A 230,686-nucleotide genomic window follows, 5' to 3' on the forward strand; every position below is an offset into this window, starting at 1 on the left:
CAGCACAGTTTGCCATGGCACAAAATAAGGATACAGAAAAAGCAGACAAATTATACAGCCGTTTTGAATACATAGACGCTGCTCAGGAATATTTAAAACTATCGGGTAAAAAAGACCCTTATGTATACAGGCAGCTAGCCGAGAGTTACTATAACATGTTTAACAGCAAGGAGGCCATTAAATGGTATGAAAAGGCTGTTAAAAGCAAACAGGATGCCGAGATCTATTACCACTATGCCCAGATGCTTAAGGCCGAAGGCAGATATGAAGAAGCGAATGCACAAATGATGACTTTTGCCAAAATGGTTCCTAACGACCAAAGGGCAATCATTTTCATGAAAGATCCTGATTACTTACCAAAGCTTAAAAGCCAAACCAAACTTTTTGATGAGAAGTATCTGGATATAAGCGATAAAAAATATACCGATTTTGGTGCTGTGCTAAACGACGACAATACATTTTACTTTACAAGTACCAGAAATACAGAACGCAGGACTTACGGAAGAAATGAAGAACCTTATCTTGACCTCTATGTAGCTACTTATCAGGGCGACGGAAAATTCAGCAAACCTACACCTGTAAGTGAAATTAACAGTAAATGGCATGATGGCCCTGCAGCAGTAACAGCAGATGGCAATACTATGTATTTTGCCAGTGAAAGTTTTAAAGAAGGTAAGTTTGAAAAAGACAAAGGACAGCAAACAGGATTATTATATCTTTTTAAAGCTACTAAAGAAAACGGGAAATGGGGCAACGTTCAGGCATTACCAGTAAACGATAAACGTTGGTCATCTGCTAACCCTTCAATATCTGCAGATGGTAAAACTTTATATTTCTCATCAAACAGACAGGGTTCATTAGGTGAAACCGATATCTGGAAAGTAGAAATTAAAGGTGATAACTCTTATGGTAAACCGGAAAACCTGGGCCCAAAAGTTAATACTGAAGGAAGGGAAAGTTTCCCATACATAACTGCAGACAATAAACTATTCTTTGCTTCTGAAGGAAGAAAAGGATTTGGAGGTTATGATGTTTACATGATTGACCTCGCTAATAACGGTGAAGCCATTAACCTGGGCGAACCTATTAATACTGCTAAAGATGATTTTTCTTTCAGTTTCAATACAGCTCAAAATGTTGGTTTCTTTGCCAGTAATCGTTTAGGTTCAGACAACCTGTATATGGCTATCCCAATTTGCGGAGTACAGGCTATTGTAACGGTTAGAGACTCTAAAACAGGAAAAGTTATACCTGCAGGAAAAGTTGCAATTCTTGATGACAGAAACAATGTAATTGAAACAAGAACTACTGATGACAGCGGTACTGTAAGCTATGAAGTGGATTGTGATACGCCATACATTATACAGGCATCTGCCGAAGGTTATAAAACAGAAAATTTCCCTGTTGATAAAACAAAAGGAGGAAAAGTTAATGTAATGGCCGACCTTGAACCGCTACAGGATCTTATTGTAGGAGACAGAGTTGTACTAAACGAAATTTACTTTGAATACGACAAGAGTAACATTACTCAGGAAGCAGCTTCAGAGCTTAACAAACTAGTAGATGTTATGAAGTCTTACCCTAACATGGTTATCGAAGCTCAGGCACACACAGACAGCAGAGGTAGTGATGAGTACAACTTAAAACTTTCTGATGAAAGAGCTAAAGCCGTAGTACAGTATGTTGCTTCGCAGGGAATCTCCAGAGCAAGAATTTCCGGAAAAGGTTATGGAGAATCGCAACCTAAAGTAAATTGTGGTGATAACTGTACAGAAGAACAGCACGCAATAAACAGACGTAATGAATTTGTTATAATTAAAAAATAAAACTAATAAATCTAACAAACGACAAAAAAGCAGCCTTAATAAGGCTGCTTTTTTGTTTATTTTAACCTTTTTTTATAACGAATTTACGTAATCGAATTTTACAGTTTGGTAACGCTTTAGTAATTTTGTCATGAATTAACTTTCGCCTTTATTTATGCCTTTACACCTAACAGAAATAGAACGTGTAAAAACCATCTCGAAAGAAGATTTTTACAATAATTATGTAAAAAAGCAAAAACCACTTGTTATTGAGCAGCTGACTAAAGACTGGCCTGCTTATGAAAAATGGAAGCTAAATTATATTAAAGATATTGCAGGAGACAAGACTGTGCCCCTATATGATGACCGCCCGGTATCCCACAAAGACGGATTTAACGAGGCCCATGCCGAAATGAAAATGGCAGATTATATAGACCTGATGCAATCTAAACCTACAAATTATCGTATATTTTTATATAACTTAATGAAGGAAGTGCCTTCACTACAAAATGACTTTAAATGGCCTGATTTAGGCATCAGGCTTATAAAGCAGCTGCCCATGCTGTTTTTTGGAGGGGAAAACTCTAAGGTATTTATCCACTATGATATAGACTATTCTAATATTCTTCATTTCCATTTTCACGGCAAAAAAAGATGCATTCTTTTTGCGCCAAACCAAACCCCTTACTTATATAAGGTTCCGCATGCATTAATATCAAGAGAAGATATTGATTTTGACAATCCGGACCTTGAGAGATGGCCAGCGTTAAAACACGCAGAAGGTTTGGTAGCTAATTTAGAACACGGCGAAATGCTTTATATGCCAGAAGGATATTGGCATTATATGAAATACATAACACCGGGGTTCTCTATGAGCTTAAGGGCCCTTCCAAGAAAATTCAGCAATCTGTCAAAAGCTGTTTATAATATTTTTGTAATGAGACATTTTGATAGTTTGATGAGACGTTATAAAGGCCAGGCATGGATTGATTATAAAAATGAAGAAGCCGTTAAGCGAACCCATAAAAAACTTAATATAACCCAATAATAAACAGTCCTGTTCGAAAGAATGGGATTTTTTATACCTTTAATAAAAACAGTAAGCCCTAATGCATAAAACATACACCGTAGAAGAAGCAAAACGAAAACTGGAGCACTACTGTTCTTATCAGGACCGCTGCCATGATGAAGTTGAGCAGAAACTAAAGGGCATGAATATGATACAGCAGGCAAGTGATGTAATTATTGCTCACCTTATAGAGCATAATTTCCTAAATGAAGAGCGCTTTGCAAAAAGTTTTGCAAGAGGTAAATTCCGTATTAAAAAATGGGGACGCATACGTATTAAAAATGAGCTTAAACTCCGTAATATTTCCAAATATAACTTAGATGCTGCATTAAAGGAAATTCCGGACGATGAATATTTTTCAGCTTTTGATGAGCTTGCAGAAAAGCAATGGGAAAACATAAGAGAGTCTGATATTCAGAAGAAAAAGAAAAAATTATTTGATTTTTTAATGAGAAAAGGATTTGAAAGTAATCTTATTTATAACAAAATATCAGAATTATGTAAATAATCGCTGATGTACTATTTTCTTAAATAAATGTTAAATTTTTTTATTAATTTAGCAGTCCCCACAAATATATAATAACGTAAAAATCCCCTAGTGCTATGAGAACAAAACTTCTTTTGGCCACCTTGTTACTTACGGCCTTTTGCTACGGACAAGAGTTTAAGTTTAATGAAATTAACACTACAGGCAGACAACTGGTTTTTGCTAAACCGGATAGTGCTATAGCTTATATTAAGAAAGGTCTGCGTGAAGCAAAAAGAAAAAAAGTTCATGACACCATTGTAAGCGACCTTTACAATCTTTATGGCGTTCGTGAATTAATGCTAACTGAGTTTGACTCGGCAATCTATTATTTTCAAAAATCTGCCGACTACTCAAAAGGTTTCACGGAAAGACAGACAAAACCCCTTATCAATGTAGCCATATCCATTAGAAATAAAGGTGATTATGACGAGTCTATTAAACGATTAAACAACTTATTAAAATCCGGAAATCCGTCAAATAAGTCTAAAGCAATAATATATGGTGAACTCGCTTCAAACTACACCCTAAAGTTTGATAACGATACTGCAATAAAATACCTGCTTAAAGCGATAGATGTCCTTAAAAATCTTAAAAATGATGTAGAAATCTATTCGGTTAAGCAAAAACTGGCAAATATTTATCTGGTAAAAGGAAACTACAATTTTGGCCTTGATTTATATAGGGAATGTATAGAAGGGTTTAAAAAAAGTGATGACCTTAAAAATTATTACTATACCCTGTTAAACAAAGCCGAATGCCTTATACAACTTGACAGGCTGGACGAAGCAAAAAAAGACTTAAGAATAAGCCTTGAAGGGTTAAAAGCATACAACGACATTGCCGTTATGGGTGTAGCCTATTCTAAAATAGGACATATTGAAGTACGTGAAGGAAACGAGAAACAGGCAATGGAAGATTATCAGCATGCTATGGATAACCTTCTAATGGTTAACTCTCCTTATGTTATAAGAATTGGCATGGAGTATATTAATCATCTTAACCGTTACGGACAAAAAAACAAATCGCTTAAAATAATTGACCAGGTTACGGATACAGATTCCTATAAAAATGCCAATATTGAAGATAAAATGTATTTCCTTCAGGCAATGGCAGACACCTATAATTTAACCGGAAACTATAAAAAAGCAGCAGAAAACTATGTAGAAACCGTTAAACTTAAAGACTCCATAGCCATAATGGATAAGGAGAGCGCTTTAAATGAAGTACAGGGAAGACTGCAAAACGAACTTCAGCGTGAAAAGAACATAGCCCTTGAAAACCGTAATGAAGCACTGGAACAAAATGCCAAGAAAAACAGGATTATATTTTGGTCCAGCATTATAATAAGTCTTGCCATAATTGCATTAATACTATTTATATTAAGAGCTGTACGACTTAAAAGCCAACTACAAAACGAAGAACTGAAAACAATAGCCGCAGAAAAAAACCTTTTGGAGCAACAGGCCCAACATGATAAAGAGTTTTTTGATGCCCAAAAAGAACGCATAAAAGAAAAACAGCGCGAACTTACTTCGTCTGCATTAAGGATGGCAAACATTCAGGACAGTATTAATGATATTATAGATAAATGCAAAGATAATTCCCTTACATCCATTAATGAAGTAAGAAAAGAACTCCAGCACCTTGTTAAACAAAAAGACTACTGGAAACAATTTGAAACTCGATTTAATAAGGTACATCCTGAATTCAATACTTTTTTAGCAGACAAATTTGAAAATCTGACAAAGAACGATCTTGAGTTTTGTTCACTTCTAAAGCTTAATCTATCAAATAAGGAGATTGCTTCATTGCTTCAGATTTCACATGAAAGTGTTATTACCAAGAAGTACAGGATTAAGAAAAAGATGAATATTCAGGAAGATGTGGAGTTTGATAAGCTTATCATGGAAATCTAGACTGAATTCTTAAGAAATCCTGAACCTTAAAAACATAGACAAAATAAAAACACTTGAAATACAGAGTTTTAACTAATAAAAAAATATACTTTGTCTATAATTTGTCTATTAAAATTTTGTTAAAATATCAAATTGAATGTAGTAGATTTGTAAAAGGAAAGTCGACGAAACATTTGTTAAATCCGACAAACGGTAAATTGGCTTATACGTTCAAACATTTGCATTTCCTGCTTTATTACTAAATATGCTTGGTGCTTATTTGCCCATAAAATGTAATGCCCCCGCATTTTATATTTAGCATAACACCGGTGGTTTAAAGCCCCCTAAACCATCGGTGTTTTTAATAAAGAAAATCATACTAAAAATCAATTACTATTAAATTCCCCACCATTTTTTGATGAAAACACCTACTGAAACTTCCTAAAACACAAAAACTACACTGTTTATTCTGTTACATTTTAGGCTATTTTCTGCTTAAAATACAACAATTCATAAATAATAGTATTTACATTATAAATAAACTACTTGTTAATTAAAATTTAAGCAAAAATTCAGCGCCATATACATAAATAATTATATATCAGTATATTTGCCCGATTTTAAACGTTAACAAATATTTAAAATATTAATTTTCATTTAAAATTTAATTACAGATTAGGTTATAAAAAACACAAGTCAGCTAAATAGTGATTGGCTGATTTTAACAAGCATATTATGGGTTTTAGTTCCCGTAATGTTTAGTAATTTTTTAGTTGGATGCAAGGAACCCCCTACTCTCGTAAGGGGTTTCTTATTTTATTTAGTTACCAGTATACTTACTGCATTACCACCAAAACCTACCGCATTTACAAGAATTTTGGAAAGCTTTTTATCCTGAATGAAGTTTTCTTTATCCACAAATGGTATTCCTATAAATTTTTCATTATTGAGCATCATGACTGCCATTTCAAGACTAAGTAAGCCAGAGGCACCAAAAGTATGCCCAATCTTCCATTTATTACTGGTTAATAACGGAGTGTGATTATCAAATACTTTTTTTATAGCATTATATTCTGACATATCTCCTTTAATGGTTCCCGGGGCGTGCATAATTACAGCATCAACCTCAGTAACATCTATACCTTCCATAGCCATAAGCATGGACTTTTGAAGACAATCTGCATCCGTAGATATAGAAACACTATGTTTTAAGACCTCTGTAGAATATCCTACCCCTTCAATGTATGCTAGAGCATCGGGCTTTCTTCCGGGTTCAAGACAGGCTATGGCAGCGCCTTCACCAAGCACCATAGTATTTACTTCTTTATCCATATCTAATGCACGGCACGGATATTCGGCCTGTTGTGAAGAATAAATTTTCATTGCCTGCATCTGGGCAATGGTAAATGGTGTTAAGGGTGCTTCACTGCCACCAACCATAAACTTATCAGACATACCCCCTCTTAACCAGGCTATACCATTTAAAAGTGCATGCAAAGCCGTTGAACAGGTTATGGAATGTGATATTTCGGGGCCGGTACTTTTAAGATCATGGGCTATCCAGGAAGATATATTACCCAATGTTGTAGATGGCGATGCCTGTACACTGGTTTTACCAGTATTTATAAACTCACTGTAATGGTTCTCAAAAAGCTCTGTAGCCCCTCTGGAAGAACCTATATTAATACCAAATACATCTCCTTCTTTCCATCCGGCTGCCTTTGCGGCACTTCTTGAAGCTAAAATGGCATATAGTACTGACTTATCAAGATAACGGTATTTTGAATCGGAATTTGCCAATTCACTTACCAGTTTTTCCAACTGGTCATTAAGTGCAGCTACAGGTACATTTTTATTGCCTACGTCTTTAAAACTTATTTTAGTTGCTGGTTTAAGATAACTTTCCCATACCTCTTGAGGTGTACGCCCTAAAGGAGAAAAAGAAGCTATGGAAGTTATGGAAACAGGTATTGTCAAAATAGTAGAATTTGCCAACAAAAATACGGCAAACAATAAAAAAAACCGAGGATTAACCCCGGTTTAATATGTTTTGCGGATAATAACATGTCTTTATGGACCTAAGCAGACTTTGTCCATGAATTACCTTACTGAATTCTTCCCAATTGGGTTGTGAAACAAACTTTTGCAAAGGCTGGTCTACCAAGCCAATACGAGGTAGGTTATCCAAAATGTGCTTGTCCCATTCCTCATGATATTTTAAAATATCATCGGGGTAAACCACTTTTCTAACAGTACCTTCATCTTCTGCCTCAAAGGGTTCAGATACGTTAAGGTAACCATAGTCATCCGTTAGTTGCTCTCCGGGATATATATCCCTTATGGCAATCTCAAAATCATAGGCAGTAGACATACAGCTTGGATTAAAGCTGTGGTTTACATACTTGGCAATATCCCAACACAGTACTTTCTCTCCCCTGCCGTTAACAAAGCAGTAGGTTTCAATAAAACTATGCATTAAAGGATTTATCCGTTGTATATCCTCAGTGGTGTATACACTGTCCAGGTCATCCTGAACCCATGTTATAGTACCTTTAGGAATAAATTTTTTCGCTACAACACCATAGCCCACTATGTTGTTGATAAAGCGCAGTTCGGTATCAGGATGTATCATAAAAAGATAGCGATAAATAGTAAAACTAATTTACACTATTTTCTCAATCGCCAACTTAACGGTATCATAAATATTTACTAACAATTCATTGCTGATAATATAAGGCGGAAGTATGTAAATAATGTTACCTACAGGCCTAAGGATCACTCCGTTGTCAATAAAGAAATCATAAAGCCTGTTCCTAAAATCACCATAATAATCTTCACTGACTTCACGCTTAATTTCAAAGGCTATTATCACTCCAAGCACACGCACATTTGCAACCCTTGGATGATTTTCAATCTCATCCTTAAAGGCATGGTGCATGTTGTTTATCCTTATCAGGTTTTCCTGCATTTCATCCGATTGAAGTAACTCTAATCCTGCCAATGCCGCTGCACAACCCGTAGGGTTAGCCGTAAAGGTATGCCCGTGAAACAAAGCCTTATTTACATCATCATCATAAAACCCGTCAAAAAGCTCCTGAGTAAAGGTGGTTATCGCCATCGGTATTGCACCTGCCGTTAATGCTTTTGAAAGGCACATCATATCCGGCTTTTCGTTAAGGTAATCGCAGGCAAAATACTTACCTGTTTTACCAAATCCTGTCATCACTTCGTCCGCAATGGTAAAAACACCATACTTTTTACATACACTGATAAGCTTATCAAGTGCTTCCGGCTCATACATCACCATTCCGGCAGCCCCCTGCACTAATGGTTCAAATATAAATCCGGCATACTCTCCTGTAGCCGCCATTTCGGTTAGCTGCCTTAAGCTTTCTTCCTCATTACCGGCTGTAGGTACCGGAATGCGTACTACCTCTATAAGAGAGCCTTTAAAAGCCTCTGTAAAGAAAGAAATACCACTCGCTGCCATTGCAGCAAACGTATCACCATGAAAAGCGTTCTCAAAAGCCAGCATCTTAGTACGCTTTTCTCCTTTATTATAATAGTATTGCAGCCCTACCTTAACAGCTATTTCTACAGCGGTAGAACCGTTATCAGAAAAAAACAGCTTCTTTTGGTTATCCGGTAATATGGTTACCAGTTTTTCTGACAACGACACTACAGGCTCATGTGTAAATCCTCCAAAAAGTACATGCTCTAAAGAGGTAAGCTGCCTGTATATGGCATCGGCAACAAACTTATTACTATGCCCGTAAGGATTAACCCACCACGAAGCGATGGCATCTATATATTGTTTTCCGTTTTCATCCCATAGCAAAGCCCCTTCTCCTTTTACTATACCAATAGGTTTTGCGGCTGTTTTATGCTGTGTATACGGGTGCCAAAGGTGTTTACTGTCCCTCTCGGTAAGTCCCGGTGTATTTACTGTACTCATGTTATAGATTATTCAGGTTGTCCCTAAAGTCGTCTGCATACTGCAGCACCACATTTTTGTCAAAATAAGGCTCCTCCTCTATACGGCCTATCATTTTAATTCCGGTACGTTTTAAAATCACCTCTTCGGTAGAAGGCACTTCAGGACCGTTAAATATAATGCCTGCCACTTCTATACCTCTTTGTTTTAAAACTTCAAGAGAAAGCAATGTATGGTTTATACTGCCCAGATAATGCCTTGACACTACAACTACTGTATAATCCGGCTGTATCAAATCGATTATGGAATCTGTATCATTCAAAGGAACCAAAAGTCCTCCCGCCCCTTCTATTACCAAGTGGTTTTTTGTTTTCGGTTCTTTTATTTTTTTAAGGTCAATAGTTACATCATCTAACTGCGCTGCCAGATGAGGACTAGCCGGCGTGTTTAACTTATAACTGTTAGGATGGATAACTGTTTTATTATTGGTTATATAACGTTCAATCTTATGGCTGTCGGAATTATCAAGATCTCCGGCCTGCACAGGCTTCCAGTAGTCTGCTTTAAGAGATTCCGTCACTATGGCCGATGCAATCGTCTTACCAACATCTGTTCCTATTCCGGTAATAAATAGTTTCATTCTAAATTAAATTCATTTCCGCAGTTATTACAGCGGTATTTATATTTCGTGTAAAATGGAAGTGCCACCGATACAAAAGTGAAAAGGAATGCAAAAAGCGATTTTATATCCTTAATGGTAGTACCCAGCTCAATTTCATGACTGTTACACTTTGTACAGGTTAAAGGCTTACCTTCATCATCAAGCGAATATCGGCTAACATCCTGTAAAACCTCTATCGCCCTTTCTTTATCATCAAGACGCACTAACAGTTTTACCCCACCAATTGCATTACTAACCAATGGATCGGTATCAATAGTATTGTTATCTTTCATGAAAACCTCAATACCTTCGGCTTCCAGCCTTCCTTTTATAATCATCGCTTCAGATGAATATTGAAACGATGCAACTTTTACAAAGGTGTTTTCCATATCACAAATTTATTAAATAAGCATTCCACTGTCGAGGCAGTCCTTTTTTTTAAGGGTTTTAACTAAAATACAACAGTAATTTTAATAAAACATTACCAATATAGAGCTATTATATTAGTTAATTTTGACAATTACCTCATTAGTTTAACATGACTTTACTTATATGACGACCGCAAAATTGCCTAACTATGTAAAAGCAGTATATATATTCCTGCTTATAATTATCATAGTATTCTTTATGATAATTGCCAAGCAGATATTAGTACCGCTGCTTATTTCCGGTTATATAGCCATGTTGCTAACATCTTCCTGTAACAGGCTGGAAAGGCGTAAAATTCCTCGATCGGTAAGTGCGGCTATATGCCTGTTGCTATTCATAATAACAATTTCCGGACTCCTTTTATTTATATATCTCCAGGTTAGGGGATTTATGGATGATTTGGGTGGAAGCCTTAAAAATGAGGTAAATGCTTTTGTAATTGAAGCCAACAAATGGACAGAAGAACATTTTGGGTTTGACCTGGGTATGCGCTATGGCTTTGAAATAAAAAAAGCCGTTGAGATGGTACAGACAGAGGAAGCTCCGCCAACCCAAATATTATGGTCTACCATAGCCATGATAGGTGATATTATACTGCTGCCGGTTTATATATTTTTCCTGCTTATTTACAGAGATCACCTTGCTGTTTTCGTGGCTAAAGTTTTCAGCAGATCAAACAATGATGAAATATTAGATAAACTGACTTCCATAAGAAAAGTTGTGTATGCCTATATATCCGGTGCCGGTAAAGTAATGCTTATATTGGCTGTGGTAAATACGGCAGTGCTTTTTGCACTGGGAATAGAACACGCTATCTTTTTTGGGGTTTTGGCCGGCGTACTTAATATTATCCCATATCTGGGTCCGTGGATAGGTGCTACCCTACCATTTATTTTTGCCTTAATTACTAAAGACAGTCTTTTCTACCCCATAGCTGTTATAGTGTCCTTTACTTTTATTCAAATGCTGGAAGGTGCCTTTTTAACGCCAAAAATTACAGGAAGCAATGTAAACCTAAATGCATTGATTACATTTTTAGGATTGCTTATAGGAGGGGCAATATGGGGGATTGTAGGTATGATTATTATAATACCAACCATTGCGATACTTAAAAAACTGTTTGAAATGAGTCCCGATACCCAGCCTTATGCTTATCTTTTTGGAGAGGAAGACAACAACTGGTTTAAAAAACGCCCACGCAAGAACAAAAAGATTAAAACTGAACCAGACGTTCCTGAAGCAGATTAAGGAAACGGGTAATGCTTTCGCGGGTGGTAAAGCTATGCAGGCAAAAACGCAGCCTTTCCTGACCCTGAGGTACCGTAGGAGAAAGTATAGGCTTTACATTAAAACCGTTTTGCTGTAAATATTCGGCTATCTGTTTTACCCTGTTGTTACCGGGTATAATTGCACAATGTATGGCAGATTCACTAAAGATAAAAACATCATTAAAAGCCAGCCTCTCTAACTCCTTATTAAAAAAAGTAATGATATTCCTCAGTTGCTTTTTTGCCTTTGTACCATTTTCCAAATGCTTATACGCAGTGAGAATTACCGCAAGTGAATGAGGCGGCAGTGCCGTGGTATAAATAAAGCTTCGGGCAAAATTTACCAGATAGGTTCTTAGCTCTTCATCCCCTAAAACAGCAGCGCCATGACAACCTAGCCCCTTACCGAAAGTCATTATACGGGCAAAAACCCTGTCCTGTAGGTTAAGCTCCTGTACTAACCCTTCACCTTTAGCACCAAACATGCCTAAAGCATGCGCTTCATCAATTACTAACCTGCTGTTATATTCCTCAGCTACAGCAACCAATTTAACCAAATCCGGAGTATCACCATCCATAGAAAACACCGATTCGGTAACAACATATACTTCTCCCTCTATCGCTGAATATCTTTTTAAAAGGTTTTCTAAATGGTTAAGGTCATTATGACGAAACTTAAATGCTTTGGCATTGCTGAGACGCAATCCGTCACGTATGGAGGCATGTATATACTCATCATACAGCACTATATCTTCCTTTTGTGGTACAGAGGAGAAAAAGCCTACATTAGCATCATACCCCGAATTGAATATAAGCGCCGAAGGGCTGTTATGAAAACGTGCTATAAAATCTTCCGTCACCTTATAAAGGTTATGGTTTCCTGTTATTAACCTCGATCCGGTAGACCCGTTGCTAATAATATTAGCATCCAGTAGATATTGGTGTGCCTGCTGAAAAATTTCTGCCGACTGTGAGAACCCTAAATAATCGTTTGATGAAAAATCAACCAGCCCGTTAGCAACAGGCAAACTACGCAAGGCATTTGCTTCGGTACGCTGTTGTAATTTGGCTATAAGGGATTTTGGCAAACTTTTCATATCCCAAAAATACACAACTCCATGCTTATGGCAACTCTATAAAAACATTGTTTTTCAAAAATTAATTATTGTTTTTCGATAATTTATCTATATTTGCATCAAACAAACCAATCAACTTTACCTGCAATGAAAAAAATTCAAATATTAAACTGGACTTTAAGAAGTTTAATCATTCTTACCTTTTTAGCAATTTGCTTTTCAGTATATGTTTTTATTTCACTATATAACAGTCCCACAATTGATTATTCTAAAGTCTTCCCTACCTATTTACCTTACACAACAATCTTAAGCGGGGCATTGTTTCTTGCATCCATGATATACCTACAGCTTTCGGTAAACTTATTTATTAAGCAAGGCTTTTTTAACACTAAAAGTTCCGGCTATTTAAAACTGGGAGCAATCTTTTTAGCTCTGTTCGGATTGACTGATATAACAATTGCTACAATCAATAATGCCTTTAAGGCTAATTATGATTTATTAGATTATCTCAACAATAACAGCGGCCATATCGTTACATTGATTGTGGCAATAGGGATTTTTATTGTAGCCGACATTATCAAATCGGGAGTTACCATTAAACATGAAAACGACTTAACTATATAACAGAATGAAACGATTATCAACTCTAAAGACTATTACCGATATCTTATTTGTACTTGCGGTTATTCCGGCAATATTCGGACTTCCATTTATATTAATGGCAGCTATAATGCCGGAAAGGATACCGTTTAAACTGAATGGAGACGAGTTTGCTACTATTAATGGCGCAGAACTGATTATCTCACTTCTTGTTATTTACTTAAGTTATGCTTTAGCGGTATATGCCCTTTATCTCTTTAAAAAGGTTTTAGAGTCTTTTAAAAAGAAACGCTTTTTTGATGATGTAGTAATATTGTCGTTTAACCAAATGGGCAAAGCCCTGTTATTAAGCTGGATTATAGGGATTCTGCCTTCGCTATACTATAACCTGGTTGACGGTTCAATAAAAATAAGTATCGGGTTTAGTGATTCACTTTTTACACTTGGACTGGGATTCTTTTTTATAGTGCTTAGCGACGTATTCCTTATGGCTAAAAAACAGAAAGAAGAAAATGATTTAACTATATGAAAAAATATATAATGCACCATATCAACGTTATTATTACTGCGCTAAGAATATTACTAGCTGTAGCAGCAATAATAGCTGTTCTTAATATTGGAATGGGACTATTTGCTCTTATAAAAAACGACCACGGCGTTGCCAGATCTTTTTTAGCCCAAACTTTTAAGGTTCCCGATTTTACAATAAATGAAGAAGTAGGAGTAGCGGCGACTTTTGGTGTACTATATGGAGCACTATTGTTTTACCTTATTTATGGTATTAAACATTTTTACAGGTGCCTTGTTAAGATAAAATCAGGCAAAATGTTTTATAATGATCAGGGTGAAGATTTTAGAAAAGCCGGAGCATCAATCATTATTTTTGCCAAAACAAAGTACCTGCTGTATTGCTGTACAGGCGCGGTAGTATTTTTTGATATTACTATGTTTTTTAAACAGATACTTCCCTTTTTAGGCGTTTACCTGGCGGGAAAACTATTTTATTTAATGGCATATATGGCCGAAAAAGGAGAATTTATCCAGGAAGAAAACGAATTAACCATATAAGCCTATGCCTATCATAATTAACTTAGACGTTATGCTTGCCAAACGGAAAATGCGTTCTAACGAACTGGCAGATAAGGTTGGCATAACTACTGCTAACCTTTCCATACTTAAAACAGGAAAGGCAAAGGCTATTCGTTTCAGTACACTGGAAGCCATTTGTAAAGAACTGGACTGCCAGCCCGGAGATATTATGGAGTATATTGAGGAAAATTAGAGCCAAACTTTAAATCAACATAAATTATAATGCCAGATATTATAGAAACCCTGCTTCAAATGGCAGAAATACCAGAAGGAAAAATAGACATGCGGGATGACAGAACAAAGAACGAATGGACAGTGGAACTAAAGTCTTTTCTATTAAGCAAGTATCTTGTTACCCAGGATTTGTACTTAAAGATCATCAAGAAAAACCCAAGTACTTTTATAGGTGACAGATTACCTGTTGAAACTGTTACATGGAAAGAAGCCGTAACTTTTTGTAATATATTATCCAGCAGGTGCAAATTACAACTCTGCTATATTTTCAGCCCTGATAGCGACGAAATAATTTTTGACACAACAGCAAACGGATTCAGATTACCTACTGAAGCTGAATGGGAATATGCCTGCAAGGCAGGCACAAAAGGAGTACGCTACGCAGAGTTGGATAAAATTGCATGGTACAAAAATAACTCTAAAAAAACCACCCATCCTATTGGACTAAAAGAGCCAAATAACTGGGGTCTTTATGATATGCTGGGAAATGTTTGGGAATGGTGCTCTGATATTTATGACCAAAGCGTATATGGCTCTTACCGCATTCTAAGAGGCGGTGGTTGGTTTGATGAAGAAAGAAGCTGCATGGCAACAAACAGAAGACGAAGCCATCCTATTGCATTTAAAATTGATGACCTTGGATTTAGGATTGCCAGAAGTAAGAATTAACATCAAATGATATACATAACTATATTTTCTCCTCTACTATTCTCCTTGCTATTGCCTAAACGCTTTCCATTATACCTCACTATATTTATTAGTATGTATGTGTTTTATGGATATCTCTGGATTGATGAACATTTTCTCTATACCGGAAAAGCCGGATGGAAGGGTTTTGGCATGTTTTTGTCGACTATGTTAACAGGTCCGTTTTATTTTGTAATACACACCTTATTTATCTTTTTTGGTTGGCTTAAGGAAAATAGAAAAATGATGTGGACTCATATGTCTTACTTGTCATACATGCTATCGCAGTGTTTTCTTAAAGCTATAAATCAATCCATTTCTTATCCTGAGGGTCTGTAGCGTCGAGCAAATCGGTATTGAGCCTTAGAGCCAGCTGTCTGCCCATTTCTAAAGAAGCTTCAGGATAACCGTTTGTATATATGGTAAAATGTTTTGAGGCATTGTACCATACATTTACATCGTAGCGATATCCTGAACCATCTGTTATACCATCGCCATCACTGTCTTTAGACCATGCCTGCCTGAATACAGAAATATATTCCACATTCGGCAAGTCAACCCATTTCCCAAATTTAAAAGGGCCTACTGCAATTTCCTTTTTATACTTTTTATTTTCTAAATCAAAATAAACATTATTAACAGCAGAATATTTTAATGCAAAGCCAACAGTTAATACACAAGGGAAAATATACTCTAAAGAATATACCAGTGACAAAAAACTAAAGTCTTGAATAAAATTAAAAACAACAATAGACAGCAACACAAATGTTACTGTGTATAATATAGCTGCAATAGCTGTTTGCCAAAAAGGACGTGTCCCTTCGCTTATAATTATGTTTTCTGAATTAATTTCCATGTCACAATAATAATAAAAAAAGCCCTGTGATATCGCAGGGCTTTTTATTTATATCTAAAACTGAATTAGTCTACTAAGATAGTCACTTTATTATCTTTCATTTCCAGTGTGCCGGAAGTGATAGGCAAAAGAAACTTCTGGTCTTTATCAGACTTTACGAATTTCCCGCCAAAAGAGCTGTTACTCTTAAAATCAGGAACTTCTATTTTTATGTCACCGGCAGCAAGTATCGAAACGATATTAGCGTGGTGGTTTAACATCTGGAATTCACCATTTATGCCGGGAACAGTTACCGAAGTAACCTCGCCTTTAAATAAGTGACCTTCCGGTGATACTATTTCTAATAACATAGTTTAAAGTTTTGAGTTTAGGGCTGCGTGTTTCCTTTTGTAACGTGAAACCCGAAACCCTTAACTTTTATTATGCTTCGCTTAACATTTTCTGACCTGCCTCAATTACGTCTTCGATAGTACCTTTAAGGTTGAAAGCAGCTTCCGGTAAGTGGTCAAGCTCACCATCAATAATCATGTTAAAGCCTTTAATTGTATCTTTAATATCTACTAATACCCCAGGGATACCTGTAAACTGCTCAGCAACGTGGAATGGCTGAGAAAGGAAACGCTGAACACGACGAGCGCGTGATACAGATAGTTTATCTTCCTCGCTAAGCTCTTCCATACCAAGGATAGCGATAATGTCCTGAAGTTGTTTGTATTTCTGTAGAATTTCTTTTACTCTTTGTGCACAGTTATAATGCTCATCACCTAAGATTAGCGGAGTAAGGATTCTTGAAGTTGAATCAAGAGGGTCTACCGCTGGGTAGATACCAAGCTCAGCAATTTTACGTGAAAGTACTGTTGTAGCATCAAGGTGGGCAAATGTTGTAGCCGGCGCCGGGTCAGTTAAGTCATCCGCAGGTACATATACCGCCTGTACTGAAGTAATAGATCCTTTTTTAGTTGAAGTAATACGCTCCTGCATAGCACCCATCTCTGTTGCAAGAGTTGGCTGGTAACCTACCGCAGATGGCATACGACCAAGAAGTGCAGACACCTCAGAACCTGCCTGAGTAAAACGGAAGATGTTATCTACGAAGAAAAGTACGTCTTTTCCTTGTCCGTCACCCGCACCATCACGGAAGTATTCAGCAATCGTAAGACCTGAAAGCGCAACACGTGCACGTGCTCCAGGTGGCTCATTCATCTGTCCGAATACGAATGTAGCCTTAGACTGTCTCATACCTGCTTTATCAACTTTAGAAAGGTCCCAACCTCCATTCTCCATAGAGTGCATGAAATCGTCACCGTATTTAATAATACCAGACTCAAGCATCTCACGAAGAAGGTCGTTACCCTCACGTGTTCTTTCACCTACTCCTGCGAATACAGAAAGACCACCGTGACCTTTTGCAATATTGTTAATCAACTCCTGGATAAGTACCGTTTTACCTACACCCGCACCACCGAAAAGACCAATTTTACCACCTTTTGCATAAGGTTCGATAAGGTCGATTACTTTGATACCTGTAAATAAAACTTCTGATGAAGTTGAAAGATCTTCAAATTTTGGAGCCTGACGGTGAATAGGTAAACCATTTTCACCTTCTTTTGGTAAATCACCAAGACCATCAATCGCATCTCCAATAACATTAAATAAACGGCCATATATATCTCCGCCTATCGGCATCTGGATAGGGTTACCTGTTGCAACAACTTCCTGGCCTCTGCTTAATCCGTCAGTAGAGTCCATAGAAATAGTACGAACAGTATCTTCACCTACGTGAGACTGTACTTCAAGTACTAATTTTGAACCATCTTTTTTAGTGATTTCTAATGAATCATAAATTTTTGGAAGCTCAGCATTTTGAGTGTTAAACACTACATCTACTACCGGCCCGATAATCTGTGCAACTTTTCCTGTTCCTTTAGACATTGCTTATATATTTATTTAACAGCTATTTACGTTTCGTAAAAAAACCTCTTTTTTCCGAGCGCAAAGATAGTTTTTTCCAAACAAATTATCCAATTTATTTTTTGCATTTTTTGCAATAAAAAAGCCTATTATTAAAAATACACCGCTTTAACCCCATTAAACCTGAGTTCCGTTGCCGAATTCTTAGCCGAAACAGCAGTATTTTTATTACAAAATAAAAATATCTTTAAAACATTATTGTACAGAAAATTTTACAATAAAGGTTTTATTTATACTTCCTGTATAATCTGTACCTAAACCCATTTTGTTTCTTGCAAGCTGAAGATAGATATCACCTATATTCATCTCTCCAAAATAACCATTGGCTTCTTCTCTAACTTCAATTATAGAACCTACTTTTAACTGAGAATTATAAGCTATTACATTTGCTCTTTTCCTGGCTTTATCTATAAGTTTTTTAATCAGGCGCTCTTCTGCTTTCTCTTCATCAGCATAACTTAAAACAACAACATCTGTAGCCACCTGCTCTTCAGAGTCGAATACCTCCTTTAGTGCATCCAGTTCTTCTTTTCCATTCACAAAAACTGTCCACCCTTGTTTACCGGAGCTCCAGAAATTATCACTAAAAATATTTGCCTTAGAATTGTCCAGCGGAGTAACTTTATATTTATTTTTTTCAAGCTTAGCTTTAATTCCCTGAAGTATATTTTTATTGTTCTCTTGCTGAACAAGGGGATCGTAATCTTGGTTAAACACTACAGTATCGTATTCAACAGTAACAGCAACAAAATTAACCTGAAAACGAACAGGCTCTAATGAAACCGTATCGTTAACAACAACTTCAATAAATTTACTTTGGGCAAAGCCTACAAAAGAAACAAACAGTAAAATAATAATTAAATTAAATTTTTTCATACTTAATGATAGTAAGGTGTTAAACAGTTATATACTAAAAAAGCCGCTAAGAAAATCTCAGCGGCTCTAAATTAATTCATTTATTTTTAAGATTACTCTACCGTAACCGATTTTGCAAGATTTCTTGGCTGGTCTACGTTACACTCTCTCAATACCGCAATATGGTATGACAGTAACTGTAACGGGATAGTAGTTACCAGCGGTGAAAGCGCATCAGAAACTTCAGGTATCTCGATAACATAATCTGCAAGATCTTTTACCTGAGTATCCCCTTTAGTAACTACAGCAATAATTTTACCGCTACGCGATTTAATTTCCTGTATGTTACTCACAATCTTATCGTAGTGCTCCTGTTTAGGCGCAATAATAACAACCGGCATCTGCTCATCAATAAGCGCAATAGGTCCGTGCTTCATTTCTGCCGCAGGATAACCCTCCGCATGTATATAAGATATCTCTTTAAGCTTTAAAGCCCCCTCTAATGCTACCGGGAAGTTATACCCCCTGCCTAAATAAAGACAGTTAGAAGCATCTTTATATTTAGAAGCTATTATTTTTGCTACATCATTAGTTTGAAGTGCCTCTTCCACTTTTTGCGGAATAAGCTCCATCTCCTGAAGATATCTGAAATAATCCGTTTTAGTCAATGTGCCTTTAGCATTTGCCAAACGTAAAGCAATCAGCGTTAACACAGTAATTTGTGTAGTAAATGCTTTTGTAGATGCCACACCAATTTCAGGACCTGCGTGTGTGTAAGCACCTGCATTGGTTTCACGCGAAATAGACGAACCTACCACGTTACAAACACCAAATACAAACGCTCCATTTTCCTTAGCTAACTTAATAGCAGCTAAGGTATCGGCTGTTTCACCCGACTGCGATATGGCAATAACCACATCATTTTTATTGATAATAGGGTTTCTGTATCTAAACTCAGAAGCATACTCCACCTCTACAGGTATACGGGTAAACTCTTCAAAAATATATTCTGCCACAAGGCCCGCATGCCATGAAGTACCACAAGCAACAATAAGAATTCTGTCGGCATTTAAAAACTTCTGAAGGTTGTCTTCAACACCCGCCATTTTAATAAGACCTGTATCTGTATGAAGCCTACCTCTGTAAGTATCCTTAATTACATTAGGCTGCTCATAAATTTCCTTTAGCATAAAGTGGTCATAACCGTTTTTCTCTATCTGCTCAAGGTTCATTTGCAACTCCTGAATATATGGATCTACTAAAGAGTCATCCTTAATCTTTCTAATTTTAAGATCTTTTCCTAATCTTACAATTGCCATTTCTTCATCTTCAAGATAAATGGCGTTTGATGTATACTCTATAAACGGAGAAGCATCTGAGGCTATAAAGAACTCATCTTTGCCCACACCTATAGCCAATGGGCTACCTAAACGTGCTGCAACAAGCTCATTTGGTTTTTTCTTATCAAAAACCACAATAGCATAAGCACCTACAACCTGGTTTAGAGCCACCTGTACAGCCTTACCAAGCTTTAGGTTATCCTGTTTCTGTACATCTTCAATAAGGTTTACTAAAACTTCAGTATCAGTATCCGATTTAAAGGTATAACCTCTCTTTATAAGTTCTTTTTTAAGCGGCTCGTAGTTCTCTATAATACCATTATGTATTATTACAAGATCTCCCGAGTTTGAAAAATGCGGATGCGAATTAACATCATTAGGTACTCCGTGAGTAGCCCAACGTGTGTGGCCCATTCCTATTGTTCCTGCAGATGTACCATCCTGCTTCGCTCTCTCTTCTAAATCTGAAACTTTACCTTTTGTTTTGGAAAGTTTCAGGTCGTTCCCGTCATATAGAACAACTCCTGCACTATCATATCCTCTGTATTCAAGTCTTTTAAGACCTTTAATAATAATAGGATAAGCTTCTTTGTGCCCTATGTAACCTACAATTCCACACATAAGATTTTATTTTTTGTTAATTATGGGGTTGGCTTAGTATAATAAATTTCCAGTTTAAGCCTTTTATCCTCCGGAACATTTGCCCCCGATTTACTTCCGTAAAGGACAGTTCCTGAAGCACTGATTACAGAAGCTACAGGAGCCGACTTAACATCGGTAGTACCTGAAGTGAAAGGCGTTCTTAATGCTGCATTGGATATCTGGTTGATATTTTCGGTAACAGCTAATCCAAGTACAAAATTTGTTGAATCTTTATTTACTATATTATTAATGTGCTGTGTAATACGGACTTTATACTTTAAGCCTCTGTCATCTTCATCATACGAAATGATACCATCATAAACATACCTGTTGTATTTATTATTGGCCGCATTTGTAGTCTGGTCAATATAATAATCATACACAGGCCTTCTGTTTTTTACATCATAAAGATAAAGCCTTAAAGGCTCATCCGAACCTGTCATCGCAGTTTTATCAACATAAAAAGTAAGATTTGCCTCATTTATAAGAACTCTCTCTCCTGTAACAGGGTCCGGCTTTAAAAAGTCAAGATCTGCCTGGTCTAAAATATTAATGAAAGCTAGCGATCCTTCACCCCCTTTTACATACAAACGTTCATCTCCCTCTACTTCGTCCGAAGTATTTATTCCGGCTAAGAAAGTATCGTTATAAGTGTTATCAAAAAGGTTGATAGTATTACCGCTAAGGTTAAGTGTCATTGTTTTATCAATTCTGCCGCCAGTCGGCTCGCCATCCGTATCAAACTCTTCGTCATTATAGAACACCTCAATTTTACCCTGGCTAAAGTCAAGCATTGCCATAGCACCATCATTACCTATCTGCTCAACATTAAAATACAATCCTCTGAAATAATCTATAAACACGTTATTGTTTACAAGACTACCTGCCGGCGCACCGAATAATTTTTGCTGAAAGAATTCTTTATTTAACTGAAGATATATTCCCGGGGCTTTACGCTCAACTGTTTTACCGTTAGCAACACCATCATCGGTTAAATCTACTTTACGGTCTATCTCTGCGGCACTAAATTTAAACTCTGCATTTTCAGATATGTCAGAACTATTATTTAAAAGAACAGTCCCTTTATTAGCTTCCACCATTGCCCTGTCGTTAGAATAGTACTTTTGTATATTATCATCAGAACCCGGGTCGCTTGATCTTAAATAAAAACCATTTTCATAAATACTAAGCTTAATTTTAGCTTCTGCATTTCCAAAAATAGAGTCTATTGTATAAGTGCTCTCGCCATCACTATCGGTATCTTGTAAATCGCTGAAATAAGGAATATAAAGATAAACCGTATCTATAGTCGGTGTAGTAAGTGTTGGGTTTACACTAGCCAGTTTTACCTGACTTACAAAATGCGATATTGTCTTGCCAAAAGCAGGATTATTATATACCCCTAAGGTATTTAAAGGCATATTATTTGTTTGCACCGGCCCCGTAGCTTTATCATAAGCTATTGCATGGCCTGTATATTTTTCTATACCATTATGATGGATATCACCCTGAACCAAATCAGAGCCTATTTCATTATAATCATAATCACAGGCAACAATTGTTATAAGGGTAACAGCACTTAAAGCAACAATAAATTTGTTTAGTATCCGGCTTTTCATAGTCATTTTTTAAAAAGGTTTTCTATAAAACCTGATTTTTATAGAAATTAGTATACGCTTCTGCAAATTTATCTTTTTCTACATACGGAAGGAACGGTTTTCCGGACGCCTCAATAAATTTAACCATTTCATCAGAAACGTTTTCAGAAGCAACAATCACAGCATCAGAATGTGCTATGGCTACTTTAAGTATATTTTCATAATTAGGCTCTGCAAGAGATGCTATATCACTTTCAGGAATATCGTCAAAAGCCACTTTTTTAATCATTTCCATATCAAGAGTGCCATCAAAAGACTGGCCATAAACCGAAGTAACTATTTTAGTATCGGCAAAAAGGGCTTCGTCTTTATAGAAGTGCTTCATGTATACAGGAAGCATCGCTGCCATCCAGCCATGTACATGTATAATATCCGGAACCCAATTAAGCTTCTTAACGGTTTCAACCACTCCTTTTGCAAAGAAAATAGACCTTTCGTCGTTATCCGGATAAAGTGTTCCGTCTTCATCAGCAAAGGTTGCCTTTCTTTTAAAATACTCATCGTTATCTATAAAATAAACCTGAATCCTTTCTTTTGGTATAGAAGCCACCTTTATAATAAGTGGCATATCCATATCATTTACCACAAGATTCATTCCTGATAAGCGGATTACTTCATGTAACTGGTGCCTTCTTTCGTTTATGTTACCATAACGAGGCATGAAAATCCTGATTTGTCCGCCCTGGTCATTTATCATTTTTGGCACATCATACGACATTAAAGAAACTTCATTCTCAGCCAAATAAGGTACTACTTCAGATGATACATATAATATCCTCTTATCCTCCATTGTAAATATTAATTTTTAGAATTGGGTATAAAAAACACGCAAAATTAAACAATTTTATGCATTTTATCACTAAAATATTAATTTTGCTTCCAATTTTAATTACAATTTGATGCTCATTTTCAACAACAAAACCGACATAAAAGCACTGTTGGCAAAGCATAAGGAAACTAACAGTACCATAGGTTTTGTACCCACAATGGGAGCCCTTCACAAAGGTCATCTTTCATTATTGGAAGAATCTGTAAAAAATAACGACTTTACTGTTATCAGTATTTTTGTTAATCCTACCCAGTTTAACAATGCAGAAGATCTTGAAAAATATCCGCGTACACTGGAAGCCGATGTTGCTAAGATTAAAACGGTAAATGATAACATAATAGTGTTTGCCCCAACCGTTAAAGAGATGTATGATAACGAGGTAACCTCTGCTCATTTTTCTTTTGACGGACTGGAAAACCAAATGGAAGGCCAACACAGGCCAGGCCATTTTGACGGGGTAGGCACCATTGTAAAAAAACTATTTGAAATTGTAGAGCCTGACAACGCTTACTTTGGCGAAAAGGATTTTCAGCAATTGCAGATAGTTAAGAAAATGGTACAAAAAAATGCCATGCCCGTTAATGTTATAGGGTGCCCCATTTTAAGGGAAGCTAGCGGGCTGGCTATGAGTTCACGTAACGAACGCCTTAGCGACGACGATAAAAATAAAGCTGCCTTAATTTACAAAACCTTAACCGAGGCAAGGCAATTATTTGAAAAACATACCGTTGACTACGTTACCGAATATGTAAAAAGCATTTTTAAAGCACATCCGGAGTTTGATTTGGAGTATTTTGAGATAGCGGACGAAGCTACCCTTATACCCACAAACATTAAGGAAAATAAAAAATATCGTGCCTTTATAGCTGTTTTTTTAAGTAATATTCGCCTGATAGACAATATTTCATTAAATTGATTACCTTTGCGCCATGCAAATTCAAGTTGTAAAATCCAAGATTCACCGTGTTACGGTGACGGGAGCCGATTTAAATTACATAGGCAGCATAACCGTTGATGAAGCATTAATGGAAGCTGCTAATATTATTGAAGGAGAAAAAGTTTCTATCGTTAATATAAACAATGGCGAAAGACTGGAAACTTATGTGATTAAAGGAAACAGGAACAGTGGGGAAATTACCCTTAACGGTCCTGCTGCAAGAAAAGTACAAAGAGGTGATATCATTATTATCATATCCTATGGTATAATGGATTTTGAGGAAGCAAAATCATTTAAGCCATCTATTGTTTTCCCTAATGAGAAAGACAATTCATTAACCTAAGGTTTTGAATAAAAAAATAAGCAGAATATTAAGTATACTACTCCCACTCATGTTGGGAGTTTTTTTAATTATATACATATACAGGCAGTTCACCCCTGAGCAACTGGAAGAGGTTAGCAACAGCTTTAAAACTGCCAATTACCTATATGTATATATCTCCTTATTTTTTGGACTTACCGGTTTTTGGGCAAGGGCCTACCGTTGGAAATATACCTTAGCACATATAGGCTATACAGCTCCTTTTTCAGTAAAATTTGGAGCCGTGAGCATTACCTATTTAATGAATATGTTTATTCCACGAAGCGGTGAAGTAAGCCGCGCACTGGTATTAAAAAGATATGCCGATGTGCCTTTTGATAAAGGCTTTGGAACTATTATCGCAGAAAGAATAATAGACCTGATATTGTTGGTAATCGTGTTAGGATTAACCGTGTTATTACAGTTTGACATGGTTAAGGAGTACCTGGTAGATGTGCCTTTTAAAAAACTTATCCTTTACGGCTCTGTAGCCGGCATACTTTTTTTAGGATCTATCCTTTTCTTTATCTACTCAAAGCTTAACTGGGTTAAAAAACTTAAAATAAAAATATCAGGACTTGTAGAAGGCGCACTTAGTGTTTTTAAAATGCCTAACAAATGGCCTTTTCTGTTATTGTCTTTATATATATGGTTCTCTTATGTACTAATGTTTTACATAACCATATATGCACTACCTGAGACTGCAGGTCTTAGCTTTGGGTCTGTAATTACCACATTTGTAGTGGGTAGCCTTGCAATTACTTTTACGAATGGAGGCATCATGTGGTTTCCTGTAATGGTAGCAAAAACCCTTACTGCTTATGGTGTTCCTTTTACTGCAGGAACAGCTTTTGGCTGGATAGTTTGGGGTTCTCAGACAGGCTTGATTTTTTTATTGAGCGGGCTTTCATTTTTATTGTTGCCTTTACTTCAAAAAAGCAAATAATCGCTATCTTTCGCCTTCAACTAAAAACCAACTAAAGCAATGAAAAAAATTACCTTACTGTTGCTTGTTTTTGCATTTTGTAAAGTCGCTGCACAAAAAACAACTACAGAAGAAATTACCTCTGAAATCCTAAAAGAAAACAGGCTTGTTACTATAAAATTACCTCCGTCGTACGAGCGAAACAAGGATAAAAAATACCCGCTGCTTGTATTGCTTGACGGCGATTACCTTTTTGACCCTTTTGCCGGTGTAATATCCTATACTTCTTACTGGGACGACCTTCCTGAAGTATTGATTGTAGGTATTAGCCAAACAGAAAGAGACATGGACTGTGAATCGGACCCTGAAGCAGGATTGCCCTTTGAAAAAGGTGAAAAGTTCTTTGATTTTATAGGACAGGAAGTAATCCCTATGATAGAAAAAAAGTACAGGGTATCTCCGTTCAAGATCATTGCAGGACACGATGTAACAGCAGGTTTTGCTAACTTCTTCCTATACAAGGATAATCCTTTGTTTAACGCTTACATCATTTTAAGCCCTGAACTGCCTACCGATATGGAAACCCGTATTCCTGCAAGATTCAGTGCTATAGATAAACCTATCTTTTATTATCTGGCTACTGCCGATGGCGATGTGGGCCGTTTAAAAAACAAGATCAAAGTATTAAACGACAATATAAAAGCTGTAGCTAATACTACTTTCCGTTATCAGTTTGATGAGTTTATGGGAGAGTCGCACTACTCTTTGGTGCCAAATGCAATACCAAGCGCACTGTACCACATCTTCTCTTCCTATCAGCCTATAACCTCTGCCGAGTTCCAGAAACTGGCCGATCAACCATCAGGTTATGTACAGTACCTGAAGGACAAATATGAAATGATAGAAAGGGATTTAGGCGTAAAAATGACCGTTCGCCTTAACGATTTCAAGGCAATTGAGGCTGCTATTTTTAAAAATAGTGCTTTTGAGGAACTTAGGGATCTTGCAGAAGTAGCTAAGAAAAACTATCCGAAAACTATTTTAGGCGAATATTATGAAGCCCTATTTTATGAAAAGACAGGTAACATAAAAAAAGCCGTAAAAATTTACACCAATAGTTATAACTTTGAGGAAGTAGGAGGTATAACTAAAGATTTTATGCTTGAAAAGGCTGAGATTTTAAAAAGTGAGATGTAATATATGGCTAAAGTAAAAACAGCTTTTTTTTGTCAGAACTGTGGTACCCAATATGCCAAATGGCAGGGACAGTGCAATTCATGTAAAGAATGGAATACCATAGTTGAAGAACTGATACAAAAGGAAGAAAAACAATCCTGGAGACCTTCTTCGCCTGAAACAAAAAGAGCTCCTAAGCCATTACGAATAAAAGAAATAGATTCCTCTCAGGAAATTCGCCTTAACACAGGCGACGGAGAGCTAAACCGGGTATTGGGCGGTGGCCTTGTACCCGGTTCACTTACTCTCTTAGGAGGTGAACCCGGTATAGGTAAAAGTACATTGCTATTACAAATATCATTAAGGCTACCCTACCGCACACTTTACGTATCGGGCGAGGAAAGCCAGAAACAGATAAAAATGCGTGCCGAAAGGATAGAGCATTCTTTAGACAACTGTTTTATACTTACCGAAACAAAAACACAAAACATCTTTAAACAGATTGAGGCCATAGAGCCTGAGGTTGTTATTATAGACTCCATACAAACACTGCATTCTGATCTTATAGAATCATCGGCAGGGAGTATATCACAGATTAGGGAAACCACTGCCGAGCTTATAAAGTTTGCGAAGGAAACCAATGTTCCGGTAATACTGATAGGCCATATTACAAAAGACGGCAGCATAGCCGGGCCAAAAATACTGGAGCACATGGTAGACACTGTACTACAGTTTGAAGGAGACCGTAACCATGTATACCGCATCCTTCGTTCTTTAAAGAACCGTTTTGGTTCAACAGCCGAACTGGGTATTTATGAAATGCAGGGAACAGGACTTCGCGAAGTGGCAAACCCATCAGAAATATTAATATCCCATAAAGAGGAAGAACTTAGCGGTACTGCCATAGCCACCACTATGGAAGGTATGCGTCCGCTTATGGTAGAAATACAGGCCCTGGTAAGTTCCGCAGTATACGGTACGCCACAAAGAAGCACTACAGGCTATAATGCCAAAAGGTTGAACATGATACTAGCTGTATTGGAAAAAAGGGCAGGTTTCAGGCTTGCAGCCAAAGATGTTTTCCTTAATATAACCGGGGGTATTAATGTAGATGATCCCGCCATAGACCTAGCGGTAGTAGCCGCCATCCTTTCTTCTAACGAAGATATTCCTGTAGGAAAAGACTTTTGTTTTGCAGGAGAAATTGGTTTATCAGGCGAAATTCGTCCGGTTAACCGGGTGGAACAACGCATACAGGAGGCCGAAAAACTAGGATTTTCGACTATTTTTGTATCTAAATACAATAAGATCTCACTAAAAAACACCCTTATAGAAATTAAGCTGGTTTCTAAGATAGAAGATGTTGCCGGCCATTTGTTTGGGTAAACAAATTACTATGCGTAGAATAAATACGAAAAAAGCAGCCTTACTTTTCCTAAAAATTGCTGCAGCAATAATGCTCTTATTAGTTATTGGCTTTTTTGCTTTTCGCAATACCGTGCTTAATAAAGCCATTGCTCGTGCTAAGGCTAAAATGGAAACCGAGTACAACAGTACTTTTACTATAGGCAATGCTTCTTTTAAAGGCTTATCTGGCATAGAGATAAATAACATTACACTTAAGCCCCACAAAGGCGATACCCTTTTAAATATAGAGACCGTAAAAACCAGTATCAATCTTTCAAGACTGTTTACGGGAGATATTCAGTTGGGTACGCTGCAAATGAAAAACGGCTATATTCAGCTGGTAAAAAATGAACAGGGCAAAAATTTTGATACCTTTTTACACCGCAAAAAAAACAGTGCTGTACAGGAAAAAACCGAAGGTCCTGATTATGCACGAAGGACATATAAGCTTCTGCAAAGGGCACTTAACCTGGTTCCTACCGATATGCAACTGGAGAACCTTACCCTTAAAATGGACGACAACGGCCGAAAGGTAAACATGAACCTGAAAAAGCTTAAACTGGCAGATGAACAACTAGAATCTTATATTGCGGTAAAGTCTGACAGCCTTACACAAAACTGGGAAGTAAAAGGATTTGCCGACCCAAGGGACAGACAGGCCGACCTGAAATTTTACAATTCGGGTAAAGGGAGGATTATAGTACCTTATCTTGATGAGCGTTTTGGGTTAAAATCAGGGTTTGATTCCATTAGGGTTAATGTAGAAAACATAGACCTTAGCGGAGACGAGTTCAGGATGGACGGTTTTGCATCTATTGGTAACTTTATGGTAAACCACCCTAAAATTGCAACAAAAGATGTAGTGATAAACAGCGCCCGTTTTGATTACCATTTTCTTTTCGGTCCTGATTTTATAGAACTGGACAGTACCTCAACCGTAGAACTTAACAAAATAAAAGTTAAGCCCTTTGCACGATACAGCATTGAAAAAGATACCATTTATCAGTTTAAGGCAGGCATCCCTAAAATGCTGGCTCAGGATTTTATAAACTCATTACCAAACGGGCTATTTACACATTTTGAAGGCATGGAAGCCGAAGGAAGCTTTAGCTATAACCTCGACTTTATGTACAATAAGAACAAGCCGGATGATATTGTTTTTGACAGCAGTATTAAGAAAGAGGGTTTCCGTATCAAAAAATATGGCGAGGCCAATCTTGCCAAACTTAATACATCATTTGTATACAGGGCTGTAGACAATGGCATCCAGCAACGACCTATTCTTGTAGGGCCGGACAACCCTAATTACACCCCCTATGAACTTATCCCTGCCTATTTAAAAAATGCGGTATTAACCAGCGAAGACCCATCGTTTTTCCATCATAGAGGTTTTATCAACGAGGCATTCAAGCAAAGTATCGTTAAGAACATAAAAACCAAAAAGTTTGCCCGTGGTGCCAGCACCATAAGCATGCAGCTTGTAAAGAACGTTTTCCTTACCCGCGAAAAGACCCTGTCAAGAAAACTGGAGGAAATACTGTTGGTATACATACTGGAAAACAACCGTATTACCAGTAAGGAAAGGATGTTTGAGGTATACCTCAACATTATAGAATGGGGACCTAATGTGTATGGTATAGGCGAAGCAGCGCAATATTACTTCCAGAAACAACCTATAGGATTAACCCTTGATGAGTCTGTTTACCTTGCCAGTATAGTACCACGCCCTAAAAAATTCATGTGGCGCTTTAACAATGAAGGCTACCTGAAAGAGTTTGCCGTAACCCATGACAATTACATTAAAAAACTCATGGTTAACAGGGGCATCATAACTCCGGCAGACACCACAGGCCAAAGCGGACAGATAAACGTTACAGGACCTGCAAGGGAAAGACTTAACCTTAAAGAAGGTACAGCTATGGATATAGACACTATCGAAACAGAAAGCTTTTTAAATAAATTGTTTAAAGGTTTTAAATAATTTATACGCTCTTCCCAACCTTTTTACGTTATTAGTACTCTATACTAATAAACATTAAACAAGTTGTTATGAGAGCTCTTTTTTGCCTTTTACTTTTTGTGTGCATACAGGCGCAGGCACAAAAACCCATATTTGTATATGCTGAAGCCGAGTCGGCAACAGTATACTTTAACGGTGTCGAACTAACCCATAAGGCCAATGCAAAACTGCCTGCGGGAACCAGCGAAATTGTAATTAAGAATGTGGCCGACTACCTTAACGAAAGTACAGTTCAGATAGGCGCACCCTCTACCCTTACTGTACTCTCGGTACAGTTTACAAGGGATTACATATCAGAATATGAACCGGATGAGACTTCCCCTGCCGTTAAGCAGGTGCGTGACAGTATTGCATTACTTAAAAAAGAACTGGACAAAACTACCAATGCACGGGTTTCGGAAGTTAAAACACTGGAACTATTGGATAAGAACAATCAGGTATACGGACAGGACTCGGGCCTTAGTGTTACTGAACTTATGAAAATGGTGGATTACTACAAAGCCAAAAGAACCGAAACCGCAAATACCATAAACACCCTTACCGAAAAAGAACGCAAGCTAAACGAAGCCATAGCCAGATTAAACACAAAATTGGAAGTGAATACCAACAAGGCCGAAAAAACCTCATCGGGCAAACTGGTGCTTCAGGTAATGAACGAAACAGCCGGTAATGTCCCTCTATCCATAAGCTACCTTTCCCCTCTTGCCTCATGGGTTCCTTTTTATGATTTAAGGGCAGATAATATCTCTGAGCCTATCAATATGCTATACAAAGGACAGATAACACAAAAAACAGGTCTTGACTGGAAAAAGATAAAACTTACCTTATCTAGCGGACAGCCTAATCAAAACAACGAGGCTCCTATACTAAGTGCATGGTTTTTGAGGTTCGGCAATAATGGGTATCAATATGAAAATGCATATTATAAACAGAATACACTTAACTCTTCTGTAGTTGCTGCTCCGACAGGAGATATTGTAATAAAAGAAAAATCTACTATTGACAAATATGTAGAGATAAATGAAAACCAGCTTGCAGTATCTTTTGATATTGATGTACCTTATGATATTTTAAGCAACGGTAAAAAACACAGTGTAACCCTTAAGGAAATAAAACTGCCTGCCTCATACAGGCATTATTCTGTACCTAAACTCGAAAAAGAAACCTTCCTTTTGGCAGAAATTGAAGACTACTCCAAATACAACCTGCTAAGCGGGGAAGCCAATATAATATTTGAGGGCATGTATGCGGGGAAAACCTACATAGATCCTAACAGCACTAACGACACCCTTAGGTTAAGCATGGGCCGCGATAAAAAAGTATCTGTAAAAAGAGAAAAGGTAGTGGATAAATCAGGATCTAAATTCCTTTCCTCTTATAAGGAACAAACCTTTACTTACGATCTTACCGTAAAAAACAATAAGAAAGAAACCATAGCTTTAATGCTTAAGGATCAGTACCCAATTAGTACTGACAAGGAAATCGAAATTGAGTTACTGGAAAGTGACCATGCAAAAATCAATAAGGAAACAGGAGTTTTAACCTGGGAACTTAACTTAAAACCCGGAGAGAGTAAGAAACTTCGTATAAGCTATAAAGTAAGGTATCCAAAGGACAAAGTGATTTCTAATCTATAAGATTTTGTTAATCAGTAAATTGTATTGGTTATTATTCTTAACTTTAGAGCATAACCAATACAATTATGCTATGAAAACACTACTTACTTATCTGATGTTTTTATTTGGTACGGCTGTTTTTGCACAGCCCATGCCACAGTTAGAACAGATTGCTACGGGGTTTGATTCACCTGTAGTGATAACCAATGCCGGTGATGACCGTATTTTTATCGTAGAACAGGGCGGACTAATCAAATTTATAGAAGACGGGAATACTAATCCTGTTACCTTTCTTGATATAAGCGGGCTTATTTCAAGTGGAGGAGAACGAGGCCTACTTGGACTGGTGTTTCATCCTGACTATGCCACAAACGGTTACTTTTATGTAAACTATACCAATACCAGTGGCTCAACAGTTATTTCACGCTTTAATGTTAGTAATAATAATGAAAATGCTGCCGATCCGGATAGTGAAATTATTATGTTGACTGTTTCTCAGCCTTTCTCCAATCACAATGGCGGTTGCCTGCAGTTTGGACCTGACGGTTACCTATACATTGCCATGGGCGACGGAGGTAGCGGAGGCGACCCAAATAACTATGCTCAAACGCTAACCAGTTACTTGGGAAAACTGCTCCGTATTGATGTTTTAGATGATGGCACTTATGCAATACCCAATGACAACCCATATGCAGGAACTGCAAACGTTGAAGAGATTTGGGCGTACGGATTAAGGAATCCATGGAAATTTTCTTTTGATTCGGCTACAGGAGATTTGTGGATTGCTGATGTGGGGCAGAATAACATTGAGGAAATCAATAAGGTAGATGGTACACTTCCCGGACTAAACTACGGATGGCGCTGTTATGAAGGTGATACCGAATATGACATGAGCCAATGTGGGGGAATTACCGGAACCACTATGCCCTATGCACAATATACTCACAGTGAAACGGGTGGTTGCTCTGTAACAGGAGGATATGTTTACAGAGGGGCTATGTATCCGGGAATGCAGGGCTTGTACTTTTTTACCGACTTTTGCTCTAATGTAGTAAGTTCTATTAACACTGAAGGAGTAATGGCAGAGGTTGAAACTGTAAACGGTAGCAATTTCACCACTTTTGGTGAAGATGCCGATGGTGAACTATACATTACAGGTATGAGTGGAAGCATCTATAAAATAACAGATGCTAATTTAGGCCTTGACGACTATAGCAGTACTGCCTTTAGTATTTACCCTAATCCGGCAACGGACTATCTTACTATAGAAAGCAACACGCTTTCATCAGGATTTGCTCAGGCATATGTTTATGATATGGGCGGAAAACAGCTTATTAGCAAACAGCTTGAAAACAATACAGTTAACACTCTTGATATAGCAGGCTTATCATCAGGCTTGTATGTGTTAGCCCTTACCGATGAAAACGGTTATAAGCACAATTACAAATTGTCTGTAAAATAAAAAAAGGCCCTTTACAGGGCCTTCTCTTTTATAAATACCTACTTATATCTCGTTAAGCATTTTAGAAATCTCATCCAGTTTAGGAGTAAGTATAATCTCTATCCTTCTGTTTTTAGATTTTCCTTCTGCCGTATCGTTATCTGCTATAGGAGCAAATTCACCTCTACCCGCTGCAGTAAGGTTTTTAGGGTCTACACCTTTATTCTCACGAATAATATTTACAATGGCAGTAGCACGCTTTGTAGAAAGATCCCAGTTACTTTCAATCTGACCGGAACCGTTGTAAGGAACATTATCGGTATGTCCTTCTATAAGCACGGCAATATCAGAATTGTCTGCCAATACCTTAGCTACCTCGCTTACAGCTCTTTTACCTTCAGTTCCTACTGTCCAGCTACCGGAATTGAATAAAAGCTTGTTTTCCATAGAAACATAAACCTTCCCGTTTTTGTGTTCTATAGTTAAACCTTTGCCTTCAAACCCGTTAAGTGCTCTTGAAAGTGTTTCTTTAAGCCTTTGCAGGCCTTCCTGCTGTGCGGCAATCATACCTTCAAGCTCATCTACGCGCTGAGATCTGTCCTGTAACTCTTCCTTAAGTTTGTTAAGCCTCTCCTGCTCTGCCGCCAGTGCTTTTTCCTTAGCTTCAAGTTGTGCAAGCAGCTCCCTGTTTTTCTTCATGTTGCTGTCCAGCGCTTCACTACTGTTTTTTTCCAGCGCACTGTATGAAGCCTTAAGATTATCAAGGTTGTTTTTAGTGGCAGTGTAATCTGCAGAAAGCTTATCTCTTTCCTGTTTAAGCTTATCCAGTTGCGACTGCAGGTCTTTAGACTGTAAATCCAACTGATTCTTTTCCTGTTCAAGCGTACTGTTCTCATCGGCCAGTGCTCGGTTTTCCTTTTTAAGGTCGGCATATTTGGTTTCAAGATCGGTATATACCTTCTTAGAAACGCAGGATGTCATTAAAGCTAATGCTAAAAATCCAACGGAAATTCTCTTTACCATGTTTGTGTAATCTATGTTTAGTAATTAATCAGGTTATTCAAATTCAACCAAAACAGGACAATGGTCACTGTGTTTTGCTTCCGGCAATATCACTGCCCTTGTAAGCCTGTCCTTCATCGCTTCGGTAGCCAGTGCATAATCAATACGCCATCCCTTATTATTGTTACGGGCATTTGCCCTGTAGCTCCACCAGCTGTAATGGTGCGGGTCTTTATTAAAATGACGGAAAGTATCTATAAATCCGTTTTTAATAAAGGCATCCAGCCAGGCCCTTTCTTCCGGAAGAAACCCTGAAACTTTTGCATTGCGGATAGGATCGTGAATATCTATAGCTTCATGACATATATTATAGTCACCACAAATAATAAGGTTTGGTATCTCCTTCTTAAGGTTATCTACATAATCATGAAAATCGCGCATGTACTGGAATTTGTGCTCCAGCCTGTCGATATTAGTACCGGACGGAAGGTAAAGACTCATTACAGAGAAGGTATCAAAATCCAGTCTTATGTTTCGCCCTTCAAAATCCATATAATCAATTCCTGTACCATATACAACATTGTTTGGTTTATGTTTAGAGAATATGGCTACACCGCTATATCCCTTTTTTTGGGCTGAAAACCAATAATGGTAAGGGTATCCGGCAGCCTCAATTTGCTGTACTTCTACCTGATCGTGTGTTGCTTTTATCTCCTGAAGGCAAATAATATCGGGGTTGGCCTGTGTTAGCCATTCCATAAATCCTTTAGTAAATGCCGCTCGTATACCGTTTACATTATATGATATAATCCTCATTTTCCTTTTTTTATTGCCTCAAAAGTAACCAAAAAAGGAATAATATAATAATAAGGCATCTCTCACATTATAAACAACTTATTATCAGTATCCTATAAAAAAAATGATAGTTAAAAGACCTAAAAATGTTAATCGCACCCCCCGTTTGTTAAGAATTGTTATCTTTGTTTCTTGCCGAAACACTATAATGTAGATGAGCTTAGTTACCCCTAAAGAAGTTGCGAAAGCAATTAAGACTGATAAATATGGTTTTTTAGGAACTTTTTCTGGCTGGTTGCTGATGAAAGTTTTAAAAATATCTACCTTAAACAAAATATACGACAGGAACAAGCATCTTAGCGATATTGAATTCCTAAACTCTGTATTGGATGAATTTCAGATCAAATTTGAAATCCCTGAAGAAGACTTAAAACGCATTCCTAAAGAAGGTCCTTATATAACGGTATCTAACCACCCCCTGGGAGGTATAGATGGCATACTGCTTTTAAAACTTATGGTTGAAAAAGACCCTAACTTTAAAATCATTGCCAATTTTTTACTACACCGTATAGAGCCGCTAAAACCTTATGTAATGCCGGTAAATCCGTTTGAAACACATAAGGATGCCAAATCGAGCGTAGCAGGAATTAAAGATGCATTAAGGCATTTAAGCGAAAATAAACCGTTAGGGATTTTCCCTGCCGGTGAGGTTTCTACCTATAAAGACGGGAGGCTTTTAGTAGACAGGCCATGGGAAGAAGGAGCCATAAAGCTTATAAAGAAGGCAAAGGTTCCGGTAGTACCCATTTATTTTCACGCAAAAAACAGCACATTGTTCTATTGGCTTTCTAAAATGAGCGATACCCTGCGTACCGCCAAACTGCCAAGCGAATTGCTTACACAAAAAGACCGCGTTATTAAGGTAAGAATAGGCAAACCTATTTCGGTTGCCGAACAAAACGAGTATGAAACTGTAGAAGCCTACTCAGAGTTCCTTAGAAGAAAAACTTATATGCTTGCCAACCCTTTTGAAAAAGGAACCAAACTTATAGACACTTCCAATCTTAACCTAAAGATACCGAGAAGCCCTAAGGAAATTGCGGCACCTTCTAACCTTAACCAGATACTCTCTGAAATAAAACAACTTCGTAAAGGCGATTACAGGCTGCTGCAAAGTAAAAATTATGAAGTATTCTTTGTATCGGCAGATAAGATTCCTAATGTACTGCACGAAATAGGAAGACTAAGGGAAATTACCTTTAGGGAAGTAGGCGAAGGTACTAATGAGTCGCTGGATTTAGACAAATACGACAAGTATTACCACCATATGTTCCTTTGGGACGAAGAGGCAAAATGTATTGCCGGTGCATACCGAATGGGACTAGGAACCGAAATCTACACCAAATATGGCATAGATGGTTTTTACCTGCATGATCTTTTCCGTTTTGAACCGGAACTGTATGATATGATGTCTAAATCCATTGAAATGGGAAGGGCATTTATCATAAAAAGCTATCAGCAAAAACCAATGCCGCTATTCCTTTTATGGAAAGGTATTGTACACACTACATTGCGCTATCCTGAACATAAATACCTTATAGGAGGTGTAAGCATAAGTAATCAGTTCTCTGAATTTTCTAAGTCCCTGATGATTGAGTTTATGAAGTCGCATTATTATGACCCATACATTGCTCAGTACATACACCCTAAAAAGGAATACAAGGTAAAACTTAAGGATGCAGATAAAGACTTTGTATTTAATGAAACGGAATCTGACCTTAATAAGTTTGACAAGATTATTGAAGAAGTAGAGCCGGGGAACCTGCGTTTACCAGTACTTATCAAAAAATATATTAAGCAAAACGCAAAGGTTGTTGCCTTTAATGTAGATCCTTTGTTTAATAACGCGATTGACGGACTAATGTACATAAGGATTGCTGATCTTCCTGAAAGTACCGTAAAACCGGTAATGGAAGAGTTTCAGGCAGAACTGGAGCGCAAGCTTGCCGAAAAAGACGAACATTAATAAAAAAGCCTTCTTTTCAGAAGGCTTTTTTTAATTATGCTTGTTGTTGACCTATTTCATTCATTTCGTTATAAGGATTTTTTGGATCTTCACCATATTGGTTATCTCCACGGTCACCTTCAGTAGCAAGTAATACTAACAGCCAAATACCTCCAATGAAAGGAATAAAGCCTACTAAAATAAACCACCCACTCTTGTTTATATCATGGAGCCTTCTTACTGCTACAGCAAGTCCCGGTACAATAACTCCAAGAGCATATATTGCATAAACAAACGTGAAAATGGAAGAAACCATCGTTAGAATAGCCAGAGTAAGTATAATAAGAATATTCATTAATGTGTAATACCAGTACTCACTTCTCCTGGCTCTTCCTTCAAAATTTGCATAGTTATCCTTAACTACTTTTAAATACCATTGAATCATAATAATTTGTTGTTATTGGTTTAAGTGCCGAATTTAGCAATTATTATGATATTTCTGCAACAAAAAATATTTTGTTATAAAAATGCCTTATCTACGGGTTCCCATAATTCTATCTTATTACCTTCCACGTCCAATATCCAGGCAAACTTACCATAATCATAAGCTTCCGGTTCGCCTACAAGCGTTACACCTTCTTCTTTCAGCTTAATTATAAGGCTGTCTAAATCGTGAACCCTGAAATTTTGCATAAACTGTTTTTGCGAAGGCTCAAAGTATTTGGTGTCGGCAGCAAAAGGAGACCATTGCGTACAGGCATCATTCCCCTCTTTGTCTTTCCACCAAAATGTCCATCCGTAATTATCGGTAGCCAGTCCCAAATGTTTTTTATACCAGTCTTTAAGCGCATCCGGATTTTCACTCTTAAAGAAAACCCCGCCTATTCCGGTAACGCGCTTCTCCTCTTCATTTGAATCGGCACTACCAAAATACACTGCCTTAATCTTATCCACTATTACCTGAGCCAGTTTCTCGTGGCTTTCAAAAGTCCATCCGGCAATGTGAGGCGATAGTAACACATTTTCAGCATCCAACAGATATTGAAATGCTTCGGGTATTGCATCATCGGTAAACAAATGCTCAAAAGAAGATTTTTCATATTCCAGTACATCCAGTGCAGCTCCCAATATTTTACCACTCTTTAAAGCTTGGGCCAAATCCTGAGTCACTACACTTTTTCCGCGGGCCGTATTAACCAGCCAAAACGGTTTGGCAAATGCATTTATAAAATCGGCATTAACCATTTTATTGGTTTCGGGAGTCCAGGGAGTGTGTAAGCTAAGTACATCTGCTTTTTGTTGCAGTTCTTCGAGTGAAACCTGTTTGGCATTCGCATCGCCTACCATTGGTTTTATATCATAACATAGTACCTCAACATCAAAACCGCAAAGCTTTTTGGCAAACGATTTACCCATATTACCGTAACCTATAATACCTATGGTTTTTCCGTCAAGCTCATGCCCTCGGTTCCCTTCCCTTATCCATTTACCCGAACGTATTTCCCTGTCGGCACGGTTAAGGTTATTAAACAATGACAATAGCATCCCCAAAGCCTGCTCCCCTACTGCATTGCGGTTCCCTTCGGGTGCAGCAATAAGATGAACACCTTTAGATTCGGCATAATCACAATCAATACTTTCCAGTCCGGCACCCACACGGGCAATGAACTGAAGCTTTGTCGCCTTATCCAGAAAAGTTTTATCGATATCAAAACGGCTACGGATTACAATACCATTATATTCGTGGATTTTAGCCTCCACTTCCTCTTTAGTCGATTTGTAATCGGCATGGTTTTCAAATCCCGCCTGTCCCAGCTGTTCCCACAAAATAGGGTTATTACTGTCTATATGAAGTATCTTAACGTCCTTTGGGTTCGTTTCTATAATCATGTCACTTGTATTAGTGACACAAAGTTACCAAAGTTTACCACATAATTAAGAAAGCGTTTCGTTATGCTGTGAAAGGTCAAGCCCAAGCTGTTCTGATTCCTCCGAAACACGAAGTGGGATAAACAGGTTGGTAAACCTGTACAACACCATAGCACCAAAGAAAGAGAAAACCGCCACAAGCACTAAAGCGATCATGTGGTGGGTAAATACTCCCCAGCCACCATGCAGCAGACTAGCGTTTTCACCTTCTGCAAAAATAGCCGTAAGTATCATACCCATAATACCACCCACACCGTGGCAGGCAAATACATCCAGGGTATCGTCTATTTTTTTAAGCTGTTTCCAGTGTACCATTACATTAGAAACTATTGAAGCAGCAAAGCCAAAGAATATACTTTTTGGAATGGATACAAACCCGGCAGCAGGTGTAATGGCCACAAGACCAACAACCGCACCAATGCAGCAACCTAAAGCGGAAACCTTTCTACCGTTAAGCCTGTCGAAAAAGGCCCAGGTAAGCATAGCCGAAGCCGACGCAATGGTAGTAGTGGCAAATGCCATAGCCGCAGTATGGTTTGCCGCCAGTGCCGACCCGGCATTAAAACCAAACCACCCAAACCAAAGCATACCGGTACCCAACAATACAAAAGGTATGTTAGTAGGAATGTATTCCACATTTTTACGTTTGCCCAATACCAATACCCCGGCAATAGCCGCAAAACCGGCACTCATGTGCACTACAGTACCCCCGGCAAAATCTTTAACGCCAAAGTAAGCACCAAGCAGTCCGTTAGGATGCCACACCATGTGGCAAAGCGGAGTGTAGATACATAAACAGAACAAACAGATAAACAACAGGAATGATATAAAACGAATGCGCTCTGCCAGAGAACCTGTTATTATGGCGGGCGTGATGACTGCAAATTTCATCTGGAAGAGCGCAAATAATATAAATGGTATTGTTGAAGCCATTTGGGCATGCGGATGTTCGTCCACTAAATCGAAAAAGGCAAAATCGGTTGGATTACCTATTATACCATATTTCAATCCGTCTATGGTTATGCCTATAGATTCGCCAAAAGAAAGGCTGAAACCTACAGCTACCCATAAAAGGCTTATTACCCCAAGGCAGATAAAACTTTTAAGCATGGTAGAGATAACATTCTTTTTACCTACCATCCCCCCGTAGAAAAATGCAAGTCCGGGAGTCATTAGCAATACCAGGCACGAAGCTGTAAGCAACCAGGCCACATCGGCAGGTACTATAGTACTGGTACTATTAAATTGTGAAGAGGTTTCGGTGGGAGAGGCATGCTCCCAAAATAGTCCGGTTATGGCAACCGCAGCGGTTATTAAAAAGGCGACAATCCAGCGTTTTTCTAATTTTTTTTCCATACACCCCTATAAATTATAGGGTCAAATATATAAAAATATAGTTTCAAAAGAAATATACCCCTTTAAAATTAATGTTCATGGTTTGTTTTTGTCAATTTCATTTTTAATCACTTTCACAACCTCATCAAGGTTTTTCTTCACTTTCTTACTCCAAAAACGGAGTACTGTCCAACCCTGTGATATAAGATATTCGTTGACTTCCTTATCGCGTTCTATGTTTCTTTCGATTTTTTTATGCCAGAATTCCTGATTTGTTTGAATCTTATGCTTTTTATTCTCCCAATCATAACCATGAAAAAATTCCCCATCTACAAATATTGCTATCTTATGCTTTGCAAAGGTTAAATCTGGAGTCCCAAAAACTTTCCTATTATTCTTCCTGTATCTATACCCAAGATGCCATAAGGTTTTACAAAGTAGAACCTCTTCTTTGGTATCCTTACCACGAATTGCCGACATTATCTTACTCCTCTGTTCTTTTGTAAACTTATCCATTACAGCAGTTTATACTATAAAACTAAAAGATAAAAAAGAAGGAGTATCTTAATAAAGAACTAAATTTTATTCTATTATGTTTTTTATATATGAAGAATTAAGCCAATAGGATTTTTTCTTTTCTTTTGTACCAAAAGCAGTTTCCATTAAATCTTTACCATTTACACCTTTAGGCCTTACATGACAGATCATATTGTCTGATATTTTTATGAAGTTATTAAAATCATTGTTCAATATCTGTGCTTTGGTATGTTCCCAAAATTTTTCGGCCACATCCAAATCTTTAATGGGCATGGTCCAAAATTTAACTTTTTTAAGCCTTAAAATCTCATTCTCATCCTTTTGAAATATTACAAAAAAGAATCTTCTGGTAAGGACACTATACCAATATGAATCTTCCCAATCTTCATTTATTATTTCCTTAAATTTTATTTGAGCAAAAGACATGTTTTCTTTTAAAGAACCACTTTTTTCAAGTCTTATGGTTTTCATTTCAACGCCAGCCTTTTCAAACTCTTCTATCTTATTTGTCCTAACACCCAATATAGCTCTAGCCAAAACATTATATCTATTCTTAGATAAGGATGGGGCTAAACCTAATTTTCCCCGTATTTCCTGTTCTGATAAATTATAATATGGTATGAATTTTTTTATCACTAAATCTTCAAAAGATTCACCTTTTTCATACTCTTCTAATGACTTAACAATAGGCTCTACATCTTTATTTAGTCTCCTGTAATAAGACCTTGGCTCTCGTAAATCATTACTTTCCCTTAAGATTTTATCATATTCCTCATAATCAACTATGACTTCTTCATCTGCAAGACTCTTTTTAATTATAAAATTCAAATATTTAGATTTTAATGAGAATGCTCTTTGCATAGCTTTTTCATCAGAAAAAGGCTGAGTAACCAATGAATTCTTATTGGCTCCCTTTGTACAAGCGCCTAAATAGAAAGTATCGCCTTCAGATATTTCATGTGCTTTTCCCTCTTTTATCTTTAAAACAATTTTTTCCCAATCATCTTTTATGATTTTCAAATCAGGAGCCGGGAACTGCCAAAGTCTTATAATTTTAAATATGTAATCTAACTCTATTTTTTCCTGTTCATATAAATAAAACATCAAAAGCAACAGTTGATTTTTTCTCCAAAAGCTACTATCTACAAATGTCTTCTTATATTCCTCATTAAAGTTTATGATGTTAAATACCAAACGTTCTTTAGAAACTAATCCCCTACTATTTTCTTTTACAGGGGTTGTTTTAAGTTCTACTCCCGCATCTAAAAAATCCGGTTCTGAGTTAGAGTTCGGTTTATAACCAAAATAGGAATCTTCCAGCAGTTGACCCAACCTTCCCTTACCCGTATAATTCTGAACTATACCTTCACCTAAAACGTTACGCAAGGACTTATTTAATAATTGTTTTGCATAATTCTCTATTGATAATGGGTTGGTTGAATCGTATTTCATACTTAAATTCTTTTTGCTAATTCAGAACCTATTTTTTCTATAACTCCAACAACTAAAGCATTGCCCATAAAGAATGCTCTCTTGATATCTGTAGCCCCTTCTGTATGATTATCCGGAAACATGTTAAGTCTTTCCAGTTCAATTGGCGTAAGTCTTCTTAATCTCCCTTCAGCGGTTTTTATAACATGTTTAAATCTCGAGGCTGATGCTCCTCCTTCTCCTGTAATAATGGTTCTTGAAGGCTTATCTAGTGGATCAGGAAAAATCATTGCCCCCTCACTATATTGATACTCAAAACCAGTAGCTTTGTTAACTCTTTTTTCTTTCTTTGCTCCTTTTAAATACTCCCATTTATCGAGAGCATCCTCTTTTATGTAATATTCATTTGGTACTGCTCCATTGAGTAATATCTTATCCCCTAATGTTTCAAAATGACCATCATAACTTGGACTCGTCTCAACCGTATAAACTTTTCTGTTAATTGCTATACCAGCATTTTGAAAAGGACTTGTAGAAGATGTCTTTTTATTAAAGTTTGAAGATATATCAGGTAAATCTCCTTCTATTTCAAAAAAAGTTTGCTTGCTTTTTTGTGTTACGTTAAATGTTGTTGATAAAATACCTTCTTCCAAAACCCAGTCCAAAGGATTTTCCAGTTTAACAATATCCTTATACAGAGAAGTATTTTCATGGTAAGCCATTATAAATATCCTTCTCCTTCTTTGAGGCATTCCATAATCTGCTGCATTGATAACTCTCCATTCAACGGCATAACCTAAATCACACAATGATGCTATCATTATGGCAAAATCCCTACCTCTCTGTTTTACTGGTGATTTCAGCAACCTATCAACATTCTCCAAAAACAAAAAGCTGGGTTTCTTCTCTTTCTCATTTAATATCCTATGTATTTGCCACCACAAAACCCCTTTTTTTCCTTCCAATCCTGCAGAATCTTTCAAAGTTCTCGCAACAGAATAATCCTGACATGGAAATCCTCCAACCAACATATCATGTGCAGGAATTTCATCTGAAGATACTTGAGCGATATCCACATTGCTGTGATTCTCCTCTCCAAATCTATTCACATATATATTTGAAGCGTCCTGACTTTTTGTAGAAGGTTCCCATTGATTGCTCCATACAACTTTATATTTGCTGGAAGCTTTTTCCAAACCTAACCTAAAGCCTCCAACTCCTGCAAAAAGCTCTATTACCTTAACCTCTTTCATTTCCTACTAAACTTATTATCATCAAAAAAAATGGTAAAATCTATATCCAAAGCGTAAACTATCCTTTCAAGAACCTTAACAGTAACATTTCTTTTTCCTGTTTCAACTCCTGTCATATAGGTTCTATCGACCTCAGCAATATTTGCCAAAGCCTCCTGAGAAATGTTCTTCTCTTTTCGTAGTTCGCGGATTCGCTCACCAATCTTTTGATTGATATCCATGTATTTAAAATTTGTTTCTACTAGAAACAAATCTATTGTCATGTTGACTTTAATACAACGGCTTATGAGTCACATAGAAGTTTTGTGAATAACTTATAAAAACAAAAAAACCGGCTTATCGCCGGTTTCTTATTTTTAATAAAGTATCAATTAATAACGTGCCACTCTTTTACGCGGCTGGTTATGGTAATGTTTTGCGTGTTTAACCTTTTTAGCTTTATAAGGTTTATAGTAGGTGTAAGGAGTTCTTCCGTAATAGTTATTAACCACTACCTTGTTGCAACGGTGAAAATCGTAGTTTCTGTAAGCCACAGGAACATAAGCCGTACGCACCCAGGCACCATTGTTTATATAAATATAATCTCTTGAGGTCATGTCGTAGTACACATTAATTTCAGGAAGGTAGTAATACCTTGCTTCTACATGTGTAGCCGGAACCCAAACTACAGGCGCAGGCGGCGGCGGAGTACCAATATTCATTCTTACACTTACAGATACCTGTGCTTTTGCAAAAGCACCTGTTAATAATAACATCCCAACGAGTAAAATTCTAAGTGTCTTCATAATCTTTAAGTTTAGGGCTGTTTCTCATTTCAAAAAAACAGCGCGGTTTAAAAACACCTAGCCAAGTATCGTGCCGAAATAAGATGCTCGCATAGCTTTTTAACTAAAATTTTAATCAAATACCTGAAAAACAAGCAATTATTTTTTAGTAATTTTATTGTTTAATCCCTCATTCTATGGAAACAAAAAAAGAAATAACCGAAAAAATATTCAAGATAACGGTACTTATTCAGGAAAAATACCCTGAATTATCCGACTATCTGGAAGAGGTACAGGACACTATACCGGCAATGGAACATCCGGAGGTAGATGCAGGCACACTGTCCAAATACTACGAAACGCTGGACAACATGCTTAAGGATTATTTACTGGAACACCCTGAGTTGGGCGAATAACATCAGTTTATCAAATACTGTAAAAATTCCTCTACCGACTCGTAGTTTTCTTTAGGCAGCTTCTTCTTAAGGCGCATTTTGCACACCCTTACACTCTGTGGCGATATGCCCAGTATGTTTGCCATATCCTTACCGTTAAGCTCCAGGCGCATTAACACCATGATGCGTATTTCGGCTTCGGTCAGGTTAATTTTGCTGTCCTTAATACGCGAAAAGAAATCGGGATAAATAGAGTTAAAGCGCACCTTAAATTTCTCCCAGTCCTCATCGGTAAGTATTTTTTGCTCTAAAAGACGTGCTACCTCTTCTTCGGTAGCCTCTTCCTGTATAACCTCCTTACTGTTTTCATCCTGAAGTCGGTTAATAATTGAGTTCTTTTTTGACAAATCCAGAATATATGTTTTAAGTTCTACTTCCTTTACCTCTATAATCTTTTGGGTGTTATAAAGGTCTTTCTCTAACTGCTGCCTTTTAAATTTAAGCTTGTACAGATAGCGGTATATAAAAAATGCTACAAATAATAATACTATAAAAATGCCTATGCCTATAAACCAAAGTCGGTTTGCGGCAATTGCCCTTTCGTGCTGAAGGTTTTCGATGCGCAGGTTCTTTACTTTTACTCCCATACCCGCCTGATAGCGCGAAAGAATCTCTTTTTGGTTGGACTCCAGTATTTCACTTTCCCATTCGTAATGCTTCTTTAAATAGTACAAAGCTGAATCGGGCCTGTTAAAGCGTTCGTGATTACGGGAAAGTTCATAATAGGCTTCACTGGTGCGCACCTTACTGTTTAGCTTAAGGCTAATCGCAAGACCTTTGCGGGCATTATAAAAGGCTTGTTCTTTATCGCCCTTTAAGGCATAAACCGTACTAAGGTTTTGATAGGCCGTCGCCATACCTTCGCGGTATTCGTTTTGAAGGCATTCATCCAGCGAAAGTTTATAATACTTAAGCGCAGGGTCCAGTTGGTCGTTATAACGGTATATCTGCCCCTGATTGTTGTAGGCAATAGCGAGGTCACGCGGTTCCTTTAATTCGATAGAAATCGCTATGGCTTTATTATTAAACTCAAATGCTTGGTCAAACCGGCGTTTCTCCTTAAGTATAAGTGCCCTGTTTGTGTAAGTTAAACCTAAAAGGCGGGGCAATTTAAGCTTCTCGGCCAGTTGTGCCGCTTCGTTATAGCACTCCATAGCCGCATCGTTATCTTCCAGCCGCCAGTGTACAAGGCCCAGGTTATTAAGCAGGGTTGCCATCTGCTCTTCGTCTCCGTTTTGCTTTACCTGTTTGTAGGCTTCGGTAAAGTATTTAAGCGCCTCCTGATAATTACCCATTCGCCATTGTTCGTTTCCAAGATCGGTTAACGAAATGCCGGGTGTGGTAGTGTCGGGCAAATCAAAATTTTCGTTGGTGTCTGTTTTACAGGAAATAAAGAAAAGCATCAGGAACAAAATGATCCTAACGTAAAATCTCATATGTGTCTTTTTATAGCTGCTCCAAATGTAAGGCATATACCTGATTAATCAAATATTGAGTCAACAATTTGTTAATGAGACCATTCAACAAAAGTTAAACTTGTTCGAAATGCCTTTTGTTTTAGGCATTCCTGAGTTAAATTTAGTTTTAAATTCCGAAAAATTATTATGAAGCAACCCCTTCTGGCTTTTAACGACAAAGGTATTTACTGCTCGCAGGCTAATGTATACCTTGATCCGTGGCGTCCGGTAAACAATGCCATTATTACACACGGACACAGCGACCATGCCCGATGGGGACATAAAAACTATATTACACACCATCTTAATGTCCCTATAATTAAACATCGCCTAGGCGACATTACCGTTACCGGAAAAGACTGGAATGAAACTTTTACCATAAACGGGGTGAAGTTTTCCCTGCACCCTGCCGGACACATTGTGGGCAGTGCTCAGGTTAGGGTAGAATACAAAGGGGAAGTATGGGTTTTTACAGGAGATTATAAAACTGAGGATGACGGACTTTCCACTCCTTATGAAGTGGTAAAATGCCACACTTTTATTACCGAATGTACTTTTGGGTTACCTGCCTTTAAATGGTTACCGCAACAGGAAGTAATGGATGAGATAAACTCATGGTGGGCACAAAATAAGGCAGAAGGAAAAACATCGGTACTTTTTGGCTATACCCTGGGCAAGGCACAACGATTGCTTAAACACCTGGATACCGACATTGGCAAAATATATACTCACGGGGCTGTGGAAAACATGACGGAAATTATTCGCAATATGACCGACTTACCCGAAACTACAGTGATAACCCGCGATACGAAAAAGGAAGAGATAGCAGGTAATATTGTTATTGCCCCACCCAGTGCACACGGTAGTGTATGGATACGAAAAATGACACCTTTCGTTACCGGATCGGCAAGCGGATGGATGGCCTTTCGCGGAGCACGTAGGCGAAGGGCAATAGATAAAGGTTTTGTACTTAGCGATCATTGTGACTGGGAAGGGTTATTGGAAAGTATTAAGGCTACAGGAGCAGAAAAAATTATATCTACTCACGGTTACAGCGATATTTTCTCGGCTTACCTAAGGGAACAGGGTTATGATGCCCGTACAGAACACACCCAGTATGAAGGAGAGACCGATGAAACGGAAACCAAACCGAATGACGCAGAAGGAGGGGAATCATGAAGAATTTTGCCGAACTTATAAAAGCTTTAGACAGCTCTAACAAAACATCGGTTAAGGTAGATGCCCTAACTGAATACTTTCGTCATGCTAATGATACCGATAAGGTTTGGACGATAGCCATACTCTCCCACCGCAGGCCTCCTCGTCCGGTTAATACTACATTACTTCGCCTTTGGGCTGCCGAACTGGCTAATATACCATTATGGTTGTTTGAGGAATCTTATCACATTGTGGGCGATTTGGCTGAGACTATAGCCTTGGTGATTCCCACTTCAAAAAACCAGTCGGATAAAAGCCTCACCGAATTTATTGAGGAAATTATCGCCCTAAAGAAAAAGACAGAGGAGGAGAAAAAACAATACCTGCACAGCAATTGGCTGGCGCTTAACTATTATGAAAGGTTTGTTTTTACCAAGCTTATTACAGGAAGTTTTCGCATTGGCGTTAGTCAAAAACTAATGACAAGGGCACTTGCCAAGGTAACAGGCCTTGACGAAGATATACTTGCCCATAAACTTATGGGTGACTGGAATCCGGGAAAAATAAGTTTTAAAAAGCTGGTACTGGAAGAGAAGGCACAGGACATGGCTTCTAAGCCCTATCCTTTCTATCTGGCTTATGCCATAGAAAATGAACCGCATGAGCTGGGCAATCCTTTAGAATGGAGTGCCGAGCATAAATGGGATGGCATACGCTCGCAAACCATCATTCGGGGCGGGCAACTTTATATATGGAGTCGGGGTGAAGAACTGGTAACCGATAAGTACCCTGAGTTTAATATGTTTTTAGGCATTATTCCTGACGGAACAGTATTGGACGGGGAAATTCTGCCTTATGTGGATGGAAAAATAGGCACGTTTAACGACCTGCAAACCAGAATAGGGCGAAAGAATGTTTCGGCAGCATTATTAAAAAAGACACCTGTTATAATTAAGGCTTACGACATTTTAGAATGGAACGGTGAAGACATTCGTGAACTGCCCTACAGTGAGCGAAGAAAATTACTGGAGCAACTTTTTGAACAGGTAAAAAACTATGGCCTTCCATTACACTTATCAGAAAGAATACAACTACAAACGTGGGACACTGCCACACATGAAAAAGAAAAAGCACGTGAACTGCGCAGCGAAGGACTTATGTTTAAACGTAACGATTCTCCTTATCTGGTAGGCCGTAAAAAAGGCGACTGGTGGAAATGGAAACTCGATCCTTTCGCTATTGATGCCGTACTTACCTATGCCATGAGGGGGCACGGAAGGCGCTCTAACCTTTTTACCGACTATACTTTTGCCCTTTGGCAGGAGAATGAGGAAGGTGAAAAAGAACTGGTAACATTCGCAAAAGCCTATTCCGGATTAACCGATGCCGAATTCCGTATGGTGGATGATTATATTAAAAAGAATACACTGGAGCGGTTTGGCCCTGTGCGGAGCGTTACGCCAAAACTGGTTTTTGAAATCGGCTTTGAGGGCATTGCTTTTTCAGGTCGACACAAAAGCGGTGTGGCTACACGTTTTCCGAGAATACTGCGATGGAGGCATGATAAAACCATTGAGGAGGCTAATACTATAGATGATTTAAAAAACATGATACCTAAGTAATGAACAGGGAACAGCTTTTTGATTTGGCCAATCAGTGGTTTGAACAGAAAGGCTGGAAGCCTTTTCCGTTTCAAACCCAAACCTGGACGGCATTTCTGCAGGGAAAAAACGGACTGCTTAATGCCCCTACCGGCAGCGGAAAGACCTATGCCCTGTGGATTCCCATTGTTTTAGATTACATCCAAAAAAATCCCGACTATAAAACCAAACACAAGCCGGGACTAAAAGCAATATGGATAACTCCATTACGCGCACTTTCTACAGAAATAAAACAGGCTGCAGAAAGAGTAATAAACGATCTTGACCTTAACCTCACTGTAGGCATAAGAACCGGGGATACATCATCTGCAGAAAGGGCCAAACAAAAAAACAAAATGCCCGATTTGCTTATTACAACACCCGAAAGCATGCAGCTCATGCTGGCCTCAAAAGGATATGAAAATCTTTTTAAAAGCTGTTCGGCTATTGTAATCGATGAGTGGCACGAACTATTGGGTTCAAAGCGCGGTGTACAGACCGAACTGGCACTTTCCCGACTTAAAACCATTGCCCCCGCCATGCGTATTTGGGGTATCTCGGCAACTATAGGCAACCTGCATCAGGCGATGGAAGTTTTGTTAGGACCAGAATCTCAGCAACTGGAAAATTCTGTAATGATAAAAGCCCACATTAATAAAAAGATTAATGTGCATTCCATAATCCCTGATAAAATGGATTCCTATCCCTGGCGCGGACACATGGGGCTGCATCTTATAGACGAGGTGGCACAAATCATAAAAAAGAGCCGTACCACACTTGTATTTACCAATGTGCGTGCACAGTGTGAAATATGGTATCAGGCATTATTGGAAAAATATCCTGAATTTGCCGGAGAAATGGCGATGCACCACGGCAGCATTTCGCGGGAAACACGCCAATGGGTAGAACAGGCCATAAGAGACGAACAACTCAAAGCGGTTATTTGTACTTCGAGCCTTGACCTGGGTGTTGACTTTGCTCCTGTGGAAACCGTTATACAGATTGGCGGTCCTAAAGGTGTTGCACGATTCCTGCAACGTGCCGGCCGTAGCGGCCATAGACCGGGAGAAGAAAGCAATATTTATTTTCTTGCCACCCATGCATTGGAATTGGTAGAAGCATCAGCCCTGCGACGGGCCGTAAAAGAAACTGTGGTAGAAGACCGTATTCCCTACCTTAACAGTTGGGATGTTTTAGTACAGTATCTGGTAACTCTTGCAGTATCCGACGGCTTTTACCCTAAGCAGATTTACAACGAAGTTAAAAGCACCTTTTGCTATCAGGCCATGACAGAAGATGAATGGCAATGGATACTCAATTTTATAACAAGGGGAAGCCAGAGCCTGCAGGCCTATGATGAATATAAAAAGGTAGAAATTGAAGACGACGGTAAGTTTAAGGTAAACAGCAGGGCAATTGCACTGAGGCACCGCATGCAAATAGGCACTATAGTGGGCGATGCAGTTATGAATGTAAAATACATGGGCGGCGGGTATATAGGCAATATTGAAGAGTGGTTTATCTCTAAACTCAAACCGGGAGATGTATTTATTTTTGCAGGAAGAAAACTGGAACTGTACCGTACAAAAAATATGGAGGTCCTAGTACGACGGGCCAACCCCACAGCGAAAGCACAGCACGCCAGCTGGATGGGCGGGCGCATGACGCTTTCGGCACAAATGAGTGAGCTGCTTCGCGAAGAACTGTACGCTGCCAACACCAAGAAAATGTCAGCCGAATTAAAAGCACTTACTCCTGTTTTTAAACGACAGCGAAAAGAATCCATAGTACCAAATGACAGCGAATTTTTAATCGAGACCTTTAAAACGCGTGAAGGTTACCATGCTATTTTTTATCCTTTTGAAGGCCGTTATGTGCACGAAGCCTTAGCTAGTTTGCTGGCCTACCGAATTAGCCTGCTCTCTCCTATTACTTTTTCATTAGCATACAACGATTACGGATTCGAACTGCTTTCCGATAAAGAAATTGATATGCAACAGGTTTTGGATAATGATCTTTTTACCCCGCGTCACCTACATTATGATTTGCAGCAAAGCCTTAATGCCACGGAAATGGCAAGGCGAAAATTCAGGGACATTGCTGTAATAAGCGGATTGGTTTTCACAGGATATCCCGGAAAAGTGGTAAAAACAAAACACCTGCAAAGCAGCTCCCAACTAATTTTTGAAGTGTTTAAAGACCATGAACCTGACAACCTTTTATTCCTTCAGGCCTATCGGGAAACTTTTGAACATCAATTAGAAGAAGGCCGTCTTCTCTTAGCTTTAGAAAGGATACAGCAACAAACAACCGTATGGAAACAGTGTGAAAAACCAACACCTTTCAGTTTCCCTATTATAACTGACAGGCTAAGGGAAAGGCTTTCCAGTGAAACACTTGCCGACAGGATTAAAAGAATGACAGCATTATACATGAAATAGATTTTGACACAAATGACTTTAGAAATTGAAATAAACAACATTGCATTTATACTCCATAATACCGGGGCATTATACTGGCCAGGCAAAAAAATGTTACTCTTATCGGATGTGCATTTAGGAAAAGTTTCCCATTTCCGTAAACATGGTTCGGCAATACCTAATAACGCAATGTTTCAAAACTTTAAAAAACTTGATGCCGTTGTAAAACATTTTGAACCGGAAAGCATCTGCTTTTTAGGTGACCTTTTTCACAGCAGCCTTAATAAGGAATGGATACTGTTTGAGCAATGGGTAAGTAATATTAGGTTACCTCTACTACTTATTGCAGGAAATCATGATATAATATCACCACACAAATATGAAGAACTCAATATTGCCATTCACAATGAATGGATATTAGATGGTTTTTTATTAACGCATCATCCGGAAACAAGGGAAGGATTTTTTAATCTTTCGGGGCATGTACATCCTGCTGTTCAATTACAGGGTATGGGAAGGCAATTTTTAAAACTGCCCTGTTTTTTCAGGAATAAAAACCAAATGATTTTACCTGCGTTTGGAGAGTTTACAGGAACTTATGTAGTAGAACCTCAACAAGAGGATATTATTTACATTACTACTAAAGAGGAAGTGATAAGGCTATAATTGAAAAACCTTACGGCGGGGCCGTAAGGTTCAAAAGAAACATCGCACTGTAATCACTACCACTATGAAAGTGCGTGTTTAGCTAGTTTGTTTTAAAAAAAGGCACGTAAGTGCAATACTTTTTTGATTTTTTTTAGCTATGCAAATGTAATAATAAGTTCTTAATGAGGACTCTTTTTGTGTTGACAATTACGTTGACAAGGTTGTAAACGCCTAAAATTGTGTGTTTCTTTGAAAAGAACCGCGTTTATTAGGCAAAAAAGTTATTTTTCATTTATTTTTACCGCGCATTAATAATCATTCTGTAATTTCCTTCTTTAAAAGGAAAATCAGCTAAAACTACTATATGAAGTCAAGGTTTATTAACTATTTCGTGTTTATTATTGTCTCTTTAACTGCTATTTTACTAGCGGTAAATTATGTGACATCTGCAATCCCCGAAATCGTATTAGAAATATTTAAATGGTTGTCGGTTTTAGGACTAACATTATTTGCCATAAAAAAGCGTTCACTAACAACATGGATACTTGTTTGCCTTGTAATTGGTGCTTCAATAGGACATCAATGGCCTGAAGTAGGTCAAAACCTTCAGGTACTGAGCAAAATATTCCTTAAGCTTATTAAAACCATAGTTGGCCCGCTAATTTTTGCCACTCTTGTATATGGTATTGCCGGACACAGTAATATTAAGCAGGTAGGCCGTATGGGCTGGAAATCGCTACTGTATTTTGAAATAGTTACTACACTGGCACTATTCATAGGCCTTGCAGCCATAAACATTACTAAAGCCGGTGAAGGCATAGAACAGCCGGCGGCTATGCATGAAACGCTAAAAGCTGCAGAACCTCAAACCTGGCAACAGATAATCCTTCATATTTTCCCTGAAAACATTGCAAAATCGATGGCAGAAGGTGAAGTACTGCAAATAGTGGTTTTCAGCGTTATTTTTGGTATAGCCCTTATTATGGTTCCGGAAAAGAAACGTAAAGTAATGGTAGACTTTACCCAGAGCCTTAGTGAGGTAATGTTTAAGTTTACCAATATAGTAATGTACTTTGCGCCAATAGGTGTAGGTGCTGCTATGGCATATACTGTAGGACATATGGGGCTTAGTGTCCTGGTTCCATTACTAAAACTATTACTAACCCTATATGGTGCCCTGTTAGTTTTTGTATTGGTAGTATTCGTACCAATAGCACTTATCATAAAACTACCATTACGCGCATTTATTAAAGCTATAGGCGAACCGGTTTCCATTGCATTTGCCACAACCAGTTCTGAAGCTGCTTTACCCCGCGCTATGGAAGCCATGGAGAGCATTGGTGTGCCACGAAAAATTGTTTCGTTTGTTATGCCTATGGGTTACAGCTTTAACCTTGACGGAACTACATTATACCTCTCCCTTGCCAGTATATTTGTGGCACAGGCCGCAGGTATAGATCTTAGCCTTGGCCAGCAGTTAATAATGGTATTTACCCTTATGGTAACTAGTAAAGGTGTTGCCGGTATTCCAAGGGCATCGCTTGTAATACTTATGGGTACGGCTGCATCGTTTAACCTGCCTGTATGGCCTATATTTATAATATTAGGTATTGACGAACTTATGGATATGGCACGTACATCCATTAACGTAGTTGGTAACTGTCTGGCTTCGGCAGTTATTGCAAAATGGGAAGGCGAGTTTGATCCGTCGCTTGAGGCTCAAAAAGTATTTGAGACCGAACTGTATGAAACAGATACTGAAGAAAATAAATAATTAGGAGCCGCTCATTGAGCGGCTTTTTTATTACCATTAATTATACTGCAATAATAATTTACGGAATATGATTTTTATCATAAAACAGCCAATACCAGCGACTTAAATTTGTACTATAAATTTAAAACATTACCGGTATGAGTACTTATGATAAATATTTAAACAGCTACACAAAAGGATTTATGGGCTTTAATACTATAGCAATTTTAGGACAAAGTTGTTTGGGTGGTATAGCAGCCATGTTCGTATTACAAAACGGAACCTCTGTAGCACAAATGGTACAATTGTTTTTAATAACAATTTTCTGTTCAGGATTTAACGGTGCTGTATTGGCACAAATGAAACCAAAAGTAGTATTCAATTTCTTAATAGCAACAGTTGTGCTTAACTTAACATTAGCACTTTTAAACATCTTCGTGATTTAAACAGGCGCTATAATGATTATCTGACCCAATCGCGTTTGCTTATCTATTCAGCAGCTTTTATTACGGTAAAGGCTGCTGTTTTATTTATATCCTGCTTTGTGGTTCATGATATACCGGGAAATTACAGGAATTTGCTATAAAACACATTTCATTGGCTTTTTTATGAAGCTCATCTGCCTTTTCCTTCATACTCTCAGTTTGAACAACTACATTGGGCCTTAGTATTACTTTTGTAAACCTGCCGGAACCATTTACAGTTTCTTCCATCTCCCCATAGGCCTCATCAGTATAACTCACAACTATAACTCCGGCTTCCGAACACAAATGCAGATACCATAACATATGACAGGAAGATAACGAAGCTAAAAGCATCTCTTCAGGGTTATATCTTGAGCTATTTCCCCTAAATGCAGGATCTGACGAACCTTTAAGAACAGGTTTCCCTATTGCAGTGATATCGTAATCACGGGTATAGGAAGCATAATTTTTGGTTCCGTTTCCTGTATTTCCTGTCCATTTCAAGCTGGTATTGTATTGATGTGTTTTCATACCCTAAAATTAATTTATTTTTTATTTCACTACTGACATAGGGTTGTCACAACACCAAAATAAATTTGCTTCATAATATAAAAATCATCAGTTATGACAACGACAACCAATTCTGTAATTACATCACAACAGTTCTTAGAACACTGGAAAGGACACCGTGCACTTACCCGTAAAATCATAGAAGCTTTCCCTGAAAAAGACCTTTTTGAATTTTCTGTTGGCGGCATGAGGACTTTTGCCGAACTGGCAATGGAAGTAGTAAGTATTGCATTTTACGGTGTGGAAGGCCTTACCACAGGACAATGGAGACACATTGAGAAACTACCCTACTTTACCGGAGAAAAAAACATAAGCACAAAACAGGAGCTGCTTAATTTTTGGGACGAAACCACAGCTTACATTGAACAGGAAAAAGAAAAATTGCTAAACCTAGACTTTAGCCAACATATAAAGTCTTTTGAAATGTATGAAAATACCATTTGCTCTTCAATGCTTTACTGGATAGACAATGAGGTACACCATAGGGGCCAGGGTTATGTATACCTTAGGGCTTTAGGCATTACACCTCCGTTTTTCTGGGATCGTTTTTAATACACGGAGTACAATCATCATCAAATCAATCACCAAAGAAAAAGGGACACTATTCTAGTGTCCCTTTTCATTTTAAGGATTAAATGTTCCTTAAAAATTCAGGGTTTTAAAAAATAAATAAGGATTTTTCATTTTTTTTAATTATTTATGCGCTCAACAAACAATAATCTAAAACAGCATGGGGGGCCTAAAGAAAGTAAATGTGGTGAGGCGTAATATTATGCGCAGCCTAACTCGCAATATTGGTGTTACAAACCTTGAAAAAGACTTTAAACTAAAAGAAAGACCCGAGATAAAAAGAATACTTATTATCAGGCCTAACAAAAGGCTTGGTAATCTTTTACTGATCACTCCGCTTTTACAGGAAGTAAACGAAACTTTCCCTAATTGTAAGATTGACGTTTTTGTGAGGGGCGGGCTGGCTCCTATCCTTTTTGAAAATTATGACAATGTAGACCGCATTATTAAGTTGCCGGGTAAACCTTTTAAAGAGCTTATAAAATACTCACTTGCATGGTTATCCCTTAAAAAGAAACGCTATGATATGGTAATAAATGTGGTTAACTCATCCTCATCAGGAAGGTTATCAACCAAATTTGCCACAGCTAAATTCAAGCATTTCGGCGATGTGTCGGACAAGATAAAAGAATTATATCCCGACAGCAACCACATTGCAAAATACCCTGTATATAACTTCAGGTATTTTTTAAGCAAACTGGGTTATGAAAGAACAGACAAACCTGTACCTCCGCTAAACCTAAAGCTTACTGCCGAAGAACTGGCTCAGGGCAAACAGATTGTGAAAGATATTGTTAAGAACGATAAAAAGACAATAGCCATATTTACTTTTGCTACCGGAGATAAATGCTACAAGCCGGAATGGTGGAATCCGTTTTATGAAAGGTTGCAGGCAGAGTATGCTAACGACTACAACATTATAGAAATACTGCCTGTTGAAAATGTTTCGCAAATAGACTTTAAGGCTCCTACTTATTACAGTAAGGAAATTCGTGAAATAGGGAGTGTTATGGCAGCGTGTGAAGTGTTTATTGGTGCCGATAGCGGTATGATGCACCTTGCAGCGGCATCGCTGGTCCCTACTATCGGATTATTCTCTTGCACTACTCCTGCCACATATGGCCCTTATAACAAAGGAAGCGAGTCTATAGAAACCAACAAAAAAAATATGAACGACTGGATTGAAAGTATAAATAAAGCTTTAAAAGCATAAAAAAGACGCTCGATTGAGCGTCTTTTTTATGTTTAATCCAAAATATTACTATTCTTTTGTTTTTATATAATGAAGGTAAATTGTATTGTCTTTAATTTCAAGCAAACCCGCTTCAATCTTTTCTCCTTGTTTCTTGTAAAAGCTAACGACTTCATTTAGGTAAGCATTGCGGTATGAATTACAGGTTCGACTAATAAAAATATCTTCTCCAATATCCATAACCTTGTGTGACATCCCATTATTTATTCTGGCAAGATACATTTTATTACCATCCATCATTATCAGTAAAAGTTCATTATTATAAACAAAAGAATGGGCAATATAAAATTCCGGGAAATTACGATAGTAATAAGCTTCCTCACCTGACTTATAAATTGTTACCACTCCCTGCAAGGACCATCCTAATTCAGCTTCATTAAATACTGTGAGTCCGTGAGTTTTTATCTCATTGTAATAAAAACCTTTTTTTACTTCATTTAACTTATGAGGATCAGCAACTTTTAGCACATGCGTATTAGTTACTAAATAATATTCTTCCTGAATTTTATAAATCTTAGGGAGTAATATATCGGCATCATATTCAACCCCGGTCTTTTTGTCTTTAAAAATCGTTGCAGCACCCCATTCACCATAATCAAGGGCATAAACATAGTAATTATCATCCTCAAAAACCCCATCATCTGTAACGGGAGTGTTCAACCAGGTTTCTTTGTTGCTGTCCCAATAAAAAGAGGCCGCATCAGGCATGAGCGTATTTTCTTTAAAAACTATACTGTCATTTTCTACATAAATCCCGCTATCCCATAACCTGTGAACCTTATCCTGTGTTTTGCTATATATCTTTCCTCTTTTGTTAAAAACACAAAAGGTTCCTTCCGGCACTAATGTTGGCTCATCTTTAGCTATAGCGAAGACAGAATAATAAGTATTCTTATATTTTACTGAATAAGTTGGCTTCCCTTCTATATTCAGCTTTATAGTATCGGTTTTTATTTTAAACTCCTTGCTGTCAGAACAGGATAAGAAAGTTAAAATTAATAGAAGTAAAATTTTTTTCATTGTAAGGTGTTTAGTATAAATCATCTAAAAAATTCACTCTTTCAGTAGTCAAAATTTATCACTTCGGCTTCAGAACCAAAATTATACCATACTAATACACAATATAACTACCTATCAATAAAAATGTGAAAAAAATACAGATAAATGAATAAAAAAAAACAAAAAAAATATCCTGTTGCATTTTTTAAAGAAAAAAACCAATAAACATAATGAAAAAAGTTAAAAACAACAATATCAATAAATTAAAAAAAAGTTTCTACTGTAACATCCCTCATTAAAATTGTGTTTTTTTGACGATTATTTAAAAAATAATTATGGGTGGAGTAATTTTGTCGCAAAATTATTCACTACCACTCATCATGAAAAAAACTATTTTACTTTTTTTCATGTCATTATTTATTGTGTGCGGTTACGCACAGGGAATTACTCCGGCTGAAGGATTTGAAGGTACAACCTTTCCTCCGACAGGCTGGACTAAATACAATAATGGCATAGGAAACTTACAGCAATGGAAACAGACAGTTGTTTCTGCGAATGACACTTACCCTCCTCATACCGGAGATTATGCAGCCTTTATTGATCGTGAAAACGTGCCGGATGCAGGAGACCCTGCTAAAGACTGGCTCGTAACACCTTCTTTTGAAATGCCGGTTAACGGACAGCTGCGTTTTTGGTCAAGCCTTACGCTACCGGGTAATCAGGGAACGATTTACAAAATCCTTATGGCTCCGGCAGGCGCTGACCTTACAGACCTTGCTTCTTACACCGTTGTTTCAACGTATACCGAACCTCTTATTAACCCTACTCAAACAGAATACGATGAGGTTGTTATAAACCTACCCGGGACAACAGGGCAAAACTATCATATTGCTTTCCTTATGGAAGGTGATTTTCAGGATCGCTGGTTAGTAGACGACGTAAGCGTTGTGGAACAGTGTTTAGCTCCTACCAACCTTAATGCGGTTAGTACAACACCTACTTCTGCGAACTTAAGCTGGACAGGTGCTGCACTTCAATATGAAATTGAAGTTTTGCAGGTTACCGAAGCACAAACAGGCTCAGGTGATATTGTAAACGGGACTTCAACAACCGTTTCTCCGTTAATACCAACTACTGCATACAAATTTTATGTAAGATCTGTATGTAGTGAAGGTAATACAAGCGAATGGGCTGGTCCGTTTAACTTTTATACACAGCCTGCAAATGATGATTGTGCTAATGCCATAGCACTTACTGTTAATACAACAAATATTTGTACAACAAGCACATTTGGTACTGTTGCGGGAGCAACACCTTCTAATGATGGCAGCGATGTTTGTGCAGGTACCGAAGACGATGATGTATGGTTTACATTTGTGGCTACAGATACCACTCACCTTATCAATCTTAACAACCCTGCAAACGGTTCAACCGATTTAAACAATATATTGTATAGTGGAACTTGCGGCTCGCTTACACAGGTTAGCTGTAACCTTAACAACAATACTACCGTTACCGGGCTTACAATAGGCGAAACTTATACTTTAAGGGTTTATAGTGCTGTAGCTACGAGCCAAAACACAACTTTTGATGTTTGTATTGGCACACCACCTCCACCCCCGGCAAATGACGAATGTGCAGGAGCAACAACACTAACTGCTAATCCTGACCTCGATTGTGATAACTTTGCAACAGGAACAGTATATTCTGCTACGGCATCGCCTCAGAGCAATACCTGTACAGGAAGTGACGACGACGATGTATGGTATCAGTTTGTAGCTACAAACCCAACACATACTATCAACTTAAGCAACATTACCGGAAGTACAACTCTTTTGTACCATACCGTTTACAGTGGTAACTGTAGCGCTCTAACTCAAATGTATTGCAGTACCGCTACTACCAGCATAACAAGTACATTAACAGTAGGAAATACTTACTACGTAAGGGTATACTCCTCTGCAACTACCGCACAAACATCTGTTTTTGATATTTGTATAGCTACACCGCCTGGACCTCCGGTTAATGACGAATGTAATACTGCTCTTTCTGTACCCGTTAACCCGGATTTAAACTGTACGCTTTTCACATCGGGAACAGTAGCATGGGCAACACCTTCCCCTGAAAATGCTACCATTTGTTCTGGTACTGAAGACGATGATGTGTGGTTCTCTTTCGTTGCTACAAACCCAACGCACACCATTAACCTTAATAACGTTGAAGGCAGTACTAACGACCTTAATCATACTATATACTCAGGAGCTTGCGGCTCGCTTACAAATATTTTATGCAGTAGCCCTAATAACAGTTATGTATCAGGATTAACAGTTGGAAACACTTATTTCATCAGGGTGTTTACTGCTACCAGTACCGCGTTACAAACCACAACTTTTGATGTTTGTATAGGTACTCCACCAGCCCCTCCGGCTAATGACGATTGTGCAAATGCTATAACAGTACCTGTAAACGCTGATTTAAATTGTACAAACTCTGTTCCCGGTACTGTAGAGTGGGCTACGCCTTCTCCTCAAAGTGGCACAACATGTAATGGTACTGAAGACGATGATGTATGGTACCAGTTTGTGGCTACAAGTGTAGCACACAGGATAAGACTTACTGATATTGCAGGAAGTGCAACGCTTTTATACCACACAGTTTACAGTGGAACATCGTGTGGCGATATGACCCTTTTATATTGCTCCAACGGAAGCGATAGTTTTGCAGGTAACCTTACCATAGGTGATACATACTTTATCAGAGTTTATACTTCGGCTGATACTCCACAAAACACTACGTTTAATGTATGTGTTAGCACACCACCGCCACCGCCTGTTAATGATGAGTGTGCAAATGCAACAGTAGTAACTGTAAATCCTGATTTATCATGTGCTTCGATTACACCGGGCACAACCAGCTGGGCAACTCCTTCATTAGAGAGCAATACCTGTAACGGTGTTGACGATGATGATGTATGGTTTGAATTTGTGGCTACAAGCACAATGCACACTATTGATTTTAATGACATTGTGGGAAGCACCACCGATTTAGACCATGTTATATATTCAGGCGACGATTGCGGAAACTTAACTCAACTATACTGTAGTTCCTTTAATAATAGCGTGGCTTCAGGGCTAACCATAGGTCAAACCTATAAAATAAGAGTATACACATGGACAGCTACAGCAATGCAAACAGTGACATTCAATCTTTGTGTAGGTACACCTCCGGGGCCACCTGCAAACGATGATTGTGCTAATGCAACTGTTGTTCCTGTAAATGCGGGAGAAAACTGTGACCTTACTACTCCCGGTACTATTGACTGGTCTACAGCTTCTCCGGAAGCTAATACCTGTACAGGTACTGCAGATGATGACGTATGGTTTGAATTTGTGGCTATCAGCACAAAACACAGAGTACAGTTACTTAACCATTCAGGAGCTCCGTTTTTATATTACAACATCTATTCGGGCAACAACTGTGGTACACTTACACAAGTTCAGTGTAATACCAGCTCTGCCTACTCAACCTTCCTGGAAGGCCTTACAATAGGACAAACCTATAAACTTAGGATTTATTCAAGTGTTTCTGTACCATTCCAGTTGGCAACTTTTGATGTATGTATAACTACACCACCACCTGCACCGGCAAATGACGAATGTGCTAACGCAACCGTTATCCCTGTAAATACAGATCAGTTCTGTAATCAGACAGCAGAAGGAACAATCTATTCGGCTACTGCTTCACCGGAAGCCAACTCTTGTACAGGTACCGATGATGATGATGTATGGTTTGAGTTTACTGCGATAAGCACCAAACATAAAATTGACCTTCTGAACATTACCAACGGAACTACTGCTTTATATTATGCAATATATGAAGGTAATGTGTGCGGAAGCTTAACACAAATAACATGCGGTACATCCAACACAACTTTTGTGGATAACCTAACTATTGGATCAACATATAAAATAAGGGTATATTCATTTACATCAACTCTAAATCAAACTTCTGATTTTGAAATTTGTGTAAGCACCCCTCCCGGTATTCCTACAAATGACGAATGCGCAGATGCAACATTACTTATTGCAAACACAGGAATTGAATGCGTGGAGTCAGGTTCAGGAACAATTTACTCTGCTACCGGCTCTCCACAGGCAACTACATGTGGGGGTACTGCCGATGACGACGTATGGTTTGAGTTTGTAGCTACAAGTACTTCTCATTATATAAACCTTTCTAATATTAGTAATTTATCATCTGATTTATATCATGTGGTTTATGAAGGTGATGATTGCGGCAGTTTGACTGAAATGTACTGTAGCGACCCTAACAGTAGTACAAGTGACAATTTTGTAATAGGGAATACCTATAAAGTAAGAGTGTATTCAAAAACTGCTACTCCTAACCAAACTGATTCTTTTGATATTTGTATCGGCACAAGAAATGTATCCATTAATGTAGATGAGACTACATTTACTGCCGAAGAATTAGTACAAAATGTATTGTTTAGTTCTCCTTGTGCAGTTATCACAAATGTGAGCACTATAACAGGAACCGATTTTAATCAGCCAAACGGTATAGGCTATTTTAATGCACCGACAGGGTCTGTTTTTCCTTTCCAGGATGGTGTTATTTTAGCGACTACAAGCATACAGCAGGCAACAACACCTCCGGGAATTGCAGGTGTACAAACTACAGATTGGTTGGGAGATACCGACCTTGAAGCTATTATTGCCGAAGGAGGCAATACAGGTCCTACTTATAATGCCAGTATACTGGAATTTGATTTCCTTGCCTATACTAACGAATTTACTTTCGACTTCCTGTTTACTTCAGATGAATACGGTTCGTTCCAGTGTCGCTTCTCCGATGCGTTTGCGTTTATACTAACAGACTCTGAAGGTAACAGCCAGAACCTTGCAGTAATACCGGGCACAACAATACCTGTTTCGGTAGTTACCATAAGGGACGATGCTTATAATGCAACCTGTGACAGCCAAAACGAACAATATTTCGATCAGTACAACCCTAACAGCCCTTATGCGGCAGCTATAGGCTTTAGCGGACAAACAGTGCCGTTTACTGCTATTGGACAGGTTGTACCCGGACAGCAGTATCATATTAAGTTTGTAATTGCTGATTATAATGATGCATTACTTAATTCTGCTGTTTTCCTTGGCGGAGGTAGCTTTGATGTTGGCGGAATCGATTTAGGTGAAGATTTAACAGTTGCAGACGGTAATGCTGTTTGTGATATGCAGGCCGTTACACTAAGTGTTGATTTTGACGATCTTTCTCAATTTGAATTTGAATGGCTGTACGACAGTACTCCTGAAGAGGGAGACGACACAACACTTCCTGTTGTAATACCAAACGAAACCGAGGCCACGCTTGAGGCTACACAGCCGGGAAGATATTATGTAAGGGCTACTTACGAAGGTTCTTCATGTTCTTTAGAAGGCAGCAAACTTGTTGAATTCTACACTCCTGTGGCTGAAACTGTAGGTGCTCCTGTAGACCTTACAGCATGTAATGCAAGTGGGTTTGCAACATTTGACTTTACTTCTAATACTGCTCTTATTGAGGCAGGTGTTATTGAAGGTTATGATTCGGCCGACTTTGTGATTTCTTATCACGAATCTGAAACAGCTGCTCAGGATAACTTAAACCCTATAGGGCCTGAATATGAGAATACGGTTGCAGAGTTACAGCCTATTTATGTAAGGGTAGAGTACACCCCAACGGGCTGTGTAGCCATCCTTAACTTTAACCTGATCATTCAGGATCTTACACCTGATTTTGATATGGGAGGTGATCGAAACATCTGCGAAGGCACTACCGATGCAGTCATCAGTCTTGTAGCTAACAACTACAATCCTGAATCACCTGATGTTACTTATGCATGGACTTACAATGACAATGCATTACCTGACACCGGAAGCAGCATAACTATAATAGGTGAAGGCACTTATGAGGTTACGGTTAACAACTCAGGTTGTGAGGCTACCCAGTCGGTATTTGTAACAGTTACTCCATTACCAATTGCAGATATAATGGAAGATGTTACTTCATGCGACAGCTATATACTACCTGTACTTAGTGATAACAATGCTTATTATACAGGCGCAAACGCAACGGGCGATATACTTACTGCGGGAACTGAGATAACAACAGATCAGACAATCTATATTTTTACCCAAACTCCGGGAACAGAATGTTCGGATGAAAGCAGCTTTATGGTAAGTGTTGTTACTACTCCGATTATTAGTATTACCAGTGGATGTGAAGGCGGAGTTTATACCCTTGAGGTTTCTCTTGATGACAACTATACTGAAGACAAGGTTCTTATTGAATGGACAGATGCCAGTGGTGCTATTATCAGTACAGACCTTAAGGCTGTTGCAGAAGAGACTGGTGACTATGTAGTAACAGTAACTCCTCTTAACAGTGCTTGCTCTACTGTCTTAACAGAGACTGTAGAAAGTATTGCCTGCCAGATACCTCGTGGTATTTCTCCAAACGGCGATGGTATGAACGATGAGTTTGATTTGACCGGATTTGGTGTTACCAGAATAAGCATCTTTAACCGTTATGGTAAAGAAGTGTTTAATCAGGACATGTACAACAAAGAATGGCATGGCCAGGATTCAAACAACAATAATCTTCCTACAGGTACTTACTTCTATTCTATCCAGTTTAATAATGGCGAAAGCAAAACAGGCTGGGTTTACATCAACAGGGAAAATTAAACCGTAGGAGATAGTAAAAATAAAGTAGTCCGCTTACTCCTCCATAATGAGTAAAATAGATTAGTTTTTAGTTAGTAGTTAAAAAGCCGTACAAATTGTACGGCTTTTTTATTTACTGTAATAAAGAAAATCTAAACCTAATTAGCTCTCTTGTCTATAAAATTTACAGGTTTTCTGCTCATAGGGTTAAACATAACCTTATTAAGCTCTTCTGCGGTAATAAAAACAATTTTAGGTGTAACCCTTAGCTTAGCCCTAAAATGGTCTTTTATTTGAACCAGTAACTCTTCCGAAGGGCTATCGGCTACTGCCTTAATAACAATTTCATCGGTACCGAGGTCGTTAGTGGAAATTTCTATAATATGATTTTCTATCTGGGTAAAAGACCGCAGCAAATCAATCATGGCCGGCGGATATAAGGTTGTCCCCTTATATTTTATCATTTGCTGTTTCCTTCCTATTACCGGCCCTACCCTAAGCGTGTTTCTTCCACACTCACAAGGTTCGTGGTGCAGTTGTACAATGTCACCTGTTTTAAAGCGTATAAGAGGCATACCCTCAATACCAAGTGTGGTTACCGTTAATTCCCCGCTCCCTCCTTCTGTTACGGGATTGTCATTCTCATCCAACACCTCTGCAATAATCAGTTCAGGATGATGGTGGCCTCCGCATGAAAACTCACATTCTGCAAAGGCAGTACTCATTTCGGTAGAAGCATAGGTAGAGAACAATTTGATGTTCCACTTATCGGTAATCTTTTTGGAAAGCGTATTCATGGAAAAATCCTGATCACGCAAAGGCTCCCCTATACATATTGCCCCTTTAATACCACTTGCATTATAATCTATGTCATGCATTTCGGCATACTCAATAAGTTTCAGTAAAAAAGACGGTACGGTTATGAGGTATGTAGGCTTATATTTTAAAATGGAATCCCATTGTAGTTCAGGTACTCCTGCACCAACACGTATAACACCTGCCTTTATTTTTCTAAGTCCTAAAAAATAGGCAAGTCCCGCCATAAAACGCCTGTCAATGGTCGTCATAAGCTGTACAACATCGCCTTCCTTAATTCCCGAACAGATAAAAGATATAGCTTCGTTATAGGCAAGCCTGTCCAGATCTTTATCAGTAAGCCCGAAAGTTACTGGTTTACCCGATGTTCCTGAAGTCGTAGTATAGTCGATTATATGTGATTTTGGCACACATAAAAAATCATCATTGTATTCCTGCAATTGCTCTTTTGTAGTTAAGGGCAGCTGTTGCAGGTCTTCAAGTGTGTTTATGGTTGTAATGTCTATTCCTTCTTTTTCAAAAAGCCTTTTGTAGAAAGGAGAATTATCTGCGGCATAGCGTAGTGCTTCACGCAGCTTCTCTTCCTGATGCGCTTTTATCTCCGGCAACGATGCCTTTTCTATAGAAGGGATATCCATATTACTTTAGTCTCCTGTTTAGTTTTTCAATGTATTTTTCAATCTGTATTTTCTCAGGCAGTGTGGTAATTTCCTTTGTAAGTGCCTTTTCAAATTCTGCACGGGCTGCTGCAAAGTAGCCTTTGTTGTAATAATACAAACCTACTTTATAATACACTCCCCAGTAATCCGGATTTTCCTGCTGATATGTTCTGATAAAATCCGGAGACAGTTCTCCTTCTGTTTTTATAGCCTTTTCTATCACCCTGTCATTTACCCTGAATTTCTCATAATTTTTATAGGCAGTACTATTAACAAAATCATCTTTAGGAATTAGAAGTGAATCTATCCCCATAGACGTTTGACGGTCTAAATGTTCCTTACCAAAAATCTCATCAAGGTCGTAGGCCACATATGCACCCAGCTGATATGGCCCGGATGATACCCAAGCCAACCTTTGCTCAGGCTTGAATACTACCGAATGGTGTGCCAATAGTTGGTTAATCGCTTTTTCATTACCGTAACCCAGCATCAGGTCGTTAAGCCCTTCGCGGTTACGCATAATGGCAGCCGCTTTTACCGGAGTTACTTTATCTGTATCATCCAACAGTTCTTTTATCCTGTCGTATCGATACTGCGAATGACTGTTTTTTATGGTGTAATTGTTATTATCATCATCCTTATAGGTATCACTCTGAAAATGATTGGAACAAATAAGCTCTGATGTGTTCTCTACCTCATAAACACCAAACTTTAAAGGCGACACCTCTATAAGTACAGCTTTATGATCGTGTGCACTGCCCACCATAATGGTTTCCGAAACAAAAACCTCCCTGTTCTTCGCTATAGCGACAGCTTCCTCTATGTTTTGTGAATATTGTAATATCTCCCTTGCCAATAAAGATATAGGTGTTTTTGCCATAAAAGGAATATCCGACTTACCTGAATTTATAGTAACGGTAAGCCCTTTTGTATTCATCCCGGACAATACCCCAATCATTCCTCCCCAGGTAACCGACATAAAAGGGTATCCTTTATTAGGTTTTACAAAAGATACTATCTTATTTTTGGCAAAATCGTCTCCCGCATAAAAATCAAGGTTTCTTGCTATTAGCAAAGAGCCGTCTGAAGTTTTATCGTCCCACGCAGCAAAAGAAGTACATCCTACCATGGAAAGGTCATTTAAGGCATGCCCTATATCGTGTGCCGCATGCAGGTACAGGCTTCTTAAGTAAGGAGGAGCCACATAATCATATTCCTCCGATGCATATCGCGATACTCCGTATATCTCCGTTTGATATTCATTAGGAACGTGAAGGTAAAGCTTGCGGTTATACCATTTTAAAAATTGCCTAAGTATAGACTGCTTAAACTTTGAAGGGATAATTTCTTTGATCCTGCCCATAAACACATCTTCCTGATACAGTATCAAATCATGAGATAAAGCTCCGCTTATCAGTCCCCTTTGCAGGGCATCACCTTCCACGTACATTTCCCAAAGCCCCTGTTCGTTCTTTAAAAGAAAATTATTGCCACAGGTAAATAAGCTATCGTTATATTTTATAACCTGTGGAACGGTATTGTCGTAGATTTCCGTTTCAGGTATTTGATGAACCGAATTATATGTGCCGCAGGAAGTCATTTGCAAAGCTGCAAGTGATAACAACAATATATATAAAACGTTCCTCATGTATTATAAATTAAGTTCGTTGTTTATTTTATTAACCAAATACTCTTTGCCTAATATTTCTGAACAGGTTACTACAGCACCAATAGTTACACCCAATACCCCATGCATATTAATACTCTGTCCTGTAAGGTATAAATTCTTAAGCTTTGTTTTGGCTGAGATAAAAGTCTTCATAGGATTATTGGAATCCTTTACATAACCGTACAGATTCCCATTTTGACCTCCGATATAGTCACGATAAGAAAGCGGGGTAGAGGTATGTACAGATTTTATACAATCTCTTATTCCCGGGAATTTCTTCTCCACTTCCTTTAAAAACTGTTCTGTTTTTCTTTCCTTAAACTCTTTATAGGCTTCTCCCCTGTCAAACTCTTCTGCAGTGGTATTGTGGGTGTGCTCCCATTGCTTTACCTCATTAAAATCCATAAAGGTTATAAGCGTCATGCTATCTGCCCATTCACCCTGCTTTCCGGAAACATTCATGGAGGCCATATAACCTTCCGGCCACGACTCCTCAGTACATTCCATTGTTTTCCAAACCCTTTTACTATCCTTAAAATGATAGTAGTTATGGTTCATGTATTTAAACGTTTCCGGCTTAAATACAATATACAAACTAAATGCCGAACCTACATTTTCAAGGTTTTGAATCCTGCTGTAATACGATTTCCTAAACCTGTCTTCCCCTATCATCTTAAGAGTCGTTTTAAGCTCTATATTAGAGATAAATATATCTCCAAAAACCTCTTCTCCGGTCTTTATCTTAGCGGAAACCAATTCGTCCCCCTCAAAACCAAATCCTATAACCTCTTTGTATTTATAGGTTTCGCCACCGTATTTCTTAAGTTGCTTAATAAGCTGCTTTGTAATTTGGCTCCCTCCGTTTACACAACGCCACGAACTTTGCATGTATGAGTTTACAGAAAGTGCATGTACATAAAACGGTGACTTATCTTCTATTCCCGCATATAAAAAGTTAGACCCTGCCAGTACAGCCCTAAGCTTTTCATTTTGGGTTAGTTCATCAATATATTGTTTTGCGTTTTCAGAAAGTATAGCGCTATCATAACCTTCCTGTCTGTTTTGCAGATTGTATAGCGGAAAAGAATCGCAGGTTTCAACAAGCTTATTACAGTAAGCCTTAAGGTTTTCCTCTTCCTCAGGGAAAAACTTTACCAACTGCTTTACAAAATTATCATATCCCTGTGCATGCGGATACTCCTGCTCATCATCATCAAAAGATATAATATCATAGGCATCCTCATCCATTTTTTTAAGTTTAAGGTCATCTATTATACCTATGTACTTAAAATAGTTATATAGGTTTTGCCCTTTATCAAGCCCTCCTATATAATGGATACCCGTGTCAAAAATAGTTTTATCGCGTACAAATGTTTGCAGATTACCTCCAAACTGGTTGTTCTTTTCAAGCACACAAACACTATAGCCTTCTTTGGCTAAAATAATGGAAGATACCAAACCTCCCAGTCCGCTGCCTATAATTACAACATCATATTTTTTTTTCACCTGCTTATATCCTCCTTAAAATTATAAAATCTTCGCCCTCTGCCATTGTCTCAAAACCATTATAACTTACATCTGTCTGTATTACTGTCAAAATTATATATTCTGCTTTTTCAAATAAAGCAACGGGAACATTATCTGCATTAGCATCAACCAATATAACAGTATAATTTATATTTTTTGCCTCTTCTAACGACTCTAAATATTTAATACTTCTTATTTTATTGATATAGTTTGTTTTAGCAACCTCCCTTTTTTCCTCATCAGCTATAAAACTATATATTTTTCTTTGTGGTTGCTGTAGGGCCAAAAGCACACTGGTTTCACCAAAATCATTGGCTAAATGCAACACAGTACTTTTCGTTCCAATAAAAGGGTTTATAATATGATATGTACCGGCTACTTCATTAAAATGTTGCTTAACTGCTTTTACAATATCAAACTCCTTATAGGCAAAGCTTTGCATCAACTTATCTTTAAAATAATAAGGCTCTTCAATTTCCGTTCGCATTTGTGCAAACTGTTCTTTATAATATGTCCCTATTTTCTTGGTACGCTCAGTATAATTTGATCCAAATATTGTATCGTCAGCCTTTATTCTTTCAAGTATTTTAAGGGTAATACTACCGTTATTGATAATAAAATCTCCTTTAGGCAATACTTCAGAATTACCATGTATTAATATAGGTACTATATCCAGCCCAAACTCTTCGGCAAGATAAAATGCTCCTTTATGAAAACGCTGTATATGATTATCTTTCGATCGGGTACCTTCCGGGAATACTACCAATGAATAGCCTTCTTCCACTTTTTTGCGAAGGTGCTCTACTCCGCCTTCAAGCCCTTGTGAAACGGGATAGAATCCTGCTAACTTAACACCAATACCAAAAACAGGGGAGTTATATACCCAGTCACTCACCAGATAAATAAGTTTTGGGCTAAGCATACCTACAGCAAGTATATCAAGGAAAGACGTATGGTTTGCAATTATAACCGCAGGCTTATCAAAAGTCTCATTATGCGGGTTAAGTACGGTTTTCTTTGTAAACGGATTTGTATACAGTACCGATTTCATGAATTTAGACATCAGGTACCTAAATGCCCTCATTTTCCATGCTTTTCTTGCGGGCAGCACATTAACAAAAATAAGGCTGAACAGCGACAGAAGGAAACCTCCAAGTCCGTAATAAATAAATGATGCTACAGAATGCAGGGTCCTTCTTAAACCTAAAGGTGCTTTTCCTTTGTTTACCCTGTGAGTAAGGAAGAACCTGAATATTATAGGATAGAATATAAATGTAATGATAAGCGCCGCAAAAACCCCGATAAGGGAAACTGACGAAATAGATTTTAAGGCAGGATGTGAAGCAAATATCAATGCACCTATACCCAAAACCGTAGTTAATGCCGCCAATAGTATAGATGCCCTATAGGTTGCCATTTCATTCTTTCCGGTACTGTACTCCTTTTGCAGGGCACTGGTCATGAAAATACTGAAATCCACTCCATGCCCAAAAACAAGTGTACATACTATGGTACTGAATATATTGAACTTAATATCAAACATACCCATTATACCTGCCGTAACGATACCCGTAACGGCTATAGGTATACTGCTTATAAGTACCAGCTCTATCCTCCTGAAGAACATAAACAATATGATCAATATTGCTATAAAGGAATAGTTGATAAGCGAATTAAAATCGTCTTTTAACCCTCCTAAAAAGGTTTCATTCATTTGTTGCCTGTCAATAATTACAACCTTAGGCATTTTAGAAAGTTCTTTTACAACCGCGTCCCTTTGCTCATCTGCCACCTTAACCACATTAAAAAGTGTATAGAACCCGTTCTTTTCGGCTATAAACTCGTTAAGGTATAGTGTCTTTACATCAAGGTATTCCTGCAGGCTTACAGTTTTGAAATCGCTATTTAATAGGCTGTAAAACTTATCGTAAGCATTGGGTTTAAAACCCAGTTTTGACCCTTCGTCAATTAATCCCGCCTCTACAAACTGCCTGCGTTGCGGTGTCCAGAAAGCATTCCATTTTGCAATCTTTTCTTTTTGCTCCTTTTCCGAAAGCACCACTCCGCCAACCGAACTGTAGCTTAAAAGATTATTGTTGTTTTTATCAGCCAACAGCCTGTTGTAAAGAACATTGTTGTTTTGCAGCAGTTCTTCGGGAGAATTACCATAAACGGCTACATACAAAGATTTTGACGTAAGGTTTGTTGCACTTTCAAGGTGCTTCTCTGCCTGTTGTATTTCGGCAGGCACATAGTTTAACTGTGATAAATCACCATCATAAGTAACTCTATTAAAGGTAAACAGGCTCGCTATTATAACAACAACACTTATTCCTATAAGCAGTTTATTATTATCAAATGAAAAGCCTGCCAGTTTATCCAGCAATGTATTGTGCTCTATATTTTTACCCTGTTTAGGTTTATAAAGATGCGGAATTATAAGTAATGAGAAAAATGACGTTACCACTACACTTACCGCTGCAAAAATACCCAGATCCTGCAAAGCCCCTGAGTTTACAAAAAGCAGGCACATAAATGCCACCGCCGTAGTGGTACTACTCATTATAAGCGGTTTGGTTATATCCTTATACAGTCCGTTTATATCACTGTTATGCCTGTGGTGTGTTAATATATGCAGGGCATAATCTATAGTTACCCCAAGCAGGATAGCACCTATACTTAAAGAAATGGCAGAAATGGTCCCTCTAAGGAAGTAAAGCAGGGCTACTGCAAATACTACCCCGAAAATAGTAGGAACCAAAATAATAAACGGAATAAGGAAACGCCTGTAATATACCATAAGTAACAGCATAAGCAGCGATATCGCAATAAATGTTGTGGTTCTTATATCACTCTTTATCTGTTTGGCATTGGCCACCGCAATATTGGTAGCGCCAAAATATTCTATTGTTGCCGTTTTCTCAAAAGTGGTATTAAGCGATGCTTTAATAGCATCCAGCTTATCTACAAAAGCGGTATTCTTTTCTGTTTCGTTACCTGGTAGCTCAGGGCTTATAAACAGCAATAGCTTTTGACTGTCTTTGGTAATTACATAACCGTCTACAAGCTGAAACTCGTCATCAAGTCCCAGCTGTTTTAATTTTTCAAGTCCTATAAAGGACATCCCGAAAGGATCCTGAAGGATGAAATCTTTTGTAACCAGACCCGATGGTGATATGATTGACCTGTAATTAGCTGAAACAGTAGCGGCTATACTATCCGCCTTTAGTTTTTGTTCTATTCGTTTATAATCCTTATCATCGAGAAACAGCGGAAGGTTAGAATGTACAAAATCAAATGCTTCCTGTATGTTCTCATCATCCACCTTGCCCTGTACGGCCTTAATATACTTATTACAACTTTTAAGACTATCTAAAAACACATTTGCAACCTCTGTAAGCTGTTGCGGGGTAACTCCCTCTTTTGCATTAATGATAACCGTAATCTTATCGGTAAAATTAAGCTGGCTCAGCACTTTTGTAGTTTCGTCGGTACGTTCGCTTTTAGGGATAAGACGGGTAATATCTTCCTCAAACTTAATCTTTGAGGCAAAATACCCAAATACCGCTAAAAATGCCAGGGCTATACCAATAGCCAAAAACTTATTACGATTTACAAAAAAGTGTATGGAGGTAAAAAACTTATGCATTCTTATGTATTTTATTTCTGCCTATTGACAAAAGGATAAAATAACCCGCCAGGCCAAACAGGCATGATGCAATTGCGGCTAACAAAATACTTCCCACAAGATATTGCGTCATGCTGTTTTGAATATTTTCCAGGCTAAGATCGGTATAATCGCTAACCGGACCTCCAAGGGCCAGTGCCCCCATCTGCAATGATAAATAAATTATTAAAGGTATAAAAGGCGGAATACTGACATTGGAAAATGCAAAAGCTATAAGTTTGTTAAGCCTTAGCACATAGGCAAGAAAAAGTACAAGCACCGTTTGAAAGCCCCATAGCGGTGCAATACCTATAAATACTCCCAAAGCTATAGATAAGGCTTTTTTAGTATTGCTGTCGTTGCTTTCCAATACATTTTCAAGAAAGAATTTCTTAAGCCCTTTTTTTTTAAAGCTCATGAAAAAATCCCTGGGTTTAATGTACAAAAGACTTATGACAACCAATACCGTGTTGAGTATACTGATTCTGGTAAAGTCTTTAAACGGACGAAAGTGTGATACCCTTTCGCTCATATCATAAAGCACTTTTACGGGTACGTTCTTTACGGGTACACCTTTCCATGAAGTGCGTACTATAATTTCTATTTCAAACTCAAATTTGCTGGTATAATACTTTGAAGGTATTTTATGTAAAGGATACAGCCTGTAACCCGATTGGGTATCTTCAAGTTTTTTTCCGGTTTCAAACCAAAACCAGAAATTAGAGAATTTATTCCCAAAACTACTCTTTTTAGGTACTCCTTCCTGAGCCATATTACGGCTACCGATAAGCAATGCATCTCCGTTCTTTTCAAGCTCCGATAAAAACACAGGTATATCATCAGGAAAGTGCTGTCCGTCTGAATCTATAGTAACGGCATAATCATAACCTGCCTGTTTTGCAGCGGCAAAACCAATAGCCAGGGCATTACCTTTACCTTTATTTTTAGGGAGATGAATACAGTTAAGTCCTGAATATTCTCCTAAAATGGCAACTGTAGAATCTGTAGAACCATCGTTAACAACAATTAGATTGTTTGTATATTGCAGCACACCATCAATAACCCTTTTTAAGGTCTTACTGTTGTTGTATGTAGGTATAATAACGCAATAATTTACAGCAGCTATTTCGTTATAATGTTTTGAAAATGTGTGCATTACAAAGTCGCCATTTTTTAATGTGAGCAAAGATACTTTTTTTAACTTTCTCAAACAAAAAAGAAGTTTCCTGTACAGACACAGAAAACACTATCATTAAAAAGCAGCCTTTTCTTCTTTTGTAAAAAGAGCCGATCTTGTCACAAAACCTTTAGTAAACTCCTTAAGGTCCTGCTTTTGACTATCGTAGTATTTAATTAAAAACTTTTTATCCTCTTCAATATCCTTATTGTAGCCGGTAATTTTAGGTGCATTTTCCTGTATGCTCATACGAAGAAGCCTTACCTCATAATTATCGGCATCCCTTTTTATAACGGCTTCAAGCAATTTAGCTCCTTGGGTAAACAAACTCTTTTTATTCAAAAGTCCCTTTTCGTACTTAGCCTTTAAGGTTAGCGAAGCAGCCTTATAACCAACCATTGTATTATCTCCTGTATCGTTTATATCCTCAAGTGATTTATATAGTTCCTCAGCCTCCTGTTCAGAGGTTGCAGCACTAATATAATTTTGCCTTATGGAAGAAAGATCCTGCGTTGCCAGCAAAAAAAAGGAAAGAAAAAAAGCCAGTAATTTCATAAATACTATGATTTCAGTTCATCTTAAAATTGGAAAAAACCAGTTTATAATCCTAATTTTTACTGTAAATACAACTTAATTTTAACGCGGTTGTATCGTCAAAATAAGTGGTGTTCTTTACTTTAACCGAGGCATCTTCTGCCTCGGTTATTTCAAGTTCAAGTTTTAGCTCAGAATTTACCTCGGGGTTAATAAGTGCCATAAACTTAATGTTTGAGGCACTTTTCATTGTTATTGGTGCATTTATGGCCTGTTGGGTAAGCTCCTTGATAATTTGCATCATGCAAACTCCGGGAGTAACCGGATTGCCCGGGAAATGTCCTTTAAAAACATCATGATTTTTGTTAATAACAATGTGGGCCACATAGTTTTGACCCTCCGTTTTTTCAAACGACCTTACCTGGTAAAAATCTTTAAGCAACATATATCTTATTTAAACGTATAAGTAACACCCAGTTGGATAACACTGTTTAACACAAGGTCAAAATTGTCATCCTCATAATAATAATCATCGTGATAAATATCACCAAAAATATCTACAAGTCCAAGCTTGTAACGCGCTTCAAATGTTAATCCTATAGGCAGGGTATAACCAAGCCCTCCGTTAAGCGCAAAATCAAAATCCATCAGGTCATCGTTGTAAATATAACTATCAAAGTTATCGCTTAACCTAAAGTCTATTGACGGCCCCACTATACCATGAAAACCCTCTACAATTCTAAACTTATTCATTACCGCAAAAGACAGGTAACTTACAGAAAGATCCTGTTCTCCAGTTGCCGGAGCAGGTTCAACATTGGGATAGCCAATAAGATAATTAGCTTTTGCTCCCTGCCTGGAATAAGTTATCTCAGGCTGTAATGTATAAAAACTGGCCAACTTAATACCTAATAAGCCTCCTACATAAAAATCGGCTTTAGTATCCATATTACTGTCTGTAAAAGTAGCAAGATTTAAACCGGCTCTTACGCCTGGTTCTATCTTAACTTGTGCCTGAGCCCCATAACCCAGTAATGCCAAAAATAAAAATGCAATTGTATTTTTCATGGTGTGGTTGTTTTAAAAAATTAATTATTTCCTTTTTGTATCAAAAGTATAGGTAACGCCTGTTTGGAAAACTCCATTTACTACAGGCCCGTCAAAATAACTGTTATTATAATAATTGTCGTAATAATCAGGATCATCATGTCCAAAAACATCTAGGAATCCAAATTTAAAACGGCTTTCAATTGTAAGTCCGATAGGGAAAGTATAACCTATTCCTAAATTAAGGCCTATATCATAGTTTCTTACCTTTTCCCCAAAATCGTAATCCATATTATCGGAAAGCTTAAAATCCATTGATGGCCCTACTATTGCATGCAGTCCATGGAAAACATAAAACTTATTAATCAGGTTGATATTAAGGTACTGCAAAGAATAATCCTTATCATACTCCCCATACCTGCCAAATCCGGCATCATACATAAAAGTAGCTGTTGCTCCCTGCCTCGAATAATTAATTTCGGGCTGTAGTGCATAAAATTTAGCCAACTTAATTTCTGCGAGTCCTCCAAAATAAACATCATGTTTAATATCAAAGACATCAGCAGTTAATAAACTAAAGTTTACACCTCCCCTAACTCCCGGTTTAACTGTAATTTGTGCATTTACCTGTAAAACAATGAACGAAAAAAATAAAAACGCTAATACTCTCTTAGCAAAAAATCTGGTAATCATATATATATTAAAAAATTATTTCGAAGTTCCTTTAGCCTTAAAGCTATAAGCCAGTCCCAACTGAAAAACATTGTTGGCATTATTATCCCCTATAGAGTTAATGGTACCGTTATAATCATCCGTTTCCAGCACATCAAACAAACCGCGTTTCCATCTGGCTTCAATGGTAAGCCCCATAGGAAGTGTATATCCTATACCCATGGTAACACCCATATCAAAATCAATATTGGTAGGTAAACTACTGTTTAACTCTATGTCAAACGTAGGGCCCATGTGCATATTTACATTATAAAAACTGAAACGATTAATAAATATCATTGAAAGATATTCTATTTCTATATCCTTCTCAAAACTGGTAATTGTACCGTTATCATAATACCTTAAATCGGCAACAGCACCCTGCCTTGAATAATTTATCTCGGGTTGTATGGCATAAAAATCAGTAAGCTGCAAAGCTACAAATCCGCCCACATAAAAATCGGTCCTGTAATCAAAATCCGTATGGGAAAAATTAGAAAAGTTCGCTCCTACCCTAAGTCCGGGCTTAGCACTAATCTGAGCACTTAATACTGATGTGAACAAACACAACAGCATCAATACAAATACTTTTTTCATAAGTGTGCCTAATTACTTGCTCCTTTTACATCAAAAGTGTAAGAAATACCTACCTGAAACACAAGGTTTGTATTAGAGTGATCTTCATAATAATAATTTGAACCATCACTATAATAATAGGTGTCGAGTACATCAGCAATACCTTTCTTAACACGTCCCTCTATACTTAGACCAAAGGGAAGTGTATAGCCAATACCCGCAGTAATGCCAAGATCTACATCATTTTGATATCTGTTATCCACATTTGTGCCTATATCAAATGTTGGCCCTACCTGAAAGTTAATAGCATCATTAAACGTAAACTTGTTTATAAGGGTTAATGTTACATACTCCAGTTTTATATCTACATTCTCTGTGTAGCTTTCTCCATAATATGAATCGTAAAAGTACAAATCACCTTTAGCTCCCTGGCGTGAATAACCTATTTCAGGCTGCAGGGTATAAAATCTGGTAAGTTTAAGCGCACCTATAGCACCTACATAAAAATCGGTTTTTGTATCAAGATCTGTATTGGTAAGCCTGGAAAAATTAGCTCCCGCCCTAAATCCAGGCTTAAATGTTACCTGGGCAGATGCCGCAAAAAGGCCCAGCATAAAAAATGCAAATAGTAATTTCTTTTTCATAATTGATTGGTTTTATTGGATAAAGTTTAATTCTATCTTTAATTTAATATTCTTATGGTCTATTACTATATTCCGGGCTAAAATACTACTTTCGGGCACATAGATTATTTCTATCTTTTCTTTCCCTTTTGTGGCATTAACCAGTTTTACAAGCCTGTTACTTTCGGCATCCAAAAATAGATAATTATATCTTTTGTTATCTTCCGATTTATAAACTTCAAAACCGGAACTCTCATACTTGTTATCGTAAGAATGCTCCTGCTTTAGCAGCAACATAAAATCACGCTTAAGGGTATTTACAATAATTTTTTTGTCCATTTCCTCCAGTATATAATTTACCTTAAAACTATTGTCTGAAATTTCAAAGTCAAAAAGTTTATTACCAAACTCAGTAGTAAAAGCGGTACGGTAAATGGAATCGTTAATCTTCTTAGCTATAAAAATGCCTCCAAAATCTTTTCCGTATATGGATATATGGGCTTTATAGACATAGTCTGTTGCCTTGTCTGAAAAGTATGAAACCTCATACACCCCTTCTTTTTTAATTTCCTTAAAACCACTTACTGTCTTAACCGCACACGAAGGCAGTAAAACAATGGCCAGGAAACTAATTAGAAAATACTGAATCCGGAATTGACGCATTGGCAACTTTATTTTTAAATACAATTGTAGTATAATCTCCCGATGGCTCTATCATTTTAACCTGAGACACCATACTCCCCTTTTTATCAAAATAAAGCTCAACCTGCTTTATGTACTTTTTTAGTGTAGCATCTTTAGGAACAAGCTTGCTGATATTGTATTCTGCCGTTTTAAAATAACTGATGGCAAACTCATTTTCATCAAACATATTACCGTTTACGGTACCCACAATAAGACCGTTAAGTTTGGCAAACATTTTACTGCTGCTCAAATCCATCTCGCTCTTTTTCCCGGCATCGTTAACCGATACTTTGTTCTTTTTAAACGCTACACTGTAACTGTAAGGTTTGGTGTATTGCCATAACAGCATATCCGGAAACTTAAAGTTCATTTTTCCGGACGTTTCAATATCGTTAGACAGGAAATCCATATGTTTAAACTGAGTAAAATCGGCAGTAAGGGTCTTTGTGTTTTTAGACACATTTATTACCCCGTTTTTAAAGGCCGTAATCTCGGCAGCAGTCATTTTTTGCTCCTGTGCATTTATGGTAAATACAGTAAGCAAAAAAAACATACAGATAATACTATTCTTCATAAGCAGGAATATTTAGCAATTGGTTTACCGTAATGGCTTCATATTTGTTTTGCTCCAAAAGTACCAATAATTGTTCCAAAACATTTACGGTTTTTTGAGATGTGTCGTGCAGCAGTATTATACTGCCCGGCGCAAGCCTGTTTTTAACACGGTTCAGCAAACGATTTTCACTCTTAATTATCGTGTCAAGAGAGCGTATATTCCAGCCTATTACATAGTGACCAGTTGCTTTTACAGCCTTGGCAATATTAGGATTGGTCACCCCAAACGGCGGCCTGAAAAAAAGAGCTTTTTTTCCTGAATATTTTTCAATGAGGCTGTTAGTAACCTCAAGTTCTTCCTTAACTTTTTGAGCGGGGAAAAATCCCATTTTTGGCGAATGACTGTATGTATGGTTACCAACTGTGTGGCCATCTTCCAATATTGCTTTAAAAATATCTGGATATTTTTCTATTTGCGAGCCGATACAAAAAAACGTAGCCTTAGCATTATGCTTTTTTAAAAGATTAAGTACTTTAGGTGTTTCGGGCGTTGGACCGTCATCAAAAGTAATGGCTATTTTTTTCTCCTTTACATCTCTATTTTTACAATAAGCCTTAATGTGATAATCAGTAAATATAAAGGCAGAGCCTACTCCTGTTATTATAACCCAAAGCAAGACTGGTATAAGAAACATCCACCAGGCTATAGCAACAAAAAAGGACAGGACAATTAACAGTAGTATTACTAATAAAAAAAAAGCAGTATTTACTTTATGGCTCAGCATTTTGATACTAATGTAAAACTATGGTCTTTACCCTTATACTGGTTGTACAGCACTATATTTTTATATTCCTTCTTCTCGATAGAATTAATAAGCACTGCAGATGGAATATATTGTTTTTTTACAACCTGAGAAGCAAGCCATAACCCAAATGCAGAAGCAGTATTAAACTCCCCGCTTAAATGTTTGTAATACAATTGGGGGATATTACTTAATGTATTTTTTGCCAGTTCGTTATAGTAACCGTCAAAATCCACATCGCCGTTATAACCCAATACTACAGCATCAATATCGCTTATGTCGAGATTGTTGTGTTTAAGGAAATCTTTCAGTTTACCTTCCACCTCATCTTTATCAAGAACGTTATAAATTGCCACATCCTTTAGTTCGGCATAGGTAGTTTGCTGTTTGTCTCCTGAAAGCACAAAAAACACGGCACCTTCTGAAAATACCGATCCTTTTGAAGTAGAAGTCAGTACATCATAATCAGTTTGCCCTTTGCTTTTTATATTCCCTTTAATCTCCAGAAAATGCATTGTCGCCTCTCCTGCCTCTTCCACACCACCTGTAAGCACTGCATTGGCCTCACCCTCGTCAATTTGAAGCTGTGCATCAATCAGGGCCGACTCAAACGACACTGCCCCATTAACATAGGTAAAATTGTAAGCCTTACACTGCAGGCCAAGAGCAATTTGCCCTCCCACCGTATTATGGGTAGACTGTATAAAGGAAGTTGGCGTAAGGAACTCCTCATTGTTGTCCAGTATGGCTTTAAGGAATTTCTCAGAATCCACAACACAGCCCATACCCGTACCGGTAATAATAGCATCAGGTTGGTCTAAACCGGCTTCTTTTAAAGCCATTGCCGATGCCACTATTCCGTTCTTAACTCCCTTAGCCATTCTTCTTCCGGCAGCAGGAGCAATAAATTCTTTATAATCAGGCTGACTTATCTCAAGAACGTTATTGTCTTTATTAACAATAACCTCATCAAGAAAGCCTTCTCCAAAAGTCTTTTGTGCAGAAACACAACCAACACCGTTTATATAACACTTTTTCATTAGCTTTTTGAGAACAAAAGGGTTGAACAGTTACCGCCAAACCCAAAAGAGTTTGACAATACATGATTGATTTCTTTTTCCATTAAAACCGTTTGCGGAACAAGGTCAAACTCTTCCATTTTGGTTTTATAGTTAAGGTTAGGAAACACCTTATTATGCTGTAATGCAAGTACGCTGAATACTGCTTCAATTGCAGCTGCAGCTGCCAGCGTATGCCCTGTAAAAGGTTTGGTTGAGCTAAAGTGAGGTACATTTGTACCAAAAGTCCTTATAAGCGCCCTTCCTTCCGAAAGGTCATTATTAGGTGTTGCCGTACCATGGGCATTTATATAATCTATATCCTGTGGTTTAAGTCCCGATACTTTGAATGCCTTTTCCATTGCAAGGTAAGCACCTTCACCGTTTTCTGAAGAAGCCGTTTGATGATAAGCATCATTGGCATTACCATAACCCGAAAGGTAGGCAAGCACTTTCTTGTTTTGTTTTTTCACTACCTCATCCGATTCTAAAACCAGAAAAGCAGCAGCCTCTCCAAGGTTAAGTCCTTTCCTGTTATTATCAAAAGGAGTATTATAGGTATCCGATAATATCATAAGGGTCTTAAAACCGTTTATGGTAAATTTTGAAAGTGCATCAGTACCACCTACAATAACCCTGTCCAGCTTTCCGGCCTTAATAAGCCTGGCGCCAAGCATAATGGCATTTGCTGCCGAAGAGCATGCTGTACTTATGGTAGTAACCATGCCTTTAAGACCCAACTGTTCGGCTATTTTATGGGTTGAGTCGCCCGCATCATGAGAATCGATATACTTCCTGCTTTCTTCCTTATCAAAATAATCGTAGAAGAACTTTTCGGTCATATCCATTCCGCCTACACTTGTTGCAGAGATAATACCCGTATTGTACTCGTTAATATTGTTTATACCTGCATTTTGAACAGCCTGTTTTGCTGCCAAAACACCAAGCATTGCAGTACGGGAGTAGTTATTATCCGCATCCAGTCCCAGTTCCTGCTCCATCTCAGTATTGGTCTTTTTAATTTCACCAACCTTAATGGCATTTGCATGAATGGTTTGTATGTTTTCTATGGCAGTTATGCCCGGTTTGTTATGTATAAGCGCATTAAAGCTCTCTTCAACAGAAGTTCCTATTGAAGAAATAATACCCATACCCGTTATGGCAACTCTACCACTCATAATTACTTCGTGCGGTTTTCTGTAATGTATGCAGCCATAGTCTCAATAGACTGAAATATAGCCCTTCCCTCTTTAGGATCAGAAAGCTTAATACCATAATCCTTATCTAACATTACGATAAGCTCTAATGCATCAATAGAGTCAAGACCTAATCCGTCACCAAAAAGTGCATCATTATCGTTAATATCTGCAGGCTGTATATCCTCAAGATTTAAAATGGTAATAATTTTCTCTTTCAGTTCCTGTTTTAATGCTTCCATGTTTAACTTAAATATAGTGTTTGTATGTTTTGCGGCGTATGCTCAATAGTTCCGTTTACGGAAACCAGATACACAAACGCCCTGTATTCGTCGTTTAAAAATTCAACCCAGCCACATAATACTTTTGCAGCTTTATCAGTATTTAACAATACTGCTGCATAATTAGCAAAAAATTCCGGATTGAAAGTGTCAAATATAAAGAAACTATTTTCCGTGTATAACTTGTGCTTTATGCTAATCTCTCCCAGACAGATATTAGGCAGAGTATATACAAATACCGCCGGACTTGGGAAATAATTATCCTTATCACTGATGGAATCGTTAAACTTCACATCAGTATCAAGGCTGGATGAAGCATTGGCAAACAAGAGTGCCGTATTTTCATTATCTCCATCCTTAAGCAGTAATTCTGCTGCAAGAAAAGACAGCTTGCTCAAATTATCCATCTTAAAAAACTTAGGATAATCGGTCTCCATATCCCTGTATAACTGTTTGGCAAATTCTGCAAAAGCAGCATCAGGGACATTAAAAATCTCCTGTCCGTTCAGCTTTACCGTATTGTTTTCAATACTGCAATAACCCGATATATACTGCTTACCTGTCATTCTTTATTTTTTGGAATACAACAGCCGTATTACAGCCCCCAAACCCGGAAGCCGTTTTAAGGAAATAATCTACCTGTGTATCTTTATTTTCACGTATTACATTTATAGGCTGTGAAACACCCGGTTCATCGTACCCTAATGAGGTATAAACCCTGTTATGCTTCATAGTTTCTAATCCCATTACCGTTTCTAAAAGCCCCGATGCACCAAGGGTATGCCCATAATAACCTTTAAAACTGTTTACAGGAACCTCGTTAAGTCCTGTCCTGTTAAAGGCTATTGCTTCCATCTCATCATTAAAGGGGGTCGCCGTACCGTGTGCCGATATATATTGTATAGCATCTGCCGATACCTTTGCTTCCTTTAATGCACTCTCTATACTTCTTACCAATCCTTCGCCTGTTCTTGAAGGGCCCGATATATGGTTGGCATCGTTTATTGATCCGTCTCCTGTAATCTTTGCGCTAGCATCATTACTGTCTACAGTTACCAATGCAGCGGCAGCGGCCTCGCCAAGAGTAACGCCTTTTCGGTTCGCCGAATAGGGCCTGCAGGGCTCATCGCTCATTGCCTGGAAAGAATTGAAACCGGCAAGCACAAATTTTGAAACCTCATCACCACTTACTATAAAAGTATGGTCGTAAACTCCTGTCTGAATCATCCTCTTTGCTACAGATACTGCCAGTATGCCCGACACACAGGCATTTGACACCACTATAGGCTGCGAAGTAAAACCAAAGAACCCGGATATGTTTTGTGCCAATCCCTGAAGATATGCTTCTTCAGGAACAGCTTCATTATGTTGTAACGCAGTTATATTACCCTTTGTGGTAGATAATATAAATGCTGTTTTATCAGTAAGCTCTATTCCCGCTTTTTGCACAACAGGATACAATGCCAGCAGCATCATTTTCTCAAGTCGTGTATAACTGTTTCCATTGCTTATTGCAACAAAGGCAGCATTGAGTTTTTCATCGTCAATAGCTCCCGAGTAAAAAGGCGCATCCATTAATGCCGGATTATCCTGCCTGCTTATACCCGACATGCCTTTTTCAAGGGCATGCACATTACTTTCCACATCAAATCCTAACGGAGTGACACAGTTAGTATGGCTTATATAAACACTTCTTAAATCCATTATTATATCAGTCCGACTTTACTTCTCCATTCCTCAAAAAACGGAGGATAGTTAAGCTGCATTATCCCTTCACTGTTTAAAAATACCTGTATGGTTTCTCCTGTACAGGCAATATTGTTATCTGCATCAAATATCTTATACCTGAAAATCATTTTGGCAGCAGGAGTATCTACAATAGTAGTCTCTATCCTAAAAACGTCGCCGTACTTTAAAGGCAGCTTATGCTCACAGCTTGATTTGACAATAGGTGTAGTATAACCGTGGCTATGGATATCCAGATAGCTAATACCATGCTGCCTGCCAAAAGCTTCACGCCCATCTTCAAAATAAGTTATGTAGTAGCCGTGCCATACAATTCCCAGCGGATCTGTTTCATTAAAACGAACCCTTACTTCCTGAGTAACCGTTAGCGCCTCTGCTTCCTTATACTGCTCTTTTCTTTTCATCATAAAAAATTGATACTGCCGTCATTATCAGGAAAAACAGCAGTAATAACCCTAGATAGGGCAAAATTCCTATTATTGTATATTTTCTTAAAAGCACATCATAAAATGCTTCAAGCCCCCAGTTCATAGGAGATATTTTAGCGATATGCTGCATTATTTTCGGCATTGCAAAAACAGGCACCCATACACCGCCTATAGCTGCAAGTATAACCACCGAAGTAGCTCCAAACGGCGCCGACTGTTCCTGAGTTTTTGCCACAGTACCCAGTAATATACCAAAGCCTACAGCTGCAAGGCCACTAAAAAGTGCAACAACACTCATTAGTGCAAAAGTACCGTCCAACTCTAAAGGGGACAGCCCTATTTTTGGGAATACATACATCCCTACAGCCAGCATTAAGTAAAACTGAAGCATGCAGATAATAAGGTAAGTAATGGTTTTACCCCCTATCACGGTTGCATAGCTCACAGGGTTTGTTCTTAATCTTACATTAGTCCCCTGACTTTTTTCCTTAACTATATTTATAGATAATGGCACTACAATAAAAAATATAGCAAACAGTGTCCAGGCAGGTACATTATGCTGTGTAGAGTTTGGTACCATTTCCTTGTTATCAAACATAGGTACAATCTCCTTAAAACTTATGTAGCTTTCCTGATTAAACGCTGCAACACTTTCTTCACCCAGTTGCTCAGTAAAAGCATTATAGATTGTTTTGGTTTCTATTTGCGAAATCATTTTATCTATGGTGCTTTTTACTGCTGTTTTAAATGCCGTTTGCGAAGCCGGGTCAAAATACAATCTCACCTCTTTTGGAGCTTCCTTTTTTACAGAAGGCTCTACGGCAACCGTATCCTCTTCCATAACACCCTGCATTATGCTGGTTACATTCTCTTCTACTTTTTCCTTAAGCCCTTCGCTAAGCTTCTCCGGTATTATTATGGCTAATTGATAGTCGCCGTCAAATACTTTCTCTTTAGCAAAGGCCTCATCAATCGATTTCCCGCCCTGAGAGGTAATAACCTCAAACGAATTGCTCTCTCCAAGATTTTTCTTAATCAGTTCAGATACTTCTCCCTTATCGTTATCCACAAGAAGTATCGGGATCTTGGTTTCGGTCGCTGTCTTAAATGTACTGTCCTGTATAAGCGTTATGGTAATAATAAGTACCAGCGGCATAACAAAAAGTATAACCAGCCCTCCAGCATCACGCTTAAGCAAAAGCACTTCCTTATATATGGACATCCATAGCTTATACATGGTCTCTTAAGGCTTTACCGGTTAATGAAAGGAACACATCTTCAAGAGTATGTGCGTTATGAGTAAGTTCTATTATTTCCTGCGGAGTACCTTTAATCATTATCTCACCATTATCAATAATGGCAATATGACTGCACAAATCCTGCGCTTCTGCCAAATGATGTGAGGTATAGATAATGGTAGTTCCGCTTTGGTTTACCTGTTTTAAATATTCTATAATAACCGCTTTAGAATGTACATCTACCCCTACGGTAGGCTCATCTAAAAACAGTACAGACGGTTCATGTAACTGCCCTGCCAAAAGATTGATTCTTCTTTTCATACCACCTGAAAAAGTGTCGATTTTTTTATCGGCAAACTTTAAAAGGCCCAGATAATCCAGTGAGTCATTTATCTTTTGCTTTAACGCCTTTCCTTTAAGGCCATACATATTGCCAAAGTACATAAGATTTTCGCGGGCGGTAAGTGTAGGATACAAAGCATATTCCTGCGGAACCACACCCATAATCTTTTTTATGGCATGTGCATCGTTGCTGTACTTGTAGCCATTAATGGTAAAATCCCCCGATGTGGGTTTTATGAGTCCGCATAGCATAGAAATAAGTGTCGTCTTACCGGCTCCGTTAGGGCCCAGCAAACCGAATATTTCTCCCTTGTTAATCTGCAAAGACAAATTATTAACCGAATATACATCGGCATTCTTATACTTTTTAGAAAGGGATTGTATTTCTATTATAGGATCTGTCATTACAGCTTAAATACTTTTTCTTAATTTTTTAAAGAATACCTCTTCTTTATCAGCAATCGTGTTTAACTGGTCTGCCAGTAGATTATATACATCAGGCTGAGAGCTGCGCTTTTTATAAACCCTTGCTGCCTCAACGGCAAAGTCGCGCCACATATCGCCTATTTGAGTCATTTCAAAAGAAAGTTCCTTTAGTTTAGGGTTATCCAAAACCACCGATGCTTCCTGTAAGAATGCCGCATATATAAACCTGAAGCCTCCGCCTCCGGTACCTATCTCTTCCTGCATACGCACAATTTGCGCCAGGTAATGATTCGCTTTTTTAACGCCATGCTTTAAAGGCCATTTTTTTATCTGCTTTGCCACAAGCCTTATTCCCCTTATTCCTATAATAGGAACAGGAGCAAGCATATCGCGACAGGTAGTTTTAATGGCTGTGGTTATTGCCTTTTTAAAATCAAGGTCTTTTGGTATGTGTATAGGATAATACATTTGTCCTTTTGGTGCAAAAGCCCCTTTGGCAAACCTTACCCTGTCAAGATCCTGTGCAGAAAGTGTGGTTACGGTTTCCATAACCGGATCACTTATCAGGTAATCGTTACCTTCTTTTCCATACACCACAAGGTTGTGGGCATTAAAGTGAAAGCGGTAATCATCAGGAAAATAGGTAAGGTTATATACCCCTACCTGCAATCCCGAAGGAATATTGCTTTTAAGGTTATTGTCTAATGCCGCTACGGCAGACTGTGACCCTGAAAATTTTTGTCTTTTTATTTTTATACCTAACCTTTTTGCAACCTTACCAAAGATAGCCCCTGGCAATGGCCTGTAGCTAAAAGCGGGTGCATGATTTACTTTAATAAATGGAAGGTAAACAAAAAACAGGCCCGAACCGATACCAAAAATCATAGGTTCGCTTATGTTAAGCCCGTTATGCTTTAATAAGTTTGATGCAACACCATTCTCGCAATGTGCAGACTGGTAGTGCTTAAAGTCAGTCTTCATTATATCAGCCCTTAAAATTTTTTAGTTCCTGTAGCGTTATCGAAAAAGCATCTGCATATTTGTTAAGCATCCTGTCGCTTAATTTCTTAAACACATGCGGCTTAAAATGTCTTTTAACCCTCCATTGCCATATCCCTGCATAACCTGCCAGGATACCTGTATCCATTTTGTTGAGTTCCATAAAATATACTATAGGACTCACTTCTCCTTTTACAACCTGTTGCCTTGCGGCTTCGGTACGTTCTTTAATATCTTCAATAGCATTATTTAGTGCAATGGTTTTTGGCTCCCATCCTGCACTTAATGCTGTTTTGTAATTACCGTTCTCATCTGTGGCATAACACAGCTCTCGCATGTTTACCGTTTCCAGATTGCTCTTATCCTGTGGTACTTCGCTCTCTTTCATCGTTGCTGAATAAATAAGTTAATATCTCCTTCTAAAAGCAATGTCTCGCCATTATAAGTAGTGCATTGCATAGTACAGGTAGTGTAAGTACCCATATCAAAGCTCGACTGCAGTACCGCGGTTGTAGTAATCTCAGTACCTACCTTTGGCAAGGCGTATATCTTTACACTTTTTATAGAACTTATAAACCCTATCACCCTTACTCCCGGTATATCTTCACCCTCCTCGTTTACAAAATAAGAACTTCCTACAATGGCAGAACAGGTTTGGGCAGCATTCTCGACAAGACCTGCTTCAACAAACTGACCATTTTCAACAAAAATATTGTCTTCGGCTATAGTGAATATGGTCTTTACATTTTCATGATCCATAGAAACAATAAGATCTACCATTAACATGGGAGTTCTGTGCGGCAGGTACTTTTGTATTTCTATAGTGTTAGCCATAACTATTTATTTTGCAAGTACGGTTTTCATTTGTGCAGAGGCAATCTGCACTCCGTTTCTTTTTGTAATTATATCAACAAGGGTAATCCCCATAAATTCCTGTATAACCTTTACTTCGGTAACCAGCTCCTCTCCGGCAAGCGGAAGCTCAAGTACTTCTACATCCTTTACAGAACCTATATACCCTGTTGGTGCAGGTTCTTTTTTAAGATAAAACTGGTAACCCGTATATAATGCTACCGATTGGGCCATATGCTCTATAATACCCGATTCTACAAACTTTCCTTCCTGAACAAAAATATTATCGTTAGGAATTGTAAGTCCGGCTATTATATTGTTTTCCTCAAAAAACAGCAGTTTATCTACCATCACAAAAGGAGCCTTTTGTGGTATAAGACTTTCAACTAAGCTTTTTTCCAGAATTGATCCCATAATTAGCAAACGGTTAAATAAGCAATTGAGTAGGTAAACCTACCACTTTCAGGTACTATAAGTAACAGCTTCTGGCCTTTTTTAAGTTTACCTGAAGCCATAATCTCCTCTATCATAAGGTATATTGAGGCAGAGCCTACGTTACCTACGGTACTTAGGTTCATAAACCACTTATCATTTGGCAGGTCAATACCCTCTTCTAACAGAGCGTCGTATAAGCGGGTCGCAAAAAAGTTTGACGACACGTGCGGTAATAAATAATCTACTTCACTGTCACTCACACCATGCTTATCTAAAGCAGTTTTTGTACTTTTTGCTCCCAGCTTCAATACATGTTTTTCAAGCAGTTTTACATCCTGCTTTACGGCAAAAACCGATTGTTTAAGCCACTCTTCGGCTTGATAATCCTGCCATGGTTTTATATTTCCGTCGTCCAGCTTATCCCCTCCTGCATACATACATGCTTCCAGTTCATGGGCATAAGAGAAGGATTCCATCCATTCTATCTTTAAAGAAACGTTGCCTGCAGGCTCATTTTCTAAAAGTAAAGCCCCTGCACCGTCTGATAACATCCATCTTAGAAAATCTTTCTTGAATGCTATTATAGGCTGCTCTTCAAGATTTTTAAGGTTTATGACTTCGTTATTGAATTTATCGGCAAGCATCCATGTTGAAGACCTTTCAGACCCTGTGCAAACCGCATTTATTGTATTTCCTGATTTAACCGATAAAAATCCGTATTTAAGCGCATTCATACCGGCACAGCATACACCCGAAGATGAATTAAGCTCTAAAGAACGATTGTCCATAAGGCCATGCACCATTGCAGCATGCGACGGAAAAAGATTATCTGGTGACGACGTACCGCATGAAAGCAGTTCTACATCATTTTTAGTAAAGCGGCTGTCATACAGCTGCTCTATCGCAAGGTGTGTTAATTGTGCGTTATTATGGGTAATAACACCATCTTTAATTGCGTAATATCTTGAAGTTATTCCATTATTCCTTAACACTATTCTTCTTGCCTTTGAGGCAGTATCGTTTATCATGCCGAGTATGTCTTCCATCTCGTCATTAGAAACTGCATCATTTGGCAAATATTTACCTGCCTTTGTTATATAAACATTAAACATAGTATTCTGGGTGATTTTATACGCTTTGTACGGTTTTAAAATATTTTACCGTTTTCTTTATTTTATTTATTTTAAAAGGATAAGTAATCAGGTGCAATATATATACAATTGGCGATATAACCCATATAGCCAATACTAAATAGACCACAAATACTTTAAGCCATTTTTTTCGGGTATTGGCACGCTTTATTATAAAAGCCGACCATTTACTGAATATGAAATTCCCTTTTTTATCTACTGCAACAAGATACGGACTAACCCTTACGGCATCCTGTGCCAATAGCTTTTCCTGCAAATCATCATAATGATTGTTTTGCAGTGCCTGCCCTATGGTATGCCCAAATTTTTGTGATTCTTCTATATCTTTTTGTGACACTCCCGGTAAAGGGAAAATGCCAAGATGTTTTTCTTTCTTTCCGCTAAACATCCACTCTACAATGGTAATAACACTTATAAGGTTACCTACACGGTCTACAAGTGCTATATTTCCTTTTAGCAAAGCACCGTTTTCTTTAAGCAATGTCTTGATTTTTTCCTGTGCCAGAAACCACATATTGCGGCTACCGCTTATGGTAACTACCGGCACACTCTGCAACAGCTGTTTTGCCTGAGGGCTTTTGAGGAAAGAATTTGCCGGGATAGACGGCGAGAGGAACCAAACCTGATAATGAAACAAAACCAGGTCGTATTTTTTATCTAAAATTTCCTGAGATACAGGCTTTATTTGTGCGGGTATCTGTAGAAAAGATTCCGGAAAAACATCAAAAAAAGACTCCTTTACCCAAGGGAAAGGAAAAGGTTTTTCCATCTCGATACAATAAAAGGAAACATTTACGTCCTGCATAGCCTCCAGCGGCTCGGTTATAGCATCGGCTATTTCCTTAAGCTGCCCTGACTGGGAGAAATAAACTACGAGAACATTTTTCATCTAATTGTTGTTTATAATAAAAACAAATACTGTTTTATTATCCTGATTTTATTTAAACGCTTTCCAAAAATCAAAATAATTAAACCATTGCAACGGATATTTCTCTATCATAGACTCTACACTCTTAACATAAGTTGCAAGCAGCCCCTGTGCATCCCTGTGCTTTACTTCGGCTTCCCTTGCATACAAATGATAATGCAGGTTTTTCTCCTTCATTACATAAACAAAAACTACCGGAACCTTAAGCCTTGAGGCTATAACAAACGGTCCGGCAGGGAAATTAGCTTCTTTCCCTAAAAAAGGTTCTGTTAAAAACTTAACCCCTTCAAAATAACGATCGCCCGTAAGGCAAATAAGCTCATTATTACTCAGCGCATTATTAATATCATAAATATGCGACAAATCTTCCTTTATAAGGATAAACTTTATTTTAGAATGGGTTGAAATACTGTCAAGATATTCTTTTATGGCCTGATGCTCCATATCTGTAGTTACCAGATTAATCCGGAACTGATCACCAAGCTCAGAAAAGAAATACTCCGCGATTTCAAAATTCCCAATATGTGCACTTATAAGCACGCCTCCCTGCTTTTTGGCAAGGAGTTCTTTTAATGTTTCTACACCGTCAAACTCATAGGTAAACTTATCCCGTAAACCGGCAGATATAGCTGTTTTATCTATAAGTATTTGTCCAAAAGTATAATAACTCCAAAAAACCAATTTTTTAGCTTTTCTACGTGAATAGCCAAGCCTTTCATGGAAATAATAAAAAGTAGTTTTATTTGTTTTCCAAAGGAATAAAAAATAGTATGTGGCAACAAAATAAAGAACAAAGTAGGAGGTCCTTACACCAAAGTTCCTGATACAAAACACGAAGATTTTATACCCAAGAAGATTACCTTTAGATTTACCATCCCACTCACTCATATACTGTTATTTAGCTTTTATCTTATTTTCTATAAGATCGTAAAAGTTTTGAAATGTAGAAATACCTACAAAATCAGCTTCACCAAGTTTTACACCAAAGTTAGACTCTACAGTAACAACCAGGTCTACATAATCCAGGCTGTCAAGTCCCAGAGTATCTTTTAAAACTGCATCAGGTGTTATAACATCTGCATCAACCTCAAACTCATCGATTAAAAAATCATTAATCTTCTCAATAATTACTGATTTCTCCATATATAATTTTTATACTTTTTTTACTATTAAAGCCGAATTTGTACCTCCAAACCCAAATGAATTCGACAAAAATATATTAATTTCCTTATTAATCACAGAAGACGCCAAATTTAATTTAGCCGAGTCTTCATCACCTTTTTCAAAGTTAATATTAGGCGCAATAAACGAATTTTGCATCATCAAAATTGAATATATAACCTCACTTGCACCTGCCATCCAGCACTCATGTCCTGTCATAGATTTGGTAGAGCTTACATACGGCTTATTACCAAATATCTCATAGATAGCTTTAGCCTCATTGGCATCTCCAACAGGTGTAGATGTGGCATGTGCATTTATGTAATCTATATCTTCTGCTTTAACGCCCGATTGCTCAATCGCTTTACGCATTGCACTTGCAGGACCCTCAACATTTGGTGTAGAGATATGGCCTCCGTTTGAAGAGAAACCATAACCAATAATTTCGGCTAAAATAGGGGCTCCTCTTTTTACTGCCGACTCATAGCTCTCCAAAACAAGTGTTGCACCTCCACCACTTGGTACTAAACCGTTGCGTGATGCATCAAACGGCCTTGATGCCTTGGTAGGTTCTGCCTCATCGGGAGAAAACACGCCCAAGCCGTCAAAACTACCCATTGCATATTTATTGATTTCCTGAGCACCTCCGCAAATAATACAATCCTGTAAACCGCTTTTAATAAGGTGGTAGCCCATACCCAATGAGTGCGATCCGCTGGCGCAGGCTGCACTTACTGTCATGTTAATACCCCTTAGCCTGAAAATGGTAGAAAGGTTCATGGTTACGGTAGAGTTCATAGACTTAAATATAGCTCCAGAACCTATTAATGCCGTATCTTTCTTTTCCCTGATAATATCGGTAGCGTCTATAATAGCTTTAGAAACACTATCATTTCCATATAATATCCCTACCTCGTTTTTATCAAGAAAATCGTCGTCTATACCTGCCTGTTTTAAGGCTTGTATGGTTGCCATATAAGCATACTCGGTCTCTTCGCCTATACTTATACGCTGACGCCTGTTTAATAAATCCTTAAGCTCGGGTTTTGGAACCAAGCCCGTTAGGGCCGACCTAAAACCAAATTCTTTTCTTTCTTCATCATACTGAATTCCGGACTTCCCGTTATATAAAGAGTTCTTCACCTCTTCTAACGAAGTTCCAATACAGGAATAAATTCCCATTCCGGTAACTACTACTCTTCTTTCCATGTTATAATTTGGTTGCGTTAAGAATATATACCTCCGTTAATATTTATTACCTCACCTGTTATATAGCCTGCTTTTCTTGAAGCAAGGAAGCTAACCAGGTCTGCCACCTCATCTGCTTCTCCAAAACGGTTTGCAGGAACCAGCTTAACCAGTTCTTTTTCATCCAGCTCTCCGGTCATATCTGTTTTTATAAAGCCAGGAGCAACAGCATTAACCGTAATATTACGTTTTGCCACTTCCTGAGCCAGTGCTTTAGTAGCTGCAACAACAGCTCCTTTTGCAGCAGAATAGTTGGTTTGCCCCGGTGTTCCTTTTACTCCCGAAACCGAAACCATATTTATAATCCTGCCATATTTGTTACGCAACAGTTTTTGTATAAAAAAGCTGGTAACATGGTAAAAGCCGTTAAGGCTGGTATTAATAACCTGAGACCAGTCGTCTTGAGACATCCACATAAAAAGGCCATCTCTTGTTATGCCTGCATTATTAACTATTACCTCTACAATTGCATCAGGATTATTATCCTGCCATTCCTGCAATACATTTTTAACTTCGTTGGCATTGGCCACATCAAATTTCAGTATTTCACCTGTTGCCCCGTTTTCAATTACCTTTTGTAAGGTTTCTTCGGCGGCTGCCAGATTAGACTGGTAATTGATAAGAATATGGTAATCGCTGTCTGCTGCCAGTTTTTGGCAAATAGCACGACCTATTCCTCTTGAACCACCTGTAACTAATGCACACTTCATAATTATATTTTCTATTGTTTAAACAATTCGGCGTTATCAAACCACTGACCTCCAAAGAGCTGGCCTTTAGTGTCTAAAAAGCCCCATTTCTTGTTACTATTTTTAACCTTGGCCAGGCCGTTTATAAAGCCTTTTTGCTCTTTACCAAAAATAGAACCAATAGATGCAGCTGTTATATCATATTCGGTTGGGATTATTATTTTACCTGTTGTATCTATAAAGCCCCAGCTTTTTAATTTTACGGGAGCAAGTCCGTCTTCACTAAAAACTTCGGCATCATTATATACGGCATCTATAACCAGGTTACCCGAAGTATTTACATAACCCCATTTTTTACCTACCAAAACCGGAGCCAGATTTTTAGAAAAAGCTTTTACCTTATCAAACTTGGGCTCTATTACCCAGTTTCCATTAGTATCTATAAAACCTATTTTTTTATCTTTTCTGGCATAAGTGATATCCTGAGTATGGAAATCCCAAATCTTATCTACACCTTCAATAGCTTTAAAATTCCCTGCTGCTATTATGCCAAAAGCATCTCCGCTTTTTGCCCAGGTAATGTTTTTGTATAAATTACCTATTTCTTCATACTGTAACTCAACAACAACTTTTCCGGTTTTGTCTATAATACCCCATTTGCCATCATTTTTTACACGGGCATAATCGCCTTCAAACGATTTTATAACGTCATATTTATAATCAACAATAACAGCACATTTGGCATTCATCAATCCTACCTTCTCACCTTTGCGTATTATGGCTACACCATCCTCAAAATCATAATACTTATCTGTAGCAGGAGTCTCTACGGCTTCGCCTTTTTTATTAATGTAAAAACGTTTTCTGTCTTTAGACACTACACAAAAGCCGCTGTTAAAACACTCTACATCATCAAAACCGGCAGGAATTACCAGCTCTCCGTTAGTATTGATAAAACCCCACTTACCACCAACACTTACCGGAGCAAGCCCATCTGAAAAATCTTTGGCTTTATCATACTGTGGTTTTATGGCAAACTCACCTTTTTTATTTAAGTAACCTACCTTACCATCCAGCCTTACCAGTGCCAGTTGTGCAAAGGCAAACTGGGTACAAAACAAAAGAATAAGAACAATTTTTTTCATGGGTGTGTAAATTAAGGTCTGTGATTGTTTTTTTAATATCTATTTCATAAGATATTCCTTAATATCCTTTACATAAGGGTACAAAGGTCTGTCATCTGACATTACAGGGAATATCGCTTTAATATCATTATATAGTTTTGCAGTAGCAGGCGAAACTTTGTCTTTATAGCCCAGGGCATCTATACCCTGAACAATTGCCATTGCTTCTATAGCCAATACCTCATAAGCATTTTCTACAGTTTTTGCCGTTAACAGGGCTGCATTAGTACCCATGCTAACTATGTCCTGATTGTCATTATTATTAGGTATGCTGTGCACATACATAGAGTTAGACAGCATTTGGTTTTCGGCTGTGGTGGAAACAGCTGTAAACTGCACTCCCTGAAGGCCAAAGTTAAATCCTAATTTGCCAAGATTTACAAATGGAGGCAACAGCTCATTAATTTTAGCATTCATCAGGTAGTTTAACTGGCGCTCTGCAAGCATCGATAATTTTGTAACTACCAGCCTTAGCTTATCCATTTCAAGCGATATATAATCTCCGTGAAAGTTTCCGCCATGATATACCTGCCTGTTCTTAACATCTATAATAGGATTATCGTTTGCTGAGTTAATCTCGTTTTCAAGAACCTCAGCGGCATTTTCTATAGTAGTAAGTACTGGCCCCAGTATTTGAGGTACACAGCGCAGGGAGTAATATTCCTGTACTTTTTCCTTAAATACGATTTCGTTATTTTCTCCCTTATAAAGATGGTCTTCTCTTTTCCTTATCAGTTGGCTTCCTTCAAGATGTTCCCTCATCCTGTTAGCCACTTCCTGCTGTGCCTTGTGTAATTTAGCACCATTAAGTTCCTGAGACAAATGATCATCATAAGCCCTAACCATCTCATTAATGGCAGCAGAAAATTTAAGAGACCAGTCTAAAAGTTTTTTAGCATTGGCTAGGTTAACAACACCTATTCCCGTCATTACCGATGTACCATTCATAAGTGCTAACCCTTCACGTATTTCTACATGAATAGGCTGTAGCCCTTCGGCAGCAAAAACTTCTGAAGTTGCTTTTCGCTCACCTTTATAGAAAACTTCGCCTTCACCTATAAGCACAAGGGCTAAATGTGCAAGCTGCACTAAATCTCCGCTGGCTCCCACACCGCCATGCTCAAATATAAGCGGGGTGATATCTCTGTTTAGTAATTCCTGCATTAAGTGAATTACAGAAGGATGTACTCCCGAGTTACCTAATGCCAGTGTATTTAGACGCGCCAGTATAGCCGATTTTACAAAAACAGGTGATAAAACCTTCCCTGTCCCCGACGAATGACTTCTTATTAAATTGTATTGTAACTGTACCCTGTCTTTATCCTCAATACGGTATTGGGCCATAGGACCAAAACCTGTTGTAACACCATATATTATTTTATTAGCCGAGAATTCCTTTAAGAAATCGAAACTTTGAGAAACTCTTTCAAGTACTTCTGCACTAACCTCAACCGTTTCATTTCCAAAAATGAAAGATTCAAATTGTTCCAGGCTTAAATATTGGCTTATCTTACTCATTTATCAAATAAATTATTTTTATTCTGTAAAAGCAACACTTTTGTTTTGAATAACCAAATTGTCTTTTAATTTTACAGGGGCTACAAATGTAGAAATTTTTAAGAAAAATTTAAGACACATAAAAACTTATATGCTAAAACAACAAACAGATGTACTTATTATTGGTGCAGGACCTTCAGGATGTGTAGCGGCTTCATACTTACATAACAATAACATAAAGGTAAAAGTAGTTGAAAAGTCTAAATTTCCACGATTTGTTATTGGAGAGAGTCTTATACCTAGAGTAATGGACCATTTTGAGGAAGCAGGACTTCTTGAAAGCCTTAAAACCATGAATTTTGAAAAAAAATTTGGTGCCCGATTTATAAGAGGTGAAGAAATATGTGAATTTGATTTTAGCGAAAAATTTGGTGAAGGCTGGGACTGGACCTGGCAGGTACCTCGTGCAGATTTTGACAACACTCTGGCTCAGGAAGTAATAAACAAAGGAATTGATCTTGAATTTGAAAGCGAAGTACTTAATGTTGTTTTTAATGAAGACGGTTCCTCTATAACAACAGTAAAAAACAAAGACGGAGATATAAGTGAAATACATGCCCGTTTTATAATAGACTCCAGCGGATACGGCCGTGTGCTGCCAAGAATATTAAAACTTGACGCTCCCTCTTCCATACCGGAGAACTCATCTCTCTTTAGCCATGTAAAAGACATTAACAGGCCTGAAGGACGTGAAGGTGTTTTAATATCTTTTGACATCTTAGAAACAAAGGTGTGGCTATGGGTAATACCATTTTCTAACGGCAACACCAGTATTGGGGTAGTTGGTCCTACTTCTTTTATAAACTCTTTGGGAGGCAGTAATGCCGAGGCTCTTAAAGCAGTAATTAACAGGTCTGATTTTTACCGTGAACGTTTTAAAGATGTAGACTTTTTATTTGAGCCTCATAAAATTGAAAACTATTCGTGTTCTGTAACTAAATTATGTGGTCCGGGCTTTACCTTAACAGGAAACAGTTCTGAGTTTTTAGATCCGGTATTCTCCTCAGGAGTATGTTTTGCAACCGAATCGGGGATGCTTTCGGCTAAATTATTCCTTAAGGAATTACAGGGTGAAAAAGTAGACTGGGACAAAGAATATACAGAATACATGAAATATGGTGTAAATGTATTTGCCACTTATGTAAAAGAATGGTACACCGGAAACCTGCAAACATTGTTTTTCCATAGGCCGGAAAATCCGGATGTTAAGAAGAAAATATGCGCCGTATTGGCAGGGTATGTATGGAATAAGGAAAATCCGTTTGTAAAAAAACATGCTCATGTAATTAAAAATATGGCTTATATGTTAGAAATGGGCAAAACAATGGATGAGGAATCTTACGATAATTAAAATTTAAATTTTTATACATAAAAAAAAGCGCCTTCAATGAGGCGCTTTTTTTTATTTTCCAGTAAAAATTACTTTGTTTTTTTAAGCATCATTTTACCCAGTGATTTTGCTGTTTTAGCAAAACCTTCACCTATCCTGCTTTCGTTACTAAAGTTACTTCCCCACTGATCGCCCGGAGCCTCATCACTCTGGATTTCAAGCAGAACATTAGTTTTATTTGCAGTCTCTACAAAACGTAACACTGTGCTAACCTTTGCAGGTTTTTTCATCATGGCTACGTCCCATCCCGGGTAAATCCATACCACATCTACAATAAGAGTATACTTTGCACTCGTTAAGCCTTCTTCTACAGTTACATTTTTCTCGTTACCATATACTTTATTAAGAAGCTCCATGAATTTAGGATTCCATATCATTTGCGGACTTGCTTCCCATTTCTTTTTCCAGGCATTACCGTTACCTTTACTTTTTTCGTTAAGGTCTTTTACCCTTTCTTCAACATACTGCTCGTTAGTAAGGTTATCTTTCATTAACTTAAGGTCAGAGTAATTAAACTCTACGTTAAGTTCTTTCTCTCCTTTTAAGAACTTAAAGTCTCCTTTTTTAACGTCCATATCTTGTGCAATACCTGCAAAAGATACCAGCATTAATGCTAATAGTGCTATTTTTTTCATGATTTAAATTGGTTAATTGAAAGCCAAAAATATAAAAATATTTCACTTAGCTGTACCAACTATTACTAAATAATTAAAAATACCGCATGTATATTACAAAAAAAAGCCTGCTTTCGCAGGCTTTCCGTTAGTTAATGTGAACCTTTATCATCACATCTTCTTTTTCCTTTTTATATACCTCTACGGCAAAATAGCCTTCAGCCACTTCAACAATCCTAGCTATTCCAAACTGATAAACAGGCATTCCTTCTACATCCTGTAAATTAAACACAGGACTGTTTACATAACTCCCATCTGTATCATTAATCTTAAAGGAAGTAAAATAACCGTCACGACCATCAAAGTATTCTTCAGGAGACTGATCCTTTGAAAGGTTATGATTTTTTATATCATCAAGGAAAAACACATAGTGATAATTCCCTACATTAATATATTTAAACGATAAACCTCCTTTGTATTGTAGGCCAACCTGTCTTTTAGGGAGCTTTTTCATCCAGGATAAATTACCCTGTGCATCTATTTTAGTAACTAATATATCTCTGAAATTCGTTGTGTAAGTATTTTCTAAAGGTTTATCTGGTGTAGGTGAAAAGACTGACCCTATAGAAAAGTGCTCTATAAAAAGTACCATGCTTCCGTCTTCATTAGTTACAAGATCCCTATACCACAACCATAGCATATCGACATTAGGATCATCTCCTTTATCAATTTCTTTCCTTTCCTTTTCACTTAAATAAGACTTAACTATCTGTGTAGGGATTTCATGAGTAAATATATTATACTGCCCTCCTTCTTTATGTATTTTTATAACAGCAATACCATCTGCATCATATTCGTCAGTATTATTATAAAAACCTGTACAAACAATGTTACCCTCTTTATCTTCAAAAAGTTTTTTGGCGAAGACAAAATTGTCTTTGATCTCAATTTTTGTAATATTAATTTCTGTTGAACCCGCCGGAATCTTAAAAAGTTCAAGATGATAATTGACTGACTTATCTTTTTTACTCATTTCTTCCCTATCGTCATGATAGACGTTTGCCATCATGTAAGTGTTAGCCTCTGCATCTATGGCATAATCACTTATGCCCATTCTCCTTCTGGTATACGGCATTTTAACTTCTTGCTGAGATGTCACATTGGCATTTTCATCCATAAGACACACTCCAATAATATTCCAGCTTTTTGTGTCCCGCTTTTTCTTAGGCTTTTTTGTGTAGTGGATTAAAATTTTATTTCCTTCTTTTGAAGTAACAAAATTAAATTTTGCTGCCCCGTCTGGCAATATATAAAATGCACCCATTGCACTTCCTGTTACTTTGCCTTCTACTTTTAGCACAAGTGTATTTTTGCCAATAAATTCTCCTTTATCAAAATCTATTTCTCTTGAAAAAAGCTGCTCTACACGACCATCCCATAAGGAATAGAATAAATAGTACCTGTTACCAATTTCCATAAGCTTTTCCAACTGCACATCTTTAGGAAAAAGTTTTGCCACCTCATAGCGTTTTTTTGACCTAAAAACTATTTTCTCTCCTTTACTATCAAACTTTTGGATAAAAATTTCCTTTCTTTTTATTTTAAATGTAAGTATTTGGTCATTTTTTGAAAAATAGAATTTTTCAAAACCATCACAAACTTCATAAGTGTCACTAACAGTATAGCTATAATCTGCAGAAAGTTCTTTTTGAGCCATAGTTATCCAGGCATTTAGTAATAATGCAAGGAGCATAAGATGTTTTTTCATCATTAAATTAAGGTTGGTTAAAAACGACCGCAATTTTACAAAGATATTTTAGTTTTTTTAACATTTTTTTGTAGTCTTTTACCTCATCTGGACATGTAAAATATTAAAACAAAAAACCCGCTTATTTACATAAGCGGGTTTTGTAGCCTCGACAGGAATCGAACCTGTATCAAAAGTTTAGGAAACTCCCATTCTATCCGTTGAACTACGAGGCCGGTATTTTAATAATGAAATGTATCAAAAACAAAAAAGCCAGTCATTAAGACTGGCCTTTGTAGCTCCCCCTCTTGGGCTCGAACCAAGGACCCTCTGATTAACAGTCAGATGCTCTAACCAACTGAGCTAAGGAGGAAACTGTATATTTTAAAAGTAACTGCTGTTTATTTTGTTTTCCCAGCTATACTTAATGTTTCTAAGAACTTGTGTTTGCTAATATTGTTGCCTTTATTGCGGTGCAAATATATAACCATTTTTAATTTTCGCAAAAAAATTCAAGAAAAAAATTTGAAAAATTTTACTTGCCTGTAATTATCTTAAAAATATCATTCCCATTCACGAGTAACACTAATGTTATAAGTAAAACAAAGCCAGTTATTTGAGCATATTCCATGAATTTATCCCCCGGTTTTCTGCCTGTAATCATTTCAAACAATAAAAACATTACATGACCACCATCAAGAGCCGGAATAGGCAATAAATTCATCACACCAAGCATAATTGATAATATTGCGGTAATGTTCCAAAACGCTTCCCAACTCCATGTGTTAGGAAAAATATCAAAAATGGCATAAAAACCACCTACCTCTTTATAAGCTCCTGTTTTAGGTGTAAAAATTACCTTAAGCTGCTTTCCGTAACCTACAAGCTTATCATAACCTTTTTCTGTACCTACAGAGAAAGACTCAAAGAAGCCATACTTTTCACGACGCACTTCATACAGCTTTAACTCTTCAATATTACTTAAAGGAAGCCTTAATGCCTGGGTTATTTCAAATTTACCGTCTTTATCTATTTTGAGCTGTACAGGAACCTCTTTTTTATCTCTTAAAACTACAGCATTAACTGTTTGCCCTTTTAGGTTTTGGGCAGCAGCTATTACCTCATCGGCATATTTTACCTTATTGCCGTTAAAGTTCACTACTATATCTTTAGGCTTAACATTTTCATGATTTATAGAGCCTTCTTCTGTTGCTATCACTACAAATGGCACCCTAAGTTCCGCAATAGATGATTTTTTGCCACTTTCACTAAGCTGCCCTATAAAATCAATCGGCAAGCTAATTTCCTGCTCTTTACCATCGCGCTCTACAAGAACTTTCTTCGCTACAAACAGCTTTTCGTTTACCGAGTAAAAATTATCTACCTTCTCGCCGTCTACAGATATTATTTTATCTCCGGTCTTTAGGCCTATTTCCTCCATAGTAGGATTAGCTATCCATATACCATCCTTAACAGCACTGTTAGGGATATAGTTTTCACCATAGTAAAATGCAATACCTATGTAGATAACAAAAGCCAGTATAAAGTTTACGGTAACACCGCCTAGCATTATAATTAATCGCTGCCATGCCGGTTTAGAACGAAACTCCCACGGCTTTGGCTCTTCGGCCATTTGCTCCTTGTCCATACTCTCGTCTATCATACCGGCAATTTTTACATACCCCCCAAGAGGCAGCCAGCCAATACCATAAACGGTTTCACCTATTTTCTTTTTAAAAAGTGAGTATTTTATATCAAAGAAAAGATAGAACTTTTCAACTTTGGTCTTAAATAACTTAGCCGGTATAAAGTGCCCCAGCTCATGCAGCACGATCAATAAAGATAAACTCAATAAAAACTGAGAGAGTTTTATTACTACTTCCATTTGTCAATTTTACTCTGTTAACGCACAAAAATAGCATTTTCTGATTACTATCGGACATTTAATTTCAAACGTTATCCTATTTAAATGTTTGTTAATAATAGCCCTACACGTTTTAACTTTGCTTTTTGTAAGGTAACTTTACGTTTTGTAAAATCTGTTAATTGGATTTTACCATCAAAAGCATCTGTTTTTTGATTACTTCTTTTAACCTCAAAAAGTAAGATTATGGCTTCAAAATTGTTTTCATTACTTCAAATAAAAAGTATAATTCTTAAAAACCGTATTGTAATATCCCCTATGTGCCAGTATTCGGCCGAAGACGGTTTTGCCAATCATTGGCACCTGGTGCATTTAGGCGCACGGGCCATTGGCGGTGCGGGACTTATTATACAGGAAGCAACCGCCGTTTCTCCCGAAGGGCGCATAACTCCCGAAGATTTGGGCATATGGAAAGATGAACACATCGAGAAATATAAAGAGATAACTGCTTTTATAATGCAGGAAAATGCTATTCCCGGCATTCAGCTGGCGCATGCCGGCAGAAAGGCAAGCACATCGGCCCCATGGCAGGAAAGACGCAAGCTTACCGAAGCCGAAAACGGATGGCAAACGGTAGCTCCAAGTGCCATACCTTATTATGACAACGATACGCACCCACCAAGGGAAATGAGCACAGCTGATATTAAAAAGGTAATTGCCGATTTTAAGGCTGCCACCAAAAGGGCTCACGAGGCCTGCTATAAAGTATTGGAAATACATGCAGCTCATGGCTACCTTATCCATCAGTTCCTATCGCCGCTATGCAATAAGCGTACTGATGAATATGGGGGAAGTTTTGAAAACCGTACCCGATTGCTGATCGAAATACTGGAGGCCGTTAAATCGGAATGGCCTAATGACCTGCCTTTATTTGTACGTATTTCAGGTACCGACTGGGCTGCCGGAGGTTGGGAGATAGACGATTCTGTTAAACTGGCAAAACTGCTGAAAGAAAAAGGGGTGGATGTAATTGACTGTTCGTCCGGCGGGGCTGTGCATTTCCAAAACATTCCTACAGCACCTAACTATCAGGTTCCCATAAGCGAACGCATTAAAAAAGAAACAGGTATACACACCGGAGCTGTCGGACTAATTACCGAAGCACATCAGGCAGAAGAAATATTGGAAAAAAATCAGGCCGATTTGGTGTTTTTTGCCCGTGAATCGCTTCGTGATCCTAATCTTGCACTTAACTTTGCACACGAACTTAAAGCCAATGTTATTTGGCCTAAACAATATGAAAGGGCACAGCTCGAAGACTAATCCGCAATGGTCTTCAGGCTGTCTGTGCTTTCTCTGTAATTAACCGCAACATCTGTTAATAATTATGAAGAAACTAAAAACAGCCCTGCTTTCCTATGGCATGTCCGGCAAAGTGTTTCATGCACCCTTTTTAGAGCTGCATCCGCGCTTTGAGCTAACCGGTTCCTGGGAACGCAGCAAAAAACTTATACAGCAGGATTATCCCGAAGTAAAAAGCTATGGTTCACTCGAAGAGCTTTTAAATGATGATGTAGATGTGGTTATAGTTAATACTCCGGTTGAAACACATTATGAATATGCCAAAAAAGTACTTGAAGCAGGTAAACATGCCCTGGTAGAGAAAGCTTTTACCACCACAACCGCAGAGGCCGAAGAACTTCGTGACCTTGCCAAACAAAAAGGGCTGAAACTTTCGGTATATCAAAACCGCCGTTGGGACAGCGATTTTAAAACCGTTAAGGAAGTTATAGACGAAAAACTGCTGGGCGATGTTGTTGAAGCAGAGTTTAGGTTTGACCGATACAACCCTAACCTTAGCCCCAAAACACATAAGGAAACCGCTAATGCAGGAGCAGGAGTTTTAAAGGACCTTGGCTCTCACCTTATTGATCAGGCAATACATCTCTTTGGATTACCCGATGCGGTTTTTGCCGATTTAAGGATTACCCGAAAAAATTCACTTGTAGACGACCTGATGGATATACTCTTGTATTATCCGGATAAGAGAGTAGGGCTTAGGGCAGGTTTCTTTTTTAGGGAAGCTGTACCTGCTTATGCCGTTCACGGTACTAAAGGATCTTTCCTTAAAAGCCGTGGCGACATTCAGGAAGACGAACTTAAAACCGGAAAAAAACCTACTCTTGAAGGTTGGGGAATAGAACCGGAAGATAAGGCCGGGATACTGCATACCGAGAAACATGGTGAAGTATACCGCGGGCATATCCCTACGCGCCCGGGCAATTACTACGGCCTTTTTGATGCATTATACCATTCTATTACCGAAGATAAGCCGGAACCTGTTCCTGCAGAAGACGGCGTTAAGGTAATGAAGGTTATAGATGCTGCTATACAAAGCAGCAAAGAGAAAAAAGTTATTCAACTAAAATAAACTATCATGCAAAAACGTCAATTAGGAAAGTCTGATCTTCAGGTTTTCCCTATAACCTTTGGGGGAAATGTGTTTGGCTGGACGATAGATGAAAAAACCTCTTTTGAAATACTGGATGCCTTTACAGGTGCCGGTTTTAATTTTATAGACACTGCAGATATATACTCACGTTGGGCTCCCGGTAATAACGGAGGGGAATCGGAAACCGTTATAGGCAACTGGCTAAAAAAGAATAATAATCGTGACAAGGTTATTATAGCTACTAAAGTAGGTGGCGATATGGGAAGCGGCAAACGTAACCTTTCCAAAAAGTACATCCTTAAGGCTGCCGAAGATTCCCTTAAAAGACTACAGACAGGATATATCGACTTATACCAAACCCACTGGGATGACGAAACCACCCCTATTGAGGAAACTCTTGAAGCTTATGACCAACTGATAAAAGAAGGCAAGGTTCGTTACATTGGCGCTTCTAACCTTTCTACCGAAAGGCTTCAGGCATCCATGCGTATTTCCTTTGAGCAGAAACTACCTTCTTATGTTACCTTTCAGCCGCATTATAACCTTTATGAAAGAGAGCCTTTTGAAGCCAGCCTTGAAGAGGTTTGTCTGGAACATAATTTAGGGGTTATAAGCTACTTTTCACTGGCAAGTGGTTTCCTTACCGGAAAATACCGTAGTGAAGCCGACCTGAGTAAAAGCCAGCGTGGTGGTGGAGTAGCAAAATATCTTGATGCAAGGGGAATGAAAATACTTGATACTCTGGACAAGATAGCTGCTGAACTTAACACTTCTCCGGCTACAGTTGCACTGGCATGGCTTATTCATCGTCCTTCGGTTACGGCACCTATAGTAAGCGCAACCAACCTTAAACAACTGGACAGCATTATAAAAGCTCCCGATCTGGCTATTACTAAAGAACAGTTAGATTATCTTACCCAAGTAAGTGCGTGGCATTAATATGGCACAACATTATGATAAAATTGTATAACTCAAAATAAAAGATAGTATCTAATTTTAAACCATGAAAAAAACGGTTTTACTATTACTCATGCTTTTAGGACTAACCCTTAAAGCTCAGGACAATAAACCCGAGGTTTCAGGACTTAGGTTGGAAAATATAGAATACCCTTTTCCGGTAAGTGAGATTTCTCTCAACATACAGGGACATCAGTTAGCCATGGCTTATATGGATGTGAAGCCCGAAAAACCAAACGGAAAAACGGTAATGCTCCTGCATGGCAAAAACTTTTGCGGGGCTTACTGGGGGCACACAGCAAAAGACCTTTCCAAACAGGGTTTTCGTGTAATAATACCCGATCAGATAGGTTTTGGTAAATCGTCTAAAGTAACCGATATTCAATACAGTTTTCAGTTACTGGCAGAGAATACCAAAGCAATTTTAGACCAGCTTGGTATAACAAAAGTAAATATACTGGGCCATTCAATGGGAGGAATGGTTGCTACACGCTTTGCGCTTATGTATCCTGATATGACCGAAAAACTTATACTGGAAAACCCTATAGGACTTGAGGACTGGAAAGTGGTTGTGCCTTACCAAAGTGTGGACGACTGGTACCAGACCGAGCTGAAACAGAATTATGAAAAAATAAAGAACTATCAGCTTACCTTTTACTACGACAACAAATGGAAACCTGAATATGCCCCCTGGGTTAATATACTGGCAGGTTGGACACTTAATAAGGATTATCCTGTAATTGCCAAAAACTCGGCATTAACCTACGATATGATCTTTACCCAACCGGTATGCTATGAGTTTAAAAACCTTACTATGCCTACTCTGCTTATTATTGGGCAGCGTGACCGTACCGCCTTAGGTAAGGCACTGGCTCCAAAAGAAGCTCAGGAACAGTTAGGCAATTACCCTAAGCTGGGTAAGGAAACAGCACAAAAGATTAAAAATGCCACACTGGTGGAGATAGACGGCATAGGGCATCTGCCGCACATTGAGGCCTATGACAGGTTTATTAAACCATTAACCGAATTTTTAAACAAATAACCTTTCAGCAATTGGAAGTAAAGCGCGACGACATGGCAACAGGCGTACTGCAATATAAAAAGCAGTATAAGGATGTAAAAGTCTCTTATCTAAACAGGGTACGATGGGCAGTATCGCTGTATTACTTTTCCATGGGCCTTTGTTTTGCCACATGGGCAAGCCGTATCCCCGATATTAAGACATCCCTCGGCCTGTCTGAAGCCGATTTGGGTACCGTTTTGTTTGCCATTCCCTTTGGACAACTGTTTATCATGCCTTTTTCAGGAAGGCTTGCCTCAAAGTACGGAAGCCATAAAACAGCTGTAATAGGTATAAGCCTGTACGTTATAAGCCTTACCACACTAGGTTTGGGTACAGAACGCTGGCATTTACTGTTAGCCCTGTTCTTTTTTGGTATGTGCAGTAACCTTACCAATATCTCGGTAAACACTCAGGGTATTTATGCCGAAGGGCTTTACAAACGCGCTATCATGTCATCGTTTCATGGGGCATGGAGCATTGCGGGTTTTACCGGGGCAGTAATAAGCCTGGGGATGACAGCACTGAATTTAAGCCCCTTACTGCATTTCATTATCGTATCATGCGCTTTGCTTATTGTTGTAGCCACTAACTTTAAATACCTTGTAAGGGTTAAGAACAAACCGAAAGAACAAACAAAGAAAAAAGGCTTTCCCAAGCTTAATCCCACGCTTATGTGGCTGGGCGTAATAGGCTTTTGCTGTATGCTTAGTGAAGGCATTATGTTTGACTGGAGCGGTGTATATTTTAAAGATGTTGTAAAAGCCCCTGCCAGTCTGGTGGTTTTAGGCTATACTTCATTTATGCTTATGATGGCAACAGGCCGTTTTTTAGGCGATTGGGTAGTACAGCGTTTTGGGCGTAAAAAAGTATTACAGGTAAGCGGCTGCCTTATTTCAGTAGGATTATTGAGTGCCGTTTTACTTCCTTATATAGTAACTGCTGCCCTTTCTTTTATGCTTGTGGGAATAGGTGTTTCTACAGTTGTCCCAACAGTTTACAGCCTTGCGGGTCGCACTCCCGATATTGCCCCCAGTATAGCACTTACTATGGTATCGAGCATTAGCTTTTTAGGATTCATGCTGGGTCCTCCGGTTATTGGTTATATTGCCGAAGCGTTCGGACTTAAAATTTCTTTTGCTATAATTGGTATCTTTGGGTTTGGTATTACCATAATGGTAACGAGAATCAAATCCATAGGTCACCTGTTTATCCGATAAATCAATTAATAATAAAAACATTCAACTAAAAAATGGAATACAGAAAAATAGGAAACTCCGATTTAAAATTATCAGCAATAACTTTTGGCGCATGGGCTGCCGGAGGATGGATGTGGGGTGGCACAGAGCGTAAGGATGCCATACACGCCATTCAGGCTTCCTATGACGAAGGTGTAACTTCTATAGACACCGCGCCCATTTACGGGCAGGGCGACAGCGAAGAGATTGTTGCCGAAGCGGTTCAGAATATTTCCCGCGATAAAGTAGAGATCATTACAAAATATGGTATGCGTTGGGATCTGGCTAAAGGTGACTTTGCCATGAGCAGCAAAAACAATCAGGGTCAGGATATTGATATTTATAAATATGCCGGAAAGGAAAGCATAATCAAAGAGTGTGAAGACAGCCTTAGAAGGTTAAAGACCGACTATATTGACCTGTACCAGATACACTGGCCTGACAGCACTACTCCTATCCAGGAAAGTATGGAAGCGGTTGCCCAACTTATAAAAGAAGGTAAAGTACGCCATGCCGGGGTTTGCAATTACAATGCAGCACAAGTTCAGGAAGCCAATAAATATGTAAACATTGTATCAGACCAGGTTCCTTATAGTATGGTTAAACGCGATATAGAAAGGGAGCTTATTCCTTATACTATTGAGTCGGGTAAATCTATTATTGCCTACAGTCCGTTGGAACGTGGCCTGTTAACCGGAAAAATGCAGCCGGGACATCAGTTTGAGCAAGGTGATCACCGTGCCAAACTTTACTTCTTTAAAGATGAAAACCTGAAACGTACTAACGAATTCCTTACTAAGATTAAGCCTCTGGCCGATGATAAAAATGCCACGCTTTCTCAGTTAGTATTACGCTGGACAATAGAGCAGCCGGGCATTACCATTGCACTTGCCGGAGCAAGAAATGCACAGCAATCGGTACAAAACGCAAAGGCAATTAACGTAAAGCTTAACAAAGAAGAAATAGACTTTATAACCACCGAGCTTAATAAGCTGGAACTGGTAAAATAAAAAAAGAGGCTCAGGGCCTCTTTTTTTATCTTTTTGTCATTTCGATACAAAGCACAGCGAAGTGACAAATCTCATAAATAAATCAACTAGAGATTTCTCCCTGCATTTCATTACGGTTCGAAATGACAGCTATGCACTTTTTTATTCCTTTATAAATTTAAGGGTTACTTCACCTCCATTAGTTATAAGGTTTATAAAATGGATACCGGGTGAAAGCTGCGACACATTCCATTGCGTTTGCGGGCCTGTTTCCATTTCTCTTTGCCCTAACACATCATAAAATACCGCATTTTGTATAGTCGCATTTTGAGGAAGGGTAATATGCAGTTCCTCCTTAACGGGGTTAGGGTATAACTTTACCTGAGAAAGGTTAAACTGTGGCCTGCTTAAAAACGCACTGTTAGAACAGATGATATCTTTTTCGGGGTCAAATTCAAATCCGGCAATGGCAAAAGGTACATTGACCGTAAATTCCTGTCCGCTGAAGGTATGGTCAAGTAACACATCAAAAGTCTCTCCTGCACTGCTTAACAGCCTTACTTTTACAGGCATTTCAAAAAAATCAACCGAATTATGCGACTGCTCTTGATTTATGGTAATCTTTGCCTGTCCGCCACCTAAATCCTGCGTTGTAACATCATAAATAGGATATCCCTGATTGTACACCCAATCGTTAAAAAATTCGGTCAGGTCCATTCCCGATGCAGCTTCAAGATGCGCCTGTAAATCGGGTGTGGTAGCATAGCTGTAGGCCAGTGCCTCATCATCAAGATAATTACGTATTCCCTGAAAAAAATCCTCATCACCTAATACATAACGAAGCATGCTCACCACCATAGCTCCCTTATTATAACTAAGCCTACTGCTAAAAATACGCCCTACATCATTAAGCTGGGTTTCCGGTATGTAAACACTGCCACCCGGTGCCGATGTAATGTTTATTATTCTTTCCCCTTTCCAGTTTACAAAACTAAAATCGCCATCAAGCTCTTTTATAACCAGACCCGAAAGGTAAGTGGCAAAACCTTCGTTAAGCCAAATATCACTCCATGAACCGCAGGTAACCTTATCTCCAAACCACTGATGCCCCAATTCGTGGGCTATTAGGTTCCTCCCGAAGTTTACCATAAACGATACTGTGGTATGCTCCATACCCCCGTTTATGTTGCATTGGGCATGACCATACTTTTCATTAGAAAAAGGATAGGTTTCAAACAGGTTTTCAAACAGGCTCATAATAGCCGGTGTTACGGCAAGCTGCTGTTGGGCAGTTTCAAAATTCTCCGGATAGATATAGTTCACTATCGGGAAAGTATTAGGAGCCGTACCCGCCTGTTGTGTATAGATACTATACTCGGTAACCGCAATGGCAATAAGGTATGCCGGAATAGGGTATTCGTGCTTAAAATGTGTTGTTTTAAATCCTTCACCATCCAGTTCCTGCGACTGCTCTACACCGTTAGAAACACTGGTATATTGTTGTGGTGCCGTTATATACACATCTATACTGTCTATCTTATCGTTAAGATCCTGCTTGCACGGCCACCAGTCTTTTGCTCCATAGGGTTCAGACAGTGTACTCATTACGGGTATGCCGTTGTGTGTGGAAAGGTTAAAAGCCACTTCCTGTGTGGAAGGCGATCCCGAATAGTTTATGGTAACCGTACCTTCCTCTCCCTGTAGCTGCACCTGAGGCAAGGTAATTACAAGTTCGTTTCCGCCTTGGGTAAAACTAAGGTTGGTATTGCCCTGCTTAACCGAACTTACCGAAAGCTGACTTGTAAGATCGAAAGTAATGGTCGTCATATCCTCCAGTGCAATATAATTTGTGGTTACGCTGCCCGTTATAAAAAACACAGCAGGGTCTACCGTAAATTCAAGCCTGTGGTAGGTAATATCATAATTTTCGGTATCAGGATTTGTAGTAAGATCCTTTAGTGTAAAAGCCGATTTCATTTCGGCTTCGGCAATCTGTTGTATCTCTGTATCAGAGCCTTGAGGAAATGCCGAAAAAAAGGCAAGCAAACCTAAAACAGTAAGTATATTTCTTCTCATTAAAGCTATTTTTTTCAAATGTAAACAGAAAAACCTGTTTTTTAGCGCCTTAATTCTTAAAAAACCATACTTTAAACTTTGGTTAGGCACGGGTATTAATTAAAACAATTCATTAAATTTGCTCACTTTATAAAAAACCATATCCATGTTACAGACAGTATTTATCAGAGAAAACAGAGAGAAAGTAATTGAGGCTTTGGGCAAAAGGAACATTGATGCTACCGAAATGGTAGATGAGGTAATTGCCCTTGATGAAAAAAGAAGGTCTACCCAGGTAGAGCTTGATACTGTTTTATCGGAATCCAACAAGCTATCTAAAGACATTGGAGAAATGATGAAAGCAGGCGAAAAAGAAAAAGCTTTGCTTTTAAAAGAAAAAACAGGCCAGCTTAAAGAACAGAGCAAAGAACTTAGCGAAGAGCTTAATAAAGTTTCGGAAGATCTGCTACAGGTACTTTACAAACTGCCTAACCTACCGGCAGACATTGTTCCTGCAGGTAAAACCCCGGAAGATAACCTGGAGGTACACCGTGAAGGTGATATCCCACAGCTTTTTGAAGGTGCCCTGCCACACTGGGAACTGGCTAAAAAATATGACATTATCGATTTTGAATTAGGTAACAAGATTGCCGGAGCAGGTTTCCCTGTATACAAAGGTAAGGGAGCAAGGCTGCAGCGCGCACTTATTACTTATTTCTTAGACAAAAATACAGATGCAGGCTACAAAGAGTATCAGGTACCTCACCTTGTTAACGAGGCATCAGGGTACGGTACAGGCCAGCTTCCAGACAAAGAAGGCCAAATGTACCATGTAGGTCTTGACGATATGTACCTTATCCCTACGGCTGAGGTTCCGGTAACTAACTTTTTCCGCGATGTTATCATCCCTGAAAATGAGCTTCCGGTACTTTGTACAGCATACACTCCGTGTTTTAGGAGAGAAGCGGGATCTTATGGTGCACACGTTCGCGGACTTAACCGTCTTCACCAGTTTGACAAGGTAGAGATAGTTCGTGTAGAGCACCCTGATAATAGCTATGCAGCGTTGGACGGCATGGTAGAGCACGTAAAAACACTTTTACAGGAATTAAAGCTTCCATACAGAATCTTACGATTATGTGGTGGCGACATGGGCTTTACATCGGCACTTACTTATGACTTTGAAGTGTTTTCAACAGCTCAGGATCGTTGGCTGGAAATCAGCTCGGTTTCTAACTTTGAGACCTTCCAGGCAAACAGGCTAAAACTTCGTTTCCGTGATAAGGACAACAAAAATCATTTGGCACACACACTTAACGGAAGTTCATTAGCATTACCAAGGGTACTTGCAGGTATACTTGAAAATTACCAGACTCCTGAGGGTATTGTGGTTCCGGAAGTTTTACGTCCTTACACCGGTTTTGATATAATAAATTAGTAAATTTATTACTATACCAAAACGCGGATAATGCTAAACCAGGTATTATCCGCGTTTTTTATTATATCCTTCGAAATACAGATACCCAACCGTTTCTATAACGGAATTGATTACAGTTAGGAAAAAGGGCGTAAGGCTTTCCGGGCTGAAAAACAGTAAACTTTAGATTATCCAAATAAATATTAATTATGGAAAATATAGATTACAAACATTTCGTTTTTGAATTAATATCCTCAATAAAATCTAAAGTTGATTTTATTGAAAATGACAGAATTGGTCTGACTAAAGAAGAATATGAAGGAATGAAATTAGGATATGGTCATATTATGGAAGATTTATTATTTTTAATGAAAGAATTTGGATTAAATTTAGGTGAATATGGGCTTGAAAAAGATAAATAATTTATTAATTGTTCTATTTATTATCGGGGTGTTTGCATCCTGTAAGGATAATACCCAATATCATTCATTTGAAATCGACAAGTATTTAATAGATTCTATTGTTGTTTATAAATACACGGGAAATAATCAAGGCCAAGGGCTTTATATTGATCGAATTGAATACCATATCCAGGCAAAAAAACTTTTTAATACACCGGTACTATTTTTAAAAACTAAAAACAGAACCGTAAAATTAAATAAAACAGAGAAGGAAGAATATTTTAAACATGAAGTAGACGATTTGAATTCCAGGTTTAATCTAAACAATATGATAAACTATAATAAGGACATCATTTTTTTTAACCAAGGTGTATTATATTCTGACAAAGATTCGGTATCAATATATTCGAATTCAAAAACTGAAGTATTCCTTTATCTGGACAATAAAGAAGTTAGTTTTAATGACACAATAAGTTTATTCAAAACTATTGATTTCAAGCCATTACCAAATGGCTTGAGAAGGAATAAATAAATTAGTAAATTTGTTACAATTTTTGCTATGAAAAAACCGTTTGCCTTTATCGCCTTTCTGGCATCAGCCATAGCATTTGCACAAAGTGCCGGTCCTGTTATACCTCAACAGGGTAAAACCACAGAAGATTTTGTTCCTAAAGGCTGGAAAATTATCTCCTCTGCATCCGGTGACCTTAACAAGGATAAGGCGGAGGATATAGCAATGGTGATTGAAAATACCGACCCCGCCAACTTTGTTACCAATGAAAATTTTGGCTCACAGCTACTGAATCTAAATCCGCGTTATCTTCTTATCCTGTTTAAGGATAAAAAAGGATATATACTCAATACCCTCAACAAAAGTTTTATCCCTTCGCAAAACGACATAGAGTCTCCCTGCCTGGAAGACCCTCTTGCCGAAGCCGAAGAAATGTCAATTACAAAAGGTGTGCTTAGCATAAACTTTCATACCTGGATGTCCTGCGGCAGTTATGGGATAAGCAGAGAAACATTTAGGTTACGCTATCAGGATAGCAGGTTTGTACTTATAGGTTATGACTTATGGGAGTCCAGCAGGAACATTGGCGACATTACCGAAGTAAGTATTAATTTCCTTACCGGTAAAAAGAGTATCACGACAGGAGAAAAATTATTTGATGACAATGACAACAGTTTAATTCAAACTACCTGGGAAGACATAGAAACAAATGAATTGATTAACTTAGCAAACCTGAAGTGGCCCAACGAAATTGAATTTTGATATGAAAAAAGTATTTGCCCTTATAACCTTTATGTGGTCGGTTGCAGTGTTTGCACAAAACGAGCAGCTGGCACAAAACTATTTTGAAAAAGGCGAGTTTGAAAAAGCACTTGTTATCTATCAGGACCTTGATGCAAGGCATCAAAACAACACTTTTTTTATTCAGAAAATCATTGCCTGCTATCAGCAGCTACAACAATATGGCGAAGCCGAAAAGCTTATTAACGAAAAGCTTAAAAGCACCGAAAAACCTTACCTGTATGTAGAGCTTGGTTACAACTATCAGTTACAGGGCGATAAGGAAAAGGCTGAAAAGAATTATAACAAAGCAATAGAAACCGTAGCACAAAACCCTTCAAACGTTTATGCCGTAGCTTCAACTTTTGAACAGAAGGTACAGGTAGAAAAAGCTCTGGAAGCTTATGAAACCGCTACCTCTATAAACAAAAGCCTGAACTTTGATTATCAAATGGCTTTGCTACAGGGACAGTTAGGCAATATAGACCTGATGATAGAGCGACTGCTTAGCTATTCCTATAACAACAAGCAGGCATTGCCTGTGGTACAAAATCAGCTTTCCCGATTCATGAATGAGGAGAGCAACACTTTCAATACTTCATTACGCAAAGCACTCCTTGTAAATACCCAGAAAAATCAGGATATCTTTTGGAATCACTTCTTAAGTTGGTTCTATGTTCAGGAAAAAGATTACGGTAAAGCGTTTATTCAGGAAAAGGCCATTTTTAGGCGTGATCCTGACACCTTTAACAACATTGTTATACTCGCAAGAGTAGCTGCCGATGAAAACGAAACGGAAACCGCACGCGAGATATATGGTTTTATCCTTGAAAATACCACAGACCCTGACCTGCTGTTACAGGCACATGAACACCTTATTGCAGCAGATATAAAAGATAGTACCGAAAAAGAATATCCTGCCATAGAGCAGCGCATTAACAATCTGCTTACACAGTATGGAACCGGACCTACAACACTGGATGTGCAGATCCTTAAAGCCGACTTTGAAGCCTTTCATTTAAAAAACACACAGGCCGGTATAAATACGCTTAACACAACACTGGACCAACAGCTTAACCGCTACCAGAAAGCCAAAGTAAAAATGAAGCTTTCGGATATATTACTGCTGGATGAGAAATTCAATCAGGCAATTATTTATTATGCCCAGATTGAAGACGATCTTAAAAACGATGCCGTAGCACACGAAGCCAGTCTTAAAGTAGCCAAGGCAAGTTATTTTAAAGGTGATTTTGAGTGGGCACAAAAACAGCTTAAGGTTCTTAAATCGTCATCATCGCAGCTAATTGCCAATGACGCCCTGGAGCTTTACCTGCTTATAATTGATAATACTGTGGAAGACAGTACTCAAACAGCTCTTAAAAAGTTTGCTCGTGCCGACTTTAAACTGTACCAGAACAAAAGAACCGAAGCACTTGACGCGTATAAGGACATACTGGCAAACGACAAGACCCAAAGCATTCAGGATGTTACCCTGCTTCGCATAGGCAGGCTGTATGAAGAACAAAAACAGTATGACCTTGCCCTGCAATACTACAAGCAGATAATAGACAATTATGCCGATGGTATCTATGTGGATGAGGCACTGTTCTATTCGGCAGAGATATATAACAAACAGCTGGAAGATCCCGATACGGCCATGCCTTTGTATGAAAAGGTAATTTTCAACCACCAGGACAGTATCCATTTTGTGGAAGCCAGAAAACAATACAGGCAGCTTAGGGGTGATGCAAACAGCTAATTAAATTGTACCTTTGCATCGGTTGTTCCAAATAATCGGATTAACGAATTACCAAATTTACATTTCATGATAATATATAACGTAACAATAAATATAGACGATACCGTACATGACCAATGGCTTAGCTGGATGAAAGACAAACATATACCGGAAGTACTTGCTACCGGAAAGTTTGTGGAAGCTAAAATGGTTAAGGTACTTATCGTTGAGGAAATGGGAGGTACTACCTATTCTATACAATACTTTGCCGAGAACAAACAGATGCTGGAAAGGTATTATCAGGAAGACGCCCCTAAATTAAGGGAAGAAGGCCTTAGGCTTTTTGGCGACAAAATGCTTGCTTTCAGAACCGAACTGGAACTGTTACACGAGTTTAAACGCAATTAGCAATAACGCTGCCTGTGCCTGTAGTGTTGCAGGCCTATATTTTTAATGACGATGGATAAAGTAAAAGCAAAAAAACATCTTGGGCAGCACTTCCTTACGGACGAAAGCATTGCTAAAGACATAGCAGATACCCTCTCCCTTGAGGGTTATAATAAAATACTGGAAATAGGTCCGGGTATGGGCGTATTAACCAAATACCTTTTGGAGAAACCCATAGAAACGTATGTAATTGAGATTGACAACGAATCGGTTGAGTATCTTAATGCACACTATTTTAAACTGCACGGTAAGATAATATCTCAGGATTTTTTAAGATACAACATCACTAAGGATTTTGGTGACGAGCAGTTTGCCATTATCGGTAATTTCCCTTATAACATTTCATCACAAATTGTTTTCCGTACACTGGAAATGAGAGACAGAATTCCTGAATTTGCCGGGATGTTTCAAAAAGAGGTTGCAGAACGCGTTTGCGAGAAAAAAGGCAGCAAAACCTATGGTATCCTTTCGGTACTTACACAGGCTTTTTATGATGCTGAATATCTGTTTACCGTTCCGGAGCATGTGTTTAACCCGCCACCAAAGGTAAAGTCGGGCGTACTGCGCCTGCGCCGAAAAGAAAACTACCACCTTCCGGTAGACGAAAAGCTTTTCTTTAATGTGGTAAAAACTGCCTTTAACCAGCGCAGAAAAACGCTTCGTAACAGTTTAAAAACATTCAACCTTTCTGATAATTTAAAGGAAGATAGTATCTTTGACCTTCGCCCGGAGCAACTGTCTACCGAAGAATTTATTGAACTAACAAAAAAAATAGCGGCCAATGGAGTTTAAAATCAGCAGGGATTTTATTGCTCAGATCGAGCAATTAATAAGTGAGAACCGTGAAAAGGAACTACAGGACCTTCTTCATGATCTCCACTATGCTGATATCGCCGAAATTATGGGCGACCTCGATGACTCCGAGGCTATTTATATATTCCACATACTCGACAGCGAAAAAACAGCCGAGATACTTCTTGAGCTGGATGAAGAGGTAAGGGAAAAGATTCTTCGTGAACTTTCGCCAAAGGAAATTGCCGAAGAGCTTGACGAACTTAGTACCGATGACGCTGCCGATATTATTGCCGAACTACCGCAGGAACGAAAAGAAGAGGTAATCTCTGAACTTGTAGACGTTGAGCACGCAAAGGACATTGTAGACCTTTTGCGTTATGACGAAGACAGTGCCGGTGGTTTGATGGGTAAAGAGCTTGTAAAGGTTAACGAAAACTGGAACGTACTTACCTGTGTAAAAGAAATGAGGGAACAGGCGGCAAATGTGCAGCGTGTACACTCCATATATGTAGTAGATGATGAAAACAGGCTAAAGGGAAGGCTTTCCCTAAAAGACCTGCTAACTACTTCTACCAAAACACCTATTAGCGAAGTTTATATCCCTAAAGTGGATTTTGTAAAGGTTGACACTCCCGATGTGGAGGTAGCCCGTATAATGCAAAAGTATGACCTGGAAGCAATTCCGGTTGTGGATGAGCTGGGCAGGCTCGTGGGCCGTATTACCATTGATGACATCGTAGACGTTATTAAGGAAGAGGCCGACAAGGATTATCAGCTGGCAGCAGGTATCTCGCAGGACGTTGAAGCCGATGACAGCATAATCGAACTTACCCGCGCGAGACTGCCGTGGCTCGTTCTTGCCCTTTTAGGAGGGTTTATAAGTGTAAGACTCCTAAATACATTTAGTGGTGCAATGGACAACCACAAAGAGCTGTTCTTCTTCACTCCGCTTATTGCCGCTATGGCAGGTAATGTAGGTGTACAATCATCTGCTATTATTGTACAGGGTTTAGCTAATAACACCATTAGCGGATCGCTATGGAGAAGACTTGTTAAAGAGATCCTTTTAAGCCTCTTAAACGGCTCATTATTGGCACTTATCCTTATAGCAGGTAGCCATATCGTTTTAGGCGTTAGCTACGAACTAGGCTTAACAGTAAGTGTATCGTTAGTTTCAGTTATTATTATTGCCTCACTTATCGGTACTTTTATTCCTATTTTTCTCAATAAAGTAGGTATTGACCCCGCTTTGGCCACGGGCCCGTTTATCACTACAAGTAATGATATTTGCGGTATCCTTATCTACTTTACTATTGCTAAAATCATATTAGGGTTTTAATAGCCGATTGAAAATCGATTTAACACACCATCTTTAATCCAGTAACCTATAGAACCTTCATTTTCGCTAAAATGGAGCCAGTGTAATTGTTCTTTTTTATAATCCTCAAATTTCTTTGAACTAATAACATTAAAAGACATCGATACAGGATACTTTTCTAAAAACAGTTCCTGCTTATTGCCTATGGATAAGCCATCTATTTCCCATCCTGAATCCGGATTATTTACCTCAACATTATCCAGCAGTACATCATTAATAAAACTATATACATTTCCTTCAAAGCTATAGCTTACAAAAGCCCCGTCATAGCTCAGCTTTTCATCCAGTTTTTTAAGCTTCCCAAACTCTTTTTCAAATTTATCTTTAGTAAAGCCTTTGAGATTTTTACCTTTAAACAGCACCTTATTTAAAGGTATCTTATCTATTTTACCCATAAACATAGACCGTAAATCTTTCTGGAAGTCAAATTCAAAAAACTCTTTTATAACTCCTGTAAGTGATTTTCTTAAAACAAGTTTACTGCCCGGGTATGCTTTATGTTCATTAGGGAAAACTATATAAGAGTTTTGTTGGGTTAAGTATATAGTATCCCTTATATTATCCTTTTCAACAACCACCATATTATGAATCATATCTCCCCCTAAAGTCCCTTCCCCGCACCAAAATTCAACCCCCTTTTTTTCTTTGCTTCCCTGTTTATTGCAAGCAGCCTGTTTGCCATTACAGTATCGGTTGACTGTGCTGTAACGTAATTAAAAAAATAATCTGTGTTACCATCTTCAATATAATATTTAACACAACAAGGCCCGTCATCATCTTCAATAAGGAGTCTGTAAGCCGTAATTTTTGCCTGTTGTGAAAAACAGGCTGTATAACTAAAAAGTAGTATAAGGTAAAGGTGTCTCATTTAATTACTATTTTTACTTAAAACGTAAACATGAAAAAATTATTTCTGTTCCTTTCAGCACTATCCATAGGAACAACACTACTTATACAAAACAATACCACTGTAAATCCGGAAAAAGAAACAACCGTTATTAACCAACTGTTGAACGACTGGCATAAAGCAGCCGCTAATGCCGACTATAACGGATACTTCGGCAAAATAGCCAACGATGGCAGGTACATAGGTACCGATGCTGCCGAGAACTGGGACAAAAAAGCATTTGAAACTTTCTCCAAACCTTATTTTGATAAGGGCCGTGCCTGGGATTTCAAGCCCGTTGAGCGCAACATATACTTTAGTAAAAACGGTAAGGTTGCCTGGTTTGACGAATTACTGGATACCTGGATGAAAGGATGCCGTGGGTCTGGCGTACTGGAAAAGGAAGGAAAGGAATGGAAAATTAAACACTATGTACTTTCCATGACAGTTCCTAACGAGGTAATTAAAGAGGTTATTCCTTTAAAAGCAAAATATGAGGATGCTTATATAGAAAAACTGAAAGAAAAAAAGTAACTAAATGAATATTCTGAGATTTCTCACTTCGCTATGCTGCGTATCGAAATGACAGAAGTGTACAGATGAAAGAATAATAAAAAAGTCCCGCCGATGGCGGGACTTTTTTATTATTCTGCTTTTGCACTTAAATGCTCTAACATATCTGTTGTCATGGCATCAAGATCAAACTCGTGTTTCCAGTTCCAGTCTTGTCTTGCACTGCTGTCGTCAATACTTTGAGGCCAGCTGTCGGCTATCTTTTGGCGGAAATCCGGCTCATAAGAGATGGTGAAATCTGGCATGTGCTTTTGTATCGCCTGAGTAATTTCTTTCGGAGTAAAGTCCATAGCCGAAAGGTTGTAAGACGATCTTATTTTTATGTCTTCGGCAGGAGCCTGCATAATTTCAACAGTCGCACGGATGGCATCATCCATGTACATCATAGGTAATCTTGTTTCTTCACTAAGGAAACAGGTATACTCACCGTTCTCTAATGCTTTGTGGTAAATATCAACAGCATAATCGGTAGTACCACCACCCGGAGGCGTAGACCAGCTTATCAGGCCGGGGTAACGTATACTTCTTACATCCACACCGTAAATGTTGTGGTAGTACTCACACCATCTTTCGCCCGACTGCTTAGAGATTCCATAAACAGTAGAAGGCTCCATTACAGTATATTGCGGTGTATTTTGTTTAGGGGTTGTAGGCCCGAAAACCGCAATACTTGAAGGCCAGAATATTTTTTGGATTTTCCCGGCTTTGGCAAGGTTAAGCACATGGAAAAGAGAGTTCATATTTAAATCCCAGGCAAAGGCAGGGTTTTTCTCGGCAGTAGCCGAAAGTAACGCAGCCATCAGGTAAACATCGGTAACATTATATTTCTCGATAGTTTCTTCAACCTGGTTAAAATCAAGGGCGTTAACCACTTCAAAAGGGCCCGAAGCCACAAATTCAGCATCACCTTTTCTTACATCAGAGGCAATTACCTTATCTGTTCCGTATATGCTTCTAAGCTTTTTTGTAAGCTCAGTTCCTATTTGCCCACAGGCGCCAATGATTAAAATCGTACCCATAATTTTAAGTTTAGTGGTTGCAAAGATAATATTTTACCATTATGAAATCCATTTATTTAACTGGGATATAAAACAATCTGTTAAAAGATTGTGATTTACACCCCTCACTCATTACGATATCCCCAAATTAGTAATGATTTTTATTTAGCTGCTATTATTTTTTACTGCTGCGGGTAAATTGGCCTAACATTTGTAAATTTGCTTTGCAATAAAAACACTATGAAGTATTTAAAATTCATTATACTGCTTTGCCTTCCGGCTCTTATGTTATCATGTAATGATGATGAACAGGTTAGGGCTGCCGAAGCGATTAGGGCACAAAAATATAATGACTCCATTTTAACGATAATAAACAAAAACTGGAAATTCAACATTCCTCCCGTTACGCCAAAAGTAAAGGCAAAAATTGACGGGTGGAACGAATGGCAGCAGTTTAAGGCCGAACTGGCCGATAAGCCTACCGGTTCGCTTAACGCATACAGGGGAAAGGTTAAAGCCATTGCCGAAAAAGCAGAAGAGCTTAACAAAACCATTCCTCCTTTTTTCAATCAGCCGCAAATGCGCAGCCGCCTTGGGGTCTTAATGACTAAAGTACGATCGCTATACACCTACATTGACCTTACCGTTGTACAGGAAAAAAAGGTGATTCAGTACATTAACGAAATCTCTAAAGAAACCACATCGATACAAAACCAAATGGACGAAATGGTACGCTTTAGCGAAATCCCTATGGAAAAAGGCGAAGAAGAACTGCTTATGGCTCTTGATACCGTAAGAATGGCCAACCCAGACATGATACCTGAAGCAGAGAAACAACCTGCCCCTGCTAAGCCTAAAAAAATGGATTCTAAAAAGTTAAAGCCTTTTGCCCCTCCTTTAAAGGAATTAAAACCCAAAACTGAAAATTGAAACCGGAAATCTTAGAAAAATACAGTCAGTCGGCCAAAGTAAAACAAATTAGCGACAGCCTTTTACAGCGTGAAAATAAACTTCATGTAAAAGGGCTTACCGGCTCTTCGTTGTCGTTTGTTATAGATCCGCTGTTCAGGCAAAGTGAACTTCCTTTTCTTCTTATATTTAAAGACAAGGAAGAGGCAGCTTATTATCTGAATGACCTGGAACAGCTTACAGGAGCTAACGATGTTTTGTTCTATCCCGGTTCTTACAGGAGGCCCTACCAGATAGAGGAAACCGATAATGCTAATGTACTACTGAGAGCCGAAGTGCTTAACCGCATCAACTCACGCAAAAAACCGGCAATAATAGTTTCCTATCCCGAGGCTCTTTTTGAAAAGGTAGTTACCCGTAAAGACCTTGACAAGAATACGCTTAAGGTAGCGGTAGGCGATCAGGTTTCTATAGATTTTATTAATGAGGTACTGTTTGAGTATGAGTTCCGTCGTGTGGATTTTGTTACCGAACCTGGAGAATTCTCGGTACGCGGGGGTATTGTAGACGTATTCTCTTTCTCTAACGACAACCCTTATCGAATTGAGTTTTTTGGCAATGAGGTAGACAGTATCCGTACGTTTGATGTGGAAACACAGCTTTCACTCGAAAAACAGAAAAAAATTACAGTTATCCCTAATATGGAAAATAAGTTTTTGCAGGAAAAACGCGAAAGCTTCTTAGACTATATTAATGAGAAGACCGTACTCTTTATACAAAACACCGAAGGGCTTTTAAGCCAGTTGGATTCGCTTTTCACCAAAGCAGGTGAGGCTTTTGAAAAACTAAGCAAAGACATAAAGCATGCTTCTCCCGAAGAGCTTTTTCTTAACCAGCAGTCGTTTGTTAAACGGGCTTTAGACTTTACGGTTGTTGAGCTGGCCTCAAAACCGATTTTTAAAACCCAAAAAAGTTTTGAGTTCTACATTCAGCCGCAGCCGTCATTCAACAAACAGTTTGACCTGTTGCTTAACAACCTTAACGACAACCATAATAACGGATTTAAAAACTACCTGTTTTGCTCTAACGAGTCGCAGGCAAAACGTTTTCACGATATTTTTGAAAGCCTTGACGATGCCAATCACGAGGATGTGCGCAAGCAATACAAAACAATTGTTTTCCCAATTTATGAAGGGTTTGTAGATGAAGAGAACCAGATTGCATGCTATACCGATCACCAGATTTTTGAACGTTACCATAAGTTTAGCATCAAAAACGGTTATTCCAAAAAGCAAACCATTACCCTTAAGGAGCTTAACTCTCTTTCTGTAGGAGACTATGTAACCCACATAGACCACGGTATTGGTAAATTTGGCGGACTGCAGAAAATTCAGGTGGAAGGTAAAACACAGGAAGCAATTAAACTGGTTTATGCCGATAACGACATTGTATATGTAAGCATTCACTCGCTACACAAAATATCAAAATACAACGGGAAGGACGGTACGCCTCCCAAAATATACAAACTGGGATCGAGTGCCTGGAAAACCCTTAAACAAAAAACCAAGGCAAGGGTTAAGCATATTGCCTTTAATCTTATACAGCTGTATGCAAAACGCAGGTTGGAAAAAGGTTTCCAGTATGCTCCCGATAGTTACCTGCAGGCAGAACTGGAATCGTCTTTTATTTATGAGGATACTCCGGATCAGATTACTGCAACACGCGATGTAAAAGCAGACATGGAAAGCGAACGCCCAATGGATCGCCTTGTTTGTGGTGACGTAGGCTTTGGCAAAACCGAGGTAGCTATACGTGCTGCCTTTAAGGCTGTAGATAACGGCAAGCAGGTTGCCATACTCGTACCTACTACCATACTGGCGTTCCAGCACTACAAAACATTTCGTGAGCGTCTAAAGGATATGCCTGTTACCATAGGTTACATAAACCGTTTCCGTACGGCTAAGCAAAAAAGCGAAACACTTAAAGACCTCGCCGAAGGTAAACTGGATATTATAATAGGTACGCACCAGCTTACCAATAAAAATGTGGTTTTTAAAAACCTTGGTCTTCTTATTGTGGACGAGGAACAGAAGTTTGGTGTAAACGTAAAAGACAAACTTAAAACCATAGCCCAAAATGTAGATACCCTTACCCTAACGGCTACTCCTATACCAAGAACACTTCAGTTCTCACTTATGGCTGCCAGGGACTTATCGGTAATTACAACGCCTCCGCCTAACCGTTACCCTATAGAGTCGCAGGTGGTGGGATTTAACGAAGAGATTATTCGCGATGCCATTTCTTATGAGATAGAGCGTGGCGGGCAGGTATACTTTATTAATAACCGTATTGAGAACATTAAGGAAGTTGCCGGAATGATACAACGCCTTGTTCCCGGAGCTAAGGTTGGTATAGGACACGGACAAATGGAAGGTAAAAAACTGGAAGATCTTATGCTTGCCTTTATGGATGGTGAGTTTGATGTACTGGTAGCCACTACCATTATAGAAAGCGGCCTTGACGTTCCTAACGCCAATACCATATTTATTAATAATGCCAATAACTTCGGACTTTCTGACCTGCACCAGATGCGCGGGCGTGTAGGCCGAAGCAATAAAAAGGCATTTTGTTACTTTATAACACCGCCGTATTCTGCCATGACCGAAGATGCCCGCAAGCGTATTCAGGCACTGGAGCAGTTTAGCGATTTGGGCAGCGGTTTCAACATCGCCATGAAAGACCTTGAAATTCGTGGTGCCGGAGATTTATTAGGAGGTGAACAAAGCGGATTTATTAATGAGATTGGTTTTGAAACCTACCAAAAGATCATGAACGAAGCCATAGAGGAACTTAAGGAAAATGAGTTTAAGGACCTTTATGAGGAAGTGGAAGGTACTACCGAAAAAGAATACGTTAAGGATATTCAGATCGATACCGATTTCGAGTTACTATTCCCTGACGAATATGTAAACAATATTACCGAAAGGCTTAACCTGTATAACGAGTTAAGCACCATTAAAAACGACGAAGAGCTCAACGTTTTTGAACAGAAACTAATTGACCGTTTTGGTGCTTTACCAAAAGAGGCTCAAGCCCTTTTAATCAGTATGCGCATTAAGTGGCTGGCAACAAAAATGGGTGTGGAAAAACTGGTGCTTAAACAGGGGAAAATGCTTGGCTATTTTGTATCCGACCAACAATCGGCTTACTATCAGTCGGGTGCTTTCCATAAAGTACTGCAGTTTGTACAAAAACATCCTTCGCTTATACGAATGAAGGAAAAACAAACCAAAAACGGACTACGACTGCTTATTACTTTTGAGAATGTAAAATCAGTTAAGAAAGCAAAAGAACTGCTTGAAATGGTTTTTGAATAAAGCTTTCTCAGACTCTTCCATTTCGAGCGCAAGGAAGTGGAGTCGAGAAATCTAAAAAAATAATTCTGAGATTTCTCCGCAAGGTCGAAATGGAAAAAATATAAAAAAAGCGGACTATAAAGTCCGCTTTTTTATTAATTAAGTTCGTTCCACCACTGTTGCTGCGGAATATCAATATCAGTAAGATTTGTCTTTTCACCTATCATAGGGGTAAACAACGGCACACCTTTTTGATTTGCCTCATCCACCACTGTTTTTATAGACTCATCCCAGGCATGTAATGCCAGTGAGAATTTAGACCAGTGTACCGGCATAAGTCTTTTGGTCTTTAAATCGGTTGCGGCCTGTACCACCTGCTGCGGCATCATGTGTATGTATTTCCAGTATTCGTTATACTGTCCGCATTCTAAAATAGCTAGATCAAACGGCCCATACTTATCGCCTATTTCCTTAAAAAAGTAATCGTAACCGGAGTCGCCGCCCAAAAACAACTTTATACTTGGTGTTTGCAGTACAAAAGATACCCATAACGCTTTGTTTCTGCTAAAGCTCCTTCCTGAAAAATGCCTTGCCGGGGTAATATCTACCGTAAAGCCATCGCCCAGTTCCACATGTTCACCCCAGTCTTTTTCCTCAATAATTTCGGTATCATAGCCCCAGTACTCCAGGTGTTGTGCCGTGCCTAATCCCGTAACCACTTTCTTTACTTTTGGCTTAAGTTTTAAAACGGTATCATAATCCAAATGATCCCAATGGTCGTGACTGATAAACAAGATATCTATATCCGGGAAATCGTCTGCCGAATAGGCATCGCTACCGGGATAAGCTTTATTTGTAAAACCAACCGGAGAAACACTTCCGCTAAAAACAGGGTCAACCAAAATGGTCTTTCCGTCTACCTGCATAAAATAGGACGAGTGCCCAAACCAAACTATTACATTCTCTTTCAGATCCAGATGCAATAAGTCTTCTTTTTTTGTCGGGATACTGTCCTGCGGCTTATTACGTTCCTTTTTCCCAAAAAAGAACTCCTTAAATACGGTGTAGTAACTGGTACCTTCGGCAAGATCGGGAGTATGGCTGAGATTCTGGAATTTGCCATCCCTGTAATTAGGTGACTGTTTTATCCTCTCCAGCCTTGCTCCCGCAGGCTGTTTGCCAAATTGTGGCTGTTGCATAAATATAGCCGTTGCCACTACCAGCAACGCTATGACAATAAGTATTGACATAAATATTCTTTTAATTATTTTTTTTAACCGTTTCATTTATATTGATTGACTAATCACTCTAAAATTTATTCAAATTTTTTTAAGCCAGCATTCCCCATAACATCTCAAAACTATCATCAATAACCTGCTGTTGTTTTGCTTTGGTAAGCTTGTATTTATTAAGGTAAGAATACAGCCCGAAAATATGGCTGCCCATAATGGTGTGTATAAAATCGGTATCACGTTCTTTAATTGCCCCGGCATCTATAGCCTCCTTTATCTGGTCACAGCTTTTCTTCAATGTTTTCTTCACCTCTTCGGGAGATAATAACGATGCAAAAGGAGAAGTGGTAAAAAGCTGGGCATAATAAAACTCATTAGTGTTTTTTAGTGACCAGTCTAGCACTGCCCTGAACTGACTCCTGAACTTTTCCTTCGGATTGGTCTCGGTTTTGGAATTCTCTTCTACATAAGCACCCATTTTTGACTTTACATACAAATAAAGCGATACGATAAGATCTTCCTTGGTCTTATAATAATGAAACAGGGTACCGTTTGCCACACCGGCTTCTTTAGCTATTTTGCTGGTAGGGGTTGCATGAAACCCGTTTTCAACAAAAAGCCTTAATGCTGTTGTAAGTATTTGTTCCTGTTTATCCATTGTTATGCTAGACCGACTAATCACTCTACAAAGATATATCTTTTTTATTAAAAACAAAACCCTTTCAAAAAGAAAGGGTTCGTTTTATCATCATGTGTGTGTTTTAATTGTCAAAAGCCTAATTAGCTTAGGTTCTTCAGGTCTTTTATAACCTTAAAGGCAACATCTACCTCCTGCTCGCTTACCAAAATGGTAAACTCATAAGAAGTTGAGATAACCTCGTTGATTATAATACCTTCCCATGCTAGCCTTTGGAAAATATAATAATACACACCCGGTGTAGAAATATTATCTTTAGGCAGCTTTACAGTAATAGACGCCAGGTTATCTGTACGTTCAATCTGTTTTTCATCGGCAAACAGCTTTTCTACAATGTGATCTATAGAAGAGCTTACCACAATGTTAGTTTCGTTTACACCTCTTGATGAAGTGTAGAAAACCTCAGGAAACGAATTGATATTGGATATCAGGTCGGCCTGTTTGTTAAGAATGGTGTCAGAAATTGCAAAAGTGTAATCCGTTAAAGATGACCTTACGGTTATCTCGCCAATAGAACGAAGTACTTTTACAATTTTGTGATTTACTCTGAAATCAAGGTCCTCAGAAAGTCTTTTTAAAGACATTACAACAGCTCCCTGCTTAACGTCTTTACCAATTTCCTGTTCAAGTTCAGGCATCATTGTTCTCGCGAGAGAGGTAAGGTTGATGATACCTTGCGACAACGCACTTAACAAAAAGGGCTTTGTCTTGATGTAGTGTTCTACTACAGAAGAAATAGTTTTCATAGCTTAATAGGTTGTTACATAAAGTCTTTTCCCGTAACAAATATAAAAAATAAAAATAATTGTTACATATTTAACAACTAAAAATAAAAAAAAGCGTCAACTATATGTTCTATAACAAAATTGCCCTTATTGTTATAAATTGATACTATATCAAAACGTACTTCTGTATCTAAGTTATTAAGGTTAATATACTCATCTACAGCTTTTACCATTAATTTTATCTTCTTTGGTGTAACAAAATCCTGCGGAAGGCCAAATTCAAGGCTGGATCGCGTCTTTACTTCCACAACGGCAAGGATATCTCCCTTTTTTGCAAGGATATCTATTTCTGCTTTCTGAAAAACCCAGTTGGTTTCCAGTATTTCATAACCCTCCTTAAGCAAAAAATCTACGGCCAGTTCTTCGCCTTTTTTGCCCAGTTCATTGTGCTCTGCCATTTATTCAAATGTCACTTTGGTACCCTGTTCCGTTACCTCAAGAGTAATTTCCTTTCCAAAAACAAGGGCTCTGTTATCGGTCATGTGCCCTGCCGGGAAGTTAAAGCAGATAGGTATGTCGTAGTCTTTGGTAATGTCTTTTATAATTTCAAGCGCATCATGCCCCCATGGTATATCATTATCATTCATCTTGGTCATCCCGCCAATAATAATACCTTTCACATTTTTAAAGTAACCGTTGCGTTTTAGGTTCATCATCATACGGTCTATGTGGTACAGGTATTCGTCAAGGTCTTCAATAAAAAGGATCTTGTCTTTATAATCCACTTCCGATTCCGATCCAACAATACTGTATAATACCGAAAGGTTACCCCCTACCAATTCTCCTGTAGCTTTACCCTGCTTATTATAAGAGTGCGCCGGGATGCTGTATTGCAATTTCTCTCCAAAAAGTGCTTTCCTTAAAGTCTCCTTAGCGGCATCGGTAGCATGAAGCACACTTACACACATAATACCGTGTAGGGTTGCAATATCCATATTATTGATATGGCTGTGCAGTACGGTAGCATCACTAAAACCAATAATCCATTTGGGATGCTTTTTAAAGTTGTCAAACTTTATACGGTCTACCATCCTAACGGTACCGTAACCTCCCTTAGCACACCATACTGCCTTTATGGAAGGATTGTCTATCATTTCCTGAAAATCGGTTGCACGCTGCCAGTCGGCCCCGGCAAGCTGATTGTTTTCCTTACCTATGCTTTTGCCTATTACCACATTAAGCCCCCAGCTTTTAAGCAGGTCTATGGCAGGCTGCAGGTGTACGGCTTCAACTTTGCGGGCGGTTGCTACTATGCCCACAGTATCTCCTTTAGTAAGGTACGGCGGAATTTTCATAAGGTCTTGTGCTTGTATTAGAGATGTAAAATGTATTAATGTTAAAACTAAAACGGCTTTTATTAATCGTGATTTCCTTCGCATTCGCTTATTTTTTCAGTTAAACAAACTTAACGAAAAATACCGACTATGTCTTCGTTCAAATTCTTAACAATTATACAAAATCAGTATCGCTCTTATTACAATAAGGGTACAAAAAATAACGCTAATTATTCGTACTTTTGCGATTCAATTTAAATTTTCGAGATGTTACAAGATCCAAAAAGATATACTGTTACGGCAGCATTGCCTTATACTAACGGGCCTATACATATAGGTCACCTGGCTGGTGTTTATGTTCCTTCTGATATTTATTCGCGTTACCTTAGGTTACAGGGTAAAGATGTGGCGTTTATTTGCGGAAGCGACGAGCATGGTGTGGCAATATCCATGAAGGCTAAAAAAGAAGGCATTACTCCGCAGCAGGTAATAGATAAGTACCACACTATTATCAAGCAGTCTTTTGAGGATTTTGGTATCTCTTTCGATAACTATTCCCGTACTTCAGCCAAAGTACACCATGAAACGGCAAGTGAGTTTTTCAGGAAACTGTATGATGAAGGGAAATTTATTGAGGAAGTAACCGAACAGCTTTATGATGAGGAAGCACATCAGTTCCTTGCCGACCGTTTTGTAACCGGTACCTGTCCTAAATGTGGCAATGAGGAGGCTTACGGCGACCAGTGTGAAAGATGTGGTTCATCGCTTAACGCTACCGATCTTATAAACCCGAAATCGACAATAACAGGATCTAAACCGGTATTAAAGGAAACCAAACACTGGTTCCTTCCGCTGGATCAATATGATACCTTTTTAAGGGAATGGATACTGGAAGGCCATAAAAACGACTGGAAACCTAATGTATTCGGTCAGGTAAAATCATGGCTTGACGACGGACTTAAGCCACGTGCGGTTACCCGCGACCTTGACTGGGGCATCCCTGTACCGGTAGACGGTGCCGAAGGTAAAGTACTTTATGTTTGGTTTGACGCTCCTATAGGTTACATATCTTCTACAAAAGAGTGGGCGCAACGCGAAGGAAAAGATTGGGAACCTTACTGGAAAAGCAACGACACCAAACTGGTACACTTTATAGGTAAAGACAATATTGTTTTCCACTGCGTGATATTCCCTGCTATGCTTAAGGCAGAAGGCACTTACATACTGCCGGACAACGTTCCTGCAAACGAGTTCCTTAACCTTGAAGGTAACAAACTGTCTACTTCTAAAAACTGGGCAGTATGGCTACACGAGTACCTTGAAGATTTCCCCGGCAAACAGGATGTACTGCGCTATGCATTAACTTCTAATGCCCCTGAGACTAAGGATAACGACTTTACCTGGAAAGATTTTCAGGCAAGAAACAATAATGAGCTGGTAGCCATATTTGGTAACTTTATAAACCGTGTGGTAGTACTTAGCAACAAATATTACAATGGTGTTATTCCTGCACCAAACGAGTTTAGCGATGTAGATGAGGCTACACTTACTGAAATGCGTGCGTATCCTGCTGTTATTGCGAGTTCTGTAGAGCGTTACCGTTTTAGGGAAGCCCTTAGCGAACTGATGAACCTTGCCCGCCTTGGTAACAAATACCTTGCTGATGAGGAGCCTTGGAAAATGGTAAAAGAAAACCCTGCAAGGGTACAAACACAAATGTATGTGGCATTACAGATTGCTGCGGCATTATCGGTACTTTCTGAGCCATTCCTTCCGTTTACGGCTGCTAAGCTTAAAAACATGCTTAACCTTGCTGACGGTGAACTGGCATGGAACGATATTACACTTAAGGAAGACCTTATAAAAGCAGGCCACCAGATAGGAGAGGCAGAGCTTCTTTTTGCTAAAATAGAAGACGAAGAAATACAAAAACAAGTGGAGAAACTGGAAGCTACAAAAACAGCCAACAATGCAGCCAATAAGACTGTAGAACCTCAAAAAGAAACTATTACTTTTGAAGATTTTGCCAAAATGGATATCCGTACGGGTACTATTCTTGAAGCCGAAAAAATGCCTAAAGCCAACAAGCTTTTAGTTTTAAAAGTAGATACGGGTATTGATGTTCGTACTATTGTTTCGGGTATTGCAGAAAGTTTTAAACCTGAAGATATAATAGGCAAACGTGTTAGCGTTCTTGTTAACCTTGCCCCTCGTGCCCTTAGAGGTGTGGAGAGCCAGGGTATGATTCTTATGACACAAAATGCCGAAGGCAAACTGGTTTTCATTAACCCGGATGCTGATGGCGTTGGTAACGGTGAAATGATTAGTTAACCCGTTCCCGGTTAATATAAAAAGGCTCCCAATCGGGAGCCTTTTACTTTTATGTTTAGTCTAATTCCTTTATCAGTTCGCCTTTAGTCTTTCTTGCTTTTTTCATGGTTATCAGCCAGTCTTTTTCGGTATCACGGTATCCTAACGGCAGTAATAATACACTTTTAAAGCCCTGTTCTTTCAGCCCTAAAAGCTCATCCAAAGCCTCAGGATTAAAACCTTCAATTGGTGTTGCATCTACCTTTTCGGTAGCAGCAGCTGCTATGGCAAAACTAAAAGCAATATAGGCCTGGTGTGCCGCATGGTTATAGTTAACCTCAGCCGGACGCCCGGTATACGACTTAATCAAAAACTGACGGTACTCATCCCACTTTTCGCTAAAACCTCGCACCGCATACATACTCTTAAAGGTATCTGTAATACGCTCTTCCGTATAATTATCCCATGCTGCAAATATCAGCAGATGGGAACAGTCTCTTATTACTGTCTGATTATTGGCAACAGGCATAATCTTATTTTTAAGCTCCTCGCCTTTAACCACAAGTACCTCAAAAGGCTGTAGTCCGCTTGATGTTGGCGCCAGTCGTACCGCTTCTAAAATCCTTTCTATTTTATCGTCTGCTATCTTCCCGCCGTTCATGGCTTTGGTAGCATATCTCCAGTTTAGATGTTCTAAAAATTCCATATATAGTATTTTACCGAGTGCAGGGCCCTTTTTTGACTTTCAAAACATTAAACCCTGTCTCCTCATTTTGAAATGCAAAAATACGATGATAAATGCAATACGCTTAAAAAGTTTGTTTATTTAACTTGGCAGCCTGTAAAAACAACTCAACAGGATTACTATCAGCAAATTAATCGCTAACTTTATAGTATATACTAATCATTTATACCTAAGGATTATGAACAGGAATACAAAAGGTTTTCTGGTATTTATAGCATTACTGTCACTGCTTTTTGTTTTAGTCGATATATTTTTATGGATAAATGTTGCCAATGGCTTTGACGGAAAGGAAGAAATGCGTTCGGCTTATATACAGCATTACCCTAATCCGGTAAGAAACCTGCAGGGGCTTATTATACTGCCGCTTGTATTGCTTACCTTTGCATCGCTGTTTTTTATACGTTCGGCCAGGACCAATTTCATTAAGATAGCCGGGGCAACACTTGCTGTCCTGCTGGCTATTTTTTTAATCTGGAAAATGTTCTCTATTTATTAGTAAGCTCTTAATATGCCAACGTTTTAAACACATAAACATTTACCCACTTCCCATTTACTTTTTTGTAAATAGCAGCTTTTCGAGGTACATGGTCTCCCACCTGAACTATAGCATACTTTTTATCCTGAGAAATTAAAGGGGTGTAAAATATATAAAAACCTGTATCCTCTTTCCTTATAGATTTATCATATTCCTGTTCCCATTCTTCCCATTTCTTTTTTGCTTCCTCTTCAATCCTTTCTTCAGACCAGCCTTTTTCTCGCTTTATAATTATTTCATTATAGGCTTTTGTATTTTCCAGGCTATCTACAACTCTTTGTGAGGTATCATAACTTACAATAGTCTGTACCTTAAACCGTTTGCTATATTTTGGTACATCTTGATAAGAGCTTATAGCTGCTTTTTCAATATTGTAATCCTTCCAGTTAATCTTTTTGGCTATAGCAGTTTTAGTAATAAATTCATCCGGATTAAAATCAGGATTCTCTTCAAAAAAACTGTTACTAATAAATGGAAAATCTAATTCATACCTTTCCAGTTTTAAAACTTCACTACTGTCTGCCAGATTAAAATAATCATACTCAGCAGGAACAACTAATTTATAGGCATCATTCATTAATTCTTCTATCTCTTCTTTTTCTTGAGCGAAACAAAAAATGCCTGTAAAGAATAACAAAGCAAAAAAACTGTTTTTCATATTTGCTGCATTTAAGGTTGTCAACACTAAATATAATAATTAATTTTATCTCCCTAAGTTAACAGCATGCTCCCTATAGCTTACCACCCTATTTACAAACACCCTTTACCGGAAGGCCACCGCTTTCCAATGATAAAATATGAACTCCTGCCTCAGCAATTGCTTCACGAAGGCACGGCAGTGAAAAGTGATTTCCATTCGCCATCCCTACCCGATATGCAGCATGTACTTGCGGTACATAAAAAGGAATATGTGGATGAGTTGGTTAATCTTACACTTGACCCAAGGGCGGTTAGAAAAATCGGTTTTCCGCTTTCGGCAAAACTGGTGGAAAGGGAACTGCGCATTGCCGAAGGTACCATTTGGGGATGCCATAAAGCGATGGAGCACGGCATAGCCTTTAATATTGCAGGAGGCACACACCATGCCTACAGCGACAGGGGTGAAGCATTTTGCTTGCTTAACGATCAGGCGATAGGAGCACAATACCTCATCAATAATAAACTTGCTAAAAAAGTACTGATAGTGGACCTCGATGTACATCAGGGTAACGGTACTGCCGAAATATTTGAAGGCAACAACGATATATTTACCTTCTCAATGCACGGCAAAAGTAACTATCCGTTTAAAAAGGAAACGTCTGATCTTGATATTGCCCTGCCGGATAACACAGGAGATACCGAATACCTTTCCATACTGGAAGATACATTGCCTAAACTTATCGATACCGAAAAACCTGACTTCATTTTTTACCTGAGTGGAGTAGACATACTGGCTTCCGACAAACTAGGCAAATTAGGGTGTACTATTGAAGGATGCAGGCAACGTGATGAATATGTGTTATCACTTTGCCATAAATTGGGCATACCCGTACAATGCAGTATGGGTGGCGGCTATAGTCCCGATATTAAGGTTATTATAGAAGCCCATGCCAATACTTATAGGGTAGCAAGGCATATATATGTATAAAAAAAACGGGGCAATTGCCCCGCTTCTTCTTTCATAGCTATTTCTCCCTCAACCCCTGGCGCAATATTTCTTTTATACCTTCTATATGCTGGGTAAATTCCATTACCTGCGAAAGCATCTGCGCCATTTCATTCTTATCTCCAAAGCCTTTCAGCTTATTGTTTTTCACAAAGGTTTCCTTAATGGAAGCCCAGCGTTGTTTTTCATCCTCGCCCAGCATACCTGTCATTTCCTTAAACTTTAAAAGGTTGGCTTCGGCAGCACTGGTAAGCGTTTGTGTCTCATTTTGATAATGCGATAACAGTAAGGTTTGTATCTCGGCATCATTCATTACAGGAACAATTTTACCCACCAGCTTGTTCATATCACGATACGATCCCTGTAGCCTGAAAGGTGGTTCGGTTCGGTAGGCATCTTCCATCGCTGCCGATGCTATATAGGCTGCATTAGCCTTAAGCACTACGCTACGCACTTTAACCACTTTATCCAGTAATGAGATGTAAGTCTCAATATCCTGCTTGGTGTGGTTCCCCTTAAGCTCCAGTCCGTCACGCTGTCCTGTTTCGGCCATAGTGATGAGCGGATACAGGTCGTCCATACTTTTAGAAGCCAATTGTGCCAGTACCGGGTTTGAAGTAAGCGCGTTTTCTATAAGGCTCAGTTCAAACAGCTGCGAGGTGTTGCCAATTACATCTCCCAGATTATAAATATCAGCACGGTTGGCAAGCATGTCCGGTATACGGAATTTCTCTCCTGTTTCGGTATACGGGTTACCCGCCATTACCACACAGAATTTCTTAGCCTTCATGTCATACGTTTTAGGCTGTCCGTTGTATACACCCTCAATCTTACGGGTACCATCGGCAAGCGAAATAAACTTTTGCAGGAACTCAGGACTGCAATGCTGAATATCGTCCAGATAGAGCATCACATTATTACCCATTTCCAGTGCAAGGTTCAGTTTCTTAAGCTCTTCCCTTGCTGCGGCATTATTTGCCGAAGACGGGTCTACCGAGGTTACCTCGTGTCCAATGGCCGGTCCGTTTATTTTCATAAACACAAGACCAAGCCTGTTTGCCAGATACTCCATAAGGGTAGTTTTACCATATCCAGGAGGCGAAACTAACAGTAGCATCCCCGAACGATCTGTACGGCGGTTCTCGCCTGCACTACCCAGCTGCTTGGCAAGGTTATCACCAAACAACGGCAGGTATACCTGGTCTATAAGTTTGTTACGCACAAACGAGGTTAATACCTTTGGCATAAACTCATTAAGCCTCAAGTCTGTTTTAAGCTGTTGTGTAAGCTTATGGCGCTCTGCCCTAAAAGCCTCAAATGCCGGAACATCTACCGTAAAATACCTGTCCATTAACTGTACGAAATGGTGGTAATGGAAATGGTACGTTCCCTCGGCAATTGTATTGTGCGAACCTGCAAGGCCTGTTATTTCCTCTTCCGGTTCAACATTAACTTTCTTTTCGGCCGACTCATGCCTATACAACAGCAGGGCTGCAATTTCATACAGGTATTCCATATTGTCCTGCTGCGCTCCCTGATTAAGGTAAGACGACACCCACTGAGTTGCCAGCTGTATAGCGGCTTCGGTATCGGGGGCATTTTCAAGATTATGTCTAAATGCCACAGCCGCACCCTTATTTTCCAGCATTTTTACAAAGCTCTCCGCAAGCTGCGAAGCTTTATGGCTTATACTGAAGGCATCATCATTTTTAAGCTCCTCAAACAGGTAACCGGCAATGGTATAAGCATCTGTATTACCGGTTTTGTTTAAGGCTCCCTTTTCAAGGAATTTTTCTGTTTCCTGAGTCAGTTCCTCAACTATATAATCAAACTCTGTGCTGTTAGGAAATATGGCCAAAACCCCTCCCGCAGCTTTTATCTTACTGTTTAGTTTAGTGCGCTGTTCCTCCGGCAAACTGTACCAGAAAAACTGAGCATAGGCCCTAACCATAGGACTGTATCGTAACAGCCCCAAGGTATGGTGCTTGCTTACCAAAGCTTTTAAAAACTTAAAGGCATCGGCATCGTGCACTCCTTTTACATAGCCTTCGGTATAGTTTTTAGAGGTCTCATCGCTAACCAGTTTTGCCAATTCCTCATCGGTAAAGTTGTTTAACTCTTCAGGATTATAGTTCCTGAAAATCTTATAGGCAAGGTAAGCACCCCTGTATATCTCATTATTCTCTGACACCAAATCCTGATTCCAGTATTTTTGTGATGACAAAAGGTTCTCACCTTTCAGTTCCTGATAAAAATCGGTACCTGTTAAGTGATAGTTCAGCTTTCCTTCCCTGTATACAATGGTAAGGTCTAAAGGCTGCTTGTTTACAGCAAACCTGTGATTACCGAAACGGATTATATTATCTCCATCCTCATACAGTTCCTGCCTGTCCTTAAGCTTACGAAGGGCATCCTCACGAGCCGATTTCAGTTCGGTTTCAATAGCCTCTGCCTTTCCGGTATCTTCAAGTGCTACCAGCTGCTGTACCAAATCACGAAGCTTGGCAATCATAAGGTCGGAAGCAAAATAACCGTTTATATCCTCAACCGAATTGAAGGTCAGGGCTTTTGAAGCCACATTTTTAAGTATACGCTGCGAAGCGCTCTCTATGGCTACTGCCTTCTTGTTTCGGGCTTCGGTAAGGTTGTTCTTCTTTGCTTCAAAAGCGGCATAAACCTCTTCCCTTTTTTCTATTATCGATTCGGTAAACTCCTCATAATCGGCAAAACGGGCTTCAAGATCTTCTAACTGAACCGATATCTTATTAAGCAGCTCCTCCGTCTTTTCCGGAGTATCTGCCCTGTCCAGTGCATTTACAATACTCTGGTCTATAAGCTTTACCTGAGCAGCAAAGTCGGCCTTAGCTTCCTTACCTCCCAATGACGATATTTTGTTCTTAATATCTGCCTTAAGCCTGTTAAGTGTTGCAAATATGAGCGATATGTTATTGATGATCTGGGTAGACTGTGAAGTGTCTTCTATTTTTAGGTTAGACACTATATCAATAAGCATTTCCAGATCGGCTGTAATACCGTTTACCTCATCCTCAAGTTTGCGCGCCTCCATAACAGTGGCAATACCATCCAGACCTTTTTGCTTTTCCTCCACACGGTTATGATAAGGAACCAATGCCTTATCGTCCATAAGGAACTGCACGCAGTTTTGAGAAATCACCTCGGTTTGTTCTACTATTTCCTTTTCAAGATTCGTAATGAAATCCCCATCGGTATAACGTACTTCCCTAAGACTTATCACTTCTCCGCGAAGGCCTCTTAAACCTGCCAGATCAGATACAAAAACATCTATATCATTTAGCGGTGAGCTCTTTATCTTTTCAAATAATGTTTGGGCTTTCTGCTTAAGCTCATCGGTAAGCTTTTGGGCATTTTGCCTTAACTGAACTACTTTTTCAAACTCGTCTATCGCTGCGTTTGCCGTATTACGAATTTCGGTAAGGGGCAGGTGCAGCTCAAAGGTTTCTTTTGAGGTAATCCAGTAATAGGTATCCAGTATGTTTCGTGAAAGCCTGGTAAGGTCGGCATACAGCCCGTCATAATCATCATCCTTATTAAGCAGGGTAATAATAGACTGGCAGTCGGCCATGGCCTTAACGATATCCTTGTTGCCTATTTTATATATGTAACTGTCCTTGTGCTGCGAAGGCATAATATCTCCTTTTACAAAAGGCGTTTGCCAAATTTGTATCAGGTGGTTCTTGGTTTGCTCTTCCGAAGCCTTAAAGTAACACAGCTCCCCGTTTTCAAGCAGCGTAAACCCGTTGCATATTATAGGGGTATTTACCTGTTGTGTAATAAGGTTGTAGGACATTAATACATACTGTCCGTACTTTTCCTCATAAAACACATACAGGAAATCTTCTCCGTTTGGCGAAGCAATCCTTTCCTGGAACAGCAGGTTCTCCAAACTGTTCTCAAAAATCTTATATTCGCCCGTCTGCAGGTAATATCCGTTAGAAAAGATGATACCATGCTCGTCCGGCAAGAGTATTGCCGATGTAGAGAGGCTGTCTACCTTTCTTACTTCCTGCAGTTTGTGGTTATAGACAAAAAACCTGGCCTCCTCCTGAAACGGCTTAATCTGTAAGGTGACAAGATTACCCAAATCGGCAAACTTGTAGATTCCGTCGTCTAATGTTTGGTCAGGATGAATAACCTCCTCGTCATAAATCCCTTTACCTGTGGCAGTATTATCTTCAATTTTTATGGTTAGCGTGCCGCCCACAGTTTCAACAAATACCCTGTCCATAATAGACACGTGCGGGTGTTTGCCATACCTGTGCATATCGCGGGTGGTTTCCTGCCAGCTAAAATCGTGCTGCCTAGGGAAACGATATTCATGATCGCTTCGGTTATCCTGGTAGACCAGGCTATTTTCTTTTATAAGCCATTTAAAGGTTTTAACATCACTTATCCTGTCACTTATCTGGAAAACCATGTGCAGGTAGTTGCCTGTTATAAAGAACTTGCGAAACTCGGTATCCCTGTAATATTTGTACAGGTTATAGAAATCGGTAAGGAAAGTTTCCTCAGCAATAAGCTCAAGCCCCTGCTTAATAAACTCGCCATCCTCATAACTGTAAATACTAAATACGTCTTCGGTCTTGATATCAGTACGCAACCCAAAGTGCACATTGTAGCCAAAAATGCATTTATCGCCAATGGTTACTATATCACTAGGGATACAGCTGTTATCGGTAATAATCCTGTTGTTGGCTATAAGTTTAGTTTCTATGCTGCCAAAAACCTCTTTTCGTGCCTCATTAAGTTTGTGCAGCCTGCCCAAAAGGTCGTTCTTTTGGGTTTCAAGGCGGCTGCGTATAATTTCATATGTACCGCCTTCAAGTGTACTCATGGTTGGTTTTGTTTTAATAAGTTAAGTACTGCGCCCGGCGCAATTCCTTTGAAAAAAGAAGGGTAATTCCCCGCACAGTGGCAGCTGCGCGGAGAAAAAATATAAAAAATCAAATAAAACTTATCCCAGTTTTTTGTCAGACAGACCAAGGTTTCTTGCCATATCCATAAGGTTAGAGAACAGGCCTTTTTCACCGTCATCGCTACTGCGTTTCTGCAGTTCCATAAGCAGGCCGGCTACCGTAAGGTTTTTAATATCTTCCGATGTAATGCCGTACTTATCTGCAAAGCCTTTAATCCTCTCTAAAAGATTTTCCTTTCCTTCGCTGCCATCACCCAGTACCGCATCTTTAATATCGGTAATGTTTTCTGAATGATTTACCAGCCTGTCAAATCCTTTAGCCTTAGTTATCTGTCCGACAATCTGATCAAAGAACATGGTCTCACCACCCACAATATCAATCTTAGCAGCCTTAAGCGCCTCACCAATTACATTAGCCTGTGCATCGGCAATGTCTTTCTGGATGTTGATATGAGCAAGATCTACCTGAAGTTCTTTGTTTAGGCGTAGTTTAAACTCTTCGTGTTCTTTACCTACACCGTCAAGTTTCTTCATAGCTTCTGCTTTCTCTTCAATACCGCTGGCTTCTGCAAGAGCTTTTTCTTTAATCACATCAGCCTCTGCTACACCAAGTTGTTTTTCGGCCTCAGCTTTCGCCTTAATACCGGCAGCTTCTGCAAGGGCTTTTTTCTCGATAATAACAGCGTCAACAATACCCTGTCTTTCGCTGGCATCTGCCTTAGCATGCATTACCTGAGCTTCAGACAATCCTACAGTAGCATCTTCTTTAGCCTTAGCCTCTGCAAGTATCTTTCTTGCCTCAGCTTCTTTCTCGCTTGCAGCCATTTTAGCAGCAGCCTCAATATTGATTTCTTCCGCTTTTTGTTTAGCAGCCTCTTTTTCTGCCTCAGCAGCCTTAAGGCGTTTAATGTAAAGCTCTTCACTTTCTTTTTCAGCAAGTGTAACAGCCACTTTTTTCCTTCTGTCTGCTTCTTTGAAAGCTTCTATATCCTTCATGTTCTCCTGCTCCTGAACCACGCCTTTTTCAAGCATTACCCTGTCGCGGATAACATTTTGTATGTTTTTACGCTCTACCTCAACAGCTTTGTCTTTTTCTATCTGAGCCAGTGTAACAATACGCTCTCTTTCTGTCTGCTCCAAGGCACGGTCTTTTTCTACCCTTTCGGTTTCAACAGCAGCTGTACGCTCTTTGTTTTTAGCAGCAACAATTACAAGCCTGTCCTTATTTTCTTCAGCTACCTGAACTTTCTCTGCAGTGCTTATTCTTGCTGTTTCAGATTTCAGCCTTTCTTCTTCAAATACTTTTGCAATCTCTGCCTCTTCACGAGCCTTGATGTTTGCAATTTCACGTTTTTGCTGCTCCTCTTTTTCTGCCAGCTGACGGTCTAAAGCCAGTATTGCCTCACGTGCCTCTACGTCCTGCTTGCGGATGGTTTTCTCCTCATCCCTTCTGATAAGGTTTGACTTGATATTTTGTACCGCAGTAAGCTCGGTAATTTTCTTGATACCTTCAGAGTCCAGGATGTTATCCGATTTCAGGTGGCTAAGAGGTGTCTGCTCAAGGTCGTCTATAGCACAGTCGTCCAGTATGTATCCGTTAAGATCGGTACCAATAATGGAAATGATCTCTTCACGGAATTCGCTTCGTGCCTCATACAGTTCCACAAAATCAAACTTTTTACCTACTGTCTTTAATGCTTCCGAGAATTTTGCATCAAACAGATTGCGCAGTACATCAATTTCTGATGCCCTTTCACAGCCTATGGTTTGAGCCACATTAATAATATCGGCAGTAGATTTATTTATCTTGATAAAGAAGGTAACTTTAATATCGGCACGTATATTATCTTTACAGATAAGTCCGTTCATTCCTGTACGCTCCACATCCAGTTTTTTCACAGAGATATCCATGATCTCCATTTTATGAAGTACCGGCACTACAAGTCCGGCATTAAAGAACACTTTTGTTCCTCCGGCTCCGGTGCGCACAATAACCTTGCCCTGTATAATTTTCTTATACATTGATATAATCCAAACAAGGGCTCCGATGAATACTATAATAAAAGCAATCATCCCAACGAGTAAAGAATCTCCTAACATTTTAATTTAAAGGTGTTTATAATAATTGGTTTAAAAAATAAATTCAATAATTGTCTGTATCACAGCCGATACGGCCATGATAAAATGATTGATGATTGATAGCATGATTGGTTGGTTTTTTAATAATCGAATTTTTCAACGAGGTAATATTTCCTGTCTTCCGTTTCTCCCACTATAACCGCCTGCTGCCCGGCTGTAAGCCTTTCATCAGTATTGCTTCTCGCATAAATTTTCATGGGATCTCCGTTTACCGTCAGTTCCACCTGTCCCGTTTTATCCTGTGCCACGGCAGATATTACCGTGCACCTCCTGCCTAAAAAATCTATTTCGGGTTCGCCCTTATGGTTTACCATTTTGTATAGATAGCCAAGGGGTTTGCTAAACAGCTTTACCACAAAAAGGCTTAGGATAAAGTTTGGGATAAGCAGCAAAAAGCCCAATAATGTACTCTCTATCCCCAGGTAGTAGGTAACGTTAACTCCCACCAGCCACATAGAGAAAAAGATAATGGTTATTATGAACATGAGCGGGAGTTCGTCAAAATTAAAGTACTCCAGCGTTTTCATAAAACTGCTGCCCTCTGCAGCGTTCTCGCTTCCGGTAACATCGCTGTCAAAATCGGCATCCACATCTGCCGCGTCAAAATCAACGCTAAACAAATCAGGGTCGATACCCGCAATAATAACCAGCAGCCAATAGATTACCATAATGATAGACATAATGGTAAAAAACGCATTTACAGGTGAAAAAGAAATCTCTATTAATTCCTTCATTGTTTTAGTTTTTAGTCTCTGGGACTGCTGATGCCCAGCTGCTCTTTTAACTTTTCAAGCTCGCTGGTGGCTTTGGTTTTTTTAACGTCCACAGCCCTGTTTATTTCGTCATCAACAGACTTTGTTGAATTAGCAATTTCGCCATAAGCCTCTGCCAGTGCCTCTTCCTGATGCACTTTCTCCTTCATACGTTCCAGCAGTGATATGGTTCCGTTTGTATCAATTTTAGCCATTTGCTTGTTAAGGCTCTTGGTAGCGTCGGCCACCTTAACCCTTGAACGCAATATTTTAAGCTCGTTTTCCCATTTGCTTATGTTCTGTTTAATGGTTTGCACATTGCCCTCCATCTGAATCACGTTCTGGTCAAACTTTTCCTTATCGCCTTCTGCCCTTAACTGATGGCCTAAAGCTTCCTCTTTTTTAACCAGCGCTTCGGTTGCCAGGCGATCGGCCTCTTCGGCTTCCATATCGCCTTTTTGTGCTTTCTTTAAAATAAGCATGGCTTTCTCGTTATAGTCTTCGGCCGTATTGCCATATTGCTCCACTTCGTTTTTAGCACGAATGCTCATGGCCTTTACCTGAGCAAGTGCCTCCAGGCTCTTGTCTAAATCTTCCTTCATGTCCCTAATGCCCTGTTCGGTCATTTTTATAGGGTCTTCCATATTATCGATGGCGTGATGTACTTCTGCCTGCCCGATTTTAAATAGTCTCTTTAGAAATTTCATAGCTCTTAATTTTTTGAAAAGTTAATAATCTGTTCAGAATACTCACTCAACAGCAGGCTGAGCGAATTTAATGTTGCCTCAAACTCGTTCTTATCTAAATTTTCGAGCTGAAGGGAGTCTCTGAAAATTACTTTTCTCCCTGTATCGTCAAGAACAAATGCGCCGTGAATAATGTCACGGTTTTTTTGAAGGAGCGCCTTAAAGACGACGTTATTAGCGTCTGGTTTAACCTCAAATAAGAACTGCTCAAAAATCACGATAGGATGTGCCACACATATAATAAGGTTAACAATACCATCCTGCTCGCTGTTTACCATAAAAATACCGTTCTTAGCATTTTCATATTTGATTTCAAGCTGAAGGTCATTCAGGTAATTTTTCACCACTCCAAAATAATCTTTCATCATACAGGTATTAAATAATTTTATAAAACTCGTTTATTTAGCTTTTTTAAGCAAGTTAAGTTTTAAGTACTTTTTAACAGGATATGCAACTTTTTCACTTAACACGCTCATTATATTAGCAATATTTGTTACCTTTGCTAATAATGTTAGTACAAATTTACAACAATTAACATAAATTGCAAATAAAATTAGCAAAAAATATTTTTTATGTTTGGAAAGAACCTCAAAAAAATACGCAGTGTAAGAAATATGAGTCAACAGGAATTTTCAGAACTGTTTGATTTAAAGCGTGCTACGCTTGGAGCATACGAAGAAGAGCGCAGTAATCCTAAAATTGACACCGTGATAAAAATTGCTAATTATTTTAGCATTGGTTTGGAAGAACTACTAACAAAAGAGCTAACCGTAAACCGTTTATTACGCTTTAATGAGGCTATAACTACCGAATCATCCTACAATAATGATGATTTTGATACAATACCCTGCATAACCGAAGAAGTAAAAACAAGCTATTTAGAGAGTTTTGCTAATAATATTAGCAATGAAGACTTGCCAACAGTAAAACTGCCACATGTTACCGGCAAAGATAAAATGGCTTTTGTTGTAGATGATCTTACCATGAGTGGCGGATCTAACGGCTTTTTTCCAAAAGATACTATAATAGGTGTAAATGTTCCGCTAACGGAATTAGCAAACCTTTCGGGAGAGCTAAGTGTAATAATAACTAAAGACCAGCTTTATTTCAGGAAGCTTACCTATAATAACAATACGGTAATGTTAACCGCAAACCACCCCGGGGTGGAGCCCGTATTATTAAGCACAGGAGATATAAAGGCCGCATGGCGTATTATACATGTTTTTCGCTATACTATGCACAGCGACAGCAATGCTCTGGAACAACGTTTGGCACAACTGGAAAATACTATTGCCTCGCTAAGACAAAAACCATGGTAGGTTAAACACTGTTTAATGTTTTATTAAAAAGATTAAACAAACGTTTTCTTTTAATTAATTTTATCCTTCAAATCAAAATTTAAAAAAGAAAACTATGAAACTACAGGACATTTTTAAGCAAACATTATTGTTAGTATTTTTTGCTGTTACATTAAATTCATGTAGTAGCGATGATGACAACAATATGGTTAACGATGGTAACTCTATTGCTGACATTGCAGCCAAAACAGAGAATCTTAGTATTTTGACGCAGGCTTTGACAAAGGCCGACTTAACCTTAACCCTTGACGGTAGTGGTGAATTCACAGTATTTGCCCCAACAAATGCAGCTTTTACAGCATTTTTACAGGCAAAAGGATTTGCTACATTAGATGATGTACCTACACCAGTTCTTAAAGAAATATTACTTAACCATGTTATAAGTGGTGAAGTAACTTCATCTTCTATTTCTACAGGTTATGTAAAAACTTTAGCAAAAGGCAGCGCGTCTACCGAAAACACATTGAGTATGTATATAAATACTGCTCAGGGAGTAGTACTTAATGGTGGTACAGCTAACGGCGGAGCAATGGTAACTTCTGCCGATATTATGGCAGATAATGGTGTTATACACATTGTAAATGGTGTTATAGACCTACCAACAATAGTAACACATGCAGTAGCAAATCCTGATTTCAGCATTTTAGTTCAGGCCTTAACAAGAAATGACCAGCCTGATTTTGCAGGAATATTATCAGGTACTGAAAATTCGCCATTCACAGTATTTGCCCCAAACAACAGTGCGTTTGTTAATTTACTTGCTGAACTTGAACTTACAGGCTTAAGTGATATCCCTCAGGCAGTATTGGAAAACACTCTAAAATATCATGTTGTAGTTAACAACAATGTTTTAAGTACAGATCTTACTGATAATATGGAGGTAACTACATTCCAGGGAGATACATTTACTGTTAATCTTAACGGAGGTGCAACAATTACCGATGCCAATAACAGAACAAGTACAATTATTGCTACCGATGTACAGGCTTCTAATGGTGTTATTCATGCTATAAACACCGTTATATTACCAAGCTTATAAATTTAAAGTTAGGTTGATTATTGTAAAAGGGCTGTCTTAAAATAGACAGCCCTTTTTTATTTACCAAACAGTAAAACATCGCTAACCAGTACTTCGGTTATGTACCGTTTCTCACCATTCTTATCGTCATAGCTCCTGTGTGTAAGCTTACCTTCCACAGCTATCTCTTTTCCTTTCTTTACATACTTTTCAATAATCTCGGCAGTTTTACCCCAGGCGGTTACCGTGTGCCACTGGGTATCGGTCACTTTTTCCCCTTTGTCGTTAAAATAGCTTTCGTTTGTGGCTATTATCAGCCTTGCCAGTTTTTTGCCTGCTTCAAAAATTTTAATCTCAGGATCGTTACCTGCGTTACCTATTAACTGTACTTTGTTTTTTAATGCATTCATGGCTTTTAGTTTTAAATGTTATTGTTATTTGATTTGTACACAGCAAAGATGCTGCACCATGAAAACTTTAACCGGTTTTTAACTATTTACTATCGGTTATAACTATTTGTAAACGTTTGTAAACGGTTTTTTGTCGTATATTTACTTAAAACCAAATATTTATGCAGATTGAGATTAATAAGGTTGAACTACGCAACCTGCAGATTGAGGATTACAAACAGTTAAAGATTTCCATGCAGCATGCCTATAACGACATGGAAGAACCTTACTGGACGGAGAAGGATATTGAAAAACTGCTGAAAATTTTCCCTGAAGGGCAGCTTGTAATTTTAGTGGACGGAAAAGTGGTGGGCTCTGCCCTGTCACTTATTGTTGACTATAAAAAAGCCACATCAGTACACACCTATGATAAGATTACAGGTAACTCTTCCTTTAAAACACACGATTATGACGGCGAGGTATTATATGGTATAGATGTTTTTATACACCCTGAATACCGCGGACTGCGTTTAGGCAGGCGTTTGTATGATGCCAGAAAAGAACTCTGCGAACAGCTTAACCTTAAGTCCATAATATTTGCCGGAAGAATTCCTAACTACAATGAGCACGCTAAGGATCTTACCCCTAAACAATATATAGATAAGGTGCGCCTAAAGGAACTGCACGACCCTGTACTGTCCTTCCAGTTAAGTAACGACTTTCACGTTATACGTGTAATGCGCAACTATCTTGAGGGCGACAAAAGTTCACAGGAGTATGCGGTATTGATGGAATGGAATAATATCTACTACGACAAAAGCCCTAAGCTTATTAATACCCGTAAAAGCGTTGTTCGTTTAGGACTGGTACAATGGCAAATGCGTCCGTTAGCAAATCTGGAAGCATTGTTTGAGCAGGCCGAATTCTTTATCGATGCCGTATCAGGTTATGGTAGTGACTTCGCCTTATTCCCTGAACTGTTTGTGGCACCGCTTATGGCCGACTTCAATCATCTTAGCGAAGCTGATGCCATTAGGGAAATTTCGCGTTATTGCGAACCTATCAAAAAGCGTTTTCAGGAAATGGCCATTTCCTATAATATAAACATCATTACCGGAAGCATGCCGTTATTTGAAAACGGCCACCTGTATAATGTAGGCTTCCTGTGTAAGAGAGACGGTAGTAGTGAGATGTATTCTAAAATACACATTACACCTAACGAAGTGCATTACTGGGGTATGAAAGGCGGAAGCGAAATCAAGACCTTTGATACCGATTGCGGTAAAATAGGAATTATGATATGCTATGATGTGGAGTTTCCGGAACTTTCAAGGCTGATGTCTGACGAAGGTATGGAAATACTGTTTGTGCCTTTCCTTACCGATACCCAAAACGGTTATACCCGCGTAAAACATTGTGCCCAGGCTCGTGCCATAGAAAACGAGTGTTATGTTGCTATTGCCGGATGTGTAGGAAACCTGCCAAGAGTAAACAACATGGACATACAGTATGCGCAAACAGCTGTATTTACTCCGTCTGATTTTGCTTTTCCTTCTAACGGAGTAAAAGCAGAAACAACCCCTAATACAGAGATGACCCTAATTGTAGACATTGACCTCGATTTATTGAAAGAACTGCACGAATATGGTAGTGTACGTATTTTAAAAGACCGTAGACATGACTTGTATAAAATAAAAAAGGTAACACCTGCAAAGGCTGAAACTACAGAAAATAAAACAACCAAAAAATAATAAGGATGCCAAGAACCTGTCCGGAATGTGGAGATGTTATTGTAGGCCGCGAAGACAAAAAGTTTTGCAGCGATGCCTGCCGTAATGCCTTCAACAACAAAATAAATAAAGACAGCAATAACTATATGCGCAATATTAATAACAGGTTGCGCAAAAACTACCGTATACTTGCATCATTGAATACCGAAGGCAAAACAAAAATCACAAAATCCAAGCTGGTAAGCAAAGGGTTTGATTTTGATTATTTTACCAATCTGTTGCATACCAAAACCGGTAACACTTACTATTTTGTTTATGAGCAGGGTTATATGCCTTTGGAAAACGATTATTATATACTGGTTAAAAAAGACGTTTCACAATAATGCAGGTATCAATTTTAGGAATTGGATGGCTGGGACTGCCTTTGGCACAGTCATTACTACAAAAAGGATTTAAAGTTAAGGGATCTGTCACTTCGGCTGAAAAGCTGGAATTAGTGAAAGAACATAATATCATTCCTTATCAGGTTTCACTAACAGCTAACACCGTTGAAGGAGACATTGCTAATTTCCTTAGCAAAAGTGAGGTGCTTATTATAAACATCCCTCCAAAGCTTCGTAATGCCGATAGCGAAAGCTTTACCGATAAGATTAAAACCCTGATTCCCTACATAGAACAATCAGGTATAGAAAAAGTGCTTTTTGTAAGTTCAATTTCCGTTTATGGGGAAAAGAATACAGGTATGGTTACCGAAGATACTATTCCGTTCCCGGATACAGAATCAGGGAAACAATTACTGGAAACCGAGAAGCTTTTATCTGGAAATAATAAATTCAAAACATCCCTTTTGCGGTTTGCCGGACTGATAGGCGGAGAAAGGCACCCTGTTTATCATCTTGCAGGAAAAGAAAATCTACCTAATCCAAACGCTCCGGTTAACCTTATTGACAGAAAAGACTGCATCGCAGTAATTGAGGCTATTATTGAAAAAAATACCTGGGGAGAAACTTTTAATGCTGCCAGTCCGGAACATCCTACACGAAAAGAATATTACACTAAAAAAGCAGAAGAATTAAACTTAACTGTCCCAACCTTTCTTACTGATGATAAGAAAGAAGGAAAAATTATTTCTTCTGAAAAAATAACTTCCGTGTTGGGACACCCGTTTAATAATTTATAAAAGTGGAGAACCATACAGACAAATCTGTACAGTTTCCACTCAATAAATTAAAGTAAGGTGATTGGTTTTTCAAATAAACGCATAAGTACAGCTTACTAATATACGGATATCCGTAATTATTGCTATTTTTTTAAGAATTTTATGTAAATAAAAAAGCAGGAAAGGGTATTTCCTGCTTTTTTATTAAAGATATCCCTGTTTTCGGGCTGTACGTATAAGATCTTCATCATCGCCTTTTACATCGAGTAGCCTTTTAAGTTTGTACTTTCTTTTTTCTATGGCGCTGGCAGAAAGCGGTATGTATTTTTCAAGATTTTTGTTTTTTATCCCTTTTGAAAGCAGTTGGATTATCTTCATATCGGTAGCATCGAGAACAATGCCGTTTTCGGCGCGTTTTATAAAGTCGGCAACTGTTTTAGAACGAAAAACCTCATTAGAGAGCACTTTACCAAACCCATTTACAAGTTCATCAGTACTACAATCACTCTTATTAATAAATCCTTCAGGGTTTATTTTTTGCAAAATCCTATCCATGATGTCCATTTCTTTATGCATGGTCATCATAATTATTTTACAGTCGGGCATCTGGTTACGAATAAGCATAGCAATATCTGCACCGGAGAATAATTTTTTCTCGGCAAAATGTGGTATACTATAATCTATAACCGCTACATCAAAAGGCGTGGTGCTGCTTGTTACAGCATCATAGCCAGTTTTACAGTCAGTTGCTTTAGTAAAAAATAATCCGTGGGGAGGAGTTACTTCTAAATTTCTAAAGATTGAGTGGTAGCCTTCAAGAACCACCACATGATCGTCAATGGCAAGAACATGCAACGAGTTTTTCAATCGGCGTTATCATTTTATTTTTTAGCTTTAACAAATTTAAATGTTAAATACATACAATCATTACGGGAAACCCGCAATTAACACTTTTGTTTGTATCTACTTAAAAAACAAAAACCTATGAAAAATTCATAGGTTTTTGTTTTGCTTTTTCTGTAAGAATTATTCTACCAAATTTTGACCCTGTCATCCGGTGCTAAATACATACCATTACCCTTCTTAATATCAAATGCCTGATAGAAAGCATCAATATTTTGAAGCGGCACATAAGCCCTGTACATCCCTGGTGAGTGCGGATCGGTTTTAACCTGGTTTTTAATAGCCTCATCTCTCATTTTTGTTCTCCATATGGTAGCCCATGAAATAAAGAAACGCTGCTCAGGAGTGTACCCGTCTATTAACCCTGGGTTCCCGTGCTCTTTAAGATAAAGTTGTAAACCATCAAAAGCAGCATTTACACCTCCAAGGTCGCCAATGTTTTCACCTAAAGTAAATTTTCCGTCTACATAAATACCCGGCAGTGGCTGTAATTTGCTGTACTGATCTGCTAAAGCGCCTCCAAGACCTGTAAACTGATCAAGATCGGTGTCACTCCACCAGTTAACAAGGTTACCATCGGCGTTATAACGTGAACCGCTATCATCAAAACCGTGAGATATTTCGTGGCCTATTACCGCACCAATACCTCCGTAGTTTACAGCTTCGTCTGCCTTATAATCGTAGAATGGCGGCTGTAATATACCTGCAGGGAATACAATTTCGTTATAAGCAGGGTTAAAGTAAGCGTTTACAATTTGAGGAGCCATGTGCCACTCATCTTTATTAACCGGCTTTTTAAGGTCTTCTTTATCCTGATTAAATCTCCAGCGTGCAATAGCTTTCATATTAGCGAAGTAAGTACCTCCTTCTTCAGGCCCTTTGACGGTAAGCTGAGAATAATCTTTCCATTTATCAGGATAACCTATCTTAACTCTAAGTCTTCTTAACTTGTCAATAGCATTTTGCTTAGTGCTCTTTGCCATCCAAGGCAGGTTGTTGATACGGTTCTCATAAGCACGCATTACATTTTTAATCATGCTTTCTGCTTTTTCCTTAGCTTCTGCGGGGAATTTTTTCTCCACATAAAGTTTGCCAAGGGCTTCTCCTATTGTACCGTTAACCGTTTGCAGTGCATTCTTATCTCGGCTTTCCTCTTTAAGTGCACCTCTAAGTGTTTTATTGTAAAACTCCCAGTCAGCAGTTTCTATATCAGTAGTAAGATATCCTGAAGACTTGTTTATAAGTGTCCATTTCAGGTAATCTTTCCATGTTTTTACATCGCCTTTAGCTAAAATACCCTGTAACGCTTTCATATATCTTGGCTGAGAAACCACGATAGTATCTATGTTTCCTATACCTGTATCGTTAAGGAATCTTTTCCAGTCTACTATTGGTGTAAGACCTCTAAGATCGTTTACAGCCATTGGGTTATAGGTTTTCCTGTCATCACGACGCTCAACCCTGTCAAGTCTTGGCTCTGCCATAGCGGTTTCAAAAGCTACAATTTTTTTTGCAGCATCTTTTGCATCCTTATCACTATAGTCAATGTACTTAAGCATTCTTGCTACATGCTGCTCATACTTTTCTTTTTTCTCTTTAGAATCGGCATCGTCAGAAACGTAGTAATCCCTGTCTGGTAAACCAAGAGCACCAGGCCCTATATAAAGTACATTCTTATTACTGTCTTTAGCATCGGCCCCTACACCTAAATTAAAAAAGCCAAGGCCTCCTTCGGGTTCCATATCACTAAGTAATTGTTGCAGGCCATGCACATCTTTAACCTGATCGATTCTCCTTAAATAAGGCTGTATAGGTGCTATACCTGCTTTATTACGTGCCACAGTATCCATTATAGACCTGTAAAGCCTCCCTGCCTTACCGGCATCAGTATCTGCAGTATAGTTACGGTTAGCAGCTGCTTCCTTAAGTATTTGCAGGGCATCGTTATTGGTGTTTTCCCTTAGCTCATCAAAGCTACCCCAACGGGTTTTGTTTCCGGGAATCTCCGTCTGGTCTATCCAGGTTCCGTTCACATATCTGAAAAAGTCATCGGCAGGACTAACTTTCTTATCCATATAAGACAGGTTAATACCATGTGTTTCCTGCTTTTGCGCACTACAAACACCTGTACCTAATACAAGTACTGCAGCAGCAATTTTAAAATTTTTATCTAATTTCATTTTCTAAAGTTTAAACCTTCGGTTACAAAAATATAAAGTTAACATAAATAGCATTGCTTAAATCTGTTAAATATATCGTTTTCGGCAATTTAACAATGCATAACTCCTAATAAACAAGTCGTAATAGCATACTGTTTTGTAGTTTTGTGAAAAATATATCCATACATGCTTTCATTCTTTAAAAAATACAGGACTTTTTTCATTGTATTCTTTATACTCTCAGCAATAATACTGGTATTATTTTACTCGGCATTAAAGCCTCAAAAAAGGCTTCAGGTTTACAATCCGTCCGATGTAAATCCGGAACTTGTTGACACTACCATACAATACGTTGCCCGAGACCATAAAATTGCAGACTTTGCATTTGTTAACCAAAATGGAGATACCATTACTCAAAAGGACTATGAGGGTAAAGTATATGTTGCCGACTTCTTTTTCACTACCTGCCCTACTATTTGCCCAATAATGACAGATAATATGGTATGGTTACAGGACAAAATTAAAGACAACCCTAATGTTATGCTGTTATCACATTCGGTTACTCCGGATATTGACAGCCCTGAAGTTCTAAAGGATTATGCCGAAAAGAAAGGGGTTATAGAAAATGGCAGATGGAACCTTGTAACAGGTAATAAAAAAGACATTTATTACATAGCCCGAAAATCGTACCTGGCAGTAAAAACCACCACTTCAGATGAACTGTATGATATGGTACACACCGAAAACTTTATACTGGTAGACCAGAAAGGAAGGATTCGTGGTTTTTATAACGGAACCAACTTAGACCAGCAAGTGGAAGGCGAAAAAAATGTTAAACAACTGCTGGAAGATATTAATTGGCTTTGCGAGCACGAAAAGTGATGCTAATTGAATATTAATTCATAATTTTGCAGTCTTAATTTATTCTAAATAAGCTTTGAAAACTTCACTTGCAGGGCTAAAAAAAGGACAAAAGGCCATCATTACCGATTTTAATATTGATGCCATCCCGTTAAAATTACTTGAAATGGGGTGCCTTCCCGGCAATTTTGTGGAACTTTTACAAGTTGCCCCCCTGGGGGATCCAATCTACATTAATGTAAACGACAGCCATGTAGCCATAAGGCTGGAAACTGCCGAAGAAATTGATGTTGAAATAATTGAAACGATTTAATGGCAGCCCAAAATCTAAAGATAGCCTTAATTGGCAATCCAAATACCGGAAAAACATCTGTTTTTAATCAGCTAACAGGTCTTAATCAACAGGTAGGTAACTACCCGGGAATTACTGTTGAGCGAAAGCAGGGTTCAGTAAAGCTGCCGGGCAATATAAAAGGCACCATTATAGACCTTCCGGGCACATACAGCCTTAATGCCAGCTCTATGGATGAGAATGTTGTTATAGAACTGCTTCTTAACCGTAATGATAAAGATTTTCCTGATGTTGCCGTAGTGGTTACCGATGTGGAAAACCTAAAGCGAAACCTGCTGCTCTTTACCCAGATTAAAGACCTTGAAATTCCTACCATACTGGTTATAAACATGGCCGACAGGATGGAACGCAAAGGTATTACACTTGATGTACCTCATCTTGAACAAAGACTAAATACAAAGATTGCTCTTGTAAGTTCAAGAAAGGGAACTGGTATTGACGGACTGAAAAAACTTATAGTAAACTATGAGTCCCTTTCTACCGAACCATGCCTTAATGCATCGGGTATAGATCCTGAATATTTTAATAAGCTACGAAACGCTTTCCCTAACCAGTTGCTGTATAAGTTATGGCTGGTAATTACCCAGGACGTTAACTTTGGTGCACTGGAAAGAAACGAAATACAAAACAGCTCGTTTACAAAATCAAAATCTGAGCTTAAGCGATTACAGCAAAAAGAAACTATTAAGCGCTATCAGTTTATAAACGATGTGCTTAAACAGGGACAGACAATAGACTCCTCTAAGGCTAAAGACCTAAGGGCAAAGCTGGACAGGGTACTTACACACAAGGTGTTTGGTTACGTTATATTTTTCTGTATCCTCATGCTCATATTCCAGTCGATATTTGCATGGTCAGAAATTCCGATGGACTTTATAGACCGAAGCTTTACCTGGTTAAGCTCATGGACCTCTAAAACCCTTCCTCCGGGAAAACTTACAGAACTTGTTGCCGATGGTATTATACCGGGTATAGGCGGTGTGGTAATATTTATTCCGCAAATTGCCTTCCTGTTCCTGTTCATTTCCCTTTTGGAAGAAAGCGGTTATATGAGCCGTGTGGTTTTCCTGATGGATAAGATAATGAAACGCTTTGGCCTTAGCGGAAAAAGTATTGTTCCGTTAATATCAGGTACGGCCTGTGCGATTCCGGCTATTATGGCTGCAAGAAACATTGAGAACTGGCGTGAAAGACTTATCACCATTTTGGTTACCCCTTTTACAACCTGTTCGGCAAGGTTACCGGTATACACCATACTTATTTCCCTTATTATCCCTAACAGGATGGTGTTGGGTGTTTTTAACCTTCAGGGATTAACGCTAATGCTGCTTTACCTTTTAGGTTTTGCAGGTGCCATACTTGCCGCATATATACTCAACCTTATATTAAAGGTGCGTTTTAAAAGCTTTTTTGTGGCAGAGATGCCTAACTACAAACTCCCTATGTTTAAGAATGTGGGAATTAATGTGGTAGAAAAAACCAAAGCCTTTGTATTTGGTGCCGGTAAAATAATCCTTGCACTTTCCATTATCATTTGGTTTTTAGGATCTCACGGCCCGGGCGATGGCTTTAAAAATGCTGAAGCTCATGTAAGGCAACAACCACAATCTCTTTCACTAACTCAGCAGGAGTTAGACAATGAAATTGCAGGTTATCAGTTAGAAAATTCTTATATAGGTATTATAGGTAAAAGTATAGAACCTGCCATAAGGCCTTTGGGTTACGATTGGAAAATTGGCATAGCAATTGTGTCTTCTTTTGCAGCAAGAGAGGTATTTGTAGGAACACTGGCTACCATTTACAACATAGGCAGCAGTGACGACGATGCCACCATAAAACAACGTATGGGTGCTGATATCAATCCGGTAACGGGTAAAAAGGTATTTAATTTTGCCACCGGTATTTCACTATTACTTTTTTATGCTTTTGCCATGCAGTGCATCAGTACGCTGGCTATAACCAAAAAAGAAACAAATTCCTGGAAATGGCCGCTTATTCAGCTGTTTGGTATGAGTACTTTTGCTTATATTGTCTCGCTAATCGCCTACCAGTTATTAAAATAATGAAAAGAACAGTTTTTGCCATTTGTTGCAGTTTAATAATTACTACGGGAGCTTACTCGCAAAATAAGCTGGACAAATCGAAAAATGAGCTAAACCAAAAAGACATAAATACAGTTACACCTGTCTCTCAGTCTTCCTCTTCTTCATCAGGAAGCAGCAGTAGTGGTGGCGATGGTTCCATTTTATTAGAGCTTTTAGGAAAGATTGCTTTATTTACAGTTGGAATGGCAACAGTAGGTCACTATGGTATAGAAAACCATCTTCATCATGAACTTACGGAATATCCTTACTACATTCCTGAGCATGGTAACTATTTTGATCCTTTTTTTCAGGAAAACGGCAATATAAATAATTTCAGGTTTGATGTTAAGGACAAGTTTCTCTATAATAATGGTAACCTTTTTGGCAACCATCTTGAAGCTAAACTAAGTCCTTTTCAGTACCTTTATATAAAAGCTGATTACTATCAGTTATTTGAGTTTCAGGAACACAGTTCCGATAATCTTTCGTTATTCTATTTTAACCTCGGGTACGACAGAATACGTTTAAAGCGTTTTAATTTAGGGTGGACACTGGGTGCATCTTACATTGCCAACGATGTAAATAAGTTTGGCTTTTCATTTGGCGCCAATGCCGAATACTTCTGCAAAAGGAATATCAGCTTTTTAGCAGGAGCAAAATGGTCCTTTATAAACGAAAAGCCCGTTAATGCCTTTGAGATAGAAGGACGTTTTCACAGAAAGAACTATTTTATAAGTGTGGGCTTTGAACACCTTGATATTGCAACCCCTAATTACAATTTTGCGACCTTAGGAGGAGGCATTTATTTATAATTATGGATATACAGGAAATAATAGTATACATACTTGTAGCCGGAGCAGCAGCTTTTCTGGTAAAGAAATTCTTTTTTAAAAAGAAAAAAAAATCAGGCTGCGGCAGTGACGACTGCGGCTGTCACTAAATTTTAGTTGGTGCCGTTCCGTACCTTTTTTTAAAGGCATAGGAAAAGTGTGACATGTCTTCAAAACCCACTTCGGGATAAATATCCGATACTGTCATTTTCTTTTCGGTAAGTAAATAATAGGCTTCCTGTAGCCTGCGCTGTACAAGCCACTTGCCTGGTGAGATACTGAAAACTTTTTCAAAATCCCTTTTAAACCCCGAAAGGCTTCTTCCAGTTAAATAGGCAAAACGGTTAACACCCACATTAAAGTGATAGTTTTGCTCCATAAAGGCCTCAAGATCTATCTTTCCGGGATCGGTAAAATCAAACAATACATCCTTAATTTCAGGGCATAATTTAAGCAAGAGCAAAATTGCCTCTTCCTGTTTAACAGGCAATAAAGGCGAGCCTGGGTATTTTAATACCGGCTCATACTCCCTTAGCGAATTCATATAATTGGCAAGCACCGAATTGTTATCCAAAACAAGACAGGAATTCCCCGATGATTTCCTTTCACTTTCATAGCCATACTTAAGACTGAAATTCTTTAATATTTCCTGAGAAAATGTAACGGAAACCGAACGGAACTCTCCTCCCTGCGGTGGTGTTTTTACATATTTAAGCAGCTGGTTGCGGCGGCAAAAGTAAAGCTGCCCCGCCTCCATGGTTACTGAGTTGTTACCGTCGTTAAAAGTAGTGCTGCCCGATTCCACATATCCAAGCACATGATCACTTATAAAGTGTTCGCCCTGTCGGGATTCGGTAAAATAACATGAAAATTTTATAGAAGGGAATACTGTTTTTTCCATAATATTTAAAGATACGTAAAAAGCAGCAGGTATAGTACTGCTGCTTTTAATCAAACAATTATACTAAAATAGTTTTTGGCTCAACATATTCTTCAAGGCCATACACTCCCATTTCCCTTCCTATACCAGATTGCTTGAACCCTCCAAAAGGAGCAAGCGGGTCATGGTAAAGTCCGTTAATAAGTATCCTGCCTGCTATAATTTGCGAAGCCACACGTTTTGCCCTCATCACATCCGATGAGCTTACATAGGCCTGTAGGCCGTAATCCGTATCGTTAGCAATTTCGATAGCCTCTTCCTCGGTTTTATAGGTAATAACAGAAAGTACCGGGCCAAATATTTCCTCACGGGCAATACGCATATCGTTAGTAACATTTACAAAAACAGTAGGCTTAACAAAGTTTCCTGCCTCAAGGCCTTCCGGTTTACCGGGACCACCCATTAGCAGTTCAGCTCCTTCTTCCAGACCCAATTGTATATATTCCTGTACCCTGTTATATTGTTTTTGGTTTACCATCGGGCCTACTACTGTAGTGGCATCAGCGGGGTTGCCTACCTTTACCTGCTCTACGGTTTCCTTAAGAAGCTCCTTAACTTCGGCTATCTTGCTTTCATGAACCAATAAACGCGTCCCTGCAATACAGGCCTGCCCACTGTTCATATAGGCTGCCGAAACTGCCATAGGTATAGCATCATCAAGGTTAGCATCATCAAGAATAATATTAGGCGATTTACCTCCCAGTTCCAGTGTTACCCGTTTCATGGTATCCACAGCACTACGTGCTATAAACTTACCAACAGCAGTAGAACCCGTAAAAGATATTTTTGCCACATCTCTATGGTTAACCAAAGTTGCCCCTACCACGTCACCACGGCCGTTTACAATATTAAATACTCCTTTTGGCAACGCGGCTTCATGAAAACACTCCAGCAATAACTGTGTTTGAAGCGCACTCATTTCACTTGGTTTTATCACTGTCGTACTGCCCGAAGCTATGGCCATAGCCAGCTTGCTGCATATAAAACCGTTACTTGCGTTCCACGGGGTTATGATACCTACCACGCCCAATGGCTGCAACATAACTTTTGATTTGCCTACAATCTTTTGGAATTCGAATGTTTTTAATACTTCTATTGCAGAGGTAAATCCGGAAAGTGCATTTTGAACACTCATGGTACAAAAGTGCAGTGTGCCGCCATACTCCTTTACCATTACCTCTATAAGTTCGCTTTCTCTTTGCTTTACAACATCGTAAAGCTTTTGCAGATAAGCAATGCGCTCCTCCTTTGTAGTTTGAGAAAAGGTTTTAAATGCTTCTTTGGCTGCTGCAACAGCCAGTTGGGTATCGGTTTCGTCACCAAGGATAACTTTGCCGATAATTCCGTTATCTGTCGGACTAATTAAATCGAAAACTTCTGTTCCGTGCGGTTTTATAAACGCTCCGTTTACATAAATGGTGTCTATTGTTTTCATGTCTTAATTTTTAACAAAGTTCTGCCGCTTTTCAGCTTTTTACTTTGCTGAAAAGTCCAAGTTTACTTTGTTAAAAAGTTCACATGAATTTTTAGTCCTTAATGATAAGTACAGGTATATCAACCTTATGCCTAACGGCATCTACGGTGGTACCAAAAATAAGATCCTTAAGCCAGTTATGTCCGTGTGCTCCTAGAATAAGGATATCATAGTTGCCCCCTTCCTTATTTATTATGGCCGGAATCTGTTTTTTAGGACTGCCAAAACTTAGTTGTGTAGCTACCTTATAACCTTTTTGTTCCAGGCTCTTTTTATAGGCCTTAAGGTAATCCTTATCGCTGGATGTTTCATAATCGTGAGCTTGGTCGCCATACATCATAGCGCCTACCGTTTCCACAATATGAATAAGGGTATATTCGGCTTCCTTACCTCCCATTTGCAAAGCACTGGATATGGCACGGGTATCGGTTTTGGAAAAATCGAGTGCCAGGGCAATCTTCCTGTATTCCTTAATGCCATTTTGGTCGTTAACGATAATCTCATCAATATGCGGTACCAGTTTTTCCTGTTTGTGCTTTTTATGAATAAGCGGCCTAAAGATAATATACAGCAATAGTGCAGACGCACCTACTGCAAGCGGCACCACAAACACCCATATATACACAGGATTTTCTGAAGTAGCTACCCAACCTCTTATTTCATCAAATACCAGTTTGGCATTAAGTGCCACAATAACGAGCGCTATAGCCCACGAAGCAATTTTGGTAATTGTGCCAATCGCAAACTCATTCATCTTTTCCTTATCGCTCACAAAGTGTATCAGCGGAATAATAGCAAAACCTAACTGAAGGCTCAAAATTACCTGACTGAGTAAAAGTAATTCTCCCGTGGCATCTTCCCCTAAATATACAATAGCAATAAAGGCGGGCACTATAGCCAGTAATCGGGTTACAATACGCCTTACCCAAGGCTGTATCCTCAGGCTAAGGTAGCCTTCCATAACAATTTGTCCGGCAAGCGTGCCGGTAATGGTAGAGCTTTGCCCGGCTGCAATAAGTGCGAGGGCGAACAATACCGAGGCCCAATCGGTACCCAACAGCGGAGCCAATAATTGATGGGCATCCTGTATGTCGGCCACCTCGTGCATACCATTATTAAAAAATGTGGCGGCAGCCAATATAAGTATAGCGGCATTTACAAAAAAGGCAAGATTTAAAGCTATAAGCGAATCTACAAAGTTATAGCGAATAGCCTGCTTAATGCCTTTAAAGGTTCGGTCAAACTTTCGGGTTTGTACAAGCGATGAATGCAGGTATAAGTTATGTGGCATAACCGTTGCCCCAATAATACCTATGGCAATATACAATGCTGCACCGTTAGGGATTTCGGGCACCAGTCCTTTTACTACCTCGCCCATCTGTGGTTTTGCAAAAAACATTTCGGCAAGGAAAGAAAATCCTATTATCGCGATAAGGGCTATTATAAAGGCTTCCATCTTTTTTATCCCTTTATTTAGCAGGAACAAAAGCAGGAAGGTATCCAGCATAGTAATGCTCACACCCCAAAGTAAAGGAATGTCAAACAAGAGTTGTAAACCTATTGCCATACCTAAAACCTCGGCAAGGTCGCAGGCTGCAATGGCAATTTCTGCCAGTCCGTATAAAATGTAGTTAACACCTTTAGGATAGGTTTCACGCGATGCCTGAGCCAAATCGCGTCTGCTTACAATTCCCAATCTGGCGCTAAGGCTTTGCAGCAACAGTGCCATAATATTAGACATTAGCAGTACCCACAACAGCTTATAGCCAAACTGGCTACCCCCGGCAAGATCGGTTGCCCAGTTACCCGGGTCCATATAACCCACGCTTATCATATAGGCAGGTCCGAAAAAGGCAAGTATCTTTTTCCATACAGAGGTATTCTGTACAATATTTACCGACTCATGTACCTCTTCAAGGGAATGGCTGTTTTTTGTATTCATACTACACGGTTTTCACAAAAAGGTTGGCAGCGATCTTATAAGAAACGCTTAACTGCCTGTCGTTAACCTTTAGGGTAAGGGATTGATCAAAATGTTCGCGGGATACTATTTCTATAGAAGAACCCAAAGCAATTTGCTGTTTGTCCAGATACTGAAGGAAAGATGCGGAACTGTCCTTAACCCCAACACATATTACCTTTTGATGCAGTTCGGTTTCACTAAGCAGCTGTTTCTCCACTTTGGCTATTTTACCTTCCCTATCCGGTATTGGGTCGCCATGTGGGTCTTCCGTTGGGAAATCAAGAAACTCATCCAGTTTATCGGTCAGTTTTTCCGATTTTATGTGTTCCAGCTGTTCGGCAACATCATGTACTTCGTCCCATGAAAAGTCAAGTTTTTCTACCAGAAAAACTTCCCACAGGCGGTGCTTGCGCACTATCATTACGGCATGTTGCCTCCCTTTATCGGTTAAGGAAACACCCTGATATTTTTTATAGATAACCAGGTCTTTTTCGGCCAGCTTCTTTACCATATCGGTTACCGATGATGGCTTACTGTCCATTTCGTTTGCAATTGCATTTGTAGTAATTCCTTTAGTGTTGCCTATAGAAAGATGATAGATAACCTTAAGGTAATTCTCCTCAGAATACGTCATTATAATATTAATTATTAAACAAATATAAATAATTAATTTGTTATGTTGAAAAACATTTTTAGTTTTGTCTAAAAATATAATTTGCTAAATGAAAAAAATAATTTACTCTTCCTTAATATTGTCCTTCTTCCTCTCATGGTCTCAGGAGGAAAATATTACTGTGCCTACTATCAACAAAACACCAGGCATAGCAACTACACAAACCACAGGGACAGTAAAAGGGCAAATAACCGATAACGGAAACCCTCTACCATATGCGAGTATACATATAAGGGAAACCGGCAATGGTATCTCTGGCGATGAGAACGGAAACTACAGTATTAAGCTACCGGCAGGAAACTATACCCTTACAGCATCGGCTATAGGATATAGAACAAAAGAAAGAACAGTAAGCATAACTGCAAACAATGAAAGCCTGCTTAATATAGAACTGGAAACCTCTTCCCTAAATCTGGATCAGGTTGTTATTACTGCCAGCCGCAGTCAGGAAAGGAGACAGGAAGCCCCTGTTATTGTTACGGTAACCAATTCGGCAATACTGCAAAAAACAGAATCGTTAAGCCTTTCGGAAGGGCTTAATTTTCAGCCCGGTTTACGGATGGAAACCAATTGCCAAAACTGCGGTTTCAGTCAGGTACGTATGAACGGGCTTGACGGGGCCTATTCACAAATACTTTTAGACAGCCGCCCGGTATTCTCTGCACTCAACGGAATATATGGTCTTGATCAAATCCCCACTAACATGATTGACCGTATTGAGGTTGTGCGCGGGGGCGGGTCGGCTTTATACGGTTCCAATGCTATTGCAGGAACCATAAATATTATTACTAAAGATCCTGTTGAAAACAATTTTGAGATAAACAGCCATCTTGGCCTTATAGACGGCAAGCAGCCCGATAAGGCACTTACACTTAACGGAACGGTTCTTAATGAAGATCTTACTTTAGGCATGCAGGTTTTTGGTATGTTACGTGACAGAAACCCCTATGATGCCAACGGTGACGGATTTACCGAGATTACTAGAATGGAAAACCGAACCTTTGGCTTTAAGGCTTTTCACCGTTACCAAAATAGGAGAAAACTAACCTTGGACTTCCATACCATTAATGAATTCAGGAGAGGGGGAAGCCAGTTAGACTTACAGCCTTTTGAATCGGACATTACCGAACAGATACGCTCTAAAATGACAGGAGGTGGTGTTACCTACGAATTCTCTAATGAGGATATGAACAATAAATATTCACTATATGCCAATGCACAGCAGTCTAAAAACGAGAACTTTTATGGTGGCCGTGCCGATGACGAATTTGGGAATATTGATTATGAAGAAAGCATAAGAGGCTTTGGAAATACCGAAGTAACGACCTATATAACCGGCGCACAATGGATACATGACCAGGAAAGCTTTTTGGGTGGCAGGGGAACGTTTACGGCAGGATCAGAATACAAAAGGGAAGAAATGACCGACCGTAAACCCGGATACAATGCCTTTGTGAACCAGCAGCTAAACATACTTGGAATTTATGCTCAGGAAGAATGGAAAGTAAATCAAAGGCTAAAATTACTGGGAGGACTGCGTGCCGATTTCCATAATGCAGCTCAGGAAGATGTTGTTTTTAACCCCCGCCTAAACATACTTTACGATATTAAAAAGAACCTGCAATGGCGAACAAGCTATGCTAAAGGTTTCCGTGCCCCACAGGTGTTTTCGGAAGATATACATGCCCGTATCGCTGCGGGAGAAGTTAGCCTAATACGGCTGTCTGACAATCTGAAATCGGAAACTTCAAACAGTTTCCTTACTTCTCTCGACTGGAGCAAAACTACCGAACACCTGGAAGCCGGAGCCACAATAGAGGCTTTTTACACCTGCCTTAATAATCCGTTTATACTGGAGCAGGTAGAAGAAACGCTTTGGGAAAAACGCAACGGCAAAGGTGCCGATGTATATGGTATTAATATTGAAGGAAAATTTGCCCCTAACGAAAAATGGCAGATGCAGGCCGGAGCCACAATTCAAAAAGCTTTATACAGCGAAGCCGTAGACTGGAGCGACAATCTGGAGAATACAAACAGGAACTTTTTCCGTTCGCCTAACTTTTACGGAAACATGATAGTTACCTATGCTCCTAAAAAAGAGTTTCAAAACAACCTTACCCTTGTCTATACCGGCAGTATGTATGTACCTCATTATGCCGGATATATAGCCGACGATGAACTCGAAAAAACAGAAGGCTTCACTGAGGTAAGCTGGAAATCATCGTACACATTTACGCTTCAGGATCAGTTTGAGTTACAGCTTAGCGGTGGTATACAAAACATCTTTAATGCCTACCAAAAGGATTTTGACCTTGGCGTAGACAGGGATGCCAGTTACATTTACGGCCCGGGAAGGCCGCGAACCATTTTTGTAGGTGTAAAAATAGGCACGAACCTGTAATAAGAATTACTCATATCACCGGGCTTATAAGAATAAATGCTTACATTTATCTTATAAGCCTTTTGTGTTTATCCGTCTATGAAGCATTACTATTATATTTTTACAGGAGCAGGGTTATCGTCCTTAATGACAGTGTATAAAATGGCACTATCAGGCAGGTTTAACGATAAGTCTGTTTTGCTTATAGACAGCAATCCTAAAAACACAAACGACCGTACCTGGTGCTTTTGGGAACAGGGCAAAGGCAAATGGGACAACATCGTGAGCAAAAGCTGGAACACTGCGTGGTTTGCGGGCAAGTCGTTTAAAAAAGAACTGGATTTTGGCGATTATCAGTACAAAATGGTTAGCGGGATTGACTTTTACACTTTTATTTTCGACGAACTGAAGCAGCATCCCAATATTGAATTTGCCAATCAGAAAGTTATAGATTTTGCCGATCTACAAAACCATGTCCTGGTTAAAACGGAAACTGAAAACTATACTTGTAATAAACTGTTTAACAGCATATACAATCCTGATATCCCTAAAAAAGGGAAACATCCTGTATTGCAACAACACTTTAAGGGCTGGTTTATTAAAACCAATACTCCTGTTTTTGATAACAGCAAAGCTACCTTTATGGATTTCAGCATTCCTCAAAAAGGCAATACCCGCTTTATGTATGTTCTACCCGTTTCTTCAACCGAAGCCCTGATTGAATATACACTGTTTTCAGAACATCTTCTCGCAGAAGAAGAATATGATACTGCCATTAAGGATTATATAACAGGTTTAGGAATTACTGACTATGAAATAGCAGATAAAGAGAAAGGCAGCATCCCCATGACGGTATATCCGTTTTGGAAAAACAACACCCAAAACATAATGCATATAGGCAGTGCCGGAGGATGGACAAAAGCCTCAACCGGATACACCTTTAAGAATAGTGATAAACAGTCTGAAAAACTTATCCGCTTTTTAGAGCGGGAGAATGATTTGAGGAAATTTTACAAAACCAACCGTTTTTGGTTTTACGACCTCTTATTACTGGATATACTATACCGCACCAATGAAAAAGGCAGTGAAATATTCGCTGCCCTGTTCAAAAAGGGAAATGCATCCCCTGTATTTAAGTTCCTTGATGAGGAAACCTCATTAATTGAAGACTTGTCTGTAATTGCTAAATGCCCGAAGAGCCTTTTTATAAAGGCCCTTCTGAGAAACAGTATTTAGAATTTAAAGCTTACACCCGAGTAAAGCCCTATAAAATATGGCCTGAAATTACCCGAACTTCCGTTAAAGGTATTTACCTGATATTTAAAGGTAGGCTCAAAGTTAGCTTCAAATGATTTCCAGAAACTATATTTAAATCCAACACCAAGGTTGGTACTAAAGTTCACATCGTTAAGGTTTCCGGCTTCTCCCACCTCAGTACTGTAACCCTGATTAGAAACCACGCTTATATTATTATCATTCAGGAACAGCGTACTGAAACCTCCTATAAGCTCTATACCAAACTTTTTATTCAGCAGCTTGTAAGACATTTCCAGCGGTACCTCTATATACCCCATCTTCTGTACCATTTGCCCCTCAAAGTTTTGGTTGGCAAAAGTATTGGAAGCAAACAGTACCGGTGCTGTACCGGAAGTAGGTGTAAGTCCTGCTATATCTCCGTTTCCGTTTTGAGTCTCTATAACTATATTAGCCGACCTGCTGCCTGCCGATACTATATTATTTGTTTGCCCGTCTAACGAAGCATAATAAGTAATATCGTTAGTAGAGTAGCTAAGGTTTACCGTGTTGATACCCGAACGTATTGAAATCTTATCGTTTATGGCATAATCCAACCCTACACCATAACTCATATCGGCATCATAATTTTTACTGTTTGATGCAAACTGCGCGTCTATAGGAGAGCCCTGCGACATTGAGTTATAAAATAACGGAGCCACCTGAGGCTTAACATTCCACTTGTAGTTTTTAACCGCCTCGGCAATAGCCTCATCTTTCTCTCCCTCTTCTTTTTCCCTAAGTATTTTTTCAAGTTCATTCTCCTCTTCCACAACAGCACTGTCTACAGTAGTTTCAGCATCCGCAACTTCCGATTCGTTACCATTTATTAACTGATTAAGCTTACTTTCCTTTTCAGCATCATTAAACTGTATGTTGTTTTCATCAGTTGTTTTGTTATCTGTCTGGATATTGGCCTTATCAGAATTTACAGGGGCATTATTATTTGCCACACCCTGATTGTTTTCCTGTTGCAATACGTCTAACTTATCTGCATCTGTAGTTATGCCGCTTCTATTTTCGTTACCAGAAGCATTATCACCCTTACTCTTAGTATTGGTTTTGCCTTGCGCAATCCTTTCTTGCTGAGTAAGTAATTTATCTTGAGTTACAGGTGAGGTAATATTTTTATTGCCCGATTTTGTTTTGGCTGTGGTTTTGCCTGATTTATCACTGCCTGCACCCATCACTACGGCATCCTGTTGTTTTACAGGACCCATAACCGTAGAACCTTGGTTTCCTGATTTAGCATTCACTCCCGAAGTTGCTGTTCCGTTTTCAGTAGGCGAAGCCGCATTACCGGTTTGATTAATGTCTTCTTGTGTAACGGCGCTTTCGGTATCGGGTACAATAGCACCGTTACCGTTTTGATTACTGCTGTTTGAATTTTGTGTGTCAGCATCCTCCTGTACTACCGGATTCACCGCCGGGTCTGTAACTGTATCATGGTTACCGTTAATAATAGGCCACGAAAGCATAAGCCCTATTACAAATAGTGCCGCAATGCCGCCTACCCTATACCACCATATAGGAATAACCCTGCGTTTCTTTTTATCCTTTTGCAGTTCTGCCTCAATGTTTTGCCACAGGTTTTCCGGTGGAGCCACATCAAAGTCCTTAAACTTCTCCTGGAATAATCTGTCTATGTGTTTTTTCTCACTCATTTTGCCGAATGAACTTTTGTGTTGCCCTTATGGGCTTCAATTTTCTCCTTCAATATTATCCTTGCCCTGGCAAGGTTAGATTTAGAGGTGCCTATTGTTATATTAAGCATCTCTGCAATTTCCTTATGCGAAAACCCGTCGGTTACATACAGGTTAAAAACCATCCTGTACCTGTCGGGCAGTTCCTGAATAATGGAAAGCAAAAAATCCATGGAAATGTTGTCTTCCTCAATTTCCATAGTATCTTCCTCATCAGGAATGTTCTCATTAACCAGTTCTACAACACCCTGTGTCCTGTATTTCTGAAGAACGTTGTTAACCATCACCCTTTTTGCCCAGCCCTCAAACGAGCCCTGAAAACGGAACTGGTCTATTTTTTTAAAGATCAGTAAAAAACCGTCCTGCAAATTATCCTGAGCATCGGCATAATTGCGCGAGTATTTAAGGCATACCGCAAACAGCTTAGAGGCATATAGCCTGTAAAGCTGCTCCTGCGCCTTAATACTGTTGTTTTGACAATCATGTATTATCTGCTCAAGACCCAAGGGTTTTATGTATTATAAATTACTACTGCGCAATAGGAACCTCAACCTCCATGTATGAGTTGGTTCCGTCTTCATTTTTCCCCGTATAAAACTTAAACAGGTAAGACGAGCCGCCATAGGTAGGGCTGCAGGCAAAAGTAAAAGAAGCCTCTTCCGGCTCCACCCCGTCCAGGGATGCACAGTTGGAGTCTTCAATAACCAGTGTTTGTACCGCAATTACCAGGGCATTGTTTTTTTCCTCATAATGAAACCCGTCATAAAAATAACAGTCTGTTGGCCTTTGGTACTTTACTTTTATCTCATAGTTTTCACCGTGCACAAAGTATTCGGGCATCTCTACCCCAACAACAGGAACAAACGCCACGTGAAACTGCGGATTGTCCTCATCAAAAGAGCAGGACGTTAATAAAAATAAAGCAGCAAAAAACAAAATCAGCTTTTTCATAAAAACCTTTTCAATATTCATTATACAATTAGGATGCTAAAATGCACAAAAGGTTGCGTTTAGCAATAAAAAAACCCGAATAATTTCGGGCTTTTACATTTTGTTTAAGCAATGCTTTCTTTTATTGCTAATTTTATTTTCTCTTCCAGCTCATCTGCCAGTTCCGGGTTGTCTTTAATCAAAGATTTAACAGCATCCCTTCCCTGTCCCAGTTTAGTGTCGCCGTAGCTAAACCATGAGCCCGATTTCTTAATTATTTCAAACTCTACCGCAAGATCAAGTATCTCTCCTGTTTTGCTTACCCCTTCGCCATACATAATGTCGAACTCGGCAGTTTTGAACGGAGGTGCAACCTTATTCTTAACGATTTTTACCTTAGTACGGTTACCCAGTACGTTTTCACCATCCTTGATTTGTGAAGAACGACGGATGTCTATCCTTACCGAAGCGTAGAACTTAAGTGCGTTACCACCCGTTGTAGTTTCAGGGTTACCAAACATAACACCTATTTTTTCACGAAGCTGGTTGATAAAGAATACCGTACAGTTTGTTTTGCTTATAGTAGCCGTAAGCTTACGTAAAGCCTGCGACATAAGGCGTGCATGAAGACCCATTTTAGAGTCACCCATTTCTCCTTCAATCTCACTTTTTGGTGTAAGTGCGGCAACCGAGTCGATTACCACTATATCTATAGCTCCTGAACGGATAAGGTTTTCGGCAATTTCAAGTGCCTGCTCACCGTTATCCGGCTGAGAGATGATAAGGTTTTCTACATCTACACCCAGTTTTTCGGCATAATGGCGGTCAAAAGCGTGCTCGGCATCCACAAAAGCGGCAATACCACCTGCTTTTTGCGCTTCGGCAATAGCATGAAGGGTAAGGGTTGTTTTACCTGACGATTCCGGACCATAAATCTCTATTATCCTTCCGCGCGGGTACCCGTTTACCCCAAGGGCAAGATCTACACCAAGCGATCCCGAAGGAATGGCCTCTACCTCCTCAACGGCCTGGTCGCCCAGCTTCATTACCGTTCCTTTACCATATGCTTTGTCCAGTTTGTCCAGCGTTAGCTGCAGTGCCTTTAGTTTGGCTTCTTTATCTCCGCTCATTGTTTATTTTTTTATTTTCAGTAAAATTAGTGCTTTTTTTTGTTGCAGCAAGGATATAAGAAAAAAATCTTATAAGAAAATTTTCTTATGTTGTTTGGCCTGCTTTTTGTTAGCTTTAATTTATCATAAAAATACTATCATGAAAAGCTGTTTTTATTTTTTCCTAATTCTGTTATTTACTTCTGCATTTTCACAAACCGGAAAAATTCAGGGCAAATTAATCATCGAAAACAATGATGATATAGCTCTGGTAAAACAAAACACATTAATAATATTATTTAACGAAAACAGAACTGACACCATAAGACCTGATGAAAATCTAAACTTTACCTTTAAAAATTTACCTGAAGGATTATATACTATAAAATTTTCGCCAAAATCATATCCAACCGATGTACGCTATAAAGTTACCTTAAAGAGCGGAGAGGCATTAAATGTGAATTTAAAATATGCAATAACATGTCCTTATAAGGAAACTGAAGATCATAACTGCCCCGTTTGCGGAAAAAATGATAAAGTTATACCAATAATATATGGATTAGTAATAGGAAACAGAAAAACGAAAGAAGAAGAGGAAGACAAATATTTCCCCGGAGGGTGTATTGTGTCTGATTGCCAACCAGACTGGTATTGCGAAAGAGACCAGAAAAAATTCTAAAGCATTGGTAAAAATAACCCTATTTGCTAATTAACTGATTTTCCCTATCTTTGCCGCCGGTTCTTCCATTTAGAGCCGCACATATTTTTACAATAACTTTCTGAAACTTAAATTTTTGTATAGCATGCAACTGTTCAACACTTTAAGCGCCGAAGAAAGAGCTGAGCTTATAGAGCAATCCGGCAAGCAGCGCCTTACGCTGTCTTTCTACGCATACGCGCACATTCAAGATCCACAACAATTTAGAAACGAATTATTTCTTGGCTGGAACCCGCTTGAGGTTTTAGGCAGGATATATGTGGCAAAAGAAGGTATTAACGCCCAGCTTTCGCTACCGGCCGATAATTTCTATGGGTTTAAGGACTTTATAGAAACCTATCCTTTCATGAAAGGCATAAGGCTTAATGTGGCGGTAGAGCAGGACGACCTTTCGTTCCTTAAGCTTACCATTAAAGTGCGTAACAAGATTGTTGCCGACGGACTGAACGACGATACTTTTGATGTTACCAATAAAGGGGTACACCTTAAGGCAAACGAGTTTAACTCAATGCTGGAAGACCCTAACACCATTGTGGTAGACATGCGTAACCACTACGAGAGCGAAATTGGCCATTTTGTAGGCGCCATTAAGCCCGATGTAGATACGTTTAGGGAATCGTTACCTATTATAGAAGACCAGTTAGCCAACCATAAAGAAGACAAAAACCTGCTTATGTACTGTACAGGGGGTATCCGTTGTGAAAAAGCGAGTGCCTTTTTTAAGCACAAAGGTTTTAAAAACGTATACCAGCTTGAGGGCGGTATTATAGAATATACACGACAGGTAAAGGCAGAAGGACTTGACAGCAAGTTTATAGGTAAGAACTTCGTGTTTGACCACCGTCTTGGTGAGCGAATTACCGATGATATCGTTTCGCAGTGCCACCAGTGCGGCAAACCGTGTGACAACCACACCAACTGTGCTAACGAAGCCTGCCACCTGCTGTTCATTCAGTGTGACGATTGTAAAGCTGCCAGCGAAAACTGCTGTAGCGAGACCTGTCAGGATATTATACACCTTCCGGAAGAAGAGCAAAAAGCACTTCGCCGCGGTATCATGAACGGTAACATGGTATTCAAAAAAGGAAAATCGGAAAGGCTTACTTACAAAAAAACGGGTGAAGCAGTTACCAGCGTACCGCTTGCTAAGGCAAAACCGGTTAAAAAGGTTAAAAAAGTGCTTGTGGGTAAAGGGGAACACTTCTTTACAAAAGCATCTATAGGTCAGTTTACCATAGAGAACCAGGAGCTTAAAACAGGCGATACGGTTATGATAGTGGGCCCAACCACAGGTCAGCAGGAACTGGTTATAGACAAAATGTTTATTAACGGAAAAGAAGGCGATACTGCCGTAAAAGGAGACAAAGTTACCTTTACTGTTCCGTTCAGGATACGACTTTCAGATAAGCTGTTTAAGGTACTTAGCTAAAAACCGCTTACCACAATACAAAAAGCCTGCACCATGTGCGGGCTTTTTTTGTTTTTACCCCTGAGAATCAGCTCTCACAGCAGCTGCCGAGCTTTATGTTGGCATTCACATAATATTAGCTTAAAAACACTATCTTTACACACAAAATCGTTTAAGAATCAGTAGCGGGATTAACCGCGATCTATATATATTTAAAATTATGGCATGTACAAACTGTTCTACGGGTTCTAAAGACGGAACGCCGAGAGGATGTAAAAATAATGGCACTTGCGGAACGGACAGTTGTAATAAACTTACTGTTTTTGACTGGCTCTCTAATATGAGCTTACCGGGCGGAGAAGAGACGTTTAATTGTGTGGAGATTCGCTTTAAAAACGGAAGGAAAGAGTTCTACAGAAATACCGAAAAACTTACACTAAGCATAGGCGATATAGTTGCAACAGAAGCTTCGCCGGGCCACGATATAGGAATTGTAACCCTAACCGGAGAACTGGTTAAGGTACAGATGAAAAAAAAGAATGCTGATCCGTTTGGAGAGGTTCCTAAAATATACAGGAAGGCTACGCAAAAGGATATTGACATATGGAGCGAAGCCCGTAACAGGGAAGAGCCTATGAAGGTTATTGCACGTGAGCTGGCTATTAAGCTTAACCTTGAGATGAAGATATCGGATATCGAGTTTCAGGGAGATGCTTCTAAGGCTACGTTCTACTATACGGCAAACGACCGTGTGGATTTCCGTCAGCTTATTAAGGATTATGCGCGTGAGTTCAGCATCAGGATCGAGATGAAACAGGTAGGTTTCCGTCAGGAAGCTTCAAGGCTTGGAGGTATCGGTTCGTGCGGAAGGGAGCTTTGCTGCTCTACATGGCTAACCGATTTTAGGAGCGTTAATACCGCTGCGGCACGTTACCAACAGCTTTCGCTTAACCCGCAAAAACTTGCAGGGCAGTGCGGTAAGCTTAAATGCTGCCTTAACTATGAGCTGGACACTTATCTGGATGCGTTAAAAGACCTTCCGGATCTGGATACTAAGGTTTATACCGAAAAGGGTGACGCCGTTTGCCAAAAGGTAGATATCTTTAAAGGGCTTATGTGGTTTGCCTATTTTGATAATATGGCACACTGGCACGTTATCAGTGCCGACCATGTAAAGGAAATAGTGGCGCTTAATAAAGAGAAAAAGCGTATTCCGTCGCTGGAAGAATATGCAATAGACCCTACCGTTGCGGAAGAGGACACTATCGAGAAAAACTTCCAGAATGTTGTAGGCCAGGACAGCCTTACACGTTTTGACAAGCCTAAGAAGAAAAAGAAAAGGCCGGTTAAAAATAAAAAGCCTGAAACTGCTGCAGCTGCCACTAATGAGGCAAAGCCTGCACAGGCTAACAAAAACAAACAGGCTAACAATAACAACAGGCCTGCAAATAATAACAACGGCAACAACCCTAACAAACAGGGCGGCCAGGGTAATAAAAACAAAAGGCCTAATAACAATAATAAAAAGCCAAACAACAACAATAATAAACAACAATCAAACGACAAAAATGCTAATCAGAAATAGCCTTTTAGCCATAGGATTGCTTTTCCTTACCGCTTCGTGCGATAAGAAAAGGGTTTTTGACGACTACAAACCCATTAAGGGCACATGGAATAAGGACAGTATTGTTTCGTTTCAGTTTGAACAAAACGATACTGTTACTCCTTACAATATGTTTCTTAACATAAGAAACAACAACGATTACCCGTTTAATAATATATTCCTTATCGTAAACATGCAACAGCCAAATGGTGTTACTATTACCGATACACTGGAATATATGATGGCAAATCCTGACGGCTCGCTTTTAGGAAAAGGTTTTTCTGATGTAAAAGAAAGTAAGCTTTGGTACAAAGAAAAAGAACGTTTCCCTAAACCGGGCAATTATAAGGTTAGCATACAGCAGGCCGTAAGAAAAGTAGGGGACATCCCGGGCGTAGAAGAGCTTGACGGTGTGACCGAAGTAGGCTTCAGGATAGAATCTGTAGAATCTAAAGAATAAAAAAATATTTATGGCAACAAACAAAAAGAGTGCTGCAAATAACAAGCAAGAGGAAAATTTCTCTAAATACATAAAGGCTTTCTGGAAAATATACGTTGGTATGGTTGTACTGGCTGTATTGTTTTTCCTTTTTGCTTCATGGGGCTTTTTTGGCCACATGCCTACGTTTGAAGAACTGGAAAATCCGGAATCTAACGTTGCTACAGAAATCATTTCTTCAGACGGCGAAACATTAGGTAAGTTCTATCTGCAAAACCGTACTCCGGTTAAATTTGCCGATCTTCCTGATAATCTTGTAAAAGCACTTGTTGCTACAGAGGACGAGCGTTACTACGAGCACTCGGGAGTAGATGCAAGAGGTACACTAAGAGCCCTGCTTACCTTAGGTAAAGGCGGTGGTGCGAGTACCATTACCCAGCAGCTTGCAAAAAACCTTTTCCACGGTGAGGGTTCTAAAAACCTTGTGATGAGGGTTATTCAAAAAGCTAAGGAGTATGTAATCGCTACCCGTTTGGAAAGGCAGTATACTAAAGACGAGATTATTGCCATGTACCTTAACACGGTAGACTTTACGCATAATGCTGTGGGTATACGTTCGGCAGCAAAAGTATATTTTGGTAAAGAGCCTAAAAACCTTACTACCGAAGAAGCGGCTGTAATTGTAGGGATGCTTAAAAACCCTTCGCTATACAACCCAAAATCCCACCCTAATAACTCTAAGGAAAGGCGTAATGTGGTTTTCCGTCAAATGGAGAAAAACGACTTCATAACCGAAGAGGAAAAAATTGCATTGCAAAAAAAGGATCTTGAGATGCACTACTCTCCGGAATCGCACAAAGAGGGTGTTGCTACCTACTTCCGTGAATACCTAAGAGAGTTTATGGGTAAATGGGTTAAGGATAACCCGAAAGAAGACGGAAGTACTTATGATATTTACCGAGACGGTTTAAAAATATATGTTACTATAGACTCCCGCATGCAAAAGTATGCTGAGGAGGCAGTACACGATCACCTTTCTAACCTGCAGGAACAGTTTTTTATCGACCAGAAGAAAAACAAAAACGCTCCTTTTATAAACATCTCTAAAGAGGAGACAGACAGGATTATGGAAAGGGCCATGAAAAATTCGGACAGGTGGCGTATGATGAAAGATGAAGGCAAGAGCGAAGCCGACATCAAAAAATCGTTTAACGTAAAAACCAAAATGAGAATCTTTACCTGGAAGGGAGAAAAAGATACTATTATGAGTCCTATGGACTCTATAAGATATTACAAAAACTTCCTGCAAACAGGTATGATGTCTATGAGGCCGGAAACAGGGCATGTTATGGCCTGGGTGGGTGGCATAGACTATAAATACTTCCAGTACGACCACGTAGCACAGGGAGCAAGACAGGTAGGTTCTACCTTTAAGCCATTTGTATATGCTACGGCGATAGAGCAGCTACACATAAGGCCTTGCGACTCTATAAACGACTCTCCGTTTACCATGCCCAGAGGCCGCTATGGTATTGAAGCCGACTGGACACCAAGAAACTCTGACGGTAAATTTAGGGGTATGATACCTTACAGTGAGGCATTGGCTAACTCGGTAAATACGGCGTCGGCAAAACTGATGGACCGTGTAGGTCCAAAAACAGTGGTGGATTTAACTCACAAACTGGGAATAAGCTCTAAAATACCGGAACAACCTGCTATTGCACTTGGAGCAGTAGATGTTACCGTTAGCGAAATGGTTGCTGCCTATAGTACCTTTGCCAACAAAGGACTGTACATGAAACCTATGGTTATTACACGTATTGAAGATAAAAACGGAGTGGTACTTTACCAGCCGGTAGCAAAACCGGTAGAAGTAATGAGCAAGGATATTGCCTACACTGTTATAAAACTGCTTGAAGGTGTTACCAGAAGTGGTTCGGGCGGAAGGTTACGTTATGGTAAAAGCAATAGTGAAGTTTACAAGCGTGTAACAGGACATCCGTATCAGTTTACTAACCCTATTGCCGGTAAAACGGGTACTACGCAAAACCAGTCAGACGGTTGGTTTATAGGTATGGTTCCGGATCTTGCGACAGGTGTTTGGGTAGGTAATGAAGACCGTGCAGCCCACTTTAGGGGAATTGCTTACGGACAGGGAGCTACCATGGCATTACCTATATGGGCAATATACATGAGGAAATGCTATAATGATGAAAAACTAAAAGTATCTAAAAAAGAATTTGAAAGGCCTGAAAATCTTTCAATAGATTTAGATTGCGACGATCATAAAGAAACAGTTATCGATTCAACAGATACTAAAGAAGAATCTTTAGAACAATTTATAACTAGCTAGATTCATAAAAAAAAGCAACTCTTTAAAAAGTTAAAAAACGCCCGTTAAAAGGGCGTTTTTTTATATATTTATCCCTCAAAATTAAAATACATTGTATGATTAATAAAAAAGTACAAAACGTAGAGGAAGCATTACGCGATATAAATGACGGAATGACCATAATGCTGGGCGGATTTGGCCTTTGCGGTATTCCTGAAAACAGTATAGCCGAACTGGTAAAAAAAGGCACTACAAACTTAACCTGTATTTCTAATAATGCAGGTGTGGACGATTTTGGCCTTGGCCTGCTATTACAAAAGAAACAGATCAAGAAAATGATCTCTTCTTATGTAGGTGAAAATGCCGAATTTGAAAGACAGATGTTAAGCGGTGAGCTTGAGGTTGAGCTTACTCCTCAGGGTACACTGGCTGAAAAATGCCGTGCTGCTCAGGCAGGTATTCCTGCTTTCTATACTCCGGCAGGATATGGTACCGAAGTTGCTGAAGGTAAAGAAGCAAGAGAGTTTAACGGAAAAATGCACATACTTGAGGAGGCTTTTAAAGCCGACTTTGCCATTGTAAAGGCATGGAAAGGTGACGAAGCGGGTAACCTTATATTTAAGGGTACTTCCAGAAACTTTAACTCATGTATGGCAGGTGCTGCAAAAATTACTATTGCCGAAGTGGAAGAACTTGTTCCTGCAGGAACCCTTGACCCTAACCAGATACATATTCCGGGGATATTTGTAAAGCGTATTTTCCAGGGCGAGAAATATGAGAAGAGAATTGAGCAACGTACAACCAGAAAACGTAATTAATTATGGCATTAGGTAAAGAGCAAATCGCTAAAAGAATAGCAAAAGAAGTTAAAGACGGATATTTTGTTAACCTTGGTATTGGTATCCCTACCCTAGTTGCCAATTATGTTAGAGAAGATATATCAGTTGAGTTCCAAAGTGAGAATGGTGTGCTTGGTATGGGGCCTTTCCCTTTTGAAGGTGAAGAGGATGCTGATGTAATCAACGCAGGTAAACAAACCATAACAACATTACCGGGTGCTTCATTTTTTGATTCTGCCATGAGTTTTGGTATGATTCGCGGCCAGCACGTAGACCTTACTATTTTAGGGGCTATGGAAGTGGCCGAAAATGGCGACATCGCTAACTGGAAAATTCCGGGTAAAATGGTAAAAGGTATGGGTGGTGCTATGGATCTTGTAGCTTCTGCCGAGAATATCATCGTAGCCATGATGCATGTAAACAAAGCCGGCGAATCTAAACTTTTAAAACGCTGTTCCCTGCCTTTAACAGGTGTAGGCTGCGTTAAGAAAATTGTTACTGAGCTTGCTGTTCTTGAAATAGTACCGGAAGGCTTTAAGCTTTTAGAGCGTGCTCCGGGAGTAACAGTTGAAGATATTAAAAATGCTACCGAAGGAAACCTTATCGTAGAAGGCGATATTCCTGAAATGGTAATTGATTAAACAAACAAAAAGCGAAGCTAAATGCTTCGCTTTTTATTTCTTCCTGAAACTACAGAAAGTAAAATTCTGTACCGTATCAAAAGGTGTTTTATGGTTTTCATTAAAACACTCTATCTTTTCAAATGAGTTTTCAAACTGAGTTGCAAGTTCCCCTTGTGAATATTGCCTGATAGGAATACCACTGCATTTTAGCGGTCCGTTTTCTGAAAATGTTCCTATAACGGCAATACCATTATCTGCTATTGCAGCCGTAGCATTGCTAATATAATTAGCAACCTCATCTGCTTCCGTTAAAAAATGAAAGGCTGCACGGTCGTACCAAAAATCATACTTTTCTCCTGCTACAAAATTTGATGCGTCGGCTACAATCCATTTTACTTTACCAGCATTATCACCCAGTCGTTTTTTTGCCCTTTCCAGTGCTGCTTCAGATACATCAAGAATCGTAACATCGCTATATCCGTTTTCCAGAAGCCAGTCGGCAAAAAAGCTGTCCCCTCCACCTATATCAATTATTTTAGCCTTTTTTGGCAGGTTGAATTTCTCAACAAACCTGATGGCAGTTACCGGCTGTGGCTGATACCAGCTTACCTCATTTAACTGTTTTGTGGTATATATATTTTCCCAGTGTTTTTTCCTGTCAAATGTCTCTGTCATCTTATTCTCCTTTAGGTATCGCTTCAATTAATTTTTTGGTATACTCCTTTTGCGGATGCTCATAAAGGGCATCTGCCTCATTCATTTCTTCAATCTGTCCTTTATTCATTACCAATACCTGGTCACTCATATATTTTACTACGGCAAGGTCGTGCGAAATGAAAATATAGGTAAAACCAAAGTTCTCCTTTAATTCATTAAGCAGGTTGAGTACCTGTGCCTGTACCGAAATATCTAATGCAGAAACTGATTCATCGCAAACTATAAGCTTAGGCTGCAGGGCAATAGTACGGGCTATTCCCACACGCTGACGCTGCCCTCCCGAAAATTCATGCGGGTATCGGTTAAAATGTTCTTCGCCTAAACCTACACGGTTTAGTATTTCAATAGTTTTTTCCTTTCGTTCCTTATCATTCTTATACAGGCCATGTACCTTCATCGGTTCCATTATAGCTTTTCCCACAGTTATCCTTGGGTTAAGGGATGAATAAGGATCCTGAAAAATAATCTGTATTTCTTTTCGCAGTGTTCTAATCTCTTTTGCAGATAGTTTTGTGAGGTCGGTTCCTCTATATAATATGTTACCTGCTGTTGCCTTATCCAGTTGTAATATGGCATTACCTAAGGTAGACTTACCACAGCCAGACTCGCCTACAAGGCCAAGTGTTTCTCCTTCATAAATCTTAAAGCTTACATCGTTCACTGCTTTAAATTTTACATCCCTGCCAAACAAACCAGCCGAAGAAACATATTCCTTTTCTACATTAATAACTTCGAGCAAAGGAGGCTGACTATATAATACTTCATGTTCTTTTTTACGTTGTTGCGGGGTCACTTCCGTTTTATCAACCGTGTTTTCAAGGTAATCCTGAATAGTAGGCAATCGCTTTAAACGAACATCAAGGGATGGCCTCGAATTGATAAGGGCTTTAGTATAGGTATGCTCAGGATTATGAAAAATCTCTTCAGCATTACCCTGCTCTACTATGTTCCCTTGGTACATTACCAGTACTCTGTTTGCAATTTCGGAAACCAGCGACAAGTCATGGGAAATAAAAATAATACTCATTTTTGTTTCCTGCTGCAGTTCCTTAAGCAATAGTATTATCTCTTTTTGTACCGTTACATCGAGCGCTGTAGTAGGCTCGTCGGCAATAAGTATTTTGGGTTTGCAGGCAATTGCCATAGCAATCATTACCCTTTGCTTTTGCCCTCCTGATATCTCATGCGGATAACGGTTGTATATCTTTTCCGGGTTGGGCAGCTTTACCTTTTCAAATAAGGAAAGTACCGTTGCCTTTATTTCTTTTTGGGATAAGGAAGTATGCTCTTTTAGTATCTCCTCTACCTGATAGCCACATTTAAGCGATGGATTAAGGGAACTCATTGGCTCCTGAAAAATCATGGCAATATCATTACCCCTTATTTCCCTTAGTTTTTTATTCTCGAGTTTTGCTATATCATCCCCGTTAAAGGTTATGGTACCCGATGTTACCTCTAATATCCCTTTTGGCAACAATCCCATGACTGCCAGTGAAGTAACCGACTTACCACTCCCTGACTCACCCACTATTCCCAGTATCTCATTTTCCTGAAGGGTAAAAGTACTGTCGTGTACTATGGATGTCCATTTCCCTTCTTTTCTTGCCGAAATGGTAACATGGTTTATATTTAACAGGGTATTGCTCATGTGGTAAAAATAAGGGTTTATTCCCTTTTATTCTATAACAAAAGTAGCTAAGCTACACGTGTATTATTTCTTCTTCAATCAACAGGTCTTCACGGCGAAAACGAAGCAGCACCTGTGCTACGGCTATAACATCCTTTTCGCAATAGGTAACTATACGGTCTATATCCTTTTCAATATAATATACCTCAGCTACCTGGCTGCCGTCTATATCGCCCTTAGGGGAAGGTATACCCAGTATCTTGGTAAGCAGCTTTAGCGAAGTAAAACTTTTATAGTCGCCAAACTTCCACAATTCCATTGTATCCAGATGTGGGACTTCCCATGGCTTCTTACCAAAAAGATTAAGCTTATTAGGGATAGGGACATTGTTTATTATCATCCTTCGGGCTATGAAGGGAAAATCGAATTCCTTTGCATTATGCCCACACATAATATGCTGTGGCTGGCTAAAATGATTATTGACCAGGTTACTGAAATCCTTTAAGATTTGGGTTTCTTCACCAAAAAAGGACGTAACCCTAAAATGTCTTATATCTCCGCGAAGTGTAAAAAATCCTGCCGAAAGGCATATTATCTTACCAAACTCGGCCCAAATGCCGGCCCGGTCGTAAAACTCCTCAGGAGTATAATCTTCCTTTCGCTGATAAAATGTCTTTTGTTCAAAAAGCTGTTGGGTTTCCTCATCCAAAAGCCCAAAATGCCTTTGCTCAGGAACCGTTTCTATATCTAAAAAAAGTATATTTTCAAGGTTTATCCTTTCAATCATAAACTATTTATTCTCCTGTTGCTCTTCTTCCTCTTGTGTTAATGTTTTAAAATTCCCCACTCCTTCATTCTCTTTTATCAGTCCCATCATTTTGTAGGCTTCATCTACATAAACATAAAAATCGTTACTATGAGGATCCTTATCTGTCTGTAGTCCTTTGGTGTGCCCCAAACGAACTATTATAACATTATCCTGAGGCACAACAATTACAAACTGCCCCAAATGTCCTCGCATGTAATACATTTTCCTGTTAAGATAATGGTTAATCCACCATCCGTAACCATATTCAGGGGATGCATCAAAACGTGGCTTTACCATGGTTTTTACCGCGGTACTATCCAGTATCTGATTTCCGTTCCAGTTACCCTCGTGCAGAAACAATTTACCAAAACGTGCAAAATCCCTGGCATTACTGGCAAAGCAGCAATAGGCTTTTTCTATACCTCCAGGTTCATCCAGTTGCCATAAAGCCGGATTTTCTGCTCCCATAGGTTTCCAGAATTTTTCAGACACATAATCTGAAAGATGTTCTCCGGTAGCTTTTTCCAGTACCATGGCAAGCAGTTCTGTTGCACCGCTTACATATTCAAAATCCCTTCCCGGCTCCCTTACTACTTTAACACCCAAAACCGTTTCCTTTAGGTTATCATCAAAATAGGCTCTTGTTGTTACTGAAAACGGACTGCTGTACTGCTCTCCCCAATCCAAGCCGGTTGCCATAGAGGAGAGGTCACCCACCGTAAGTTCGGCAGCATAACCTTCATTATATTCAGGAAAATAATCGGAAACCTTTTGATCAAGACTCTTAACCTTGCCTTCCATAACAGCTTTAAAAAGTGCTGCCGAAACAATACTTTTTGCCATAGAGAAAGAGTTAGTTTTAGAGTCTTTCCCATAACCGTCATAATAACTTTCGTGCCAAATGCTGTCATTCTTAATAATAAGGTAGGCTACCGTTCCCAGTGTTTTATGGGTATCTTCCAGCCTTTGGGTTGCAGGCACTTTATTATAATCTTTATCGGTTGCCCATGGTTGTGCAGTACCGGCTTCTACCACGCGGTTATCAAAATATTCGTAATCATCTAAAAAGGCTGTGGTTTTACCGTTTAGGTAAACTACCCTAACTGCTTTTAAAAGATAGTCAACATTAAATATGTACAGTAAAGCCACTATAACCGCAATACTGATTATAAGGAATATAAGAAACTTCTTAAGGAATTTCATGGTGGTTTGGTTTAGTTTGTGTAATTACGAATTTACATAATTTTTATTACCTCCAAACCAAACCTGTGATTTCCTTAAGAAGGAAAATACTTTTTAAAAAAGGGATTGTTGCTTTACCGGGTTTTCATGTTCCAAAAGCCATTTTTTACGCCACAGTCCGCCTGCATAGCCAGTTAGTGAACCATCACTGCCTATAACACGGTGACATGGCACCACTATCCATAATGGGTTTTTGCCATTTGCACCGGCAACAGCACGAATTGCTTTTACATCGCCAAGCTTTACCGAAAGATCCTGATAGGAAGTGGTTTTACCAAAAGGAATTTCCAACAGGGCTTTCCATACTTTTTTCTGAAAATCGGTTCCCTTCGGATTTAGCTTAAAATCAAAACCGGTTCGCTCTCCCTCAAAATATTCCTTAAGCTGTTTAGCCGCATCCTCGAGTTCGTGGGGAATATCCTGAGAGGGCATAAGCTTATCATCATCTAATACAGAGATTTTAGATACGCCTTCGGCATCCCCTTCTATAAGGGTAATACCTACCGGAGACTGTATATAAACTTCTGCCATAGCTTAAAATTTTTAGTGGTTTAAAGGTAATGACTTAATCACCGTCTTCTAACTCAAAAATATCATTTACACTAATCTTAAAAAGTTGGGACAGTTTTAATGCCAGAGCCGTAGAAGGCACATATTTACCTTTTTCCATAGCATTAATGGTTTGCCTGCTCACGCCTATTTTATCGGCAAGCTCCTGCTGGGTAAAATTATGTATGGCACGTTGTACTTTTATACTATTCTTCATCTGCTCCTGCTTTATTAAGTTTATAAATGTTATAACGAAACAGGATGATAAAGATAAGAAGCTGGGAGAACATTATGGCGCTCATTACTGTTAGAAAAGGCATTCCGTATATGAACATATAGCTTAACATGATAAGCCCATAGTTTATTGTTGTGGCCCAGGCCAAACTGTTAAGCCTTACAGAGACTACCATTTCGTCTTCATATTTCTCTTTAGAAAAGGCGAATATTACACCAAATACAATTGTAAGTACAACAAGTATTTCATCTGTAACAGAATCTTCTATAAAACCAAAGCTTTTTCTTTCTCCCAAAATTCCGTAATCTGAAACTATGGCAAAGACCTTTGCCTTAATTGGAAATCTTTCAAATCCATCTAAAAAATAGAGCAGTGTCAAAACAACAAAAGAAAGCAGAAAAATAATACCGCTAACTTTTTTTAGGCGGTAAGGAAATAAATAATTCGTTTTCATGATGACTGATTTTAAGTTATGAATCAAATGTAAAACAAATTTTTCAATAAGTAAAACAAACTTTACATTTTGTAAAACAAAAAAGCCATCAGTTATGCTGATGGCTTTCTTATCGAATTGCTATGAAAACTAATTATTGCTTCACTTCAGGAGCAACAACTTTACCTTTTATCGTAAGTACTTTTTTCACGTCGCTATCATTAGTGGTAACAGTTACTGTTTTAGTAAAGTTACCCGGATTAGCTGCATTGTAAGTAGCAGTTACAGTACCCATCTCTCCCGGTTTGATAGGAGTTTTAGTATAGTTTGTAGCTGTACATCCGCAAGAAGCTTTTACGTTTGTAATTAAGATAGTCTGATCTGTAGTATTTTTAAATGTAAACTCATGGGATGCAGGGTGTCCTTTTTCTACATCACCAAAGTTAAACACGTCTTCTGTCCATGTAATTTTAGAAGGCTCCATGTTTTTTGCCTCAGCTACAGTAGTTGTAGCAGTAGCTGCAGGTGCAGATGCTACTTTTCTTGACATAGGAGTTTGAGCGTTTGCAGCGTTAGAAGTAAAAAATAAAGCTCCTACTACCGCAAATAATGAAAGTTTTAATGTTTTCATAATCTAATTATTTAAATTTGGTTAAACTGTCTTTTTATTTGAAACATGACAAATATATCCACTAATATCCACATATTTGTTAATCAGCTTCAAACTCTTGTTAATAACATGTTAACGTGTTGTGCAGTAGTGTTTTTTAAAGTAATATCGGTTCAGGAAATTTATGCGGTTTGAAATTCAGTACACTTAATATAATAGTATTAGTAGGTCTCATTGCCATAGTGGGGGTGCTCACCATGCAATTGCTCATGTTAAATCAGGCTTATGCCTTTGAAAAAAAGGAAATAGGAGAGAAAATACATTTTGCCCTGCAGGATGTGGTAAATAAAATATACCGCGATAATAACAGCGACCTCCCTGCCGCTTCTCCCATTAAAAAGGTGTCGGAAGATTATTATGTAGTGAATGTAGACGATGCTTTTGAAGCCCCGATACTGGAATACTACCTAAACCTGGAGTTTCAAAAAGTAAAAATGGATATGGACTATGAGTATGCCATTTATGACTGCGCTTCAGACGAAATGGTATATGGTGAATATATTTCCTCTAGCGGGAAGGCAGAAAAGAACGAAAAGAAATGCGAAAACTGTTTTACCAAAAAAGAAGGGCTGGTATACTATTTTGCCGTACGTTTTCCTGATTTAAAATACAGCTACATCTCTTCCTTACAACAATACTGGATATATACCGGAGTACTGTTCCTTGTACTGGTTATATATGTATACTCCGTATTCCTTTTATTGAAGCAAAAGAAATACAGCGAGCTGCAAAAGGATTTTATAAACAACATGACACATGAGTTTAAAACTCCATTGTCTTCTATACTTATCGCCTCTAATTATGCAGCAAAACAACCTGAGATAGAACGTAATGTTAAGCTGAACAAATATCTGGAAATCATTATAGAGCAAAGCAACAAGCTTAACCTTCATATTGAAAAGATATTAAATGTCGCTAAGTCGGATGAGATGCATAAAGGAATCCATAAAAAGGAGTTCAACATTGTCGAGTCTCTTGAACTGGTAAAGGAAAACGCATTGCTAAAATACGGCCATGCCAATATTAATCTAACCTCCTTAAAAGACAGTTTCAACCTATATGCCGATGAGTTCCATTTTTACAATATAGCCTTTAATATTGTGGAAAACGCCATGAAATATGGCCCTAACGGAAGTACCAAGGTAAATATAAACCTGGTTGAAACCGACAAGAAACTGGAAATACGTTTTAGTGATAACGGGCCGGGGATACCCAAAGACCATATTGATTATGTTTTTGACCGTTTTTATCGTGTACCGCGTGAAAACAGGGAAGAGGTAGAAGGCTTTGGTATCGGTTTGTTTTATGTAAAAAAAATATGTGATCTTCATAAATGGAAAATCAGCATTACCAATAATCCAGAAAGAGGTATTACCGTAACCATATCTATTCCTAAAAAGCAAATACAATGAGCAGGAAAAAAATATTATACGTAGAAGACGATAACACTCTTGCCTTCCTTACTTCCGATAACCTTGAACAACATTTTGAGGTAGTTCATTTTGCTAACGGTAAAGATGCGTTTGAGGCTTTTAAGAAAAACGGATTTGACCTTTGCGTACTGGATATTATGCTTCCGGGAATGGATGGTTTTGAACTGGCTACTGCTATAAGGGAACTGGATGTGGAAATTCCTATTATTTTTCTTTCGGCAAAAACTCTAAAAGAAGACCGTATTAAAGGTCTTAAACTGGGAGCCGATGATTACCTTATAAAACCTTACAGCATAGAGGAGCTTATTCTTAAAATTGAAGTGTTCCTGCAACGCAGCCAAAAACAGGCAACAGTAAAAAACGTTACCTATACAATAGGCTCTTTTGTGTTTGACCCTACCAATTATTCTCTTACTAAAGGCAGGGAAACTACTATGCTTACCGAAAGAGAATCGGCATTATTAAAGCTTTTTATAGAAAATAAAAATACCATACTTAAACGCGAAATGATGCTTAAGGCCCTTTGGGGAACCGACGATTATTTCATGGGACGAAGTATGGATGTATTTATATCAAGGCTCAGGAAAATATTCCGTGAGGACGAAAGCATCCGTATAGAAAACATACCAAGGATAGGATTTAAACTGGTAGCTCCTTAATAGTTATCGCTTATCCAAATGGCTGTACATATAGTCTTCCAGTGCCTTTAGTTCCTCTTCCGAAAAGTTTCTTGTAATGTAAAAATTGGTCTTCATTACCTCATATTGTGAAGGGTCTACTATAGGTTCTCCTTTTCCTTTAAGGAATTGTACCATGTCGCCGTTTTTATCTTTATAGATTTTGGCAATTTGCTTTATGCTTGGACCTATAACTTTTTGTTCCGGCTTATGGCAGGAAAAGCAGTTACCTTTACCATTAAATATTTCACGCCCTAAAGAAACCGACGGGTCCTGAGATATTCCGGCAGCCTCTGCACCTTCATCGGCAGCTGGGGTTGTATATAAAGATTCTTTCTTCTCTTCCTGTTTACATGAAAACAGGGAGGCAGCAAGTAGTAACAATACGATTTTTTTCATCGGATACAGGGATGCCCTGTCTTTCAGGACAGGGCATTATTAGTTTTTATTTGTTTAAAAGTATAGCTGCTTCTTTAGCAAAATAGGTAGATATAATATCTGCTCCTGCTCGCTTAATGCAGTGCAGCTGCTCTATCATAATCTTGTCATGATCCAGCCAGCCTCTTTCGGCAGCTGCCTTAATCATGGCATACTCTCCCGAAACATGATATACCGATACCGGTACGTTAACCGCATTTTTCACCTCTCTAACAATATCTAGATAAGCAATTCCCGGTTTTACCATTACTATATCGGCACCTTCTTCCACATCATGTAATGCTTCTTTAATGGCCTCAATACGGTTAGCATAATCCATCTGGTAGGTTTTCTTATCACCAAATCCCGGAGCAGAATCCAGCGCATCTCTAAAAGGTCCGTAGAATGACGAAGCATATTTAGCGCTATAGCTCATAATACCTACATTATGATGCCCTGACTCCTCAAGCGCTTTACGTATGGCCAGCACACGCCCGTCCATCATATCACTTGGTGCTACAAAATCGGCACCTGCATCGGCATGGCTCACACTCATTCTTGTTAAGGCATCTACAGTAGCATCGTTTAAAATTTCTCCGTTTTCAACAATACCGTCATGACCGTAAATAGAATATGGGTCAAGTGCCACATCTGGCATAACTACCATTCCCGGAACGGCATCTTTTATAGCCTTAATGGCCTGCTGCATTAACCCGTTAGGATTCCACGCTTCTTTTCCTGTATTGTCTTTAAGCTTATCGTCTACCTTTACATAAATATTGACTGCCTTAACACCCAACCCCCAAAGCTCTTTTACCTCCTTAACGGTAAGATCTACAGAGCGGCGGTAAATACCCGGCATAGACGGGATAGGCACCTCCACATTACTGCCTTCAGCAATAAACATAGGGAACATAAAATCATTAGGTGTAAGAACGGTTTCCCTTACCAATGCTCGCATGGCATCCGTTGTTCTTAATCTTCTGTTTCTGTGTATAGGGAACATGTATTATATATTTAAATTTTTATTATGTCTTTTATCTTTTGTGTTTCTTCCTGTACAACCTTAGGTGCTCCAAACCTGTAACCAAAAAACAGGGTTCCATAGCCTATTACATCATTCATATTAACCCCTAAGCTGGTATTATGGTTAGATACCTGGCCTTTAGAATACAATCCGCCATAAAAAGTATCCGAATTATATCCCATCGAGAGGGTTAATGTCGCCTGGGTTAAAAAAGCCGTATTGTTCTCTCCGTCGTCGTTTATATAGGAAAACCCTGCTCCAAAAGAGCCTCCCGCCGAAATAAGAAAACTTTTTGCGACGACCAGGTTATAATGATATCCCGGCGATAGTGCCACATCTATAAAATAAGCCTTACCTCCCAGTTGCGGTTCTTTTTTACCGTTTAGCTCGGTATAATAATAACTCACAAAAGGCGTAAAACTGCCTGCGCTTTTTAATTGCTTTACATTTTGAAAAGCAACTGCCTTAAACGAAAAATTCTCGTTAAAGACATAACCTGTACTTCCTCCTATTTTTAATGTTTTAAGCCCGGGCAAATAAACATCTTCAAATCCGTCGGCCTTGAGCGAAATACCTTTTTGATAATAAAAATCAAAATGCTGTATCCACTGACCCGGAAAAAAATTAAAGCCAAAAGAAGTCATTTTAGAATCCTTCCTGTCTTTGTTGTTGGCAAAAAACCTTGGTGCCACACCAATGCTAAACGATATAAAATCATATTGTACCGAAACACCCAGTGTGGTTTTTTTATTAGGCTCAACATCAACCACCGTATTATCCTCTGTATATTTAAGCGTAAAATCATTAGAGGTTTGGTGCATGTAAAGCTGTACCGAAAGCTTATCATCAAAGTATTGGATATAAGGATTACTAATGCTGTCCTGTTGTGCAAAACAGCCTCCACATATAAAAAATAATCCTCCTATGTAACTTCTTACATCCAACTTACCGGTTTAGCTAATACTTTTATCAGTCTCTCCTCCTCACTACCCTCTTCAGGATGGTGGTCGTACACCCACTGCACATGTGGCGGAAGACTCATAAGGATACTTTCCATCCTACCATTTGTCTTAAGCCCAAAAAGGGTTCCTTTATCATGTACAAGGTTAAACTCCACATAACGCCCACGGCGTATTTCCTGCCATGTCCTGTTCTCTTCTGTATATTCTATGTCTTTTCTTCTTTCTACAATTGGCACATAAGCCTCAAGGAAACTGTTACCCACTTCGGTTACAAAATCATACCAGTTTTCCATACTAAAGCTTTCTGTAGCTTTACAATGATCAAAAAACAATCCGCCTATACCACGACCTTCGTTACGGTGTGCATTCCAAAAATACTCGTCGCACTGTTGCTTAAATTTAGTATAAAATTCCGGATTATGTTTATCACAAGCTGTTTTACAGGTTTGGTGAAAATGCCTGGCATCTTCCTCAAAAAGATAATAGGGCGTAAGATCCTGACCTCCTCCAAACCAACTGTTTACCAGGTTACCTTCCTTATCATACATTTCAAAATACCTCCAGTTAGCATGTACTGTAGGGACAAACGGATTTTTAGGATGAATTACAAGACTAAGTCCGCAGGCAAAAAAATCTACATCGCCCACATTAAAGTAAGCCTGCATAGCCTTAGGTAACGGTCCGTGTACCGCAGAGATGTTTACCCCTCCTTTTTCAAATACATTACCGTTTTCTATAACACGTGTACGGCCGCCTCCACCTTCAGCACGTTCCCAAAGGTCCTCCCTGAATTTTGCTTTGCCATCTACTGTTTCCAGTTTAGATGTTATGGTATCCTGTAAATCCTGTATGTATTGGTAAAATTTATCTTTCATTGTTGTTATAATCTGATTTTAATAAACCGTAGTAAATAATATCCTCCAGCTGGCCAAATCCGTTTCTAAACTCCTGTCTTAAAATACCTTCCTGTATAAAACCATTTTTTTCGGCTATTCGCTGGCTTCTTTTGTTTACCGGAGAAGTACATATAAAAACCTTATTCATTTCCAGCTCATTAAAACAAAAAGCAACGGCATCTGCCACTGCTTTAGAGGTTATGCCCTTGCCTTCATAGTCCATATCTATAAAATAGGCAAGCTCACATTTATGTACTTTCTCGTTTATGTTTTTTACAACTACATAGCCTATAAGCTCTGTAGTTTCTGTACTGCGCAGATAAAAATAATATCCCTCCCTCTTCTTTTCGGTTTCTAAAGCTTCCGTTAAAAACTGTTCTGTTTTTTCTCTGTCTGAATTAGCAAATGCGGTAACAGGAAACGTTTTGCGTATATGCTCCCTGTTCCTGTCGATGAGCTTAAAAAACTCTTCCGGAAGGATCTTTGCTATACGGTCGGTTCTCCAGTTAGTAAATTCCATTGCTATTGTTTTAATCGGGCTATTTTATTGGTTATATCAAAAGAGAACATTTTGCTCCCCGTTTGTATAAAACTATATAAAGATACCGCTTTTGGTTTCAGGTTTTCAAATTCCTGCTTTTGGCTAAGTCCTGCCATAAAATCAGCAAAGAGTTCAATATTAGCCCAGTCCAGCCCTGTATCTTTAAGATAATTGTTAAGCTCATCGGGAGTTATGCCTTTTAGTTTTTCAAGTGACAAGCCAATTCCCGAAAGTTCCTCATCGGCAGTGGTATCACTCCATCCATCAGGCACAAAAACCAGGGATATCAGCTTTTTGAGCTGATTGTTTATCCTCTCGTTTTCTTCATCCCTTAAACCTAAACTTAACGGCATACTCTCAGTTATATCTCTCAATCTGCAGTTGCATACAATATGTCTGCAACTGCAGATTGTAAACTATTATTTATATTCTTTAACTGCTTCTATAAATGCTTTTGCATGGTCTACCGGGATGTTTGGTAATATACCATGCCCCAGGTTAACTATATAGTTGTCCTTACCAAATTCATCAATCATCTGGTGTACCATTTTCTTGATAGTTGGTATAGGTGATAATAATCTTGACGGATCAAAATTACCCTGAAGGGTTATCTTCCCTCCCGATAGGTAACGTGCATTACGTGCCGAACAGGTCCAGTCTACCCCAAGGGCAGATGCCTTACTTTGTGCCATATCATTAAGGGCAAACCAACATCCTTTACCAAACACGATAACGTGAGTTTCCGGAGCCAGTGCCTCAACAATCTGGTTAATGTATTTCCATGAGAACTCCTGATAGTCTACGGGAGAAAGCATCCCTCCCCAACTGTCAAAAACCTGTACCGCATTAACACCTGCCTTTACCTTTTCCTTAAGGTAGGCAATGGTAGTATCGGTTATTTTCTGTAATAAGGCATGGGCAGCTTCCGGTTGTGAAAAACAAAATCCTTTTGCCGTATCAAAGCTTTTTGAACCTTTGCCTTCTACCGCATAACAGAATATTGTCCATGGCGAACCGGCAAAACCTATAAGCGGCACCTCGTCATTAAGCATTTCCTTAGTAAGCTTAATGGCATCCATTACATAACCTAATGACTCATGAATGTCCGGTATACGAACCTGTTCCACATCCTGTGCAGTACGGATAGGGTTTGGCAAAAACGGCCCAACACTTTCCTTCATTAGCACTTCAATACCCATAGCCTGCGGTACTACAAGAATATCCGAAAATAAAATTGCAGCATCGGGCTTAACAATACGTATTGGCTGTACAGTAATTTCAGCAGCCAGTTCCGGTGTCTGGCATCGGGTAAAAAAGTCATATTTATCCCTTAATGCACGAAACTCAGGTAAGTATCTTCCTGCCTGACGCATCATCCATACGGGTGGCCTTTCTACTGTTTCGTTGCGTAGCGCTTTTAAAAATAGGTCGTTTTTTATGCTCATATCTCAATATTTGCTGCCACAAAGCGGCTTATTTCTCTTTATAATAATTTATACACTGTATAATTACATTCTCTACCGTAGGGCGGTTTGCAATTACAATATTTTCTGTTATGCCTTCCAGTGCTTTTGCAGTGGTTGTCCCTATACAAAAACAAATGGCCTGGCCTATATCATTCTCTCTTAAATAGCTGTGCACTCCAGACGGACTGAAAAACAATACTCCGTTTGTTACTGCATTTATTTTGTGTGGCGTTAAAGCTGTTTTGTATACCTCAATTTCCGTAAAGCCTATGCCCGCTTCCTTCATTGCCTGTGGCAAAGTATCCTGCCTTAAATTCCCCGAAAAGAAAGTAAAGCTCTCATTTGCATAACCCTTTTTAATGGCATTTGCCAGGTCTTCGGCATAATCGGCACAAACCTCAACCCTGTATCCGTTTTGTTTTACTACTTCGGCTGTTTTGGCTCCCACACAAAAAACAGGATTTTGTTTATACCCACTGCTTTTTTCATTAAGCAGAAAACTTTTAAAAGCGTTCTGGCTGGTAAATATCAGGTTTTGCGCTACCTCCATTTTAAAAGGCAGGCTAACGGTTGTTATAAAATCGGCCTCAAGCACACTAAATCCTGCATTAAGCAGGTACTGCTTATGGTTTCCCTGCAGTTTTTTAGTTGATACTATTCGGATAACATTTTCCAAACTTCCTGTTTTTACCTGCGGCTGCAGAATTTACCCACATCCTTATTAAGGCCGAATACCACCAATATATCTCCTTCTTCTATAACCGTGTTCTTATCAACAAATCCTTCGGCCTGATGTACATGATTAGTAGTACCTAAAATAGTCTTGCGCTGTTTCTTTCTAAGTATGGTAATAACCCTAAGGTTAAACTTCTCCTGAAAGTTAAGCTCCTCAAGTGTCTTCCCTGCAAAATCAGGCACTGCTGTTAGCTCTGATATCGAATAGTTCTTATCAATATCAAAGTTATCCACTATACCTTTAAGGTTTATTTTTTTAGCAAGCCTGTCGGCAAAATCCTGCTCCGGGTGAATAATGGTTTCAATACCCATAGCATTAAGTACCGTATCGTGTATAGGTGAAAGCGAACGACCAATGATTTTGGCTTTAGACAGTTTTTTAACCACTGCCGTGGCTATAATGGCTGCACCTTCGTTTTCCCCTATAGCAATTACTGCAATGTCGGCATCTTTAATAGGTAGTGCCTTATAAGCCTGTTCGTTAGTCGCATCCATACATATAGCGTGCGAAATTTTATCCTTAACGGTATTTACCTTGTCCATCTTATTATCAATCCCAATAACCTCATTTCCGGTTTCTGTCAGATTAACTGCCAGCGACATACCGAAATTCCCCAATCCAAAGATGATAATCTTCATACTCATAACTTTAGTTTATTAAGATATTCTCTTCCGGATACTCATAGCTTTGTGTATGAAGGCGCTTCATCATACCTATAAGAAGGTTGAGTAAACCTATCCTTCCGAAGAACATTACAAATATTAAAACATATTTACTGCCTATACTTAAACTCGCGGTGATACCCAGGCTAAGCCCTACGGTACTGAATGCCGAAAATGTTTCGAATGCGATTTGTATAAGCGTAAAGTCTTTTTCAAAAAACAGTATCATTAATATACCCATGCCTATTACTATAAGTGATATGCATATAATGGCAAAGGCGCGCTTAACCGACTGGTTGTTTATTTTTCTTCCCCTAAGCTCTATATGCTCCTTACCTTTAGCTATGGAAATTATATTAAGTGTTGCCAGTGCAAAGGTACTTGTTTTAATACCACCTCCTGTAGATCCGGGTGAGGCACCTATCCACATTAAAAAGATAACAAACAGTATAGCCGGCATGGTTAGGTCGGCAAAATCAAAAGTATTGAAACCGGCAGTTCTTGCCGTAACCGAAGTAAATGCCGCTGATGTAACCTTACCGAAGAAAGTATCTGTTTGAAACAAATGAGCGCTTTCGGCAAAAAAGAAAAACAACGTACCTCCCGTTAATAATATGGCTGTTGTTATTACCACAATTTTAGAGTTAAGGGTAATAACCCTCACCGTGGTATGCATCTTCCTGTTGAATACAATATTTAAGATAAATCGTTTAATGTACCTAAGGAAGTTGAAAACAATGTTGTATCCCAAACCTCCCAGAATAATAAGATGCATTATAATCCATTGGAACATATAAGCTCCCTGTAATGCCGTATCATTAAGTCCGCTGGAAAGCGTAGAGAATCCGGCATTACAAAACGCCGATATAGAGTGAAACACCGAAAAGAAAAACTTATGCTTTATTTCGGCTATATCGCTAATGTAATAGTAAATAAAAGCGGCACCTACAATTTCTATACTTACGGTAAATACCACCACCCTCATGGCCAGTCGCATTACATCATGAAGTCCTTCACTCTCTACAAAGCTACTCACATTCATTCCCTCCCTAAAGGAAGAACCCTGTTTAAAAAAGTAGGCAAAAAATGAGGTAAAAGTAAGCATCCCTATACCGCCTAACTGTATTAATACAAGTATTACCGTTTTACCCATAAAAGTAAAATCATGGGCTGTATCCAGCACCACAAGACCTGTAACACATACCGCACTAATAGAAGTAAATAATGCATCGGTAAAACTGATACCCTGTGTAGTAGCATTAGGCAGCATAAGTAAAAATGCTCCTATAAGCCCCACTACCGCAAAACTCCCCACAAATAAAACAGTAGGGTTATAATATATGGCATATAACTTTCTAATCAGGTTGGTAAGCCTCAAAAAGAAGTAGATGATAAGGCCTGTATCCAGTATATAATTTACATCATGAAGCCTGCCATACTCATCGCCGGTAATAAAGGCAAAAGATGCCATAATAAACGTTATTACCAGTACCAGTATGTTTGCCTTAAACATTTTACGCCTTCCCGGCCTGTAAGCATGCTTAATACGCAGTACATTAAATCCTATAAGGGCTATTATAAGCAGTGTAAGGTAAAGCGTTTTATGGTCCAGCCATGTGTTTATGACATTTTCATATCCAAAATCAAAAATCAGGAAGACAATTAGCAGGATGTCAATAAAGCCGTAAATTTTTGATAAAGTATATGCCAGGTTTCTAGCCATTGCTTATTTTTTAAGTTTTTCGCGTATCTCCGCCATTAATTCCGTTCCTCCATTCGCAAGCACTTCTTCAGCACAGTCATTACCAAAGTTACTAAAGTCTCCCGACAACGGCATTGCCTTTTCAACATGAATTTTCTGCTTTCCGTCTATAGACAGCAATGTCCCTTCAAAGCGTATTTCATTGTCTATAAAAGTAGCAAGTGCACCAATAGGGGCCGTACAGCCTCCTTCCAGTTTCTTTAGGAACTGGCGTTCTATATGAGTAGCAATTTCTGTTTCTTTATGGTTTAATTTGGCAAGTGCCTCCCTGCAATGGCTGTCGTTTTCCATAGCTACCACAAGCATTGCTCCCTGTGCAGGTGCAGGAATCATCCAGTCCAATACCATGTGATTTTCCGGAAGCAGGTTTATACGCTCCAGTCCGGCACTTGCAAATACAGCACCGTTCCAGTCACTTTCACTAAGTTTTCTAAGCCTTGTATTTACATTACCCCTTAAATCGGTTACGGAATGATGCGGATGCCTGTTAAGCCATTGTGCCTGCCTTCTAAGGCTGCCTGTAGCAATGGTTCCGGCGCCGTGTAAAAATTCAAGGTCTCCTTTATGCACCAGTATGTCGTGTACATTGGCACGCTCTAAAACCGCTGCCTGAACTATACCTTTTGGCAGGGCAGTAGGCACATCTTTCATAGAATGCACAGCGATATCCACCTGTCCTTTTATCATTGCAACGTCAAGGGTCTTGGTAAATATTCCTGTTATTCCAAATTCGTAAAGGGGAATGTCCAGCACTACGTCACCGTCTGATTTTACTGCCACAATTTCGGTAGCATATCCTAAATCTTCCAGCTTCTTTTGTACAGTATGAGCCTGCCAAAGGGCAAGCTCACTATCTCTTGTGCCTATTCTGATGGCTTTGTTCATTTTGAAGTGTTTTCAATCTTAAAGACTTTTTCAATCCATTCGATACTTTCATCTACCATGGTATCGCTGTCTTTTAAGTGATTCGCAAAGTGTGTTGTAATTTTCTGAATTATTCTCTTACTGATTATCTCAGCCTGCTCTTCATCAAAATTACTTATTTTTTTGCGTTGAAAGTTAAGTTCGGTTTCTTTTATTGAGTTAAGCTTTTCCTTAAGCGCGTGTATAGTAGGCGCAAATTTCCTGGCATTCATCCAGTTGATAAATTCATCCTTGATCTCCTCGATAATCGCTTCGGCAGCAGGAATGTGTTTTTTCCTGTTTTCCAGTGTACCATCGGTTATTTTAGATAGATCGTCAAGATGAACAACTGTTACATTATCCAGTTCCTTCACGTTATCATGAACGTTTTTAGGAATGGAAAGATCCAGTATTAAAAGTGGTTTATTAAGCTTAAGTATATCTTTATCTATAGTTGGCATAGGTGCCCCTGTAGCTACTACAAGCACATCGGCCTTAGGTATTTCAAGAGGAAGCACATCATAATCCTTAACCACAAGGTTAAATTTACCGGCAATCTTTTCTGCCTTTTCCTTCGTCCTGTTTACAAGAACAATGTGGTCATTCTTAGTGTGCTTAACAAGGTTCTCGCACGTGTTACGGCCTATCTTTCCTGTTCCGAAAAGCAGTATACCCTTATTGCTCACATCCTCTACATTGTTAAGAATGTACTGTACCGAAGCAAAAGAAACCGAAGTAGCCCCTGAGCTAAGTTCTGTTTCGTTCTTTATTTTTTTGCTTGCCTGTATAACACAGTTTACAAGCCTTTCCATAAATGCATTGGCCAGACCTCTTGATTTTGATTCTATAAAACTGGTTTTAATCTGGCTTATAATCTCAAAGTCGCCCAGTATCTGGCTGTCAAGCCCTGTCCCTACCCTAAAAATGTGGTTAATAGCCTCTTTGCCCTTGTATACAAAAGCAACTCTCTGAAACTCCTCTACAGAGCCCTGGCTGTTATCGCAAAGTAATTTGATTAACTGAAATGGGTGTTGTGCAAACCCGTATATCTCGGTCCTGTTACAGGTAGATGTAACAATAAGACTACTTATATCTTCATTTTTTGCCTGTTCAAGAACATTAAGCTTTGCTTCGTTCCCCAAGCTGAATTTACCCCTAGTCTCGGCATCTGCCTTCCTGTAACTCAATCCTATAGCATAAAAGTATAGGTGCCTCGACAAGTTATTATTATCCATAGTACTCACTTTCCTAAAAGTTTCACAAAATTATCATTAAGGCTTATTAAAAAATAACGCTAAAAGTTCTTTTTGTGTCGCTGTGGGATATTTTAACCCAAATTGCTTTTTTAAACCTTAAATACCCTAAATTTGCAATGAAATCAATGTTTTGCAAAAATACAGTTTAGAACAATTCTAAATAAAGAGATTTTATATTTTTAAAAAACCCGTCAAAAAAATATCGCTATGGGTTCTCACGAGGAAATTAAAATTGAGGATGATTTTTTTGTGCTGCGTTTCCAAAATGACAGCGACGAAACATCCCATTTTGAAAGGGAAGTAAATACCGACCTGATACAATTTCACTTTGGGTTAAAGGGCAGGGCCAAGTTTATTTTTAATCAGGGCCGCTATGCACTGGACCTAAGAGAAGAGGTATCGCTTTTTTTATACAATCCGCAAAAGGAATTACCGGTTCATTTGGAGATTGCCCCTCACTCATGGGTAATATCCGTTCTTATCTCCATTAAAAAGTTTCACAGCTTTTTCTCGGAAGAAGCTGATTATATCCCATTCCTTAGCTCGGAAAATATAGATAAGAAATACTACAAAGACGACAGGATAAACCCTTCTATGGCTATTGCACTAAACCAGCTGTTTAACTTTAACCTGCACCAGTCCATAAGGAAACTGTACTTTAAAGGTAAGGTTTATGAATTGCTTAGCCTGTACTTTAACCGTGCCGAAGATGCCAATACAGAACAATGTCCGTTTTTGGTTGATGAAGACAATGTAATTAAGATAAGAAAGGCGAAAGATATTGTTATTGCCAATATGGCCGAACCACCAGGACTACAGGAACTGGCAGATCAGGTAGGCATTAACCTGAAAAAGCTGAAAATGGGCTTTAAGCAGATTTACGGCGACAGTGTATATAGTTTCCTTTTTGATTATAAAATGGAGTATGCCCGCAAGCTACTGGACAGCGGTACTTATAATGTAAATGAAGTAGGGCTTCGAATAGGTTACAGCACCGCAAGCCATTTTATTGCTGCCTTTAAAAAGAAATTTGGCACGACGCCTAAAAAATACCTGATGTCATTAAATACTAATGCTTAATATCAAAGCAACTCTCCAAGAAATTTTTGATAAAATCATCACGAGAGTTCAATAAAGAATTGCAACAATTAATATTCAACAATCGTTAAAAACAAAAAATAATACTATTCTGAGCATGGTTTTTGATGAACTTTGCCTAACAAACACAAAAACAACAACTGTAAGATAAACATGAAAGGTGTATTGTTAATTAACCTTGGTTCTCCGGACAGTCCGGATCCAAAAGATGTAAAGCCCTATCTGGATCAGTTCCTGATGGATAAGTATGTTATAGATGTTCCTTTTTTATTAAGGGCTCTTTTAGTTAGGGGTATTATCCTTAGAAAAAGACCTGAAGACTCGGCAGAAGCCTACCAGAAAATATGGTGGGAAGAAGGGTCTCCGCTTATTGTATTATCTGAAAGGATGCACAAAAAAGTGGAACAAAAAACCGAACTGCCTGTAACATTAGCCATGCGTTATGGCAAACCATCTATAGAAACCGGATTACAGCAACTGGCAGATCAGGGCGTAACCGAAGTACTGCTTTTCCCGCTTTATCCTCAGTATGCAATGGCTTCTACCCTTACTGTTTTAGCAGAGGCAGAAGAAGTACGCAAAAAGAAATTCCCGCAAATGACATTTACCGATGTCCCTGCGTTTTATAATAAGCCAGACTATATAAAAGTACTGGCTAATTCTATTAAGAGTTCACTGGAAGGGTTTAACTACGACCACCTGCTGTTCTCTTACCATGGTATACCTGAACGCCACATAAGGAAAACAGATGTAACAAAATCACACTGTAAAATAAACAGTACCTGCTGTACAACACCTTCGGCGGCACATAAATTCTGTTACCGCCATCAGTGTTACGAAACTACACGATTAGTGGTGGAGCAGCTTGGTATTCCTGAAGATAAATACTCCCTGACTTTCCAGTCAAGACTGGCAGGCGACAAATGGCTTGAACCTTATACCGATGTTGAAATAAACAACATGCCGGCAAAAGGAATTAAGAGCCTTGCGGTAGTTACACCTGCGTTTGTTACAGACTGTCTTGAAACGCTGGAGGAAATAGCTATGCGTGCTAACGAAGACTTTAAGGAGCATGGGGGTGAAAACTTCCTGGCTATTCCTTGCCTTAATGATAATAACGATTGGGTTGATGTGGTGGCGAACTGGATTAATGAGTGGGCCCATGCAGAAACACCTGTAGTATAATGTCTGTAACCTCTACGGATTTAGCCAATAAGGACATTAAGCAGCTGCTTTTCCGGCAGTCGGTACCTGCTTCTATAGGTATATTGTTCATGACAGTTAATGTCCTTATTGACACTATATTCGTAGGTCGATGGATTGGCGCACTGGCAATTGCCGCGCTATCTGTAGTAATGCCTATTACTTTTTTCATTTCTTCTATGGGTATGGCCATAGGTATAGGCGGAAGCTCGGTACTTTCACGAGCCTTAGGAAAAGGGAATAAGGAAAAAGCCCTCAATACCTTTGCTCATCAAATCATGATGACTTTTGGCATTGCTTCCCTTTTTGCAATATTAGGACTGTGTTTCAGCGAAGAAATATTGTTTGCCTTTGGTGCTAACGGAGCAATAATGGCTCCTGCCAAAGAGTTTTTTATACCCATACTTATTGCTGTTCCTTTTCAGGCTTTTTGCATGACGGGAAACAATGTAATAAGAGCCGAAGACAAGGCACGACATGCCATGACCGCTATGATCATATCGGCAGTATCTAATATCATACTGGATATACTTTTAATCAAGATCCTGAATTTAGGAGTGTTTGGTGCTGCACTGGCAACCGCATTTTCCTTTTTCTTCTGCTTTTTATATATCCTTTGGTTCTTTATTTACAAAAGCGAACTGAAGCTGGAACTTAAACATTTTGTTTTTCATAAAGAGCTGGCAAAAGAAATTGTATCCCTAAGCTTTGTAACCTTTGCAAGGCAGGGAGTAATAAGTATCCTGGCCATTATACTTAACCATACACTATATGCAGAAGGTGGAGAACATGCCGTAGCCGTTTATGGCATCATAAGCCGAATGCTTATGTTTGCACTGTTCCCTGTACTGGGAATAACCCAGGGCTTTATGCCTATAGCCGGGTATAATTACGGCGCCGATAATTACGGGCGGGTAAAGGAAACCGTTATCACTGCCATAAAATATGCAGGCTTTTTTGCCGTACTGGTATTTATAGTAGTACTGGTATTTGCCAAGCCTATCGTTTCAGTCTTCACTACCGATGCAGTTGTAATTGCCGATACCCCCGGAGCTTTACGCTGGGTATTTGCAGCATCGCCTATTATTGCCGTTCAGCTTATAGGGGCTGCTTATTTTCAGGCAGCAGGCAAGGCTACAAAAGCATTACTGCTTACACTAACAAAACAGGGGTTTTTCTTAATACCCCTAATACTTATTTTACCGCACTTTTTTGGTATTTTTGGTGTATGGGTTTCATTCCCCATTGCCGATGTATTGTCAACAATAGTTACAGGGTTGTTCCTTAAAAAAGAAATGACCTACCATCTTAAAGAAGCATAATGGAATATAATTATATAAAATCGCTGCACCTCATCTTTGTGATAACCTGGTTTGCCGGGCTTTTTTACATAGTAAGGCTTTTTGTTTACCATATAGAGGCTAACGATAAACCATCTCCCGAAAAAGAGATTCTTATAAAGCAGTACAAACTTATGGCTTACCGGCTGTGGTATATTATTACATGGCCATCGGCAGTACTGGCAAGTATTTTTGCCTTTTGGATGCTGTTTTTTACCGCTACCGGAAATGCATGGCTTACTCAACCATGGATGCATGTAAAGCTGGGATTTGTATTCCTGTTGTACCTGTACCATTTAAAATGCCATTCCATTTTTAAGCAACTGCAGAATGACGAAATAAAGCATACCTCAAACTTTATGAGGATTTGGAACGAAGGTGCCACCATAATTTTATTTGCCGTTGTTTTTTTAGTAATTTTAAAGAATGCCGTAAACTGGATTTATGGTGTAGTAGGTATTATACTGTTTTCTGTACTTATAATGCTTGGCTTTAAATTTTACAAACGAATAAGGAAAAAGAACAACTCCTAACAGGATGAGGCATAAGTTTAAGATAGGTAAGTGGTCATTAAGGGTAAGGATTTTCCTTTCCATGATATTTGTTACCCTTATCGCCTCTTTACTTATCGCCGCAGTTTCCATTTACCAGTTTGGTAAGGAAGCCAAAGAATACCATGAGGACAGGCTGGAACGAAAGGAAAATGCCATAAAAGAACATATCAATTATATCCTTTCCACCACCACTTACCCGCTTTCAACCGAAAACCTTCCGTTAATTTTCAGGGAAAGAATACACGAACTGGCAAACATCCACGGACTGGAAGTAAACATTTACGACCTTAACGGGCATTTGCTTAAATCCTCTAAAGCTGCCTTCTCGATAGATACGATAAATAACAATATTCCTCCTAGCATATTGAGGGTGCTTCGCAGTACGGCAGAAAAACGCTATGTAGACCTAAAGACCGAAGACGGGCAAAAGTTCCGTTCCTCATACAGCTACCTTAAGGATACCAAGTTTAAACCCTTAGGGATACTTAATTTACCTTACATAAAAGACGAAGGGTATTATGAAAAAGAGCAGCGCAACTTTTTTATGCGCTTTGGTCAGGTATACTCTTTCATGCTTCTTATTTCCATTATCGTAGCCTATTTCCTTTCAAGCTATATAACAAAATCACTTAAGTCAATTAGTGAACGGATTGCCGAAATACGCCTTAGCCAGATCAATCAGAAGATTGAAATGCACGATTCCCCTCAGGAAATCAATCAGCTGGTTCGGTCTTATAATGCACTGGTAGACGATCTGGACGACAGTGCCGCAAAACTGGCACAAAGCGAAAGGGAACAGGCATGGCGCGAAATGGCAAAACAGGTAGCACACGAAATTAAGAATCCGCTTACGCCAATGCGCCTTACAGTACAAAGCTTTCAGCGTAAGTTTGATCCTAACGACCCTGATATCAACAAAAAACTGGATGAATTTTCAAAAACACTTATCCAGCAGATTGACACCATGAGCTCGGTAGCTTCGGCATTCTCCAGCTTTGCTTCTATGCCGGCACAGCAAAATGAAAACATCAATATCGTTAAGATTGTTCAGCTTGCTCTGGAAATCTTTAATGAAGGGTTTATTACCTTTAGTGCCGAAGAGCAAAGCATTATTACCCGAATGGACCGTACCCAACTGATTCGTATTATTACCAATCTGGTTAAAAATGCCATTCAGGCTATCCCTTCCACCCACCCTGAACCTTTAGTGGAAGTAAGTGTTTACCGTGAAGGAAACTCTGTGAAAATTAAGGTAAGGGATAACGGAAAGGGAATTAGCGTAGAAAACAAAAATCGTATTTTTGAGCCTAAGTTTACCACTAAAAGCAGTGGTATGGGACTAGGCCTGGGAATTATAAAGAATATCGTGGAAAATTATCACGGAACAATTACTTTTGAAAGCGAATTGGGTCATGGCACAGAATTTCTGGTCTCGTTACCGATTACCGATTCTGATTTACCTCCTAAAGAAACAGACAATAACTAAAATAAAATCTCATGAACTACGAAAATATTTTAGCAGAACAGGATAATGGTCTTGCGGTTATTACCATAAACAGGCCATCTAAACTTAATGCGCTTAACAAAGCAACCATACAGGAACTACACGAAGCTTTTAAAGCTCTTGATGCCGATAAGAATGTAAAGGTTATTATTGTTACCGGTAGCGGTGAAAAAGCTTTTGTTGCGGGTGCAGATATTTCGGAATTTGCCGACTTTAATGTAACTCAGGGTGGTGAACTTGCTGCAAAAGGACAGGAGCTTTTATTTGATTTTGTACAAAACCTGTCTACTCCGGTTATTGCTGCGGTAAACGGTTTTGCACTTGGTGGAGGACTTGAGCTTGCTATGGCGGCACACTTTAGGGTAGCTTCAGATAATGCAAAAATGGGATTACCGGAAGTATCTCTTGGTGTAATACCGGGATATGGCGGTACACAACGCTTACCTCAGCTTGTAGGTAAAGGCCGTGCTATGGAAATGATTATGACTGCCGGTATGATAGGTGCTGAAGACGCTAAAGCATACGGACTTGTAAACCATGTAGTGCCACAGGCAGAGCTACTTGATTTTTGTAAAGGCATCGCATCTAAAATAATGAAGAACTCTCCTGTAGCTATTTCGGCTGCAATCAGGGCTATTAATGCTAATTATGAAGATGGTGTTAACGGTTATGATGCTGAAATAAAAGCTTTTGGCGAGGCTTTTGGTACCGAAGATTTTAAAGAAGGAACTACAGCATTCCTTGAAAAAAGAAAAGCTGAATTTCCCGGAAAATAATATTCAGATAAAACAAAAAGCCACTCAATGAGTGGCTTTTTTTATTCCTTATGAACATCCTTAAATCTGAGCATATCAAAAAGGCGTTGTTCCTTTTCGTCATCAAAGCCGCAGGATGTTTTAAACTCTTTTGGATTTTCATACGTTCCAAACAGCATATCCCACCAAACTATATCGCCATAATTATTAGTATGCTTGTTGTATTCGTGGTGAATACGGTGCATTTCGGGGCGCTGAAAAATATAGCCAACCCACTGCGGAGTCTTAATATTGGTATGATAGAAAAATTCTCCTAAGGCAGTACATACCGTATAAATTCCGGCAGCCTCAAGGCTCAGCCCTAAAAGGGTATAAACCAGTAAGCTTCCTATAATCGAGTTTACAACCATTTCCAGCGGATGCTTGTAAAAAGACGTTATTACCTCTATACGCTGAGGGCTGTGATGTATCTGGTGAAAATGAATCCACAAAAAATCGATACCATGCCTCCACCTGTGCCACCAGTAAAATATGAAAGTAGCTATAAAGTAGGCTATAATTCCACCCAAGACGGGAGAAACATGATTTGAAAGATGAAAAACGGAATAGGAGGAAAGCCATTTTTCCCAACTGATTCCCGCAAGCAATACTACACCCAACTGTACAAAGTTAACACCCAGTACCCTGATAGTCCAGGTAGGTACCTGAGGCAGTTTCCACCCCAGGTTCAGTCTTTCTATTATAAAGCAAACTGCAAACGAAATAAATATAATGGTTAGCATAAGTCCTGATTTACATTAATGAAAATATTTGCCAGGACAACAAAAATCCTGAAACAATAACCAATACTAGCGAAAGCGTTTTTAGAAACCCAATACTTATGGCGTTGGCAAAAACTGCTACAGAAACAGCAAGCATACCACAATTGATAAACGTAAGGGTATACTGTCCCCTAAGGCTCATAGGAAAGTGAGACAGGTAAGCCTGTTTTATGGTTTCAAAATCTTCATACTGGGCACAGGCCCTAAACCATAAGATCATATTGGTCATGGTGGCAAGAAGGCACACCAGTCCAAGACTATAGAGAATTATTTTTACTGTATTTTTCATAGTAAGATAATTAACGGTTAAAAAATCCCCGCGGCAGTAAGGTGTGTAAATTCGCCACGGGGAAAGGCATCCGCTAAGCGTTCAAATTCTCTTTTTCAAATACTTTAAGATCACGTGTATTTTTTTGCACAGCTATGGCTGCAAAAAGACTAAGGGTGAACGACATTCCGTAAAAACCCTTTTCGCTCAGCTCCATATCGGCATTCCATAACCCTATTATAAGTAACAGTACGGACGTAAAAGTCGTAAACCAGCTTATACTGTAATACAGGTCGGTTACGGGTATTCCTTCCAATCTGTCCCTTACACTCTTTTGTACCGATACTACCGAGAATAATCCAAACAGCAGTATGGTAAAATAATATCCTTTTTCATTAAGCAACATAGTATTGGCATTAAAAAGTCCTATACAAAAGGAAGCCATACCTATAATAAGCGCACACCACGATGCTCCTATAAAAGCATTACTCGGTTTAGATGCTGCTATTGAAGTTTTATACAGTTTTTCATTTTTAAAGGTTTCAGTAACCTCTGTTGTTTTTAGCGAATCCATAATTTTTGGTTTTTGATTATGGAGCAAATCTCATATAAAACAAGAGGCTGCAAAAGTCAATATCATTTAAAAACTGATGATATATTATGTATATTTATAGCAAATAAGATCAGATTATGAATGCACTTACCGATATTATATCCATCATGTCTTTAGATGATAAACAAGAATTTATAAAACATATTAACAATAAGAACAAGCGGAAAGACACCCTTAACACCGACTTATTTAAATTATTAATAACTGATGATATAAACATTAAGGATAAATTATATTCCGACGCAAAAAATGCAGATGCCTACCATGCCCTGCGTAAAAGAATGTATGACAGCCTTATCGGTTTTATGGCAAACCGCAGCTTTGAAAACAACACCGGAGATGAGCATGAAATTACCCGCCTGCTTTTGGTAAGCCGTGTATTTTTTGAGCATAAACTATATAGGGAAGCGTTTAAATGTCTGGCAAAAGCCGAGGCACGTGCTTTGGCTGGAGAGTATTTTTCACTGCTAAACGAAATTTACCAGGTACAGATACAGTTTGCCCATTTTGATCCGCAGTTTAATCTTGATAAAGCACTAAAGAATTTTGCTCAAAACAGCAAGAGGCTACGCAACGAAGAACAGCTTAACCTTGCCTATGCCGTAATGAGAAGGGAGCTAATGGAGATTTACCATAAGGGAAAAGTTACCGATGTACAGCAACTGATAACCAATACTATGAAATCCTTTGGTATTTCGTTACGCGAAGTGCTTACATTCAAGTCGCTGTACCAAATGCTGTTTATTGCAAACGAATATGCCTCCATTAACAGTAATTACAGCCTTGTGGAGACTTTTTTGGTAAAAGGTTACCGATTTATAATAGACCGGCAGGAACTTGCCCAAAAGCATTTGTATTATCATATCTACATCCTGTATTTTATGGCTAATATCCATTTTAGGAACAGAAGGTTTAGCGAATGCAGTGAGTATTTAGATCTTATGTTTATTGAAATGTACAAACAGAATAAAAAATACTACAGCCGTTTTATAGGCCGCTATTATTTGTTGCTCATGCTTAATGAAAACTATAGCGGTAATGCGCAGACGGTACTTAAACTTATAGATAAAGCACAGGCAGAAACCAAAAAAGCTGACCCAACCGACAAGAACGATCTGTTATTCTTTTATGTAACCTACTGGCTACAGCAAGAAAATGCACGCGAAGCACGAAGGTTCATGCGCGAATTTATTCATTCGGACAGTTGGTATGAGAAAAGGATGGGTATGGACTGGGCCATTAAACGAAGCCTGGTAGAAATTGTAATGCATGCAGAACTGGAAGATACTGAACAGGCCCTTTACAGATTAAAGGTTTTTAAAAGGCGTTACAAAAAATACCTGACAGAAGTAAAAGAAGAAAGGGTTATTGCCTATACCTCATTAGTAGAAAAATTCATAACCGATAACACTATTATACATTCCAAAACCTTTATACAACAACTTAATCAGATAACGCAACAGGCCCTGGCAGAAAGCGGAGACGTTTTTGTATTAAGCTTTATAGGATGGTTATCGGCAAAGGTGAACAAAAAACCAATTTACCCTACCATTTTGAATTTGATAAACAATCATTTCTCCCCGTTCCATTCTGCATAGAACTGCGACAGGAAATCTTCCATATACCTGTGGCGCTCTTCGGCAAGTTGCTTACCGGTTTCGGTATTCATCCTGTCTTTAAGCAGCAGTAGTTTTTCGTAAAAATGGTTTAAGGTTGGTGCAGTACTAGCCTTGTATTCCTCTTTGGTCATAGAAAGGTTCGGTTTTATTTGAGGATTATACAATGCCCTGTTTTTAAAACCTCCGTAATTAAATGTACGCGCTATGCCTATAGCTCCTAAAGCATCAAGCCTGTCGGCGTCCTGAACAATATCAAGCTCCTTAGAATGGAATTTCTTTTCAAAATTACCTCCCTTAAAAGAAATATTTTCAATAATGTTTACTACCTGTAATATAACCTCTTCAGGAACATTTTCATTTTCCAGAAAACGCCATGCCAGTGCCGGGCCTACCGTTTCATCACCATCATGAAACTTGCTGTCGGCTATATCATGCAGTAGTGCCCCAAGCTCTACAATAAGCAGGTTACATTCCTCCCCTTTTGCAATAAGCAGGGCATTATTATATACACGTTCTATATGAAACCAGTCATGCCCTCCCTCGGCATCCTGCAATTGTTGCTTTACAAAAGCTTTAGTTTTTTCTATAAGATTGCTCATGGTTCAAATTTAGTCTGAAAAGGAGAATAAAAAAGCTGCCCTAAAGCAGCTTATATATTATTTAACCAATGCCGGTTGTACCCATTTAAAAATATGCGATTCTTCCGGTATTATAATCCTTTCAGATATTCTTGTCATCCTGTCCGGAAGCTTCATAAGAAAATCTCTTGCCTTTTCAGCTTCGGCAGTAAGTCCGTTTATTTTGTCAATCTGCCATTTGTCAATCAGTTTTCTAAGAATATCAACATAGTCTAAAGCGGTATAAACCCCTATACGCTGTGCCGAATCTGAAAACTGTTCAAAAGCATTTCCTTTAGCATCACCAGATTCCCTAAGGAAATGTGCAGGCATTGTAATCTTAAGTTTCATCATGTGCTGGAAAGCCAACATCATTTCACTTGGATCTACCTTAAAAATCCTGTCTACAAATTCACTGTATGCCATGTGGTGACGCATTTCGTCTCCCGCAATGAGCTTACACATTTTAGACAGTTTATTATCACCGTATTTCTTAGCTAACTGCGCCACACGATTGTGTGAAATATAAGTAGCCAGCTCCTGGAAGCTTGTGTACACAAAGTTTTTGTACGGATCCCTGTCGGTACCAATATCAAAACCGTCGTTTATAAGGTGCTGCGTTGTCATTTCAATCTCACGCATATTTACCCTTCCGCTAAGATATAAGTATTTATTTAGCAGGTCACCATGGCGGTTTTCTTCACCTGTCCAGTGCCTTACCCATTTGCTCCATCCGTTACCCGGTCCTTCCTCAACCTGTTCTATACCCTCAACATCCATCAGCCATGACTCATAGGTAGGCAAAGCCTCCTCGGTAATGGTATCACCTACCAATACCACCCAAAAATCATACGGAAGATCTTTCGCAATTTCCCTAAGTTCCTTTAATTCTTCATAAAAGTTTTCTTTCCGGGAATCCGGCAGCATGTCAGATGGCTGCCATATTTTCTCTACCGGTATAAGATAGTTCTCCACAAAAGAATCAATGTTCTTTTCCAAAAAGTGCATTACTTCTATGCGGACATTTTTTATTGACATAATATTAGTTTTTTATTCCTTGTACTACTGCGTTCTCTGTTCTCTCCATTACTTCTTCAAAAGGAATATTCTTTATGGCAAATGGTTCCTGTACTGTAAAAGTTAATCGGTTGCCTAATCCTAACGGGTACTGCCCGTATTGCACCATCTTCCACGAATTGTTGATGCTTATAGGTACAATATAAGCAGAAGGGGCGAATTTACAAAGGATTTTAAGACCGTTTTCCGAAAACTTCTTAGGGGCTCCCGTCTTACTTCGGGTACCCTCAGGAAAAATTACTGCCGAACGTGTATTCTTTTCGATGTAAGTGGCAATCTGTTTTATGGCAGGTAAGGCTTGCTTTGGGTCTTTTCTATCTATTAAAACGGAACCTCCATGTCTTAAATTGTAAGACACGCTTGGTATTCCCTTTCCTAATTCTTTCTTACTGATAAATTTAGGATGGAATTTTCTCATAAACCATATAATAGGCGGGATATCATGCATACTCTGGTGGTTTGCCACTATAATAAGCGGTACCCCTGTCGGTATTTTTTCCCTTCCTTCAATTTTATATGTTGTTCCTAAAAGGTGTGTACTTCTAACTAAGCATCCGTTTAATATATCTACGCTTTTTTTATGTGCCTGGTATCCAAACACGTTTAAACAAAACCACTGTATAGGATGAAATATCAGCAGTATAAGCAAAAAAACCAGATAGTAGATTATCGATAAAAGATATGACAGTATCTTGCCCATGTATGTTCTTAAAAATTCGCGTAAAAGTACAGTCTTTTTAATTAATAATAAAAACATTTAGTATGTAAGCATACTATTGTAAAAAAGAAAGCCACGCAAAGGCGTGGCTTGAAACTTTTAAATGAGCTTTTATTAGCAGAACTCGTCGTAAGCATCTTTAAGGTTCTCTGCAATCATTTCTGCAGGGCGACCTTCAATATGATGACGCTCAAGCATATGCACAAGCTCACCATTTTTAAATAATGCCATACTTGGAGATGACGGAGGGAATGGGAACATCAATTCTCTTGCTGCGTCTACAGCTTCCCTGTCTACACCTGCAAAAACTGTTACAAGTTTTGCCGGAGTCTTACCGTTGCTAAGGCTCATTTTTACACCCGGTCTTGCGTTTCTTGCTGCACATCCGCAAACAGAGTTTACCACTACAAGTGTAGTTCCTTCTGTAGCGACTGCATCTTTTACTGCTTCTGGTGTATATAGTTCTTCAAAACCTGCCTCTGAAAGTTCAGCACGCATTGGTTTCACTAATTCTTCTGGATACATAAATTAAAATTCTTTAAAAATGTTATTTAAACAGGCTACAAAGATACGGATTTTTTAAGCAAAATCCGTTTTGTAAAAGTGTTAAGCTTTTCCTTTTGTATAATGCAGTAACTGATGATAAATTATCTGTCGCACCCTGTCTTTCAGATCTTTTTTATCATCAAGGGTAAGTCCTTTGGTCTCTATAAAATGATGCACCTTTGCCCTCATACGACCCGGACTGCCGCTAAAGAAACTGAATGAAAATCGTTTTTTGTTGTCGGCAAAGGTCATTGGCACCACAGGAATCTGGTGTTCTATAGCCAAACGGAACGCTCCGTCCTTAAACTCATCGAGTATAACATTTTCATCTTCAGGAACACCGCCCTCAGGAAAAATACAAATGCTTAGCCCCTGGTTAAGCCTGTGCTGTGCTCGCTTAAACACCTCAAAACGGCTTTTTGAACTTTCCCTGTCTACCAGTATGCAGGTACGTTTGTAGAAGAACCCGAATATAGGAATCTTAACCAGCTCCTTTTTTCCTACAAACACAAACGGATTTTTAGAAATAACCAGCATGAGCATAATGTCAGTCATAGAGGTATGGTTAGCTACCAGCATGTAGCTTTTACCTTTTTCCAGTTTTTGCTCACGTTCTATCTTATAGTAAAAGCCCATCCCGAAAAGGATGATTTTTGCCCATAAGCGCGCCATTATAAAAAACTGAGGATAGGTTTTCTCCGAAAGGATACTAAGTATAAGAAAAGGCGACATAATGATAATAGGAACACCCATAAGGACATAAAACCATATGCGCCATAGTGTCCAAAAAATCGCCTTTACTATTTTCATGCTGTCAAATGTAAGAATTCAATCCCTATTTTTTCGCAAAACCTTTTACCTTTGTGTAAAATTTGAAAAGCATACCATGGCAAAAATATTAACCGGTATTCAAAGTACCGGAACACCGCATTTAGGCAACCTTTTAGGTGCTATTATACCAGCCATAGAAATGGCTAACAAACCAGAAAACGAATCGTTTTTATTTATTGCCGACCTGCACTCTGTTACACAGATAAAGGATGGCAAAACACTTCGTGAAAACACATACAGCGTGGCAGCCACATGGCTTGCCTTTGGCCTTGATATAAATAAAGTAATTTTTTACCGCCAGAGCGATGTGCCTCAAACCGCAGAGCTTACATGGTACCTTAGCTGCTTTTTTCCTTTCCAAAGATTAACACTGGCACATTCCTTTAAGGATAAGGCCGACAGGTTAGCCGATGTAAACGCCGGACTGTTTACCTACCCTATGCTTATGGCTGCAGATATATTATTATATGATGCAGAGTTTGTACCTGTAGGAAAAGACCAGTTACAGCATATAGAGATTACACGCGATGTGGCTTCCCGATTCAACAGCCAGATGGGAGAGACTTTTGTATTACCAGAAGCGATTACAGGCGAGGAGACAAAAATTATTCCTGGTACCGATGGTGAGAAAATGAGTAAGTCCCGTAACAACATCATCAATATATTCCTGGAAGACAAACCGCTTAGAAAGCAGGTAATGTCTATAGAAACCGACAGCACACCACTTGAAGAGCCTAAAAACCCTGATACATGTAATGTTTTTGCCATCTATAAACTATTGGCAACACCGGAACAAACTGAACAAATGAGAGCCAACTATGTTGGTGGTAATTATGGTTACGGCCATGCCAAGCAAGCCTTGTTTGAACTTATTGTTGAGAAGTTTAAACCCGAAAGGGAAAAGTATACTTACTACATGAACAACCTTGCAGAAGTAGACGCCCTTTTAAAAACAGGATCTGACAAAGCAGCTACCATAGCAAACGGTGTACTTAAAAGAGTACGCGAAAAGCTTGGGTTCAACTAAAAAGCAATCACAGCATTCAATATAAAATAAGCCCGATAATTATTATCGGGCTTTTGTATTTTAGAGATTTCTCCCTCTGGTCGAGATGACAGGCAAATTGAATACTTATCAAATCGCTTCAAAGAGTTTTCCCGGCAATGGCCTTATTACTCCTTTAAGTTCCATAGTAAGTAATAGCGATGAAAGCTTAAATACAGGCATACCACATTCCAGCGCTATAATGTCCATAAGTTCCTTACCGTTTTTCTGTAAAAAATCATATACTTTCTGTTCATCATCCTCAAGGGTAACAAACAGCTGCTTTTGTACAGGAGCTACCTTTTTCTCTTCAGTACTCCAGTTTAATATATAAAGCAGGTCGGCAGCATCAGTAAGCAAATGGGCCCTTTGGCTTTTTATAAGATTGTTGCAGCCCATGCTGTATTTATCGGTAACACGACCCGGTACGGCAAATACATCCCTGTTATAATCGTTAGCAATATTTGCTGTTATAAGCGAGCCTCCCTTATCGGCACTTTCTATAATTACAGTAGCTTCGGCAAGGCCTGCCACAATACGGTTACGCTTTACAAAATTTTCCTTATCGGGGTTTGATGTACTCCAAAACTCAGTAAAGAAACCTCCATTCTCCTCCATCTTAGCCACATACTTTTTATGTACCTTCGGGTATATCTGATTAAGGCCGTGTGCTACCACACCTATGGTTTGCAGGTTTTGCTCTATAGCCACCTGATGCGCAAAAATATCTACCCCATAAGCAAAACCGCTTATAATAACCGGATCCAGCGGAGCAATATCCTCAATAAGCTTACGGCAAAAATCGGCTCCATAAGATGTCATTTGACGGGTACCAACAATACTTATCGTTTTTTTGCCTTCAAGGTTTATATTCCCTGAACTGAAAAGCACCACCGGGCCATCAATACAATGCTTTAGCCTTTCAGGATAATCCGCCTCCAGATAATAGGAAGTCTTAATACCGCTATCTTTTATAAACTTCATTTCGGCTTCGGCCAGTTTAAAAACTTCCTTATCCTGTAAACTTTTATATAAGACATCTCCTATACCTTCAATCGCTAGAACCTGCTGCCTTTTTGCTGAAAAAACGGCTTCTGCACTACCCAAATGGTTTATCAGTTTTTTTGCCACAATATCGCCCACACCCTCTACCTTAAGCAGGGCAAGCGTACTAAACAATTCGTTATCAGTCATTAATACTTTAAAATATTCTGAATAAAACCCGCCTCGACAATTGTTAATAAAAATTGTGAATAAAATTTTGCATTAGCGGTTGATTCGTTAAATTTGTTGTTATGATGATAGAGAAACACATATCAGCGCTACTATATCGTTACCAGTGCGTTATCGTTCCGGGCTTTGGTGCTTTTTTAACCGAAACCAGGTCAGCAAGCATAGATACGGACACTAATACGTTCTATCCACCTAAAAAGCTAATTTCTTTTAATGCGAATTTAAAGAATAATGACGGGCTTTTAGCGAATCATATCGCCTTACAGGAAAAAATTTCTTACAATGAAGCTGTAAGTGATATTGAGAAAATTGTAAAGCTATGGCTTGACGAGCTGCAAAACGGTGAGCGCCTTATACTTAAAAATATAGGAGACCTTGCTTTCAACAGCGAGAGCAGCCTTGTGTTCTATCCTAACACCCCGGTTAACTACCTTACCGACTCTTTTGGTCTTGGCAGCTTTACTTCCCCTGTAATTACACGTGAGGTACTTAAGGCAGAAGTTGAGGAACTTGAGGAAGAAGTTCCCGTTATGTTTACTCCCGAAAGAAGAAAGAACTACTCTTTCCTTAAATATGCAGCTGTGTTTATAACGGCTCTGTTTGCAGGAAGTGCAGGCTTTAAAGTATACTACGACAACAAAATAAACAAGGAAACCCGCCTGGCAGAACAACACGTTCAGGAACAGGTTAATCAGGAAATACAAACAGCAACGTTTTTCCTTGACCCTATGCCGGCAGTAAAGCTTACTGTAAAAGAAGAAACGGAAGAACAGCTATACTACCATATTGTTGCTAATGCCTTTCGCAGTGAGGCTAATGCCGAAAAGGCACTACAACAACTTAGGGCAAAAGGCTTTAAAGCAAGAAAGCTGGACAAAAATAAATACGGGTTATATCCTGTTATTTACGGAAGCTATCCAACTTATGAGTCGGCACACGAAAATCTTAACAACATAAGAAAGGAAACCAACAAAGAAGCCTGGTTACTTGTAAAAGACCTATAAAAAACTAAACCCATGTTAATGCATGGGTTTTTTTATGATTCTGCACTATCTTTGCCAAAAATATTATTCAATGCAGGCAAAACACCCTTCTGACTCTATGTGCATTATGACCGATTTGGTCTTACCCGGAGAAACCAATCCGCTTAACAACCTTTTTGGTGGCGAACTGTTAGCACGAATGGACCGTGCGGCAAGTATAGCTGCACGCAGGCATTCCAGGAGGATTGTTGTAACGGCATCGGTTAACCACGTTGCCTTTAACAGGTCTATTCCTTTAGGAAGTGTTGTTACCGTTGAGGCTAAGGTTTCCCGTACTTTTAAGACCTCTATGGAGATTTTTATTGATGTATGGACAGAAGACCGTGAATCGGGCACCAGAGCGAAAGCTAACGAAGCTATCTATACCTTTGTGGCTGTAGATGAAACCGGCCGCCCTGTAGAAGTACCTGCTATTGAACCTGAAACAGAAATTGAAAAACAACGTTTTGAAGCTGCTCTTAGAAGAAAACAACTTAGCCTTGTACTGGCAGGAAAACTTAGCCCGCATGATGCTACCGAACTGAAAGCGTTATTTGTATAATATACTTTTTCTCAATGAGAGAATATCGGTCATAAAAAAAGCAGCTTTAAGAGCTGCTTTTTTTTATTTTATCTTTTATCGGTTAAGCCATTGTTGCGGATTAAGATAATCTGTATTTTGTGTCATAATAAACTTAATAACCGTTTCACCGGTTATCGGGTTGGTCCATAGAGTACCCAGTTTTTGTCCCATTTTCACTTTATCACCGATACCAACATTCACTGAAGATAAGTTATAATAAAGCGTTAGGTAGTTACCGTGCTCAACTATTACAAACATCCTTCCCCCGTTAATTTGTGATACCGAGTTTACTACTCCGTCAAATACAGCCTTAGCACTGGAACCTTTCTCGGTGGTAATCTCAATACCGGTACTGTTCATCTCGCTGCTTGTCTTTACATCGGCACTTGTTGCCCTGTATTTACCATAAGGAACAGAAACATATCCTTTATCTACCGGCCATGGCAACTGGCCTTTACTGGCCTTAAAGTTATCGGCTACGATCTTACCTTCTTTGCTTAACTCAGCAAATTTGCTTGAAGATACATTAGTAGTGCTTTTACCCTCTGCTTTGGCTTTTTTCTTATTAGCCTCAGCAATCGCTTTTCTAATTAACTCATCAATCTGGTTTTGAAGATCCCTTTCCTGCTTCTGTTTTTTCTTAATATCGGCAGCATATTTCTTCTTATCCTTCTGGATAATCTTTACCAGTTTTTCATGCTCTTTCTTGTCGCCAACTAAATCTTCCTTTTGTTCTTTGGTTTCGGTAAGAAGCACTTCTTTCTCCTTTTTCTGTCCGTTCAGCTTTTTAATAAGAGCATCCAGTTCTGCCATTTTCTCCTTAATTTCCTCTGCCTGCATCTTCCTGAATTCACCATACTGTTTCATGTACTGAACCCTTTTGTAGGCCTGTAGAAAACTTTCAGAACTTAGGATAAACATGATACGGCTTTGTTCCGATCGGCTTTTGTAAGCCTTTACTATTGTATTGGCATAGTCTTCCTTAAGCACTTCAAGCTCTTTGTTTAGCTTATTTACTTTTTTCTGGTTAAGGTATATATCATCGCTAAGCAGCCTGCTTTGTTTTTGTATGGTACTTATAAGGTTTTCTGTAAGGCGTATTTTAACCTCACTTTCCTTAATTTGCCCTAAAACCGATTTTTCTTTTTTATCCTCCTTGTTAAGCAGGTTTTGAAATTCCTTTATCTCTTTCTGTATTTGCTTTTTTTCCTGTTCCAGCTTTTTCTGTGCGGCACTGGTTTGGCTCCAGGCTATAGTAGTGGTGCAAATAAGAAATAAAGTAAGAAGCGCTCTAATCATTTTCCGTCCGGTTAATCTATTCTATATTTATACGTTTCATGCCGCTCGGCACATTGTAAGTAAACCTCAAATCTTCTTTATCAAAGGTAATATTATTGTATTCAATATCAACGTTTACACTATCCTCTTTTTGGGCTTCAGCCTGTAGCCCTGTTGGCAGCATCGTTTTTCCGTATTCTTTATATCCGGGATAGTTTACCGTTAACTTTTGCGGCTCATATCCTCCCTGTTCTATAACCTGCTGTTTTAGTAAAAAGTTAGCTCCTTCAAACAGAAAATGCTTAAAAATATCATAGTCTTCTTTACCATCCAGGCTGTATAACCCATCCTGTAATCCGGCCTTATATTTTCCCTCTGCCAAATTATCCATAGCACGGCCTAAAAGCATGTTTTGTACCTTGTTGTAATCCAGATCAGTTCCTAACCACTGGCTAAGCATTTCATAATCGCCCTCAAAGTATTCTTTTTGGGTATTTACATAATAGGTTACTTTTTCGGGAGTTACTAATGCCTTTGCGACAGGAAAGCCCAGTACGCTGGCGTTAACCCAAATCATCTCATCTTTTTTAACCCTAATATCCAAACTGAAGCTATATGATTCTCCACCTCCTTTATAATTGGCAGATGCCCTTATCTGAAGGTTGTTAAAATCTAAAGGGTTATCGTTATGACCTTTTACTATTTCCTTTACCGTTTTTTCGGTATTTGCATTCTTTTCGGCAATAAGTCCCTGTTTCGATTTACATGAAACAAGGGCAAGGGTTAGCAGTACAGCAACTGTTATTTTTTTCATGAATTATTCTCCCGGTTTTTGTAGTTTATTGGCTTTAGAAAAATAAGCCTCTTTTTTCTTTTCATCTCCCAGCCCTGCATATGCTTCTCCCAGTTGCCTGTTAAAGCCTGCTTCAAGCTCAATATCCTCTACTACAAAGTCCATTCCGTTTTCAAGCCATTCCTTCGCTTTTTTGTATTGTTGCTTTTTGTTTGCTGCCAAACCTGCAAAATAATACAGTCTTGCATGAGTTGGAAACAACTCTGTATATTCAGTCGCTTTAGCATAAAGCTCGTCAAAACGTTGACTTTCCTGATAGGTATACAGCAATAGCTCTATGGCCTCAATATCATCGGCGTCGGCTGCTAGGCTTTTTTGAAAGTAATACCCTGCCTGATCAAAATTTCTTTTATTAAAAAAGAATTTACCTACCTCTTTAGGTACATTTACTTCCTCATCATCTGCAAAATAATCTACAGCCTTTTCAAGATCGTTATAATACTGTGGATTGTTATAGGCATAAATGATAAACTCATTTAATACCCTGTGCTTTATTTTTCTGTCAATTTTTTTACTGCCTAAAATCCTGAACATCGATTTTGCAGCTTCATCACCCTTATTGTTATTAAGGTTGAATTTGAACAGGCTTACCTGCCCCCAATCGGACTCAGGAATTTCCTTAGCCAGTTTCTCAGCTATCTTTTCGGCTTTTTCCTCTTCATTGCTTTCAGAATACAGGTAAATAAGCTCCAGATAGTTAGACTCCTCCTTAGGATATTTTTTTATCGCTTCTTCCAGTTCCTGTTTTTTAGGCTTGTTTAGTTTGTTGTTACTTAAAATCTGTAACTTAAACATTTCTCTTCTTTCGGTTTGCCCAACAGTCTGCTCCAGTTCATTAATAAGTGCAAGCGCCTTATCAAACTGTTCGGTATACATATAAAGCGACACTAAATCTTCCTCATAGAACTCTTTTCTCCATTCGGTAAGTTTTTGCACTACCGGAATGGCTTTATTAAAATCCTGAGTTTGATAGTAAACATCATATAATCCTACCCAGTACCATCTGTTTTTAGGATCCAGCTCTGTCGCTTTTAAAAAAGCTTTTTCTGCTTCCGGATAATTCATTAGGGCAAGGTAATTTTTACCTATCTCATGATACACCACCGGATTGTTTGGCTCTTCGGCCCTGCATGTTTCCAGGGCTCGAAGTGCCTTATCATAATTTTCTATTCCTTTTTGCTTGAGTGCTTCATAAAAATTATTTTCAAAAACATCGTTAGCCAATGCAATCTGATCCGGCTCCTCCTGGGCACGGCAAACTGCAGGAGCTAAGAGCATTCCTGAAAACAGAAGTCCGCAAAAAAGAATCTTTTTATTCATTATATTTATTCTATAACCGAATAATCACCAATACTTATGCTTGTAAACTTGCCGTTAAAAGCTGCATGGTTACCTATCATGGCATTATCTAGATGAGCATTGGTAATAACTGCATTGGTTTGTACCAAGCTGTTTTTAATAACACTGCTTTCAACTCTCGTATTATTACCTAACGATACATTGGGGCCAACAGTAGCATTTTTAAGCACTACGTTTTCGCCTATAAAGCACGGTGGTACAATAGTACTGTTTTCAAGCACCACATTTTGTGACACCAGGTTCTCACCATCGTTATGCAAAAAGTTAAGCATTCTTGAATTGGTCTCAACCGTAACGTTTTTGTTACCGCAGTCCATCCATTCGTCTACTTTACCCGGCACAAACTTCATGCCCTTTTGCTTCATGTTTTCAAGCCCGTCTGTAAGTTGGTATTCTCCACCTTTTACAACATTATTGTCTAACAGATACTGAAGCTCTTCACGAAGCGTTTCTCCACTTTTAAAATAATAGATACCTATAATGGCAAGATCAGACACAAACTCTTTAGGCTTCTCAACAAAATCAACAATTTCATTTTTGTCATTTAGCTGAACCACACCAAAAGCACTTGGGTCTTCTACCTGTTTTACCCAAATTACACTGTCGGCTGTAGTATCTAACGTAAAATCGGCCCTGAAAAGTGTATCGGCATAAGCCACAACTATTGGTCCCTTCATAGATTCTTTAGCACTCATAATAGCATGGGCAGTACCCAATGGCTGCTCCTGGTAATAAATACTACCTTTTGCACCCAGCTTTTCGGCAATGGCTACAAGGTCTTTTTCTACCTGAGTACCAAAATCTTTATGTATGATAAACGCTATCTCTTCTATTTCCTGATTTATTACGCCTGCAATATCCTCTACCAACCTGTGTACTATAGGTTTACCTGCTATTGGTATTAACGGTTTTGGTACTGTAAGCGTGTGTGGGCGAAGGCGTGACCCCCTTCCTGCCATAGGAACTATTATTCTCATTATTCTTCTTCGTCTTGTATGTTTATATTATTATTTTTTGCTGCCTGCATAAAAATATCAAGCTTGCCTTTTTGCTCTAAATCCTGGTAAAAAAATGCTAACATTTGCTGTGCATCACTAATATAAGGTGATTTAGTCTCACTATATATTTTAAACGCCTTAAACATATTATCTACACCCTGCTCATGATTGCCTCCCATATAGTATGCCCTTCCGGCACCATAGTATCCTTCAGGATCATTAGGGTATAACTTTATGTATTTTTCATAAGTTTCACCTGCCTGTTTAAAATCTTCCATAAAGGTGTACGCTGCTGCCATATTTTGTAGTGGTGTAACACCTGTTGGGTCTATTTCAAGTGATTTCTTATAACACTTTACCGCTTCTTTATAATTACCCATTTGCCTGTACGATAATCCAAGATTATCCCACGCAAAAGCAAATTTAGGGTCTTTTTTTACTGCCTTATTATAGCTGACAATGGCCATGTCATATTTCCCTTTTTCATAATAATCAAGGCCTTCATAATAGAATTCGAGAGCCTTTTTGTTTTTTGACATTGAATGCTTCGATTCAATATTATTACTGGCCATAAGTGTTTTTACTGCGGAACAGTTGGCGAACATATAAGCCTGAATCTCCTCAAAATTTTCTTCGGAGTTTATAGATATATTTATGTTTTTTATCTGTTCGTCTGTTATGGTGTCGGTAACAACAGCCGTAGAGTCTGTTTCTATCTCTTTAGCAGCTTCTTCTATCAAACCTTTAAGCGACGACATTAACTGGTTTGATGTTATTTGTGCCGTAATACAGGAATTAATTTCTTCAACCGTTTCTTCTCTTGTAAGGTTAACACTTATTTTTTCTGCACAATCACAGGCTTTATCAGCCATTTCTTTAATGTTTGTACTGTTATCTGCATCTGCCGTATCCTGTGCATAAACAAAAGAGCCCATTGCCAACAATGCAGTAAGGCTTACATTTTTAAAATAATTGGCGGTTTTCATATGTGGTTGGTTTAGTTGGTTACTTTACACCCGTACTACCAAAACCTCCTGCTCCGCGGGTAGTTTCGGTAAGCACTTCTGCTTCCAGCCATTCGGCACGCTCGTGTTTGGCAATTACAAGCTGCGCTATCCTTTCCCCATTTTCAATTGTTACCGGCTCGTTTGACAGATTAACTAAAATAACCCCAATCTCACCTCTGTAGTCAGCATCAATAGTTCCCGGACTGTTAAGTACCGTTATACCTTTTTTTGCCGCCAGTCCGCTACGCGGCCTTACCTGTGCTTCATATCCTATAGGCAGCTCCATAAAAAGGCCTGTTTTTATTATAGCCCTTCCCAGCGGACTTAATATTACAGACTCCTCAAGATTTGCTCTAAGGTCCATACCTGCAGAGGCTATTGTTTCATAATTTGGTAAAGCGTGATTGGATTTATTAATTATTTTAATTGTCATTACTGGTATTTTATTTATAATTCAAATATATCAAAATCAAATGTAAGTGCATCCCTTTGGTTGGGCTTATTTGCGTCTTAAAACACGCTGTAGGGTTTCCCTTTCGTTTCGGTATATAAATACCGCATATATAATTATAACAGCTATACCCACAAAATAGTTTTCCCTAAACTTATAAAAATACAGTAGGGAAAGTGCTATGGAAAGCCCCAGGTAGCCGCCTATCTTTTTCATATCATAAGGGATAGGATAGTACTTATTCCCTAAAAAATAAGAGATTATCATCATGGTACCGTATGCGGATATCGTAGCAATTGCCGATCCCATATAGCTGTATTCATGAATAAGCACAAAGTTGAGGACTAAAGTAACTATGGCACCCACTATTGAGATATAGGCTCCCATTTTAGTCTTATCGGTAAGTTTATACCACACCGAAAGGTTATGATAAATACCTAAAAAGAAATTTGCTATGATTATAAGTGGCACCACCTTCATCCCGTCCCAATAGGACTTATTATCAATAAGAAGCACTTTAAGAATATCGGAAAAAACTACAACACAAACCAATATTACCGAACCGAATATTACAAAGTATTTGGTTATCATGGCATAGGCCTTTGGTGCCGATTCGTTCTTGGCATAGCTGAAAAAGAACGGCTCTATCCCCAACCTGAATGCTGTGGCATATAGCGTCATGAACAAGGCCAGCTTATAGCAGGCCGAATAGATACCTACCTCTGCTTTGGCAATATTATCCGGCAATAGTTTTTCAAGTAAAATACGGTCAAAAGCTTCGTTTATGGCAAATGCTACACCCGCGACCAAAACCGGCAGGCTGTAACGCATCATTCTTCTCCATAACTCCCTGTCAAAAGACCAGCGAATTTTAAAGTAGTGTGGAGCCAATACCATTAAGGTTAAAAAACTGGCTATAAGATTTGAAACAAAAATGTATCCTATCTGGAAATCTTCCTTATAAATCATTTCCCAGAAACCTTCGGGGTTTGAAACGGCCCATTTCGGCAGCCATGCTATAAAAACCACATTAAGCCCCAGGTTTACAAAAACATTTCCAATTTTTATAGCAGCATAATATATAGGTCTTCCGTCGGCACGAAGTTTAGAGAAAGGTATAATTACAAGAGCATCAAGTACCAATATCCAAATGGTATAGGTAATATACTGCACATCGATATCCGACCATTCTGCCAAATAGTTACGCCCAACCAATGCAGCAAAAAGAAAAAACATGGAAGACCAAAAGATGGAAATTGTAGAGGTGCTTACAACATTTCGCGAGCTATCGGTATTATAAAACCTGAAGAAAGAGGTTTCCATACCATAGGCAAGGATAACATTAAAAAATACCATCCATGAAAAGATTACCGATACTTCTCCATACTCGCTGTTAGGAAGATAATCGGTATAAAGCCTTACCAAAAGGAAACTGAGCATGCGTGGCAAAACGGTTGCCAAACCATATACCGCAGTTTGCTTAAAAAGATTTTTATAAAGACTCAAAGGTTAGTTGATTTAATAAATATAAAAGAACCATCAAATATAGTATCACTATTTGTTCTTTTAGCTACTAAGGTAATAAAAAAAGCCACGCTACAGCGTGGCTCTTTATAGTTGTGTGTCGTTCAGTTTATTAATTGTTCAAAGCTTCTGCACCACCTACAATTTCAAGAATCTCACCTGTAATTGAAGCCTGACGCGCTTTGTTATAAGTTAATTTCAACTGGTTTCTAAGTTCCGTTGCATTATCGGTTGCTTTATGCATTGCTGTCATACGTGCACCATGCTCAGAAGCAAAAGAGTCGCGGATAGCTTTATAAAGCTGCGTTTTTAACGAAAGCGGTATAAGGCTTAGTACGATTTCTTCTTTAGACGGTTCAAAGATATAGTCTGTTGTAGCATTGCTGTCTACTTCTGTAGTTTCAGCAGGAGCTAACGGTAAAAACTGTTCTGTTTTCACAATTTGGGTAGCAGCATTTTTAAAATGGTTATACACCAGTTCAATCCTGTCATACTGCCCCTCTGCAAACTTATCCATAAGTGTTTGTGCAATAACCGCTACGTTTTCAAAAGTAAGGCTATCAAATACAGTACTTTGGTTATCTATAATGTTGCAGCTCTTTTTTAAGGCATCATTACCTTTTTTACCAATAGCTAAAACATCAACCTTTTTACCTGCATAAACAGACTGAAGGTTTTTAACCTGTTTTATCACATTAGCATTAAAGGCACCACACAATCCCCTGTTTGAAGTAATAACAACAACAAGTACATTGTTTACCTCGCGTTGCTCAGCAAATGCACCTCCGTTATCGCCTTCTAGGGTAGCGCTAAGGTTTTGTAATAGTTCTGTAAGCTTTTCAGAATAAGGCCTCATAGCCGTAATAGCATCCTGAGCTTTTTTAAGCTTGGCAGCAGAAACCATTTTCATCGCACTTGTAATTTGCATAGTCGATGAAACCGAAGCAATCCTGTTACGTATTTCCTTTAAGTTTGCCATTTGTTATATGGTATTGAGTATTGAGAAGTGAGTATTGAGATTCAACATCTCACCGCTCAATACTTAAATCTAAAATCTAATTAATATTTTGCAGAAACTTCAGCAGCAGCTTTCTCAAGTACATCTGTAAGTTCATCTGTAAACTTACCGGCCTTAAGCGCATCAAGAGTATCTCTGTGCTTAGCGTTTAGGTACTCGATATAGTCTCTTTCAAACTCTTTTACTTTGCTTACAGGAACTTTTCTAAGTAGGTTTTTAGTACCTGCATAGATAATAGCTACCTGATCTTCTACAGTATAAGGGTCGTTTACAGCCTGCTTAAGGATCTCAACGTTTCTTCTACCTTTTTCAATTACGTTTAATGTAGCAGCATCAAGATCAGAACCAAATTTAGCGAAAGCTTCAAGCTCACGGAACTGTGCCTGGTCTAACTTAAGAGTACCAGATACTTTTTTCATTGATTTGATCTGAGCGTTACCACCTACACGAGATACAGAGATACCTACGTTGATAGCCGGACGTACACCTGAGTTGAATAGATCTGACTCAAGGAATATCTGACCGTCAGTAATCGAGATAACGTTTGTTGGGATATAAGCAGAAACGTCACCAGCCTGAGTTTCGATAATAGGAAGAGCAGTTAATGAACCACCACCTTTAACGATTGGTCTTAACGACTCAGGAAGGTCGTTCATTGTTTTAGCGATATCATCATCAGCAATAACCTTAGCAGCACGCTCTAGTAATCTTGAGTGAAGATAGAAAACGTCTCCAGGGTAAGCCTCACGTCCCGGTGGTCTTCTAAGTAGAAGGGAAACCTCACGGTAAGCAACTGCCTGCTTAGATAAATCATCATAGATAATAAGTGCAGGACGACCGGTATCACGGAAGTACTCACCTATTGCAGCACCCGCGAACGGAGCATATACCTGCATAGGAGCAGGATCTGAAGCGTTAGCAGCAACGATAACTGTATAAGCCATTGCTCCTTTTTCTTCTAATGTTTTTGCAATACCAGCTACTGTAGAAGCTTTTTGACCTACAGCAACATATATACAGAATACAGGCTTACCTGCATCATAGAATTCTTTTTGATTAAGGATGGTATCGATACAAACAGTTGTTTTACCTGTTTGACGGTCACCAATAACAAGCTCACGCTGACCACGTCCTACTGGAATCATGGCATCAACCGCTTTAATACCTGTTTGTAGTGGCTCAGTTACCGGCTGACGGAAGATAACTCCCGGAGCTTTACGCTCAAGAGGCATCTCATAAAGATCACCACCTATAGGGCCTTTACCATCAATTGGGTTACCTAGTGTATCAACTACACGACCTACCATTTCTTCACCTACTTTAAGTGAAGCGATACGTTGTAGTCTTTTTACAGTAGAACCTTCTTTAATCCCAATTGAAGGGCCAAGCAATACTACGCCCACATTGTCTTCCTCAAGGTTCAATACAATACCTTCTAACCCGTTGTCAAACTGAACTAACTCACCATATTGAGCGTTAGATAGACCGTAAATACGGGCAATACCGTCACCTACCTGAAGAACAGTTCCTACTTCTTCTAATGTAGCACCCGATTCAAAACCGGACAATTGTTTCTTTAATATTGCTGAAATTTCAGCAGGTTTAATTTCTGCCATCTTACTTTATAATTTAAACACTATTGTGTGGTAAATACTAATTACTTAATTCTCGTTTTAATGTTAACAACCTGTTAGCAACAGATGCGTTAAACTGCTTATCACCTATTCTTAAGATAAATCCTCCTATTATTGAAGGGTCTACTATATTTTCAATGGTGATTTTCTTATCTGAAAACTCTTTTATTTTTGCCAATACCTTAGCTTCAAGTTCAGCAGTAATAGGGAAAGCTGTTGTTACCTTAGCCGTTTCAAGCCCGTTTGCCTCATCAAACTGTTTGCCGTATTGTACAGCTACCTGTTCAAGGATTTTAAATCTTTTATTTTCGTGTAAAAGACGGAATAATCCTTTAGTGATGCTTTGCGATGCCGAAAAAACTTCGTTTAATGCACTCTCCTTTACCTCTGGCTTAATAGTAGGGCTATTGATAAAGCTGTTAAGCTCATTATTTTCCTTAATTGTAGATGCTATAAGGGCCATATCCTCATTAACCTGCACCGCCACGTTTGAGGCCTGTGCCATTTCAAGGATTGCCTTAGCATATCTTACTGCAGCTCTTGAACCTGTCATAAGATTAGTTTAATTTTACGTCCTCTAACATTTTCTCAACTAATGTAGTTTGAGCAGCATCGTTAGATAGTTCCTGTTTAAGTATTTTCTCTGCAATTTCAAGTGAAAGGCCTGATACCTGAGCTTTAAGCTCTGCCATAGCAGCATTTTTCTCGCTGTTGATAGTAGCTTTAGCCTGCTCGATCATTTTCTCACTCTGTAGCTGAGCCTCATGCTTAGCATCAGCAATCATTTTTTCTTTGATCTCTCTGGCTTCTTTCATCATTGCGTCTCTTTCAGCTCTTGCCTCCTGAAGAATTCTTTCGTTATCAGCCTGTAGATTTTGCATCTCTTTACGAGCAGCCTCAGCAGCGGCTAAAGCACCTGCAATACCTTCTTCTCTTGCAACAATAGAACTCATAATAGGCTTCCATGCAAACTTAACCAGCAATAGAATTAACACTAATAAAATTAGTGCCTGCCAAAAGAATAAACCAAATGAAAAATCGTTTACTAATTTCTCCATCTTTATATGTTATATATAAATTATTTAAGTCAAATTTAAATGTAAAACAGTACCTGTAGCCAACCGCTACAGGTATTGTTAAAGTTTCTCTTTATTATTTTCCTAAGATTAGAGCAGCGAATGCTAAACCTTCTAATAAAGCTGCGATAATAATCATCGCAGTCTGGATTTTTCCAGCAGCCTCAGGCTGACGAGCGATAGCGTCCATTGCAGAACCACCGATTTTACCTAAACCAAGGCCTGCACCTATTACTACTAAACCTGCTCCTACTAAAGTTGGTATTGTACCCATGACTATATAATATAAAAATTAAACTTCTATTTGATTAAATGATAATTGGTTCCTCTTCTGTGTGTGCATCATGATCTTCTTCATGGTGGTGCTCCTGTACTGCCATACCTATAAACAGAGATGAAAGCATTGTAAAGATAAACGCCTGTAAGAATGCTACCAAAATCTCAATTACAGAGATAAATAATGTTAAACCTAAAGAGATAGGCATATCTGCTGCCAGATTTTCACCAATAAACATCATTGCAATAAGACTCATAATCACCACGTGACCAGCCGTAATATTTGCAAATAAACGTATTAATAAGGCAAATGGCTTTGTAAGCGTACCTAATATCTCGATTGGCATTAAAACAATTTTCATAGCTACAGGTACATCCGGCATCCAGAAAATGTGCTTCCAGTAATCTTTGTTTGCACTAAACTGAGTAATGAAATATGTAAATAGCGCTAAACAAACAGTTATCGATATATTACCCGTAACGTTTATTCCAAGCGGAGTCATTCCTAAAAGGTTAAGAATCCAGATAAAGAAAAACACGGTAAGTAAAAAGCCCATGTATTTTCTGTATTTTTTTTCACCAATATTAGGTATAGCAATTTCTTCTCTTATAAATATAATAAGTGGCTCAAGCACTCTTCCAAATCCTGTTGGGATAGGACCTTTTTTGTAAGACTTAGCTAAACTTACAAACATAAAGAACATTAATCCTGCTACAAAAAGCATAGATACAACATTCTTAGTGATAGAAAAATCAAGCGGCTTTTCGTTTGTTGGATGATGATGCTCATCAAAACTTAAAGTACCCTTAGCATCTGTTTTGTATATCTTACCATGATGTAAAGCATAGTAGTTACCATCTACCTCTGCAATTTCTTCACCGTGGTGAAACTTTGAAGATGAGAAAATTTTCAGCCCGTTATCGATTAGGATAACCGGAAGAGCAAAACCATAGTGTTTACCTTCTGCTTTATCTGAGAAGAAAATAAAATCATGAGCATCCTGTAAGTGATGATCAATAAAAGCATCTACTTCGTCTCTTTTAGATGCCGGTTCATGCGATTCTGCAGCATGATGTTCTGTCGCATGGACAGCCTCCTGATTATGAACCTGTAAGGTATCCTCTACAGAATTAGCCATAGCCATGAACGGAACTACAGCAAATAGGGTTGCTAAAGCGTTTTTAAGTGATTTTACGGGAAACACCATCTTATTAAATATCTTAATTTTACGGTCCTTAAATTTTGTGCAAAGGTACATTTTTAATTAATATTCCAATGTTATTGCGCAAAAAATTTTACCGTAATTTCAGATTATAGTGTTTATTATTATTTTTTGTTTAATAAACGTGCTGTATAATAGGCCTCTATTATCAAAAACAAAATGAAAATCACAAAAAAATTAATCTTTTCAGTACTATTGCCTTCCTGCATATTAATTACGGACGAACCAAAAGCATAGGCAATGGCCATTTTTGCGGCTGTAAGCAATAAGAACAAATATCCCAACTGTTCTTTGCTTTTGTAGTATACAAATATTAACAAGCCTAGTATAACAAAAGAGCAACCGTAAAAAAACAGATATGTTACGGGTAAAGGATATATAAAGTCTGCAGTTGAAATTCCTATTCCGGGAATTAGGTACAACAGAATATTAAGTACAAGACTTAAAACGGCAAATACCGTTAGTAGTAAAAATGCAGAGATAAAATCTTTTTTCATTATTTATTTAACTGGTTAACCTGCCTTATTACATTATACAAGGCAACTCCCACGCCAATTAGAGTAAAAAGCATTGTGTTTGGGTTAGAGGTATTGCCGTACTTATCGTCAAGCCAACCTCCAAACCAGGCGAACAAAAAAATAATAATCCCCATTTGAATGGGGATATTAATAAGTGCAATCCATTTATTGCGCTTGTTTTTATCCGGCTTGTTGCTGCTCATTTTTATTAGCTAATGGCTTTACGGCATTTTTCATGGTACAGGTTGCTGTAAATTCGGCTCCCGGTTCTACCGAAAGTTTATTTACTACTACTTCACCTTTAATTTTTGCTTTAGATTTTACATTAAGCAGTTCTGATACTTCTATTTTGCCTTCAAAGTTGCCTTCAATATCGGCATTGGTACAGTTAATGTCTCCTGTTACGCTACCGGCGGGGCCTATTACAATTTTACCCTGTGAAGTGAAGTTTCCTATTAGTTCGCCGTCAAGGCGAAAATCGGCTTTAGAAATAATATCTCCCTTTATCATCGTTCCCTCTACAATTCTGTTTGTTTTGCCTAAGTCTGTGGTGGTTGATTTTTGAGATTTGTCAAACATGCTTATTTAATTGCTAAAAATTCTGTAAAGTTCTTTTTAATCTGTACTACCTTATAATCTTCGGTTGATATTATATAAGGAGTTTCGGTTATTTTATAGTCTTTATAATCCTTAAGAATTGAAACAGCATCTATAGCCGCCTCTTTGCTGTTAAAGCCATGCATAACGATAAAGTTTTCGTTTACCGTATAAATATCGTTAGACAAGGTAATGCTCCTGTTATGGCTTTCGTCTATAAATTTTTTAAGCTTATCGGTAAGTTGCTTCTTATCCGGATTCTCTGCCGTAGGTTCAAATTTGAAAACAACTTTCCAGCTCACTGCTAAATTACCAAAATCAACTTTTTCTAATGTTGGGATATCCTTACTAAGTATTGTCTCTGCTTTCTTGCCTTCTTCTTTATTCGGATAGTTTAAGGCAACATAGTTAAGGGCATTTTTAAATTCTTCTATTCCTTTAAGCCTTCCTGTAATATTTGCCTTAAGCAGTTCAAACTTGGAAACAACATCTTCTCCTGTATAAGTATCAATAGCTTCTTCCACTAAAGGATATACTTCTCTTAGCTTTCCTTCCTCATATTGCTTGAACAGATTTGCATAAACCGCTTCCGGACTCTGATTGTTGTTTTGTTCTGCAGAAGGATTTCTAATGATTTCTGCATAACGGCTATCCGGGTACTCGTTTAATATCTGCTGCTTGTATAACTCTGCCCTTTCCGGATTAATAATCTGGTATATTTTGTACAGGTTATATTTAGACGGAAGTACAAGTCTTTCTTCAGGATTGTTTACCAACAGCTTTTCAAACTTATCGGCTGCCCTTTGGTATTCTTTAAACTTGTCTTTATAAATGTTACCCAGCTGGTAATAAGCAAAATTTCTTTCCTTAGCCAAACTGTCTATTACCTTTTGAGAAGTTGGCAACTGTCCTATATAAAATTCCGGGCTGTATCTTGGGTTAAACCCTTCATCCCCTTTAGAGGATGCTACCGCAGTACTATCTGTTTCGGTTTCAGCACCTGAACTGTTTTTACTTCTATTCTCTGAAGACCATCTCCAGTTATCGGTAAGCTGCCTGTTACCCCATTTCCTCTGGAAATCCATACGCCCGTATGAAACCATCGCTGAGTTATAGAAATAAAACGTTCCTCCCGGTTGACCCGCCTGCTGCTGACCCGCAGATTGTGGACTTGTTGTTGTTTGAGAATTTGCAGGTTGTAAATTAGGTCTCATTCCCGGCCTTTGTGTTAAGGCAGCATCTTTGCCTACTGCTGAAAACTGATCTTTAGAATTATTATTACCTGCCATCATCATTGACTGATTTCCGCCTCCATTATTTACCCTGCTCATGTTCTCGGCAATCTGGGCTTCTTTTTCCAGTCTTTCTCTTTCTCTTTCGTCTGCCTCTTTAAGTTTTGCTATGTAATCTTCGAAATAGATTATTCTCTCAGCATCAGTCATTGCTACTAAAGTAAGGATACTGTCGTTAGTATGAGCGATTCCCTCATATTTAATAACGTCATCAAGATTATCCCGTTTCTTTTTTATCGCTCTAAACTCCCTTGTCCTGTTATCCAGAAATACAAGAGTACTGTCATAATACTTTCCTGCTTTTACATATTCGGCATTTTTAAAGTATATCTCAGCAATATTTCTGTGGTCAGAGGCTGCCAGGTATTTGTCCTGCGGATTTTTTCTAAGTGAATAGTTATAATACTCAACGGCCTTATCGTCTATGTCCTGATTGTCGTAAAAAAGACCAACCTGATAATTGATAATATCAAGATAAGGTCTGTTTTCCCTGTCTTTTAAAAGTTTCGTGTACTTTTCCATAAAGACAAGGGTGTCACCGTTTTTATAATCAAACTGTCCGGCCTGTCTAGCATGAGCCTGAATGGTATACATTCTCGGCGATTTTCTTTTCATATCTATCACCGTCTGAAACTCTGCAAAGGCACTGTCAGGATACTCAAGGCTTTCATACAACTGCCCCAATATAAAATGGTAACGCGCTTTCTCTTCATTTCTTTTAGTAAACTCGGCTGCTTTTTTAAGTACATACACGGCACTGTCTTTAGAGCCGGTTGCTATATAAGCCTGGGCAAGGATTGCATTACCATCGGCAAAAATCTGTTCGTCTATTTTAGATTTTTCACTTAAAAGCTGCTTTAGGTTTTTTATGGCAATTGCCTCGTTTTCCAGCCTAAGATTTGTTTTTTCTCTCCAGACTTTTGCTTCAAAAATCTTGTCGCTTGTAGGATACTTATATAGTATATAGTTTAAAGCCTCAAGTGCAGGTATAAACCTGTTTTGATAATATCTGGATTTTCCCAGTAAAAGGTGCGCCTCATCCATTTGCGGATTTTTTTCGCTACCACCCAAATTCATCGAGTGTTTTTGTATGGCTTTAATCGCCTTGTCTTCTGCTCTCGAAAAGTCAGGGTTTTTCTCGTTTTCTTTTTGCTTTTCTTTAGCCTCTTTACCAACAGCAATAGGCTTATCCTCTTCCTTGGCTTTAGCCGGCATACGCTCTATGGGCAGCAGTTCCCAAAAATTGTCGGAATATGTGGTTTTAAGATCTTCAATGCCTTTATCAAGAGCAACATTACCATTGTACAGTACATTATATTCTGTAGTAACTGCGTGGTAGTTGCGGTTTACAAAAGAGTTCTTTTTGGTTGAACATGCAACCAAAAAGGCAAATGCTCCCGTTAGGGCTATATATTTATAAGTACTGGTTTTCAACGCAAAAGATTTTTTATCCTTAACTTTTAAAATCGCTTTTTAGTATTAAGGAGTGGTAAAAATACGTTTCTTTTTTTATTATATGCAAAAAAACGGGGCGCAAAAAAATCCCCCGAAACTTCGGGGGACACCTATATATATTATACTGCAAAAAATTCTTCGAGCTCTTTTAGTGTCTCCTGAGAGGTTATTATGTCTTTAACCACCTCACCTTTATGAAGAGCAACAATACGATTACTCACCTCAATTGTATGTGCCAAATCGTGGCTGGAAACAAGTACGGTTGTTTTGTTGTCTTCTGCAAGCTCTTTTATTATCTTTTTAAGCCTGAACTGTGTTGTTGGGTCCAGATTAGCAAACGGCTCATCAAGTATTACTACCTCAGGCTTGCCAATAAGCGCTGCTATAATTCCCACTTTTTTCTGGTTACCTTTAGAAAGGTCTCTAAGATATTTTTTCCTGTTAAGAATCTCTCCGTTAAAAAAGTCTTCGTGCTTGGCTAAAAGGGCATCAACATCAGCTTTGTTCCATCCTCTTAATTCTCCTATAAAATAAAAGTATTCTTCCGGAGTAAGATAGCCTATTAGGAATGTTTCATCTATAAATGCCGAAGTAAACGGTTTCCATCCTTCGCTTTCATTAACTTTTATACTGTTTGTAGTAATATATCCTTGTGTTGGCTGAATTAAATCCAGAAGCAGACTAAAGAAAGTTGTTTTTCCTGCACCGTTATTACCTACCAGGCCAAAACTTTCGCCTTTAGGTATATCAAGGTTAGGTATATTCAATACTGTGGTTCCGTTATATACTTTTTTAAGGTTATGTACTTGTATCATGATATATGTTGGTTTTTTGATTGATTAGTTTTTTTGTTTATATGCTTCAAGCGTATCATATTTCTCTGACTTGTAGATACGCTCAATTAAAGCGAATACTTTATTCCTGAAAGCAAAGCCCAGTATACCCGCCAAAACTACTAAAGCGTATCCTGCCTCAGGGCTATAAAAATAATAGCCTATCCCGTAAAGTATTAATGGTAATACAAGCTTAGGCATTGAAATAAGGAAAACCTTAAGGTTAAAAGCTTTCTTATCACCAAAAGCCTGTTTGCTTGAAGCAAGGTCTATAGGTGTTTTTATAAACGCCCCGCCTAAAAGTACCAGATAAGAGTTTACACCTATATTATATACTGCTCCAATAAGTATAAGTATGTATACCTCCCAACCAAAATACAGGTAAAAAGAACTTATAATTGCCGAAACCAATGTACCTATAACTATGAGCCACCATTTTGATGCTATATATTCTTTGTATTGTATATTCTGGCTCATCATAAGAGGATAGTAAGCACTGTCCCAGCTTGGTACAAACTGCCCAAAGGTGAACAGGAAACCACCACTTACAAATATGGCAGCAAACATTTTCCATATTGGCGTGTCATACATTTCTAAAGCACCGGTAAAAAACAACATTCCGTAAAACAGGAAAACAATACTAATAAACACCGTAGTTTTAGATCTTTTATTCCTGCGGATAAGCTTAATGTCATTTTTAAGGAAGGTACCCAATGTACCAAACTGATTAAGCCATGTATACTCCTC

General features: G+C 38.8%; 218 protein-coding genes, 2 tRNA genes and 1 pseudogene (1 of these 221 cut by a window edge). 81 read left to right on the plus strand and 140 right to left on the minus strand.

What is annotated here, in order from left to right:
- From NU09_RS05865 to NU09_RS05880, 4 genes are all read left to right on the plus strand, one after another.
- Positions 1-1,826, plus strand: a 1,826-nt coding sequence (locus tag NU09_RS05865) for an OmpA family protein (protein WP_410501052.1), incomplete at its 5' end; no start/stop codon positions are given.
- 154 nt (positions 1,827-1,980) lie between these two features.
- Positions 1,981-2,853 (plus strand): cupin-like domain-containing protein, encoded by an 873-nt coding sequence (locus NU09_RS05870; RefSeq protein ID WP_129750345.1) that lies wholly within the window; start codon positions 1,981-1,983, stop codon positions 2,851-2,853.
- Positions 2,854-2,914: 61 nt separating this feature from the next.
- A complete protein-coding gene (locus NU09_RS05875; RefSeq protein WP_129750346.1) occupies positions 2,915-3,382 on the plus strand; it encodes a regulatory protein RecX in 468 nt (155 codons plus the stop codon).
- A gap of 95 nt (positions 3,383-3,477) precedes the next feature.
- Positions 3,478-5,319, plus strand: a complete 1,842-nt coding sequence (locus NU09_RS05880) for a LuxR C-terminal-related transcriptional regulator (RefSeq protein ID WP_129750347.1) — start codon at positions 3,478-3,480, stop codon at positions 5,317-5,319.
- 795 nt (positions 5,320-6,114) lie between these two features.
- Here NU09_RS05880 and NU09_RS05885 read toward each other — a convergent pair.
- Genes NU09_RS05885 through NU09_RS05905 form a run of 5 tightly spaced genes read right to left on the minus strand, consistent with a single transcriptional unit; the run spans position 6,115 to position 10,282 of the window.
- On the minus strand, positions 6,115-7,275 hold the full coding sequence (locus tag NU09_RS05885) for a beta-ketoacyl synthase N-terminal-like domain-containing protein (RefSeq protein ID WP_129750348.1): 1,161 nt from the start codon (positions 7,273-7,275) through the stop codon (positions 6,115-6,117).
- Between the two features lie 52 nt (positions 7,276-7,327).
- Positions 7,328-7,930, minus strand: a complete 603-nt coding sequence (locus NU09_RS05890) for an SET domain-containing protein (protein ID WP_129750349.1) — start codon at positions 7,928-7,930, stop codon at positions 7,328-7,330.
- Between the two features lie 30 nt (positions 7,931-7,960).
- Positions 7,961-9,253, minus strand: coding sequence for an adenosylmethionine--8-amino-7-oxononanoate transaminase (bioA, locus tag NU09_RS05895; protein WP_129750350.1), 1,293 nt, complete (start codon positions 9,251-9,253; stop codon positions 7,961-7,963).
- 1 nt (position 9,254) lies between these two features.
- Entirely contained in the window at positions 9,255-9,872 is a 618-nt protein-coding gene (gene bioD / locus NU09_RS05900; protein WP_129750351.1) for a dethiobiotin synthase, read from the minus strand.
- Positions 9,869-10,282 carry a DUF2007 domain-containing protein gene (locus NU09_RS05905; protein ID WP_129750352.1) on the minus strand — a complete coding sequence of 138 codons (414 nt, stop codon included), beginning with the start codon at positions 10,280-10,282 and terminating at the stop codon, positions 9,869-9,871. Before NU09_RS05905 ends, bioD begins: the two co-directional genes overlap by 4 nt.
- A 163-nt stretch (positions 10,283-10,445) precedes the next feature.
- Between NU09_RS05905 and NU09_RS05910 the strand changes: the two genes are divergently transcribed.
- A complete protein-coding gene (locus NU09_RS05910) occupies positions 10,446-11,570 on the plus strand; it encodes an AI-2E family transporter (RefSeq protein ID WP_129750353.1) in 1,125 nt (374 codons plus the stop codon).
- Here the strand turns inward: NU09_RS05910 and NU09_RS05915 are convergent.
- Entirely contained in the window at positions 11,536-12,687 is a 1,152-nt protein-coding gene (locus tag NU09_RS05915; protein ID WP_129750354.1) for an aminotransferase class I/II-fold pyridoxal phosphate-dependent enzyme, read from the minus strand. The genes NU09_RS05910 and NU09_RS05915 overlap by 35 nt on opposite strands.
- Positions 12,688-12,813: 126 nt before the next feature.
- Here NU09_RS05915 and NU09_RS05920 point away from each other — a divergent pair, with 126 nt between their 5' ends.
- From NU09_RS05920 to NU09_RS05940, 5 genes are read left to right on the plus strand one after another with little or no spacing between them, the layout of a single operon-like run.
- Positions 12,814-13,290 carry a DUF2975 domain-containing protein gene (locus tag NU09_RS05920; protein ID WP_129750355.1) on the plus strand — a complete coding sequence of 159 codons (477 nt, stop codon included), beginning with the start codon at positions 12,814-12,816 and terminating at the stop codon, positions 13,288-13,290.
- 4 nt (positions 13,291-13,294) lie between these two features.
- On the plus strand, positions 13,295-13,795 hold the full coding sequence (locus tag NU09_RS05925) for a DUF2975 domain-containing protein (protein ID WP_129750356.1): 501 nt from the start codon (positions 13,295-13,297) through the stop codon (positions 13,793-13,795).
- Positions 13,792-14,334, plus strand: a complete 543-nt coding sequence (locus tag NU09_RS05930; RefSeq protein WP_129750357.1) for a hypothetical protein — start codon at positions 13,792-13,794, stop codon at positions 14,332-14,334. Before NU09_RS05925 ends, NU09_RS05930 begins: the two co-directional genes overlap by 4 nt.
- Before the next feature lie 4 nt (positions 14,335-14,338).
- Positions 14,339-14,548 (plus strand): helix-turn-helix domain-containing protein, encoded by a 210-nt coding sequence (locus NU09_RS05935; RefSeq protein WP_129750358.1) that lies wholly within the window; start codon positions 14,339-14,341, stop codon positions 14,546-14,548.
- A gap of 29 nt (positions 14,549-14,577) precedes the next feature.
- On the plus strand, positions 14,578-15,258 hold the full coding sequence (locus NU09_RS05940; protein ID WP_129750359.1) for a formylglycine-generating enzyme family protein: 681 nt from the start codon (positions 14,578-14,580) through the stop codon (positions 15,256-15,258).
- A gap of 319 nt (positions 15,259-15,577) precedes the next feature.
- Here the strand turns inward: NU09_RS05940 and NU09_RS05945 are convergent, their stop codons facing one another.
- The 7 genes from NU09_RS05945 to NU09_RS05975 form a co-directional block, all read right to left on the minus strand.
- On the minus strand, positions 15,578-16,132 hold the full coding sequence (locus NU09_RS05945; protein WP_129750360.1) for a hypothetical protein: 555 nt from the start codon (positions 16,130-16,132) through the stop codon (positions 15,578-15,580).
- A gap of 65 nt (positions 16,133-16,197) precedes the next feature.
- Positions 16,198-16,482 (minus strand): F0F1 ATP synthase subunit epsilon, encoded by a 285-nt coding sequence (locus NU09_RS05950; RefSeq protein WP_129750361.1) that lies wholly within the window; start codon positions 16,480-16,482, stop codon positions 16,198-16,200.
- Between the two features lie 70 nt (positions 16,483-16,552).
- The gene (atpD, locus tag NU09_RS05955) at positions 16,553-18,064 is read right to left on the minus strand and encodes a F0F1 ATP synthase subunit beta (RefSeq protein WP_129750362.1); all 1,512 of its coding nucleotides are present in this window, start codon (positions 18,062-18,064) and stop codon (positions 16,553-16,555) included.
- Positions 18,065-18,298: 234 nt separating this feature from the next.
- Entirely contained in the window at positions 18,299-18,979 is a 681-nt protein-coding gene (locus tag NU09_RS05960) for an SIMPL domain-containing protein (protein WP_129750363.1), read from the minus strand.
- A 92-nt stretch (positions 18,980-19,071) separates the two neighbouring features.
- Positions 19,072-20,919 (minus strand): glutamine--fructose-6-phosphate transaminase (isomerizing), encoded by a 1,848-nt coding sequence (gene glmS, locus NU09_RS05965; RefSeq protein ID WP_129750364.1) that lies wholly within the window; start codon positions 20,917-20,919, stop codon positions 19,072-19,074.
- A gap of 20 nt (positions 20,920-20,939) precedes the next feature.
- A complete protein-coding gene (locus NU09_RS05970; RefSeq protein WP_165357669.1) occupies positions 20,940-22,559 on the minus strand; it encodes a DUF4270 domain-containing protein in 1,620 nt (539 codons plus the stop codon).
- Positions 22,560-22,581: 22 nt separating this feature from the next.
- Positions 22,582-23,388, minus strand: coding sequence for a glycogen/starch synthase (locus NU09_RS05975; RefSeq protein ID WP_129750366.1), 807 nt, complete (start codon positions 23,386-23,388; stop codon positions 22,582-22,584).
- Between the two features lie 109 nt (positions 23,389-23,497).
- On the opposite strand from NU09_RS05975, the gene panC reads away from it, so the two are divergent.
- The 8 genes from panC to NU09_RS06015 all read left to right on the plus strand — a co-directional run bounded on the left by panC (position 23,498) and on the right by NU09_RS06015 (position 33,331).
- A complete protein-coding gene (gene panC, locus NU09_RS05980) occupies positions 23,498-24,343 on the plus strand; it encodes a pantoate--beta-alanine ligase (RefSeq protein ID WP_129750367.1) in 846 nt (281 codons plus the stop codon).
- Positions 24,344-24,356: 13 nt separating this feature from the next.
- Complete coding sequence (gene panD, locus NU09_RS05985; RefSeq protein WP_129750368.1) at positions 24,357-24,707, plus strand: aspartate 1-decarboxylase; 351 nt, start codon at positions 24,357-24,359, stop codon at positions 24,705-24,707.
- A 49-nt stretch (positions 24,708-24,756) separates the two neighbouring features.
- Positions 24,757-25,671 carry a lysylphosphatidylglycerol synthase transmembrane domain-containing protein gene (locus NU09_RS05990; RefSeq protein ID WP_242501834.1) on the plus strand — a complete coding sequence of 305 codons (915 nt, stop codon included), beginning with the start codon at positions 24,757-24,759 and terminating at the stop codon, positions 25,669-25,671.
- A 39-nt stretch (positions 25,672-25,710) separates the two neighbouring features.
- Positions 25,711-26,847, plus strand: a complete 1,137-nt coding sequence (locus tag NU09_RS05995; protein WP_129750370.1) for an alpha/beta hydrolase — start codon at positions 25,711-25,713, stop codon at positions 26,845-26,847.
- A gap of 3 nt (positions 26,848-26,850) precedes the next feature.
- A complete protein-coding gene (gene radA, locus NU09_RS06000) occupies positions 26,851-28,212 on the plus strand; it encodes a DNA repair protein RadA (protein ID WP_129750371.1) in 1,362 nt (453 codons plus the stop codon).
- Positions 28,213-28,222: 10 nt separating this feature from the next.
- Positions 28,223-30,214 (plus strand): transglycosylase domain-containing protein, encoded by a 1,992-nt coding sequence (locus NU09_RS06005; RefSeq protein WP_129750372.1) that lies wholly within the window; start codon positions 28,223-28,225, stop codon positions 30,212-30,214.
- Between the two features lie 68 nt (positions 30,215-30,282).
- Complete coding sequence (locus tag NU09_RS06010; protein ID WP_129750373.1) at positions 30,283-31,890, plus strand: DUF4139 domain-containing protein; 1,608 nt, start codon at positions 30,283-30,285, stop codon at positions 31,888-31,890.
- 70 nt (positions 31,891-31,960) lie between these two features.
- Complete coding sequence (locus tag NU09_RS06015; protein WP_129750374.1) at positions 31,961-33,331, plus strand: PQQ-dependent sugar dehydrogenase; 1,371 nt, start codon at positions 31,961-31,963, stop codon at positions 33,329-33,331.
- A 42-nt stretch (positions 33,332-33,373) separates the two neighbouring features.
- Here NU09_RS06015 and NU09_RS06020 read toward each other — a convergent pair whose 3' ends face one another.
- Together NU09_RS06020 and NU09_RS06025 are read right to left on the minus strand one after the other, a co-directional pair.
- Entirely contained in the window at positions 33,374-34,333 is a 960-nt protein-coding gene (locus NU09_RS06020; RefSeq protein ID WP_129750375.1) for an OmpA family protein, read from the minus strand.
- Positions 34,334-34,366: 33 nt separating this feature from the next.
- Entirely contained in the window at positions 34,367-35,128 is a 762-nt protein-coding gene (locus NU09_RS06025) for an exodeoxyribonuclease III (RefSeq protein ID WP_129750376.1), read from the minus strand.
- A gap of 193 nt (positions 35,129-35,321) precedes the next feature.
- Between NU09_RS06025 and NU09_RS06030 the strand changes: the two genes are divergently transcribed.
- On the plus strand, positions 35,322-37,133 hold the full coding sequence (locus tag NU09_RS06030) for a GNAT family N-acyltransferase (RefSeq protein WP_129750377.1): 1,812 nt from the start codon (positions 35,322-35,324) through the stop codon (positions 37,131-37,133).
- A gap of 34 nt (positions 37,134-37,167) precedes the next feature.
- On the opposite strand, the gene NU09_RS06035 is transcribed toward NU09_RS06030, so the two are convergent.
- From NU09_RS06035 to NU09_RS06070, 8 genes and pseudogenes are all read right to left on the minus strand, one after another.
- Positions 37,168-37,557, minus strand: a complete 390-nt coding sequence (locus NU09_RS06035) for a DUF805 domain-containing protein (RefSeq protein ID WP_129750378.1) — start codon at positions 37,555-37,557, stop codon at positions 37,168-37,170.
- A 485-nt stretch (positions 37,558-38,042) separates the two neighbouring features.
- A pseudogene (locus tag NU09_RS06040) lies at positions 38,043-39,002 on the minus strand (2-hydroxyacid dehydrogenase); the annotation flags it as partial.
- Between the two features lie 45 nt (positions 39,003-39,047).
- Complete coding sequence (locus NU09_RS06045) at positions 39,048-40,397, minus strand: ammonium transporter (RefSeq protein ID WP_129750379.1); 1,350 nt, start codon at positions 40,395-40,397, stop codon at positions 39,048-39,050.
- A 75-nt stretch (positions 40,398-40,472) separates the two neighbouring features.
- Positions 40,473-40,892, minus strand: a complete 420-nt coding sequence (locus NU09_RS06050; RefSeq protein ID WP_129750380.1) for a very short patch repair endonuclease — start codon at positions 40,890-40,892, stop codon at positions 40,473-40,475.
- 66 nt (positions 40,893-40,958) lie between these two features.
- Positions 40,959-42,365: a MutH/Sau3AI family endonuclease gene (locus tag NU09_RS06055; protein WP_129750381.1), complete on the minus strand. Its 1,407-nt coding sequence runs from the start codon at positions 42,363-42,365 to the stop codon at positions 40,959-40,961.
- 2 nt (positions 42,366-42,367) lie between these two features.
- Entirely contained in the window at positions 42,368-43,597 is a 1,230-nt protein-coding gene (gene dcm, locus NU09_RS06060; protein WP_129750382.1) for a DNA (cytosine-5-)-methyltransferase, read from the minus strand.
- On the minus strand, positions 43,594-43,818 hold the full coding sequence (locus tag NU09_RS06065; RefSeq protein WP_129750383.1) for a helix-turn-helix domain-containing protein: 225 nt from the start codon (positions 43,816-43,818) through the stop codon (positions 43,594-43,596). Before NU09_RS06065 ends, dcm begins: the two co-directional genes overlap by 4 nt.
- Before the next feature lie 150 nt (positions 43,819-43,968).
- The gene (locus NU09_RS06070) at positions 43,969-44,382 is read right to left on the minus strand and encodes a hypothetical protein (protein WP_129750384.1); all 414 of its coding nucleotides are present in this window, start codon (positions 44,380-44,382) and stop codon (positions 43,969-43,971) included.
- Between the two features lie 176 nt (positions 44,383-44,558).
- Between NU09_RS06070 and NU09_RS06075 the strand changes: the two genes are divergently transcribed.
- Complete coding sequence (locus tag NU09_RS06075) at positions 44,559-44,777, plus strand: hypothetical protein (RefSeq protein ID WP_129750385.1); 219 nt, start codon at positions 44,559-44,561, stop codon at positions 44,775-44,777.
- Between the two features lie 2 nt (positions 44,778-44,779).
- Here NU09_RS06075 and NU09_RS06080 read toward each other — a convergent pair whose 3' ends face one another.
- Positions 44,780-46,252 (minus strand): tetratricopeptide repeat protein, encoded by a 1,473-nt coding sequence (locus NU09_RS06080; protein ID WP_165357670.1) that lies wholly within the window; start codon positions 46,250-46,252, stop codon positions 44,780-44,782.
- A gap of 168 nt (positions 46,253-46,420) precedes the next feature.
- On the opposite strand from NU09_RS06080, the gene NU09_RS06085 reads away from it, so the two are divergent.
- From NU09_RS06085 to NU09_RS06110, 6 genes are all read left to right on the plus strand, one after another.
- A complete protein-coding gene (locus NU09_RS06085) occupies positions 46,421-47,452 on the plus strand; it encodes a ligase-associated DNA damage response exonuclease (RefSeq protein WP_129750387.1) in 1,032 nt (343 codons plus the stop codon).
- The gene (locus tag NU09_RS06090) at positions 47,449-49,053 is read left to right on the plus strand and encodes an ATP-dependent DNA ligase (RefSeq protein WP_129750388.1); all 1,605 of its coding nucleotides are present in this window, start codon (positions 47,449-47,451) and stop codon (positions 49,051-49,053) included. Before NU09_RS06085 ends, NU09_RS06090 begins: the two co-directional genes overlap by 4 nt.
- The gene (locus tag NU09_RS06095; protein WP_129750389.1) at positions 49,053-51,512 is read left to right on the plus strand and encodes a ligase-associated DNA damage response DEXH box helicase; all 2,460 of its coding nucleotides are present in this window, start codon (positions 49,053-49,055) and stop codon (positions 51,510-51,512) included. Before NU09_RS06090 ends, NU09_RS06095 begins: the two co-directional genes overlap by 1 nt.
- A 12-nt stretch (positions 51,513-51,524) precedes the next feature.
- Positions 51,525-52,157 carry a ligase-associated DNA damage response endonuclease PdeM gene (pdeM, locus tag NU09_RS06100; protein WP_129750390.1) on the plus strand — a complete coding sequence of 211 codons (633 nt, stop codon included), beginning with the start codon at positions 51,525-51,527 and terminating at the stop codon, positions 52,155-52,157.
- A 346-nt stretch (positions 52,158-52,503) separates the two neighbouring features.
- The gene (locus tag NU09_RS06105; RefSeq protein ID WP_129750391.1) at positions 52,504-53,913 is read left to right on the plus strand and encodes a dicarboxylate/amino acid:cation symporter; all 1,410 of its coding nucleotides are present in this window, start codon (positions 52,504-52,506) and stop codon (positions 53,911-53,913) included.
- Positions 53,914-54,050: 137 nt separating this feature from the next.
- Positions 54,051-54,338 (plus strand): hypothetical protein, encoded by a 288-nt coding sequence (locus NU09_RS06110; protein ID WP_129750392.1) that lies wholly within the window; start codon positions 54,051-54,053, stop codon positions 54,336-54,338.
- An 84-nt stretch (positions 54,339-54,422) separates the two neighbouring features.
- Here NU09_RS06110 and NU09_RS06115 read toward each other — a convergent pair whose 3' ends face one another.
- Positions 54,423-54,887, minus strand: coding sequence for an OsmC family protein (locus NU09_RS06115; protein WP_129750393.1), 465 nt, complete (start codon positions 54,885-54,887; stop codon positions 54,423-54,425).
- A gap of 93 nt (positions 54,888-54,980) precedes the next feature.
- Here NU09_RS06115 and NU09_RS06120 point away from each other — a divergent pair, with 93 nt between their 5' ends.
- On the plus strand, positions 54,981-55,478 hold the full coding sequence (locus NU09_RS06120; protein ID WP_129750394.1) for a DinB family protein: 498 nt from the start codon (positions 54,981-54,983) through the stop codon (positions 55,476-55,478).
- A gap of 220 nt (positions 55,479-55,698) precedes the next feature.
- Positions 55,699-56,709, plus strand: a complete 1,011-nt coding sequence (locus tag NU09_RS06125) for a glycosyltransferase family 9 protein (RefSeq protein ID WP_242501835.1) — start codon at positions 55,699-55,701, stop codon at positions 56,707-56,709.
- Between the two features lie 48 nt (positions 56,710-56,757).
- Here the strand turns inward: NU09_RS06125 and NU09_RS06130 are convergent, their stop codons facing one another.
- The gene (locus NU09_RS06130; protein WP_129750396.1) at positions 56,758-57,768 is read right to left on the minus strand and encodes a hypothetical protein; all 1,011 of its coding nucleotides are present in this window, start codon (positions 57,766-57,768) and stop codon (positions 56,758-56,760) included.
- Between the two features lie 386 nt (positions 57,769-58,154).
- Between NU09_RS06130 and NU09_RS06135 the strand changes: the two genes are divergently transcribed.
- On the plus strand, positions 58,155-64,496 hold the full coding sequence (locus NU09_RS06135; protein ID WP_165357671.1) for a choice-of-anchor L domain-containing protein: 6,342 nt from the start codon (positions 58,155-58,157) through the stop codon (positions 64,494-64,496).
- A 137-nt stretch (positions 64,497-64,633) separates the two neighbouring features.
- Here NU09_RS06135 and NU09_RS06140 read toward each other — a convergent pair whose 3' ends face one another.
- From NU09_RS06140 to hutH, 34 genes are all read right to left on the minus strand, one after another.
- Positions 64,634-65,929, minus strand: coding sequence for a phenylacetate--CoA ligase family protein (locus NU09_RS06140; protein WP_129750398.1), 1,296 nt, complete (start codon positions 65,927-65,929; stop codon positions 64,634-64,636).
- Position 65,930: 1 nt separating this feature from the next.
- Positions 65,931-67,598 (minus strand): C45 family autoproteolytic acyltransferase/hydolase, encoded by a 1,668-nt coding sequence (locus tag NU09_RS06145; RefSeq protein ID WP_129750399.1) that lies wholly within the window; start codon positions 67,596-67,598, stop codon positions 65,931-65,933.
- Positions 67,599-67,601: 3 nt separating this feature from the next.
- A complete protein-coding gene (locus NU09_RS06150; RefSeq protein WP_129750400.1) occupies positions 67,602-69,125 on the minus strand; it encodes a phytoene desaturase family protein in 1,524 nt (507 codons plus the stop codon).
- 4 nt (positions 69,126-69,129) lie between these two features.
- A complete protein-coding gene (locus NU09_RS06155; RefSeq protein WP_129750401.1) occupies positions 69,130-72,795 on the minus strand; it encodes an MMPL family transporter in 3,666 nt (1,221 codons plus the stop codon).
- Positions 72,788-73,969: a DUF2062 domain-containing protein gene (locus tag NU09_RS06160; protein ID WP_129750644.1), complete on the minus strand. Its 1,182-nt coding sequence runs from the start codon at positions 73,967-73,969 to the stop codon at positions 72,788-72,790. The genes NU09_RS06155 and NU09_RS06160 overlap by 8 nt, the downstream gene beginning before the upstream one ends.
- A 96-nt stretch (positions 73,970-74,065) precedes the next feature.
- Entirely contained in the window at positions 74,066-74,545 is a 480-nt protein-coding gene (locus NU09_RS06165) for a hypothetical protein (protein WP_129750402.1), read from the minus strand.
- A 52-nt stretch (positions 74,546-74,597) separates the two neighbouring features.
- Complete coding sequence (locus tag NU09_RS06170) at positions 74,598-74,969, minus strand: 3-hydroxyacyl-ACP dehydratase (RefSeq protein ID WP_129750403.1); 372 nt, start codon at positions 74,967-74,969, stop codon at positions 74,598-74,600.
- Between the two features lie 5 nt (positions 74,970-74,974).
- Positions 74,975-75,592: a porin family protein gene (locus NU09_RS06175; RefSeq protein WP_129750404.1), complete on the minus strand. Its 618-nt coding sequence runs from the start codon at positions 75,590-75,592 to the stop codon at positions 74,975-74,977.
- Positions 75,593-75,616: 24 nt separating this feature from the next.
- A complete protein-coding gene (locus NU09_RS06180) occupies positions 75,617-76,264 on the minus strand; it encodes an outer membrane beta-barrel protein (RefSeq protein WP_129750405.1) in 648 nt (215 codons plus the stop codon).
- Positions 76,265-76,279: 15 nt separating this feature from the next.
- The gene (locus NU09_RS06185) at positions 76,280-76,879 is read right to left on the minus strand and encodes an outer membrane beta-barrel protein (protein ID WP_129750406.1); all 600 of its coding nucleotides are present in this window, start codon (positions 76,877-76,879) and stop codon (positions 76,280-76,282) included.
- Between the two features lie 8 nt (positions 76,880-76,887).
- The gene (locus tag NU09_RS06190) at positions 76,888-77,502 is read right to left on the minus strand and encodes an outer membrane beta-barrel protein (RefSeq protein ID WP_129750407.1); all 615 of its coding nucleotides are present in this window, start codon (positions 77,500-77,502) and stop codon (positions 76,888-76,890) included.
- 12 nt (positions 77,503-77,514) lie between these two features.
- Positions 77,515-78,144: a hypothetical protein gene (locus NU09_RS06195; RefSeq protein WP_129750408.1), complete on the minus strand. Its 630-nt coding sequence runs from the start codon at positions 78,142-78,144 to the stop codon at positions 77,515-77,517.
- Positions 78,110-78,739 carry an outer membrane lipoprotein carrier protein LolA gene (locus NU09_RS06200; RefSeq protein ID WP_242501836.1) on the minus strand — a complete coding sequence of 210 codons (630 nt, stop codon included), beginning with the start codon at positions 78,737-78,739 and terminating at the stop codon, positions 78,110-78,112. The genes NU09_RS06195 and NU09_RS06200 overlap by 35 nt, the downstream gene beginning before the upstream one ends.
- A complete protein-coding gene (locus NU09_RS06205) occupies positions 78,729-79,505 on the minus strand; it encodes a polysaccharide deacetylase family protein (RefSeq protein ID WP_129750409.1) in 777 nt (258 codons plus the stop codon). The genes NU09_RS06200 and NU09_RS06205 overlap by 11 nt, the downstream gene beginning before the upstream one ends.
- On the minus strand, positions 79,499-80,563 hold the full coding sequence (locus NU09_RS06210) for a beta-ketoacyl synthase N-terminal-like domain-containing protein (protein WP_129750410.1): 1,065 nt from the start codon (positions 80,561-80,563) through the stop codon (positions 79,499-79,501). Before NU09_RS06210 ends, NU09_RS06205 begins: the two co-directional genes overlap by 7 nt.
- Positions 80,563-81,759 (minus strand): beta-ketoacyl-[acyl-carrier-protein] synthase family protein, encoded by a 1,197-nt coding sequence (locus NU09_RS06215; RefSeq protein ID WP_129750411.1) that lies wholly within the window; start codon positions 81,757-81,759, stop codon positions 80,563-80,565. Before NU09_RS06215 ends, NU09_RS06210 begins: the two co-directional genes overlap by 1 nt.
- A gap of 2 nt (positions 81,760-81,761) precedes the next feature.
- Positions 81,762-82,019 carry a phosphopantetheine-binding protein gene (locus NU09_RS06220; protein WP_129750412.1) on the minus strand — a complete coding sequence of 86 codons (258 nt, stop codon included), beginning with the start codon at positions 82,017-82,019 and terminating at the stop codon, positions 81,762-81,764.
- 2 nt (positions 82,020-82,021) lie between these two features.
- Entirely contained in the window at positions 82,022-82,624 is a 603-nt protein-coding gene (locus NU09_RS06225) for a 3-oxoacyl-ACP synthase (RefSeq protein ID WP_129750413.1), read from the minus strand.
- The gene (locus tag NU09_RS06230) at positions 82,614-83,762 is read right to left on the minus strand and encodes a beta-ketoacyl-[acyl-carrier-protein] synthase family protein (protein ID WP_129750414.1); all 1,149 of its coding nucleotides are present in this window, start codon (positions 83,760-83,762) and stop codon (positions 82,614-82,616) included. The genes NU09_RS06225 and NU09_RS06230 overlap by 11 nt, the downstream gene beginning before the upstream one ends.
- Positions 83,763-83,764: 2 nt before the next feature.
- Positions 83,765-84,211 (minus strand): acyl-CoA thioesterase, encoded by a 447-nt coding sequence (locus tag NU09_RS06235; protein WP_129750415.1) that lies wholly within the window; start codon positions 84,209-84,211, stop codon positions 83,765-83,767.
- Positions 84,186-85,469 (minus strand): ABC transporter permease, encoded by a 1,284-nt coding sequence (locus NU09_RS06240; RefSeq protein ID WP_165357672.1) that lies wholly within the window; start codon positions 85,467-85,469, stop codon positions 84,186-84,188. Before NU09_RS06240 ends, NU09_RS06235 begins: the two co-directional genes overlap by 26 nt.
- Positions 85,462-86,217: an ABC transporter ATP-binding protein gene (locus NU09_RS06245; RefSeq protein WP_129750416.1), complete on the minus strand. Its 756-nt coding sequence runs from the start codon at positions 86,215-86,217 to the stop codon at positions 85,462-85,464. Before NU09_RS06245 ends, NU09_RS06240 begins: the two co-directional genes overlap by 8 nt.
- A gap of 6 nt (positions 86,218-86,223) precedes the next feature.
- Complete coding sequence (locus tag NU09_RS06250; RefSeq protein WP_129750417.1) at positions 86,224-87,219, minus strand: BtrH N-terminal domain-containing protein; 996 nt, start codon at positions 87,217-87,219, stop codon at positions 86,224-86,226.
- A gap of 4 nt (positions 87,220-87,223) precedes the next feature.
- On the minus strand, positions 87,224-87,625 hold the full coding sequence (locus tag NU09_RS06255; protein ID WP_129750418.1) for a hypothetical protein: 402 nt from the start codon (positions 87,623-87,625) through the stop codon (positions 87,224-87,226).
- Complete coding sequence (locus tag NU09_RS06260) at positions 87,622-88,071, minus strand: ABC transporter permease (protein ID WP_129750419.1); 450 nt, start codon at positions 88,069-88,071, stop codon at positions 87,622-87,624. The genes NU09_RS06255 and NU09_RS06260 overlap by 4 nt, the downstream gene beginning before the upstream one ends.
- 6 nt (positions 88,072-88,077) lie before the next feature.
- Positions 88,078-88,503 carry a hypothetical protein gene (locus NU09_RS06265; RefSeq protein WP_129750420.1) on the minus strand — a complete coding sequence of 142 codons (426 nt, stop codon included), beginning with the start codon at positions 88,501-88,503 and terminating at the stop codon, positions 88,078-88,080.
- Positions 88,504-88,505: 2 nt separating this feature from the next.
- Complete coding sequence (locus NU09_RS06270; protein WP_129750421.1) at positions 88,506-89,636, minus strand: beta-ketoacyl-ACP synthase III; 1,131 nt, start codon at positions 89,634-89,636, stop codon at positions 88,506-88,508.
- A gap of 16 nt (positions 89,637-89,652) precedes the next feature.
- On the minus strand, positions 89,653-90,564 hold the full coding sequence (locus NU09_RS06275) for a dialkylrecorsinol condensing enzyme DarA (protein ID WP_129750422.1): 912 nt from the start codon (positions 90,562-90,564) through the stop codon (positions 89,653-89,655).
- 48 nt (positions 90,565-90,612) lie between these two features.
- Positions 90,613-91,491 carry a lipid A biosynthesis acyltransferase gene (locus tag NU09_RS06280; RefSeq protein ID WP_129750423.1) on the minus strand — a complete coding sequence of 293 codons (879 nt, stop codon included), beginning with the start codon at positions 91,489-91,491 and terminating at the stop codon, positions 90,613-90,615.
- A gap of 6 nt (positions 91,492-91,497) precedes the next feature.
- On the minus strand, positions 91,498-91,746 hold the full coding sequence (locus tag NU09_RS06285; RefSeq protein ID WP_129750424.1) for an acyl carrier protein: 249 nt from the start codon (positions 91,744-91,746) through the stop codon (positions 91,498-91,500).
- A 9-nt stretch (positions 91,747-91,755) separates the two neighbouring features.
- On the minus strand, positions 91,756-92,973 hold the full coding sequence (locus NU09_RS06290; RefSeq protein WP_129750425.1) for a beta-ketoacyl-[acyl-carrier-protein] synthase family protein: 1,218 nt from the start codon (positions 92,971-92,973) through the stop codon (positions 91,756-91,758).
- Positions 92,974-92,990: 17 nt separating this feature from the next.
- Positions 92,991-93,722 (minus strand): 3-oxoacyl-ACP reductase FabG, encoded by a 732-nt coding sequence (gene fabG / locus NU09_RS06295; RefSeq protein WP_129750426.1) that lies wholly within the window; start codon positions 93,720-93,722, stop codon positions 92,991-92,993.
- A gap of 11 nt (positions 93,723-93,733) precedes the next feature.
- The gene (locus tag NU09_RS06300; RefSeq protein ID WP_129750427.1) at positions 93,734-94,846 is read right to left on the minus strand and encodes a WG repeat-containing protein; all 1,113 of its coding nucleotides are present in this window, start codon (positions 94,844-94,846) and stop codon (positions 93,734-93,736) included.
- A gap of 39 nt (positions 94,847-94,885) precedes the next feature.
- Positions 94,886-96,403 (minus strand): histidine ammonia-lyase, encoded by a 1,518-nt coding sequence (gene hutH, locus NU09_RS06305; protein ID WP_129750428.1) that lies wholly within the window; start codon positions 96,401-96,403, stop codon positions 94,886-94,888.
- 130 nt (positions 96,404-96,533) lie between these two features.
- Between hutH and NU09_RS06310 the strand changes: the two genes are divergently transcribed.
- On the plus strand, positions 96,534-97,793 hold the full coding sequence (locus NU09_RS06310; RefSeq protein ID WP_129750429.1) for an NAD(P)/FAD-dependent oxidoreductase: 1,260 nt from the start codon (positions 96,534-96,536) through the stop codon (positions 97,791-97,793).
- Between the two features lie 68 nt (positions 97,794-97,861).
- Here the strand turns inward: NU09_RS06310 and NU09_RS06315 are convergent, their stop codons facing one another.
- From NU09_RS06315 to rseP, 5 genes are all read right to left on the minus strand, one after another.
- Positions 97,862-98,467, minus strand: a complete 606-nt coding sequence (locus NU09_RS06315; RefSeq protein ID WP_129750430.1) for a hypothetical protein — start codon at positions 98,465-98,467, stop codon at positions 97,862-97,864.
- A 127-nt stretch (positions 98,468-98,594) separates the two neighbouring features.
- Positions 98,595-100,217 carry a hypothetical protein gene (locus NU09_RS06320; RefSeq protein ID WP_129750431.1) on the minus strand — a complete coding sequence of 541 codons (1,623 nt, stop codon included), beginning with the start codon at positions 100,215-100,217 and terminating at the stop codon, positions 98,595-98,597.
- Between the two features lie 140 nt (positions 100,218-100,357).
- Positions 100,358-100,429, minus strand: a tRNA-Arg gene (locus tag NU09_RS06325).
- Between the two features lie 63 nt (positions 100,430-100,492).
- Positions 100,493-100,566, minus strand: a tRNA-Asn gene (locus tag NU09_RS06330).
- A gap of 162 nt (positions 100,567-100,728) precedes the next feature.
- Complete coding sequence (rseP, locus tag NU09_RS06335) at positions 100,729-102,078, minus strand: RIP metalloprotease RseP (RefSeq protein ID WP_129750432.1); 1,350 nt, start codon at positions 102,076-102,078, stop codon at positions 100,729-100,731.
- A gap of 225 nt (positions 102,079-102,303) precedes the next feature.
- Between rseP and NU09_RS06340 the strand changes: the two genes are divergently transcribed.
- The 6 genes from NU09_RS06340 to NU09_RS06365 all read left to right on the plus strand — a co-directional run bounded on the left by NU09_RS06340 (position 102,304) and on the right by NU09_RS06365 (position 108,774).
- Positions 102,304-103,380 carry an NADH:flavin oxidoreductase/NADH oxidase gene (locus NU09_RS06340; RefSeq protein WP_129750433.1) on the plus strand — a complete coding sequence of 359 codons (1,077 nt, stop codon included), beginning with the start codon at positions 102,304-102,306 and terminating at the stop codon, positions 103,378-103,380.
- Positions 103,381-103,444: 64 nt separating this feature from the next.
- Positions 103,445-104,488, plus strand: coding sequence for a Gfo/Idh/MocA family oxidoreductase (locus NU09_RS06345; protein WP_129750434.1), 1,044 nt, complete (start codon positions 103,445-103,447; stop codon positions 104,486-104,488).
- A 6-nt stretch (positions 104,489-104,494) separates the two neighbouring features.
- Positions 104,495-105,448: an aldo/keto reductase gene (locus NU09_RS06350; protein WP_129750435.1), complete on the plus strand. Its 954-nt coding sequence runs from the start codon at positions 104,495-104,497 to the stop codon at positions 105,446-105,448.
- A 64-nt stretch (positions 105,449-105,512) separates the two neighbouring features.
- Positions 105,513-106,508 (plus strand): alpha/beta fold hydrolase, encoded by a 996-nt coding sequence (locus NU09_RS06355; RefSeq protein WP_129750436.1) that lies wholly within the window; start codon positions 105,513-105,515, stop codon positions 106,506-106,508.
- Between the two features lie 11 nt (positions 106,509-106,519).
- Complete coding sequence (locus NU09_RS06360; protein WP_242501837.1) at positions 106,520-107,746, plus strand: MFS transporter; 1,227 nt, start codon at positions 106,520-106,522, stop codon at positions 107,744-107,746.
- 32 nt (positions 107,747-107,778) lie between these two features.
- A complete protein-coding gene (locus NU09_RS06365) occupies positions 107,779-108,774 on the plus strand; it encodes an aldo/keto reductase (protein ID WP_129750437.1) in 996 nt (331 codons plus the stop codon).
- Positions 108,775-108,915: 141 nt separating this feature from the next.
- On the opposite strand, the gene NU09_RS06370 is transcribed toward NU09_RS06365, so the two are convergent.
- Entirely contained in the window at positions 108,916-110,829 is a 1,914-nt protein-coding gene (locus tag NU09_RS06370; protein WP_129750438.1) for a M1 family aminopeptidase, read from the minus strand.
- Positions 110,830-110,974: 145 nt separating this feature from the next.
- Between NU09_RS06370 and serS the strand changes: the two genes are divergently transcribed.
- From serS to mgtE, 8 genes are all read left to right on the plus strand, one after another.
- Positions 110,975-112,246, plus strand: coding sequence for a serine--tRNA ligase (gene serS / locus NU09_RS06375; protein ID WP_129750439.1), 1,272 nt, complete (start codon positions 110,975-110,977; stop codon positions 112,244-112,246).
- Positions 112,247-112,434: 188 nt separating this feature from the next.
- Positions 112,435-112,647 (plus strand): hypothetical protein, encoded by a 213-nt coding sequence (locus NU09_RS06380; protein WP_129750440.1) that lies wholly within the window; start codon positions 112,435-112,437, stop codon positions 112,645-112,647.
- Positions 112,625-113,158, plus strand: coding sequence for a hypothetical protein (locus NU09_RS06385; protein ID WP_129750441.1), 534 nt, complete (start codon positions 112,625-112,627; stop codon positions 113,156-113,158). Before NU09_RS06380 ends, NU09_RS06385 begins: the two co-directional genes overlap by 23 nt.
- A gap of 27 nt (positions 113,159-113,185) precedes the next feature.
- Positions 113,186-113,899, plus strand: coding sequence for a hypothetical protein (locus NU09_RS06390; protein WP_129750442.1), 714 nt, complete (start codon positions 113,186-113,188; stop codon positions 113,897-113,899).
- A 1-nt stretch (position 113,900) separates the two neighbouring features.
- Entirely contained in the window at positions 113,901-115,676 is a 1,776-nt protein-coding gene (locus NU09_RS06395) for a tetratricopeptide repeat protein (protein ID WP_129750443.1), read from the plus strand.
- A 66-nt stretch (positions 115,677-115,742) separates the two neighbouring features.
- Positions 115,743-116,063: a DUF4286 family protein gene (locus NU09_RS06400; RefSeq protein ID WP_129750444.1), complete on the plus strand. Its 321-nt coding sequence runs from the start codon at positions 115,743-115,745 to the stop codon at positions 116,061-116,063.
- Positions 116,064-116,114: 51 nt separating this feature from the next.
- The gene (gene rsmA / locus NU09_RS06405) at positions 116,115-116,894 is read left to right on the plus strand and encodes a 16S rRNA (adenine(1518)-N(6)/adenine(1519)-N(6))-dimethyltransferase RsmA (RefSeq protein ID WP_129750445.1); all 780 of its coding nucleotides are present in this window, start codon (positions 116,115-116,117) and stop codon (positions 116,892-116,894) included.
- Positions 116,884-118,236, plus strand: coding sequence for a magnesium transporter (gene mgtE, locus NU09_RS06410; RefSeq protein WP_129750446.1), 1,353 nt, complete (start codon positions 116,884-116,886; stop codon positions 118,234-118,236). The genes rsmA and mgtE overlap by 11 nt, the downstream gene beginning before the upstream one ends.
- On the opposite strand, the gene NU09_RS06415 is transcribed toward mgtE, so the two are convergent.
- Together NU09_RS06415 and NU09_RS06420 are read right to left on the minus strand one after the other, a co-directional pair.
- A complete protein-coding gene (locus tag NU09_RS06415; RefSeq protein WP_129750447.1) occupies positions 118,233-118,868 on the minus strand; it encodes a hypothetical protein in 636 nt (211 codons plus the stop codon). The genes mgtE and NU09_RS06415 overlap by 4 nt on opposite strands.
- A gap of 8 nt (positions 118,869-118,876) precedes the next feature.
- Positions 118,877-119,143: a hypothetical protein gene (locus NU09_RS06420; RefSeq protein ID WP_129750448.1), complete on the minus strand. Its 267-nt coding sequence runs from the start codon at positions 119,141-119,143 to the stop codon at positions 118,877-118,879.
- A gap of 30 nt (positions 119,144-119,173) precedes the next feature.
- On the opposite strand from NU09_RS06420, the gene NU09_RS06425 reads away from it, so the two are divergent.
- Positions 119,174-119,695: a nuclear transport factor 2 family protein gene (locus NU09_RS06425; protein ID WP_129750449.1), complete on the plus strand. Its 522-nt coding sequence runs from the start codon at positions 119,174-119,176 to the stop codon at positions 119,693-119,695.
- Positions 119,696-119,805: 110 nt separating this feature from the next.
- On the opposite strand, the gene NU09_RS06430 is transcribed toward NU09_RS06425, so the two are convergent.
- Positions 119,806-120,753 carry an L-threonine 3-dehydrogenase gene (locus tag NU09_RS06430; protein ID WP_129750450.1) on the minus strand — a complete coding sequence of 316 codons (948 nt, stop codon included), beginning with the start codon at positions 120,751-120,753 and terminating at the stop codon, positions 119,806-119,808.
- Between the two features lie 219 nt (positions 120,754-120,972).
- On the opposite strand from NU09_RS06430, the gene NU09_RS06435 reads away from it, so the two are divergent.
- Positions 120,973-121,662: a hypothetical protein gene (locus NU09_RS06435; RefSeq protein ID WP_129750451.1), complete on the plus strand. Its 690-nt coding sequence runs from the start codon at positions 120,973-120,975 to the stop codon at positions 121,660-121,662.
- Between the two features lie 47 nt (positions 121,663-121,709).
- Positions 121,710-125,018 carry a transcription-repair coupling factor gene (mfd, locus tag NU09_RS06440; RefSeq protein WP_410501054.1) on the plus strand — a complete coding sequence of 1,103 codons (3,309 nt, stop codon included), beginning with the start codon at positions 121,710-121,712 and terminating at the stop codon, positions 125,016-125,018.
- A gap of 134 nt (positions 125,019-125,152) precedes the next feature.
- Here the strand turns inward: mfd and NU09_RS06445 are convergent, their stop codons facing one another.
- The 5 genes from NU09_RS06445 to NU09_RS06465 form a co-directional block, all read right to left on the minus strand.
- Positions 125,153-126,247 carry an MBL fold metallo-hydrolase gene (locus tag NU09_RS06445; protein ID WP_129750453.1) on the minus strand — a complete coding sequence of 365 codons (1,095 nt, stop codon included), beginning with the start codon at positions 126,245-126,247 and terminating at the stop codon, positions 125,153-125,155.
- A 79-nt stretch (positions 126,248-126,326) separates the two neighbouring features.
- Positions 126,327-126,887, minus strand: coding sequence for a TetR/AcrR family transcriptional regulator (locus NU09_RS06450; protein ID WP_129750454.1), 561 nt, complete (start codon positions 126,885-126,887; stop codon positions 126,327-126,329).
- A 122-nt stretch (positions 126,888-127,009) separates the two neighbouring features.
- Entirely contained in the window at positions 127,010-127,672 is a 663-nt protein-coding gene (locus NU09_RS06455) for an aspartate kinase (RefSeq protein ID WP_129750455.1), read from the minus strand.
- 77 nt (positions 127,673-127,749) lie between these two features.
- Positions 127,750-128,109 (minus strand): YraN family protein, encoded by a 360-nt coding sequence (locus tag NU09_RS06460; RefSeq protein WP_129750456.1) that lies wholly within the window; start codon positions 128,107-128,109, stop codon positions 127,750-127,752.
- Positions 128,110-129,006 (minus strand): LD-carboxypeptidase, encoded by an 897-nt coding sequence (locus tag NU09_RS06465; RefSeq protein WP_129750457.1) that lies wholly within the window; start codon positions 129,004-129,006, stop codon positions 128,110-128,112.
- A 246-nt stretch (positions 129,007-129,252) separates the two neighbouring features.
- Here NU09_RS06465 and metG point away from each other — a divergent pair, with 246 nt between their 5' ends.
- The gene (gene metG / locus NU09_RS06470; RefSeq protein ID WP_129750458.1) at positions 129,253-131,316 is read left to right on the plus strand and encodes a methionine--tRNA ligase; all 2,064 of its coding nucleotides are present in this window, start codon (positions 129,253-129,255) and stop codon (positions 131,314-131,316) included.
- 55 nt (positions 131,317-131,371) lie between these two features.
- Here the strand turns inward: metG and NU09_RS06475 are convergent, their stop codons facing one another.
- Positions 131,372-132,001, minus strand: a complete 630-nt coding sequence (locus tag NU09_RS06475) for a nitroreductase family protein (protein ID WP_129750459.1) — start codon at positions 131,999-132,001, stop codon at positions 131,372-131,374.
- Positions 132,002-132,218: 217 nt separating this feature from the next.
- Here NU09_RS06475 and NU09_RS06480 point away from each other — a divergent pair, with 217 nt between their 5' ends.
- Complete coding sequence (locus NU09_RS06480; RefSeq protein ID WP_129750460.1) at positions 132,219-132,536, plus strand: hypothetical protein; 318 nt, start codon at positions 132,219-132,221, stop codon at positions 132,534-132,536.
- Between the two features lie 7 nt (positions 132,537-132,543).
- On the opposite strand, the gene NU09_RS06485 is transcribed toward NU09_RS06480, so the two are convergent.
- Positions 132,544-133,233 carry a hypothetical protein gene (locus tag NU09_RS06485; protein WP_129750461.1) on the minus strand — a complete coding sequence of 230 codons (690 nt, stop codon included), beginning with the start codon at positions 133,231-133,233 and terminating at the stop codon, positions 132,544-132,546.
- Between the two features lie 66 nt (positions 133,234-133,299).
- Here NU09_RS06485 and NU09_RS06490 point away from each other — a divergent pair, with 66 nt between their 5' ends.
- Entirely contained in the window at positions 133,300-134,202 is a 903-nt protein-coding gene (locus tag NU09_RS06490) for a histone deacetylase (RefSeq protein WP_129750462.1), read from the plus strand.
- Positions 134,203-134,239: 37 nt separating this feature from the next.
- Here NU09_RS06490 and NU09_RS06495 read toward each other — a convergent pair whose 3' ends face one another.
- The 5 genes from NU09_RS06495 to NU09_RS06515 form a co-directional block, all read right to left on the minus strand.
- Positions 134,240-139,093 (minus strand): DNA repair ATPase, encoded by a 4,854-nt coding sequence (locus NU09_RS06495; protein ID WP_129750463.1) that lies wholly within the window; start codon positions 139,091-139,093, stop codon positions 134,240-134,242.
- Positions 139,094-139,213: 120 nt separating this feature from the next.
- Entirely contained in the window at positions 139,214-141,247 is a 2,034-nt protein-coding gene (locus NU09_RS06500; RefSeq protein WP_410501055.1) for a flotillin family protein, read from the minus strand.
- A 146-nt stretch (positions 141,248-141,393) separates the two neighbouring features.
- Positions 141,394-142,047 (minus strand): OB-fold-containig protein, encoded by a 654-nt coding sequence (locus NU09_RS06505; RefSeq protein WP_129750465.1) that lies wholly within the window; start codon positions 142,045-142,047, stop codon positions 141,394-141,396.
- An 11-nt stretch (positions 142,048-142,058) separates the two neighbouring features.
- Complete coding sequence (locus tag NU09_RS06510; RefSeq protein ID WP_129750466.1) at positions 142,059-142,772, minus strand: PspA/IM30 family protein; 714 nt, start codon at positions 142,770-142,772, stop codon at positions 142,059-142,061.
- Positions 142,773-142,777: 5 nt separating this feature from the next.
- Positions 142,778-143,176: a YbjN domain-containing protein gene (locus NU09_RS06515; protein WP_129750648.1), complete on the minus strand. Its 399-nt coding sequence runs from the start codon at positions 143,174-143,176 to the stop codon at positions 142,778-142,780.
- Between the two features lie 207 nt (positions 143,177-143,383).
- Between NU09_RS06515 and NU09_RS06520 the strand changes: the two genes are divergently transcribed.
- Together NU09_RS06520 and NU09_RS06525 are read left to right on the plus strand one after the other, a co-directional pair.
- Positions 143,384-144,130, plus strand: a complete 747-nt coding sequence (locus NU09_RS06520) for a helix-turn-helix domain-containing protein (RefSeq protein WP_129750467.1) — start codon at positions 143,384-143,386, stop codon at positions 144,128-144,130.
- Between the two features lie 94 nt (positions 144,131-144,224).
- Positions 144,225-145,208, plus strand: a complete 984-nt coding sequence (locus NU09_RS06525) for a fasciclin domain-containing protein (protein WP_129750468.1) — start codon at positions 144,225-144,227, stop codon at positions 145,206-145,208.
- A gap of 56 nt (positions 145,209-145,264) precedes the next feature.
- On the opposite strand, the gene NU09_RS06530 is transcribed toward NU09_RS06525, so the two are convergent.
- The gene (locus NU09_RS06530) at positions 145,265-145,597 is read right to left on the minus strand and encodes a single-stranded DNA-binding protein (protein ID WP_129750469.1); all 333 of its coding nucleotides are present in this window, start codon (positions 145,595-145,597) and stop codon (positions 145,265-145,267) included.
- Between the two features lie 161 nt (positions 145,598-145,758).
- Here NU09_RS06530 and NU09_RS06535 point away from each other — a divergent pair, with 161 nt between their 5' ends.
- The 3 genes from NU09_RS06535 to NU09_RS06545 are packed head-to-tail and all read left to right on the plus strand — an operon-like array spanning position 145,759 to position 148,486.
- Entirely contained in the window at positions 145,759-147,327 is a 1,569-nt protein-coding gene (locus tag NU09_RS06535) for a bifunctional GNAT family N-acetyltransferase/carbon-nitrogen hydrolase family protein (RefSeq protein ID WP_129750470.1), read from the plus strand.
- A 5-nt stretch (positions 147,328-147,332) separates the two neighbouring features.
- Positions 147,333-147,689: a hypothetical protein gene (locus NU09_RS06540; RefSeq protein ID WP_129750471.1), complete on the plus strand. Its 357-nt coding sequence runs from the start codon at positions 147,333-147,335 to the stop codon at positions 147,687-147,689.
- On the plus strand, positions 147,689-148,486 hold the full coding sequence (locus NU09_RS06545; protein ID WP_129750472.1) for an SDR family oxidoreductase: 798 nt from the start codon (positions 147,689-147,691) through the stop codon (positions 148,484-148,486). Before NU09_RS06540 ends, NU09_RS06545 begins: the two co-directional genes overlap by 1 nt.
- A gap of 183 nt (positions 148,487-148,669) precedes the next feature.
- On the opposite strand, the gene NU09_RS06550 is transcribed toward NU09_RS06545, so the two are convergent.
- Both NU09_RS06550 and NU09_RS06555 read right to left on the minus strand, forming a co-directional pair.
- The gene (locus NU09_RS06550; RefSeq protein ID WP_129750473.1) at positions 148,670-149,332 is read right to left on the minus strand and encodes a response regulator; all 663 of its coding nucleotides are present in this window, start codon (positions 149,330-149,332) and stop codon (positions 148,670-148,672) included.
- Between the two features lie 164 nt (positions 149,333-149,496).
- Complete coding sequence (locus NU09_RS06555) at positions 149,497-151,548, minus strand: M13 family metallopeptidase (protein WP_129750474.1); 2,052 nt, start codon at positions 151,546-151,548, stop codon at positions 149,497-149,499.
- A 165-nt stretch (positions 151,549-151,713) separates the two neighbouring features.
- Between NU09_RS06555 and NU09_RS06560 the strand changes: the two genes are divergently transcribed.
- The 5 genes from NU09_RS06560 to NU09_RS06580 are packed head-to-tail and all read left to right on the plus strand — an operon-like array spanning position 151,714 to position 155,764.
- Positions 151,714-152,409, plus strand: a complete 696-nt coding sequence (locus NU09_RS06560) for an SCO family protein (RefSeq protein ID WP_129750475.1) — start codon at positions 151,714-151,716, stop codon at positions 152,407-152,409.
- A 55-nt stretch (positions 152,410-152,464) separates the two neighbouring features.
- Entirely contained in the window at positions 152,465-152,701 is a 237-nt protein-coding gene (locus NU09_RS06565) for a ferrous iron transport protein A (protein ID WP_129750476.1), read from the plus strand.
- Entirely contained in the window at positions 152,701-154,803 is a 2,103-nt protein-coding gene (gene feoB / locus NU09_RS06570; protein WP_129750477.1) for a ferrous iron transport protein B, read from the plus strand. The genes NU09_RS06565 and feoB overlap by 1 nt, the downstream gene beginning before the upstream one ends.
- Complete coding sequence (locus NU09_RS06575; protein ID WP_129750478.1) at positions 154,803-155,636, plus strand: hypothetical protein; 834 nt, start codon at positions 154,803-154,805, stop codon at positions 155,634-155,636. The genes feoB and NU09_RS06575 overlap by 1 nt, the downstream gene beginning before the upstream one ends.
- 2 nt (positions 155,637-155,638) lie before the next feature.
- Complete coding sequence (locus NU09_RS06580; RefSeq protein ID WP_129750479.1) at positions 155,639-155,764, plus strand: FeoB-associated Cys-rich membrane protein; 126 nt, start codon at positions 155,639-155,641, stop codon at positions 155,762-155,764.
- On the opposite strand, the gene NU09_RS06585 is transcribed toward NU09_RS06580, so the two are convergent.
- The 4 genes from NU09_RS06585 to NU09_RS06600 form a co-directional block, all read right to left on the minus strand.
- Positions 155,761-156,555: a helix-turn-helix domain-containing protein gene (locus NU09_RS06585; protein ID WP_129750480.1), complete on the minus strand. Its 795-nt coding sequence runs from the start codon at positions 156,553-156,555 to the stop codon at positions 155,761-155,763. The genes NU09_RS06580 and NU09_RS06585 overlap by 4 nt on opposite strands.
- 58 nt (positions 156,556-156,613) lie before the next feature.
- A complete protein-coding gene (locus tag NU09_RS06590) occupies positions 156,614-158,029 on the minus strand; it encodes an aldehyde dehydrogenase family protein (RefSeq protein ID WP_129750481.1) in 1,416 nt (471 codons plus the stop codon).
- A gap of 91 nt (positions 158,030-158,120) precedes the next feature.
- Complete coding sequence (locus tag NU09_RS06595) at positions 158,121-160,010, minus strand: Nramp family divalent metal transporter (protein ID WP_129750482.1); 1,890 nt, start codon at positions 160,008-160,010, stop codon at positions 158,121-158,123.
- A gap of 1 nt (position 160,011) precedes the next feature.
- Entirely contained in the window at positions 160,012-160,665 is a 654-nt protein-coding gene (locus NU09_RS06600; RefSeq protein WP_129750483.1) for a metal-dependent transcriptional regulator, read from the minus strand.
- Between the two features lie 88 nt (positions 160,666-160,753).
- Between NU09_RS06600 and NU09_RS06605 the strand changes: the two genes are divergently transcribed.
- Positions 160,754-163,105: a TonB-dependent receptor gene (locus NU09_RS06605; protein WP_129750484.1), complete on the plus strand. Its 2,352-nt coding sequence runs from the start codon at positions 160,754-160,756 to the stop codon at positions 163,103-163,105.
- Between the two features lie 78 nt (positions 163,106-163,183).
- Positions 163,184-164,320 (plus strand): lycopene cyclase family protein, encoded by a 1,137-nt coding sequence (locus NU09_RS06610; RefSeq protein ID WP_129750485.1) that lies wholly within the window; start codon positions 163,184-163,186, stop codon positions 164,318-164,320.
- Here NU09_RS06610 and NU09_RS06615 read toward each other — a convergent pair.
- The 4 genes from NU09_RS06615 to recA form a co-directional block, all read right to left on the minus strand.
- On the minus strand, positions 164,317-166,041 hold the full coding sequence (locus NU09_RS06615) for a hypothetical protein (RefSeq protein ID WP_129750486.1): 1,725 nt from the start codon (positions 166,039-166,041) through the stop codon (positions 164,317-164,319). The genes NU09_RS06610 and NU09_RS06615 overlap by 4 nt on opposite strands.
- Positions 166,038-166,586 (minus strand): RNA polymerase sigma factor, encoded by a 549-nt coding sequence (locus NU09_RS06620; RefSeq protein ID WP_129750487.1) that lies wholly within the window; start codon positions 166,584-166,586, stop codon positions 166,038-166,040. Before NU09_RS06620 ends, NU09_RS06615 begins: the two co-directional genes overlap by 4 nt.
- A 22-nt stretch (positions 166,587-166,608) precedes the next feature.
- On the minus strand, positions 166,609-167,031 hold the full coding sequence (locus tag NU09_RS06625; RefSeq protein WP_129750488.1) for a membrane lipoprotein lipid attachment site-containing protein: 423 nt from the start codon (positions 167,029-167,031) through the stop codon (positions 166,609-166,611).
- Positions 167,032-167,135: 104 nt separating this feature from the next.
- Positions 167,136-168,140, minus strand: a complete 1,005-nt coding sequence (gene recA / locus NU09_RS06630) for a recombinase RecA (RefSeq protein ID WP_129750489.1) — start codon at positions 168,138-168,140, stop codon at positions 167,136-167,138.
- Between the two features lie 139 nt (positions 168,141-168,279).
- Between recA and NU09_RS06635 the strand changes: the two genes are divergently transcribed.
- The 7 genes from NU09_RS06635 to NU09_RS06665 all read left to right on the plus strand — a co-directional run bounded on the left by NU09_RS06635 (position 168,280) and on the right by NU09_RS06665 (position 176,099).
- Positions 168,280-168,798, plus strand: a complete 519-nt coding sequence (locus NU09_RS06635) for a hypothetical protein (RefSeq protein WP_129750490.1) — start codon at positions 168,280-168,282, stop codon at positions 168,796-168,798.
- Between the two features lie 124 nt (positions 168,799-168,922).
- A complete protein-coding gene (locus NU09_RS06640; protein ID WP_129750491.1) occupies positions 168,923-170,266 on the plus strand; it encodes a rhodanese-related sulfurtransferase in 1,344 nt (447 codons plus the stop codon).
- A 199-nt stretch (positions 170,267-170,465) separates the two neighbouring features.
- Complete coding sequence (locus NU09_RS06645) at positions 170,466-171,830, plus strand: stage 0 sporulation family protein (RefSeq protein ID WP_129750492.1); 1,365 nt, start codon at positions 170,466-170,468, stop codon at positions 171,828-171,830.
- The gene (locus NU09_RS06650; protein WP_129750493.1) at positions 171,814-172,308 is read left to right on the plus strand and encodes a gliding motility lipoprotein GldH; all 495 of its coding nucleotides are present in this window, start codon (positions 171,814-171,816) and stop codon (positions 172,306-172,308) included. Before NU09_RS06645 ends, NU09_RS06650 begins: the two co-directional genes overlap by 17 nt.
- Before the next feature lie 10 nt (positions 172,309-172,318).
- The gene (locus NU09_RS06655) at positions 172,319-174,640 is read left to right on the plus strand and encodes a penicillin-binding protein 1A (protein WP_129750494.1); all 2,322 of its coding nucleotides are present in this window, start codon (positions 172,319-172,321) and stop codon (positions 174,638-174,640) included.
- 95 nt (positions 174,641-174,735) lie between these two features.
- On the plus strand, positions 174,736-175,437 hold the full coding sequence (locus NU09_RS06660; protein ID WP_129750495.1) for a CoA transferase subunit A: 702 nt from the start codon (positions 174,736-174,738) through the stop codon (positions 175,435-175,437).
- A 2-nt stretch (positions 175,438-175,439) separates the two neighbouring features.
- Positions 175,440-176,099 (plus strand): CoA transferase subunit B, encoded by a 660-nt coding sequence (locus NU09_RS06665; RefSeq protein WP_129750496.1) that lies wholly within the window; start codon positions 175,440-175,442, stop codon positions 176,097-176,099.
- Between the two features lie 33 nt (positions 176,100-176,132).
- Here the strand turns inward: NU09_RS06665 and NU09_RS06670 are convergent, their stop codons facing one another.
- From NU09_RS06670 to NU09_RS06705, 8 genes are all read right to left on the minus strand, one after another.
- Positions 176,133-176,756: a class I SAM-dependent methyltransferase gene (locus NU09_RS06670; protein ID WP_129750497.1), complete on the minus strand. Its 624-nt coding sequence runs from the start codon at positions 176,754-176,756 to the stop codon at positions 176,133-176,135.
- Between the two features lies 1 nt (position 176,757).
- Entirely contained in the window at positions 176,758-178,446 is a 1,689-nt protein-coding gene (locus tag NU09_RS06675) for an ABC transporter ATP-binding protein (RefSeq protein ID WP_129750498.1), read from the minus strand.
- Positions 178,447-178,498: 52 nt separating this feature from the next.
- Complete coding sequence (locus tag NU09_RS06680) at positions 178,499-179,212, minus strand: 3'-5' exonuclease (RefSeq protein ID WP_129750499.1); 714 nt, start codon at positions 179,210-179,212, stop codon at positions 178,499-178,501.
- Between the two features lie 3 nt (positions 179,213-179,215).
- Positions 179,216-180,436: a serine hydrolase domain-containing protein gene (locus NU09_RS06685; protein ID WP_129750500.1), complete on the minus strand. Its 1,221-nt coding sequence runs from the start codon at positions 180,434-180,436 to the stop codon at positions 179,216-179,218.
- Positions 180,437-180,529: 93 nt separating this feature from the next.
- Positions 180,530-181,006, minus strand: a complete 477-nt coding sequence (locus NU09_RS06690) for a methylated-DNA--[protein]-cysteine S-methyltransferase (protein WP_129750501.1) — start codon at positions 181,004-181,006, stop codon at positions 180,530-180,532.
- Positions 181,007-181,040: 34 nt separating this feature from the next.
- Entirely contained in the window at positions 181,041-181,241 is a 201-nt protein-coding gene (locus tag NU09_RS06695; protein ID WP_129750502.1) for a helix-turn-helix transcriptional regulator, read from the minus strand.
- Positions 181,231-181,713 carry a hypothetical protein gene (locus NU09_RS06700; RefSeq protein ID WP_129750503.1) on the minus strand — a complete coding sequence of 161 codons (483 nt, stop codon included), beginning with the start codon at positions 181,711-181,713 and terminating at the stop codon, positions 181,231-181,233. The genes NU09_RS06695 and NU09_RS06700 overlap by 11 nt, the downstream gene beginning before the upstream one ends.
- Positions 181,714-181,846: 133 nt before the next feature.
- Positions 181,847-182,323, minus strand: coding sequence for a DUF1573 domain-containing protein (locus NU09_RS06705; protein WP_129750504.1), 477 nt, complete (start codon positions 182,321-182,323; stop codon positions 181,847-181,849).
- Between the two features lie 170 nt (positions 182,324-182,493).
- Here NU09_RS06705 and NU09_RS06710 point away from each other — a divergent pair, with 170 nt between their 5' ends.
- On the plus strand, positions 182,494-183,774 hold the full coding sequence (locus NU09_RS06710) for a sensor histidine kinase (RefSeq protein ID WP_129750505.1): 1,281 nt from the start codon (positions 182,494-182,496) through the stop codon (positions 183,772-183,774).
- A complete protein-coding gene (locus tag NU09_RS06715) occupies positions 183,771-184,454 on the plus strand; it encodes a response regulator transcription factor (RefSeq protein WP_129750506.1) in 684 nt (227 codons plus the stop codon). Before NU09_RS06710 ends, NU09_RS06715 begins: the two co-directional genes overlap by 4 nt.
- A 3-nt stretch (positions 184,455-184,457) precedes the next feature.
- Here the strand turns inward: NU09_RS06715 and NU09_RS06720 are convergent, their stop codons facing one another.
- From NU09_RS06720 to hemA, 12 genes are all read right to left on the minus strand, one after another.
- Positions 184,458-184,871, minus strand: a complete 414-nt coding sequence (locus NU09_RS06720; RefSeq protein ID WP_129750507.1) for a c-type cytochrome — start codon at positions 184,869-184,871, stop codon at positions 184,458-184,460.
- A 46-nt stretch (positions 184,872-184,917) separates the two neighbouring features.
- The gene (hemB, locus tag NU09_RS06725; RefSeq protein ID WP_129750508.1) at positions 184,918-185,895 is read right to left on the minus strand and encodes a porphobilinogen synthase; all 978 of its coding nucleotides are present in this window, start codon (positions 185,893-185,895) and stop codon (positions 184,918-184,920) included.
- Positions 185,896-185,906: 11 nt separating this feature from the next.
- Positions 185,907-186,860 (minus strand): DUF4421 family protein, encoded by a 954-nt coding sequence (locus tag NU09_RS06730; protein WP_129750509.1) that lies wholly within the window; start codon positions 186,858-186,860, stop codon positions 185,907-185,909.
- Positions 186,851-187,753, minus strand: coding sequence for an oxygen-dependent coproporphyrinogen oxidase (gene hemF, locus NU09_RS06735; protein WP_129750510.1), 903 nt, complete (start codon positions 187,751-187,753; stop codon positions 186,851-186,853). The genes NU09_RS06730 and hemF overlap by 10 nt, the downstream gene beginning before the upstream one ends.
- Positions 187,743-188,294 carry a GNAT family N-acetyltransferase gene (locus NU09_RS06740; RefSeq protein WP_129750511.1) on the minus strand — a complete coding sequence of 184 codons (552 nt, stop codon included), beginning with the start codon at positions 188,292-188,294 and terminating at the stop codon, positions 187,743-187,745. The genes hemF and NU09_RS06740 overlap by 11 nt, the downstream gene beginning before the upstream one ends.
- A gap of 2 nt (positions 188,295-188,296) precedes the next feature.
- On the minus strand, positions 188,297-188,668 hold the full coding sequence (locus NU09_RS06745; protein ID WP_129750512.1) for a hypothetical protein: 372 nt from the start codon (positions 188,666-188,668) through the stop codon (positions 188,297-188,299).
- A 66-nt stretch (positions 188,669-188,734) separates the two neighbouring features.
- Entirely contained in the window at positions 188,735-189,760 is a 1,026-nt protein-coding gene (gene hemE, locus NU09_RS06750; protein ID WP_129750513.1) for a uroporphyrinogen decarboxylase, read from the minus strand.
- 28 nt (positions 189,761-189,788) lie between these two features.
- Complete coding sequence (locus NU09_RS06755) at positions 189,789-190,457, minus strand: uroporphyrinogen-III synthase (RefSeq protein ID WP_129750514.1); 669 nt, start codon at positions 190,455-190,457, stop codon at positions 189,789-189,791.
- An 11-nt stretch (positions 190,458-190,468) separates the two neighbouring features.
- Positions 190,469-191,155 carry a potassium channel family protein gene (locus NU09_RS06760; protein WP_129750515.1) on the minus strand — a complete coding sequence of 229 codons (687 nt, stop codon included), beginning with the start codon at positions 191,153-191,155 and terminating at the stop codon, positions 190,469-190,471.
- A 10-nt stretch (positions 191,156-191,165) separates the two neighbouring features.
- On the minus strand, positions 191,166-192,902 hold the full coding sequence (locus tag NU09_RS06765) for a TrkH family potassium uptake protein (RefSeq protein ID WP_129750516.1): 1,737 nt from the start codon (positions 192,900-192,902) through the stop codon (positions 191,166-191,168).
- Positions 192,903-192,905: 3 nt separating this feature from the next.
- On the minus strand, positions 192,906-193,826 hold the full coding sequence (hemC, locus tag NU09_RS06770) for a hydroxymethylbilane synthase (RefSeq protein WP_129750517.1): 921 nt from the start codon (positions 193,824-193,826) through the stop codon (positions 192,906-192,908).
- Positions 193,823-195,079 carry a glutamyl-tRNA reductase gene (gene hemA, locus NU09_RS06775; RefSeq protein ID WP_129750518.1) on the minus strand — a complete coding sequence of 419 codons (1,257 nt, stop codon included), beginning with the start codon at positions 195,077-195,079 and terminating at the stop codon, positions 193,823-193,825. Before hemA ends, hemC begins: the two co-directional genes overlap by 4 nt.
- Before the next feature lie 228 nt (positions 195,080-195,307).
- Between hemA and NU09_RS06780 the strand changes: the two genes are divergently transcribed.
- The 6 genes from NU09_RS06780 to NU09_RS06805 all read left to right on the plus strand — a co-directional run bounded on the left by NU09_RS06780 (position 195,308) and on the right by NU09_RS06805 (position 201,575).
- Entirely contained in the window at positions 195,308-196,180 is an 873-nt protein-coding gene (locus NU09_RS06780; RefSeq protein ID WP_129750519.1) for a helix-turn-helix transcriptional regulator, read from the plus strand.
- 171 nt (positions 196,181-196,351) lie between these two features.
- Entirely contained in the window at positions 196,352-197,383 is a 1,032-nt protein-coding gene (gene hemH, locus NU09_RS06785) for a ferrochelatase (RefSeq protein WP_129750520.1), read from the plus strand.
- Positions 197,383-198,723 carry an MATE family efflux transporter gene (locus NU09_RS06790; protein ID WP_129750521.1) on the plus strand — a complete coding sequence of 447 codons (1,341 nt, stop codon included), beginning with the start codon at positions 197,383-197,385 and terminating at the stop codon, positions 198,721-198,723. Before hemH ends, NU09_RS06790 begins: the two co-directional genes overlap by 1 nt.
- The gene (locus NU09_RS06795; protein WP_129750522.1) at positions 198,723-199,274 is read left to right on the plus strand and encodes a CopD family protein; all 552 of its coding nucleotides are present in this window, start codon (positions 198,723-198,725) and stop codon (positions 199,272-199,274) included. Before NU09_RS06790 ends, NU09_RS06795 begins: the two co-directional genes overlap by 1 nt.
- A gap of 4 nt (positions 199,275-199,278) precedes the next feature.
- Complete coding sequence (locus NU09_RS06800) at positions 199,279-200,781, plus strand: sensor histidine kinase (RefSeq protein ID WP_242501838.1); 1,503 nt, start codon at positions 199,279-199,281, stop codon at positions 200,779-200,781.
- 11 nt (positions 200,782-200,792) lie between these two features.
- The gene (locus NU09_RS06805; RefSeq protein ID WP_129750523.1) at positions 200,793-201,575 is read left to right on the plus strand and encodes an enoyl-CoA hydratase/isomerase family protein; all 783 of its coding nucleotides are present in this window, start codon (positions 200,793-200,795) and stop codon (positions 201,573-201,575) included.
- Positions 201,576-201,616: 41 nt separating this feature from the next.
- On the opposite strand, the gene NU09_RS06810 is transcribed toward NU09_RS06805, so the two are convergent.
- From NU09_RS06810 to yiaA, 3 genes are all read right to left on the minus strand, one after another.
- A complete protein-coding gene (locus tag NU09_RS06810; RefSeq protein WP_129750524.1) occupies positions 201,617-202,336 on the minus strand; it encodes a sterol desaturase family protein in 720 nt (239 codons plus the stop codon).
- A gap of 10 nt (positions 202,337-202,346) precedes the next feature.
- Positions 202,347-202,664, minus strand: coding sequence for a hypothetical protein (locus tag NU09_RS06815; protein WP_129750525.1), 318 nt, complete (start codon positions 202,662-202,664; stop codon positions 202,347-202,349).
- A 73-nt stretch (positions 202,665-202,737) separates the two neighbouring features.
- Positions 202,738-203,217, minus strand: coding sequence for an inner membrane protein YiaA (gene yiaA / locus NU09_RS06820; protein ID WP_129750526.1), 480 nt, complete (start codon positions 203,215-203,217; stop codon positions 202,738-202,740).
- Positions 203,218-203,333: 116 nt separating this feature from the next.
- Here yiaA and NU09_RS06825 point away from each other — a divergent pair, with 116 nt between their 5' ends.
- Entirely contained in the window at positions 203,334-204,854 is a 1,521-nt protein-coding gene (locus NU09_RS06825) for a hypothetical protein (RefSeq protein WP_129750527.1), read from the plus strand.
- Here the strand turns inward: NU09_RS06825 and NU09_RS06830 are convergent.
- The 5 genes from NU09_RS06830 to NU09_RS06850 form a co-directional block, all read right to left on the minus strand.
- Positions 204,827-205,474 carry an HD domain-containing protein gene (locus NU09_RS06830; protein WP_129750528.1) on the minus strand — a complete coding sequence of 216 codons (648 nt, stop codon included), beginning with the start codon at positions 205,472-205,474 and terminating at the stop codon, positions 204,827-204,829. The two genes, NU09_RS06825 and NU09_RS06830, sit on opposite strands and share 28 nt — an antisense overlap.
- Positions 205,475-205,531: 57 nt before the next feature.
- Positions 205,532-206,530 (minus strand): acyl-ACP desaturase, encoded by a 999-nt coding sequence (locus NU09_RS06835; protein ID WP_129750529.1) that lies wholly within the window; start codon positions 206,528-206,530, stop codon positions 205,532-205,534.
- A gap of 4 nt (positions 206,531-206,534) precedes the next feature.
- Positions 206,535-207,269, minus strand: coding sequence for a lysophospholipid acyltransferase family protein (locus NU09_RS06840; protein ID WP_129750650.1), 735 nt, complete (start codon positions 207,267-207,269; stop codon positions 206,535-206,537).
- Positions 207,270-207,401: 132 nt separating this feature from the next.
- Positions 207,402-207,812, minus strand: a complete 411-nt coding sequence (locus NU09_RS06845; protein WP_129750530.1) for a BrxA/BrxB family bacilliredoxin — start codon at positions 207,810-207,812, stop codon at positions 207,402-207,404.
- Positions 207,813-207,893: 81 nt separating this feature from the next.
- Positions 207,894-208,643, minus strand: a complete 750-nt coding sequence (locus tag NU09_RS06850) for a lysophospholipid acyltransferase family protein (protein WP_129750531.1) — start codon at positions 208,641-208,643, stop codon at positions 207,894-207,896.
- Between the two features lie 76 nt (positions 208,644-208,719).
- On the opposite strand from NU09_RS06850, the gene trpS reads away from it, so the two are divergent.
- The gene (trpS, locus tag NU09_RS06855; RefSeq protein ID WP_129750532.1) at positions 208,720-209,691 is read left to right on the plus strand and encodes a tryptophan--tRNA ligase; all 972 of its coding nucleotides are present in this window, start codon (positions 208,720-208,722) and stop codon (positions 209,689-209,691) included.
- 108 nt (positions 209,692-209,799) lie between these two features.
- Here trpS and dprA read toward each other — a convergent pair whose 3' ends face one another.
- Entirely contained in the window at positions 209,800-210,903 is a 1,104-nt protein-coding gene (gene dprA, locus NU09_RS06860) for a DNA-processing protein DprA (RefSeq protein ID WP_129750533.1), read from the minus strand.
- Between the two features lie 101 nt (positions 210,904-211,004).
- Here dprA and NU09_RS06865 point away from each other — a divergent pair, with 101 nt between their 5' ends.
- Both NU09_RS06865 and NU09_RS06870 read left to right on the plus strand, forming a co-directional pair.
- A complete protein-coding gene (locus NU09_RS06865) occupies positions 211,005-211,946 on the plus strand; it encodes an SPOR domain-containing protein (RefSeq protein ID WP_129750534.1) in 942 nt (313 codons plus the stop codon).
- Positions 211,947-212,016: 70 nt separating this feature from the next.
- Positions 212,017-212,526: an acyl-CoA thioesterase gene (locus tag NU09_RS06870; protein WP_129750535.1), complete on the plus strand. Its 510-nt coding sequence runs from the start codon at positions 212,017-212,019 to the stop codon at positions 212,524-212,526.
- Between the two features lie 75 nt (positions 212,527-212,601).
- On the opposite strand, the gene NU09_RS06875 is transcribed toward NU09_RS06870, so the two are convergent.
- The 19 genes from NU09_RS06875 to NU09_RS06965 form a co-directional block, all read right to left on the minus strand.
- Positions 212,602-213,846 carry a murein hydrolase activator EnvC family protein gene (locus NU09_RS06875; protein WP_129750536.1) on the minus strand — a complete coding sequence of 415 codons (1,245 nt, stop codon included), beginning with the start codon at positions 213,844-213,846 and terminating at the stop codon, positions 212,602-212,604.
- Between the two features lie 16 nt (positions 213,847-213,862).
- Positions 213,863-214,639 (minus strand): DUF4292 domain-containing protein, encoded by a 777-nt coding sequence (locus tag NU09_RS06880; RefSeq protein WP_129750537.1) that lies wholly within the window; start codon positions 214,637-214,639, stop codon positions 213,863-213,865.
- Between the two features lie 3 nt (positions 214,640-214,642).
- The gene (locus NU09_RS06885) at positions 214,643-215,998 is read right to left on the minus strand and encodes a tetratricopeptide repeat protein (protein WP_129750538.1); all 1,356 of its coding nucleotides are present in this window, start codon (positions 215,996-215,998) and stop codon (positions 214,643-214,645) included.
- A gap of 5 nt (positions 215,999-216,003) precedes the next feature.
- Positions 216,004-217,014 carry a sugar phosphate nucleotidyltransferase gene (locus tag NU09_RS06890; protein ID WP_129750539.1) on the minus strand — a complete coding sequence of 337 codons (1,011 nt, stop codon included), beginning with the start codon at positions 217,012-217,014 and terminating at the stop codon, positions 216,004-216,006.
- Positions 217,014-218,021 (minus strand): tetratricopeptide repeat protein, encoded by a 1,008-nt coding sequence (locus NU09_RS06895; RefSeq protein WP_129750540.1) that lies wholly within the window; start codon positions 218,019-218,021, stop codon positions 217,014-217,016. The genes NU09_RS06890 and NU09_RS06895 overlap by 1 nt, the downstream gene beginning before the upstream one ends.
- A 19-nt stretch (positions 218,022-218,040) precedes the next feature.
- Positions 218,041-218,475, minus strand: coding sequence for a dUTP diphosphatase (gene dut / locus NU09_RS06900; RefSeq protein ID WP_129750541.1), 435 nt, complete (start codon positions 218,473-218,475; stop codon positions 218,041-218,043).
- Positions 218,476-218,541: 66 nt separating this feature from the next.
- Positions 218,542-219,999 carry an oligosaccharide flippase family protein gene (locus NU09_RS06905; protein ID WP_129750542.1) on the minus strand — a complete coding sequence of 486 codons (1,458 nt, stop codon included), beginning with the start codon at positions 219,997-219,999 and terminating at the stop codon, positions 218,542-218,544.
- Between the two features lie 130 nt (positions 220,000-220,129).
- A complete protein-coding gene (gene atpG, locus NU09_RS06910; RefSeq protein ID WP_129750543.1) occupies positions 220,130-220,996 on the minus strand; it encodes an ATP synthase F1 subunit gamma in 867 nt (288 codons plus the stop codon).
- An 80-nt stretch (positions 220,997-221,076) separates the two neighbouring features.
- Positions 221,077-222,651 (minus strand): F0F1 ATP synthase subunit alpha, encoded by a 1,575-nt coding sequence (gene atpA, locus NU09_RS06915; RefSeq protein WP_129750544.1) that lies wholly within the window; start codon positions 222,649-222,651, stop codon positions 221,077-221,079.
- Between the two features lie 37 nt (positions 222,652-222,688).
- Positions 222,689-223,222 (minus strand): ATP synthase F1 subunit delta, encoded by a 534-nt coding sequence (atpH, locus tag NU09_RS06920; RefSeq protein WP_129750545.1) that lies wholly within the window; start codon positions 223,220-223,222, stop codon positions 222,689-222,691.
- Between the two features lie 4 nt (positions 223,223-223,226).
- A complete protein-coding gene (locus NU09_RS06925) occupies positions 223,227-223,727 on the minus strand; it encodes a F0F1 ATP synthase subunit B (protein WP_129750546.1) in 501 nt (166 codons plus the stop codon).
- 94 nt (positions 223,728-223,821) lie between these two features.
- Positions 223,822-224,019, minus strand: coding sequence for an ATP synthase F0 subunit C (gene atpE, locus NU09_RS06930; protein ID WP_008465835.1), 198 nt, complete (start codon positions 224,017-224,019; stop codon positions 223,822-223,824).
- Between the two features lie 34 nt (positions 224,020-224,053).
- Positions 224,054-225,229 carry a F0F1 ATP synthase subunit A gene (gene atpB / locus NU09_RS06935; protein WP_129750547.1) on the minus strand — a complete coding sequence of 392 codons (1,176 nt, stop codon included), beginning with the start codon at positions 225,227-225,229 and terminating at the stop codon, positions 224,054-224,056.
- A 119-nt stretch (positions 225,230-225,348) separates the two neighbouring features.
- Positions 225,349-225,741, minus strand: a complete 393-nt coding sequence (locus NU09_RS06940) for a hypothetical protein (protein WP_129750548.1) — start codon at positions 225,739-225,741, stop codon at positions 225,349-225,351.
- Positions 225,741-225,965, minus strand: a complete 225-nt coding sequence (locus tag NU09_RS06945; RefSeq protein WP_129750549.1) for an AtpZ/AtpI family protein — start codon at positions 225,963-225,965, stop codon at positions 225,741-225,743. Before NU09_RS06945 ends, NU09_RS06940 begins: the two co-directional genes overlap by 1 nt.
- Positions 225,943-226,341: a polymer-forming cytoskeletal protein gene (locus tag NU09_RS06950; RefSeq protein WP_129750550.1), complete on the minus strand. Its 399-nt coding sequence runs from the start codon at positions 226,339-226,341 to the stop codon at positions 225,943-225,945. The genes NU09_RS06945 and NU09_RS06950 overlap by 23 nt, the downstream gene beginning before the upstream one ends.
- Positions 226,342-226,343: 2 nt before the next feature.
- A complete protein-coding gene (locus NU09_RS06955; RefSeq protein WP_129750551.1) occupies positions 226,344-229,085 on the minus strand; it encodes a tetratricopeptide repeat protein in 2,742 nt (913 codons plus the stop codon).
- 140 nt (positions 229,086-229,225) lie between these two features.
- Positions 229,226-229,921, minus strand: coding sequence for an ABC transporter ATP-binding protein (locus tag NU09_RS06960; RefSeq protein WP_129750552.1), 696 nt, complete (start codon positions 229,919-229,921; stop codon positions 229,226-229,228).
- 24 nt (positions 229,922-229,945) lie between these two features.
- Positions 229,946-230,686, minus strand: the 3' portion of a protein-coding gene (locus tag NU09_RS06965; protein ID WP_129750651.1) for a DUF5687 family protein. 735 nt of this gene lie beyond the right edge of the window; only the last 741 of its 1,476 coding nucleotides appear in the window; its start codon lies beyond the right edge, outside the window; the stop codon is at positions 229,946-229,948.

The organism is Flavobacterium beibuense, assembly GCF_004151245.1.
GTDB classification, from domain to species: domain Bacteria; phylum Bacteroidota; class Bacteroidia; order Flavobacteriales; family Flavobacteriaceae; genus Flavobacterium; species Flavobacterium beibuense_A.

Excerpts from the sequence above, each read along its gene's own strand:
- NU09_RS06315 (WP_129750430.1), bottom strand. The coding sequence starts at position 98,467 with ATGAAAAAAATAGCACTATTAGCATTAATGCTGGTATCTTTTGCAGGT.
- NU09_RS06320 (WP_129750431.1), bottom strand. The coding sequence starts at position 100,217 with ATGATGAAAAAACATCTTATGCTCCTTGCATTATTACTAAATGCCTGG.
- NU09_RS06510 (WP_129750466.1), bottom strand. The coding sequence starts at position 142,772 with ATGAAATTTCTAAAGAGACTATTTAAAATCGGGCAGGCAGAAGTACAT.
- NU09_RS06245 (WP_129750416.1), bottom strand. The coding sequence starts at position 86,217 with ATGACAGATCCTATAATAGAAATACAATCCCTTTCTAAAAAGTATAAG.
- NU09_RS06220 (WP_129750412.1), bottom strand. The coding sequence starts at position 82,019 with ATGGAAGCATTAAAACAGGAACTGAAAGAGAAAATTATTACCATTTTA.
- NU09_RS06010 (WP_129750373.1), top strand. The coding sequence starts at position 30,283 with ATGAGAGCTCTTTTTTGCCTTTTACTTTTTGTGTGCATACAGGCGCAG.
- NU09_RS05940 (WP_129750359.1), top strand. The coding sequence starts at position 14,578 with ATGCCAGATATTATAGAAACCCTGCTTCAAATGGCAGAAATACCAGAA.
- NU09_RS06525 (WP_129750468.1), top strand. The coding sequence starts at position 144,225 with ATGAAACTACAGGACATTTTTAAGCAAACATTATTGTTAGTATTTTTT.
- NU09_RS06560 (WP_129750475.1), top strand. The coding sequence starts at position 151,714 with ATGCTTTCATTCTTTAAAAAATACAGGACTTTTTTCATTGTATTCTTT.
- NU09_RS06170 (WP_129750403.1), bottom strand. The coding sequence starts at position 74,969 with ATGTTGCTTAAAGATTTTTACCAGGTAAGGTCGTTTGAAAAAACGGAG.
- NU09_RS05960 (WP_129750363.1), bottom strand. The coding sequence starts at position 18,979 with ATGAAAAAATTTAATTTAATTATTATTTTACTGTTTGTTTCTTTTGTA.
- NU09_RS06665 (WP_129750496.1), top strand. The coding sequence starts at position 175,440 with ATGGCATTAGGTAAAGAGCAAATCGCTAAAAGAATAGCAAAAGAAGTT.
- NU09_RS06095 (WP_129750389.1), top strand. The coding sequence starts at position 49,053 with ATGAACAGGGAACAGCTTTTTGATTTGGCCAATCAGTGGTTTGAACAG.
- NU09_RS06005 (WP_129750372.1), top strand. The coding sequence starts at position 28,223 with ATGCGTAGAATAAATACGAAAAAAGCAGCCTTACTTTTCCTAAAAATT.
- dcm (WP_129750382.1), bottom strand. The coding sequence starts at position 43,597 with ATGAAAGAGGTTAAGGTAATAGAGCTTTTTGCAGGAGTTGGAGGCTTT.
- NU09_RS06390 (WP_129750442.1), top strand. The coding sequence starts at position 113,186 with ATGAAAAAACCGTTTGCCTTTATCGCCTTTCTGGCATCAGCCATAGCA.
- NU09_RS06895 (WP_129750540.1), bottom strand. The coding sequence starts at position 218,021 with ATGAAAACCGCCAATTATTTTAAAAATGTAAGCCTTACTGCATTGTTG.
- hemC (WP_129750517.1), bottom strand. The coding sequence starts at position 193,826 with ATGAACAAAGCCATCAGAATAGGCACAAGAGATAGTGAGCTTGCCCTT.
- NU09_RS06125 (WP_242501835.1), top strand. The coding sequence starts at position 55,699 with ATGCGCAGCCTAACTCGCAATATTGGTGTTACAAACCTTGAAAAAGAC.
- NU09_RS06645 (WP_129750492.1), top strand. The coding sequence starts at position 170,466 with ATGGCATGTACAAACTGTTCTACGGGTTCTAAAGACGGAACGCCGAGA.
- NU09_RS06600 (WP_129750483.1), bottom strand. The coding sequence starts at position 160,665 with ATGACGTATTCTGAGGAGAATTACCTTAAGGTTATCTATCATCTTTCT.
- NU09_RS06540 (WP_129750471.1), top strand. The coding sequence starts at position 147,333 with ATGCCAAGAACCTGTCCGGAATGTGGAGATGTTATTGTAGGCCGCGAA.
- NU09_RS06790 (WP_129750521.1), top strand. The coding sequence starts at position 197,383 with ATGTCTGTAACCTCTACGGATTTAGCCAATAAGGACATTAAGCAGCTG.
- NU09_RS06370 (WP_129750438.1), bottom strand. The coding sequence starts at position 110,829 with ATGAGAAGAAATATACTTACTGTTTTAGGTTTGCTTGCCTTTTTTTCG.
- hemE (WP_129750513.1), bottom strand. The coding sequence starts at position 189,760 with ATGAGCATAAAAAACGACCTATTTTTAAAAGCGCTACGCAACGAAACA.
- NU09_RS06655 (WP_129750494.1), top strand. The coding sequence starts at position 172,319 with ATGGCAACAAACAAAAAGAGTGCTGCAAATAACAAGCAAGAGGAAAAT.
- NU09_RS06225 (WP_129750413.1), bottom strand. The coding sequence starts at position 82,624 with ATGACAGGTAAGCAGTATATATCGGGTTATTGCAGTATTGAAAACAAT.
- rsmA (WP_129750445.1), top strand. The coding sequence starts at position 116,115 with ATGGATAAAGTAAAAGCAAAAAAACATCTTGGGCAGCACTTCCTTACG.
- NU09_RS05995 (WP_129750370.1), top strand. The coding sequence starts at position 25,711 with ATGAAAAAAATTACCTTACTGTTGCTTGTTTTTGCATTTTGTAAAGTC.
- NU09_RS06135 (WP_165357671.1), top strand. The coding sequence starts at position 58,155 with ATGTCATTATTTATTGTGTGCGGTTACGCACAGGGAATTACTCCGGCT.
- NU09_RS06020 (WP_129750375.1), bottom strand. The coding sequence starts at position 34,333 with ATGGTAAAGAGAATTTCCGTTGGATTTTTAGCATTAGCTTTAATGACA.
- NU09_RS06230 (WP_129750414.1), bottom strand. The coding sequence starts at position 83,762 with ATGGATTTAAGAAGTGTTTATATAAGCCATACTAACTGTGTCACTCCG.
- NU09_RS06395 (WP_129750443.1), top strand. The coding sequence starts at position 113,901 with ATGAAAAAAGTATTTGCCCTTATAACCTTTATGTGGTCGGTTGCAGTG.
- NU09_RS06605 (WP_129750484.1), top strand. The coding sequence starts at position 160,754 with ATGAAAAAAATAATTTACTCTTCCTTAATATTGTCCTTCTTCCTCTCA.
- NU09_RS05970 (WP_165357669.1), bottom strand. The coding sequence starts at position 22,559 with ATGAAAAGCCGGATACTAAACAAATTTATTGTTGCTTTAAGTGCTGTT.
- atpA (WP_129750544.1), bottom strand. The coding sequence starts at position 222,651 with ATGGCAGAAATTAAACCTGCTGAAATTTCAGCAATATTAAAGAAACAA.
- NU09_RS06765 (WP_129750516.1), bottom strand. The coding sequence starts at position 192,902 with ATGGCTAGAAACCTGGCATATACTTTATCAAAAATTTACGGCTTTATT.
- trpS (WP_129750532.1), top strand. The coding sequence starts at position 208,720 with ATGGCAAAAATATTAACCGGTATTCAAAGTACCGGAACACCGCATTTA.
- NU09_RS06625 (WP_129750488.1), bottom strand. The coding sequence starts at position 167,031 with ATGAAAAAGCTGATTTTGTTTTTTGCTGCTTTATTTTTATTAACGTCC.
- NU09_RS06190 (WP_129750407.1), bottom strand. The coding sequence starts at position 77,502 with ATGAAAAAGAAATTACTATTTGCATTTTTTATGCTGGGCCTTTTTGCG.
- NU09_RS05990 (WP_242501834.1), top strand. The coding sequence starts at position 24,757 with ATGTTGGGAGTTTTTTTAATTATATACATATACAGGCAGTTCACCCCT.
- NU09_RS06155 (WP_129750401.1), bottom strand. The coding sequence starts at position 72,795 with ATGCATAAGTTTTTTACCTCCATACACTTTTTTGTAAATCGTAATAAG.
- mgtE (WP_129750446.1), top strand. The coding sequence starts at position 116,884 with ATGGAGTTTAAAATCAGCAGGGATTTTATTGCTCAGATCGAGCAATTA.
- NU09_RS06015 (WP_129750374.1), top strand. The coding sequence starts at position 31,961 with ATGAAAACACTACTTACTTATCTGATGTTTTTATTTGGTACGGCTGTT.
- NU09_RS06865 (WP_129750534.1), top strand. The coding sequence starts at position 211,005 with ATGATGATAGAGAAACACATATCAGCGCTACTATATCGTTACCAGTGC.
- NU09_RS06415 (WP_129750447.1), bottom strand. The coding sequence starts at position 118,868 with ATGATTCATAATATGGTGGTTGTTGAAAAGGATAATATAAGGGATACT.
- NU09_RS06800 (WP_242501838.1), top strand. The coding sequence starts at position 199,279 with ATGAGGCATAAGTTTAAGATAGGTAAGTGGTCATTAAGGGTAAGGATT.
- NU09_RS05920 (WP_129750355.1), top strand. The coding sequence starts at position 12,814 with ATGAAAAAAATTCAAATATTAAACTGGACTTTAAGAAGTTTAATCATT.
- hemF (WP_129750510.1), bottom strand. The coding sequence starts at position 187,753 with ATGAAAGATAAATTTTACCAATACATACAGGATTTACAGGATACCATA.
- NU09_RS06480 (WP_129750460.1), top strand. The coding sequence starts at position 132,219 with ATGAACAGGAATACAAAAGGTTTTCTGGTATTTATAGCATTACTGTCA.
- NU09_RS06280 (WP_129750423.1), bottom strand. The coding sequence starts at position 91,491 with ATGAGTGAGTGGGATGGTAAATCTAAAGGTAATCTTCTTGGGTATAAA.
- NU09_RS06025 (WP_129750376.1), bottom strand. The coding sequence starts at position 35,128 with ATGAGGATTATATCATATAATGTAAACGGTATACGAGCGGCATTTACT.
- NU09_RS06485 (WP_129750461.1), bottom strand. The coding sequence starts at position 133,233 with ATGAAAAACAGTTTTTTTGCTTTGTTATTCTTTACAGGCATTTTTTGT.
- NU09_RS05930 (WP_129750357.1), top strand. The coding sequence starts at position 13,792 with ATGAAAAAATATATAATGCACCATATCAACGTTATTATTACTGCGCTA.
- NU09_RS06205 (WP_129750409.1), bottom strand. The coding sequence starts at position 79,505 with ATGCTGAGCCATAAAGTAAATACTGCTTTTTTTTTATTAGTAATACTA.
- NU09_RS06130 (WP_129750396.1), bottom strand. The coding sequence starts at position 57,768 with ATGAAAAAAATTTTACTTCTATTAATTTTAACTTTCTTATCCTGTTCT.
- bioA (WP_129750350.1), bottom strand. The coding sequence starts at position 9,253 with ATGAGTACAGTAAATACACCGGGACTTACCGAGAGGGACAGTAAACAC.
- NU09_RS06055 (WP_129750381.1), bottom strand. The coding sequence starts at position 42,365 with ATGAAATACGATTCAACCAACCCATTATCAATAGAGAATTATGCAAAA.
- NU09_RS05925 (WP_129750356.1), top strand. The coding sequence starts at position 13,295 with ATGAAACGATTATCAACTCTAAAGACTATTACCGATATCTTATTTGTA.
- panC (WP_129750367.1), top strand. The coding sequence starts at position 23,498 with ATGCTCATTTTCAACAACAAAACCGACATAAAAGCACTGTTGGCAAAG.
- yiaA (WP_129750526.1), bottom strand. The coding sequence starts at position 203,217 with ATGGATTCGCTAAAAACAACAGAGGTTACTGAAACCTTTAAAAATGAA.
- NU09_RS06805 (WP_129750523.1), top strand. The coding sequence starts at position 200,793 with ATGAACTACGAAAATATTTTAGCAGAACAGGATAATGGTCTTGCGGTT.
- NU09_RS05880 (WP_129750347.1), top strand. The coding sequence starts at position 3,478 with ATGAGAACAAAACTTCTTTTGGCCACCTTGTTACTTACGGCCTTTTGC.
- NU09_RS06555 (WP_129750474.1), bottom strand. The coding sequence starts at position 151,548 with ATGAAATTAGATAAAAATTTTAAAATTGCTGCTGCAGTACTTGTATTA.
- NU09_RS06815 (WP_129750525.1), bottom strand. The coding sequence starts at position 202,664 with ATGAAAAATACAGTAAAAATAATTCTCTATAGTCTTGGACTGGTGTGC.
- NU09_RS06255 (WP_129750418.1), bottom strand. The coding sequence starts at position 87,625 with ATGAAAGAGAGCGAAGTACCACAGGATAAGAGCAATCTGGAAACGGTA.
- atpD (WP_129750362.1), bottom strand. The coding sequence starts at position 18,064 with ATGTCTAAAGGAACAGGAAAAGTTGCACAGATTATCGGGCCGGTAGTA.
- hemH (WP_129750520.1), top strand. The coding sequence starts at position 196,352 with ATGAAAGGTGTATTGTTAATTAACCTTGGTTCTCCGGACAGTCCGGAT.
- NU09_RS06260 (WP_129750419.1), bottom strand. The coding sequence starts at position 88,071 with ATGGCTAACACTATAGAAATACAAAAGTACCTGCCGCACAGAACTCCC.
- hutH (WP_129750428.1), bottom strand. The coding sequence starts at position 96,403 with ATGAGTAAGATAAGCCAATATTTAAGCCTGGAACAATTTGAATCTTTC.
- NU09_RS06265 (WP_129750420.1), bottom strand. The coding sequence starts at position 88,503 with ATGGGATCAATTCTGGAAAAAAGCTTAGTTGAAAGTCTTATACCACAA.
- NU09_RS06635 (WP_129750490.1), top strand. The coding sequence starts at position 168,280 with ATGAAAAGCTGTTTTTATTTTTTCCTAATTCTGTTATTTACTTCTGCA.
- NU09_RS06355 (WP_129750436.1), top strand. The coding sequence starts at position 105,513 with ATGAAAAAAACGGTTTTACTATTACTCATGCTTTTAGGACTAACCCTT.
- atpE (WP_008465835.1), bottom strand. The coding sequence starts at position 224,019 with ATGGGTACAATACCAACTTTAGTAGGAGCAGGTTTAGTAGTAATAGGT.
- NU09_RS06185 (WP_129750406.1), bottom strand. The coding sequence starts at position 76,879 with ATGAAAAAAGTATTTGTATTGATGCTGTTGTGTTTGTTCACATCAGTA.
- NU09_RS06535 (WP_129750470.1), top strand. The coding sequence starts at position 145,759 with ATGCAGATTGAGATTAATAAGGTTGAACTACGCAACCTGCAGATTGAG.
- NU09_RS06760 (WP_129750515.1), bottom strand. The coding sequence starts at position 191,155 with ATGAAGATTATCATCTTTGGATTGGGGAATTTCGGTATGTCGCTGGCA.
- NU09_RS06050 (WP_129750380.1), bottom strand. The coding sequence starts at position 40,892 with ATGGATAAGTTTACAAAAGAACAGAGGAGTAAGATAATGTCGGCAATT.
- NU09_RS06180 (WP_129750405.1), bottom strand. The coding sequence starts at position 76,264 with ATGATTACCAGATTTTTTGCTAAGAGAGTATTAGCGTTTTTATTTTTT.
- dut (WP_129750541.1), bottom strand. The coding sequence starts at position 218,475 with ATGACAATTAAAATAATTAATAAATCCAATCACGCTTTACCAAATTAT.
- NU09_RS06165 (WP_129750402.1), bottom strand. The coding sequence starts at position 74,545 with ATGAAATTACTGGCTTTTTTTCTTTCCTTTTTTTTGCTGGCAACGCAG.
- NU09_RS06285 (WP_129750424.1), bottom strand. The coding sequence starts at position 91,746 with ATGGAGAAATCAGTAATTATTGAGAAGATTAATGATTTTTTAATCGAT.
- NU09_RS06435 (WP_129750451.1), top strand. The coding sequence starts at position 120,973 with ATGAAGTATTTAAAATTCATTATACTGCTTTGCCTTCCGGCTCTTATG.
- NU09_RS06215 (WP_129750411.1), bottom strand. The coding sequence starts at position 81,759 with ATGAGTGGTAGAGTTGCCATAACGGGTATGGGTATTATTTCTTCAATA.
- NU09_RS05875 (WP_129750346.1), top strand. The coding sequence starts at position 2,915 with ATGCATAAAACATACACCGTAGAAGAAGCAAAACGAAAACTGGAGCAC.
- fabG (WP_129750426.1), bottom strand. The coding sequence starts at position 93,722 with ATGAAGTGTGCATTAGTTACAGGTGGTTCAAGAGGAATAGGTCGTGCT.
- NU09_RS06610 (WP_129750485.1), top strand. The coding sequence starts at position 163,184 with ATGAAGCATTACTATTATATTTTTACAGGAGCAGGGTTATCGTCCTTA.
- NU09_RS06210 (WP_129750410.1), bottom strand. The coding sequence starts at position 80,563 with ATGAAAAAGTGTTATATAAACGGTGTTGGTTGTGTTTCTGCACAAAAG.
- NU09_RS06420 (WP_129750448.1), bottom strand. The coding sequence starts at position 119,143 with ATGAGACACCTTTACCTTATACTACTTTTTAGTTATACAGCCTGTTTT.
- NU09_RS06105 (WP_129750391.1), top strand. The coding sequence starts at position 52,504 with ATGAAGTCAAGGTTTATTAACTATTTCGTGTTTATTATTGTCTCTTTA.
- atpH (WP_129750545.1), bottom strand. The coding sequence starts at position 223,222 with ATGACAGGTTCAAGAGCTGCAGTAAGATATGCTAAGGCAATCCTTGAA.
- NU09_RS06450 (WP_129750454.1), bottom strand. The coding sequence starts at position 126,887 with ATGGATAAACAGGAACAAATACTTACAACAGCATTAAGGCTTTTTGTT.
- NU09_RS06875 (WP_129750536.1), bottom strand. The coding sequence starts at position 213,846 with ATGATTAGAGCGCTTCTTACTTTATTTCTTATTTGCACCACTACTATA.
- NU09_RS06880 (WP_129750537.1), bottom strand. The coding sequence starts at position 214,639 with ATGAAAAAAATAACAGTTGCTGTACTGCTAACCCTTGCCCTTGTTTCA.
- NU09_RS06200 (WP_242501836.1), bottom strand. The coding sequence starts at position 78,739 with ATGAAGAATAGTATTATCTGTATGTTTTTTTTGCTTACTGTATTTACC.
- NU09_RS06870 (WP_129750535.1), top strand. The coding sequence starts at position 212,017 with ATGCAGGCAAAACACCCTTCTGACTCTATGTGCATTATGACCGATTTG.
- NU09_RS06065 (WP_129750383.1), bottom strand. The coding sequence starts at position 43,818 with ATGGATATCAATCAAAAGATTGGTGAGCGAATCCGCGAACTACGAAAA.
- NU09_RS06400 (WP_129750444.1), top strand. The coding sequence starts at position 115,743 with ATGATAATATATAACGTAACAATAAATATAGACGATACCGTACATGAC.
- NU09_RS06960 (WP_129750552.1), bottom strand. The coding sequence starts at position 229,921 with ATGATACAAGTACATAACCTTAAAAAAGTATATAACGGAACCACAGTA.
- NU09_RS06705 (WP_129750504.1), bottom strand. The coding sequence starts at position 182,323 with ATGAAAACATTAAAACTTTCATTATTTGCGGTAGTAGGAGCTTTATTT.
- NU09_RS06745 (WP_129750512.1), bottom strand. The coding sequence starts at position 188,668 with ATGCCGTTAAGTTTAGGTTTAAGGGATGAAGAAAACGAGAGGATAAAC.
- recA (WP_129750489.1), bottom strand. The coding sequence starts at position 168,140 with ATGAGCGGAGATAAAGAAGCCAAACTAAAGGCACTGCAGCTAACGCTG.
- NU09_RS06810 (WP_129750524.1), bottom strand. The coding sequence starts at position 202,336 with ATGCTAACCATTATATTTATTTCGTTTGCAGTTTGCTTTATAATAGAA.
- NU09_RS06495 (WP_129750463.1), bottom strand. The coding sequence starts at position 139,093 with ATGAGTACACTTGAAGGCGGTACATATGAAATTATACGCAGCCGCCTT.
- NU09_RS06940 (WP_129750548.1), bottom strand. The coding sequence starts at position 225,741 with ATGAAAAAAGATTTTATCTCTGCATTTTTACTACTAACGGTATTTGCC.
- NU09_RS06080 (WP_165357670.1), bottom strand. The coding sequence starts at position 46,252 with ATGAGATTTTACGTTAGGATCATTTTGTTCCTGATGCTTTTCTTTATT.
- NU09_RS06925 (WP_129750546.1), bottom strand. The coding sequence starts at position 223,727 with ATGGAGAAATTAGTAAACGATTTTTCATTTGGTTTATTCTTTTGGCAG.
- NU09_RS06950 (WP_129750550.1), bottom strand. The coding sequence starts at position 226,341 with ATGTTTGACAAATCTCAAAAATCAACCACCACAGACTTAGGCAAAACA.
- NU09_RS05890 (WP_129750349.1), bottom strand. The coding sequence starts at position 7,930 with ATGATACATCCTGATACCGAACTGCGCTTTATCAACAACATAGTGGGC.
- atpB (WP_129750547.1), bottom strand. The coding sequence starts at position 225,229 with ATGGTGTTTCCCGTAAAATCACTTAAAAACGCTTTAGCAACCCTATTT.
- NU09_RS06945 (WP_129750549.1), bottom strand. The coding sequence starts at position 225,965 with ATGAGCAGCAACAAGCCGGATAAAAACAAGCGCAATAAATGGATTGCA.
- NU09_RS05905 (WP_129750352.1), bottom strand. The coding sequence starts at position 10,282 with ATGGAAAACACCTTTGTAAAAGTTGCATCGTTTCAATATTCATCTGAA.
- metG (WP_129750458.1), top strand. The coding sequence starts at position 129,253 with ATGTTACAAGATCCAAAAAGATATACTGTTACGGCAGCATTGCCTTAT.
- NU09_RS06680 (WP_129750499.1), bottom strand. The coding sequence starts at position 179,212 with ATGATTGAAAGGATAAACCTTGAAAATATACTTTTTTTAGATATAGAA.
- NU09_RS06465 (WP_129750457.1), bottom strand. The coding sequence starts at position 129,006 with ATGAAAATTCCGCCGTACCTTACTAAAGGAGATACTGTGGGCATAGTA.
- NU09_RS06235 (WP_129750415.1), bottom strand. The coding sequence starts at position 84,211 with ATGATGAAAAGAAAAGAGCAGTATAAGGAAGCAGAGGCGCTAACGGTT.
- NU09_RS06445 (WP_129750453.1), bottom strand. The coding sequence starts at position 126,247 with ATGTCAATACTTATTGTCATAGCGTTGCTGGTAGTGGCAACGGCTATA.
- NU09_RS06340 (WP_129750433.1), top strand. The coding sequence starts at position 102,304 with ATGGCTTCAAAATTGTTTTCATTACTTCAAATAAAAAGTATAATTCTT.
- NU09_RS06345 (WP_129750434.1), top strand. The coding sequence starts at position 103,445 with ATGAAGAAACTAAAAACAGCCCTGCTTTCCTATGGCATGTCCGGCAAA.
- NU09_RS06275 (WP_129750422.1), bottom strand. The coding sequence starts at position 90,564 with ATGAAAAATGTTCTCGTAGTTTATTTCTCCCAGTCAGGGCAGCTTAAG.
- NU09_RS06850 (WP_129750531.1), bottom strand. The coding sequence starts at position 208,643 with ATGAAAATAGTAAAGGCGATTTTTTGGACACTATGGCGCATATGGTTT.
- NU09_RS06780 (WP_129750519.1), top strand. The coding sequence starts at position 195,308 with ATGGGTTCTCACGAGGAAATTAAAATTGAGGATGATTTTTTTGTGCTG.
- NU09_RS06140 (WP_129750398.1), bottom strand. The coding sequence starts at position 65,929 with ATGGATATCCCTTCTATAGAAAAGGCATCGTTGCCGGAGATAAAAGCG.
- NU09_RS06615 (WP_129750486.1), bottom strand. The coding sequence starts at position 166,041 with ATGAGTGAGAAAAAACACATAGACAGATTATTCCAGGAGAAGTTTAAG.
- NU09_RS06455 (WP_129750455.1), bottom strand. The coding sequence starts at position 127,672 with ATGAAAACTATTTCTTCTGTAGTAGAACACTACATCAAGACAAAGCCC.
- NU09_RS06690 (WP_129750501.1), bottom strand. The coding sequence starts at position 181,006 with ATGGCAGAAGTTTATATACAGTCTCCGGTAGGTATTACCCTTATAGAA.
- NU09_RS06145 (WP_129750399.1), bottom strand. The coding sequence starts at position 67,598 with ATGAGGAACGTTTTATATATATTGTTGTTATCACTTGCAGCTTTGCAA.
- NU09_RS05950 (WP_129750361.1), bottom strand. The coding sequence starts at position 16,482 with ATGTTATTAGAAATAGTATCACCGGAAGGTCACTTATTTAAAGGCGAG.
- bioD (WP_129750351.1), bottom strand. The coding sequence starts at position 9,872 with ATGAAACTATTTATTACCGGAATAGGAACAGATGTTGGTAAGACGATT.
- NU09_RS06380 (WP_129750440.1), top strand. The coding sequence starts at position 112,435 with ATGGAAAATATAGATTACAAACATTTCGTTTTTGAATTAATATCCTCA.
- NU09_RS06650 (WP_129750493.1), top strand. The coding sequence starts at position 171,814 with ATGCTAATCAGAAATAGCCTTTTAGCCATAGGATTGCTTTTCCTTACC.
- NU09_RS06300 (WP_129750427.1), bottom strand. The coding sequence starts at position 94,846 with ATGAAAAAAATTGTTCTTATTCTTTTGTTTTGTACCCAGTTTGCCTTT.
- NU09_RS06640 (WP_129750491.1), top strand. The coding sequence starts at position 168,923 with ATGCAACTGTTCAACACTTTAAGCGCCGAAGAAAGAGCTGAGCTTATA.
- NU09_RS06490 (WP_129750462.1), top strand. The coding sequence starts at position 133,300 with ATGCTCCCTATAGCTTACCACCCTATTTACAAACACCCTTTACCGGAA.
- NU09_RS06120 (WP_129750394.1), top strand. The coding sequence starts at position 54,981 with ATGACAACGACAACCAATTCTGTAATTACATCACAACAGTTCTTAGAA.
- panD (WP_129750368.1), top strand. The coding sequence starts at position 24,357 with ATGCAAATTCAAGTTGTAAAATCCAAGATTCACCGTGTTACGGTGACG.
- NU09_RS05915 (WP_129750354.1), bottom strand. The coding sequence starts at position 12,687 with ATGAAAAGTTTGCCAAAATCCCTTATAGCCAAATTACAACAGCGTACC.
- NU09_RS06175 (WP_129750404.1), bottom strand. The coding sequence starts at position 75,592 with ATGAAAAATACAATTGCATTTTTATTTTTGGCATTACTGGGTTATGGG.
- NU09_RS06045 (WP_129750379.1), bottom strand. The coding sequence starts at position 40,397 with ATGGAAAAAAAATTAGAAAAACGCTGGATTGTCGCCTTTTTAATAACC.
- NU09_RS06825 (WP_129750527.1), top strand. The coding sequence starts at position 203,334 with ATGAATGCACTTACCGATATTATATCCATCATGTCTTTAGATGATAAA.
- NU09_RS06460 (WP_129750456.1), bottom strand. The coding sequence starts at position 128,109 with ATGGCAGAGCACAATGAACTGGGCAAAAAAGGCGAAGAACTGGCCGTA.
- NU09_RS06685 (WP_129750500.1), bottom strand. The coding sequence starts at position 180,436 with ATGAAATTCCTTAAGAAGTTTCTTATATTCCTTATAATCAGTATTGCG.
- NU09_RS06890 (WP_129750539.1), bottom strand. The coding sequence starts at position 217,014 with ATGAGAATAATAGTTCCTATGGCAGGAAGGGGGTCACGCCTTCGCCCA.
- NU09_RS06660 (WP_129750495.1), top strand. The coding sequence starts at position 174,736 with ATGATTAATAAAAAAGTACAAAACGTAGAGGAAGCATTACGCGATATA.
- NU09_RS06035 (WP_129750378.1), bottom strand. The coding sequence starts at position 37,557 with ATGATTCAATGGTATTTAAAAGTAGTTAAGGATAACTATGCAAATTTT.
- dprA (WP_129750533.1), bottom strand. The coding sequence starts at position 210,903 with ATGACTGATAACGAATTGTTTAGTACGCTTGCCCTGCTTAAGGTAGAG.
- pdeM (WP_129750390.1), top strand. The coding sequence starts at position 51,525 with ATGACTTTAGAAATTGAAATAAACAACATTGCATTTATACTCCATAAT.
- NU09_RS06030 (WP_129750377.1), top strand. The coding sequence starts at position 35,322 with ATGAGCTTAGTTACCCCTAAAGAAGTTGCGAAAGCAATTAAGACTGAT.
- NU09_RS05975 (WP_129750366.1), bottom strand. The coding sequence starts at position 23,388 with ATGGAGGATAAGAGGATATTATATGTATCATCTGAAGTAGTACCTTAT.
- NU09_RS06240 (WP_165357672.1), bottom strand. The coding sequence starts at position 85,469 with ATGTATAAGCTATGGATGTCCATATATAAGGAAGTGCTTTTGCTTAAG.
- NU09_RS06310 (WP_129750429.1), top strand. The coding sequence starts at position 96,534 with ATGCTAAAACAACAAACAGATGTACTTATTATTGGTGCAGGACCTTCA.
- NU09_RS06515 (WP_129750648.1), bottom strand. The coding sequence starts at position 143,176 with ATGAAAGATTATTTTGGAGTGGTGAAAAATTACCTGAATGACCTTCAG.
- NU09_RS06670 (WP_129750497.1), bottom strand. The coding sequence starts at position 176,756 with ATGACAGAGACATTTGACAGGAAAAAACACTGGGAAAATATATATACC.
- NU09_RS06840 (WP_129750650.1), bottom strand. The coding sequence starts at position 207,269 with ATGGGCAAGATACTGTCATATCTTTTATCGATAATCTACTATCTGGTT.
- NU09_RS06365 (WP_129750437.1), top strand. The coding sequence starts at position 107,779 with ATGGAATACAGAAAAATAGGAAACTCCGATTTAAAATTATCAGCAATA.
- NU09_RS06720 (WP_129750507.1), bottom strand. The coding sequence starts at position 184,871 with ATGAAAAAAATCGTATTGTTACTACTTGCTGCCTCCCTGTTTTCATGT.
- NU09_RS06500 (WP_410501055.1), bottom strand. The coding sequence starts at position 141,247 with ATGATTGCTTTTATTATAGTATTCATCGGAGCCCTTGTTTGGATTATA.
- NU09_RS06700 (WP_129750503.1), bottom strand. The coding sequence starts at position 181,713 with ATGAAAACGAATTATTTATTTCCTTACCGCCTAAAAAAAGTTAGCGGT.
- NU09_RS06115 (WP_129750393.1), bottom strand. The coding sequence starts at position 54,887 with ATGAAAACACATCAATACAATACCAGCTTGAAATGGACAGGAAATACA.
- NU09_RS06595 (WP_129750482.1), bottom strand. The coding sequence starts at position 160,010 with ATGAATACAAAAAACAGCCATTCCCTTGAAGAGGTACATGAGTCGGTA.
- NU09_RS06270 (WP_129750421.1), bottom strand. The coding sequence starts at position 89,636 with ATGTTTAATGTTTATATAACAAAGGCAGGTAAATATTTGCCAAATGAT.
- NU09_RS06580 (WP_129750479.1), top strand. The coding sequence starts at position 155,639 with ATGGATATACAGGAAATAATAGTATACATACTTGTAGCCGGAGCAGCA.
- NU09_RS05935 (WP_129750358.1), top strand. The coding sequence starts at position 14,339 with ATGCCTATCATAATTAACTTAGACGTTATGCTTGCCAAACGGAAAATG.
- NU09_RS06795 (WP_129750522.1), top strand. The coding sequence starts at position 198,723 with ATGGAATATAATTATATAAAATCGCTGCACCTCATCTTTGTGATAACC.
- NU09_RS06385 (WP_129750441.1), top strand. The coding sequence starts at position 112,625 with ATGGGCTTGAAAAAGATAAATAATTTATTAATTGTTCTATTTATTATC.
- NU09_RS06830 (WP_129750528.1), bottom strand. The coding sequence starts at position 205,474 with ATGAGCAATCTTATAGAAAAAACTAAAGCTTTTGTAAAGCAACAATTG.
- NU09_RS06195 (WP_129750408.1), bottom strand. The coding sequence starts at position 78,144 with ATGCGTCAATTCCGGATTCAGTATTTTCTAATTAGTTTCCTGGCCATT.
- NU09_RS06350 (WP_129750435.1), top strand. The coding sequence starts at position 104,495 with ATGCAAAAACGTCAATTAGGAAAGTCTGATCTTCAGGTTTTCCCTATA.
- NU09_RS06695 (WP_129750502.1), bottom strand. The coding sequence starts at position 181,241 with ATGAAGAATAGTATAAAAGTACAACGTGCCATACATAATTTTACCCAG.
- NU09_RS05910 (WP_129750353.1), top strand. The coding sequence starts at position 10,446 with ATGACGACCGCAAAATTGCCTAACTATGTAAAAGCAGTATATATATTC.
- hemB (WP_129750508.1), bottom strand. The coding sequence starts at position 185,895 with ATGTTCCCTATACACAGAAACAGAAGATTAAGAACAACGGATGCCATG.
- NU09_RS06585 (WP_129750480.1), bottom strand. The coding sequence starts at position 156,555 with ATGGAAAAAACAGTATTCCCTTCTATAAAATTTTCATGTTATTTTACC.
- rseP (WP_129750432.1), bottom strand. The coding sequence starts at position 102,078 with ATGGAAGTAGTAATAAAACTCTCTCAGTTTTTATTGAGTTTATCTTTA.
- NU09_RS06675 (WP_129750498.1), bottom strand. The coding sequence starts at position 178,446 with ATGAGCAATACCCTGTTAAATATAAACCATGTTACCATTTCGGCAAGA.
- NU09_RS06520 (WP_129750467.1), top strand. The coding sequence starts at position 143,384 with ATGTTTGGAAAGAACCTCAAAAAAATACGCAGTGTAAGAAATATGAGT.
- NU09_RS06885 (WP_129750538.1), bottom strand. The coding sequence starts at position 215,998 with ATGAATAAAAAGATTCTTTTTTGCGGACTTCTGTTTTCAGGAATGCTC.
- NU09_RS06715 (WP_129750506.1), top strand. The coding sequence starts at position 183,771 with ATGAGCAGGAAAAAAATATTATACGTAGAAGACGATAACACTCTTGCC.
- NU09_RS06530 (WP_129750469.1), bottom strand. The coding sequence starts at position 145,597 with ATGAATGCATTAAAAAACAAAGTACAGTTAATAGGTAACGCAGGTAAC.
- NU09_RS06430 (WP_129750450.1), bottom strand. The coding sequence starts at position 120,753 with ATGGGTACGATTTTAATCATTGGCGCCTGTGGGCAAATAGGAACTGAG.
- NU09_RS06250 (WP_129750417.1), bottom strand. The coding sequence starts at position 87,219 with ATGAAGACTGACTTTAAGCACTACCAGTCTGCACATTGCGAGAATGGT.
- NU09_RS06160 (WP_129750644.1), bottom strand. The coding sequence starts at position 73,969 with ATGCACACATTTTCAAAACATTATAACGAAATAGCTGCTGTAAATTAT.
- NU09_RS06845 (WP_129750530.1), bottom strand. The coding sequence starts at position 207,812 with ATGTATCCAGAAGAATTAGTGAAACCAATGCGTGCTGAACTTTCAGAG.
- feoB (WP_129750477.1), top strand. The coding sequence starts at position 152,701 with ATGGCAGCCCAAAATCTAAAGATAGCCTTAATTGGCAATCCAAATACC.
- serS (WP_129750439.1), top strand. The coding sequence starts at position 110,975 with ATGTTACAGACAGTATTTATCAGAGAAAACAGAGAGAAAGTAATTGAG.
- NU09_RS06075 (WP_129750385.1), top strand. The coding sequence starts at position 44,559 with ATGGAAACAAAAAAAGAAATAACCGAAAAAATATTCAAGATAACGGTA.
- NU09_RS06085 (WP_129750387.1), top strand. The coding sequence starts at position 46,421 with ATGAAGCAACCCCTTCTGGCTTTTAACGACAAAGGTATTTACTGCTCG.
- glmS (WP_129750364.1), bottom strand. The coding sequence starts at position 20,919 with ATGTGTGGAATTGTAGGTTACATAGGGCACAAAGAAGCTTATCCTATT.
- NU09_RS06505 (WP_129750465.1), bottom strand. The coding sequence starts at position 142,047 with ATGAAGGAATTAATAGAGATTTCTTTTTCACCTGTAAATGCGTTTTTT.
- NU09_RS06425 (WP_129750449.1), top strand. The coding sequence starts at position 119,174 with ATGAAAAAATTATTTCTGTTCCTTTCAGCACTATCCATAGGAACAACA.
- NU09_RS06740 (WP_129750511.1), bottom strand. The coding sequence starts at position 188,294 with ATGGAATTTACTAACTGGAGAACCGACCGTATAGCAAAGATCCTTCCG.
- NU09_RS06545 (WP_129750472.1), top strand. The coding sequence starts at position 147,689 with ATGCAGGTATCAATTTTAGGAATTGGATGGCTGGGACTGCCTTTGGCA.
- NU09_RS06070 (WP_129750384.1), bottom strand. The coding sequence starts at position 44,382 with ATGAAGACACTTAGAATTTTACTCGTTGGGATGTTATTATTAACAGGT.
- NU09_RS06475 (WP_129750459.1), bottom strand. The coding sequence starts at position 132,001 with ATGGAATTTTTAGAACATCTAAACTGGAGATATGCTACCAAAGCCATG.
- NU09_RS06290 (WP_129750425.1), bottom strand. The coding sequence starts at position 92,973 with ATGGAAAGAAGAGTAGTAGTTACCGGAATGGGAATTTATTCCTGTATT.
- NU09_RS06090 (WP_129750388.1), top strand. The coding sequence starts at position 47,449 with ATGAAGAATTTTGCCGAACTTATAAAAGCTTTAGACAGCTCTAACAAA.
- NU09_RS06590 (WP_129750481.1), bottom strand. The coding sequence starts at position 158,029 with ATGAAAACAATAGACACCATTTATGTAAACGGAGCGTTTATAAAACCG.
- NU09_RS06575 (WP_129750478.1), top strand. The coding sequence starts at position 154,803 with ATGAAAAGAACAGTTTTTGCCATTTGTTGCAGTTTAATAATTACTACG.
- hemA (WP_129750518.1), bottom strand. The coding sequence starts at position 195,079 with ATGGATAATAATAACTTGTCGAGGCACCTATACTTTTATGCTATAGGA.
- NU09_RS05945 (WP_129750360.1), bottom strand. The coding sequence starts at position 16,132 with ATGGAAATTAATTCAGAAAACATAATTATAAGCGAAGGGACACGTCCT.
- NU09_RS05870 (WP_129750345.1), top strand. The coding sequence starts at position 1,981 with ATGCCTTTACACCTAACAGAAATAGAACGTGTAAAAACCATCTCGAAA.
- atpG (WP_129750543.1), bottom strand. The coding sequence starts at position 220,996 with ATGGCAAACTTAAAGGAAATACGTAACAGGATTGCTTCGGTTTCATCG.
- radA (WP_129750371.1), top strand. The coding sequence starts at position 26,851 with ATGGCTAAAGTAAAAACAGCTTTTTTTTGTCAGAACTGTGGTACCCAA.
- NU09_RS06835 (WP_129750529.1), bottom strand. The coding sequence starts at position 206,530 with ATGTCAATAAAAAATGTCCGCATAGAAGTAATGCACTTTTTGGAAAAG.
- NU09_RS06110 (WP_129750392.1), top strand. The coding sequence starts at position 54,051 with ATGAGTACTTATGATAAATATTTAAACAGCTACACAAAAGGATTTATG.